185 protein-coding genes, 1 tRNA gene, 1 other RNA gene and 6 pseudogenes (2 of these 193 cut by a window edge) are annotated in these 230686 nt (G+C 59.2%); 104 read left to right on the top strand and 89 right to left on the bottom strand.

Annotated elements, in window-relative coordinates:
* Nucleotides 1-804: the 5' portion of a hypothetical protein gene (locus tag ACTG2G_RS21220; protein ID WP_429203860.1), read on the bottom strand. The gene continues 282 nt to the left of window position 1, outside the view; the window shows 804 of its 1086 coding nt (coding positions 1-804); it begins with the start codon at nt 802-804; its stop codon lies off the left edge, out of view.
* A gap of 255 nt (nt 805-1059) precedes the next feature.
* On the opposite strand from ACTG2G_RS21220, the gene ACTG2G_RS21225 reads away from it, so the two are divergent.
* Nucleotides 1060-3315: an LTA synthase family protein gene (locus tag ACTG2G_RS21225; RefSeq protein ID WP_407956826.1), complete on the top strand. Its 2256-nt coding sequence runs from the start codon at nt 1060-1062 to the stop codon at nt 3313-3315.
* Nucleotides 3316-3407: 92 nt separating this feature from the next.
* Here the strand turns inward: ACTG2G_RS21225 and aroG are convergent, their stop codons facing one another.
* The 5 genes from aroG to ACTG2G_RS21250 all read right to left on the bottom strand — a co-directional run bounded on the left by aroG (nt 3408) and on the right by ACTG2G_RS21250 (nt 9183).
* Nucleotides 3408-4463, bottom strand: a complete 1056-nt coding sequence (aroG, locus tag ACTG2G_RS21230; protein WP_042080388.1) for a 3-deoxy-7-phosphoheptulonate synthase AroG — start codon at nt 4461-4463, stop codon at nt 3408-3410.
* A gap of 220 nt (nt 4464-4683) precedes the next feature.
* Nucleotides 4684-5967, bottom strand: coding sequence for a 3-phosphoshikimate 1-carboxyvinyltransferase (aroA, locus tag ACTG2G_RS21235; RefSeq protein ID WP_439985835.1), 1284 nt, complete (start codon nt 5965-5967; stop codon nt 4684-4686).
* Nucleotides 5968-6193: 226 nt separating this feature from the next.
* Nucleotides 6194-7282 carry a 3-phosphoserine/phosphohydroxythreonine transaminase gene (gene serC, locus ACTG2G_RS21240; protein WP_139405421.1) on the bottom strand — a complete coding sequence of 363 codons (1089 nt, stop codon included), beginning with the start codon at nt 7280-7282 and terminating at the stop codon, nt 6194-6196.
* A 225-nt stretch (nt 7283-7507) separates the two neighbouring features.
* The gene (locus tag ACTG2G_RS21245) at nt 7508-8434 is read right to left on the bottom strand and encodes an electron transfer flavoprotein subunit alpha/FixB family protein (RefSeq protein WP_216978614.1); all 927 of its coding nucleotides are present in this window, start codon (nt 8432-8434) and stop codon (nt 7508-7510) included.
* Nucleotides 8431-9183 (bottom strand): electron transfer flavoprotein subunit beta/FixA family protein, encoded by a 753-nt coding sequence (locus tag ACTG2G_RS21250; RefSeq protein ID WP_439985836.1) that lies wholly within the window; start codon nt 9181-9183, stop codon nt 8431-8433. Before ACTG2G_RS21250 ends, ACTG2G_RS21245 begins: the two co-directional genes overlap by 4 nt.
* Nucleotides 9184-9352: 169 nt before the next feature.
* On the opposite strand from ACTG2G_RS21250, the gene ACTG2G_RS21255 reads away from it, so the two are divergent.
* The 12 genes and pseudogenes from ACTG2G_RS21255 to ACTG2G_RS21310 all read left to right on the top strand — a co-directional run bounded on the left by ACTG2G_RS21255 (nt 9353) and on the right by ACTG2G_RS21310 (nt 24399).
* On the top strand, nt 9353-10996 hold the full coding sequence (locus tag ACTG2G_RS21255) for an electron transfer flavoprotein-ubiquinone oxidoreductase (RefSeq protein ID WP_439985837.1): 1644 nt from the start codon (nt 9353-9355) through the stop codon (nt 10994-10996).
* 25 nt (nt 10997-11021) lie between these two features.
* Nucleotides 11022-11102 (top strand): annotated as a pseudogene (locus ACTG2G_RS21260) (4Fe-4S dicluster domain-containing protein); the annotation flags it as partial.
* A 399-nt stretch (nt 11103-11501) separates the two neighbouring features.
* A complete protein-coding gene (corA, locus tag ACTG2G_RS21265) occupies nt 11502-12449 on the top strand; it encodes a magnesium/cobalt transporter CorA (RefSeq protein WP_005337059.1) in 948 nt (315 codons plus the stop codon).
* Between the two features lie 150 nt (nt 12450-12599).
* Nucleotides 12600-13076, top strand: a complete 477-nt coding sequence (locus ACTG2G_RS21270) for a DUF2919 domain-containing protein (protein ID WP_216953818.1) — start codon at nt 12600-12602, stop codon at nt 13074-13076.
* Between the two features lie 310 nt (nt 13077-13386).
* Nucleotides 13387-13836: a hypothetical protein gene (locus tag ACTG2G_RS21275; RefSeq protein ID WP_100653541.1), complete on the top strand. Its 450-nt coding sequence runs from the start codon at nt 13387-13389 to the stop codon at nt 13834-13836.
* 4 nt (nt 13837-13840) lie between these two features.
* Nucleotides 13841-16831, top strand: a complete 2991-nt coding sequence (locus ACTG2G_RS21280; protein ID WP_429203870.1) for a YncE family protein — start codon at nt 13841-13843, stop codon at nt 16829-16831.
* Nucleotides 16831-17670 (top strand): FTR1 family iron permease, encoded by an 840-nt coding sequence (locus ACTG2G_RS21285; RefSeq protein WP_421385925.1) that lies wholly within the window; start codon nt 16831-16833, stop codon nt 17668-17670. Before ACTG2G_RS21280 ends, ACTG2G_RS21285 begins: the two co-directional genes overlap by 1 nt.
* Nucleotides 17671-17772: 102 nt before the next feature.
* Nucleotides 17773-19197 carry an FAD-dependent oxidoreductase gene (locus ACTG2G_RS21290; protein WP_421385926.1) on the top strand — a complete coding sequence of 475 codons (1425 nt, stop codon included), beginning with the start codon at nt 17773-17775 and terminating at the stop codon, nt 19195-19197.
* Between the two features lie 34 nt (nt 19198-19231).
* A complete protein-coding gene (locus tag ACTG2G_RS21295) occupies nt 19232-19792 on the top strand; it encodes a hypothetical protein (protein WP_323968625.1) in 561 nt (186 codons plus the stop codon).
* A gap of 158 nt (nt 19793-19950) precedes the next feature.
* Complete coding sequence (locus ACTG2G_RS21300) at nt 19951-21321, top strand: hypothetical protein (RefSeq protein WP_421385927.1); 1371 nt, start codon at nt 19951-19953, stop codon at nt 21319-21321.
* A 58-nt stretch (nt 21322-21379) separates the two neighbouring features.
* Nucleotides 21380-23074: a hypothetical protein gene (locus tag ACTG2G_RS21305; protein WP_421385928.1), complete on the top strand. Its 1695-nt coding sequence runs from the start codon at nt 21380-21382 to the stop codon at nt 23072-23074.
* 113 nt (nt 23075-23187) lie between these two features.
* Nucleotides 23188-24399, top strand: a complete 1212-nt coding sequence (locus tag ACTG2G_RS21310) for a Bcr/CflA family multidrug efflux MFS transporter (RefSeq protein WP_216953832.1) — start codon at nt 23188-23190, stop codon at nt 24397-24399.
* 82 nt (nt 24400-24481) lie between these two features.
* Here ACTG2G_RS21310 and nhaD read toward each other — a convergent pair whose 3' ends face one another.
* Complete coding sequence (gene nhaD / locus ACTG2G_RS21315) at nt 24482-25906, bottom strand: sodium:proton antiporter NhaD (RefSeq protein ID WP_429203874.1); 1425 nt, start codon at nt 25904-25906, stop codon at nt 24482-24484.
* A gap of 107 nt (nt 25907-26013) precedes the next feature.
* Entirely contained in the window at nt 26014-26481 is a 468-nt protein-coding gene (locus ACTG2G_RS21320) for a DUF4357 domain-containing protein (protein WP_005333716.1), read from the bottom strand.
* A 197-nt stretch (nt 26482-26678) separates the two neighbouring features.
* On the opposite strand from ACTG2G_RS21320, the gene ACTG2G_RS21325 reads away from it, so the two are divergent.
* The 5 genes from ACTG2G_RS21325 to ACTG2G_RS21345 all read left to right on the top strand — a co-directional run bounded on the left by ACTG2G_RS21325 (nt 26679) and on the right by ACTG2G_RS21345 (nt 33070).
* Nucleotides 26679-27359 carry an ABC transporter ATP-binding protein gene (locus ACTG2G_RS21325; protein WP_429203876.1) on the top strand — a complete coding sequence of 227 codons (681 nt, stop codon included), beginning with the start codon at nt 26679-26681 and terminating at the stop codon, nt 27357-27359.
* 30 nt (nt 27360-27389) lie between these two features.
* Entirely contained in the window at nt 27390-29819 is a 2430-nt protein-coding gene (locus tag ACTG2G_RS21330; RefSeq protein ID WP_429203878.1) for an FtsX-like permease family protein, read from the top strand.
* 185 nt (nt 29820-30004) lie between these two features.
* On the top strand, nt 30005-31045 hold the full coding sequence (locus tag ACTG2G_RS21335; protein WP_429203984.1) for a lipocalin-like domain-containing protein: 1041 nt from the start codon (nt 30005-30007) through the stop codon (nt 31043-31045).
* A 382-nt stretch (nt 31046-31427) separates the two neighbouring features.
* Nucleotides 31428-32192, top strand: coding sequence for an SDR family oxidoreductase (locus ACTG2G_RS21340; protein ID WP_429203880.1), 765 nt, complete (start codon nt 31428-31430; stop codon nt 32190-32192).
* A 50-nt stretch (nt 32193-32242) separates the two neighbouring features.
* Complete coding sequence (locus ACTG2G_RS21345; protein ID WP_429203882.1) at nt 32243-33070, top strand: bifunctional transcriptional activator/DNA repair enzyme AdaA; 828 nt, start codon at nt 32243-32245, stop codon at nt 33068-33070.
* Nucleotides 33071-33363: 293 nt separating this feature from the next.
* Here the strand turns inward: ACTG2G_RS21345 and ACTG2G_RS21350 are convergent, their stop codons facing one another.
* The 6 genes from ACTG2G_RS21350 to ACTG2G_RS21375 all read right to left on the bottom strand — a co-directional run bounded on the left by ACTG2G_RS21350 (nt 33364) and on the right by ACTG2G_RS21375 (nt 43167).
* The gene (locus ACTG2G_RS21350; protein WP_350236156.1) at nt 33364-34209 is read right to left on the bottom strand and encodes a DUF5677 domain-containing protein; all 846 of its coding nucleotides are present in this window, start codon (nt 34207-34209) and stop codon (nt 33364-33366) included.
* 451 nt (nt 34210-34660) lie between these two features.
* The gene (locus ACTG2G_RS21355; RefSeq protein ID WP_005337011.1) at nt 34661-34933 is read right to left on the bottom strand and encodes a hypothetical protein; all 273 of its coding nucleotides are present in this window, start codon (nt 34931-34933) and stop codon (nt 34661-34663) included.
* Nucleotides 34934-35312: 379 nt separating this feature from the next.
* Nucleotides 35313-36902: a glutamine-hydrolyzing GMP synthase gene (gene guaA, locus ACTG2G_RS21360; protein WP_019445882.1), complete on the bottom strand. Its 1590-nt coding sequence runs from the start codon at nt 36900-36902 to the stop codon at nt 35313-35315.
* 84 nt (nt 36903-36986) lie between these two features.
* Nucleotides 36987-38450: an IMP dehydrogenase gene (gene guaB / locus ACTG2G_RS21365; protein WP_317102131.1), complete on the bottom strand. Its 1464-nt coding sequence runs from the start codon at nt 38448-38450 to the stop codon at nt 36987-36989.
* Between the two features lie 264 nt (nt 38451-38714).
* Nucleotides 38715-39350 (bottom strand): YitT family protein, encoded by a 636-nt coding sequence (locus tag ACTG2G_RS21370; RefSeq protein ID WP_201956241.1) that lies wholly within the window; start codon nt 39348-39350, stop codon nt 38715-38717.
* Between the two features lie 610 nt (nt 39351-39960).
* Nucleotides 39961-43167 (bottom strand): alpha-amylase family glycosyl hydrolase, encoded by a 3207-nt coding sequence (locus tag ACTG2G_RS21375; protein ID WP_429203885.1) that lies wholly within the window; start codon nt 43165-43167, stop codon nt 39961-39963.
* A 330-nt stretch (nt 43168-43497) separates the two neighbouring features.
* Between ACTG2G_RS21375 and xseA the strand changes: the two genes are divergently transcribed.
* Nucleotides 43498-44871, top strand: a complete 1374-nt coding sequence (gene xseA, locus ACTG2G_RS21380) for an exodeoxyribonuclease VII large subunit (RefSeq protein ID WP_429203986.1) — start codon at nt 43498-43500, stop codon at nt 44869-44871.
* Nucleotides 44872-44987: 116 nt separating this feature from the next.
* Here the strand turns inward: xseA and ACTG2G_RS21385 are convergent, their stop codons facing one another.
* Nucleotides 44988-45707, bottom strand: coding sequence for a GntR family transcriptional regulator (locus ACTG2G_RS21385; RefSeq protein ID WP_115523204.1), 720 nt, complete (start codon nt 45705-45707; stop codon nt 44988-44990).
* A 247-nt stretch (nt 45708-45954) separates the two neighbouring features.
* Here ACTG2G_RS21385 and mngA point away from each other — a divergent pair, with 247 nt between their 5' ends.
* Nucleotides 45955-47913, top strand: a complete 1959-nt coding sequence (mngA, locus tag ACTG2G_RS21390) for a PTS 2-O-a-mannosyl-D-glycerate transporter subunit IIABC (RefSeq protein WP_429203888.1) — start codon at nt 45955-45957, stop codon at nt 47911-47913.
* A gap of 86 nt (nt 47914-47999) precedes the next feature.
* On the top strand, nt 48000-50654 hold the full coding sequence (gene mngB / locus ACTG2G_RS21395; RefSeq protein WP_421249199.1) for a mannosylglycerate hydrolase: 2655 nt from the start codon (nt 48000-48002) through the stop codon (nt 50652-50654).
* A 169-nt stretch (nt 50655-50823) separates the two neighbouring features.
* On the opposite strand, the gene ACTG2G_RS21400 is transcribed toward mngB, so the two are convergent.
* Both ACTG2G_RS21400 and ACTG2G_RS21405 read right to left on the bottom strand, forming a co-directional pair.
* Nucleotides 50824-51813: a D-alanine--D-alanine ligase gene (locus ACTG2G_RS21400; RefSeq protein ID WP_064338123.1), complete on the bottom strand. Its 990-nt coding sequence runs from the start codon at nt 51811-51813 to the stop codon at nt 50824-50826.
* A 204-nt stretch (nt 51814-52017) separates the two neighbouring features.
* Nucleotides 52018-52626 (bottom strand): 2OG-Fe(II) oxygenase, encoded by a 609-nt coding sequence (locus ACTG2G_RS21405; RefSeq protein WP_421249197.1) that lies wholly within the window; start codon nt 52624-52626, stop codon nt 52018-52020.
* A 338-nt stretch (nt 52627-52964) separates the two neighbouring features.
* On the opposite strand from ACTG2G_RS21405, the gene ACTG2G_RS21410 reads away from it, so the two are divergent.
* Together ACTG2G_RS21410 and ACTG2G_RS21415 are read left to right on the top strand one after the other, a co-directional pair.
* Entirely contained in the window at nt 52965-53441 is a 477-nt protein-coding gene (locus ACTG2G_RS21410) for a glutathione peroxidase (RefSeq protein ID WP_421249196.1), read from the top strand.
* Nucleotides 53442-53602: 161 nt separating this feature from the next.
* Nucleotides 53603-55006 carry a DEAD/DEAH box helicase gene (locus ACTG2G_RS21415; RefSeq protein WP_429203891.1) on the top strand — a complete coding sequence of 468 codons (1404 nt, stop codon included), beginning with the start codon at nt 53603-53605 and terminating at the stop codon, nt 55004-55006.
* A 98-nt stretch (nt 55007-55104) separates the two neighbouring features.
* Here ACTG2G_RS21415 and hutW read toward each other — a convergent pair whose 3' ends face one another.
* The gene (gene hutW / locus ACTG2G_RS21420) at nt 55105-56466 is read right to left on the bottom strand and encodes a heme anaerobic degradation radical SAM methyltransferase ChuW/HutW (RefSeq protein ID WP_421312130.1); all 1362 of its coding nucleotides are present in this window, start codon (nt 56464-56466) and stop codon (nt 55105-55107) included.
* On the opposite strand from hutW, the gene ACTG2G_RS21425 reads away from it, so the two are divergent.
* Entirely contained in the window at nt 56465-56728 is a 264-nt protein-coding gene (locus ACTG2G_RS21425; protein WP_421312129.1) for a hypothetical protein, read from the top strand. The genes hutW and ACTG2G_RS21425 overlap by 2 nt on opposite strands.
* Nucleotides 56721-58316, top strand: a complete 1596-nt coding sequence (locus ACTG2G_RS21430; RefSeq protein ID WP_421254062.1) for a methyl-accepting chemotaxis protein — start codon at nt 56721-56723, stop codon at nt 58314-58316. Before ACTG2G_RS21425 ends, ACTG2G_RS21430 begins: the two co-directional genes overlap by 8 nt.
* A 134-nt stretch (nt 58317-58450) precedes the next feature.
* Here ACTG2G_RS21430 and ACTG2G_RS21435 read toward each other — a convergent pair whose 3' ends face one another.
* Nucleotides 58451-59467, bottom strand: a complete 1017-nt coding sequence (locus tag ACTG2G_RS21435; protein WP_429203895.1) for a S66 family peptidase — start codon at nt 59465-59467, stop codon at nt 58451-58453.
* 265 nt (nt 59468-59732) lie between these two features.
* Here ACTG2G_RS21435 and ACTG2G_RS21440 point away from each other — a divergent pair, with 265 nt between their 5' ends.
* From ACTG2G_RS21440 to cysG, 5 genes are all read left to right on the top strand, one after another.
* Nucleotides 59733-60575, top strand: a complete 843-nt coding sequence (locus tag ACTG2G_RS21440; protein WP_005333746.1) for a patatin-like phospholipase family protein — start codon at nt 59733-59735, stop codon at nt 60573-60575.
* A 200-nt stretch (nt 60576-60775) separates the two neighbouring features.
* Nucleotides 60776-61834: an anaerobic sulfite reductase subunit AsrA gene (gene asrA, locus ACTG2G_RS21445; protein WP_421221528.1), complete on the top strand. Its 1059-nt coding sequence runs from the start codon at nt 60776-60778 to the stop codon at nt 61832-61834.
* 1 nt (nt 61835) lies between these two features.
* Nucleotides 61836-62675: an anaerobic sulfite reductase subunit AsrB gene (gene asrB / locus ACTG2G_RS21450; RefSeq protein ID WP_429203898.1), complete on the top strand. Its 840-nt coding sequence runs from the start codon at nt 61836-61838 to the stop codon at nt 62673-62675.
* An 11-nt stretch (nt 62676-62686) separates the two neighbouring features.
* Nucleotides 62687-63697: a sulfite reductase subunit C gene (asrC, locus tag ACTG2G_RS21455; RefSeq protein ID WP_040066440.1), complete on the top strand. Its 1011-nt coding sequence runs from the start codon at nt 62687-62689 to the stop codon at nt 63695-63697.
* A gap of 197 nt (nt 63698-63894) precedes the next feature.
* The gene (cysG, locus tag ACTG2G_RS21460; protein ID WP_429203900.1) at nt 63895-65286 is read left to right on the top strand and encodes a siroheme synthase CysG; all 1392 of its coding nucleotides are present in this window, start codon (nt 63895-63897) and stop codon (nt 65284-65286) included.
* Nucleotides 65287-65386: 100 nt separating this feature from the next.
* Here the strand turns inward: cysG and ACTG2G_RS21465 are convergent, their stop codons facing one another.
* The 9 genes from ACTG2G_RS21465 to ACTG2G_RS21505 all read right to left on the bottom strand — a co-directional run bounded on the left by ACTG2G_RS21465 (nt 65387) and on the right by ACTG2G_RS21505 (nt 75669).
* Complete coding sequence (locus tag ACTG2G_RS21465; RefSeq protein ID WP_439985838.1) at nt 65387-65989, bottom strand: hypothetical protein; 603 nt, start codon at nt 65987-65989, stop codon at nt 65387-65389.
* A gap of 252 nt (nt 65990-66241) precedes the next feature.
* Entirely contained in the window at nt 66242-66559 is a 318-nt protein-coding gene (locus ACTG2G_RS21470; protein WP_005352756.1) for a heavy metal-binding domain-containing protein, read from the bottom strand.
* A gap of 171 nt (nt 66560-66730) precedes the next feature.
* Complete coding sequence (gene dedD / locus ACTG2G_RS21475; protein WP_040066443.1) at nt 66731-67531, bottom strand: cell division protein DedD; 801 nt, start codon at nt 67529-67531, stop codon at nt 66731-66733.
* A 74-nt stretch (nt 67532-67605) separates the two neighbouring features.
* Nucleotides 67606-68865: a bifunctional tetrahydrofolate synthase/dihydrofolate synthase gene (gene folC, locus ACTG2G_RS21480; protein WP_429203906.1), complete on the bottom strand. Its 1260-nt coding sequence runs from the start codon at nt 68863-68865 to the stop codon at nt 67606-67608.
* 2 nt (nt 68866-68867) lie between these two features.
* Nucleotides 68868-69731, bottom strand: a complete 864-nt coding sequence (gene accD, locus ACTG2G_RS21485) for an acetyl-CoA carboxylase, carboxyltransferase subunit beta (protein WP_005333765.1) — start codon at nt 69729-69731, stop codon at nt 68868-68870.
* Between the two features lie 119 nt (nt 69732-69850).
* Nucleotides 69851-70660, bottom strand: coding sequence for a tRNA pseudouridine(38-40) synthase TruA (gene truA, locus ACTG2G_RS21490; protein WP_429203908.1), 810 nt, complete (start codon nt 70658-70660; stop codon nt 69851-69853).
* Nucleotides 70661-70860: 200 nt separating this feature from the next.
* Complete coding sequence (locus ACTG2G_RS21495; RefSeq protein WP_429203910.1) at nt 70861-73065, bottom strand: FimV/HubP family polar landmark protein; 2205 nt, start codon at nt 73063-73065, stop codon at nt 70861-70863.
* Between the two features lie 271 nt (nt 73066-73336).
* Nucleotides 73337-74353 carry an aspartate-semialdehyde dehydrogenase gene (locus tag ACTG2G_RS21500; protein ID WP_040066449.1) on the bottom strand — a complete coding sequence of 339 codons (1017 nt, stop codon included), beginning with the start codon at nt 74351-74353 and terminating at the stop codon, nt 73337-73339.
* 194 nt (nt 74354-74547) lie between these two features.
* On the bottom strand, nt 74548-75669 hold the full coding sequence (locus ACTG2G_RS21505; protein WP_429203912.1) for a 4-phosphoerythronate dehydrogenase: 1122 nt from the start codon (nt 75667-75669) through the stop codon (nt 74548-74550).
* Between the two features lie 247 nt (nt 75670-75916).
* Here ACTG2G_RS21505 and ACTG2G_RS21510 point away from each other — a divergent pair, with 247 nt between their 5' ends.
* From ACTG2G_RS21510 to ACTG2G_RS21640, 27 genes and pseudogenes are all read left to right on the top strand, one after another.
* Nucleotides 75917-76660 (top strand): phosphatase PAP2 family protein, encoded by a 744-nt coding sequence (locus tag ACTG2G_RS21510; protein ID WP_429203914.1) that lies wholly within the window; start codon nt 75917-75919, stop codon nt 76658-76660.
* Between the two features lie 99 nt (nt 76661-76759).
* Nucleotides 76760-77437, top strand: coding sequence for a ribonuclease T (gene rnt / locus ACTG2G_RS21515; protein WP_429128316.1), 678 nt, complete (start codon nt 76760-76762; stop codon nt 77435-77437).
* Between the two features lie 273 nt (nt 77438-77710).
* A complete protein-coding gene (locus ACTG2G_RS21520; RefSeq protein WP_421385945.1) occupies nt 77711-79033 on the top strand; it encodes a Na+/H+ antiporter family protein in 1323 nt (440 codons plus the stop codon).
* Between the two features lie 362 nt (nt 79034-79395).
* Complete coding sequence (locus tag ACTG2G_RS21525) at nt 79396-80154, top strand: flagellar motor protein (RefSeq protein WP_042056089.1); 759 nt, start codon at nt 79396-79398, stop codon at nt 80152-80154.
* Entirely contained in the window at nt 80132-81007 is an 876-nt protein-coding gene (locus ACTG2G_RS21530) for a flagellar motor protein MotB (RefSeq protein ID WP_421208305.1), read from the top strand. The genes ACTG2G_RS21525 and ACTG2G_RS21530 overlap by 23 nt, the downstream gene beginning before the upstream one ends.
* A 162-nt stretch (nt 81008-81169) precedes the next feature.
* Nucleotides 81170-83308: a TonB-dependent hemoglobin/transferrin/lactoferrin family receptor gene (locus tag ACTG2G_RS21535; RefSeq protein WP_266133879.1), complete on the top strand. Its 2139-nt coding sequence runs from the start codon at nt 81170-81172 to the stop codon at nt 83306-83308.
* Complete coding sequence (locus ACTG2G_RS21540) at nt 83308-85314, top strand: prolyl oligopeptidase family serine peptidase (RefSeq protein WP_266133878.1); 2007 nt, start codon at nt 83308-83310, stop codon at nt 85312-85314. The genes ACTG2G_RS21535 and ACTG2G_RS21540 overlap by 1 nt, the downstream gene beginning before the upstream one ends.
* Nucleotides 85311-87757 (top strand): annotated as a pseudogene (locus ACTG2G_RS21545) (proprotein convertase P-domain-containing protein). The gene ACTG2G_RS21540 and the pseudogene ACTG2G_RS21545 overlap by 4 nt, the downstream one beginning before the upstream one ends.
* Nucleotides 87758-87816: 59 nt before the next feature.
* A complete protein-coding gene (locus ACTG2G_RS21550; RefSeq protein WP_429203918.1) occupies nt 87817-89256 on the top strand; it encodes a DUF1566 domain-containing protein in 1440 nt (479 codons plus the stop codon).
* Between the two features lie 13 nt (nt 89257-89269).
* Nucleotides 89270-89839 (top strand): DUF1566 domain-containing protein, encoded by a 570-nt coding sequence (locus tag ACTG2G_RS21555; protein WP_021231425.1) that lies wholly within the window; start codon nt 89270-89272, stop codon nt 89837-89839.
* A 41-nt stretch (nt 89840-89880) separates the two neighbouring features.
* A complete protein-coding gene (locus ACTG2G_RS21560; RefSeq protein WP_152564689.1) occupies nt 89881-90117 on the top strand; it encodes a hypothetical protein in 237 nt (78 codons plus the stop codon).
* Between the two features lie 100 nt (nt 90118-90217).
* A complete protein-coding gene (locus ACTG2G_RS21565) occupies nt 90218-90622 on the top strand; it encodes an NADH-quinone oxidoreductase subunit A (protein ID WP_005344919.1) in 405 nt (134 codons plus the stop codon).
* Nucleotides 90623-90651: 29 nt separating this feature from the next.
* Nucleotides 90652-91326 carry a NuoB/complex I 20 kDa subunit family protein gene (locus tag ACTG2G_RS21570; protein WP_005344917.1) on the top strand — a complete coding sequence of 225 codons (675 nt, stop codon included), beginning with the start codon at nt 90652-90654 and terminating at the stop codon, nt 91324-91326.
* 2 nt (nt 91327-91328) lie between these two features.
* Complete coding sequence (gene nuoC, locus ACTG2G_RS21575; RefSeq protein ID WP_429203920.1) at nt 91329-93134, top strand: NADH-quinone oxidoreductase subunit C/D; 1806 nt, start codon at nt 91329-91331, stop codon at nt 93132-93134.
* A gap of 80 nt (nt 93135-93214) precedes the next feature.
* Complete coding sequence (nuoE, locus tag ACTG2G_RS21580) at nt 93215-93757, top strand: NADH-quinone oxidoreductase subunit NuoE (protein WP_439985839.1); 543 nt, start codon at nt 93215-93217, stop codon at nt 93755-93757.
* Entirely contained in the window at nt 93754-95139 is a 1386-nt protein-coding gene (gene nuoF, locus ACTG2G_RS21585) for an NADH-quinone oxidoreductase subunit NuoF (RefSeq protein WP_043823885.1), read from the top strand. The genes nuoE and nuoF overlap by 4 nt, the downstream gene beginning before the upstream one ends.
* 41 nt (nt 95140-95180) lie before the next feature.
* The gene (gene nuoG / locus ACTG2G_RS21590; protein ID WP_421385953.1) at nt 95181-97937 is read left to right on the top strand and encodes an NADH-quinone oxidoreductase subunit NuoG; all 2757 of its coding nucleotides are present in this window, start codon (nt 95181-95183) and stop codon (nt 97935-97937) included.
* Entirely contained in the window at nt 97934-98902 is a 969-nt protein-coding gene (gene nuoH, locus ACTG2G_RS21595) for an NADH-quinone oxidoreductase subunit NuoH (RefSeq protein ID WP_005337244.1), read from the top strand. The genes nuoG and nuoH overlap by 4 nt, the downstream gene beginning before the upstream one ends.
* A 10-nt stretch (nt 98903-98912) precedes the next feature.
* Nucleotides 98913-99455, top strand: coding sequence for an NADH-quinone oxidoreductase subunit NuoI (nuoI, locus tag ACTG2G_RS21600; protein ID WP_005351100.1), 543 nt, complete (start codon nt 98913-98915; stop codon nt 99453-99455).
* Between the two features lie 10 nt (nt 99456-99465).
* Nucleotides 99466-100017, top strand: a complete 552-nt coding sequence (nuoJ, locus tag ACTG2G_RS21605) for an NADH-quinone oxidoreductase subunit J (RefSeq protein ID WP_005337246.1) — start codon at nt 99466-99468, stop codon at nt 100015-100017.
* The gene (gene nuoK / locus ACTG2G_RS21610; RefSeq protein WP_005337247.1) at nt 100014-100322 is read left to right on the top strand and encodes an NADH-quinone oxidoreductase subunit NuoK; all 309 of its coding nucleotides are present in this window, start codon (nt 100014-100016) and stop codon (nt 100320-100322) included. Before nuoJ ends, nuoK begins: the two co-directional genes overlap by 4 nt.
* Entirely contained in the window at nt 100319-102166 is a 1848-nt protein-coding gene (nuoL, locus tag ACTG2G_RS21615) for an NADH-quinone oxidoreductase subunit L (RefSeq protein WP_439985840.1), read from the top strand. Before nuoK ends, nuoL begins: the two co-directional genes overlap by 4 nt.
* 98 nt (nt 102167-102264) lie before the next feature.
* The gene (gene nuoM / locus ACTG2G_RS21620) at nt 102265-103809 is read left to right on the top strand and encodes an NADH-quinone oxidoreductase subunit M (RefSeq protein ID WP_216978570.1); all 1545 of its coding nucleotides are present in this window, start codon (nt 102265-102267) and stop codon (nt 103807-103809) included.
* Complete coding sequence (gene nuoN / locus ACTG2G_RS21625) at nt 103806-105269, top strand: NADH-quinone oxidoreductase subunit NuoN (protein WP_439985841.1); 1464 nt, start codon at nt 103806-103808, stop codon at nt 105267-105269. The genes nuoM and nuoN overlap by 4 nt, the downstream gene beginning before the upstream one ends.
* Before the next feature lie 181 nt (nt 105270-105450).
* On the top strand, nt 105451-106575 hold the full coding sequence (locus ACTG2G_RS21630) for an FIST signal transduction protein (protein WP_421385956.1): 1125 nt from the start codon (nt 105451-105453) through the stop codon (nt 106573-106575).
* Between the two features lie 2 nt (nt 106576-106577).
* Complete coding sequence (locus ACTG2G_RS21635) at nt 106578-108008, top strand: HD domain-containing phosphohydrolase (RefSeq protein WP_421204736.1); 1431 nt, start codon at nt 106578-106580, stop codon at nt 108006-108008.
* A 16-nt stretch (nt 108009-108024) separates the two neighbouring features.
* Nucleotides 108025-109566, top strand: coding sequence for an HD domain-containing phosphohydrolase (locus ACTG2G_RS21640; RefSeq protein WP_254203392.1), 1542 nt, complete (start codon nt 108025-108027; stop codon nt 109564-109566).
* 72 nt (nt 109567-109638) lie between these two features.
* On the opposite strand, the gene purL is transcribed toward ACTG2G_RS21640, so the two are convergent.
* A complete protein-coding gene (gene purL / locus ACTG2G_RS21645; RefSeq protein WP_421385957.1) occupies nt 109639-113562 on the bottom strand; it encodes a phosphoribosylformylglycinamidine synthase in 3924 nt (1307 codons plus the stop codon).
* A gap of 149 nt (nt 113563-113711) precedes the next feature.
* On the opposite strand from purL, the gene mltF reads away from it, so the two are divergent.
* A complete protein-coding gene (mltF, locus tag ACTG2G_RS21650; protein ID WP_005344877.1) occupies nt 113712-115196 on the top strand; it encodes a membrane-bound lytic murein transglycosylase MltF in 1485 nt (494 codons plus the stop codon).
* A 373-nt stretch (nt 115197-115569) separates the two neighbouring features.
* On the opposite strand, the gene ACTG2G_RS21655 is transcribed toward mltF, so the two are convergent.
* From ACTG2G_RS21655 to trmJ, 20 genes are all read right to left on the bottom strand, one after another.
* Nucleotides 115570-115794: a zinc ribbon domain-containing protein gene (locus tag ACTG2G_RS21655; protein WP_181221917.1), complete on the bottom strand. Its 225-nt coding sequence runs from the start codon at nt 115792-115794 to the stop codon at nt 115570-115572.
* Nucleotides 115795-115917: 123 nt separating this feature from the next.
* Nucleotides 115918-117414, bottom strand: coding sequence for a ribosome biogenesis GTPase Der (gene der, locus ACTG2G_RS21660; RefSeq protein WP_005333794.1), 1497 nt, complete (start codon nt 117412-117414; stop codon nt 115918-115920).
* A gap of 74 nt (nt 117415-117488) precedes the next feature.
* Nucleotides 117489-118673: an outer membrane protein assembly factor BamB gene (gene bamB, locus ACTG2G_RS21665; protein WP_100653975.1), complete on the bottom strand. Its 1185-nt coding sequence runs from the start codon at nt 118671-118673 to the stop codon at nt 117489-117491.
* The gene (locus ACTG2G_RS21670; RefSeq protein WP_040066512.1) at nt 118666-119316 is read right to left on the bottom strand and encodes a YfgM family protein; all 651 of its coding nucleotides are present in this window, start codon (nt 119314-119316) and stop codon (nt 118666-118668) included. Before ACTG2G_RS21670 ends, bamB begins: the two co-directional genes overlap by 8 nt.
* A gap of 3 nt (nt 119317-119319) precedes the next feature.
* A complete protein-coding gene (gene hisS / locus ACTG2G_RS21675; RefSeq protein ID WP_421385958.1) occupies nt 119320-120597 on the bottom strand; it encodes a histidine--tRNA ligase in 1278 nt (425 codons plus the stop codon).
* Between the two features lie 138 nt (nt 120598-120735).
* Nucleotides 120736-121851 carry a flavodoxin-dependent (E)-4-hydroxy-3-methylbut-2-enyl-diphosphate synthase gene (ispG, locus tag ACTG2G_RS21680; RefSeq protein WP_429203932.1) on the bottom strand — a complete coding sequence of 372 codons (1116 nt, stop codon included), beginning with the start codon at nt 121849-121851 and terminating at the stop codon, nt 120736-120738.
* Nucleotides 121852-121861: 10 nt separating this feature from the next.
* Nucleotides 121862-122830 (bottom strand): cytoskeleton protein RodZ, encoded by a 969-nt coding sequence (gene rodZ / locus ACTG2G_RS21685; RefSeq protein ID WP_421385959.1) that lies wholly within the window; start codon nt 122828-122830, stop codon nt 121862-121864.
* The gene (gene tapF / locus ACTG2G_RS21690; RefSeq protein WP_085943024.1) at nt 122820-123611 is read right to left on the bottom strand and encodes a PilW family type IVa pilus biogenesis/stability lipoprotein TapF; all 792 of its coding nucleotides are present in this window, start codon (nt 123609-123611) and stop codon (nt 122820-122822) included. Before tapF ends, rodZ begins: the two co-directional genes overlap by 11 nt.
* Before the next feature lie 11 nt (nt 123612-123622).
* Complete coding sequence (locus ACTG2G_RS21695) at nt 123623-124726, bottom strand: bifunctional tRNA (adenosine(37)-C2)-methyltransferase TrmG/ribosomal RNA large subunit methyltransferase RlmN (protein WP_005344856.1); 1104 nt, start codon at nt 124724-124726, stop codon at nt 123623-123625.
* Between the two features lie 167 nt (nt 124727-124893).
* On the bottom strand, nt 124894-125322 hold the full coding sequence (gene ndk / locus ACTG2G_RS21700; RefSeq protein ID WP_005333805.1) for a nucleoside-diphosphate kinase: 429 nt from the start codon (nt 125320-125322) through the stop codon (nt 124894-124896).
* A gap of 266 nt (nt 125323-125588) precedes the next feature.
* Entirely contained in the window at nt 125589-126872 is a 1284-nt protein-coding gene (gene pepB, locus ACTG2G_RS21705; RefSeq protein ID WP_139708376.1) for an aminopeptidase PepB, read from the bottom strand.
* On the bottom strand, nt 126869-128173 hold the full coding sequence (gene pepB / locus ACTG2G_RS21710) for an aminopeptidase PepB (RefSeq protein WP_439985843.1): 1305 nt from the start codon (nt 128171-128173) through the stop codon (nt 126869-126871). Before pepB (ACTG2G_RS21710) ends, pepB (ACTG2G_RS21705) begins: the two co-directional genes overlap by 4 nt.
* A gap of 173 nt (nt 128174-128346) precedes the next feature.
* The gene (gene fdx, locus ACTG2G_RS21715) at nt 128347-128685 is read right to left on the bottom strand and encodes an ISC system 2Fe-2S type ferredoxin (protein ID WP_005333808.1); all 339 of its coding nucleotides are present in this window, start codon (nt 128683-128685) and stop codon (nt 128347-128349) included.
* A 1-nt stretch (nt 128686) separates the two neighbouring features.
* On the bottom strand, nt 128687-130534 hold the full coding sequence (gene hscA, locus ACTG2G_RS21720) for a Fe-S protein assembly chaperone HscA (protein ID WP_429203940.1): 1848 nt from the start codon (nt 130532-130534) through the stop codon (nt 128687-128689).
* Between the two features lie 28 nt (nt 130535-130562).
* Entirely contained in the window at nt 130563-131081 is a 519-nt protein-coding gene (gene hscB, locus ACTG2G_RS21725; RefSeq protein WP_005351031.1) for a co-chaperone HscB, read from the bottom strand.
* A gap of 118 nt (nt 131082-131199) precedes the next feature.
* Nucleotides 131200-131523, bottom strand: a complete 324-nt coding sequence (gene iscA / locus ACTG2G_RS21730) for an iron-sulfur cluster assembly protein IscA (protein ID WP_005333812.1) — start codon at nt 131521-131523, stop codon at nt 131200-131202.
* A gap of 15 nt (nt 131524-131538) precedes the next feature.
* Complete coding sequence (gene iscU, locus ACTG2G_RS21735) at nt 131539-131922, bottom strand: Fe-S cluster assembly scaffold IscU (protein ID WP_005333813.1); 384 nt, start codon at nt 131920-131922, stop codon at nt 131539-131541.
* A gap of 41 nt (nt 131923-131963) precedes the next feature.
* Nucleotides 131964-133178: an IscS subfamily cysteine desulfurase gene (locus ACTG2G_RS21740; protein ID WP_013723838.1), complete on the bottom strand. Its 1215-nt coding sequence runs from the start codon at nt 133176-133178 to the stop codon at nt 131964-131966.
* A gap of 53 nt (nt 133179-133231) precedes the next feature.
* A complete protein-coding gene (gene iscR / locus ACTG2G_RS21745; RefSeq protein ID WP_026035025.1) occupies nt 133232-133735 on the bottom strand; it encodes a Fe-S cluster assembly transcriptional regulator IscR in 504 nt (167 codons plus the stop codon).
* Between the two features lie 92 nt (nt 133736-133827).
* On the bottom strand, nt 133828-134550 hold the full coding sequence (gene trmJ / locus ACTG2G_RS21750) for a tRNA (cytosine(32)/uridine(32)-2'-O)-methyltransferase TrmJ (protein WP_127006452.1): 723 nt from the start codon (nt 134548-134550) through the stop codon (nt 133828-133830).
* A gap of 187 nt (nt 134551-134737) precedes the next feature.
* Here trmJ and ACTG2G_RS21755 point away from each other — a divergent pair, with 187 nt between their 5' ends.
* Nucleotides 134738-135154, top strand: coding sequence for a hypothetical protein (locus ACTG2G_RS21755; RefSeq protein WP_005351023.1), 417 nt, complete (start codon nt 134738-134740; stop codon nt 135152-135154).
* On the opposite strand, the gene ubiT is transcribed toward ACTG2G_RS21755, so the two are convergent.
* Nucleotides 135107-135640 carry a ubiquinone anaerobic biosynthesis accessory factor UbiT gene (gene ubiT / locus ACTG2G_RS21760; RefSeq protein WP_005344837.1) on the bottom strand — a complete coding sequence of 178 codons (534 nt, stop codon included), beginning with the start codon at nt 135638-135640 and terminating at the stop codon, nt 135107-135109. The two genes, ACTG2G_RS21755 and ubiT, sit on opposite strands and share 48 nt — an antisense overlap.
* A gap of 189 nt (nt 135641-135829) precedes the next feature.
* On the opposite strand from ubiT, the gene ubiU reads away from it, so the two are divergent.
* Both ubiU and ACTG2G_RS21770 read left to right on the top strand, forming a co-directional pair.
* Nucleotides 135830-136825, top strand: coding sequence for a ubiquinone anaerobic biosynthesis protein UbiU (gene ubiU, locus ACTG2G_RS21765; RefSeq protein WP_421385961.1), 996 nt, complete (start codon nt 135830-135832; stop codon nt 136823-136825).
* Nucleotides 136826-136836: 11 nt separating this feature from the next.
* Nucleotides 136837-137709, top strand: coding sequence for a U32 family peptidase (locus tag ACTG2G_RS21770; RefSeq protein ID WP_421208284.1), 873 nt, complete (start codon nt 136837-136839; stop codon nt 137707-137709).
* Nucleotides 137710-137791: 82 nt separating this feature from the next.
* Here ACTG2G_RS21770 and ppsA read toward each other — a convergent pair whose 3' ends face one another.
* Nucleotides 137792-140170 (bottom strand): phosphoenolpyruvate synthase, encoded by a 2379-nt coding sequence (ppsA, locus tag ACTG2G_RS21775; protein ID WP_439985844.1) that lies wholly within the window; start codon nt 140168-140170, stop codon nt 137792-137794.
* Nucleotides 140171-140517: 347 nt separating this feature from the next.
* On the opposite strand from ppsA, the gene ppsR reads away from it, so the two are divergent.
* Entirely contained in the window at nt 140518-141330 is an 813-nt protein-coding gene (gene ppsR / locus ACTG2G_RS21780; RefSeq protein ID WP_005344832.1) for a posphoenolpyruvate synthetase regulatory kinase/phosphorylase PpsR, read from the top strand.
* Between the two features lie 239 nt (nt 141331-141569).
* Here ppsR and ACTG2G_RS21785 read toward each other — a convergent pair whose 3' ends face one another.
* The gene (locus tag ACTG2G_RS21785) at nt 141570-141908 is read right to left on the bottom strand and encodes a hypothetical protein (protein ID WP_235671494.1); all 339 of its coding nucleotides are present in this window, start codon (nt 141906-141908) and stop codon (nt 141570-141572) included.
* Between the two features lie 344 nt (nt 141909-142252).
* Between ACTG2G_RS21785 and ACTG2G_RS21790 the strand changes: the two genes are divergently transcribed.
* Nucleotides 142253-143635, top strand: coding sequence for an amino acid permease (locus ACTG2G_RS21790; RefSeq protein ID WP_005333893.1), 1383 nt, complete (start codon nt 142253-142255; stop codon nt 143633-143635).
* A 100-nt stretch (nt 143636-143735) separates the two neighbouring features.
* Here the strand turns inward: ACTG2G_RS21790 and ACTG2G_RS21795 are convergent, their stop codons facing one another.
* Nucleotides 143736-144062, bottom strand: coding sequence for an ArsR/SmtB family transcription factor (locus ACTG2G_RS21795; protein WP_108542054.1), 327 nt, complete (start codon nt 144060-144062; stop codon nt 143736-143738).
* Between the two features lie 106 nt (nt 144063-144168).
* Here ACTG2G_RS21795 and ACTG2G_RS21800 point away from each other — a divergent pair, with 106 nt between their 5' ends.
* Nucleotides 144169-145239 (top strand): permease, encoded by a 1071-nt coding sequence (locus ACTG2G_RS21800; protein ID WP_331378313.1) that lies wholly within the window; start codon nt 144169-144171, stop codon nt 145237-145239.
* Between the two features lie 127 nt (nt 145240-145366).
* Here ACTG2G_RS21800 and ACTG2G_RS21805 read toward each other — a convergent pair whose 3' ends face one another.
* Nucleotides 145367-146077 (bottom strand): HAD family hydrolase, encoded by a 711-nt coding sequence (locus ACTG2G_RS21805; RefSeq protein WP_439985845.1) that lies wholly within the window; start codon nt 146075-146077, stop codon nt 145367-145369.
* Nucleotides 146078-146280: 203 nt separating this feature from the next.
* Here ACTG2G_RS21805 and ACTG2G_RS21810 point away from each other — a divergent pair, with 203 nt between their 5' ends.
* Nucleotides 146281-147834, top strand: a complete 1554-nt coding sequence (locus tag ACTG2G_RS21810; RefSeq protein ID WP_439985846.1) for a methyl-accepting chemotaxis protein — start codon at nt 146281-146283, stop codon at nt 147832-147834.
* Nucleotides 147835-147925: 91 nt separating this feature from the next.
* Here ACTG2G_RS21810 and gcvP read toward each other — a convergent pair whose 3' ends face one another.
* The 3 genes from gcvP to gcvT form a co-directional block, all read right to left on the bottom strand.
* The gene (gene gcvP, locus ACTG2G_RS21815; protein WP_439985847.1) at nt 147926-150802 is read right to left on the bottom strand and encodes an aminomethyl-transferring glycine dehydrogenase; all 2877 of its coding nucleotides are present in this window, start codon (nt 150800-150802) and stop codon (nt 147926-147928) included.
* A 298-nt stretch (nt 150803-151100) separates the two neighbouring features.
* Nucleotides 151101-151490: a glycine cleavage system protein GcvH gene (gene gcvH, locus ACTG2G_RS21820; RefSeq protein WP_005333898.1), complete on the bottom strand. Its 390-nt coding sequence runs from the start codon at nt 151488-151490 to the stop codon at nt 151101-151103.
* An 84-nt stretch (nt 151491-151574) separates the two neighbouring features.
* Nucleotides 151575-152672, bottom strand: coding sequence for a glycine cleavage system aminomethyltransferase GcvT (gene gcvT, locus ACTG2G_RS21825; RefSeq protein ID WP_005346577.1), 1098 nt, complete (start codon nt 152670-152672; stop codon nt 151575-151577).
* Here gcvT and ACTG2G_RS21830 point away from each other — a divergent pair.
* Entirely contained in the window at nt 152649-152876 is a 228-nt protein-coding gene (locus ACTG2G_RS21830; RefSeq protein WP_421385966.1) for a hypothetical protein, read from the top strand. The two genes, gcvT and ACTG2G_RS21830, sit on opposite strands and share 24 nt — an antisense overlap.
* 212 nt (nt 152877-153088) lie before the next feature.
* On the opposite strand, the gene ACTG2G_RS21835 is transcribed toward ACTG2G_RS21830, so the two are convergent.
* The 3 genes from ACTG2G_RS21835 to ACTG2G_RS21845 all read right to left on the bottom strand — a co-directional run bounded on the left by ACTG2G_RS21835 (nt 153089) and on the right by ACTG2G_RS21845 (nt 156449).
* The gene (locus ACTG2G_RS21835) at nt 153089-154357 is read right to left on the bottom strand and encodes an FAD-dependent 2-octaprenylphenol hydroxylase (protein WP_421386041.1); all 1269 of its coding nucleotides are present in this window, start codon (nt 154355-154357) and stop codon (nt 153089-153091) included.
* 121 nt (nt 154358-154478) lie between these two features.
* Nucleotides 154479-155702, bottom strand: coding sequence for a 2-octaprenyl-6-methoxyphenyl hydroxylase (ubiH, locus tag ACTG2G_RS21840; protein WP_421385967.1), 1224 nt, complete (start codon nt 155700-155702; stop codon nt 154479-154481).
* Between the two features lie 177 nt (nt 155703-155879).
* Complete coding sequence (locus ACTG2G_RS21845; RefSeq protein ID WP_005346580.1) at nt 155880-156449, bottom strand: UPF0149 family protein; 570 nt, start codon at nt 156447-156449, stop codon at nt 155880-155882.
* 173 nt (nt 156450-156622) lie between these two features.
* Here ACTG2G_RS21845 and zapA point away from each other — a divergent pair, with 173 nt between their 5' ends.
* Nucleotides 156623-156955 (top strand): cell division protein ZapA, encoded by a 333-nt coding sequence (zapA, locus tag ACTG2G_RS21850; protein ID WP_005333910.1) that lies wholly within the window; start codon nt 156623-156625, stop codon nt 156953-156955.
* 16 nt (nt 156956-156971) lie between these two features.
* Nucleotides 156972-157153: non-coding RNA, 6S RNA (gene ssrS, locus ACTG2G_RS21855), on the top strand.
* A 165-nt stretch (nt 157154-157318) separates the two neighbouring features.
* Here ssrS and emrD read toward each other — a convergent pair.
* The 3 genes from emrD to ACTG2G_RS21870 all read right to left on the bottom strand — a co-directional run bounded on the left by emrD (nt 157319) and on the right by ACTG2G_RS21870 (nt 160064).
* Complete coding sequence (emrD, locus tag ACTG2G_RS21860; protein WP_439985848.1) at nt 157319-158515, bottom strand: multidrug efflux MFS transporter EmrD; 1197 nt, start codon at nt 158513-158515, stop codon at nt 157319-157321.
* Nucleotides 158516-158777: 262 nt separating this feature from the next.
* Nucleotides 158778-159440, bottom strand: a complete 663-nt coding sequence (locus ACTG2G_RS21865) for a glutathione S-transferase family protein (protein WP_005333923.1) — start codon at nt 159438-159440, stop codon at nt 158778-158780.
* Nucleotides 159441-159608: 168 nt separating this feature from the next.
* Nucleotides 159609-160064 carry a hypothetical protein gene (locus ACTG2G_RS21870; protein WP_439985849.1) on the bottom strand — a complete coding sequence of 152 codons (456 nt, stop codon included), beginning with the start codon at nt 160062-160064 and terminating at the stop codon, nt 159609-159611.
* Nucleotides 160065-160263: 199 nt separating this feature from the next.
* Between ACTG2G_RS21870 and suhB the strand changes: the two genes are divergently transcribed.
* From suhB to ACTG2G_RS21945, 15 genes are all read left to right on the top strand, one after another.
* Nucleotides 160264-161067 (top strand): inositol-1-monophosphatase, encoded by an 804-nt coding sequence (gene suhB / locus ACTG2G_RS21875; RefSeq protein WP_021230872.1) that lies wholly within the window; start codon nt 160264-160266, stop codon nt 161065-161067.
* Nucleotides 161068-161389: 322 nt separating this feature from the next.
* A complete protein-coding gene (locus ACTG2G_RS21880; RefSeq protein ID WP_247823030.1) occupies nt 161390-162322 on the top strand; it encodes a ZIP family metal transporter in 933 nt (310 codons plus the stop codon).
* A gap of 168 nt (nt 162323-162490) precedes the next feature.
* Nucleotides 162491-163183, top strand: coding sequence for a 5'-methylthioadenosine/S-adenosylhomocysteine nucleosidase (gene mtnN, locus ACTG2G_RS21885; RefSeq protein WP_040067225.1), 693 nt, complete (start codon nt 162491-162493; stop codon nt 163181-163183).
* Nucleotides 163180-164142 carry a cobalamin biosynthesis protein CobD/CbiB gene (locus tag ACTG2G_RS21890; protein WP_439985850.1) on the top strand — a complete coding sequence of 321 codons (963 nt, stop codon included), beginning with the start codon at nt 163180-163182 and terminating at the stop codon, nt 164140-164142. The genes mtnN and ACTG2G_RS21890 overlap by 4 nt, the downstream gene beginning before the upstream one ends.
* A 37-nt stretch (nt 164143-164179) precedes the next feature.
* Nucleotides 164180-164968, top strand: coding sequence for a cobalamin-binding protein (locus ACTG2G_RS21895; protein WP_421386042.1), 789 nt, complete (start codon nt 164180-164182; stop codon nt 164966-164968).
* Nucleotides 164969-165073: 105 nt separating this feature from the next.
* Entirely contained in the window at nt 165074-166078 is a 1005-nt protein-coding gene (gene pseB, locus ACTG2G_RS21900) for a UDP-N-acetylglucosamine 4,6-dehydratase (inverting) (protein WP_421385971.1), read from the top strand.
* Nucleotides 166075-167217, top strand: coding sequence for a UDP-4-amino-4,6-dideoxy-N-acetyl-beta-L-altrosamine transaminase (pseC, locus tag ACTG2G_RS21905; protein WP_421385972.1), 1143 nt, complete (start codon nt 166075-166077; stop codon nt 167215-167217). Before pseB ends, pseC begins: the two co-directional genes overlap by 4 nt.
* Complete coding sequence (locus ACTG2G_RS21910) at nt 167208-168053, top strand: aldo/keto reductase (protein ID WP_421385973.1); 846 nt, start codon at nt 167208-167210, stop codon at nt 168051-168053. Before pseC ends, ACTG2G_RS21910 begins: the two co-directional genes overlap by 10 nt.
* A complete protein-coding gene (locus ACTG2G_RS21915) occupies nt 168050-168805 on the top strand; it encodes a cytidylyltransferase domain-containing protein (RefSeq protein ID WP_421385974.1) in 756 nt (251 codons plus the stop codon). Before ACTG2G_RS21910 ends, ACTG2G_RS21915 begins: the two co-directional genes overlap by 4 nt.
* Complete coding sequence (locus tag ACTG2G_RS21920) at nt 168802-170091, top strand: aminotransferase class III-fold pyridoxal phosphate-dependent enzyme (protein ID WP_421385975.1); 1290 nt, start codon at nt 168802-168804, stop codon at nt 170089-170091. The genes ACTG2G_RS21915 and ACTG2G_RS21920 overlap by 4 nt, the downstream gene beginning before the upstream one ends.
* Nucleotides 170092-171552, top strand: a complete 1461-nt coding sequence (locus ACTG2G_RS21925) for a GNAT family N-acetyltransferase (protein WP_421385976.1) — start codon at nt 170092-170094, stop codon at nt 171550-171552.
* Nucleotides 171542-172222: a PIG-L deacetylase family protein gene (locus ACTG2G_RS21930; protein WP_421385977.1), complete on the top strand. Its 681-nt coding sequence runs from the start codon at nt 171542-171544 to the stop codon at nt 172220-172222. Before ACTG2G_RS21925 ends, ACTG2G_RS21930 begins: the two co-directional genes overlap by 11 nt.
* Nucleotides 172223-172903, top strand: coding sequence for a methionyl-tRNA formyltransferase (locus tag ACTG2G_RS21935; protein ID WP_421385978.1), 681 nt, complete (start codon nt 172223-172225; stop codon nt 172901-172903).
* A 23-nt stretch (nt 172904-172926) separates the two neighbouring features.
* Entirely contained in the window at nt 172927-173973 is a 1047-nt protein-coding gene (gene pseI / locus ACTG2G_RS21940; protein WP_421385979.1) for a pseudaminic acid synthase, read from the top strand.
* Between the two features lie 49 nt (nt 173974-174022).
* Complete coding sequence (locus ACTG2G_RS21945) at nt 174023-174583, top strand: GNAT family N-acetyltransferase (protein WP_421385980.1); 561 nt, start codon at nt 174023-174025, stop codon at nt 174581-174583.
* A 90-nt stretch (nt 174584-174673) separates the two neighbouring features.
* Here ACTG2G_RS21945 and ACTG2G_RS21950 read toward each other — a convergent pair.
* Nucleotides 174674-174820 (bottom strand): annotated as a pseudogene (locus tag ACTG2G_RS21950) (IS481 family transposase); the annotation flags it as partial.
* Nucleotides 174821-175036: 216 nt separating this feature from the next.
* Here ACTG2G_RS21950 and istA point away from each other — a divergent pair.
* Both istA and istB read left to right on the top strand, forming a co-directional pair.
* Complete coding sequence (gene istA, locus ACTG2G_RS21955) at nt 175037-176578, top strand: IS21 family transposase (protein WP_059296349.1); 1542 nt, start codon at nt 175037-175039, stop codon at nt 176576-176578.
* A gap of 14 nt (nt 176579-176592) precedes the next feature.
* On the top strand, nt 176593-177348 hold the full coding sequence (gene istB, locus ACTG2G_RS21960; protein ID WP_059296348.1) for an IS21-like element ISAs29 family helper ATPase IstB: 756 nt from the start codon (nt 176593-176595) through the stop codon (nt 177346-177348).
* 89 nt (nt 177349-177437) lie between these two features.
* Here the strand turns inward: istB and ACTG2G_RS21965 are convergent.
* The 8 genes and pseudogenes from ACTG2G_RS21965 to ACTG2G_RS22000 all read right to left on the bottom strand — a co-directional run.
* Nucleotides 177438-177811: pseudogene (locus ACTG2G_RS21965) on the bottom strand (IS1 family transposase); the annotation flags it as partial.
* Nucleotides 177812-177908: 97 nt separating this feature from the next.
* Complete coding sequence (locus ACTG2G_RS21970; RefSeq protein WP_421385981.1) at nt 177909-179990, bottom strand: motility associated factor glycosyltransferase family protein; 2082 nt, start codon at nt 179988-179990, stop codon at nt 177909-177911.
* 12 nt (nt 179991-180002) lie between these two features.
* Nucleotides 180003-180296: a hypothetical protein gene (locus tag ACTG2G_RS21975; protein ID WP_421385982.1), complete on the bottom strand. Its 294-nt coding sequence runs from the start codon at nt 180294-180296 to the stop codon at nt 180003-180005.
* Nucleotides 180293-180706, bottom strand: coding sequence for a flagellar export chaperone FliS (locus ACTG2G_RS21980; RefSeq protein WP_421385983.1), 414 nt, complete (start codon nt 180704-180706; stop codon nt 180293-180295). Before ACTG2G_RS21980 ends, ACTG2G_RS21975 begins: the two co-directional genes overlap by 4 nt.
* Before the next feature lie 36 nt (nt 180707-180742).
* Nucleotides 180743-182155 carry a flagellar filament capping protein FliD gene (gene fliD / locus ACTG2G_RS21985; RefSeq protein WP_421385984.1) on the bottom strand — a complete coding sequence of 471 codons (1413 nt, stop codon included), beginning with the start codon at nt 182153-182155 and terminating at the stop codon, nt 180743-180745.
* A gap of 27 nt (nt 182156-182182) precedes the next feature.
* A complete protein-coding gene (locus ACTG2G_RS21990; protein ID WP_421385985.1) occupies nt 182183-182623 on the bottom strand; it encodes a flagellar protein FlaG in 441 nt (146 codons plus the stop codon).
* Nucleotides 182624-182656: 33 nt separating this feature from the next.
* Complete coding sequence (locus ACTG2G_RS21995; RefSeq protein WP_202004776.1) at nt 182657-183670, bottom strand: flagellin N-terminal helical domain-containing protein; 1014 nt, start codon at nt 183668-183670, stop codon at nt 182657-182659.
* Between the two features lie 584 nt (nt 183671-184254).
* Nucleotides 184255-185271: a flagellin N-terminal helical domain-containing protein gene (locus tag ACTG2G_RS22000; RefSeq protein WP_421385986.1), complete on the bottom strand. Its 1017-nt coding sequence runs from the start codon at nt 185269-185271 to the stop codon at nt 184255-184257.
* A 382-nt stretch (nt 185272-185653) separates the two neighbouring features.
* Between ACTG2G_RS22000 and ACTG2G_RS22005 the strand changes: the two genes are divergently transcribed.
* Together ACTG2G_RS22005 and ACTG2G_RS22010 are read left to right on the top strand one after the other, a co-directional pair.
* Entirely contained in the window at nt 185654-186286 is a 633-nt protein-coding gene (locus ACTG2G_RS22005) for a trimeric intracellular cation channel family protein (protein ID WP_129503709.1), read from the top strand.
* Nucleotides 186287-186385: 99 nt separating this feature from the next.
* Nucleotides 186386-186778: a hypothetical protein gene (locus ACTG2G_RS22010; protein WP_042053183.1), complete on the top strand. Its 393-nt coding sequence runs from the start codon at nt 186386-186388 to the stop codon at nt 186776-186778.
* A 72-nt stretch (nt 186779-186850) separates the two neighbouring features.
* Here the strand turns inward: ACTG2G_RS22010 and thiI are convergent, their stop codons facing one another.
* On the bottom strand, nt 186851-188299 hold the full coding sequence (gene thiI / locus ACTG2G_RS22015) for a tRNA uracil 4-sulfurtransferase ThiI (RefSeq protein WP_421385987.1): 1449 nt from the start codon (nt 188297-188299) through the stop codon (nt 186851-186853).
* Between the two features lie 177 nt (nt 188300-188476).
* On the opposite strand from thiI, the gene ACTG2G_RS22020 reads away from it, so the two are divergent.
* Nucleotides 188477-189442 (top strand): hypothetical protein, encoded by a 966-nt coding sequence (locus ACTG2G_RS22020; RefSeq protein ID WP_113739236.1) that lies wholly within the window; start codon nt 188477-188479, stop codon nt 189440-189442.
* A 426-nt stretch (nt 189443-189868) separates the two neighbouring features.
* On the opposite strand, the gene pbpC is transcribed toward ACTG2G_RS22020, so the two are convergent.
* From pbpC to ACTG2G_RS22040, 4 genes are all read right to left on the bottom strand, one after another.
* The gene (gene pbpC, locus ACTG2G_RS22025) at nt 189869-192253 is read right to left on the bottom strand and encodes a penicillin-binding protein 1C (protein ID WP_421385988.1); all 2385 of its coding nucleotides are present in this window, start codon (nt 192251-192253) and stop codon (nt 189869-189871) included.
* A gap of 13 nt (nt 192254-192266) precedes the next feature.
* Complete coding sequence (locus ACTG2G_RS22030) at nt 192267-197150, bottom strand: alpha-2-macroglobulin family protein (RefSeq protein ID WP_439985851.1); 4884 nt, start codon at nt 197148-197150, stop codon at nt 192267-192269.
* Nucleotides 197151-197315: 165 nt separating this feature from the next.
* Entirely contained in the window at nt 197316-197975 is a 660-nt protein-coding gene (locus ACTG2G_RS22035) for a DedA family protein (RefSeq protein ID WP_005353037.1), read from the bottom strand.
* 214 nt (nt 197976-198189) lie between these two features.
* Entirely contained in the window at nt 198190-199878 is a 1689-nt protein-coding gene (locus ACTG2G_RS22040; RefSeq protein ID WP_439985852.1) for an FAD-dependent oxidoreductase, read from the bottom strand.
* A gap of 135 nt (nt 199879-200013) precedes the next feature.
* On the opposite strand from ACTG2G_RS22040, the gene ACTG2G_RS22045 reads away from it, so the two are divergent.
* The 3 genes from ACTG2G_RS22045 to ACTG2G_RS22055 all read left to right on the top strand — a co-directional run bounded on the left by ACTG2G_RS22045 (nt 200014) and on the right by ACTG2G_RS22055 (nt 204543).
* Nucleotides 200014-202950: a sensor domain-containing phosphodiesterase gene (locus tag ACTG2G_RS22045; RefSeq protein WP_139494557.1), complete on the top strand. Its 2937-nt coding sequence runs from the start codon at nt 200014-200016 to the stop codon at nt 202948-202950.
* A 65-nt stretch (nt 202951-203015) separates the two neighbouring features.
* Nucleotides 203016-203813, top strand: a complete 798-nt coding sequence (gene pflA / locus ACTG2G_RS22050) for a pyruvate formate lyase 1-activating protein (protein ID WP_139400558.1) — start codon at nt 203016-203018, stop codon at nt 203811-203813.
* A gap of 88 nt (nt 203814-203901) precedes the next feature.
* Nucleotides 203902-204543 carry an energy-coupling factor ABC transporter permease gene (locus ACTG2G_RS22055; RefSeq protein ID WP_088869719.1) on the top strand — a complete coding sequence of 214 codons (642 nt, stop codon included), beginning with the start codon at nt 203902-203904 and terminating at the stop codon, nt 204541-204543.
* A gap of 84 nt (nt 204544-204627) precedes the next feature.
* Here ACTG2G_RS22055 and ACTG2G_RS22060 read toward each other — a convergent pair whose 3' ends face one another.
* Together ACTG2G_RS22060 and ycfP are read right to left on the bottom strand one after the other, a co-directional pair.
* Nucleotides 204628-205920 carry an NAD(P)/FAD-dependent oxidoreductase gene (locus tag ACTG2G_RS22060; RefSeq protein WP_005333998.1) on the bottom strand — a complete coding sequence of 431 codons (1293 nt, stop codon included), beginning with the start codon at nt 205918-205920 and terminating at the stop codon, nt 204628-204630.
* Between the two features lie 74 nt (nt 205921-205994).
* Complete coding sequence (ycfP, locus tag ACTG2G_RS22065; protein WP_005334000.1) at nt 205995-206534, bottom strand: alpha/beta hydrolase YcfP; 540 nt, start codon at nt 206532-206534, stop codon at nt 205995-205997.
* A 505-nt stretch (nt 206535-207039) separates the two neighbouring features.
* Between ycfP and ACTG2G_RS22070 the strand changes: the two genes are divergently transcribed.
* Nucleotides 207040-208446, top strand: coding sequence for a nucleobase:cation symporter-2 family protein (locus tag ACTG2G_RS22070; RefSeq protein WP_421336102.1), 1407 nt, complete (start codon nt 207040-207042; stop codon nt 208444-208446).
* A gap of 63 nt (nt 208447-208509) precedes the next feature.
* Here the strand turns inward: ACTG2G_RS22070 and ACTG2G_RS22075 are convergent, their stop codons facing one another.
* The 3 genes and pseudogenes from ACTG2G_RS22075 to ACTG2G_RS22085 all read right to left on the bottom strand — a co-directional run bounded on the left by ACTG2G_RS22075 (nt 208510) and on the right by ACTG2G_RS22085 (nt 211490).
* The gene (locus tag ACTG2G_RS22075) at nt 208510-210306 is read right to left on the bottom strand and encodes a M3 family oligoendopeptidase (RefSeq protein WP_439985853.1); all 1797 of its coding nucleotides are present in this window, start codon (nt 210304-210306) and stop codon (nt 208510-208512) included.
* A 122-nt stretch (nt 210307-210428) separates the two neighbouring features.
* Nucleotides 210429-211348 (bottom strand): annotated as a pseudogene (locus ACTG2G_RS22080) (DUF808 domain-containing protein).
* A 1-nt stretch (nt 211349) separates the two neighbouring features.
* On the bottom strand, nt 211350-211490 hold the full coding sequence (locus tag ACTG2G_RS22085; RefSeq protein ID WP_167572119.1) for a hypothetical protein: 141 nt from the start codon (nt 211488-211490) through the stop codon (nt 211350-211352).
* 252 nt (nt 211491-211742) lie between these two features.
* Here ACTG2G_RS22085 and ACTG2G_RS22090 point away from each other — a divergent pair, with 252 nt between their 5' ends.
* Nucleotides 211743-212345, top strand: a complete 603-nt coding sequence (locus ACTG2G_RS22090; protein WP_128814757.1) for a DUF924 family protein — start codon at nt 211743-211745, stop codon at nt 212343-212345.
* Nucleotides 212346-212412: 67 nt separating this feature from the next.
* On the opposite strand, the gene ACTG2G_RS22095 is transcribed toward ACTG2G_RS22090, so the two are convergent.
* From ACTG2G_RS22095 to ACTG2G_RS22120, 6 genes and pseudogenes are all read right to left on the bottom strand, one after another.
* Entirely contained in the window at nt 212413-214032 is a 1620-nt protein-coding gene (locus ACTG2G_RS22095; protein ID WP_439985854.1) for a methyl-accepting chemotaxis protein, read from the bottom strand.
* Between the two features lie 104 nt (nt 214033-214136).
* The gene (locus tag ACTG2G_RS22100) at nt 214137-215396 is read right to left on the bottom strand and encodes a dicarboxylate/amino acid:cation symporter (protein ID WP_005334018.1); all 1260 of its coding nucleotides are present in this window, start codon (nt 215394-215396) and stop codon (nt 214137-214139) included.
* Nucleotides 215397-215600: 204 nt separating this feature from the next.
* Complete coding sequence (locus ACTG2G_RS22105; RefSeq protein ID WP_439985923.1) at nt 215601-216032, bottom strand: CC0125/CC1285 family lipoprotein; 432 nt, start codon at nt 216030-216032, stop codon at nt 215601-215603.
* A gap of 182 nt (nt 216033-216214) precedes the next feature.
* Nucleotides 216215-217157 (bottom strand): annotated as a pseudogene (locus ACTG2G_RS22110) (IS1595 family transposase).
* A gap of 111 nt (nt 217158-217268) precedes the next feature.
* Nucleotides 217269-217345 (bottom strand) — tRNA-Pro (locus ACTG2G_RS22115).
* Nucleotides 217346-217457: 112 nt separating this feature from the next.
* Nucleotides 217458-218801 carry a dihydroorotase gene (locus ACTG2G_RS22120; RefSeq protein ID WP_421173164.1) on the bottom strand — a complete coding sequence of 448 codons (1344 nt, stop codon included), beginning with the start codon at nt 218799-218801 and terminating at the stop codon, nt 217458-217460.
* 80 nt (nt 218802-218881) lie between these two features.
* Between ACTG2G_RS22120 and ACTG2G_RS22125 the strand changes: the two genes are divergently transcribed.
* Entirely contained in the window at nt 218882-219757 is an 876-nt protein-coding gene (locus ACTG2G_RS22125; protein WP_167558073.1) for a 6-pyruvoyl trahydropterin synthase family protein, read from the top strand.
* A 69-nt stretch (nt 219758-219826) separates the two neighbouring features.
* Here the strand turns inward: ACTG2G_RS22125 and ACTG2G_RS22130 are convergent, their stop codons facing one another.
* A complete protein-coding gene (locus tag ACTG2G_RS22130; protein ID WP_216979043.1) occupies nt 219827-221839 on the bottom strand; it encodes a methyl-accepting chemotaxis protein in 2013 nt (670 codons plus the stop codon).
* A gap of 249 nt (nt 221840-222088) precedes the next feature.
* On the opposite strand from ACTG2G_RS22130, the gene hinT reads away from it, so the two are divergent.
* The 10 genes from hinT to glgC all read left to right on the top strand — a co-directional run.
* Complete coding sequence (gene hinT, locus ACTG2G_RS22135) at nt 222089-222439, top strand: purine nucleoside phosphoramidase (RefSeq protein WP_266133813.1); 351 nt, start codon at nt 222089-222091, stop codon at nt 222437-222439.
* A 29-nt stretch (nt 222440-222468) separates the two neighbouring features.
* Complete coding sequence (locus tag ACTG2G_RS22140; RefSeq protein ID WP_439985855.1) at nt 222469-223863, top strand: COG3014 family protein; 1395 nt, start codon at nt 222469-222471, stop codon at nt 223861-223863.
* Nucleotides 223864-223945: 82 nt separating this feature from the next.
* Nucleotides 223946-224344: a YcfL family protein gene (locus ACTG2G_RS22145; protein WP_005334038.1), complete on the top strand. Its 399-nt coding sequence runs from the start codon at nt 223946-223948 to the stop codon at nt 224342-224344.
* Nucleotides 224344-224940, top strand: a complete 597-nt coding sequence (lpoB, locus tag ACTG2G_RS22150; protein ID WP_005302153.1) for a penicillin-binding protein activator LpoB — start codon at nt 224344-224346, stop codon at nt 224938-224940. Before ACTG2G_RS22145 ends, lpoB begins: the two co-directional genes overlap by 1 nt.
* Before the next feature lie 10 nt (nt 224941-224950).
* The gene (locus ACTG2G_RS22155; protein ID WP_254204278.1) at nt 224951-225775 is read left to right on the top strand and encodes a phosphotransferase; all 825 of its coding nucleotides are present in this window, start codon (nt 224951-224953) and stop codon (nt 225773-225775) included.
* A gap of 3 nt (nt 225776-225778) precedes the next feature.
* Nucleotides 225779-226636 carry a DUF6279 family lipoprotein gene (locus ACTG2G_RS22160; RefSeq protein ID WP_236354174.1) on the top strand — a complete coding sequence of 286 codons (858 nt, stop codon included), beginning with the start codon at nt 225779-225781 and terminating at the stop codon, nt 226634-226636.
* Nucleotides 226637-226732: 96 nt separating this feature from the next.
* Nucleotides 226733-227167 carry a hypothetical protein gene (locus ACTG2G_RS22165; RefSeq protein ID WP_421385998.1) on the top strand — a complete coding sequence of 145 codons (435 nt, stop codon included), beginning with the start codon at nt 226733-226735 and terminating at the stop codon, nt 227165-227167.
* Between the two features lie 158 nt (nt 227168-227325).
* Entirely contained in the window at nt 227326-229128 is a 1803-nt protein-coding gene (gene secD / locus ACTG2G_RS22170) for a protein translocase subunit SecD (protein WP_421385999.1), read from the top strand.
* Between the two features lie 151 nt (nt 229129-229279).
* Nucleotides 229280-230197, top strand: coding sequence for a protein translocase subunit SecF (gene secF, locus ACTG2G_RS22175; protein ID WP_005334046.1), 918 nt, complete (start codon nt 229280-229282; stop codon nt 230195-230197).
* A 283-nt stretch (nt 230198-230480) separates the two neighbouring features.
* Nucleotides 230481-230686, top strand: the start of a protein-coding gene (gene glgC / locus ACTG2G_RS22180) for a glucose-1-phosphate adenylyltransferase (RefSeq protein ID WP_005334047.1). The gene runs 1096 nt beyond the window's last position; 206 of the gene's 1302 nt are visible here — the first part of the coding sequence; its start codon is at nt 230481-230483; the stop codon falls past the right edge of the window.

The following is a 230686-nucleotide window of genomic DNA, read 5'->3' on the forward strand; positions in this document are numbered from 1 at the left end:
GGCGCTCCACTCCCCTTGCAGGGCGTGCAGGCGGGCCAGCACGGGCGCGCTGGCCCCTTCACGGATCAGGTGGTGGATCTCCCGTTTCACCCATTTCAGACAAAGCTCGCGCCAGTAGCGAAATTGCGGCAGAGGATCGGCCTCATCGAGCAAGAGTCCGGAGAGGGTGCGGGTCTCCAGCCGCTCCGGCACATGGAACTGCGGGTCGACCAGACCGTTGGAGTTGTATTCAAAGCGGGGATCGAAGGTCCACATATAGCCAAAGTCGAACACGCAGATCTGCTCGCCGTCATCAAGCAGGTTGCCCGGGCTCGGGTCCCAGTCAAACCAGCCCCAGCGCGCCAGCTCCCCCTGCACCTCCAGCATCTGGGCCAGATTGCGTTCGTTGAGCTGATGGACCGGCACACCCCGCAACCAGGGGGAGACCAGCACCCCGGCCCGCGCCGAGCCAAAGCTGGTGCAGACCACGTGGGAGAGGACAGTAGGATGCAGCTCGCGCAGCGCCTCGATTTCGCGCCGCCGCTCCAGCTCGGTCAAAAAGGCGGTCTTGCCATCAAGATTGGCCACCAGTGAATCCTGACGACGCCGCTTGAGGCACCAGTGATGCCCCTCCACCTTGAGGTGAAACACCTCGGCGGTGAGACCGTGGCGATAGACCTTGACCACAGCCGGATGGCTATCCTTCAGCTTGACCAGTTGGGCCAGCGGCAGCGGGCAGTCGCGCTCGCGTCCGATCCGGATCTCTTCCTTGCTCTCCAGCATGCGCAGCAATCTGGCCTGACGTGCCATCACTTTGGGATTCATACATGTACCTCCAGTCGCTATCGAGAGACTAAACAGCAGATCCCTCCCAAGCCAGTGGCAAAACCCCATGATGACGCTTTCATCACATATTCCGAACAACCCCTCGATCGGGATCACAATTTGCAAGGTTGAGCTGTAACCAAATATTCATTAAGTGGTCATTAAATTGACAAGCTGAAACAAGGCCCGCACCATCGGGTCAAACTCTATGCGGATGAACGATCTCTCCCTCACTCGCTCAAAGGATGAGCTTATATGAATCGCCCCTCCTCAGGCCGCCCCCGCGTCCTGAGTCTGCCCTCTCTGCTGCTTGCCCTGCTGGGCGGATTGCTGCTGCTGACCCTGTTGTTGCCGCTGATCAATCCCGGCAGCTGGCTGGGCCGTGCCCAGCCGCTGGTGCTGGGCCCCGCCGACAATCCGCTGGCCACCCTCACCCGCCACGCCCTGCTCTATAAAAGCGACAGCCGCGGCCTCTATCTGGTGGTGCGCAGCCAGTGGCAGTTGCGAGGGCCATTGCAAGCGGGGGACAAGGTACGGGTAGAGCTGCTCAACGACAAGGGGGAGCGGATTGACCAGCTCAGTCAAGCGGTGGATAAGCGTCAGGTGTGCCGCAATAACCGCTGCTCGCTGGATCTCAACAGCACCCTGCGCGCCCCGGATGATGCGCTGGCCAGCCGTTATCAGCTGCGCATCGGTCTGCTGCTCAAGGATCGCCCCGAGAGCGGCGATTTCAGCCAGATCCTGCAAACCCTGCCGGAGCAGGGCTTCAACCTCACCTATCTGGTGGTGAGCCTGACCCTGGTGCTGGCCCTGAGCGCCGCCGTGCTAAAAACGGTGCTGCCAAAGCTGCGCCGCAGCCTGCGCTGGCGGATCATCGGCAGCCTGCTGCTTGGCAACCTCACCTTCGTGTTGCTGCACGGCTTCGTAGTATTCAAGCTGGGGGAGTTTCTGCTCTGGTCAGGCTTTCGCCCAGAGCACTACTATCTCGCCTGGGGCAGCATGGTGCTGGGCTGGAGCCTCTGCGCGCTGGCGGGCTTCAACCTCTATATGGGGCTGGTCTTTACCGCGCTTTCCGGTATAGGCCTGCTGGCCAACTTTATGAAGATCGCTATCTACGGCGTGCCGCTCGGCGGGGACGATTTTGGCAACCTGCTGGCGCTGCTGCGGATCCTGCTCGACCAGCACCCCATCCTGCCCATCTTCACCGTGTTGCTGGCACTGTTTCTCTGCTGGCGCTTTGCCCTGTCACGCTGGGTATTGCGCACTGCCGCCGCCACCGTCGCCTTCTTTGCCCTCTGCGTCTTTGCCACCCAGACCGGCAACAAGCTGCTGGGGGCCAACATTCGCTACGTGGATCGCGCGGTCAACTACCACAGGGACATCATCCGCTCCGGCCCCGGCCTCTATCTGTTCAATCTGGTGGACGAGATGCTGCAGAGCGGCAGCGTGTTTCGCTACCCCTTGCAGATCAACGAGCTGGCCCCACAGCTGAGCTATCCGCCTCAGGGCATAGCGCCACGCTGGGATCTGGTGATCGTGCTGCAATATGAGTCGCTCTGGCTCGACTGGAAGGGGCGGATCTGCGCACCGGCTCCCACCCTCTCCCTGCCCGCCAGCGTGCAGCAGTGGCAAAAGACCATCCACTCCCCCACCACCGGCGGCATGACGGTGCTGGCGGAGTTCGAGATGAACACCGGCCTGCCGGTGGGCTTGCTCAAGCAGGGGGTGGTGCCCTACTACTACCTCTCTGAGCAGGTGCCGGGGCTGGCCCAGAGCGCCAGACAGAGCGGCTACCAGACCCTGTTCGCCCACCCCTATGTGGAAAAATTCTGGGGCCGCGCCAAGGCGATCCCGGCGCTCGGCTATGAGGAGCGCTGGTTCGACACCCGCTTCACCACCCTCGAGCACAAGGGGCTCTATATCTCCGATGATGCGCTGATCGACCACATACTCAAGCGCAGCGAACAGGATGACAAACCGCTGTTTGCCTATGCGGTCACCATGCAGGGGCACGGCCCCTTCGATGGCCCCCGCTATCAGGGGCAGGAGCGCAGCGGCGCCTGCCCTAACCAGAGCGAGAGTGACACCCAGCTGCTCAACACCTACTACACAGGGGTGGTGGATGCCATGGCCTCGCTGGAGCGACTGCTCAAGACCCTAGACCAGTCGGACAAGCGCTATCTGGTGGTGGCCTTTGGCGATCACCAGCCGTTTTTGATGTCTGCCGGCAAGGGGATTCACGGTGACAAGCCGGCGCGCGATGCCACCTACCAGATCCCCATGATGGCCTTCACCCGCGCCGATGATCCCCTCAATCTGGCGACCCAGTTTGCGCCGGTGCGCCAGCTCTACCAGATGGGTCAGGCTACCCGCCAGCTGCTGGCGGGGGATATCACCCCCATCGAAGAGAAGCCCCTGCTCCATCCGGTGCTGGGCGAGGAGAAAGGGTTCGACCCTTCAAGCCTGGTGCCGCAGATCCGCGCCAGCTTCAGGCCCGATGCCCTGCCCTGAGCCTTAAGCCCCGCAACACGAATAGATGAGGCCGCAATAGCGGCCTCTGGTTATTACTTTCTCTTTGTCACTGCGACTGCGAAATCCCGTCTTTAGCGGGCGTTGCGGGTTGCGACGGCATCCGCCAGGTTGCGCAGCAACACTTCGGTATCAGCCCAACCGATGCAGGCATCTGTGATGCTCTGGCCGACGGTGAGTTCACACCCTTCCACCAGATCCTGACGGCCTTCCACCAGATGGCTCTCCACCATCACACCAAACACCGCCTTGCTACCGGCACGCAGTTGGCCAGCCACATCCTCGGCCACCACCATCTGGTTCTTGAACTGCTTGCTGCTGTTGGCATGACTAAAGTCGATCATCACCTTCTGGGGCAGACCGGCCTTCTCCAGCCCCTTCACAACTTCGCTGACATGGGCCGCGCTGTAGTTCGGCTCACGACCACCACGCAGAATGATGTGACAGTCCGGGTTGCCGCGGGTCGCCACGATGGCGGAGTGACCGTATTTGGTGACCGATAGGAAGTGGTGCGGCGCACTGGCAGCGCCAATGGCATCGATGGCAACCTTGATGGTGCCGTCAGTGCCGTTCTTGAAGCCCACCGGACAGGAGAGACCGGAGGCCAGCTCGCGGTGTACCTGGGATTCGGTGGTACGGGCACCGATCGCGCCCCAGCTCATCAGATCCGCCACATATTGCGGGGTGATCATGTCGAGGAACTCGGAGGCGGTTGGCAGTCCCATGTCGTTGAGATCCAGCAACAGCTTGCGACCAATGCGCAGACCGTCGTTGATCTTGCAGCTATTGTCGAGGTACGGATCGTTGATCAGCCCCTTCCAGCCCACTGTGGTGCGCGGTTTTTCGAAGTAGACCCGCATCACGATCTCCAGCTGATCTTTCAGCTCGTCGCGCAGCGCCTTGAGGCGCTTGCCGTACTCCAGCGCGGCAACCGGATCGTGGATGGAGCAAGGGCCAATCACCACCAGCAGACGATCATCTTCGCCAGCCAGGATATTGTGAATGGCCTGACGGGATTCAAAAACGGTGGACGAGGCCACCTCGGTAGCCGGAAACTTCTCAAGCACCGCAACCGGGGGTAATAACTCTTTGATTTCACTGATACGAACGTCGTCGGTTTGATGCTGCATGACAAGGCTTCCTGCTAGATGACTGCGATTAGGAAATCTCAACATAGCCCGCGACAGGGCATGTGTAAATAGGAAATTACAGCAATCACAAAACTATTTTATATATCAATCTTGCAAGTTATTGAAATGATGCTAGGCGAAATGGAAGTGCGGATGAGGAAGGCATAAAGGCCCGCTCAGCGCGGGCCCGAAGCGTCTGTGATGACGGGTTTGTCAGTGATCAGCCACGCTGGCTGATACTGGCCAGCTTGTCGAAGTAATCCGGGAAGGTCTTCGACGTGCACTTAGGATCATTGATGGTGACCGGGGTATCCGACAGCGCCACCAGCGAGAAGCACATGGCGATACGGTGATCGTTGTAGGTATCAATCTCGGCATGCTTGAGCTGGGTCGGCGTGGTCACGGTGATAAAGTCATGCCCCTCCTCCACTTCGACGCCCAGCTTGCGCAGCTCGGTCGCCATGGCGTGCAGACGATCGGTCTCTTTCACCCGCCAGTTGTAGATATTGCGAATGGAGGTCGGCCCCTCGGCAAACAGCGCGGCAACGGCGATGGTCATGGCCGCATCGGGAATATGGTTCATGTCCATATCCACTCCGTGCAGCGGTGCCTGCTCCGCCTCGATAAAATCATCGCCCCAGGTGATGCGCGCGCCCATCTTCTCCAGCACGTCGGCGAAGTGGATATCACCCTGAATGCTGTGCTTGCCGATGCCGGTGACCCGCACCTTGCCCTTGATGGCGCCCGCTGCGAGGAAGTAAGAGGCGCTGGAGGCATCTCCTTCCACCAGAAAGTCACCCGGGCTGATGTAGGTCTGGTTGCCCTTGATATAGAACAGCTTGTAGTTGTCGTGCTCGATGACCACCCCGAACTGCTTCATGATGTGCAGGGTGATGTCGATGTAGGGCTTGGAGACCAGCTCCCCCTTGATGTGGATCCGGGTATCACCCGCCGCCATCGGGGCTGCCATCAAAAATGCGGTCAGAAATTGGCTGGAGACGGAGCCATCGACGTGTACATCGCCGCCCCACAGCCCCTTGGCATCCACCACCAGCGGCGGATAACCATCGTGTTTCAGGTACTGGATATGGGCACCCGCTTCACGCAGAGCATCCACCAGATGGCCGATGGGACGCTCTTCCATGCGCGGCTCGCCGCCCAGAGTATATTCACCTGAGCCCAAGCACAGCGCGGCGCAGAGCGGGCGCATGGCGGTACCGGCGTTGCCGAGGAACAGATTGACCGGCTCTTTCACCGCAAAGCTGCGACCCAGACCCTGCACGGTACACTCGGTCTTGTCGGCGGAGAGCTTGTACTTGACCCCGAGTTGGGTCAGCGCAGCCAGCATATGACGAATGTCATCGCTGTCGAGCAGGTTGGTCAGACGGGTGGTGCCACGAGCCAGCGCCGCCAACAGCAGCGCACGGTTAGAGACACTCTTGGAGCCGGGCAGATTGACCTCACCAGCCACACGAGAAATGGGTTCCAAACGCAACGAATTCATAGACTTCCTGTGCTATCTCAAAAATAAACGCCTGTCCGGACGTTAACAGCCTGCGTCCCGCTCGGCAAGGGCACTTTCAGGGGAAATCGCACGGCAAACGCCAGCGCGCTGGTTCTGTTGAAAAAATGACGCCGGGTATCCCCGGCGTCTTGAATCACTGCGATAGCTGGAAGCAGCTCACGGGTTGTCACGAGAGGCCACCAGCAAACACATAGGGGCTCTGTTCTCAGCCGTTGCGCTTGGCAAAGTCATCCATAAAGCTCACCAGGGCCTTCACCCCCTCCAGCGGCATGGCGTTGTAGATGCTGGCGCGCATGCCACCGACAATGCGGTGCCCCTTGAGGGCCAGCAGGCCGGCCGCTTCCGATTCTGCCAGGAACTGCTTGTCCAGCTCGGCATTTTTCAGCTGGAACGGGATGTTCATGCGCGAACGGCAGCTGACATCAACCTGATTGCCGTAGAAGCTCGACTGATCGAGATAGTCATAGAGGAAGTCGGCTTTCTCCTTGTTGCGCGCTTCCATCGCCTCGAGGCCACCCTGTTCTTTCAGCCACTCGAACACCAGACCGGCCAGATACCAGGCGTAGGTGGGCGGCGTGTTGAACATGGAGTCGTTCTTGGCAGTCAGCTTGTAGTCGAAAATCGAGGGCACATCGGCTCTCGCCTGATCCAGCAGATCATCGCGCACGATGGCAATGGCAAGCCCGGACGGCCCGATATTTTTCTGGGCACCGGCATAGATGATGCCAAAGCGGCTCACGTCGAGAGGACGGGAGAGAATGGTGGAGGAGAGATCTGCTACCAGCGGCACCTCGCCGGTAGCCGGGATGTCGAACATCTCGATGCCATCAATGGTTTCGTTCGGGCAGTAGTGAACATAAGCCGCATCGGCGCGAAACGCCGGGGTCGGCAGCAGGTGAGAGATCCCCTGCTCGTTCTTGGCAACCCCCTGGAAGGTCTGGATATCGCCATACTTTTTGGCTTCATCCACCGCGCTCTGGGACCAGACGCCGGTCAGCAGGAAGTCCGCCTTCTTGTTGGCGCCGCCCAGCAGGTTCATGGGCACGGCGGAGAACTGACCGCGGCCGCCACCGTGCATGAAGAGCACCTTGTAGTTGTCCGGCACCGCCAGCAGCTCGCGCAGATCCGCTTCGGCCTTCTCGGCCACCGCCATGTAGGGCTTGCCACGATGGGAAAGCTCCATGACCGAGGCTCCCAGCCCCTGAAAATTACAAAATTCGCGCTGGGCGCGCTCCATGACTTCAACCGGCAGCATGGCGGGGCCGGCGCAGAAGTTGTAAATCTGTTTGCTCATGACGCTTTCCGTGAGTGGATGAGAGTAATCGATGACTTGTCAGGTTTTACACAAGAGCAGCCAGCGGATCAAAGGCTTTTTGGGAGCTGGCTCAACCTTTTACCGTCATTCTGCCTCCCCCTTGCAGTAGAAAAAGCCCTGAACGGGTCAGGGCTTGCAGGGAACATGCACAGAAATGGCGGGCAGAGCGCATAAACGACCACAGCTCAGCCATTTCTGACAAATTTACAGTTTGGCGGTGAGCTCCGGCAGAAGAGTGAAGAGATCCCCCACCAGCCCGTAGTCCGCCACCTGAAAGATGGGGGCATCGCTGTCCTTGTTGATGGCCACGATCACCTTCGACTCCTTCATCCCCGCCAGATGCTGAATGGCACCAGAAATACCAACCGCGATATAGAGCTCGGGCGCCACCACCTTGCCGGTCTGTCCCACCTGCAGATCGTTGGCGACATATCCCGCATCAACAGCGGCTCGCGATGCCCCCACGGCGCCGCCCAGCTTGTCGGCCAGCGCTTCTATCAAAGCAAACTGCGCCTTGGACCCCAGTGCCCGGCCACCGGAGACCACCACCCGGGCGGCGGTCAGTTCGGGCCTGCTGGAGCGCACCGCGCGGCGCTCGACCAACCGGGTACGACCAGCGAATTCGGGCACGGCCAAGCGTTCGATGAGAGCCTGCCCGCCCGTCGCCGCCTTGGCAAACGCGGTGGCCCGCACCGTCATCACTTTGACGGGCGCCGAGCTTGCCACTCTGGCAATGGCATTGCCCGCATAGATGGGGCGCAGGAAGGTGTCGCTACTCTCGATAGCCGTCACCTCGGAGAGCATCTCCACCCCGAGCCGGGCCGCCACCTGTGGCAGCAGCGCCTTGCCCATGGCACTCGCCGCCATCAGGCAGTGGCTGTAACCTTCGCACCAGCTGGCCAGCAGCTTGTCCACCCCATCCAGCAGCCCGTCGGCCAGCAGGGGATGTTCGGCAAGCAACACCTTGTCGACGCCGCTGAGGGCTGCCGCCTGTTCACCCGCCTCGGTCAGCCCCTGACCCAGCAACAGCAGGTCAACCTGACCGCCGATGGCTCCGGCGGCGGTGACCAGTTGTGCCACGTTGTCGGCCAGATGGCCCTGATGATGTTCGGCAATGATCAGCACGCTCATGACAGCACCTTCGCTTCGTGTTTGAGTTTGTCCACCAGCTCGTCCACCGAGCCCACCTTGATCCCGGCGCTGCGGGCTGGCGGCGCCATCACCCCGAGCAAACGGGTCTGGTTGGCCACCTCAACGGCGAGTGTCGAGAACGGAGCGCTATCAAGCGGCTTGCGCTTGGCCTTCATGATGTTGGGCAGCGAGGCAAAGCGCGGTTCATTCAAACGCAGATCGGCGCTCACCACCGCAGGCAACGGCATGCGCAGGGTCTCGAGGCCACCGTCGATTTCGCGGGTCACCAGCAGTTCCCCCGCTTCCACCTTGAGGGCTGACGCACAGGTCGCCAGCGGCCAATCATTGAGGGCAGCCAGCATCTGGGCCACCTGATTGTTGTCAGAATCGATGGACTGCTTGCCGAGCAGCACCAGATCCGGCTGCTCCTGCTCACACACCTTGTGCAAGGCACGGGCGACAGTGAGCGGGGTGAACGTCTCGTCGGTGACATAATGCAGCGCCCGATCCGCCCCCAGCGCCAGCCCATGGCGCAGTTGCTCGGCGGCAGCGTCAGGGCCGAAAGTCACCACTACCAGCTCGCTGGCGATACCCGCTTCCCGCAGCCTGACCCCCTCCTCCACCGCAATTTCACAAAAGGGGTTGATCCCCATCTTCACATTGGCCAGCTCCACGTCGGAGCCGTCTCCCTTCACCCGGATCTTGACGTTGTAGTCGACTACCCGTTTGATTGCGACCAGCAGCTTCATGGGGTCATGCCTCGTCTCTTTGGATTGAATTCATTAGTGTGCCTCTGCGTTTGTTGCAGTACGCTCTTCCCTGATTTTTTGCTTTTTCTTGCTCAGCTTTGCTTACAACTACTTTACGTTTACGTAAACTACCAGCATTACCCTAGGCCAACCAGAGCGCAGAGGCAAGATGGAACGGGAAGCAATGGAATTTGATGTCGTCATCGTCGGCGGCGGACCGGCGGGGCTCAGTGCAGCCATCGCCCTGAAACAGCAGGATGCCACTCTCTCTGTCTGTCTGCTGGAGAAGGGGGCGGAAATTGGCGCCCATCTGCTCTCCGGCGCCCTGTTTGATCCCGTCGCCTTGCAAGAGCTGCTGCCGGATGGCTGGCAGCAAGCGCCGCTCGGCGTGCCGGTCAGCGACGATCAGGTTCATCTGCTGCAAAGCGAGCAACGTTCCCTGCAACTCCCCGCCTGGGCGGTACCGCCCCGGATGCACAATGAGGGCTGTCACATCATCAGCCTCGGCAATCTCTGCCGCTGGCTTGGCCAACAGGCGGAAAAACTGGGAGTCGAAATATACCCGGGATTTACCGCCAGCGAACTTATCATGGAAGCGGGCCGGGTCAAGGGGGTCATCACCGGCGATCTGGGGCTGGATCGGGTGGGCAATCCGAAAGCAGATCATGTGCCCGGCATGGCGCTGCTCGGCCGCTACACCCTCTTTGCCGAAGGGGCCCGCGGTCATCTCGGCAAGCAGCTGATCGCCGACTTCAACCTAGCAAGCCCTGCCCAGCCCCAGCACTATGCCATCGGCTTCAAGGAGCTGTGGCAACTGCCTGCTGGCCAAGGCAAGGCGGGACAGGTGCTGCACGGCAGTGGCTGGCCCCTTGGCAAGCAGGGGGGCGGCAATAGCCACGGTGGCTTCTATCTCTATCACATGGAGGGGGATCAGGTGGCGGTCGGGCTGATTGTCGATCTCAACTACCAGAATCCCTGGCTCAGCCCGTTCGACGAATTCCAGCGCCTCAAGCATCACCCGCTTATCGCCGGCGTGTTGCAAGATGGGGAGCGCATCAGCTATGGCGCCCGCGCCATCACCAAGGGGGGCTGGCACGCCCTGCCCCGCATGCACTTCCCGGGCGGCCTGCTGATCGGTTGTAATGCGGGCACTCTCGACTTTTCCCGGATCAAGGGGATCCACAACGCCATGAAGTCCGGCATGCTGGCGGCAAAAACCGTCGCGATGGCCCTGCGGGGGGGCGATGAAGGGGGCCGGGATCTGGCCCAGTATGGTGACGAGCTGCACCAGAGCTGGCTGGCCCGCGAACTCAAGGCGGCGCGCAACTTCGGCGCGGCTCTTCATCGCTATGGTCCCTGGTTGGGCGGTGCCTTCAACTGGCTGGAGCAACGGCTGTTTGGCGCAAACTCGCCCTTCAAACTGCTCGATAAGGCTCACGATTACCGTCAGCTGCGCGTGGCCAGCCGCTGCGAGCCCATCCATTACCCCAAACCCGATGGCAGACTGAGCTTTGACAAGCTCTCGTCTGTGTATCTGGCCAACACCAGTCACGACGAGGATCAGCCTTGCCACCTCAAGCTGCAGGACGAGCGCATTCCGGTCGAGGTCAATCTGCCCACCTGGGCCGAACCCGCCCAACGCTACTGCCCGGCAGGGGTGTTTGAAGTACTGGAAATGGAAGGCGCGGCCAAACTGCAAATCAACGCAGCCAACTGTATTCACTGCAAGACCTGTGACATTAAAGATCCCAGTCAAAATATCATCTGGACACCGCCACAGGGGGGCTCCGGGCCCAATTATCCGAATATGTGATGGAACGGCAATGCCAAGATGCGGTGACATCAAAGATACTCAGTCCCAAAACATCGTCTGGACACCGCCACAAGGAGGATCCGGGCCCAACTATCCCAATATGTGATGGAATACGGCGATGCCAAGATGCGGTGACATCAAAGATACTCAGCCCCAAAACATCGTCTGGATACCGCCACAGGGGGCTCCGGGCCCAACTATCCCAATATCTGATGAAGCGGGGTAGCGGCAACAAGCAGCCCCAGCTAGCCCTCCCCCAGCCAAAGGCGGGTTCTACCCCGCATAGCCGCTCAGGTGCTCCGACCTCGCTGGTTTTTTGAACAAACAAGCTGAATCCCTGATGAATAGCCCCTGACAAGCGCGGCCCGCCCCTGTATAGTTCGCCGCATTCAGGTTTTCCATCGGCCCGATCTGCTTATCCACGGGATCGCCTTCTGCTGCGATCTAAGGCCGCATGACCTGTGCAACCATCCCTGATTACCCATGACTTTTTAAGGGGGGACAGATGATCACCGCCTACATTCTCAACAACAAGGTGCTGGACATAGTCACGCTCGGGCCTGACGACATAGTACCTGACAACACGGTCTGGCTGGATGCCTACAAGCCGGACACGGCAGAGCGAGAATGGTTGACGGGCCTGTTCCTGGAAGAGGTCCCCGACAAAGAAGAGCTCGACGACATCGAAGCATCCGCCCGTTTCTACTGGGATACCGATGGTCTGCACATTCACTCCCTGTTTCCCCAGCGGATCGGTCGTGACACCAAGGGTGTCCACGTCTCCTTTACCCTGCGCAACAACCTGCTGATCAGCATTCGTGAAGATGACATCGGGCTGGTACGCCTGCTGCGCCACTACATGCGCCAAGATCGGCTTGAAGTGGAGGATGCCCTCGACATCCTGCTGGAGGTGCAAAACCTCAAGGTAGAGTACCTTTCCGACCTTATCGAAGATGGTTACAAAACGTTGGAAAACACCGCCGATCAGATCTTCGAGCCGGATCAGATCAACCCCATGTTGAAAGAGTTGATGGCACAGGAAGAGGCCAACGGCCAGATCCGTCTCTCTCTGCACGATACCCGCCGCGCCCTGCGTTTCCTCAAACGCAGCCTGCGCCAGCGCATGAGCCTTGAGCAGAACAAGTGGATCGACGAGATGCTGCACGACGTGGAATCTCTGTTGCCCCACACCCAGTTCCTGTTCGACAAGATCAACTTCCAGCTGGAGGCCTCCATGGGGGTGACCAATCTGGAGCAGAACAAGGTGATCAAGATCTTCTCGGTAGCCGCCGTGATCTTCCTGCCGCCGACCCTGATCGCCAGTATCTACGGCATGAACTTTGGCCGCATGCCGGAGCTCGCCTGGGAGTATGGTTATCCCATGTCACTGGTGCTGATGGTGATGTCATCGCTCGGCACCGGCCTCTTCTTCAAGCGCAAAGGGTGGCTGTAACGCCAGCCGCTCGGCACAAGACAACTTTTCGCGGATTGGGGGGCATGGCCCCCCGATTAATTCCCGCTCTCTCCCGCGCCTTGCAAAGGGCTCGCCTTCGCCCCATATCCCTTGCATCACTTGCACTCTATGAATGGATATCGGGCAACCATGACCCTCTACCCCGAACATCGATATGACGATCACGGCCAGTTGCGCCCTCCCCTCTGGTTCTGGCCCATCGCCCTGTTGCTGACCCGCTCGGTCTGGCTGTTTCTGATGGCCGGCGTCACCCGCGAGAGCGGCAGCGAGATCCTGACCCTCTTTTATCCGGACAAAATCACCCTCTACATCAGCCTGCTGACCGACGTACCCGCCATGCTGGCGTTGCTCGCCTGCGGGGGCACCTATCAGCAGACCCAGAGCATTCGCGCCAGACTCCGGCGCCACAGCCCGCTGCTGCTGCTCTGCTCTGCCGTCAGCGGCCTGCTGATGCAGTTGCACAGCCTCAATCTGCAGAAGTGGTCATTCAGCTGGCCCACCGCACTGGTGCTGGTCGCCAGCCTCTGGTCACTCTGGTATCTGCTGCGCAGTCGCCAGCTACGGGAATATGCTGCTGATGATCCTCATCAGGAGTCGAACATCTAGCCAAGCTTTAGCTGCAATCAATTGAAATAAATATAAAAAGCCTCTTGGTGAGCTGAACACCCACAACAAGCCAGACGCGCGATCATAACCCCGAGCCGCAAGCGGCCCCGTTGTCGAGGAACGGCTGCGCCCGCACTCTCGCCCCATAGGTGGCGGCCAAGCGGATAAGGGATTATCAATAGCCGTGTTCGGTCACCCCGTTCATTCAGGCTTGATTCATTATCAATGGAATTGATAACACTTTTCATTACTCTTACTGCGTTATAAACTTGCTCCCCCCGGGCGGCCCCGCCCGGGTGCTGGAGCCTTTATGACAAGCCTTTCTCTCTCACCCCGACAATTCTGGCAGTGGCTGGCCTACCACCATCAGGCCGCCGAGGGCACCCTCTATCTGATGTTCTTCTCAGGCCTGCTGCTGTGGGAACCGCTGACCCCGCTCTGGTCGCTGGCACGCTGGAATCTGTTTTTCCATGTGATGCTCTCGCTCACCCTGTTCCCCCTGCTGTTTGGCGCCTTCTGGCTCTCCCATCGCAGCTTGTTGAACCGCAGCAACAAACCCTTTTTACGCACCACGGGGCGGATTATTGAAGCCCTGCTGCTGATCTGTCTGGCCAGCGGCCTGCTGCTGGTGCTGCACGGCACTCCGGGCGATGCCACGGGCAACCTCGCCAGCTGGGCCCACTGGCTGAGCGCGTTGGCGTTAACTCCTCTGGTGCTGCGCCACGCCTGGCGCTGGACCATCTTGAAATGGCGATCCTGATCCCATGTTGAAGTCATCGTTCTCTGCATATTTGTCACCCCTGCTGGCACTCGTCCTGCTGCTGACCAGCCCCTTCGCGTTTGCCCAGCAGATGGGTGCCGGGATGATCGCCTATGAGGAAGGGAGCGCCCCGCGCCTCGTCACCGCCAACCTGAGCACAGGATCGGTCACCCTGCTTGAGCGCGATAGCGGCAAGCGGCTCAAAGAGGTGCAGCTGGGAGGCGATCTGCGCCAGCTTGCCCGCGCCGATGACGGCACCCTGCTGGTCACCGACTACAGCGGCGATCGCCTGCTGCTGCTGGATGATGATCTCGATCTGGCAAAGGCGATCCCCACCGGCCATCGCCCCTACGGGGTCATCTTCGATGCCAAGCGGCAGTGGTTCTGGGTCACGCAGTTCGAATCCGCTCGCCTGCAGGCCTATGACACCACAGGCAACCTCAAGCTGGATGCAGAAACCGCCGAGACTCCCCGTGGACTGGCCCTGACCGACGACGATCGCCTGCTGCTCACCCACGCCATGACCGGCCAGCTCGCCATCTATGATCTCGCCAAGCTTGGCCACGGCGCCAAGGGATCTTCGCTTCCCAAGCCCAAACTCATTACCCTGGCCGAGACCCATAGCGACACGCCGAGCGACTCCCAGGGATTGCCGCGCCTGCTCGATGGCATCGCCCTCTCCCCCGATGGCAGCGAGGCCTGGCTGCCCCATGTGCTGTGGAGCTTCGATCACCCCTTCCAGTTTCAGAGCACCGTCTTTCCGGCCGTCTCCATCATCGATCTCGATGAGGAGAAAGAGCGGGTCGATGAAAGAAAACAGCTCTTTTTGCAGATCAACCTGCCAAGCGTCGGCAACCGCAGCCAGATCGTCTCCAACCCCTTCGCGGCGCGCTTCACCGCCGATGGCAAGCGGGTCTATCTGACGCTGGCGGGCTCGGAAGATCTGCTGGTGTTTGATCTCTCCCGCAGCGGCAAGTCCAACAACAACCGCCACCGCCGCAAGAAGTTTCAGGGGGGCGCCAAGGCGACCCAGCTCTTGCGCCACCTGCCGGGCCAGAATCCGCGGGACTTGCTAATCGATGGCGACCATATTCTGGTGCACAACGCCATGGGGCAGGATCTCACCCGCCTCAATAGCGGCGGCAGCGGCCCGTTTGCCCGGGTCACCGTCGATGTGCCCCACTTTGCCAAGCTGGTAGAGACGGATCCCCGCCCCGCGCCGCTTCAGCGCGGCGAGCGGCTGTTCAACTTGGGCAACACAGCGTCCAACTCACGCTTCCCCATGGCGGGGGACAACTGGATGAGCTGCAACTCCTGCCATCTGGACGGGTTCAATTTCACCAACCGCTATCTGATGGCGGCCCATCGCCAGAAGAGCGGCGACAACGCCATCAACGGCCACGCCAACCTCACCAACATGGTGGCGGGGGATTTTGTCGGCGAATACCTGCGCATGACCCAGCAGACCCAGGGTGGCATGGGCCATGACACCCGCGATGGGGCCGAGGCAGTTGACCCCGCCAAGCCCCAACCGGAAGTGAAAGCGATGATGGAGGACTTGCACGCCTTCGTCACCGCCGATGGCAACCTCCCCTATCTTGCCAACTGGCTGCGGCTCGATGCACCGCGCACCGATCCCGCCAAGGCGCCGACCACTCACCCGAAAGAGTGGCTCAACTCCGCCTCCTGCCAGAACTGCCACAGCCAAGCGTTCAAGGACTGGAGCGAGAGCAACCACCGGCTGATGGGCAACTCCCACCCCTACTACAAGGTGGTGCAGGCGTTGGCCCGCGAAACCGAAGGGGAAGCGTTCGGCCAGTGGTGTCAGGGCTGCCACATGCCCCAGCAGGTAATGAACGGCCAGCAGGATCTACCCAAGGGCTCCCACATGTTCGAGCAGGGCGGCGCCTCGCTGATTGCCGCCCACAAGGCGGGTGAACCTGTGGTTGAGGAAGGGACCGGCTGTGTGCTCTGTCATCGCATCACCAAAGTGGAAGATGCGGGCGGCAACAGCGCCTTTACCGTGAATTTGAAAGACCGCGAGAGCTATGTGTTCGAGGATGCCGCGGGTGGCAGCCTTAAGCACTGGCTGGCCGAGCGGCAGATCAACGCCCGTCCGGCGGCCCACAAAGCCTCCTATCAGAAGGATTTCTACCGCGATGCCGCCCTGTGCAAGTCGTGCCACAACGAGTTTGCCCCGGGCTCCGGCGCCAATATCGTCAACACCTGGGACGAGTGGGAAAAATCCAGCTTCGCCAAGGCCGAGGATCCCGCCAAACGGCGCACCTGCATCGACTGCCATATGAACCCGGAGCCGGGCAATGGCGGCGCGCCGGTGACGGGCCAGTCCACCGAAAACGGCACCATGAAAGCCCGGCTCTATCGCCACAACTTTACCGGCGCCCAGCACCAACTGGTGGGGCTGCGCAATCCCGACCTTGAACAGGAGAGTCTGGCGCTCTTGCGCTCCAGCGCGACCCTCTCCGCCCGTATCGAACAGGCGGCCGATAGTCAGCGGCTGGTGGTGCGGGTCGCCAATACCGGCGCGGGCCATGCCCTGCCCACCGGGGTGGCCGATTTTCGTGAACTCTGGCTGGAGCTGACCGTCACCGACGCCAACGGCAAGGTGGTGCTTGCCAGCGGCCAGCCGGTGGATGGTGCCGTCCCTGAGAATGCGAGACTGTTTCGCAAAGTGTTCGGCGATGCCGAGGGCAAGCCGGTGGGGCTCAAGTTCTGGCGCTACGCCAAACTGCTGGAAGATACCCGCATTCCGGCCGATGGCTGGCGCGATGAAGCCTGGTCGCTGCCCGCAGAAGCCCAAGGGCCCTTCAAGGCCGATATCAAACTCAATTTCCGCACCTACCCCAAGTGGGTCAATGATGCGGTGCGCGCCGCCGAGCCGAGCTTGCCGGAGCCACCCATAGTGCAGCTAAATCGGTTGCAACTTACCCTGCAGCCTCTCCCCGTCACGCCCGCTACGGAGCCTCAATCCTGATGTTTGCAAGTTTTCTGATTACCCTGCGCGAGGGGCTGGAAGCCTTCCTGCTGGTCGGCATCTGCCTCTCCTACCTCGCCAAGCTGGGGGCGAGCCGCTACAACAAGTTCATCTATCTGGGGGTGGGGCTTGGCCTTATCGCCTCACTTGTCGTCGCCTTCCTGTTCCAGGTGGTGGTGAGCCAGTTCGAGAGCGAGCGCTACAACCACCTCTTGATGGCGGGGATCCTCATCTTCGCCACTCTGGTGCTCACCTATATGGCGATCTGGATGCAAAAGCAGGCCAAATCCCAGGTGGGGGCCATGACGGCGCGCATCGATGCGGTCATCGATGGCGGCAACCTGTTTGGGCTGGTGCTGCTCGCCTTTCTGGCGGTGATGCGCGAAGGGTTTGAAACCGTGCTCTTCTTCTCCGCCCTTCTCTATTCGGGGCAAGGGGTGGATCTGCAATCCGGCCTGATGGGTGCGCTGGCGGGGCTGCTGGTCTCCATCGCGCTGGTGTGGGGGCTGCTGCGCTCCACCCGCAAGGTGGCGCTGGCGCCTTTCTTCCGCTGGACCGGCCTGCTTATCATCATCATCGCCGCAGGCTTGCTCTCGTCCGCCGTCAACATGTTGCAAGCGGCAGAGATCATCACCTTCTGGACCACGCCGGTGTTCGACATCAGCCACATTCTCGACGATCAGGGGGTATTTGGTACCTTCCTGCGTGCCCTGTTTGGCTACAATGCCTCACCCGCTGGCTTGCAGCTGCTGACCTGGGCCCTCTATCTGGCGATCTTCGTTACCCTCTGGCAGCGCAGCTATCGCCCGCAGGTGAGCGCCGCGACTAGCAAAGGCTGAGCCAACACGCCATGTGGCAACAAAGCCACGGGGTAACAACACTATTCGGGAGCCGCGCCTTGGCGCGGTTCCCTTATCTATCAAGCAGTTTCGGAATAGGTCATGAGCGATAACAACAAGAAAAGCATTGCAGTGCTGGGTGCTGGCCCCGCCGGTTTGATGGCGGCCTGGCGCCTGCGCTGCGCCGGTTTTGCAGTCACCCTGTTCGAGCAGGAGCCGGTGGTCGGTGGCATGTGCGCCACCCAGACCTTCAAGGGGCGCGATGGGGAGTATCGCTTTGACTACGGCGGCCACCGCTTTATCACCAAAAACCCCGAGCTGCTCGCCTTTATCGACGAGCTGATGGGGGACGATCTGCTACACGCCGAGCGCAAGAGCGTGATCCGCTTTGGCGGGCGCACCTATGACTACCCATTGAACCTGCCCAACCTGCTCAAGACGGCGCCGCTCTCCCTGATGGCCGGTGCGGTGAAAGACTTGCTGCTGTTGCCCTTTAGCAAGAAGCCGGACGATTATGCCAAGGCGAGCTTTGCCGAGTGGATCCAGAGCCACTTTGGCCGCACCCTCTATCGCCAATTCTTCGAGGGCTACACCGGCAAGCTGTGGGGCATCAACCCGGACAAGCTCTCCGCCGACTGGGCCGGCCAGCGCATCAGCCTGATCGATCTCAAAGACGTGGCGCGCCGCCTGTTGCCAAGACGCAATGGCAGTATCTCGGTGCGCACCTATGCCCGCAAATACCGCTACCCCAAATATGGCTTCGGCCAGATCTTCACCACTCTGGGGGAGCGGCTGGTAGCCGAAGGGGTGGAGCTCAAAACCGGCGCCACCATCACCCGCCTTGAGCAGGCCGATGGCCACATTGAACGGGTTTATTGGAAACAAGATGATGTTGAGCAGAGCGAGCGCTTTGATCAGGTGATCTCCACCCTGCCGCTGCCGCTCACCTGCCAGCATCTTGGCTTGCCGTGCGACCTGCACTACCGATCCCTGCGCTTCATCAATATGCCGCTCAAGCAAGAGAACCTGTCGGACAACACCTGGCAGTACCTCTCCGACCCCCATATTCTGGCCACCCGTCTGCAGGAGCCGCGCCGCCGCAGCCCCTTTATGGCGCCCCAGGGCCAGACCTCGGTGATGCTGGAGATCCCATGCAACCCAGGCGATGCCACCTGGCAGGCGCCGCTCTCTGATCTGCGCGGTCGGGTTACCGCCGATCTCGCGAGCCTCGGTGTCGATACCGCCAAGCTTGGCGATGAAACTTTTGAAGCGCGTAGCGAATACGCCTATCCGCTGATGGATCTCGGCTATCAGGCGCGCCGCAACGAAGCCATCAAGGCGCTGATGCCCATCACCAACCTCATCATGACCGGCCGTCAGGGGACATTCCGCTACATCTTCACCGACACCGCCATGGAGATGGGGATGATGGCCGCCGACATGGTGATCGACGGGGTGGACAGACGTCACGCCATCTTTAACCATCGCAACGAAAATACCGTGATTGAAACCCAGAGCGTGGCCTGATGGCCGCGCCATTGGCATAAGTAAGGAGAACAGGATGACCATCCGCCCGGGTTTACTCGCCCTCACCCTGCTGCTGGCCATGAGTGGGCAGGCGCAGGCTTACTCCTACGCCGCCGCCGGCAAGGAGCCACTGATCGACGCCCGCGAGGCGCTGCTGGGCGCCGCCACTGACGGCAAGGATGCCAGCGCCACCTTGAGCGAGATTGCCGACGAGCTGACCTATCTGGAACAGCACCACAAGGTGGCGCTGCAAGGGCCGCTGGCCGCCGCCATCAAGGCCAAAGACGCTGCCGCCACCGCCGCCCTGCTCAATCGCGCCTACAAGGCGGAGATCGAGCGCCGCCTCGAAGGGGCCAGCCAGAATCTTGGCGACTACCAGACCGCCAAGGTGCTGGTGGTCAAGAGCAAGCGCTTCCTCGACTTGATCCTCCCATCACTCAATGAAGGGGATCGCAAGGCAGCCGAACAGGCGCTGGCCAAGGTGCTCGATGCCATCGGTAACCCGGGGGTATTCGGGGTGGGCGCCAAGCCCGCCGATGCCACCGCCTTTAGCGATGCAGAAAAAGCGCTGATGGCCGTGCTGGCGCCGCTTTGATGGCTACCCGCCAATCATTGCGCCATCTCGCTGTGACAAACGGTGGGTTTCGCTGCGCTCTACGCCCCCTACGCACGGCCTACCGATAAATGCACCCGGACGCTGGTTTGCCCCCTTCTCCCCTTGCGGGAGAAGGGCTGGGGATGAGGGGTAAGGTAATGGCCCGGCGTTGGCCTTCCCCCTGCTCCACCACCATTTGGCTGCTCATTCTGCTGCAACTGGCTTGGCTTTGCTGGCTGCTGGCCTTTCCGGTAGCCCTCGATTCCGACGATGCCCTCAATTTCGCCCACGGGGTGACGCGCTTTAGCGTGCTGGAGTTCTCCCCCCACTTTCCGGGCTACCCCGCCTTTATCTGGCTGGCGCGGCTGATCAATCTGGCGGTGGACGATCCGGCCCACGCGGTGCAGTGGGCAAGTCTGCTCGGGAGCAGTTTGCTGGCGCCGCTCGCCGCCTTGTTGGCGGTGAAGCTGTGGCAACGGCCAAGCCTGCTCGCCCCCGTCTGGTTGCTGGTACTGGCACTGCCGCTCACCCCGACGCTGGCGCTCTCCAGCCTTTCGGACGGACCCGCGCTCGCCGCCTGGCTCGGGACGCTGCTGGCCTTGCAGCAGCGCAGAATTGCGCTGGCGGGTCTGCTGCTGGGCCTTATGCTGGCACTGCGCCCCTCCTATTTTGTGCTGGCGCTGCTGCCCCTGTGGCTCGGGCTGGCGCAGCAGGGCACGCGCGTCAGGTTTGTGCTCCCCATCGTGCTGGTGGGGCTTATCAGCCTGCTGTTTGTCTGGCAAGCCGATGGCTGGGCCTATTTCAGCGAGGGGCGGCGCTTTACCGACGGCCACTTTACCCTGTGGGGCAACACGGCGGCGGCCCACGGCGATCGGCTGCTGAGCTGGGCGCGCACCTTCAACGATCAGCTGACCCCGCTCTGGCCTATGTTGATGGGGGCCTTGCTGGTGCTGCCGCTTTGGCAAAGATCAAAAAACCGCCCTGCCGCCCTCCCCCCACTCTGGACTCTCTACTGGCTCGCCCTGCTGCTCTGGACCCTGTTTGGCCAGAATCCCGACAATCCCCGCCATCTGGCCCCCGTCACCCTGCTCGGTATCGTGCTGCTGGCAGGCTGGCTGCCGCGCCGTGGCGAGGGGGTGGTCGCGGTGGCCGGATTGCTGCTGCTCGGCGTAACCTTTACCCTGCCCCGTCCACCCGCCATGGTGCAGGCAGCAAGGCTCGCAGAAAAAGCGTGTCCGGCATTGGTGACCCAGTGGGGAGTGCGGCTGCTGCGGGAGACCACAGCCTTGGCCGTCACCGATGGCTGGTACAAGGGGGATGCGGCGCTGGCACTCTCTCAGGGAGCCTGCCGCCTCAGTCGCCGCCCCATCGCCGCGAACGAAATGCCCAGCGCGGTGCGCCAGCACTGGTTTGCCCCACGCTTTGCCGCCGAGCCCGGACTCTGGCTCGCCATTCCCTCGCGGCAGACAACCCATGGGGAAAGTGACAAGAAACATATAAAGAGCACAAAAATCCGCCAAGGCAACTAAAAAAGAGGGGAACAACTTGGGTACACTCACAGCGCATCCATAACAGACGAGTCTCCTTATGCGTGTAACCAGAGAGTGGCTGTGGGTTTTGTCGGTGCTGACCGGGGCCTGTGCCCTCCTGTTGCTACCATTCTGGCTGCGCGGCGGCAGTCAGGGCCATGATCTGTTTCACCACCTGCTCTCCGGTCACTTCTTTGCCGTGCAACTGTGGCAAGGTGAACTCTATCCGCGCTGGTTGATGGAGATGAACGGCGCCTTCGGCAGCCCGGTCTTTTTCTTCTATCCCCCCCTGCCCTACTATGTGAGCGCCCTGTTCGCCGGCCCCACCCCACTGGCCCACGAGGCGATGACGCCGCTGCTCTGGAGCAGCAGCGTGGCACTCTGGCTCTCCGGCCTGTTTGCCTATCTCTGGTTGCGTCCCTTTGCCGGCCACGGACGGGCGCTGGCGGCCAGTCTGCTCTATATGGCGCTGCCCTATCATCTGGCCATCGATATCTACGCCCGCTTTGCCCTGGCGGAGAGCTGGGCCTTCGTCTGGGCGCCGCTGGCACTACTGGCGCAGGATCGCCTCTGCCGCGGCGCCCCCTTTGCACTACTGCTGCTCGCACTGGCCGTCTCCATGCTGACGCTTTCCCATCTACCAAGCACCCTGCTCATTCTGGGCTTGCTCACCCTGCGCAGCCTGCTACTGGTCTGGCGCTACAAGGGGAGCACAGCGCTTGTCAGTGTCCCTGTCACCGCCTCCCCGCTCATTGGCACCCTGCTGGGCCAGCTCTGGGGGTTGGCGATGGCCAGCCTGTTGCTGCTGCCCGCTCTGCTGGATCAGGGGGGGATCTCCATGGAGCAGATGCGCACCGGCATGTTCGAATTTCAGCGCAACTTTCTCGATCGTTTGCCCCAAAGCCGTGATGACTGGCGCTTTCGCGGCCATCTCGCCTGGCTGACGCTGCTCACCCTGGCTCTGCTACTGGTAGCTTGGGCTGCCGCCCGCGAGCCGCGCCATCCCGAGTTGCTGCTCTGGGGGGTCATTGGCACCCTGAGCTTTCTGATGATGCTGCCTCCAAGCGAGCCCCTGTGGCGCCTGCTCACTCCGTTGCAACTGGTGCAATTTCCCTGGCGCCTCAATCTTCTGCTGGTCATCGCTACCGTCGCCGTGGTGGCGCTGGGTACCCCCACCTATCGCCCGTGGCAGTGGGTCTGGTGGTTACTGCTTGCCCTCACCCTGCTCTCGCAGGGACTCTATGTACGCGAGGCGCCGCTCACCCAGGCTCCCGTAAAGAGTCAGCTCGACGGGGAGTTCGACAGCAAGCGCAGCGCCCGCGAATACCGACCAAAGCAGGTGCCACGCGGCATGTTTGCCCCCACCCTGCTGGCCTGGAAAGAGGAATTCCAGCCCGCCATCACCAGCGACCATCAGGGGGTGAACTGGCAGATCCAGCGCTGGCAGCCTCGTCATATCGAATTGACGGTGGATGCCCCGGCACCCGCCAAGCTGGTCCTGCACCAGTTTGATTACCCGGGCTGGCAGGCAAGGCTCGACCAGCGCCTGCCGCTGAGCGTCAGCAGCACCCGCAACGGGCTGGTGCAGGTCTGGGTGCCCGCCGGACAACACAGCCTCACCTTCACCCTCACCGCCCGCTGGCCGGAGCGGCTCGGTTACGCCATCTCGTTGCTGGCCTGGCTGCTCTGGCTGGGGGGAGTGATCCGCGCAGCGCGCCGACATGACCGAAAGCTTGATCCCCAAGGTGCCTGAGCGATCGGACACCTCCCCCTTTTGAGGGGGTAGGAACGTCATGCCGAGCGGGGGCAAACCTGATAGACTCGCCCTTCTCCCTTTTTCAACCAAGGTTCATCAGCGGATACCCTATGCCCCACGCACAGTCCCCCCAGGCCACCATGCTCTCTCCCCGTTTCCTGTTTATCCTGCTCGGCGCTCTGGCGGGTCTGACCCCGCTGGCGGTGGATATGTATCTACCCGCTATTCCGGCCATCGCCCGGGATCTGGCCACCAGCATCGACGGCGCCCAGCTCACCATCAGCGCCTTTTTGGGCGGCTTTGCCATCGGCCAACTCTTCTACGGCCCGCTGGCCGACAGCTATGGCCGCAAGCCGGTGATCTTGGCGGGGCTGGTGATGTTTGCCATCGCCTCGGTGGGCTGCGCCATGGCGGACTCCCTGCCCGAATTGCTGGCCTATCGGATGTTGCAGGCAGCGGGCGGTGCGGCGGGCTCGGTGGTGGTCAATGCCCTGCTGCGCGATCTGTTCGAGAAGGATGCGTTTTCTCGCGCCATGTCGTTCGTCATTCTGGTGATGACCTTGGCGCCGCTGGTAGCCCCTGTGGTGGGGGGCTATATCAGCGCCCACGCCGATTGGCGGGTGATCTTCTGGCTGCTGGTGGGGATCAGCCTGCTGATCTGTCTGGTGATGCAGTGGAAAATTCAGGAGACCCTGAAACCCGAGCACCGTCAGCCCCTTAATCTGGGCCAGATCCTCAAGAACTACTGGGGGGTACTCTCCCATCGCGGCGCCATGGGCTACGTGCTGTGCGGCTCCCTCTCCAGCTCCGGCATGTTCGCCTTCCTGAGTGGCTCCCCTTATGTCTATATCGAGTATTTCAAGGTGCCGACCGAGCACTACGGCTGGCTGTTTGGTCTCAATATTTTGCTGATGATGGTGGTTACTTTCGTCAATAGCCGACTGGTAAAAGGGGTGGGTGCCGAGCGGATGCTGCAATACGGCCTGCTGGTGCTGCCCTGCGCTGGCGCCCTGCTGATCTACAACGCCTGGAGCCAGACCGGCGGTCTGTGGGGCATCGTCATTCCGGTGGTACTCTTTATCGGCCATATCAGTCTGGTGGGGGCCAACGCCATGACCGGTCTGATGGGCCACTTCCCGCAATCTGCGGGTACCGCCTCGGCACTGGCGGGTACCCTGCGCTTTGGCATCGGCGCCCTGGTCGGCATTCTGGTCAACCTCAATCCGCCCCAATCGCCGCTGCCCATGGCCATCGCCATCGCATGCTGTGGCGTGGGTTCCACCCTGAGTTACTGGCTGCTGGCGGGCAAGCGGGGCGATTGACCCCCCCCCTATCCCCCTCGGCCAGGAAAACGAAAGAGGCTTCCATCAACGGAAGCCTCTTTTCGTACTGGCGGGCAGACGTTCAGAACTGGGCACTGTTGAGCCAGAGGTGCGCCCCTATGCTCACCAGATAGCCGAGCAAGATAGCCGGCGACCATTTCAGGTGGCCAAAGAAGGTATACATGCCATGGGCCTGCCCCATCAGGGCAACACCGGCGGCAGAGCCGATGGAGAGCAGGCTGCCGCCCACTCCGGCGGTCAGGGTCACCAGCAGCCACTGCCCCAGCGCCATATCCGGGTTCATCGACAGCACGGCAAACATCACGGGAATGTTGTCGATGACAGAGGACAAGACCCCTATGAAGACGTTGGCCATGGTGGGATCCCCAGCGTCATACAACCAGTGTGACACCAGCTCCAGATAGCCCATAAAGCCCAGCCCACCGACACACATCACCACCCCGTAGAAGAACAGCAGGGTATCCCACTCCGCCTTGGCCACCTTGTTGAACACGTCAAATGGCACCACAGAACCCAGACTGCGCAACCGCACCTCATCACCATTGCGTTCGTAGAGCGCACGCTTGCGGGCAAGGGATCGCGGCAGCGACTTTCGCAGATAAAACCCGAAAAACTGCAGATAACCGAGCCCCAGCATCATGCCTAGCACGGGTGGCAGATGGAGGAAACTGTGGCATAGCACCGCCGTGATGATGGTCAGCAAGAACAGCGCGACGATGCGACGGGCACCCCGCTTGAGATCGACCACCTCGTTATCAGCCTCCGGCACATGACGCGGCACCATCAGGCTCATCAGGATGGCCGGGACCAGAAAATTGAGCAGAGAGGGAATAAGCAGGGTGAAGAACTGGCCAAATTGCACCTTGCCCGCCTGCCACACCATCAGGGTGGTGATATCGCCAAAGGGACTGAACGCCCCTCCGGCGTTGGCGGCGATCACTATGTTGATGCAGGCAAGATTGACAAAACGCCGATCACCGTTGGCCACCTTCAACACCACGGCGCACATCAAGAGCGCAGTGGTCAGGTTGTCTGCCACCGGCGAAATACAAAAAGCAAGCCCACCGGTCAACCAGAACAGGGTGCGCAAGTGAAAGCCGGATCGCACCAGCCAGGCGCGCAGGGCATCGAACAGCCGCCGGTCCTCCATGGCGTTGATATAGGTCATCGCCACCAGCAGGAACAGCATCAACTCGGCATATTCCAGCAAGGTATGGCGGAAGGCCTGCTCGGCGACAGGGCTCATCCCTTGCTGTGCATAGGCGATACCAATCAGGATCCAGATCACCCCGGCGGCCACCAGCACGGGTTTGGACTTGCGCAGTTGCAGATACTCTTCAGCCATCACCAGGGCGTAGGCCAACACAAACAATCCGACACAAAAAAGACCGATTGAGGAGGATGTCAACAGAACAGGGCCACTACTGGCATGGGCGGGAAGGATAAACAGGGACAGCAGCAAAATAACTGGGGTAAGCGCAGACATGGTCTCTTCCTTTTAGAACCATCTGGCAATGATGCTAACACCTGGATGAAAAGAAAAATTCATCCAGGTCAATTAACGCTTAATTGGTTTGCTGTCGAAACGCGGGATTATTTCTTGCCGAAACCCGACTGCTTGAGGGTATAGCCTGCGCTGTTCTGCCAGGCATCCAGACCGCTGCGGTTATTGCCCGCCACCAGACTGGCGGCCAGACTCGGGCTGTTGAACAGCTGATCGGCGGTAAAGACAAAGCCGCCCTGACTGCGGGGCACTATGACCCCCTTTTCCAGCAGCTCGTGACGCAGCTCGATCACCGCTTCACGCAAAGAGGCGGCATCCTCGCCATTGGCGGTGGAACCGGCCAGCACCATAAAGCCCGGATTTTGCCGCTTGCCCACCGGATAACCGTGGGCCTCGGCCCCCTTGCCGTTGAAGTGGTAGAGCTCGCGCTCCCCCGGCCGGTTGTCGGAGAGTGCCTTTTGCAGGGTCATCAGCTCGTTGTAGATCTCGATGGGGACGACGGCAGCCTGCTTGTTGCCCTTGCTATCGATGATAAAACTGACTTGCTTGTGTAACATCCTTGCTCATCCTGTGACCCATGGAAGCCCCTATTCTAACCACCTCGGGCAAGCGGGATCCAGCGAGGATCCACTGCTCTTTTGCCGCCTTGATCACTAACTGGCACTCTTGATCAACCGTAAGGGGTGTTGATCAATGCTGGCCGTGCTAGCGTACCAAGCATGATGAAAGCCATTGACCATCAAACGGTTATCCCATGCTGACCCTGCGCAACCTCTGCAAGAGTTTCGATAACGGCAGTGAGCGACTGCCGCTGTTCCACCATCTCGATCTCGCCCTCCCCGCTGGCGAGATCACCCTGCTGCTGGGCCAAAGCGGCTGCGGCAAATCGACCCTGCTCAATCTGATCGCCGGGCTGATTGCACCGGATGAAGGGGAGATCTGGCTGGGGGAGACCCGGATCGACAACCGCACCCCCGACGAGCGGGCGCGCCTGCGGGGTCGCCATTTCGGCATCGTCTATCAGGATTTCAACCTGCTGCCGACCCTGAACGTGGCCGAGAATCTGGCCCTGCCGCTGGCCATCAACGGGCTGCCACCGGATGAGACAAAGATTGACCAGTTGCTGCACCGGCTCGATATGAGCCACAAGCGCCAAGCCTGGCCGGAGCAGCTCTCCGGCGGTCAGCGTCAGCGGGTGGCGCTGGCCCGCGCCCTTATCCATCAACCCAGTTGGCTGCTCGCCGACGAACCCACCGGCAGCCTCGATGAGCACAATGCCGAACAGGTGATGGCGCTGATGGTGACGGCGGTGCGGGGCACCGGCGCAGGCTTGCTGCTGGTGAGCCACAACCCCGCCTATGCCGCCCTGGCCGACAGGGTGCTGCGCCTCGAAGGGGGGCAACTTATTGAACTCAAGGGCTCCCGTCATGACTAGGCAGCGACTGCGTCTGCCGGGAGCACGCTGATGCTGCCACTCAAAGCGCTGCTGCGCCTCTATCGCAGTCACCCCTGGTTGCTGCTGATGAGTCTGGCCGGGCTGGTATTGGGAGTGTCGCTGGTGGTGGCCATCGAGCTGCTCAATCACAGTGCCCGCACCAACTTTGTCGCCGCCCGCAGCCAGCTGGCAGGGGAAGCCAACTACCGGCTGGCCCCCGCTGGCGGGCTGGATGAGCAGCTTTACGTGCAACTGGTGACCAGCCAGCCCGCCCTCGATGCCATGCCCCAGCTCCATGGCTGGCTCAAGGATGAAGAGGGGCGCAGCTTTCAACTGCTTGGGATGGATCTCTTCAACCCCGGCCCCCTGCGCCAGCTGTTTGGCGCCCAGCCCGCGAACGAACCCGCCTTCTCCCTCAACCGTGCCGACAGCATCTGGCTGGCGGCCCCCGAAGCGGAGCGCCTTGGCTGGCAAGCGGGCCAGAGCCGACGCTTTGTGCTGGGCGGCAACGATGGCGCCAGCGCCCGAATCCTGACCCTGACGCTGGCTGGCACCTTTGAACCGGGCGCCGTGCCCATGGAGCGGCTGCTGATAACCGACATCGGCCTCGCCCAGCCGCTGCTGGGCAAAGCGGGTCGGCTCGATCGCATCGTCTTCAAGCTAAGCGACGCCGAGGCTCGCACCCTGCAGGCCACCCTGCAAACCCGTTACCCGAACCAGCCCTTGTGGCTTGAGCCCATCAGCCCGGCGCTCGATGCCAGCCAACTTGGTGATGCACTGGCCCTCAACCTGACGGCGCTCTCATTGCTCGCCATGGCGGTGGGACTGTTTCTGGTGTTTAACGCCCAGCGATTTGTGCAGAGCGTGCGCCGCCCCCAGCTGGCCCAGTTGATCATTCTGGGGATGGGGCCGAGTCGGGTGCTTCGCTGGCTCATTCTGGAGCTGCTTATTCTCGCCACCCTCGGCACCTTGCTCGGGGTGCTGCTCGGCAGCCTGTTGGCGCTGGCCCTGATGGGGCAACTGACCCAGGCGCTAGCCGATCTCTATGGGCCCAACCCCATCGATCTGCTGCGCCTCTCCCCTGTGAGCCTGCTCAAGGCGCTGTTGATCGGGCTGTTCGGCACGCTGGCCGCCAACCTGCCCGGCTGGTGGCAACTGCTGCGCCAATCCCCCCTAGAACTGCGCGCTGGCAGCAGCCGCCCCCCCGCGCACCCGTGGCGACGGCGCGTGCTGGCCATCGCTATCTTGCTGCTGTGCGCCCTATGCCTGTGGTTGCCGCAAACGGGTCTGAGTGGCGCCCTGTTTATCGCCGGCGGCTGGCTGCTAGCCATGGCGCTCTGGTTGCCCGATGCCCTGCGCGGCCTGCTTGGCTGGCTGCGACGGCGCGCGGGCGGCCCCCTCACGGCTCGGCTCGGGGTAGCCGAGACCCTCTATCACCTCGATCGCACCGCCATCGCGGTGATGGCGTTGCAGCTGGCCATAGCGGCAGCCATCGGCATCGGGGTCATGGTGTCGAGTTTTCGCTCCAGCGTGGAGATCTGGCTCGGCCAGCGTCTGGCCGCCGATCTCTATGTTACCGCCCCCAAGGGGGTGGCGGGCAACAAGGGCACCTTGAGCGACGCCACCCTTAAGACCCTGCTCGCCAACCCGCTGGTGAGCGCCGCCTCGCGCCGCTCGGTGCACCCCGCCCGCTGGCAGGGGCAGCCCATCGAGTGGGCGCAGATGGACTTTATCCCCCAGCTTAAAGCGGCCTATCCGCTGCTGGCCGGACGCTGGCCCACCCGTCCCGACGAAGTGCTGGCGAGCGAACCGCTGACGGTACGCCTCGGGGTCAAGGTGGGCCAGCAGTTGGCGATCAGCGGCGAGCATGGGCCAAGGCAGTTCACCGTCACCGGCGTCTATCAGGACTACGGCAGCGACAAGGGGCAGATCCTGCACACCTTCGAGGCGGGAGCGGTGCAATCCCTCGCCCTCTTTAGCGACGACCCCGAGCAGCTGGCCGACCGCCTGCGCGAGCGCTTTGGCGAGCAGCTCAATCTGCTCTCCGCCCCCGCCATCCACAGCGCGGCCCTCAAGGTGTTTGACCAGACCTTTGTAGTGACCGAGCTATTGAAACTGCTGATCCTCGGCATCGCCTTTGTCGGGATCGGCTCGGCCTTTATGGTGCTGGGGTTGGCGCGCCGTGGCGAGCTGCAGACCTTGCAGAATCTGGGCTTGAGCCCCCGCCACTGCCGCCAGCTGCTGGTGTGGCAAGGGGCTGGATTGGGGCTGCTCACCGCCCTGCTGGCCTTGCCGGTGGGATATGGCCTCGCCTGGGTGCTGATCGAGGTGGTCAACCCTCGCGCCTTTGGCTGGCGCCTCGCCTTCGAGGCAGCCCCCCTTCATGCGCTCACCGCCCTGTTGCTGGCACCGGTCTGTGGCGCACTGGCATCCTGGTATGCGGCAAGGAGAGTGGTATGACATATCGGTTAGCGCACTGGCTCAGCCATGGTTTGAAGCTCCCATCGACCACTTCCCTCTCTCCGTCCCTTCTTCAGCGCAAAGAAGAGCAGAGTGCGGCATTGAACCATCCCCTCTCCCTTCGGGAGAGGGCCAGGGTGAGGGGGATCTTGTCCTCCTTACAGCTTCTGTGGCTCGCCACACTCTTGCTCCCGCTGATTGCCATGATCGGCAGCGCGCAGGCCAGCGATCTGGGCGCCCTGCTCGGTGGCGGCAACGATAACTTCAAAAAAGTGCAGCCGGGGCAAACCATCCAGCTGCCGGAGGATCACGCCGCCCACCCCGATTACCGCTCCGAGTGGTGGTATCTCACCGGCAACCTCAAGGATGAACAGGGGCGCGAATATGGCATGCAGTGGACCCTGTTTCGCCAAGGTATCGAACAAGAACTCCGCACCAGCAACCCCTGGCTCACTCCCCAGCTCTGGCTGGCCCAGTTTGCCATCACGGATCTCGATCGTGGCACTCACCAGCAAGATGAACGGGCCAGTCGGCAGGGGCCGGGACTGGCGGGGGCCAGCGGCGGCCAATATTGGCTCAGGGAGTGGCGGCTTGCCTCCCAAGGGGCGGCGCTCTTTCCCGCCACCCTCAAGGTGCAGAGCAAGATTGGCGAGCTGAACCTCACCGTCACCGCCGCCAAGCCGCTGGTACTGCAAGGCAAGGCCGGTTACAGCGAGAAGAGCCCGGGCAACGCCTCCTTTTACTACTCCTACCCGCGCCTCACTCTTCGCGGCACCCTGACTAGCGATGGCGAGACCCGCACCGTCATCGGACAAGGCTGGTTTGATCACGAGTGGAGCAGCTCGGTATTGGCGGAGTGGCAATCGGGCTGGGACTGGTTTTCGCTCCAGTTGAACGATGGCCGCGAGCTGATGCTGTTTCGCCTGCGCACCAAATCGGGACGCGCAGAACCAGAGAATCGCTACGGCATGTTGATTGAGCGGGATGGCAGCAGCCGGGTGCTCGCCCCCGACGCGATTCGCCTTACGCCGGGCAACACCTGGCGCGGCCCCAAGGGGCAGAATTACCCCGTCGATTGGCAGCTAAACGCCGCCGGGATGAGCCTCACCATCAAAGCCCGTCAGCCCAATCAGGCCATGACCGGCCGCTTTGACTACTGGGAGGGAGCTGTCTCTGTCTCGGGGGATGCCAAGGGGGTCGGCTATCTGGAGATGACGGGCTATTGATCCAGGAGCGTGTCTGTTGATTGCAATCGCCGTCAATGCCCTGCCAGGCAGGCTTGATGATGCACGCAGCCACCATGGCGCCGGGGCTCTCGCCCCTCACTGCAGCACACAGGGCGCGCCGCACCTGGATCCGGCGATTTTAAAGGGGGCATGATAAAGAATTCGGGGCGCAGAACGCCCCTTTTGTTGCCGCAAAGGCCTGTATCGACATGCAGCAAAACGACTTGTGAACAAAGAGAGCAAGATTCGGGTCGTTCCGGCAAGGAGTGGTTGCCATAGTGGGGACCAAACCCAAGTCGGTTGGAACCTATTGGGGTTCCAACCCACAGCCAACCCTGTGCCCCAATGATTTGGCGCACAACACACCAGCGAGGGAACTGCCATGTCATTACTGTCCAACAAGGTCGCCATCATCACCGGCGCCAGCTCCGGCATAGGCCGCGCCAGCGCCATCCTGTTTGCCCGCGAAGGGGCCTGCGTCGTCGTCGGCGCCCGCCGCCAGCCCGAACTGGATCTGCTGGTGGAGGAGATCCGCCATGAGGGGGGCCAGGCGGTGAGTCTGGCGGGAGATGTGAAAAGCGAGAGTTACGCCCGCGATCTGGTTGATCTCGCGCTAACCCGTTTCGGCGGGCTCGATATTGCCTTCAACAACGTCGGTACCACAGGCATGCCGGGCAGCATAGAGGAGCTTGAACTGGCGCAGTGGCAGGAAATTCTGGATACCAACCTCACCAGCGCCTTTGTGGGAGCCAAGTACCAGATCCCCGCCATGCAGGCGCGCGGCGGCGGCTCGCTTATTTTTACCTCTACCTTTGTCGGCCATACCCTGGGGCTGCCCGGTATGGCGGCCTATGCGGCGAGCAAGGCAGGCCTCATTGGCCTGACCCGGGTGCTGGCTGCCGAATATGGGGCACAAGGGATTCGGGTCAACGCCCTGCTGCCGGGGGGCACCGACACTCCCATGGGGCGGGCTTTTGCCAATACACCAGAGAGCCTCGCCTTTGTGCAGAATATGCATGCCCTCAAACGGCTGGCCCAACCGGAGGAGATCGCCCGCTCGGCCCTTTATCTCGCGTCCGATGCATCCAGCTTTACCACCGGCATTGCCCTGCTGGCCGATGGTGGGGTATCAATTTGTCGCACATGACTTGTCGTCCCCAAGATCCTGCGACCGAAACCTTATCGTGAGAGCGCCTTATGTCTGATTACGCCCGCATCGCCGATGCCATCCGTTTTATCGCAAGTCAGGTGGAGCGCCAGCCCACTCTGGACGAGATAGCGGCGCACGTGCACTTAAGTCCCTTTCACTTCCAGCGGCTGTTCAGCCGCTGGGCCGGAGTGACGCCCAAACGCTATCTTCAGGTGCTGACCCTGGAGCGGGCCAAGGCACTGTTGCAGGAGTCGCGCCCGCTGCTGGAGGTGGCCGATACCCTGGGCCTTAGCAGCGGCTCGCGGCTCTACGATCACTTCGTGCAGCTCGAAGCGGTGACGCCGGGCGAGTACAAACAGCGCGGGGCCGGGCTGGTTATCGATCACGGGGTGCATGACACCCCCTTCGGCCAGGCATTCGTCGCCCTGACCCCGCGGGGGGTGTGCAACTTCTCGTTTCTCGATGAAAAGGCCCCAGAGGCGCCGCTGGCCACCCTCGCCCAGCACTGGCCTGCGGCAACGCTGCAAGAAGCACCATCACGCACTCAAGGGGTCATCAACACCATGTTCGATGGCAGCAAGGCGCCGGATCGCCCCATCTCCTTGCACGTGAGCGGCACCAACTTTCAGATCAGTGTCTGGCGGGCGCTGCTGCAGATCCCGCCCGCCAAGGTGGTGAGCTACGCCCAGGTGGCGAACGCCGTCGGCAACCCCAAAGCCGCCCGCGCCGTGGGGCTGGCGGTGGGCGCCAACCCCGTCGCCTTGATGATCCCCTGCCACCGGGTCATCCAGCAAAACGGCCAACTCGGCGGCTATCACTGGGGCGAGACCCGCAAACAGGCGATACACGCCTGGGAAGCGGCGAGGTATGAGTGAAGGTGGCCTTTTCTGCTCGCCTGATGGGGGAGAAACAGAACTGTTGGTGGTGAGTCAGCAAACAATCAGACAGCGCCAGACAGCGTACGGCGATATAAAGCGGGGAGATCAGAAGAATTCGGGGCGCAGATCGCCCCTTTGTTACTTTGGCGGGGCATGGCGCTTAGCAACACCACCCCAGCGAATTGACGAAGAGACGTAGGATGCAATAAGCGCAGCGCATTGCACCATTTGCAGAGTGGCTTTTGTGCAAGGTATGAGGAACAAAAGTAGAGGTGCAATTTCATTGCACCCTATGCCACTGATGTCGGTTTGGAACTCAGCTCCATAAGCCGCTTGAATAGCTTTTCTTCGGCATCAAGCCCTACTTGCATTTTCTGCTTTTCAAAGAATGCAGCTAAGTAACCACATCCGGCGTGAAGAACTGCAATAAGGATTTCCTCTAACTGCCGAATCGTTCCAGCGATGAAGGCCTCTGTGGTGTCTTCTCCTTTAAGGTGAGCTGAATAAAAGAAGCTGGCACCAAAGGGTGAACCATGAATGACCTCTGACGAGAGTGAGTAGATCAGCCCATATGCCGCGAGTAGCCGCGATCCAGCTTTGCGCCCTGCAAGTTCACCGACCCGCCTGATACGACTTGGCATATCTAGGTTGGTCCAGCCTCCGTTTCCTTTGCCCGTAAACTCAGGAAATTTAGATGCAAGTGTTGATACTGGGTCAGGGTCTGTGTGGACTTCAATCGAGTATTCGCCACTGCCGAATTTTCGATTGTGTTGCCGCCAGGCGGCAAATTCGATGTACCTAACAGCTCGGTCTGCAACTGCATTTGACTCCACGAGGAGGTAGCTTGCATTTACGAAAGACTCAACAGCTGATCGTGCGATTGGATAGGCGTCGCGGACAGGAATTCCGCGCTGTTTGGCTATGTGTAAAAGGGACTCGACAGATTGTCCTGCTCCCATTGCTAATAATGTGCTTGTGCGTCGTTGTGCGTCCGGGAGGCTACAAGTCAGAATTTCTCCTTCATATGTGGTGGAGCCTTGGGATGCAACGAAAAGTGCAAGGCGCAAGAACTCTTGCTGAAGCATTGCCAAGCCTCGTAAAGCATCCAGCAGTGGTAACTCCTCGTCTGCGGACATAAATTGTTCTCCCTAAATAGAAATCGGTACTAATCAGCAATGGAAAATGCCAGCAAACCCAATCTATGACTGTGATCCCCTACATCAACTGTGGCTCCACTGGATCTCGGTGTACTCGTGCCATTGCCGATGCTACCACCCCTGAATAACAGCCTGCAGCTTGTTACCTATGGCATTTCTCTGGCCTGACTCATGGGCGACCCCAAATGGGTTATTTCCAAACAACTATCCTAGCGAGCAAGGCAGATAAGAAAAAGAGGAAAATGGAATTTTCCTAATAAATATCAACAAATTAAATAAGAAGTACCAATGCTGGGCATATATCTTCGGTGCCAGATCGTAGATAAAGAAAAGACGCCCTAAGGCGTCTTTCTTATTTTCAGGATTAGAAGCAAACAGATTGGAGGTTATTCCCCCTCCCCGCCTTGCCCCGCAACGCAACGCAACGCAATCAGATCGGGGTAATGGAGGTGATATGGGCATCCCCGTCCAGTGATTTGAAGATCTGCACCACGGCTTCGCCATGGATCGGTTTGGCAAGCGGCACAGTGCTCTTGCACTTGAAGCGGTAGTTGGTGCCAGCCACCACTTGAGTGGAGACTTCAAAGGGTACGTACTGAACCCCGACAAATCCTTTCAGCGCCTGATCAAATACCGCCTGATCCTCGGCGGTCAGCTTGTGATATGCGGTCCATCCACCCACCAACACTGCTTGTTCTGACATATCAAACTCTCCGTGCTCTATGATCCCGACTCGTTTGGCCGTTCGGGCTGCGCCCCGTTGATTCAAGTGGTTTCCGGTCTCCACCGGGGTGTCATCACTGCCGGTTGGCACGATGACGATGGGCCCGATTGCGCAGCTATCTGCAACTCGATCAGCCCTCCCCCCAGCCACGAGCCGCTGTTGACAGCGGGCTCAATTGGCATGAGAGAGCCTAGTGCGGGATGGCAAAAATGCCCCTGTCACATATGACAGGGGCAAGGTGGCAAAAAAGCTGCTCGAAAAAAGAAGATGTGTGGCGCAAACGATTGAGAAAAGAAAAGACGCCTCAAGGGCGTCTTTTTGCATTTTTATGCTCGATGGGCAGAAGGGCGCGAGCCGCTTATTCCCATTCGATAGTTGCGGGCGGCTTGCCGGAGACGTCGTACACCACGCGGGAGATACCGTTGATCTCGTTGATGATGCGGTTCGATACGTGACCGAGGAAGTCGTACGGCAGATGTGCCCAGTGGGCGGTCATAAAGTCGATGGTCTCGACGGCGCGAAGCGCAATGACCCAGTCATATTTGCGACCATCGCCCATCACGCCAACGGAGCGCACCGGCAGGAACACGGCGAACGCCTGGCTGACCTGGTTGTAGAGGTCGGCTTTGCGCAGCTCTTCGATAAAGACCGCATCGGCGCGGCGCAAGATATCGCAGTACTCTTTCTTCACTTCGCCAAGGACGCGCACGCCCAGACCCGGGCCCGGGAACGGGTGACGGTAGAGCATGTCGTAGGGCAGACCCAGTTCGAGGCCAACGCGGCGCACTTCGTCTTTGAACAGCTCGCGCAGCGGCTCGACCAGACCCATCTTCATCTCTTCCGGCAGGCCGCCGACGTTGTGGTGAGACTTGATGACGTGGGCTTTGCCGGTCTTGCTGGCAGCGGATTCGATAACGTCCGGATAGATGGTGCCTTGCGCCAACCACTTGGCGTTTTTCAGCTTTTTCGCTTCATCATCAAACACTTCGACGAAGACGCGGCCGATGATCTTGCGCTTGGCTTCCGGCTCGTCAACACCGGCCAGCGCGGAGAGGAAGCGCTCTTCGGCTTCAACCTTGATGATGTTCAGACCAAAGTGGTCACCAAACATCTCCATCACCTGCTCGCCTTCGTTCAGACGCAGCAGACCGTTGTCAACGAAGACGCAGGTCAGGCGATCGCCGATGGCACGGTGCACCAGCATGGCGACCACGGAGGAGTCGACACCGCCGGAGAGACCGAGGATCACTTCATCGTCACCTACCTGCTCGCGGATGCGGGCAACGGCGTCGTCGATGATAGTGGCCGGGGTCCAGAGGCATTCGCAGCCGCAGATGTCTTTGACGAAGTGCTCCAGCATGCGGGCACCCTGACGGGTGTGGGTCACTTCCGGGTGGAACTGCACGCCGTAGAAACGCTTGGCCTCACACGCCATGGCCGCGTGCGGGCAGGTCGGGGTCTGGGCGATGGTGGTGAAGTCGGCCGGAATGGTGGTGACCTTGTCACCGTGGCTCATCCAGACATCCAGCAGGGCATTGCCGTTGTCGGCGATGGCATCTTCGATGTTGCGCAAGAGGGCGCTGCTCTTGCCAGCCTCGCCCAGCACTTCCACCTTGGCGTAACCGAATTCACGCTCGGTAGAGGATTGCACCTTGCCACCCAGCTGCTCGGCCATGGTCTGCATGCCATAGCAGATGCCGAACACAGGGACACCGGCGTTGAACACATACTCGGGGGCACGGGGGCTGCCTGCTTCGGTGACGGACTCGGGGCCGCCGGAGAGAATGATGCCGCTCGGATTGAATTCGCGGATCTGCTCTTCGGTTACGTCCCAAGCCCACAGTTCGCAGTAGACGCCGATTTCGCGCACACGGCGGGCGATCAGCTGGGTGTACTGGGAACCGAAGTCGAGGATAAGGATACGGTGCTGGTGAATGTCTTTAGTCATTTTATTCCTGCATCAGGCTGATGTTGTCACAAAGGGCACGGGATAAAAAAAGGGTGGAAAAACGGGGCGCAGGGCCCCGTTTTATCAGCCCATCCGATAGTTGGGGGCTTCTTTGGTAATGGTCACATCGTGGACGTGGGACTCTTTCATCCCGGCGCCGGAGATGCGCACAAATTCAGCTTTAGTGCGCATGTCGTCGATGGTGGCGCTGCCGGTCAGGCCCATGGAGGAGCGCAGGCCGCCCATCTGCTGGTGGATGATCTCTTTGAGGCGACCCTTGTACGGCACGCGACCTTCGATACCTTCCGGTACCAGCTTGTCGGCGGCGTTGTCGGTCTGGAAGTAGCGGTCACTGGAGCCTTTGGACATGGCGCCCAGGGAACCCATACCACGGTAGGATTTGAAGGAGCGACCCTGATAGAGCTCGATCTCGCCCGGCGCTTCTTCAGTACCGGCGAACATGGAACCTACCATGACGCAGCTGGCGCCCGCGGCAATGGCCTTGGCGATGTCGCCTGAGAAGCGGATACCGCCATCGGCAATCACCGGAATACCGGTGCCTTCCAGCGCATCAACGGCGTCGGAGATGGCGGTGATCTGGGGCACGCCCACGCCGGTTACGATGCGGGTAGTACAGATGGAGCCCGGGCCGATACCGACCTTGACGGCGTTGACGCCGGCAGCAACCAGCGCCTTGGCGCCCGCGGCGGTCGCGACGTTGCCACCGATGATCTGCAGATCCGGATAGGCGTCGCGAGTGGCCTTGATGCGATCCAGTACGCCCTGGGAGTGGCCGTGGGAGGAGTCGATCAGCAGTACGTCAACACCGGCTTCCACCAGCGCAGCGACGCGCTCTTCGTTACCGGCACCGGCACCGACCGCAGCACCGACCCGCAGACGACCCTTGTCATCTTTACAGGCGTGGGGCTTGCGCTCGGCTTTCTGGAAATCTTTAACGGTGATCATGCCCTTGAGTTTGAAGTCGGCGTTCACCACCAGCACTTTTTCGATACGGTGCTTTTGCATCAGGGCAACCACCTCTTCGCGAGGGGCCCCTTCACGCACGGTGACCAGACGATCTTTCTGGGTCATGATCTGTTCAACGGTCTGGGAGAGGTCAATCACGAAGCGCACGTCACGGCCGGTGATGATACCGACCAGCTGATTGCCGTCAGTCACCACGGGGTAACCGGCGAAGCCGTTCTTGTGGCTCAGCTCCTTGATTTGGGCGATGGTCATGTCAGGGCGCACGGTGACGGGGTCAGTGACCACACCGCTCTCGTACTTCTTGACCTTGCGCACTTCGGCAGCCTGCTGCTCGATGGACATGTTCTTGTGGATAAAGCCGATACCGCCTTCCTGGGCCAGTGCGATAGCCAGACGGGCTTCGGTCACTGTGTCCATGGCAGCGGAGATCATCGGGATGTTCAAGCTGATGGCGGAGGTCAGCTTGGTACGCAGATCGGCAGTATTGGGAAGAACTTCGGAGTGGGCGGGAACCAACAGTACATCGTCGAAGGTTAACGCTTCTTTGGCAATCCTGAGCATGGCAATATCTCACCGTTGAGGAAGTGGGGGTGTAAAATATTGCCGACGAAGTTTACTCACGCATTGGTCACTGGTAAAGAAGTTTTTTGAATTTTTTATGGCATAGCCCTCTTTTAGGCGGCCAACGGCGCAAAAAACTAATAAATTCAGCTGTAATCATGCCTTTTTTCACGACAAGATGATCTTTTTTGTCGTTGAGCCCCTTTCTCCCTCCAACCTCCCGGAACAGCATTTTCAATGATCCAATTATGTGCAGCCGGGTGTTCAGTTTCCCTGATAGCGACCTGGCTTGTGCCAATTCATCAGCATGGCGTTCATCGCCAGCGCACTCAGGGTGGACCAGAGCAGCAAGGGCAGTGGCAAGGTGAGCAGGGAGAGTGCAAACACCAGCACATCAAGCACCATCTGGCTCTTTCCCGCGTTGATGCCAACGCGCCGTTGCAGCCAGAGCGTCACCACCCCGGTGCCACCCACGGAGGCATTGTGGCGCGCCAGAGACAACACCCCCATGCCGAGAAAGGTCCCCCCCACCAGGGCGGCAAACAGTGGGTGGACATAGCTCACCGTCAGCAGCAGCGGTACCGCCTGGGTGGCCGCCGAGAGGGTAACGTTGACGATCAGCGTCTTGATGGTGAAGGCGCGCCCCATGGTGAAGTAACAAAACACCATGAAGGGCATGTTGACCATGAAGAACAGAACCCCGATGGGCAAACTGCTGACATGGGCGAGCAGCAGGGCGATGCCCGCGATGCCACCGGTGATCATGCCGGAACACTTGAGCAGGTTGAGACCGACCGCGATAAACATGACCCCGAGCACCATGCCGTAAACATCGTCCTTGAGGGTGTGGGCCAGGGCTTTGGTCGCCGGCACGGGCGACATGGTCATTTCACCTTCCATATGACTCCTTTCCATGTTTGCTGTGACATCAGGGCACCAGTCACTGGGCCGAAGGGGTGGGCATACTCGGGCGCCCTGGCCATTTCCCCTGCCGGTCCCCCTGCCGACATCACAAGACTCAGCAAAAAAAGCGCCAATCAACACAAGCATCCAGGATAGGCTGAAAAATCAAATTTAAATTCCGATATTCTGCCTATGACAGGAGCAACACACCCATTCATGGGACAAACATCAGGCTGCATCAGCATGTTTGACCAGCCACACTGAAGGCAGCTCGCCATCTCCCCTTTTAAAGCCCGTTATTAAGTGGATCATGTTGATATAGTGCCACATGGCAGCATGAATCATACTCGTCACAGGAGGGGCATAGGGTGGATACGGCATATTTCTCCAAGGTGGGTTCCTGCTGCCAATGTCGATGATGCGCACCACTTTGGGGCGAAAGCACCATAACAGAGCAAGCCCCCCTCGGATGCCGCTTGCTCCCAAGCGATGTCGACGCTACTGCTTATTGCCTTCCCCGTCTGGTCCCTCTCCCTCGATCCCTTGATATGCGGCATAAAAAAGTCGGCCCCAAGGCCGACTCGCTGCACACGGTGACAGGCTTTCCTTATTTGAGATATTTACCGTCAACGCCCACCTTGCCCGGGCCGTTCAGTACCCAGACCCGTGCCGAATAGGCGGGCACCGCAAAGCTCAGACTGCCGTTGCTGACGTTCTGACTCGCGCCGGTCACCGCATCCATATAGGTGCCGTTCTTCAGGCCACTCAGGTTTATTTGCTGGGCCGAATTGGCCGCGAGGCCCACGGCAGCGTAGCTGCCTTGAGCGCTCAGGTCACGCACGAAGCTGATGCCGCTGCCCCACTCGTTCACCTGGCTCATGGGCGCCTTCTGCAGGGCGGGCACCGCCTTGCGGATCTGGTTCAGGCGCTTGATGTGCTGGTAGAGCGGGTGGCTCGGGGTGGCCGGGTTGTCCAGCACCTCCCCGTAGTAGGCACGACCAGTCTGATCCACCGTCATGGTGGCCCCATCGATATCCTGGGGCTTGCCCGCCTGGAACATCACCTCTTCCCCGTAGTAGAGGGTCGGGATACCCCGCGCCGTCCAGAGCAGGTTGTAGGTCATGGCCGCATTGCCCTCTTGCCCGCCGTAGCGGTACTTGAAGTCGTTGTCCGGCCCCACGTCATGGTTCTGGAAGAAGGTGATGAGCTTGGTGGCATCCCCATAGACCCAGTCCATGGCAAAGATCCCACCCACCCCGCCAAAGCTCCCCCGGGTGACGTTGTCACGGAAGGTGGAGAAGAGGGAGAAGTCCAGCACAGAGAGGCCGGAATCGCCCCCTGCCCGGGGATCCGCCGGGTTCGGCGTGGTGCGGGTATACCACCAGGGACGGATCACCGCCGAGGCATTGTCGTTGGCCAGCTCAGAGCCCCAGCCGGTGCCCTTGACCAGGTTCTCGCCAAAGACGAACAACCCCGGCTTGTGGGCCTGCCAATCGTGGACATAGGTCAGCAGCTCGTCCCGCTCGATGTGCTTCAAGGTATCGATGCGAATGGCGTCAACCCCCATGTCGAGGTACTGGCGGATGGCGCCGTTGAGGTAGTCCTTGACGTTCTGGTTGCCGGTGGCGAGATCGATGCAATCCCCCGCCATGTGTTTGCGCTGCAGGGCGAGCGGGCTCTCCCAGTCACCGCCTGACATGAAACCGTCCAGGTGATACCAGGCGGGATCCAGGGTCTGGGCGTCGATGCCGAAGAAGCGGTTGGGGTTGTAGCCAGCACTCGGCACGGTGGCGCCTGTCTTGGGGTCCACCAGAGGCTGGGTGCCCGCCGGATCGGACTGGCAGCGGGCCTTGTACCAGTCGGGAGCCACCGGGTTGTCGTCGTCACAGCGGTTGGCGCTAGCGTAGTCCCCGAGGTTGCCCTGATAGGGGCCGTTGTTGATGAGCCCCTGGCTCGACCCCGCCGGTACGTAGTATTTGACGGGCAGGCGATCGATCCAGGTCTTGCCGCGCAGGCCGTACTGGCTCGAGTGGTTGAGCACCACATCCTGGATCACCTTGAGCCCCTTGGCGTGGGCCGCCTGGATGAACTCCCGGTAACCCGCCCCCGGCGACTCCAGACGGGGATCGACCCGGTAGAAGTCGTAGGCGTGGTAGCCGTGGTAGTCGAGGCCGGAGCGATTCTCCACCGGTGGCGTCACCCAGATGGCGGTGAAGCCGAGATCCTTGATGTAGTCGAGCTTGGCGATCAAGCCCTTGAAGTCGCCGCGCCAATGGGGATCCCCCGCCTTGTAGCGATCCCGGTTATGGTAGTTGTTGCTGGCATCGCCATCATAGAAGCGGGCGGTCAGCAGGAAGTAGATGCTCTCGGCACGAAAATCGCCGCTCGCCACCCCCTGCTCGCCGATACGGTACTCGAAGCGCTGCTCGCGCTGATTGCCGCTGGCGTCAATGGCAAGGGTGCGGATCACCAGATCGGTGCCGCTCCCCTTGTCGCTCGCCACCAGGGGCTGGCCTGCATAGCGGGCCGACGCCGTGGTGGGCTGGCTGCCGTCCGTGGTGAAATGCACGGCGGGGGCGCTGTCCTGATCGTCGCTCACCCCCAGGGTGATGGACTGGTTGTCCAGATAACTCCCCGGGGCCGGGGTGACCGTCACCGTGGGGGCCTGCAGATCGGCCCCAGCCAGCGTCTCCACCTCGATGGCCTTGCGCAGGCTGTCAAAGCAGATGCGATAGCGGGTGTTGGCGCTGACCAGGTAATCCTGGGCCGGATACGCCTCGGTCCAGTCCCCCTTGTGGTCAATCTTGAAGCGGGGGTTGTTGCTGCCAAAGGCCTGCTCGGTGCAGAAGGTGGTACCATCCTCGCTGGTCATTGGGGTGAGCCCCCAGTTGTTGGTCGTGCCCCGGAAGTACCAGCTGTCGCTGCTCTGTCCTGCCCCGACCACCACGCTCACACTGCTGCTGCCCTTGGCGCCCTGATCGTCGGTGACCGTGAGGCCATAGGTGAAGGTGCCGGTCTGGGTGGTACTGACGACGATGCTCTCCGTGGTCTCGCCGCTGCTCCACAGATAGCTCGTGATCTGGCCGTCGGGATCCGTAGAGTCGCTGCCGCTCAAGGTCAGTGACGCCCCCTGGGTCACATTCACCGTGCCCCCCGGGGTGATGACCGCGAGCGGCGGCTGGTTGTCATCCCCAAGGGGGGTGATGCTGTAGACCAGGGTCTGGTCGTTGACCTGGATGCGCACCGTACCCACGGCGCTCCAGAAGATGTCGCCGCCACTTTTCTCCAGCACGCCGTCGCCGTTGCTGTCGCCAAAGTTGACGGCCCAGTCGCCAGCCTGATCAAACTTGAGGCGCTGGCTCGCCTTGCCATCCATGTAGGCTTCCACCTGCCATAGGTGATCCCCTACCAGAGTCATGGGTAGGCTGGCCCAGCCGTTGAAGGTGCCGCGTACGTTGAGTTGCGGCAAGGTGCTGGCAAACCCCGAGGCCTCGCAACTGGCCACCGCCGTCGCGCTCACCGCCTGGGTGCTGGCGTTGATGCGGATCTGGTACGCCGTGTTGGCATTGACCCCGTAGTCGGCCGCCGGGTAGCTCTGCTGCCAGTTGCCGTACCTGTCTATCTTGAAGCGCGGTCCGCCGCTGGCATCCCCGCTCACGAAGCGCTGGCAGGTATCAAAATTGACGCCGTCCGTCGACGTCATGGCGGTCGCCGCCCATCCATTCGCGGTGCCCCGGAAGAACCACTCCGCCGCCGACGTCGGCGCCGTGATCAGGGTTCCCAACAATCCGGCCGCGAGTATCCATCTAGCCATTGATAGTCCTTTATTTTCATTGTTTTGTGTGTGATGCCGGTGTGCCCCGGCATTCCCCCATCCGCTACAGTCCCGCCTTCGGATGAGCCCGATCAGTCTAGAGTTCCCCATAACCAATTCATGGCGAATGCGCGCAAAATGTGACCACCATCGACTTCGCTATTGGCTGTATGTGATTGATAGCGCTTTCATTTCCATGCAACACCGATTTGCAGGGAGGAGTGACCAACCTGATCCATTGACTCGGCGGACGAGGTAAAGTGGGGTAAGATGGCGACATTGTTTCTCTCCTCCGCCTTCGCTGGCGAGGAACCGTGCGCAGGAACCGCCTTGAACTATCGCAACGAATCCGGCCAAAACAGGCAACAGCAGGTCTTTACCGTCACCCGCCTCAACAGCGCCGTGCGCATGATCCTGGAGCAGGATCTGGGGCTGGTGTGGCTGACCGGCGAGCTCTCCAATCTGGCGATGCCAAGCTCCGGCCACTGGTACTTCTCCCTCAAGGACATGTCGGCGCAGGTGCGCTGCGCCATGTTCAAGGGCAACAACCGGCGGGTGGCCTTCCGCCCGCAGGATGGCATGCAGGTACTGGTGCAGGCGCGGGTCTCCCTCTATGAGCCGCGCGGCGACTACCAGCTGATCATCGAGTCGATGGAGCTGGCGGGTGACGGCGTGCTGGCGCTGCGCTTTGAAGAGCTCAAGCGCCGCCTCGGCGCCGAGGGGTTGTTTGACGAGAGTCGCAAGCGGCCGCTGCCCCGCGAACCGCGGGCGGTGGGCCTTATCACCTCCGCCACCGGCGCGGCTTTGCACGATATGCTCACCGTGCTCAAGCGGCGTGCGCCGGATCTGCCGGTCTTTATCTACCCGACTCAGGTACAAGGCAGCGCTGCCATCAGCCAGATCGTCGCGGCGATCGCCAAAGCGAACCGGCGCGCCGAGGTGGATGTACTGATCGTTGGCCGTGGTGGCGGGTCGCTTGAAGATCTCTGGTGCTTTAACGAAGAGGCGGTGGCGCGTGCCATTGCCCACTCCGCCATACCTGTGGTGAGCGCGGTGGGCCACGAGGTGGATGTCACCATCAGCGACTTTGCCGCCGACTTGCGTGCCCCTACCCCGTCGGCTGCCGCCGAGCTGGTTGCGCCGGATCAGAGCGCCCGTGCCCAGCGTCTGGTTCACCTCAAGCAGCGGCTGCTGCAGGCGATGAGCCGCCAGCAGACCGCCGCCCGCCACGATTTCATCCTGCTGCAAAAGCGGCTCGACCATCAGGATCCGAAGCGGCGGCTGGAGCAGCAATCCCAGCGCCTCGACGAACTATCCACCCGTTTGCAACAGCTATTACGCCAGCGGCTGCATCAGGGTGAGCGACGCCTCACCAATCTAGAACTGCGCCTGCAGGGCAAGAGTCCGGAGCGCCTCTTGGCAGCTGGCAAGCGCCGCCACCAGCTGGCCGAGGAGCGGCTCTATGCCCTGATTGCCAAACGCCAGGATCTGGCGAGCCACCGCCTCGCCATGCTCACCGCCCGCCTCGACGGGGTGAGCCCGCTCGCTACTCTGGGTCGCGGCTACTCCATCACCCGCACTGCGCGTGGTGAGGTCATCAGCCGCGCCGATCAGGTCAACCGTGGCGACCAGCTCATCACCACACTGGCGCAAGGGAGCCTGCAGGTACGGGTCGAGGAAGTTATCAAAGACGCCGAGCAGTAGATCGGCCGCATCAAACCACCCGCCAATCTGCTATTCAGCCCGGCAATCAGCCAAAAACAAAGGCCACCACCGCAAACAGGGTGGTGGCCTTTTTTATCTCGGGTGCTGGCAACCGCTCACCCCTTGGCGCGGCGCGCCACCAGGGTGAACTTGTAATCATCGCTCTTGAAGAAGTTGCGACTGAACTCGAACACAGTGCCATCTTGCAAGAAGCCACGGGAGACCTTCTCGATAATGGGCTTGGCGGGGTCGATACCGAGCGCCTCCACCACCTGCTCCGAGGGGAGCACCGGAATGATCTCCTGCTCGCTGCGGTCAATCACCAGCTGCTTGACCTCTTCGATGTAGTGGTACTTGGAGCCCTGCATCACCGCATAGCTGAGATCGGGGAAGAGAGCGAGCGGCATCCAGGTCTCCTCCAGCGTTACCGCGATCTGGCGAATAAAGCGCACCCGCTTGACGTAGTAGACCAGCGCCCCTTCCAGCAGATTGAGCCGCTCGGCCAGCTCGCTGCTCGCCTTGATCACCTCGAAGGCGAGAATGTCACTGTGGGTCTCGGCCGCCGGATCGGTCACCTTCTCATAGAGGCTGGTGAGCTGATAGATGTCGTAGTTCACCTTCTCCTGCCGCACATAGCTGCCGCTGCCCTGAATGCTCTCGATGACATTGAGTTCGGTCAGCTGCTTGAGGGCCTGGCGCACCGTCACCCGGCTCACCCCGAACTGCTCGCGCAGCTCGGCTTCGGTGGGCAAGGCATCGCCGGGGGCCAGCTCCCCTTGCGCAATCCACTGCTGAATGGTGTCGGCTATCTGGCGATACATGGGTTTTTTCGACACGAAAGGCCACCTCGTCGGCTCTGCGCCATGATAAATGGAAGAGGCGCCATTCTACCCCAGTTGCCTGGCAGACAAAACGGCTCGGCCCCATTTGACCTAACAAATCACCTTGACCAAACAATACAAAAACAATACAAATAATGAATTGTATGATACCACTCACAAAAATCAGTCGGCCGGTTTGTTAGCATCGCTGTCACTTTCACCATGACGGCTTGCTGGCAAGCCAACCTGACAGAGGATCATCATGAATCTGACCAGTCTTACCGGCCCCTATCTCATCACGTTGCAAACCCGGTTTGCCGATCGGGATGCGGCCATTCATGCCCTGGCTGATCGGCTCGATCAGGCCGGCAAGCTGCACGACAAGGCCGCCTTTCTGGCCGCGGTCATGGCCCGCGAGGCGCAGGGCCCCACCGCCCTTGGCGAAGGGCTGGCAGTGCCCCACGGCAAGTGCGATGCGGTGCGTGAAGCGGCCTTTGCCGTCGCTACCCTGAGCGAGGAGCTGGGTTGGGAGGGGATCGACGGCCCCGAGCCGGTCAACCTGATCTTCATGCTGGCGATCCCGACCGATCAGGCGGGCTCCACCCATATGCAGCTACTCACCACCCTCACCACTGCCCTGGTGGATGACGATACCCGCGAGGCGGTGCTGGCGGCCCAGAGTGCCGAGCAGCTGATGGCGCTGCTTGATGGTGAAGGGGATGGTGAAGGAGATGGCGACAAGCAACCAGAAAAAGAAGACAACTTAAATACAAATAAACCCACTGTGGTCTGTGTCACTGCCTGCCCGGCGGGGATCGCCCACACCTATATGGCTGCCGAGTATCTGGAGAAGGCGGGGCGCAAGCTGGGCATTCGGGTACTGGTCGAAAAGCAGGGTGCCAACGGCATCGAGGATCGCCTGCCGCAAGCAGCGCTCGATGCTGCGGTAGCCTGCATCTTCGCCGCCGAGGTAGCCATCAAGGAGCAGGAGCGTTTTGCCGGCATCCCCCGTATCGAGACGCCGGTGGCCGAGCCCATCCGCCATGCCGAGCGGATACTCAATGATGCGCTGGAAGCGGCCAAGGCCGGGCGCACCGCCCCGACGCCCAACCCCAGCCAGAGCGACGCGCAGACCGGCAAGAAGGTGAGCCTCAAGACCGAGCTCAAGCAGGCGCTGCTGAGCGGTATCTCCTTCGCCGTGCCGCTGATCGTGGCAGGCGGTACCGTGCTCGCCGTCTCTGTGCTGTTGGCCCAGATCTTCGGCCTGCAACATCTTTTTGATACCGAGAACTCCTGGCTCTGGATGTACCGCAAGCTGGGCGGCGGCATGCTGGGCACCCTGATGGTGCCGGTGCTGGCGGCCTATACTGCCTACTCTCTGGCAGACAAACCGGCGCTGGGCCCGGGCTTTGCGGCGGGACTGGCCGCCAACATGATTGGCTCCGGCTTCCTCGGCGGCGTGGTCGGTGGCCTTATCGCCGGTTACCTGATGCGCTGGGTCAAGCAGCATGTGCGCCTTAGCCCCAACTTCAACGGCTTTCTCACCTTTTACCTCTATCCGGTGATCGGCACCCTGGTGGCGGGCAGCCTGATGCTGTTTGTCATCGGTCAGCCGGTGGCCTGGCTCAACAACAGCCTCACCGAGTGGCTCAACGGCCTCTCCGGCACCAATGCGCTGGTGCTGGGCGCCCTGCTCGGCTTTATGTGCTCGTTTGACCTGGGTGGCCCGGTCAACAAGGCGGCCTACGCCTTCTGCCTCGGCGCCATGGCCAACGGGGTCTACGGCCCTTACGCCATCTTCGGCGCGGTCAAGATGGTCTCGGCCTTTACCGTCACCTTCTCCACCCTGCTGGCGCCACGCCTGTTCCAGACCTTCGAGATCGAGACCGGCAAATCGACCTGGCTGCTGGGGCTGGCGGGGATCACCGAGGGCGCCATTCCGATGGCCATCGAAGATCCGATCCGGGTGATCGGCTCCTTCCTCGCAGGATCGGTGGTCACCGGCGCCATGGTGGGTGCCATGGGAATTGGTCTCTCCACCCCGGGAGCCGGCATCTTCTCCCTCTTCCTGCTCCACGATGGCGGCCATGGCGCCCTGATGGCTGCCGCCGTCTGGCTCGGTGCGGCACTGGTGGGCACCCTTATCTCCACTGTGGTGCTGATCGGCTGGCGCCGTCACGCCATGCAGCGCGGCACCTATCAGGTGGTCGCCGCAGAGTAAGGCTCCTCCTCACAAACGGTTTTTCAACAGACTATTTTTCCGCACGGCAGGCAAAGACCGCCGTGCGTCAGCAAAGGATCATTGTCATGACAGTTTCACGAGTTCACATCACCCCGCACATGCACTGGGATCGGGAGTGGTACTTCACCACCGAGGAGTCCCGCATTCTGCTGGTCAACAACATGGCGGAGATCCTGGCGCGGCTTGAATCCGACCCTGACTACAAGTTCTACGTACTCGACGGCCAGACCGCGGTGCTGGAGGATTACTTCGCCATCCAGCCCGAGAACAAGGCTCGGGTGAAGGCGCTGGTGGAAGCGGGCAAACTCATCATCGGCCCCTGGTACACCCAGACCGACACCATGCAGGTGAGCGGCGAGTCCATCCTGCGCAACCTGCTCTACGGGATGCGCGACTGCCTTAGCCTTGGCGAGCCGATGAAGATCGGTTACCTGCCCGACTCGTTCGGCATGTCCTCCCAGCTACCCCACATCTTCAACGGCTTCGGGATTAACCGTGCCATGTTCTGGCGCGGCTGCTCCGAGCGTCACGGTACCGACAAGACCGAGTTCCTCTGGCAGAGCAACGATGGCAGCGAGGTGACCGCCCAGGTGCTACCGCTTGGCTACGCCATCGGCAAGTACCTGCCGGAAGATGAAGCGGGCCTGCGCAAGCGGCTCGAATCCTACTTCGAGGTGCTGGAGAAGGCCTCGGTGACCAAGGATATCCTGCTGCCCAACGGCCACGATCAGATGCCGCTGCAACAGAACATCTTCGCCATCATCGACAAGCTGCGGGAGATCTACCCCCAGCGTGAATTCCACATGAGCCGCTTCGAGCAGGTATTCGAGCGCATCGAGGCGTGCCGCGATCAGCTGGCCACCCTCAAGGGGGAGTTCAACGACGGCAAATACATGCGGGTACACCGCACCATCTCCTCCACCCGGATGGACATCAAGCTGGCCCACGCTGCCATCGAGAACAAGATCGTCAACATCCTCGAGCCACTGGCGAGCATCGCCTGGGCACTTGGCTTTGAGTACCACCACGGGCTGCTGGAGAAGATGTGGAAGGAGATCATGAAGAACCACGCCCATGACAGCATCGGCTGCTGCTGCAGCGACAAGGTGCATCAGGAGGTGATGACCCGCTTCATTCTGGCCGACGACATGGCCGAGAACCTGATCCGCTTCTACATGCGCAAGATTGTCGACAACATGCCGGTGGCGCTCTGTGAAGACGGGGTACAGGTGGCTGACAAGCTCTGCCTGTTCAACCTGATGCCCTTCCCCCGTCAGGAGGTGGTCAACACCAGTATCCGCATTCGCGCTCAATCCTTTGCCCTGCGCGACGAGGCAGGCCAGCCGATCCCCTACTTCATCCGCGCCAGACGCGAGATTGACCCGGGACTGGTGGACAGACAGATCGTTCACTACGGCAACTACGACCCCTTTATGGAGTACGATATCCAACTCTGCCATCCGCTGCCGGCCATGGGCTACTGCACTCTCCATATCGAGGGCAATCAGCCGGGACTGGAGCAGCCGGTGACGGCCAGCGGCGAGCTGCTGGAGAACGATTTTTACCGCATCGCCCTCAATGACAACGGCACCTTGCAGATCCTGGACAAGCTGCGCGGCACCACCTTTGATCAGGTGCTCACGCTGGAGGAGGGCTCCGATGATGGCGACGAATATGACTACTCGCCGTCGCGGGACGAGTGGCTGCGCTACTCCACCGAGTATGCGGTGACCCGCGAGGTCACCCATCAGGCGTGGCAGAGCATCGCCACTCTCAAACTGCGTATGGCCTTGCCGGCCAATCTCGCCGAGCGTGCGGATCGCCAGTGCAGCGGCCACCTCGATGTCATCTGCCGCATCACCCTGGCGCATCAGAGCCCGCGTATCGATATCGAGCTGGAGCTCGACAATCAGGCCGATGATCATCGGGTGCGGGTGCTGATCCCCACCCCCTTCCCGAGCGACACTGTGGTCTCTGACAACCAGTTTGGCTGCATCACCCGCCCCACCCGCGACAGCGCCATGGCGAACTGGGAAGCGGAGGGGTGGAAAGAGGCCCCCATTCCGGTCTGGCAGCTGATGAACTTCGTCGCCCTGCAAGATGGCAAGCAGGGACTGGCGGTGCTGAGCGACGGTCTGCGCGAGTTTGAAGTGATCGGTGAGCAGTGCGACACCCTGGCACTCACCCTGCTGCGCGGGGTCGGCGTACTCGGTAAAGAGGAGTTGCTGCTGCGCCCGGGTCGCCCCTCCGGCATCAAGCTGCCGACCCCGGACTCCCAGGTGCGTGGCAAGCTCAGCTGCCGTTTCAGCCTGCTGGCGTTTGCCGGCGATCACATCAGCGCCAACGTGATGCAGGCGGCGCGCAGCTACCTCACCCCGGTGCGCTGCTACAACAAGATCCCGTTCGATGCCATGAAGCTCAACAAGGCGAGCTTCACCACCCCGCTGCACTTCAGCCTGCTCACCATGGACCCGTCCGGTCCGGTGCTGAGCGCCCTGAAAAAAGCCGAGGATGAAGAGGCGCTGGTGATCAGGGTCTACAACCCGAGCGAACAGGCGGTGCTGAAGGGAGGCAAGGTGACCAGCCAGCACACCTTGAGCGACTGGCAAGCGGTGCGGATGGATGAACAACCCCTGCCCCTTGAACTGGCCGCTGGCGAGTTTGGCGATCTGGCGCCCTGCCACTCCCGCAGCGTGCGCTTTCGGGTGGCTCGCGGCTAACCACCGGTAACACCCACAGCTAGCAACAGGCGGGGAAGAGTCATCCCCTCCCCGCCTGTTTATCCCTTCAAGCTGGCCTGCCCCGCTTGATAAAGGCATAAAAAAATCCCCGCCAATTGGCGGGGATTTTTATTGGGTCCTGCTTCATCCCGCGAGCGGGAGAGCGCGCTTAACTGGCCTTGCGCAGGATCTGCTCAAGGTAGTCGGCGAAGCGGTGACCGTGATGCTCCAGCAGTTTCGGGAACATGGAGATAGAGGTCATGCCCGGGAAGGTGTTGATTTCGTTGAGCAGGATCTCGCCCTCGTCGGTCAGGAAGAAGTCGATGCGCGAGAGGTGGGTCAGCTTCAGCTGACGGAATGCCTTGAGGGCATACTCGTGGATCGCATCGGCCTGCGCCTGGGTCAGCCCCTCGGCACGCAATGCGGTCTCGGTATGGCTGGCGCTGCTGTATTTCTCTTCATAGGTGTAGAACTTGTCCTGCGGCACGCAGATCTCGCCCGGATACGTCGCCACCAGCTCGTCACCATACTGGTAAACCGCCACTTCCAGCTCGCGCGGCTTGACCGCTTTCTCGATCAGAACCTGTTCGGAGTAACCAAATGCATCGGCAATGCCTTTCACCAGATCCGCTTCGTTGCTGGCGGAGTAGCAGCCAACGGAAGAGCCCTGGGAGGCCGCCTTGATAAAGACCTTGCCCCACTTGGCCAGCGCGGCCTTCGCCTCGGCGAGCGCCGCCTCATTTTGCTCGGTCAGGAACAGGTACGGGGTGTTGGGAATACCGATAGCGGAGAGCCACAGCTTGGTGCTGATCTTGTTGAAGCAGATCTTGCTCGCCTCGGCATCGCAACCGAGATAAGGCAATCCGGCCAGCTCGAGGAAGGATTGCAGATCGCCGGTCTCACCCGGGTAGCCGTGGATGCAGGGCACCACGTAATCCACCGGACGGGCCACGCTGTCAAACGAAAGCAGCTTGTCGAGCCCCAGCTTGCACTCGCGGCCATCGGCACTGAGCCAGCGATCGGCGAACATCTCGACGCGGGTCACTTCGACACCGGGCAGAAGGCCCAGTTGTTGCTCGAGGAAATTGGCGCTGCGCAGAGAAACCTCGTGCTCGGAGCCACCGCCGCCGCACAGCAGCAAGACATGCATGTTCTTCATTAGATGTGATCCCTTGGGAAAAGCGGCCTCGTCATGACCATTTGATAAGCCAACCACCATAAAAACCGGACGAAGCCAGATACGAACATAAGTGCGCGCCAGTGTAGCAAGGGAGATCAACCCTTGTCAGCTGATGGGAGACCCATGACCCCACTTCTTGCAGTGAAAAGTCTCCCCTGTGTCAAAATCGGGACACATTGCCCCTCAGCGCGGGGGATCGACCCTTCCCATGCCGTTGCCATTGACCCGAAACCAGCCGGCAATGCTGTAGCGCTCGCGATTGGCAGGCAGCACCTCGTGGGGAAACTCCTCGGAGAGAAACATGACCAGCCGGCCCCCCTTGGGGCTGACATCCATCAGAAACTGCTCCTTGTTGTCATACATGCGCAGCACTCCACCCGCTTCGGGCAGCCAGTCGTTGTTGAGGTAAAAAACGGTGGTAAGACGGCGGTTGGAGCGACCGGCAAAGGCATCCCGATGGGTGGCGTAAAAATCCCCGCTGCAATAGCGGGCGAAGTGGGCCTCGTAGTCGAACAATCCCAGCATCAGCATCCGGTTGGCGGCAAGACGCAGGGACTCCATCCGAGCGAGGTAGTCAGCCACCGGCGCACCGAGGGAGGGCTCCAGCCAGTGGATCTGGTCACGGCGAATGTCGGGATTGCCCTGATGCAGGGCGTCACGGCCGATCCCGGCCGGTTGCCATTCGCTTGGCAAACAGGCTTTGAGGGCATCCACCTCGGCGGCAGTCAAAAAATCATCCACTATCACCCATCCCCGGGTGTAAATGGCATCCATGGCAGCTTGATAGTCCAAGATTGGCTCACAATGAGTAGAAAGAGGGCGCTTTGTAGCGACTTACCGGCAAAGTCACAAACCGGTTTGCTTCTCTTGAGAAGTCCCAACATCAATACGCGAGTTGCTGCCCGCCGCCCCGCGTTTTTGTCGACAGTTGTGATCCCGCTCTGCCAAGGAGCGTATTGGCTGTCGAAACTGTGATGGCCCTTGCAATCAAGGGGACGGATCCTTGCTCTCACCTTGCCGTTAAAAGAGCCAACCGATACCGTAGCCACATCACCATCATGTCGTTAGGCCGGCGCTCATCGCCACAACCGACCTGACACTCCACGGATAACCACGAGAAGGATCTGCTTATGCCTCTGCCCGACCTTATTTTGCAACAACTGGATGGAAGCCCCTACCCGCTGACTCAACTGGCGGGCAAGGTGGTACTGGTGGTCAATGTGGCCAGTCGCTGCGGCTTTACTCCCCAATATGAAGGGCTGGAAACGCTCTATCAGGAGCTCGGCCCCAAGGGGCTGGTGATTTTGGGCTTCCCCTGCAACCAGTTCGGCAATCAGGAGCCGGGGGATGCGGACGAGATCGCTCGCTTCTGCTCTCTCGATTATCCGGTCAGCTTCCCCATCATGGCCAAGTGCGATGTCAACGGTGAACAGGCCCACCCCCTCTATCAATGGCTCAAGAAAGAGAAACCGGGGCTGCTGGGGCTCGAAAACGTCAAGTGGAACTTCACCAAGTTCCTGATCGACCGTGATGGCAAGGTGGTTGACCGCTTTGCTCCCACCACCAAGCCGGAGAGTCTGGTCACCCCCATCCGCGACCTGCTCTGATTGCTTTTCGCGATACAAAAGAGCGGCCGGTACAACAGCTACTGCGCAGCGGCCGCTCTTTTGCTATATTACGCCCCCGTTATCATTTCCATATCGTGGCTGGCCCCAATACGCTGGCTGCCCGTTGAGCCAAAGGCTCATCTCAGGAGTTTCTCTCGAACATGTCATTCAACGAACTGGGTCTGTCCCCGCACATCCTGCGGGCCGTCAAGGAGCTGGGTTACGAACAGCCAACCCCCATCCAGCAGCAAGCCATTCCGGCTATTCTGGCTGGTCAGGATGTGCTCGGCGGTGCCCAGACAGGCACAGGCAAAACGGCCGGTTTCACCCTGCCGATGTTGCAGCGTCTGCTGGCCAACCATGGCCGCGGCCGACGTCAGGTGCGCGCCCTGGTGCTCACCCCGACCCGCGAACTGGCGGCACAGGTGGGCGAGAGCATCATCAAGTATGCCCACCACCTGCCGTTCAAGACTCTGATCGCCTATGGCGGTGTCAGCATCAAGCCCAATCTGGACGCCATCAAGCTGGGGGTGGACATTCTGGTCGCCACCCCAGGCCGTCTGCTGGATCTGCTGACCCAGGGCGCCCTGACCCTGAGCCAGCTGGAAGTGCTGGTGCTGGATGAAGCGGATCGCATGCTCGACATGGGCTTTATTCACGACATCCGCCGCATCATGAAGGCGCTGCCTGCAGAGCGGCAAACCCTGCTCTTCTCTGCCACCTTCTCAAACGACATCAAGGCACTGGCCGATGATCTGCTGAACGACCCCACCCTGATCGAAGTGGATCCGAGCAACACTGCCGCCGAGCAGGTAAACCAGCGCATCATTCAGGTGGATCGGGAGCGGCGCCGCGAGCTGCTCTCCCACATGATTGGCCGTGGCAACTGGCAGCGGGTGCTGGTGTTTGTTCGCACCAAGCAGATCGCCGACCGCCTGGCCCAACAGATGCAAAAAGATGGGCTCGACACCGTCGCCATCCACGGTGACAAGAGTCAGGGAGCCCGCAACAGGGCGCTGGCCGATTTTCGCAGTGGCGACGTTCGGGTATTGGTGGCAACCGATATCGCCGCCCGCGGTCTGGATATCGATCAACTGCCCTACGTGATCAACTTCGAACTGCCCCAGATGGCGGAGGATTACATCCACCGTATCGGCCGTACCGGCCGCGCCGGTCGTGGCGGCGAGGCCATCTCGCTGGTCAGTCAGGACGAGCTGGGTCAGCTCAAGGCTATCGAAGCCCTGATCGGCCAATCCCTGACCGTGGAGATCTTGGAAGGGTATGAGCCAAGCGGCAAGCCGAGTCGCCAGACTCTGCCGGGCAGCAAGCCGGTGCAGAACCCGCCTCGGGCTCGCGGTCATGCCAACGCCAAGAGCAGCAATGCCAAGGGCAAGCCAGCCGCGGGCAAGGGCAAAGCCAAGGGTGATGCCAGCAAAAATCCCGCCCAGTCTCCTCAAAACAAGTCCCGCAAGCGGGAAGTGGTGGGCGAGGATATCGGCTTTGCGCCGATGCGCCGCTTGCCCAAAGCAATGCGCGACAGTTATCAGGAGAGCAGCGACGAGTAAGCTCGCACGACGCTAACTGCCAAGCCAAAAGAGGGAGCCTGCAAGGCTCCCTCTTTCGTTGTGGATCACACGGAGCCGTGCAAATGCTCCGCTCGGGCTCAAACCAGCGAATGGCGCACCGCGGCGGTACCATGGCTAGGCGGTGCTGAACCATCAAACGGATTGAGCTGCAAGAACTCGAACAAGCCAGCCTGCATATTGACGTTCCAGAAGCGTCCGGCGAGGGTGAGTTGCAAGCTTGCATTCTCGATCTCGGCCAGCCCGTGCTGCTGCCAGGCGGCAAAAAGCGGCATCAGATGGGTCAGCAAAGGCGCTGGCAGACGATCCAGCGCCAGCACTCCACTGTCGAGGGCGCCACGCAGCAGACCGTCCATCCTTGCATTGGGATTGCGTCCCATCACCATCCCGGGCGCCCGCTTGCCGTTGGCCAGTGCGTCGTGCCAGGGGGCCAGATCCCGGCCATACATCAAGCCGTGGCCAAGAATGCTGCCCCCCGCACCGGCACCAAAGGGGAGGATCTCCGCACCGCGCTTGGCCATCTGGTTATAACGACTCTGCTCGGCCGGACTGCGCCGCCAGTGACTGCAAGAGAGGCGCTCCCAGCCGTGGGCTTCCAGTTGCGCTCCGCCATAGGCATACATGGCCGCCCGCTGCTGGCCATCGGCGAGCCAATCCAAGGTGCCCTTCTCCTGCGCGCGATCCAGATTGGTGCCTTGCATGGCGATGAGCTGGTAGAGATCGACCCCGTGTACACCGCTCGCCATCACATCGCGGATATCCTGCTGCCACACGGCATCATCCTGACCGGGCAGACCAAAGATGAGATCCGCCACGATCACAGCCGCATCATCCCGGGTCAGCTCACCCAGACGGGTCAGCAGCGTCTCCCTGTCATCGAAACGGGCCGCCTGCTGACGCACCCGGGTATCAAAGCTCTGCACCCCGAATGAGAAGCGGTTGAAGCCCCCGGCCAGCGCCACCTGCCATTTCTCATCATCAAAGCCGTTGAGGCGTCCCTCCAGCGTCACCTCGGCATAGGCCGACAACGGAAAACGGCGGATCACGGCGGCCAGCATGGCCAGCTCGTCGGCGCTCATGTCGGTCGGCGTACCGCCCCCCACATAGACGGCTGAAAATGGCATGCTCTGCGCCAGCGGGGTGTCAGCCGCCTGCGCAAGGGAGGCGCACAGAGCGTTGACATAGTGGTTGATCCGCGCCGGGTTGGCGCCATTTTCAAAGAAATTGCAGAAGCTGCAGCGCTTGCGGCAAAACGGAATATGGATGTAGAGGGCGCGCTCCTCAGCTTCACTCTCTCGCTGCCACCAGCTCTGCCAGCCAGCCTCATCCAGCGGGAAGGGGCGCATCCCTCCCCGACTGGCGTGGGCCGAGGTCTTGGCGCTAAAGGCAAACTTGAGGGGATCCGGCGAGGAGATACCGGTCATGGAAGGGGTCAGATTCATGGTGGTCACTATTTTTGTAAATAATAATAATGATAACGATTATCGTTACTGGCATTTTGTTCTGGATCAACCCACAGAGCCGTGCAGCTCGTCGAAGTCATTTTGGCAACCAGCATTACCGATCTGCTTAACAGATTATTTACTAAAGAGCGGTTATGGTGTGCCGATAGAGAACCATCATTCTTGCTCTCCTCGCCTACGCTCAGATGAAGCTGGAACAGATAAAACACAACAACGCATGGAACGCCCCGACTATGCATAACCTCTCCCTGAACTGGAAAATCTTTCTCCCTCTTGCGCTGGTCATCAGCACCACCTTTGGCCTCAGCTTCGAGCTCTCTGCCTGGCTGCAACGGGATCTCGCCATCCGGCTGGCAGAGGAGAAGGTTGAGAGCATGGCCAACACCTATATGGATCAGGTCAACGTGCTGATGATGACAGGTGGCATGGCCAACCGGCAGATAGTGCAGACCAAACTCAAGAGTGAAGCGGGCATTGTCGAGGCTCGTCTGGTTCGAGCCCCGGCCGTCAGCAACCTGTTTGGCCCGGGTTTCCCGGACCAGAAAGCCCAGGACAGCTTCGACGAACGCGCCATCAATCAGGGGGAAACCATCCTGCAGCAACAGGGTAACCAGCTCACCCTGATCAAGCCGTTCAAAGCCTACAAGGAGTATCGCGGTACCCAGTGCACCACCTGCCATCAAGTACCTGAAGGCACTGTCATGGGAGCGGTGCGGATCAGTTACGATCTCAGCCATACCTTCGGCGAGATCCGCCACAACAACCTGATCCTGAGCGGCAGTCTGGCCCTTGTCTTCAGCCTCGGTTTCGGCCTGCTGTGGTGGGTATTGCAACGCTATGTAAAACACCCGCTGCGGCAACTGCAACGTACCATGCTCCAGATGGCCAAAGAGCGTAACCTCGCTATCCCCCTGCTAAACCAGAGTCAGGATGAGCTGGGCCAGATGACCCGTGCCGTCAATGAGATGGTGCAGGGCTTCAGGCACAGCCTGCAGGAAGTAGAAGGGGCGACCCATCAGCTCTATCAGGAGTCGAGCCAGATCCGTCAGGTGGCGACCCAGACAGAAAACTCGGCCCGTCAGCAAGAGTCGATGACCACTCAGGTTGCCGCCGCTGTAAGCGAGCTTGCGGCAAGCTCCCACGAAGTGCGCGAACATGCCCGCAAGAGCGCCGAGCTCTCCGCCCTCACCAATCAGGATGCCGCCAATACCAGCCGCCTCGCCCAGCACTCCATCATAGATATGGGCGAGATGTCGGCAGAAATTGATCGGGTGGATCAGGTTATCCAGCAACTCGATAGCCGCTGCCTCGCCGTTGACGGTGTGCTTGAGGTGATCAAGGGGATTGCCGATCAGACCAACCTGCTGGCCCTCAACGCCGCCATTGAAGCGGCCAGGGCCGGCGAGCAGGGCCGTGGCTTTGCGGTGGTAGCCGATGAAGTGCGGGCCCTCTCTAACCGTAGCCGCGCCGCCAGCGAGGAGATCTCCCAGATGATCGCCGCCCTGCAAAACGAGGCCCAAAGCGCCGTTGTGGTGATCGGGGATGCAAAAAGCAAAGCCGGTGAGAGCATCAGCAAGACAGAGGCAACCCTGGCGGCCATGCAAAACATCATTGGACGCATCGCCAGCATCAATGACCTCAACGCCCAGATGGCACAATCAGCAGAAGAGCAGGACAGGGTCTGCAGCGAAGTGGATCACGCGGTCAGCGACATTCGCAATACGTCCAATGACACTCTGGGTCAGGCCCATGCCGCCAACCTCGCCAGTATCCAGCTGGTCGAGCAGTGTCAAAAACTGGAGGCCTTGCTGAAAACCTACCGCTGGTAATCCAGCCAATGGCAACAAGCGCGCTCCCGAGTCGCGCTTGTTGCCACAAACGACCCTTGATGGGCGGTGTCGAGCATTCATCAATCCTCTTCAGCACATAGCATGTGTGCTTCATCTCCCTCGGCAACATAGCCTCAACAGTCATCCCACCAGGGATCCAGCAAGGTGAGCTGCTGGCGGTCGAGATCGAGCGCTACCTCGATACCCAGCGGCAGCGTCAGCATGGGGTGGGTATGGGCGCAGTCAAACTCCGCCAGAATGGGGAAGTTCGGCTCCCCCACCACCTCCAGCAGGATATCGAGGGGGCGCTTGCCGCTACCCTGATCGTTGAACAACTCGTGCTTGCCGAGGATAAGCGCACCGATCCGCTCAAACACCCCGCACAGCTTGAGGTGAGCAAAGGAGCGCTCCAGCGTCTCGGCAGATTTCAGGCTGTCCTCCAGCAGCAAAATGTCGCCGTGCTCGATGACGGGCATATAGGGGGAGCCCCAGATCCCCGCCATGGTGTTGAGGTTGCAGCCGATCAGTCGCCCCTCAACCCGGCCTGAGCCCACCGAGATCAGCCGATTGGGCTGGCACTGCTTGGCCCGGGTCTGGTTTTCCCAATCGAGCCGTTCATCGCTCCATTGCGCGGGGGTGGGCAACGTGCAGGGGACGCCAGCTTCATCGGCCAATGCAATCTGTAAAAAACTGGCCAGCGTCTCATCCACCAGCGGTGGCAACTCGCCAAAGGAGGCCACCAGCGCCGGGCCATAAAAGGTAACCAGGCCAGTTTGGGCATGGATGCCGAGCAGCAACGCCGTCACGTCTGAGTAGCCAACGATGATCTTGGGATCGCGCTTGAGCGCCTCAAAATCGAGGTAGGGCAGCAGGGAGTTGGAGTTGCTGCCGCCAATCACCGACATGATGCAGCGCACTTCTGGGTCGCGAATAAGGGCGTTGAGCTCCTCGGCCCGCGCGGCGATGGAGCCGGAGCGCCAGTGATCCTGCTGGCCGGTGAGGCTGCCCGCCTTGAGCCTAAAGCCCTGCCCCTCAAGAAAGGCTCTGGCGCGGGCAAAACGGTTGGGAGCCCAGGCGGTCGCCGCGCTGGAGGGGGAGAAAAAAGCGATGGTATCGCCACGTCGGAGCAGCGGGGGCACCAATAACGTCATGACACACTCATCCTTGCCAATATCCAGCCATCACAGAGTCGTTGAGACTCCTACACAACCCCTTTGATCACAACGGGTTTATCACCATCGTTTAGAAATACAAAACACTTGATTCATTATTAACAGATATTCTAAACACTATCCCCTTCCTAGAATGACCTCATTGCGATGGCCAACCCCGGTTGGTTGTCAGAATGGTCGGCCTGACAGCCCGAACGTTCTCTTTCCCACTTTTTCTCTCTGACTTATCAATGAGGTGCCTGTCATGAACAAAAACGCATCCCCCAGCGCATTGGTTGTAGAAGGCGGCGCCATGCGCGGCATATTTGCCAGCGGCGTACTGGATGCGTTTATCGAGCATGACTATCGCCCCTTTGACTTCGCCATCGGCGTCTCGGCGGGGGCCACCAACTTGCTGGCTTATCTCGCCAGCCAGCATGGCCGCAGCCACGAGATCCTGACCAAACTGGCGTGCAGCCAGCAGTTTATGGATCCCCTGCGCTTTGCCAAGGGGGGCAATCTGGTGGATATCCACTGGCTGTGGAACACCAGCTGCCGCAAGTATCCCCTCGACATTCACGCCTACCGGGAGACCGGCATCCCCTTCTATGCGGTGGTGACCAATACCCTGACCGGCAAGGCGGAGTACATCCGGGTCAAGCCGGAAAACATGAACGAGGTGCTGCCCGCCAGCTGCGCCATTCCCCTCGCCTCCCATGAATACCCGGAAGTGCACGGGGTACCGATGACAGATGGCGGGGTGGCCGACTCCATCCCGGTGATCGAGGCCTACCGCCGCGGTGCCCGTCACCTGACTGTGATCCTCTCCGAGCCCCTTGGCTATCGGCTCAAGCCGATGCCTTTCCCCTGGATGATCCGCACTCTGCTCAAGACCCGCCCCGCGCTGGCACAGGCGCTGGAGCAGCGGGATCGCAGCTACAACGAGGCGCTCGATTTTATCGCCAATCCGCCGGAGGACTGCCAGATCGAGGTGATCGCCCCGGCCGACTACTTCCCCGTCTCCCGTTTCACCCGCGATATCAACAAGCTGGAGATGGGATACGTGATGGGCAAGTGCGCAGGCTATCAGGCCGCCCTGCTCAATTGATAAGGGTTTTACAGGCATGACCCGACCTGCCGCGACGCACGCGCCGCCAACACAATAACAATCGGGTCAGTTGAGCAACATGAGTCATAAAAACAGACCGTGGCGAGGCAAGCGCGGCCAGAACCGATGCCAGACATCCTGACCGGCCCGCTCCTCATCCCTATGCCAGGGCATCTCACCCTCATACAAGGTGTTTATTTATGTCGTTTCTTCTCACCCATCCCGCGCTGGCGCAGCTGTTCGAGCGGCTGCTGCCCGATTACCGGATCATGGCGCCCGCGGCCGAATATCGGGGTGGCCGCTTCTCCGACACCGACAACGTCACCTACCACAGCATCCGCCATCCGGCCGATCTGGTGTGGCAGGAGAAGTCCCACTTCTCCCCGAAAGAGGTGGTGCTCCCCATCACCCAGACCCTGTTCCACTTCGACAATCTGGAGCTGCGCGAATCCAAGGTGGAGGCCAAGCCCACCCTGCTGTTCTTGCGCAGCTGTGATATCCACGCCCTGCGCAGGCTGGATCAGGTCTACCTGAAAAATGGCCAGAACAGTGACGTCTACTACGCCCGGCTGCGCAGCAAGCTCAAGCTGGTGCTGCTGGAGTGCCGCGAGAGCTTCGAGAACTGCTTCTGCGTCTCCATGGGCAGCAACGAGACCCAAGACTACGCCGCCGCCATTCGTCTGAGCGATGAGGGTGCCCGCATCGAGGTGAAGGATCCCGAGCTGCTCGGCTACTTTGCCGAACTGGGTGAATCCGATGACTTCACCCCGGAATTTGTCCAGAGCAACCCGGTCAAGGTACACACCCCGGACAGCGTCTGTGACGACCCCCAGCGGATCCGCCAGATCCTCACCACCCATCCGGTCTGGGCCGAGTACGACAGCCGCTGCATCGGTTGCGGCCGCTGCACCACCTCCTGCCCGACCTGCAGCTGCTACAGCGTGCATGACCTCACCTATGCGGAGAACCCCCAGCAGGGCGAGCGCCGTCGCCAGTGGGCCAGCTGCATGGTGGATGGCTTCAGCGACATGGCCGGTGGCCACGGTTTTCGCGCAAAGCATGGCGAGCGCCTGCGTTATCGCGCCCTGCACAAGGTCAACGACTACAAGGCCCGTCAGGGGGAGGAGCACATGTGCGTCGGCTGCGGCCGCTGCGACGATCGCTGCCCTCACTACATCTCCTTTAGCAACATCATCAACAAGATGACCGATGTGGTCGAACAGACCATCGCAGCCGACAACGCGCAGGGGGCGAACTGATATGTGCCAGTGCCAGCAAACCGCAACAGCAGAACCGCAGCAGGACGTGGTCGAAAATCGCCTGCTGCCCAAGGCCTACACCATTCTGGCCATCGAGCGCCACACCGAGCTGGAGTGGAACTTTCGAGTATCACGCGACTTTGATGTCCACTACGGCCAGTTTGTGGAGATCTCCCTGCCCACCGTGGGCGAAGCGCCCATCTCGGTCTCCGACTATGGAGATGGTTATGTGGATCTGTTGATCCGCAAAGTCGGCAAGGTAACCGATGCGCTGTTTGCCCTCGATGTGGGCGACAAGGTGTGGATGCGCGGCGTCCACGGCAACGGCTACCCGCTGGAGACCTACCGCAACCAGCACCTCATCGTGGTGGCGGGCGGCACCGGCGTCGCGCCGGTCAAGGGGCTGCTGCGCCGCTTCAGCAAACACCCGGAAGAGGTGAAGTCCCTCGACATGATCCTCGGCTTCAAGAACGAGCAGGCGGTGCTATATCGCCACGAGATGCCGCTCTGGGCCAAGCGCCAGAATCTCATCGTCACGCTGGACGAGGGCAAGGAGAGCGAGCAGTTTCGCATCGGCCGGGTCACCGACTACATCGACCAGCTGGATCTCTCGGATAGCGAGGATATCCAGGCCATCGTGGTCGGCCCTCCCGTCATGATCCGTTTCGTGGTACTCGCCCTGCTTGAGCGCGGTATCCCCAAGGATCGCATCTGGGTCGACTACGAACGCCGCATGGCTTGCGCCGTCGGCAAGTGTGGCCACTGCCGGATGGGCGACACCTATATCTGCGTGGATGGACCGGTCTTTCGTTTTGACCAGGCCCAGCATCTGATCGACTGAGGGAGAACACCATGAGTCTCGATATCGACATCATCAAGGCCCGCGCCAAGAACGAATACCGCCTCTCCAAGGTGCGCGGCGAAGCGATGATCAGCGTACGCATTCCCGGCGGGATCATGCCCGCCCACCTGCTGGCGGTAGCCCAGCAGATCGCCGAACAGTACGGCAACGGCCTGATCCACCTCACCACCCGCCAGAAGCTGGCGATGCCCGGCATCAAGTATCAGGACATGGACAAGGTCAACGCCGCCCTCGAACCCTTTATCAAGGAGATCGAGGTGGAGACCTGCGGCATCGAGGTAGAGGACACCACAGCCGGTTACCAGACCATCGGCGGGCGCAATATCGTCGCCTGTCAAGGCAACACCATCTGCCAGAAGGGCAATATCGACTGCACCGGGCTGGCTCAGCGGATGGAGAAGCACCTCTACCCCAACCCCTATCACCTCAAGATGGTGATCGCCGGCTGCCCCAACGACTGCGCCAAGGCCAACATGGCCGACTTCGGTATCCTCGGCATCGCCAAGATCCACTTCAATGCCGAGCGTTGCATCGGCTGCGGCGCCTGCGTCAAGGCATGCAGCCACCACGCGGTGGATTGCCTCGCCATCAAGCATGGCAAGGCGGTCAAGGAGGAGAGCAAGTGCATCGGCTGTGGCGAGTGCGTGCTGGCCTGCCCGACCCTGGCCTGGCAGCGGGATCCCAAGCAGCTCTACATGGTCAAGCTGGGGGGACGCACCAGCAAGAAGACCCCTCGTACCGGCAAGCTGTTCCTCAACTGGGTGACCGAAGAGGTGCTGCACGCGGTGATCAAGAACCTGTTCGAGTTCGAGGCCGAGATGCTGGATGGCAAACCCATCTACCTGCACATGGGTCACCTTATCGACCGGGCCGGTTATCACAAGTTCAAGGAGCGGGTGCTGCGCGGCGTCACCCTCAACCCGGAAGCCATGGTCGCTGACCGCATCTTCTGGGCCGAAGATCAGTACGTCGCCAACATGCACGTCAAAGCGGTGCAATAGGAAAAACCTCGTTTGGGGAAGCGTGATCAAGTGGCCGACACCGGTGGGGATCTGTCGTTGGCCCGGGCGTAGATCACCCTTCCCCTTTTTTATTCCCGTCGGGGGATCTTTCCCCCGACCATCCGGGGTGCGTCACGGCGCGCCCTGCTATCTCGCCCGGCGCGGCATTGCGAGCGGGCCTGCATCCGGAGCCTGTTATGGACTTTCTCCCTCTCTTCTGTCAGTTGCAAAACAAGCCGGTCCTGATCGTCGGCGGCGGTGAGGTGGCGGTGCGCAAGGCGCGCCTGCTGCTCGATACCAAGGCGAAGATCACCATCAATGCCCCGCATCTGGAACCCCAGCTGATGAGCTGGGCCGAGCAGGGTCGCCTGACCGTCTGCGCCGCCGGCTTTCATCCCGAACTGCTCGATGGCAAGTGGCTGGTGATAGCCGCCACCAACCAGCAAGAAGTCAACCAGCAGGTCTTTCATGAGGCGAACCTGCGCCAGATCTTCTGCAATGTGGTGGACTCTCCGGCCCACTGCAGCGCCATCATGCCCGCCATCATTGACCGCTCGCCGCTGATGGTGGCCATCTCCAGCGCAGGCGCGGCGCCGGTACTGAGCCGCCAGCTGCGGGAAAAACTTGAAGCCATGCTGCCGCAACACCTCGGCCAGCTCGCGGCGCTGGCGGGCAAGTTGCGCGAGCGGGTCAAATTCATTCCGGACAAGCTGGCCCGCCGCCGCTTCTGGGAGCGGCTCTTTAGCCACGAGCGCCTCGCCCGCCAACTGGCCCGCGGCCAGCAGCAAGCTGCCGAACAGAGCGTCGCAGAGCTGCTCGATGAGCAACCACAGAGCAAGGGAAGCGTGACCCTGGTGGGCGCCGGCCCCGGCGATGCGGGACTGCTTACCCTAAGCGGTCTGCAGCAGTTGCAGCAGGCGGATGTGGTGGTCTATGACCGACTGGTCTCACAGGAGGTGTTGGCGCTTGTTCGCCGGGATGCCGAGCGGATCTTTGTTGGCAAGGAGGCGGGCCGCCACTGTGTGCCCCAGCAGGCGATCAACCAACTGTTGCTGGAACAAGCGCAGCTGGGCAAACAGGTGGTGCGGCTCAAGGGGGGCGATCCCTTTATCTTTGGCCGGGGTGGCGAGGAGCTGGAAACCCTGGCCGAGGCGGGCATCCCCTTCTCGGTGGTACCGGGCATTACGGCAGCCTCAGGCTGCGCTGCCTACAGCGGCATTCCCCTCACCCACCGCGATCACGCCCAGCGGGTGCAGTTCATCACCGGGCATGACAAGGAGGGCAATATCGCCCAGGAGTGGTCGGCGCTGGCGGCCCCCCGCCAGACCCTGGTCTTCTACATGGGGCTGGCCCTCGCCGCCCGCATTCAGGATGCGCTGCAAACCCACGGCATGCCCGGTCACACCCCGGTAGCGCTGGTGGAGCAAGGCACCCAGCTCAGTCAGCGGGTGGTGCGTGGCGAGCTGCAGCAGTTGGCCGAGCTGGCCCGTCAGGTGAATAGCCCGAGCCTCATCATCATCGGCACCGTGGTCACCCTGGCCGACAAGCTGGACTGGTATGGGGAAGCCAACGCCATCCACGGCATCTAACCCCGCACGGCGATCAACCAATAGAGACAACAAAACAGAGAGCGGCCATGCCGCTCTCTGTTTTTTGCATCAGTGACCAAGCCGTGGCACGGCACGTCTGTTACTCGAGCCGGATGGGGCCGGTATTCTGAACATCGCTGTCATTCCAGTCGCTCTCATCGCGAATGCGCGGATCCCCCTGCAGGGTATAGAGAATGGTGCCCTGACGAAACTGCAGCGCGCCATCGGCCCGCTTGGCCTTCACCTTGACTCCGTTGACCCACACCTGCTCCTTGCCATCCACCTGAATGTTGGCCACCGTAGCGCCGGTCTCGCTATTTTTGGCGGTCCATTTGCCCTGATAAGGGGAATCCCCTTTGGCCATCGGCAGTGCGGCGGCCTTGCCCGCCGACCAGGCGTGCACGGTGCAAAAGCCATGAGCCCGGCGATCATGCTTGATGACGTAATCCAGGGTGGGTTCGCTGGCGGGCAGATCGAAGGTGATCCCGATGACCACCTTGCCGTTTGTGGCCGAATAGGCGGCGGGCGCCAGCGTTTTCAGGGTCGCCTTCTTGCCATTGATAAAGACGTTGCCCCCTTGCGACTTGACCCGAATATCGGTGGGACAAGTCGCACTGAAATTGGGCAGCGCCGCGAGGGCACTGCCGGTATGGGCGGTCATGGCCAACATGACAAGGGTCAGCAGAGCAGGTTTTTGATTCATAGTGATACGCCTTCAAAAGAAGAGAACCTCGTCCGTGAGCGGTGTCGTTCCTGATGGCGGCACTCTAGCTTGGCCCTCTCGGGCCACCCAGTTAAAAAAAATAAAACCGGCCAGTGGAATTATTAATAAATATAAATATTTAAAATCAATGGTTTGAGTGATTACCCTGCCAGCCGCCACGTATCAGACAGGCAATAAAAAAGCCGATAACCCAGTTATCGGCTCATTGCCCATTCAGAGGCGGGTGCCCGATCAGACCACCACGGCGGTGCCACTGATGCTGACCATCAGCATGCTGCCGTTTTGCCCCACCACTTCGTAGTCGATATCGATGCCGACCACCGCATTGGCGCCAAGGGCCGCTGCGCGCTCTTTCAGCTCGTCGAAAGCGATCTCGCGGGCACGGGCCAGCTCTTTTTCATAGGCGCCGGAGCGACCGCCGATGATGTCGCGGATCCCGGCGAAGAGATCCTTGAAAATGTTGGCGCCGAGAATGGCTTCGCCTACCACGATGCCGCGGTATTCACGAATGGCTTTGCCTTCCAGCGTGGGGGTCGTTGAGAGGATCATCTTGAACTCCTGTGAGTAGCAGAAGGGCTCAGACTACCCCAACTGCCCGAAAATCCCAACCGGGGGGTGACCTATACGACGCCGTCCTTAAAAATCACGACGGCCAGATAAAAAAACACCGCGCAAAGGGCGCGGTGTTTGTTTCAGAGGGCCATTGCCAACGGCAAGCCGTCACGGATTGTAAGAGACCACCGAACCACTGAGGCCGGTCATCTGGGAGATCCGCCCCTGCATCCCCTGCAGTTTGGCCTTGGAGACATCCGGTCCGATAAAGACCCGGTTGAGCTGACCCTGCACCGGTGTGCGCGGCGAGGTATGGGCAGAGTAGCCCGCCGCCCGCAGCTTGCTCACCAGCGCATTGACGCTGTCGACGTTCTTGAAGGCGCCAAGCTGAAGGATCCAGCTGCCCTGCGCCGGTGCCGCAGCAGGAGCGGGAGTGGTCGGCTGGGTCATCTTGCTTTCAATCAGATCGTCGAGGGACTTGATCTGACCCGCCTGCGGCTTGGTCGGTGCGGGTGCCTTGGCAACTTCAACCGGTTTGGCTGGCGTCGGCTTGGGTGCTGGCTTTGGCGGTTCGACCGGCTTTTTGGCCACCACTTCCGGCTTGGGCTGTGGCTTGGGTTGGGCATTCTGTTGCGGCTGAACCGGTGCCGGTGCGGCAGGGGTTGTCGCCGGCTGCGCACCGTTGCCCTGACCGGCGAGGGTCATGGGGTCAGCCACCTCTTCCACTTGCCACTGCTGGGCCGCAGAGGCCTGTTGCTGGCTGGCCAGATGATCGGCTGGCAGGCTGCTGGCTGCCGAGACCTGCAGCGCAGGCTTGGCAGGCTCCAGCTCGGGGCGCAGCGGGATCTTGGCAAAGGCCTCCTCCTTTTGTGCCAGCTTGTGACCATCCAGCAAGTCCGGCAGGAAAATAACAACCAGGGCCACCAGGATGACGGTGCCCACCAGACGGTTTTGAAACTTCGAGGCCAAGTTGAATCCTACCTTTACGTAACTCAATATGCGATTTGGCTCCCCGCGCGAAGGCCGGGGAGCCGGGGTGTGGCCTAGACGGCGACACCCGCCAGAATGTCGGCGACAGTGTAAAACGAACCAAACACAATGACCATATCGTCCGGACTCGATGCGGCCAACGCTGCCTGATAAGCGGCGCTGACATCATCAAACTCCCTGGCAGGCCCCTTGCCCTCTCCCAACGCCGCAGCCAGTTGCGCAGAGGTGGCGGCGCGCGGGCCGGTGAGGCTGGCCAGATACCACTCGCCAATCAAGCCATCGAGTTCGGCAAGGGAGCCCGCCATGTCCTTGTCTTTGAGCATGCCGACCACGGCGCGGCGCACACCCGTGCAGGGCATCTTGCGCAATTGCGCTGCCAGATAGGCCGCCGAATGGGGGTTGTGGGCCACATCGACGATCACCAGCGGCGCACTTTGCAACTGCTGCATCCGGCCAGCCAGCCGGGCATTGGCAAGCCCGTCACGAATGGCGGACTCCGGCAGCGGTAAGCCGAGGGATTCCAGCGCCGCCAGCACGGTCACCGCGTTCATCAGCGGCAGCGCCGGTTTTGGCAGATCCCGCCACTGGTTCAGGCCGTGATAATCCCAACCGCTCTCGTGCTCATCGCCACGAAAATCGATACCGACCTGACGCAGGTTGGCGCCAAGACGCTGTGCTTCACTCGCGATAGTCGCAGGCGGATTGGGCTCACCGCTGATGGCGGGTTTGCCAGCGCGATACACCCCAGCCTTCTCCACCGCCACCGCTTCCCGGGTATCACCCAGCCAGTCGCAATGATCGAGGGCAATGGAGGTGATCATCGCCACATCGGACTCCACCACGTTGGTGGCGTCGAGCCGACCACCCAGCCCCACTTCCAGCAGCAGCACATCGGGGGCGGCGCGGCAGAAGAGCCACAAGCCAGCCAGGGTGGCAAACTCGAAGAAAGTAAGGGCAATCTCGCCACGAGCGGCTTCCACCTCGGCAAAGGCGGCGCAGTGATCGCTATCGGCCAGCTCCTGGCCGTTGACCCGCACCCGCTCGGTAAAGCGCAGCAGATGGGGCGAGGAGTAGACGCCGACCTTGTAGCCTGCGGCCATCAGAATGCTGGCCGCCATGGCACAGCTGGAGCCCTTGCCGTTGGTACCCGCCACCGTGATCACCTTGAACGGCAGTTGGGTGAGACCCATGCGCCGGGCGACGGCACCGACCCGATCCAGCCCCATGTCGATATTGACCGGATGGATCTGCTCCAAATAAGAAAGCCAGTCGACAAGCGACCGGCTTTGGGATTGTTGCATGTTTGAACTCATCTTCACTCTTCGATGACGTGAGTATTCAGCATTTTGGCGAGCAGGCTGGCCAGACGGTTACGCATTTCACGGCGATCGATGATGATATCGATGGCACCCTTTTCCAGCAGGAACTCGGAGCGCTGGAAGCCCTCCGGCAGTTTCTCGCGCACGGTCTGCTCGATAACGCGCGGGCCGGCAAAGCCGATCAGCGCCTTGGGCTCGCCCACGTTGATGTCGCCCAGCATCGCCAGACTGGCAGAGACGCCACCCATGGTGGGATCGGTCAGCACGGAGATATAGGGCAGGCCCGCCTTGGTGAGTCGGTCCAGCGCTGCACTGGTCTTGGCCATCTGCATCAGGGAGAAGAGGGCTTCCTGCATGCGAGCACCACCAGAAGCGGAGAAGCAGACCAGACCACGGCCTTCCTTGATGCACTCCTCGACGGCGCGCACGAAGCGGGCACCGACCACGGAGGCCATGGAGCCCCCCATGAAGGAGAATTCGAACGAACAGGCGACAACCGGTACCCCTTTGAGGGTCCCTTTCATCACCACCAGCGCATCTTTCTCCGCCGTCTCTTTCTGAGCGGCAGACAAACGATCCTTGTAGCGCTTGGAATCCTTGAATTTCAGTACATCCTGCGGCTCCAGCTCGGCACCGATCTCGGTACGACCCTGCTCATCGAGGAAGCTCTCGAGACGGGCGCGGGCGCTGATGCGCATATGATGATCACACTTGGGGCACACTTCGAGGTTGCGCTCCAACTCTGCCCGGTAGAGCACCTGTTCACAAGCACTGCACTTGGTCCACACCCCTTCCGGAATGTTGTGACGACGGGGCGCAGTGATCTTGCTCTTGGGAAGAATCTTCTCAAGCCAGCTCATGGAATTCCTTAATGCTTTTGTGCCTGACAAAACGCATCGAGCCTAGATTGTTCAATGACTTAATAGCTCGATGGCAACAAATGACGGGTCATTAAACCACAATTTTTCGGGCGCAGTTACTAAAAACTGGTCGTACCCGGTGCCGAGTCCGGCAGCCACAGCGGGCCGAGCGGCAACTGCGGCAGAGCAAACTCGGCCGGGTAATCCACATCGACCAGATAGAGGCCACCGGCCTTGGCGGTCGGCCCGGCCAGATTGCGATCCCGGGCAGCCAACACCTCGGCAATCCACTCCACCGGTTTGAGCCCCTGCCCCACCAGCAGCAGGGAGCCGGTGATATTGCGCACCATATGGTGCAGGAAGGCGTTGGCTTTGATGTCGAGCACGATGTAGGAGCCGGAGCGGCTGACACACAGATGGGTCACATTGCGCCACGGGGTGTTGGATTGGCAGGCGACGGCACGGAAGGTGCTGAAGTCGTGCTCCCCCAGCAGGCTCTGGCCGGCCTGGTGCATCAACTCCGCATCGATGGTCTCGTGGTAGTGGCTGACGCCACTGCCGAGGATCGCCGGCCGGTAGTTGTGGTTGTAGATGACATAGCGGTAGCGACGGGCGGTAGCGCTGAAGCGGGCGTGGAAGCTCTCGTCCACCTGCTTGACCCAGCGCACGGCGATATCCGGCGGCAGGTTGGAATTGAGCCCCAGGGTCCAGGCCCCTTCGGCACGGTTCGCCTCGGTATCGAAGTGGATCACCTGACCGGTCGCATGGACACCGGCATCGGTGCGCCCGGCACACTGGATGGAGACAGGGTGGTTGGCAATCCGGCTCAGCGCCGTCTCCAGTTCAGCCTGCACGCTGATCACTTCACGCTGACGCTGCCAGCCGAAATACCGGCTGCCGTCATATTCAATACCTAGGGCAATTCGCATGGATAAACTTGTCTTGTTGTGAAAACGCAGTGAAAGAAACGGGGCGGATTATACGCGCTCAGCCCGAAAAGTCCCACCACACGCGCAATTGGCCTGGATGGTCAGCCTGCGAGGCCATGCTCACCCCATAACAAATCGCCAAAATAAGAGGGCAGCCTGCTGGCTGCCCCCGTTTTGCTGATCCCGTGATGGGAAATCCTTTAGCCCAACCGCTTGAGCAACTTCTCGGCTTCGGCGCGCTGGTGATCGCTGCCCTGCTCCGCCGCCTCTTGCAGCAGCTCGCGGGCGCTATCCTTGTCGTCAATCTCGAGGTAGGCACGAGCCAGATCCAGCTTGGCACCCACACCGCCGTCGTCGGCATCCACATCAAATCCGGTGGATTCCGGCAGCACCTCGGGGAAGCCATCCAGCCCCACATCCAGCGAGAAGCCCTGATACGGCTCCTGCTCTGGCGCGGTGGCATCTGCTTCGGCCAGCAGCTTGTCGATCTCGACGTAGCCGCTCTCTTGCGCCTGCTCACGGGGTTGAACATCTGCCGGATGAGATTCCACCTCGGCGAACGCATCTTCGAAATCGGAGAGCGCCAGCTCGTTGGGATCCCACTCCAGATCCAGCTCGGCTTCCTTCGCCTTGACAGGCTCAAGACCGAGCTCGGCCAGCATGGCATCCGCACTCTCGTCGGTGTCCTCTGCGGCACTGAGATCAATGGCGTTGTCATCTTTGCCAGCAGCAGGCTCGTCGAGGGCGTTGTCGAAATCACCGAGATCGAAGCTGGCCAGATCGTCGTCAGCGGCGCCGACTTCGTCGATGGAGCTCAAATCGGGGTCGAGATCGGCTGAGAGATCTGCATCCAGCTCGGCAAACAGGGCTGCCTGCAGCTCCTCTTCGCTCATGATCTCGTCAGCGCCCTTGGGCTTGGGGTTGAACTCGCTGGCCAGATCCATGGCGGGCTCGTTGGCCAGCGCGATGGGCTCATCCAGCGAGAGATCGAGATCCGGCACCAGATCCGGGTCACGACTGGCTGGCTGGGCCGCCATCCGCTCGGGCTCGAAGCCCTGCAGCTCCATCTCGCCCTCGTCGCTGAACACCAGATCGACATCCGGCTTGGCGGCCGGCTCGTCAGGCTCCATCGGCATAAAGCCATCGGGGGTGTTGAGATCCGGCACCGGTCGCACCGGCTCGTTGTCGGTCACATCGACGCTCAGCAGATCATCAAACTCGCTCTGCTCCTGATCCATCATCATGGCGGTGGATTCAGAGAGGCTCTTCTCCTGCTCTTCCAGTTCGCGGCGGGCACGGGCACGCAGCCACAGGGTCACCAGCGCCAATACCAGCAGCACCGGCAGCAGAATGATCATGGCGAGGTTGAGCGGTGAGGAGAGCAGATCCATCAACCAGTTTTTCTCAGGCTCAGGCTCGGCTGCCGCCGGCGGGACCGGTTGGGCCTTGAGCTCGGCAATCTCTTTTTGCAGCGCGGTCTGATCCTGCAGCTGGGCCTTGAGGGTCTCCACCTCTTCGGTCAGGGATTGCAGACGCAGCTTGAGCCTGTGGTTCATCTCGGTCACCTGGCCGAGCTGGGCATTGGCATCTTCCAGTGCCAGCGCCATCTCAGTGGCCGGTTTGCCCACTGGTTTATCCAGATCGGAAGGCAGAGGCGCCGGTGTGGTGCCTTCTGCTGCGCTCGGAGCAGGTGCTACCGCCTCTTTCGGCGCTGGCTCGCTCACCTTGGCCACTTCTTTGGTTTCAGCCGCCGGTTGCGGTGCCACCACCGGGGCGGGAATGGGGGCGGCTTTCGCCACTGGCAGCGGCGCAGGCGCAGCCTTCACCAGCTCGGTCTTGGCGGCTTCAACCTTCGCGGGTTTGGCGGCAGCCGGCTTGGCGGTATGGGCCTGCTTGTCAGCCAGATATTTGGGGCTTAACCCCTTCCAGCTGGCGTTGTCGCTACGGAACTTGGCGCGGGCCTGCGCATCAGTGATGACGCTCGCCTCGGCCGCGGTCGGCAGCAGAATACGGGACCCCACCAGAATGTGGTTGATATTGCCATCGGCGAAACTGCGGGGGTTTTTCTCGTAAATCGCCACCATGGTCTGGTAGACGCTGACCCGATTGGAGGGGCGATATTTGCTCGCCAGGCTCCAGAGGGTATCGGTCGGACGAACAGGGCCATAGCTACCGGCATTGGCAGTGACCTGACGCACCACCGGCTGGGCGGTTGCACGCACCGGTTGCGCCACGGGTCTGGCGACCGGCTGCGCCAGCGGCTGGGAATTGACGGCGGGAGGTGCGGGTTCGTCAGGGCCTTTTAGCTCGACAAAAAAAGGCTCCCGCGCCGAGTCTTCAGCCTGGACGGTGCCCAGCAGACCCAATGCGAGTAGCGTTGCCAATGTTATGCGGGAATGTCCCATATTCGTTCCTTCGTATGACGGCCCTATCACATTGAAAAATCTGGATAGTTACCCCAAAACAGTCGGTTCAATATAAATCAGGCTCGCCTGGCAAGCCAGCAGTCCGACACATTTAGCACCCAACTTGACCCTGAGTGTAGGAAAAAACTTAATCAGTTGATATCGCAACAGAATCTTGAAGTGACGGAGTGCGGCATGGGTCACACCCCGGTTTGATCACAGGCCGGATGCGCAGCACTCCCTGCTGCGCATTTGTGGCATCTGACCAGCCTTACAGATAGTCGCGAACCAGCAGCTCGGCAATCTGTACACTGTTGGTTGCCGCGCCCTTACGAACGTTATCGGCCACGATCCACATATTGATACCACTCGGGTGAGAAATATCCTGGCGTACCCGACCCACCAGCACCTCATCCTTGCCGGTTGCGTCACGCACCGGGGTCGGATAGTCCCCTTCGTCATCAAACAGGGTCACACCCGGCGCACTGCGCAGCAGATCCTTGACCTGTTCGGCATCGAGCGGCTGGTGCAGTTCGACGTGTACCGCCTCGGCATGGCCGTAGAAGACCGGCACCCGCACGCAGGTGGGGTTCACGGCAATGCTGGCATCGCCGAGGATCTTCTGGGTTTCCCACACCATCTTCATCTCTTCACGGGTGTAGCCGTTGTCGGTGAAGCTGTCGATCTGCGGGATCAGGTTAAAGGCGATCTGTTGCGGATAAAGGGTCGGTTCCACCGGACGGCCGTTGAGCAGATGAGCTGTCTGGCCAGCCAGCTCGCTGACCCCCTCTTTGCCGGAGCCTGACACGGATTGATAGGTGGCCACGTTGATGCGGGCAATGCCCACTTCGTCGTGCAGCGGCTTCAAGGCCACCAGCATCTGGATGGTGGAGCAGTTGGGGTTGGCGATGATGTTGCGATTGCGAAAATCGGCCAGCGCATCCGGGTTCACTTCCGGGATCACCAGCGGGATATCTTCGTCGTAACGGAAGCAGGAGGTGTTGTCGATGACGATGCAGCCGTGTTCGGCAGCAATCGGCGCCCACTTGGCAGAGACCTCGGCACCGGCGGAGAAGAGTGCGATCTGCACCTGGCTCCAGTCAAACTCCTCCACATCGAGGATCTCGAGGTTCTTGCCGCCAAAGCGCACGGTATCACCGGCGCTGCGGCTGGAAGCCAGCGGATAGAGGGTCGCTACCGGAAATTCGCGCTCTTCCAGGATCTCGATCATCGCCTGACCCACGGCGCCGCTGGCACCCAATACCGCTACGTTAAACTGCTGGCTCATTCTGTTCTCCTCTGATAATGCTGCAATGGCGCCGGGTGGCGCCATGGTCGGCAGGCTTCCGCGCTGCGAGATGACGCTGCCAGATATGGCTGAGCCGGCGCAGTAGCATCTGCGCCAGCTCAGTAAAAAAATGGGGGCGAGGTAGCCAGTACGGCTCACCCCTTCCGGTTATCTTCCAACTCCTAGTCCCCGATTCAGGGGCGTGACAGCGCAAATCCCAGCTCACCCAGCGTCTGGTCGGCAAACACCCCCTCAACCTGCAGGGAGGATAGTTCACGGCGCTCGGGGTAGTGTTTGCGCTGCTCGTCAAAGCTGCCGGGCAGACCGAGTCGGGCACGGAAACGGGCATCATCGCGGCGCACGTCATAGACCAGATGCACCAGCTGCTTGATCAGCGCCTGATCCGGCGCGCGGCCTGGCACCACTGCCTGCACATCGGGGGCGGGCAACAGCCGACTCAAATCCTGACGAGGCTGGCGTCCCAGCTGCTGGCAGAGCGCCTGATAGAGCATCCAGGTACCGCGGGCCTTCCCCTCCAGGCTATAACCGGCGATATGGGGGGTGGCAATCTCGGTATGGGGCACCAGCGCTGCCAGTGGCTCGGGCTCGTTCTCCCACACATCCATCACCAGTCGCAACGGCTTATCGCTCAACTGGCGCGCCAGCAGGGCCCGGTTATCCCACACCTCGCCACGGGAGGCGTTGATCAGGATCTGCCCTGCAGGACGAGCGGCAATCTGTTCGGCATCGAGCAAATGGTAGGTGGCATCCTGCCCTTCGCGGGTAATGGGCACATGGAAGCTGGCGATATCGGCACCAAGAGCGGTCTGATAATCGACAAAGCCCGCATCGGGGGTATTACGCGCCTTGGGTGGATCGCAGCGCAGTACCCGCATGCCGAGCGCTTGGGCCTTGCCAGCCACGCACTCGCCGGTATTGCCCGCGCCAATCACCGCCAACGTCATGGCCGAGAGGTCGAGTTCGTAGCGCTCCGCCAGCACCAGCAGGGCGGAGAGCACATAATCCCCCACCGAATACTTGTTGCAACCGGGGGCGCTGAAGAAGGGAATATTGCGGCTTGCCAGCAACGCCTTGTCCACATGGTCGGTGCCTATGGTGGCGGTGCCGACAAACCCGAGTTTGGGGCTGGTCGCCAGCAAATCGCCGTTGACGCGGGTGACCGAACGCACCAGCAGCACATCGGCATCCAGCAGATCGCAGGCCTGCATCTGCCGTCCGGGCAAGGCGACCACCTCGCCAAATTCGGCAAACAGCTCCACGGCATGGGGCATATTCTCATCAACGACTATCTTCATCGGGCTCTCTTTGGTCACAACCGCCACGGGGGCGCCATTCTAGCGCAAAGCCGCCCGAGATTTCAGCCTGTGATGCAATCCGGCGCGAAACGGGACCACATTGCGCGGCAGCCGCTCCATCCGCCCGCTCAAACAGAGGATATCGCCACAAATGTGTAAGCAGAGGTAACAAACGTGCTGCTCGGCTTTGTCCGGGCATATCACGGTGGCACAATGCCCCTCTTTTTCGCGATCGCCCATACCCACCATGCCGCCACACGCTTCGTCGCTCCCAATGTCAACCGCTTCACTCACCCGCAGTCAGGTGCTTGGCTTCACTGCCCTGTTAATCCTGCCCCTGCTGCTGCTCGCCACCCTGCCCTGGCAGCCTTTTCTGACCGGCTCCCTGCAATCAGGCTGGCTATGGTGGTCATACGCCCTCACCCGCATGGTCGATATTCCCGGGATCGGGATCAGTGGCGCCCTCTTGCTGATGCTGACTCGCTACAAACTGAGACTGGAGTGGGCCTCCTTCATTGCGCTGGGGTGTGCACTGGCGGCCCTGCTTGCCAGCGACTGGGTGCTCAAAAGCCTGATCAAACACCTGACCGAAGAGCCCAGACCCTATCTGATCTGGCTTGAGAGTCAGGCGCTGATCCCGGCCATCAAGCACTTCTACGCCAGTAGCGTCGATGTGCGCAGTGAACAGGTTCACGCCGCCAGCCAGTTGCTGGCCCTGCCAGAGTGGCTCGGCCACCACTGGCAGGACGAGGTGAACTACGCCTTCCCCTCTGGCCACAGCATCGCCGCCATCAGCCTGGCCCAGTTCTTTGGCCTTATCTGGCTGGCCCGCGCCCCCACGGGCGTCTGGCTGCTGCCTTTGTGGGCGCTGGGGGTTGGTCTGTCGCGCATGGTGATGGGGATGCATTGGCCGGTGGATGTGCTGGCCAGCGCCCTGCTGGGGTCGTTCACGGCGTTGGTTGCCGCCCGCTGGTGGCTGCACAGATATTGAATCCGGCGCCATCTTGCCGCGGCCAACTGCGTGGGATGGGAGGACAAGCCAGCGCTTTTTTGCCATAATGCCGCCTCATTTTATCCCGACCGAGATCCCATGACCGACGCAGTTCATACCCTCAAGGGCCGTTTCCGTGGTTTTTACCCCGTCGTCATCGATGTTGAAACAGCCGGGTTCAACGCCAAGACCGATGCCCTGCTCGAAATCGCGGCTTACACCCTGAAAATGGATGAGCAGGGCTGGCTCGTTCCCGATCAGGTATTCCACTTTCATGTCGAGCCCTTCGAAGGGGCCAACCTGGAAAAAGCCGCGCTGGAGTTCACCGGCATCGACCCCTACAACCCGTTGCGTGGCGCTGTCTCGGAAAAAGAGGCGCTGACCGAGATCTTCAAGGGGATCCGCAAGGGGATGAAGGAGCAGGATTGCGGCCGCGCCATCATAGTGGCCCACAACGCCACCTTTGATCACGGCTTCGTGATGGCTGCCGCCGAGCGCGCTGGCCTCAAGCGCAATCCGTTCCATCCATTCGCCACCTTCGACACCGCTGCTCTCTCCGGATTGGTGCTGGGTCAGACCGTGCTGGCCAAAGCGTGCCAGAGCGCCCGCATCCCGTTTGACAATAAAGAGGCGCACTCTGCCCTCTATGACACCGAACGCACCACAGAGCTGTTCTGTCATATCGTCAACCGCTGGAAGAGCATGGGGGGCTGGCCGCCAGCACATCCGGATGATGACACAACCGATGCCCCTGCCGACGATGAGGGACAAGAATAAACGGACGAAGGCTGCCACTGGCAGCCTTCGCTTTTTGGGGACGTGATTGATTGCACAGCGCACCGGAAATCGCTATCAGCGTCACTATCCACCGCAGCACACGGGATGCACGGAGACAAACAGGTCACAAACCCTCATGTTGAGCAACCTTGTGCCACATGCTGCTGCGATATGAGGGGTTTGACTGATTTTTTACTCGACATTTGTCACATTTTTCGCAAACTAACTCCCCTTCACATGACAGACAGCAATAACAAACTATAAGGAAATCAAATGAATCCAGTTGTTATCGCAGTCGGGCTGATGCTGGTGCTCAGTCTGCTGCGGATCAATGTGGTGGTCTCGCTGGCGCTGGGGGCCATTGCTGGCGGCCTGGTCGGTGGGCTGTCGTTGACCGATACCCTCACCACCTTCAGCGGTGGCCTGGGCGGTGGCGCCGAGATTGCCCTCTCCTACGCCATGCTGGGCGCCTTTGCAGTTGCCATCTCCCGCTCCGGGATCACCGACCTGCTGGCCCGCAAGGTGATCAGCCAGTTGGGCAAGGATGCCAGCTCGACCCGCATCATGTGGGTCAAAACCCTGCTGCTCTCTTCCGTGCTGGCCGTGGCTATCTCGTCCCAGAACCTGATCCCGGTTCACATCGCCTTTATTCCCATCCTGATCCCGCCGCTGCTGCATGTGATGGCGCAGATGCAGATCGATCGTCGTCAGGTGGCCTGTGTCATCACTTTTGGTCTGACCGCCACCTATATGGTGCTACCGGTCGGCTTTGGTGGCATCTTCCTGAACAACATTCTGGCCAAGAACCTGATCGATAACGGCGTGCCCATCGCCACCAGCCAGATCCCGCTGGCGATGGCCATTCCGGTTGCCGGTATGGTACTGGGCCTGCTGATTGCGGTATTCATCAGCTATCGCAAACCGCGCCAGTACGATCTGGCCAAGATCCTGGATGCCGAGCCCGAAGCGGTCGAGCTCAACCTCACCCACATCTGGGTGGCTCTGCTGGCCATTGGCGTAGCGTTGGGGCTGCAACTGATGACCAACAGCATCGTACTGGGTGCACTGGCCGGTTTTGTCATCTTCACCTGCGGCGGCGTCATCAAGTTTCGCGAAAGCCAGGATGCCTTCACCCAGGGAGTGCGCATGATGTCGCTGATCGGCTTCATCATGATCTCCGCCGCCGGTTTTGCCGCGGTGATGAAAGCAACTCACGGTGTCGACTCTCTGGTTCAGGTGGTTGCCTCCGGCATCGGTCAGCACAAGGGGATCGCCGCCTTCCTGATGCTGCTGGTGGGTCTGCTCATCACCATGGGGATCGGTTCTTCCTTCTCCACCGTGCCCATCATCGCCACCATCTATGTGCCGCTCTGTCTGCAGCTTGGCTTCTCACCAATGGCGATCATCGCCCTGGTCGGTACCGCTGGCGCGCTGGGGGATGCGGGTTCACCGGCCTCCGACTCGACTCTGGGGCCCACCTCCGGCCTCAACGCAGATGGTCAGCACGACCATATCTGGGATAGCGTGGTGCCCACCTTTATTCACTACAACATCCCGCTGGTGATCTTCGGCTGGATTGCCGCCATGGTGCTCTGATAGCCCCTCGGGCTGCGAACTCTGCACGTCATAATAAACAAAGAAGGCGACCATCAGGTCGCCTTCTTTATAAGCACGTTCACCTAATCACCAGGACATGGTCCCGAAAGGAGAAGCTCTTTATTGGGCGACATGGATTCCCGGATCTGGATGATTGCGCACTGCTTGTTTCGCTCCTTGCTCTTATGGGGTCAGTCTCTAGCCACAGATGCCATAACAGCACTCAGCACCCCCAGCATTGTGCGCCACACCCGTTGCCACATACCACGCCGATTAATTGCTCAGCGATTGGATATCATTTTGAAAAACTGATACTTAACTAGCTACACTAGCGATTATCACCATACAGGGACGTGTAAAAAATGAGCTTGATTGGCTTGGTGCTGGCGTTGATCGCCATCCTTGGCGGCAACATGATCGAGGGGGGGCACCCCAGTGCACTGCTCGATCTGCCCGCATTCCTCATTGTGATCGGTGGCACCATAGGTGCTGCGCTGACCCAGTTCCCTTTCTCCGTCGTCGGCAGCACCATGAAGCGTTTCAAATGGCTGCTCTCCCCCCTCAAGCTCGACATGCATGAACAGGCCCAGTTGCTGGAGACCCTGGCAGGCAACGCCCGCCGCAGCGGCATGCTGGCGCTGGAAGGGATGATCGACGAGATCAAGGATCCCTTCCTGAAGAAAGGGGTGCAGATGATGGTTGATGGTTACGAGAAAACCAAGATACACGAGGTGCTGGAGAACGAGATCGAGTTCGAGCAGGAAGATCTCGAACAGACGGTCAAATTCTACGAAGCCATGGGCGGCTACTGCCCGACCATGGGGATCGTCGGGGCGGTGTTTGGCCTGATCCACGCCATGGGTCTGCTGGATGCCCCCGACAAGCTGGGCGGCGCCATCGCGGTGGCCTTTATCGCTACCATCTACGGGGTATCCGCAGCCAACCTGATCTTCTTGCCGTTCGGCAACCGCTACAAAGGGTTTGCCCACCAGATCCGCCACTACAAGGAGATGACCCTGACCGGCATTCTCTGCATCGTTGATGGCGAATCCCAAGCGCGCCTGCAAGTTACCCTCGAACCTTATCTGGGAGGTCACGGTGGCCAAAAAGAAAAAGGCTGAAGCACCGGAGAACCATGAACGCTGGCTGGTCTCCTATGCCGACTTCATGACCCTGCTGTTCGCCCTGTTTGTGGTGCTCTACTCCTTTGCCATGGCCAAGCAGTCCGAAACCCGGGTGCTTATCCAGGGCTTTATCGAGTCGCTGGGTAAAATCGGCCTCATCTCCCCGCCTGCCGGCTCCCCCTTGATGCAGGGGGGCACAGGGATTCTCGAGCCAGAATCAAAAACTACGCCGAGCAGCCCGAAAGAGGAGACTGTGCTGGAGAAAGATGCCCCCATGGCGGCATCGGACCCCTTCAACGAGACCATAGGTGCCTCGGAAAAACCGAGCGCCACCGAAGCCTGGCCCCACAAGACCCAGGAGCAGGAGTGGGTGCAGGTGACCAAGCAGAAGCTGGAGCAGCAGCTAAAGGCCCAGATTGAATCGAAGGATCTGGAGGTCGAGCAGCTTGGCAGTCAGCTGGTGATCCGCATCGGCGAGAAGGCGCTGTTTCCCGCCGATTCGGCGTTCCTGCAACCCCAGTTCATCCCGCTGGTCAACAAGATCGCCGGCATTTTGGCCAACATCCCGGGGCAGGTAGTTGTCACCGGTCATACCGACAACACCCAGGCGCCGGTGGAGCTCTATCGCAACAACTGGGAGCTCTCGGTGCTGCGAGCCTCTTCCATCGTGCAGACCATGCTGACCAACCCCCAGCTGGATGCCAGACGAGTCATCGCTCAGGGTGTTGCCGACACCCAACCCCGCTTTGCCAATGACACCCCCGAACATCGCCAGGCGAACCGCCGGGTCGATATCACCCTCTCCCAAGGCAAGGCCGCAGAAGAGTCACTGCAACTGCTCAAGCCCTGATCCCCCCGCTCCCGCTTCGCGCGGGAGCCTCTTTTTAAAAACAAATAACTCAATAATATCAACACCATAAGATCTTAATGATAATGATTGCCATTTATTGTCAAGTGGTCAGGCCTCTGCAATAATGCCGCCCCTCAGGCTTAAATAAAAACAATTATCATTATGAACAAACTGCTTCAGGCATGGCCGGCACTCCTGTGTGCCTCAGCTGGCGCGGCCGATCTTCCCCCTGTGGAGAAGGCTCGCAGCGACGACACCATCATTGTCACCGGGCAACGGGTACAACAGAAACTCTCCGATGTCTCCGGCTCCATCACCGTCATCACCCAGGAAGAGCTGGACCGTCAGGTCGCCAGCGAGCTGACCCATGTGTTTCGCAAGATCCCCGGTGTCTCGGTCACCGGCTCTGCCGGGCGACCGCAAAACATCAGCGTGCGCGGCATCGGTGGCAACCGCATCCTGCTGATCAAGGATGGGGTACGCGTCAGCGACGGCTTTGGCGCCGACAACATCAATGACAAGGTGGGTCGCTTCAACTTCGATCTCGACGACATCAAGCAGATTGAGGTGGCCAAGGGGGCCGGTTCCTCCCTGCACGGCTCCGATGCCATCGGCGGCACCGTGGTGATGAATACCAAGCAGCCGGAAGATTATCTGCAACAGCAAGATAGCTATCTGGCGGCCAAGACTCTCTACGGTGGCGACAGCAACAAGAAGAAGCTCAGCATGACCGGCGCGGTACGGGCACTGGAGAGCGCACATCTGTTGCGCCTCTCCGGCTGGCGTGGCAACGAAACCGCCAACTTTGAGGAGAACCGCATTCCGGCTGATTTGGATGGCATGAGTGCCTCCACCAGCAGCCGCCTCCCCCTCAATGCCCATCACGCTCTGCGGCTGGAGCTGGACTACTACGAGGATCACGCCAAACGCCAGATGGGGCCCAAAGCGGTGCCCCAACCCGATGGCAGCTGGGACGTGGTCGGTTTTCAGGAAGATGGCGATCAGCGCACCCAGGGCGGCAAGTTCAGCTGGGAGGCCAACGATCTGGGCATGATCGATACCCTCAACTGGAGCCTGTTTGGCAACCAGTCACGCAACGAAGCCAACCAGCGCCAGCTGCTGCGCAACGATGCCCTGAGCGGCTATCCCAGATATCGCAGCCAGCGCACCCTCTCCACATTCGAGGAGCTGCGCCTTGGCAGTGAGCTGGAGCTGCAGAGCAAGCTGAGCACCGGCTCGCTGGATCACACCTTCAGCTACGGTGTGGAAGTGGAGCAGGCCAACCACGAGCGGCCGGTCAGCAATTTGACCCTGGAAGATGGCATCACCACCCAAGGACAGAAAGCCCCCTTCAGCAAGGCCGAGACCCGCCGCGATGGCATCTGGCTGAGCGATGTGATCGATCTGGGCAGCTGGCAGTTTACCCCGACCCTGCGCTTTGACCGCCAGCGCCTGCGCGCACCGGACAGCAATCTGGCCGAGAACCACAGCGACCACATCTCCCCCAGTGTGGCGGCCAGTTACCGCTTCAACGAAACATGGCGCAGCTGGCTCAGCTATGCCAACGGCTTCCGCGCTCCCGCTTACGATCAGGTTTACGGCAACATTCCTCACTACTTTGCCATGCCGCCATTCGAGATCATTGCCAACCCCAACCTCAAGGAGGAGACCAGCCACAGTCTGGAGTGGGGAGTGAATGGCCAAAGCGACAACTGGAGCGTCAAACCGGCCGTTTTCTACAACCGCTACTACAACTTCATCGACTGGCGCCAGACCGGTTTTCGCCTCGATGACGGTGTCTTCCTGCGCCAATATCGCAACGTTGCCAAAGCAGAAACCTGGGGCGTCGAGCTGGCCGCCAGCCTCTGGCTGAGCGACGAGTGGGAACTTTCGACCAATCTGGCCTGGATGGATGGCAAGGATCACCGCGGTGAGCCGCTGCGCACCCAGACACCTCTCGAAGGCAACACCACCCTGCGCTGGCAACAGCTCGACTGGGGGGTTGAGCTCAGTGGCAACTATGCCGCCGCCATGACCAAGGTGCCCCAGTGCGCCAATGCGCAGACTGGCTACAACGGTGCCTGCCAGAGCAGCGCAGGCTGGTTCAGTCTGGATCTCACCGGCGACTGGCAGATCACCGAGGCGCTCAAGGTCAATGCCACCATCGGCAACCTGCTCGATACCCGCTATGTCCGCTATCAGGATGTGGCCGGACTCCCGGCTGGCAGCGACACCTCCCTCTACAGCCAGAGCGGCCGCTACCTGTCAGCCAGCCTCAGCTACCGTTTCGTGGGGATGTGATGAAGCATCATGCAATCATGGCGGCTCTGTTGGCCGTCCCGTTGGCGTGGGCGCAAGAGGCCCTGCCACCGCCAATCCCGTCCCAATCGCACCTGATTTCAGGCAATCCCGTACGCCAGGATCCCTACTTCTGGTTGCGGGACGAGAGCCGTAGCAACCCGGCCATTCTCGCCCTGCTCAAGCAGCAAAATCGCTGGAGCGAGCAGCAACTCGCCGCGCAGCAGCCGCTGGAAGCAACCTTGCGCGCCGAATTTGCCCGCCATCCGGCGGGGGAACCCGTGCCAGAGAACTGGCTTGTCCGCGGCGATCAGGCATGGCAGCTGCGCCCGGATGGCTCACTCTGGCAACGCCACGGGGGCAAGGTGCTGCAGCGGCTTCCCGCCAGAGCGGGTGAGGGCTATTACGAAGCGGGCGGCTGGGCACTGAGCCCGGATAACCGCACACTGGCCATCGCCGAAGACAGGCGCGGTGATCTCGACTATCAGGTCACCCTGCTCGATCTCCAAAGCGGCAAGGCGCTGACCAGTTTGGCACAGCGCAGCGCTGATCTCGCCTGGTCACAAGATGGTCGCACCCTCTACACCGTCGCCAACGAGCGCTACACCCTGCGCCCCTGGCGGCTGCGCAGCTGGCAGGATGGCCAGGAGCAGACTCTCTATGAGGAGCAGGATCCCGCCTGGCTGCTCAGCCTCTATCGTACCACGGATGGCCAACATCTGGTGTTGCAGGGCAACAACCACGACAGCTCGGAGCAGTACCTGCTCGACTCGGGCAAGCCGCAGCAGATCAAACCCCGCCAGCGCGGGGTGGAATACTATCTGGACAGTCAATCCGGCTGGGTGATCAAGAGCAACCGGGAGGGGGCGTTTGCCCTCTACTCAGCCAGCACGCCGCTCGGTGAGTGGCAGCGACTGTGGCCCGCCAAAGGGGAGGATCTCGGCGATCCCGAGAAGTGGCGACTGTTTGATCGCCATCTGGTGGTGCAGTTTCGCCAGCAGGGGGAGGATTGGCTCGCCCTGCTCGACCGCAACGGCCATGAACGCCAGCGCCTGCCGCTGGCCAGTGGCGCCGGTACCGGCTGGCTGCAAGGAGAACATGACCCGGCCAGCGACCGCATTCTGGTGCGCAGTCAGGGCTTGAGTCAGCCCCCCGGCCAGCGCTGGCTGGATTTGACCAGCGGCCAGTGGATCAACGACCAGCACACCGCAGGTAATAAAGCATTGCCCTATCAGAGCGAGCGGCGCTGGATCACTTCTGCCGATGGCACCCGGGTGCCTGTCTCGCTGGTGTGGCGCAAGGATCTGGCCCCCCGCGCCGTACTGCTCTACGGCTATGGCGCCTATGGCACGCCGATGCGCCCCTACTACCAGAAAGAGCTGTTAAGCCTGCTGGATCGGGGCTTTGTCTACGCCATCGCCCATGTGCGCGGCGGCGGCATGCTGGGGGAGCAGTGGACCCGCGACGGACGGGGCATCAACAAGCAGAACGGCATCAGCGACTTTATCGCAGCCGGTCACGCCCTGCGCCACTGGTCGCCCGACTCTGCTCCCCTGCCCCTGTTTGCCATGGGGGGCAGCGCGGGTGGCACACTGGTTGCTGCGGCCCTAAACCAGCAACCGACACTCTTTAGCGGCGCCGTGTTGCAGGTCCCCTTCGTCGATATGCTCGGCACCATGAGTGATCCCGCCCTCCCCTTGACCCGTCAGGAGTATCAGGAGTGGGGCAACCCGGCCAAGCCCGCAGAGTATCAGGCGATGCGCCGCATCAGCCCCTACGACAACCTGCACCGCGCACCCTACCCGCCCCTGCTGGTCACTGCCGCCCTGCACGACAGCCAGGTGCCCTACTGGGAGCCGGTCAAGTGGCTGGCCCGCCTGCGGGAGCACAGCACGGGCTCCGGCCCCTACCTGCTGCTGACCGAACTGGAGGGAGGCCACCGCGCCGGTGGTGGCGATCGGGCTCGTGAATTTGCCTTCTTGTTGCATCTGGCGGGGATCAATCAATGACCCTGCCGCTGATTGGGAGTACCACTATGAAACCCCTGTTGCCCGCCCTCTTGCTGGGGCTGGCTGGCTTTTCCACTCAGGCCGCCGAACTGCGTTTTGTCGAACAGGACGCCCCGGCCGATACCCGCCTCTGGCTCGAACAGCAGCTCGGCGTCACCCTGAGTGATGCCCCGGCCTATCAGCGCCAAGGCAAGCTGGGCCACTATCTGCATTATCGCCAGCAACTCAATGGCGCACCGATCGCCGGCCTGATGGCCGCCGTCAGTCTCGATGAGCAGGGTCGCCCGTGGCGCCTTTATCACAATACCCGGCCGATGCAGGCACAGGCGGCTCCATGTGATGAAGCAAGCCGCGCCGGGGTGGATGCCTATACCGCCACGCTGGATGGTACGGTGTGGCAATTCGCTGGAAGTGACGAAGCCCAGCCCTGGTACTGGCAGGATGGCGACACACTGACTGCGGCCTGGCGTCTGCTGGCGGTGGAAAGCCAGCCGGGCAACAGCAAAAGCAGCCACTGGCAACTGTTTGTCACCTGCGATGGCAGCGCCCTGCTGGGGCGCACGCTGCAAGAGGCCAACACCCGTGCCGAAGCGGTCCCGCTGGCAGGGGAAGCGGCTACGGTGCAGGCCCGCATCTTTGCCCTCGACCCACGCACCCAGCTGCAAGATGGCAACCTGCTGTGGCGCCACGATCTGGTGCTGGACAACCGGGCCTATCGCACCGTGCCGCTCACGGTACAAAAGGTGGATGACACCTACCAGCTAAATGGCCCACGCGCCCGGGTCGTGGATGGCACGGCGCCGGAAACTGCCCCCTTTAGCAGCCCTGATGCTGATGGCTTCCAGCTGGATCACCAGCAGCCCGCCTTCCTCGATATCAATGGCTACTACCATCTGGATCTGGCCCAGCGCCATGTGGAATCCCTTGGCTACCCGACGCTGATGGGCGGCCCCCTGGCCATCGATACCGATGCCGGGGAGCAGGACAACTCCCTCTATGACCCCTTCCTGCGCCGGTTGGAAATTGGCCGGATCGGGGTACCCATGCGGAAGATCCCATGGTGATCTGGCACGAGTTTGGCCATGCGGTGCAGCACCATATCCTGCCCGACATGGGAGAAGAGGGTGACTGGGGCGCCATCGGCGAGGGCTTTAGCGACTATCTGGCCGCCAGCTGGCGCCAGCGTAGTCCAGAGGCTCGCCAGTTCGAGCCTTTCATGGTCTTCAACTGGGATGCCAGGATCAGCGGCCGAACGCCCCGTCAGCTCGATGATCTACGAGCGCGCTATCATCCGGGCTTCCTCTATCCGGCTCACCTCACCATCAACGGCAGCAACGGCGACCAGCTGTGGGGCACCCCGCTCTTCACCGCGCTGCGCCAGGCCGTTGAACAATATGGCGAGGTAGCCCGTGACGAGTTCGATACCCTGCTGATTGAATCCCACTTCGGCCTCGGCCCGCAGGTGCGGATGCCCCAGCTGGCGCGGGTCACCGTGGATACCGCCAACCGCCTCTATCCGGATCGCAGTTATGGCAAGCTGCTGGAGCAGGCCTTCCGCCACCACGCCCTGCTGCCCACTCCCATTGCGGCCCGCCTTGCCGATGACAGCTACCTGCTGCCCGGGGAGAAAAAGAGCCTCGCCATCGAATTGACCAACCAGAGCGGCCGCCCCCTGACCGTGGCTGATGCCAGCCTGCTCCCGAGCAAGGGGCTCATGGGTGACGGTCACTGGCAGGGAGAGCTCAATGCCAATGGCACCGCCCGCTGGACCCTGCCGCTGGAAGCAGTGAGCAACCTGACCTGTGGCGAGGCAGTCACCTTGCCGCTGCAGTTCCAGCTCACCCTGCCCAGCCCCACCGAGCGCCAGACCCGCCTTGACCTGCAACTGCCGATCGGTGAACCGCTCTGGCAGCGGGCCATCGGCCAGGGTGGCCAGATCAAGGATGCGGTGAGCGATGAACGGCACGGCCTGTCCCGCTTCACCCTCACCTTGCCCGAGAGCAAGGCCCGCATCGACAGCGGATTCGTGGTCGCCCTCGATCTGGAGCACAGCAAGCTGGAGCAGCTGGAGATCTGGCTCACCTCCCCTTACGGCACCCGGATCAGCCTGTGGAACAAGGGTTACGCCAGCCATACCCGGCTCAAGGGGGAGTTTCCCCGTGAACTGGTACCGTTCGAATCGCTGGATAAGCTGCACGGCGAACCGCTCGCTGGCCGCTGGCTGCTGGAGATCAACGACACCAGCGCCGGTGACACCGGTCAGTTGCGCAACTGGCGGGTCGCCCAGCAAGTCGGCGCCCGCTGCGACAAGGATGAAGCCCTGCCCAACACCGGCATCATTCCCCTTGAGCAGGATGAAGGGGGTGGCGGCACGACTTCCCCCCTGCTGCTGTTGCTGGCCCTCTGGCCCCGCCTCTGGCGCCGGAGCACCCCGCGCCGTTGAATCCTGCACCACGGGGGTTACCGCCCCCGTGAACCTGTGACCGAATCAAGGAATGTGAAGTGAAACCATCCGTACTGGTTATTGCAACCCTCTCAGCCCTGCTCAGCGCCTGTGGCGGCGGGGAAGATAACGCACCACTGGCGATCCCGGACTACCGGGTCGATGTCGTCCTGCCGACTGCCGGTACCCTGTGCGCCGATCTGGATCAGAATTGGCAATGTGATCCTGCCGACCCTGCCGTCAGCGGCGAAGGAGTTGTGGCCCTGGTCAGCCGTTCGGCCAACATCGTCAACTCGCCCCTGCTGTTCGTACCGAGGAGCGGTGGGCTGCTGCTGGCACATCCGGCCGCCAAAGGGGATCCACAACGGCTACAACCGACCCTGCTCAGCACCCTGTTGCAGAGCCGCATTGCCGAAGGGGTGGCCGCCGATCGCGCACTGACGCAGCTGCTGGCCGATCTCGCGCCACTGCAACCGGGCAGCGACCGCGCGGCCCTCGCAGGTCTCGGCCAGTTTGATCAGGCGCTACAACAGGTGGCGATCAGCTTGCAGCAACAGGCCCGCACACGCCTTGCCACCGCCAAGGAGACCCAGTTGCTCACCACCAGCTATCGCGCAATCAGCCTGATGCTGGCGCAATTGGCTCAGGAGTGGGAGCGCAACGGCCAGTTTGCTGAAGAGACCCAAAGCGAGCTGCTGACCCTGCTGGTGCAGCAGCAGCCACGCAACCTGCTGACCGTCACCGGTGTCACCACCTTCAGCGATGGCAACGATCCGCTGCTGGAACAGGAACCCGATGACTATCCGGGACAAGATGCCAGCTGGAATAGCACTCGTCCCCAGCTTGCCTACCGCAAACTCGATGATCGCGGTCAGGTTCTCCCCGACAACGCGCCGAGCTGGCAGTGCGTCAAGGATCTCAATACCGGTCTGGTGTGGGAGGTCAAATCGGATGATCCCTTGAGTCCTGACTGGAAAAGCAGACCCTTTGCCTATGAGGATGAGCAGTTCAAGGCGACCGCAGGCGAGCAGCAAGCGGCCTACCAGCATATTCATAAGAGGATCGAACAGCTCACCGCCGAAGGAGATCTGTCGGCCCTCGCCCGGGCACAGGCGCTGACCACCATGCTGACCACCCGCGCGTATCAACAGTGGCTCAATGGCGAGCAGCGCTGCGGCATCAGCCAGTGGCGGCTGCCCACCATGGGTGAGCTGATGTCACTGATGCACTACGGCAGCCTGGCCAAGGACCCGCTGGGTCAACGCATCATCGTGGATACCCGTTACTTCCCGGATATCGCCCGCTCGGAAGATGACACCTACCATGGCTACTACTGGAGCGCCACCAGCAACACCGCCCAGCGCTTCTCCGGTGGCCCCATCAGCAAACGCACAGTCCTGCTCCTGGGAGAAGATGCGGGCACCACCTATCCCGCGCTGGTGCAGCAAGATACCTATATCGAGCTGATGCAGGTACGACTGGTCGCCACTCCCCAATAATCCGAGGAATATCATGAGCCTTTATCGCTTTTCGTTCGCCATGCTGGCACTGCTGGCCCCCCTGGCCCACGGTGCTGCCATTTGTGATGACACCATGGATCGCACCGCCCCCTCTGCCCGTTTTCTTGACCATGGCAACGGCACCGTCACGGATCAACACACCGGCCTCACCTGGATGCGCTGCAAACTGGGGCAGACATGGAGTGGCAGCAGTTGCCTGGGGGAACCGACTGTTTACTACTGGCAGCAGGGGCTGCAAGTGGCGGAGCGGATCCGCAGTGACAGCAGCCATGCTCTCTATCACTTCGGCGGTATTAGCCAGTGGCGCCTGCCCGACATCAAGGAGCTGGCGACCCTGGTCGAGCATGCCTGCTACAAGCCCTCTCTCAATGAAGCCATTTTCCCGCGTGCCATGGCGGGGGGCGGTAAAGAGGTCAATGAGGGCTATGTCTATCTGATGAGCAGCACGGTAACCTCCGCCAATGGTCAGCGGGCGTATCTGGATATCACCTCGGGAGATATCGGTCTTCGCGCCATTGGCGCCTACCCGGATCAGGTCTTGCTGGTCGCCAATAAACCCTGACCGCCCCACGCTCGAAACCGGAACGCGATGACAGGAGAGGCTTGAAAGCCTCTCTTTTTATTGCTCTTGCCACCCCCTATCTCACCCGCCATCACGCTCTTCTCCCACCTGTGCCCCCTGCCCGCGATACCGACCTGATCCGGCTTCGCCCGCGGCATTTACCCCTTTCAGGTGATAACGAGGAGCAGCTCTCTGCGCTTTACAGGCCTTTCCCGCCCGCCATAACCAACAAAAAAGTGCGCTTCTTAACAAAATTTAATTACCGGTTAACCGATTAATAATTAACCCGTAAAAATGACATGTAAATCAGTGCGAAAGTGTCATAATGCGTAACATTATTGTTAAGTCGCTTGATTAATTTGGTTAGGAAAAACCTCTATGTTTGCTGATATTTCTGCTCAACATTGGGCTTTTGCCATTTATGTCATCGGTGCCATCACCATCTGTCTGGTGATGATAGGCCTCGCCGCCCTGCTGGGAGGTCGCGCCTACGGCCGCACCAAGAACAAGCCATTTGAATCTGGTGTCGACTCGGTCGGCAGTGCCCGCCTGCGTTTTTCCGCCAAGTTCTATCTGGTCGCCATGTTCTTCGTCATCTTCGACGTCGAGGCGCTCTACCTGTTTGCCTGGTCTGTCTCCGTGCGGGAGAGTGGCTGGGTCGGCTTTATTGAAGCCACCATTTTCATCGGACTGCTGCTTATCGGCCTGATCTACCTCTGGCGCATCGGCGCACTGGACTGGTCACCGCGCAAACCGCAGCTGAACAACAAAAACAGTGATTGAACCACAGACCCTTTCCTTGAGGTTGCACCATGAAGTACACCCTGACCCGGATTGACCCGGATGCACCCGTTGAGCGCTACCCCCAGGAGCAGCGCCAGACCGTCGATGACCCACTGGCGCAAGAAGCGACGCGCGGCATCATGATGGGCCGCCTCGAGGAGGTGCTGCAAGACACAGTCAACTGGGGCCGCAAAAACTCCCTCTGGCCTTACAACTTCGGCATCTCCTGCTGCTATGTGGAGATGTGTACCGCCTTCACCTCCCCCCACGATGTGGCCCGCTTCGGCGCCGAAGTTATCCGTGCCTCGCCCCGTCAGGCCGATTTCATGGTGATTGCAGGGACCCCCTTCATCAAGATGGCGCCAGTCATCCAGCGCCTGTATGAACAGTTGCTCGAACCCAAGTGGGTGATCTCCATGGGGGCCTGTGCCAACTCCGGCGGCATGTATGACATCTATTCAGTGGTGCAGGGGGTAGACAAGTTCCTGCCGGTCGACGTCTACATTCCGGGTTGCCCGCCCCGTCCCGAAGCCTTTTTGCAAGCCCTGATGCTGCTGCAGGACTCCATCGGCAAAGAGCGCCGCCCCCTCTCCTGGGTGGTGGGCGATCAGGGGATCTACCGTCCCCAGATGCAGGCCGAAAAAGAGCGCAAGCGCGGCGAACGGATCAATGTGACCAACCTGCGCACGCCGGATGAGATCTGACCATGAAACTGACTCGTGATTTTCCCAGCAATTACGCCATGGCCCAGTGGCAGCCCAGCGACCACAAGGATGCCAAAGTCATTGGCGAACTGTTTGCCCACTTCGGGGCCGAGCACTTCACCGTGCAGACTACCCGTACCGGCGTGCCGGTGGTCTGGCTTCCCCGCGAACTGCTGCAGGATGTGATGGGCTTTTTGCGCAAGGTGCCCTCCCCGTTTGTGATGCTGTTTGATCTCAGCGCCACCGATGAGCGGCTGCGCAGCCATCGCGACGGTCTGCCCCAGAGCGATTTCACCGTCTTCTATCACCTCATCTCCATCGACCGTAACGCCGATGTGATGTTGAAAGTGGCGTTGGCCGAAAGTGACCTGCATCTGCCCACCATCACCAACCACTTCCCCAATGCCAACTGGTACGAGCGGGAAGTGTGGGATCTGATGGGCATCACCTTCGATGGCCACCCCCATCTGACCCGCATCATGATGCCCAAGAGCTGGCAGGGTCACCCGCTGCGCAAGGATTACCCGGCGCGCGCCACCGAATTCGATCCCTTCATGCTCGATGCCGCCAAACAGGACATGGAGCAGGAGAACCTGCTGTTCAAACCGGAAGAGTGGGGCCTGGCCCGCGGCAACGAGAACGAGGACTACATGTTCCTCAACCTCGGCCCCAACCACCCCTCTGCCCACGGCGCCTTCCGGTTGGTGTTGCAGCTCGATGGCGAGGAGATCCGCAACTGCGTGCCCGATATCGGTTATCACCATCGTGGTGCCGAGAAGATGGGCGAGCGCCAATCCTGGCACAGTTACATCCCCTATACCGACCGGGTCGAGTATCTGGGCGGGGTGATGAACAACCTCCCCTATGTGCTGGCGGTCGAGAAGCTGGCCGGCATCAAGGTGCCGCAGCGGGTCGACATGATCCGGGTGATGATGGCGGAGCTGTTCCGCATCCAGAGCCACCTCTTGTTCCTCGGGACCTATATTCAGGACGTGGGGGCCATGACCCCGGTCTTCTTTACCTTCACCGATCGGCAGAAGATCTACACCATCATCGAAGCGATCACCGGTGCCCGCATGCATCCGGCCTGGTTCCGTATCGGCGGTGTGGCCCACGACCTGCCGAAGGGATGGCAACGGCTGGTGCAGGACAACCTGCTGAGCTGGCTGCCCAAACGTCTGATGGATTACGAAAAAGCGGCGATGCGCAACAGCATTCTGCGCGGTCGAACCATAGGCGTCTCTGCCTACACCACCGAGCAGGCGTTGTCCTGGGGCTCCACGGGGGCCGGATTGCGCGCCACCGGCCTCAACTTCGACATACGCAAGTGGCGCCCCTACTCCGGTTACGATCAGTTCGACTTTGAAGTGCCAGTCGGCAGCAATGGCGATGCCTACGACAGAGCCACCGTGCGGATCGAGGAGATCCGCCAGAGCATGTCGATCATCGAGCAGTGCATGAAGAACATGCCGGAGGGCCCCTTCAAGGCGGATCACCCCCTCACCACCCCGCCGCCCAAAGAGCGCACCCTGCAGCACATCGAGACCCTGATCAACCACTTCCTGCAAGTGTCTTGGGGCCCGGTGATGCCCGCTGCCGAGTCGTTCCAGATGATTGAGGCGACCAAGGGGGTCAACAGTTACTACCTGACCAGTGACGGCTCGACCATGAGCTACCGGACCCGTATCCGCACCCCGAGCTTTGCTCACCTGCAGCAGATCCCCTCGGTGATCAAGGGCAGCATGGTGTCGGACCTCATCGTCTATCTGGGCAGTATCGATTTTGTTATGTCGGATGTGGACCGTTAAGTAATCCCACCTCCCGGCCATGGCCGGGAATTGGGATCGCCGGACGAGCAGTAAAAGGACAAGCCACCAAAGGTCAAGTCATGAGCCAGCAATGTCAGTGTCACAATAATCAGACCCCACAGGGGCAAGGGGCATGCAGCAGCAAACAGGACGACTTCGTTCTGAGCCAGGCTGAACGCGATGCCATCGAACACGAGAAACACCACTACGAAGATCCCCGCGCCGCCAGCATCGAAGCGCTCAAGATCGTGCAGCAGGCCAGAGGCTGGGTACCCGACGGCGCCATTCACGCCATCGCGGCCGAGCTCGGCATTCCCGCCAGCGACGTGGAGGGGGTCGCCACCTTCTACAGCCAGATCTTCCGCCAGCCAGTAGGGCGTCACATCATCCGCGTCTGCGACAGCATGGTCTGCTACATCAATGGCCATGAAAATCTGCTGGCCGGTCTCAAGGAGGTGATGAACCTCGGCCCCGGTCAAACCACCCCGGATGGCCGCTTCACCCTGCTGCCGGTCTGCTGCCTTGGCAACTGCGACAAGGGGCCAGCCATCATGATCGATGACGATACCTATGGCGGCCTCGATCCGGTGACCTTGCTGAAAACCCTGGAGGCTTACCCATGAGCCTGCCGCAGAACAAAATTCTCGCCTCTCTTGGCACCGCCAACCGCACGGCACGCACCGCCGAGACCCACCCGCTCACCTGGCGGCTACGTGATGACGGCCAGCCGGTGTGGCTGGAGGAGTATCAGGCCAAACAGGGCTATGACGCAGCCCGCAAGGCGCTCGGCCAGATGAGCCCGGACGAGATCGTCAGCACCGTCAAGGATGCCGGTCTCAAGGGGCGTGGCGGTGCGGGCTTCCCCACTGGCGTGAAGTGGGGGCTGATGCCCAAAGACGAGAGCATGAACATCCGTTACCTGCTCTGCAACGCCGACGAGATGGAGCCCAACACCTGGAAAGATCGCCTGCTGATGGAGCAACTGCCCCACCTGCTGATCGAGGGGATGATCATCTCGGCCCGGGCGCTCAAGGCCTATCGCGGCTATATCTTCCTGCGCGGCGAGTATGTAGATGCTGCCATCCACCTGCGCCGTGCGGTGGAAGAGGCCAAGGCCGCCGGTCTACTGGGCAAGAACATTCTGGGATCCGGTTTTGACTTCGAGCTGTTCGTCCACACCGGCGCCGGCCGCTACATCTGTGGTGAAGAGACGGCGTTGATCAATTCGCTGGAAGGGCGCCGCGCCAACCCGCGTGCCAAACCCCCCTTCCCCGCCGTTTCCGGCGTCTGGGGCAAACCCACCTGCGTCAACAACGTCGAGACCCTCTGCAACGTCCCCGCCATTATCGGCAACGGGGTCGCCTGGTATCACGGGCTGGCGCTGCCGGGCTCGGAAGATCACGGCACCAAGCTGATGGGCTTCTCCGGCAAGGTGAACAACCCCGGGGTCTGGGAGCTGCCGTTTGGCATCACCGCCCGCGAGCTGTTTGAAAATTACGCCGGCGGCATGAAGAGCGGCTATCGCCTGAAAGCCTGGCAACCGGGCGGCGCAGGCACCGGCTTCCTGCTGCCGGAGCACCTCGATGCCCAGATGTATACCGCCGGTATCGGCAAGGTAGGTACCCGGATGGGGACCGGCCTCGCCATGGCGGTGGATGACTCCATCAGCATGGTCTCCCTGCTGCGCAACATGGAGGAGTTCTTCGCCCGCGAGTCGTGTGGCTGGTGCACGCCCTGTCGCGACGGCCTGCCCTGGAGCGTCAAGCTGCTGCGGGCACTGGAACGTGGCGAAGGGCAATCCGGCGATCTGGCGACTCTGGAACAACTCTGCGGTTTCCTTGGCCCGGGCAAGACCTTCTGCGCCCACGCACCGGGCGCCGTCGAGCCGCTCGCCAGCGCCATCAAATATTTCCGCTCCGAATTCGAGGCCGGGATCAAAGGCAGCGGTGATAACCGCAAGCCGGTCAAAGGGATCCAGCCCAATCTGCTGGGCGAGCGCTGGTAACGACACCACAGATTTCACAAAACAGGTTTCAGGGAAGTTGTATGGCAACCATTTATGTAGACGGCAAAGAGTACGAGGTAGACGGAGCAGATAACCTGCTGCAAGCCTGTCTGTCGCTGGGTCTGGACGTCCCCTATTTCTGCTGGCATCCGGCGCTGGGTAGCGTTGGCGCCTGCCGCCAGTGTGCGGTCAAACAGTATCAGAATGCCGATGACAAACGCGGTCGTCTGGTCATGTCTTGCATGACCCCGGCCACCGATGGCAGCTACATCGCCATCGAGGATGAAGAGGCTAAAGAATTTCGCAAGAGCGTGGTGGAGTGGTTGATGACCAACCACCCCCACGACTGCCCGGTGTGCGAAGAGGGCGGCGCCTGCCACCTGCAGGATATGACGGTGATGACCGGCCACAACAGCCGTCGCTACCGCTTCACCAAACGCACCCACCAGAATCAGGAGCTGGGCCCCTTCATCGGTCACGAGATGAACCGCTGCATCGCCTGCTACCGCTGCGTCCGTTACTACAAGGATTATGCCGGTGGCGAGGATCTCGGGGTCTATGGTGCCCACGACAACGTCTATTTCGGGCGGGTCGAGGATGGCACCCTGGAGAGCGAATTTTCCGGCAACCTGGTGGAGGTCTGCCCCACCGGCGTCTTCACCGACAAGACCCACTCCGAACGTTACAACCGCAAGTGGGACATGCAATTTGCCCCCAGCATCTGCCAGCAATGCTCCGTGGGCTGCAACATCAGTCCGGGTGAGCGTTATGGCGAGCTGCGCCGCATCGAAAACCGCTTCCACGGCAGCGTCAACCACTACTTCCTCTGTGACCGTGGCCGCTTTGGCTATGGCTACGTCAATCTGGCCGACCGTCCGCGCCAACCGCTGCTCAAAGATGGCAACGACCAGCTGACCATCACGGTGGATGGTGCCCTCAACCGCGCCGCCGATGCCCTGCGCACGGCCCGCGGCCTCATCGGCATCGGATCGCCCCGCGCCTCGCTGGAGAGCAACTTTGCCCTGCGCGAGCTGGTGGGTGCAGACAACTTCTACGCTGGCGTCGAGCAGGCCGAATGGGCCTGTCAGCTGAAGATGCTGCAGATCCTGCAACAGGGCGGCGTGCCAACCCCGAGCCTGCGGGACATGGAAGAGGCCGACGCCATTCTGCTGCTCGGCGAAGATGTCACCATGAGCGCCGCCCGTATCGCGTTGGCGCTGCGCCAAGCCGTCAAGGGCAAGGCTCGCGAGCTGGCCCGCAAGATGAAGGTGGATCTGTGGCAAGTCGCCGCCGTTCAGACCCTGGGTCAGAACGAGCGCTACCCGCTGCTCATCACCAGCCTCGACACCACCCGTCTGGACGATGTGGCGGCCGACAAGCTGCACGCCCCCTATGCCGATCAGGCGCGCCTTGGCTTTGCCATCGCCAACCTGCTCGACCCAGTAGCACCGGCCGTGAGCGACCTCTGCTCCGAACAGCAGGCACAAGCGGCTCGCTGGGCCGAGCTGCTCGGCAACGCCAAGAAGCCGCTCATCATTGCAGGCTCCAGTGCCCGCGATGTGGCGCTGCTTGAGGCGGCCAGCAACATTGCCCGCGCCCTGAAAGGCCGAGGACTGGAAGCCAGCATCGCGCTGGTTGGCCAGGAGGCCAACTCGCTGGGTCTGGCCATGCTGGGCGCTCAAACCTTGTCAGACAAGCCGCTCGAAGCCGCCCTTGCGCGTATCGAGGCCGAAGAGGGGTTGGCGCTGGTCACCCTGGAGAACGATCTCTACCGCCGCGCGCCGCGCAACCGGGTGGATGCTGCGCTGGCACGGCTGCAGCACCTGCTGGTCATCGACCATCAGGCGACCCCGACCGCCAACAAGGCAGATCTGGTGCTGCCAGCGGCCAGTTTTGCAGAGGCCGATGGCACCCTGGTGAACATGGAAGGGCGCGCCCAGCGCTTCTTCCAGGTCTATGTGCCCGCCTTCTACAACGCCGATATTCAGGTGCGTGAAGGGTGGCGCTGGCTGGCGGCGCTGCAAGGGGCGATCGAACGCAAGCCGCTGCGCTGGCAGAACTTCGACCAGGTCAACCATGACTGCGCCACCAGCAATCCGCTGCTGGCTACCATGCTGGAAGCGGCGCCCAACGCAGGCTTGCGGATCCGTGGCATGCGACTGGCCCGTGAGCCGCATCGTTACAGCGGTCGCACCTCCATGCTGGCGGATCAGAACGTCAGCGAGCCGCGGGTAGCGCAAGATCCCGACTCCCCCTTCAACTTCTCCATGGAAGGGTATGCCGGAGCCCGTCAGCCGCTGCCGCAAGTACCGTTCGCCTGGGCGCCGGGCTGGAACTCCCCCTCCGCCTGGAACAAGTTCCAGGATGAAGTGGGTGGCAAACTGCGTGCTGGCGATCCGGGTCGCCGTCTGCTGGAAGCAACAGACCAGCAGGCAGAAGGCAAGGAGCTGCTCGGCTGGTTCACCACCATCCCCGCCCCCTTCAAGGCCGCAGAGGCACTGCAGGTGGTCAATTATGCCCAGCTGTTTGGCGGCGAGGAGCTCTCCGCTCGCAGCCCGGTCATTCAGGCCCGGATGAACGAACCCGAGCTGGTGCTCAATCCCCTTGATGCGCAGCGTCTGGCCCTCCACGGGGGCAGTCAGGTTTCCTTCTCCTGGGGCGGTAGCCACTGGCAACTGCGTCTGCGGCTTAGCGAGCAGCTGAGCGCCGGTCTGGTGGGGCTCCCCCTTGGGGTGAACGGCCTGCCGACGGCCCTGCAACAAGCCTCAATCACTAACCTGCAGGAGGTGATCGCATGAGCGAGTCGCTGATCGATCTGTTGCTGGAGGTGGGCAAGGCACTGATCGTGCTGGTGGGGATCGTGGGGGCTGGCGCCTTCATGAGCTTCATCGAGCGCCGTCTGCTGGCCCTGTGGCAGGATCGCTACGGCCCCAACCGGGTGGGGCCGTTTGGTCTGCTCCAGCTGGCCGCCGACATGATCAAGATGTTCTTCAAGGAGGACTGGATCCCGCCGTTCGCTGATCGGCGGATCTTTATCCTGGCCCCCATCATCGCCTTCACTGCCTTTATTCTGGCGTTTGCGGTGGTGCCCATCACCCCCACCTGGGGCGTGGCGGATCTCAATGTGGGGCTGCTCTACATCTTGGCCATCGCGGGGCTGGCGGTCTATGCGGTGCTGTTCGCCGGCTGGTCGAGCAACAACAAATACTCATTGCTCGGCAGCTTGCGCGCCTCGGCCCAGACCCTCTCCTACGAGGTGTTTCTCGGACTCTCCCTGATGGGGATTGTGATCCAGACCGGCAGTTTCAACCTGCGGGATATCGTCGAGGCACAGGCAGACTTGTGGAACGTGGTGCCCCAGATCCTGGGCTTTGTCACCTTCCTGTTTGCCGGTGTCGCTGTCACCCACCGTCACCCGTTCGATCAGCCAGAAGCCGAGCAGGAGCTCGCCGACGGCTATCACATCGAGTATGCGGGGATGAAGTGGGGTCTCTTCTTCGTGGGCGAATATATCGGCATCGTGCTGATCTCCTCGCTCATCGTGACCCTCTTCTTCGGTGGCTGGCACGGCCCCTGGCTGCCCCCTTTCATCTGGTTTGCCCTGAAGACCGCCTGTTTCATGGTGTTCTTCATCCTGCTGCGGGCTTCCCTGCCTCGCCCGCGCTTTGACCAGGTGATGTCGTTTGGCTGGAAAGTCTGCTTGCCGCTGACCCTGATCAATATGCTGGTCACCGCGGCAGTTGTACTGATAAGTACGCAGTGAGGCACTCAATATGAAAATTGTTAGCATTATTCAGGGTGTCGGCACCCAGTTACGCAGTCTGGCCATGGTCTTCTCCCATGCCTGGCGGCCCCGTGAGACCCTCAACTATCCGGAGCAGGCAGTCTATGCCGCCCCCCGCTACCGCGGCCGTATCGTGCTGACCCGCGACCCCGACGGGGACGAGCGCTGCGTAGCCTGCAACCTCTGCGCAGTTGCCTGCCCGGTCGGCTGCATCTCGCTGCAAAAATCCGAGCGGGATGATGGCCGCTGGTATCCGGAGTTCTTTCGCATCAACTTCTCTCGCTGCATCTTCTGTGGCCTGTGTGAAGAGGCTTGCCCCACCACCGCCATCCAGCTGACACCGGATTTCGAGATGGGTGAGTATCGCCGCCAGGATCTAGTGTACGAGAAGGAAGATCTGCTGATCAGCGGGCCCGGCAAATACCCGGACTACAACTTCTATCGCATGAGCGGGATGGCCATCGACGGCAAGCCGAAAGGGGATGCCGAAAACGAAGCCAAGCCCATCGATGTCAAGAGCCTGCTGCCCTGAGGAGTCAATCATGGAACTGGCATTTTATGCCTCGGCCCTGGTGGCCATTTACAGCACGCTGCGGGTGATCAGCACCAGCAATCCCATGCATGCGCTGCTCAATCTCATCATCTCCCTCATCGCCGTGGCCATGATCTTCTTCTGCTTGGGTGCCGCCTTTGCGGGCGCCCTGCAGGTGATCGTCTACGCCGGCGCCATCATGGTGCTGTTCGTGTTCGTGGTGATGATGCTGAACCTGGGGAGTGCCCAGGCGCAGGAGAAAAAGTGGCTCACCCCCATGACCTGGGGGGGCCCAGCCCTGCTCTCGCTGATCCTGCTGGGCTTTCTGGCCCACGGCATTCTCGGGGTGACCGGCGGCCTGATCGGAGTGACCGAAGTGACCGCCAAGCAGGTGGGTGTCGAGCTCTTTGGCCCCTATGTGCTGGCGGTGGAGCTTGCCTCCATCCTGCTGCTGGCGGGTCTGGTAACCGCCTATCACCTGGGTCGGGAAGAGAAGAGCGGTGAAGTGCTCTCCGTCCCGCGCTCTGCTTCCCGCTCTGCACAAGAAGGAGGTCAGCAATGAATGGAATCCCTATGGAGCACGGCCTCCTGCTGGCCGCGGTGCTCTTCTGCATCGGCTTGTGCGGTCTGCTGATCCGCCGCAACCTGCTCTACATCCTGATGAGTATCGAGATCATGATGAATGCCTCGGCACTGGCGTTTGTGGTGGCGGGTAGCCGCTGGGCCCAGGCCGATGGCCAGATCATGTATATCTTGGTGATTTCTCTGGCGGCAGCGGAGGCCAGTATCGGCCTTGCCCTGTTACTGCTGCTCTATCGTCGTTACCACACCCTGAACGTGGACACTGTGAGCGAGATGCGCGGATGAGCCTCTTATATCTGACTTTTCTATTTCCGCTGCTGGGATGGCTGGTGCTGGCCTTCTCCCTCGGCCGGTTTGGCGAGCGTACCTCGGCGCTGATCGGGGTGGGTTCCATTGGTCTCTCGGCGCTTACCACACTCTGGGTCGACATCGACTTTCTGGGCAACCCGCCAGAGGGGGGCGTCTATGTCCAGCGCCTGTGGCAATGGATGGCGGTGGGCAACTTTACCCCGAGCTTCTCGCTGGCACTGGATGGCCTGTCGCTGACCATGCTGGGGGTGGTGACCGGGGTGGGTTTCTTCATCCACCTGTTCGCCTCCTGGTATATGCGCGGGGAAGAGGGTTACTCCCGCTTCTTCACCTACACCAACCTCTTTATCGCCAGCATGCTGTTTCTGGTACTGGCCGATGACCTGCTGTTTGTCTACCTCGGCTGGGAAGGGGTGGGGCTGTGCAGCTATCTGCTGATCGGCTTCTACTACAAGGATCGCAAGAACGGAGCGGCCGCCCTCAAGGCATTTGTCGTGACCCGGGTGGGTGATGTCTTCCTCGCCATCGGCCTGTTTATCCTCTATCGGGAACTGGGCACCCTCAATATCCACGAGCTGCTGGTTCGTGCCCCGACCCTGTTTGCCGAGGGCTCCCCTGCCCTGTCACTGGCCTGTCTGATGCTCCTGGGTGGCGCGGTCGGTAAATCGGCACAGTTGCCGCTGCAAACCTGGCTGGCAGATGCGATGGCAGGCCCGACCCCGGTCTCCGCGTTGATCCACGCCGCCACCATGGTGACCGCTGGTGTCTACCTGATTGCTCGTACCCACGGCCTGTTCCTGCTGGCGCCGGAGATCCTCCATCTGGTCGGTCTGGTTGGCGCCATCACGCTAGTGCTGGCAGGCTTTGCAGCGCTGGTTCAGACCGATATCAAGCGGATCCTCGCCTACTCCACCATGAGCCAGATTGGCTACATGTTTCTGGCTCTCGGTGTCGGCGCATGGGAAGGGGCCATCTTCCACCTGATGACCCACGCCTTCTTCAAGGCGCTGCTGTTCCTCTCCGCCGGTGCCGTGATCAACGCCTGCCACCATGAGCAGAACATCTTCAAGATGGGCGGGCTGCGCAAGAGTCTGCCGCTGGTCTATGCCTGCTTCCTGGTGGGGGGCTCGGCGCTGGCCGCGCTGCCGCTGGTCACTTCCGGCTTCTACAGTAAAGACGCCATCCTGTGGCAAGTAGAAGCCTCTGGCCAAAGCGCGCTGCTGTGGGCAGGTCTGGTAGGGGCATTCCTCACCTCGCTCTACACCTTCCGGCTGATCTTTATCGCCTTCCATGGCAAAGAGCAGACCAAAGCCCATGCGGGCCACGGTCTGGCTCACCATCTGCCGCTGCTGGTGCTGCTGGTGCTTTCTACCGGCATCGGCGCGCTGATCACCCCGCCACTGGCAGGTGTACTACCCGCAGGCCCGGGGGACCATATCGAAGAGGGTCGCCATGCGCTGGAGGTAGCCTCTGGCATCATCGCCATCGCTGGCATTGTGCTGGCTGCGTTTCTGTTCCTTGGTGAGCGCCGTCTGGCCACCTCCATTGCCAACAGTGCGCCGGGTCGCCTGCTCAGCACCCTCTGGTTCAATGCCTGGGGCTTTGACTGGCTCTACGACCAGCTGTGGGTCAAACCCTATCTGCTGGCGACCCGGCTGCTGGCCCGAGACCCGCTGGACTGGATGATGGGCCTGCCCGCCTGGTTTGCCCTGCGTGGCAACCAGCTGCTGGCCTGGACCGTGACCGGCAAGTTGCGCTGGTATGCCGCCTCCATGGGGATCGGCGCCGTGCTGGTGCTGGCGCTGTTGCTGCTGGGATAACGCGATGAACAACCGGACAATCATACAGCCAGGCTGTTTGCTCTCCCTGATGGAACAGGGAGCGCAATCTCATATGAACTTGAACGAGAGCTGATACCGTGACCTTACTCTGGATCTTGCTAATTCCTTTTATCGGCGGCTTGCTCTGCTGGCAGATGGAGCGTCTCGGCGGGCAGTTTGTCCGCTGGGTAGCCCTGCTGTCCATGAGCGCCAGCCTGCTGCTCTCCTGTGCTATCTGGCTAAGCGGTGATTTCTCCCTTGCCACCACGGGTCTCGACAGCGCGGGCGTCTCCGGTGCTGCCTCCGCCTGGGCCGCCGAGTGGCGCCTGCCGTGGATCCCCCGCTTCGGCATCTCTTTGCATCTGGCGGTGGATGGCCTGTCGCTCTTGATGGTGATCCTCACCTGCTTTATCGGGGTGCTGGCCATCCTCTGTTCGTGGAAAGAGATCGTGCAGCGCATCGGCTTCTTCCACCTCAACCTGCTCTGGATCCTGGGCGGCGTGCTCGGGGTCTTTATGGCGCTGGACCTGTTCCTCTTCTTCTTCTTCTGGGAGATGATGCTGGTCCCCATGTACTTCCTGATTGCGCTCTGGGGCCATTCGGTCACTGACGGCAAATCACGGATCAACGCCGCAACCAAGTTCTTCATCTACACCCAGGTGAGCGGCCTTATCATGCTGGTGGCCATCATCGGGCTGGTGCTGACCCACCAGCATGCCACCGGAGTCTTCACCTTCAACTATCTGGAGCTGCTCAATACCCCGATGAGCAAGGGCGTTCAGTGGCTGCTGATGCTGGGCTTCTTCATCGCCTTCGCGGTCAAGATGCCGCTGGTACCGCTGCACGGCTGGCTGCCGGATGCCCACAGTCAGGCGCCGACCGCAGGTTCGGTGGATCTCGCCGGTATTTTGCTCAAAACCGCCGCCTACGGTCTGCTGCGTTTTGCCTTGCCGCTCTTCCCCGAAGCGTCCGCCGAATTTGCTCCATACGCCATGGTGCTGGGTCTTGTTGGCATCGTGTATGGCGCCATCGTGGCCTTTGCCCAGACCGACATTAAACGGCTGGTGGCCTACACCAGCATCTCCCACATGGGTTTTGTGATGATCGCCATCTACTCGGGAAGCGAAGTGGCCCTGCAGGGTGCGGTGGTGCAGATGATCGCCCACGGTCTCTCCGCTGCCGGCCTCTTTATCCTCTGCGGTCAGCTCTACGAGCGGTTGCACACCCGGGATCTGCGCCAGATGGGCGGCCTGTGGGGACGCCTGCGCTATCTGCCCGGCGTGATGCTCTTCTTCTCGGTGGCGTCACTTGGCATGCCGGGCACCGGCAACTTTGTCGGCGAGTTCCTGATCCTGGTCGGCAGCTTCCAGGTTGCCCCTGTCATCACGGCGGTCGCCACCTTCGGTCTGGTGCTGGCCTCGGTCTACTCTCTCATCATGTTGCAGCGTGCCTGCTTTGGCCCCGCCAAGGATGAGAGCATGCTCAAGGGACTGGATCGCCGCGAGCTGACCATGATGATGGTGATCGCGGGTCTGCTGGTTCTGCTTGGCCTCTATCCCCAACCCGTGATTGACACCGCCAGCAGCAGCCTTATCAACGTGCTGCACTGGTATCTGCTGCCGACTGCTGGAGCCCTGCAATGACTTTCTCCGCTTCCCAACTGCTTGCACTGCTTCCCCTGCTGTTGACCACCGGGGCCATGGCGGCCCTGATGCTGACCATCGCCTGGCGCCGCTGTGTCACTACCGCCTTTACCGTGACCATTGTTGGCCTCAACCTTGCTCTGTTCTCGCTGCCCATCGTGATGGCGCAAGGGGATCAGGGGGTCACCCCGCTGCTGCAAGTGGACAGTTACGCCGTCTTTTACATGGGACTGGTACTCATCGGCGCCCTGGCCACCTGCACCTTCGGTCAATCGTGGCTGAAAGCTTACCCGGACAACCGGGAAGAGTTCTTCCTGCTGCTGCTGATCGCCACCGCTGGTGGTCTGGTGCTGGCCTGCTCCCGTCACCTCGCCTCTCTCTTTATCGGGATCGAGATGCTGACCCTGCCGATGTTCGGTCTGGTGGGTTACGCCTACCGCGAGCGCCACTCGCTGGAAGCCGCGGTGAAATACATGGTGCTCTCTGCCGCCGCCACTGCCTTCCTGCTGTTTGGCATGGCGCTGCTCTATGCACAGGCAGGCAACTTGAGCTTTGCTGCCCTGGGGCAGACCCTGGCCGAGAGCCCGGCTCACCACCCGCTGCTGATGGGGGGTTTGGGGTTAATGCTGGTCGGTTTCGCCTTTAAACTCTCCTTGGCCCCCTTCCACCTCTGGACCCCGGATGTCTACGAAGGTGCCCCGGCACCGGTGGCCACCTTCCTCGCCACCGTCAGTAAGGTCGCCGTGTTTGCCGTGCTGCTGCGTTTCTATCTGGCGGTACCGGCGGCGAGCGATCCCATGATCCACTGGCTGCTGGCAGCCATGGCAGTCATCTCCATCCTGGTCGGCAACCTGCTGGCCCTGGTGCAGACCAACATCAAGCGGATGCTGGGTTACTCCTCCATCTCCCACTTCGGCTACCTGCTGGCGGTGATCGTGGCGAGCCGATTCGGCCAGATGCCGGTGGAAGCAGCCGGGGTCTACCTGCTGATGTATCTGTTCACCAGCCTGGGTGCCTTTGGGGTGGTGAGCATGATGTCGAGCCCCTATCGCGGCAAGGATGCCGACTCCCTGCACAGCTATCGTGGTCTGTTCTGGAAGCGCCCCTATCTGACTGCCGTACTGACGGTGATGATGTTGTCACTCGCGGGCATCCCGATGACCCTCGGCTTTATCGGCAAGTTCTACCTCATCGGCGTCACCGTCGAGGCGCAGCTCTGGTGGCTATCCGGTGCCATCGTGCTCGGCAGCGCACTGGGTCTCTACTACTACCTCAAGGTGATGGTGACCCTCTATCTGCGCGAACCGGGTATGCAGCAGCGGGATGCCAGCGCAGACTGGGCTCTCTCCTCCGGTGGAGTGGTAGTGCTGCTCTCTGCAGCGCTGGTGGTGTTGCTGGGGCTCTATCCCCAGCCGGTCATCAGCCTGGTACAAGGGTTTCAGCAGGTGGTGTTGCAGTAACACGGCTCATTCCCCTTCAAAACCGGCCCATGTGGCCGGTTTCTTTTTTATGTGGATTGCCTGCGGGCAGAGACCCTTTTGTGTTGGCATCTCACACCCCGTGCAGCCGTTGGTCTCGTCCGGTATTCATCCAACCCCCTTGCTGATATATTGATGACTGGCAGGAATGGAGTTCCGAGCGATGATGCAGCCTACTTTTCATCAATTTGATGCGCATCCACTGGCCGATGCATTGCTTCCCTATGAGGGGCAACGACTCGACGTGTTGCTGGCCGAGCGGGATGCCGCACGCGTTGCCGATCTGCAGCAGCAGTGTCAGCGCCTCAACATTCAACTCTGTGGCGCAATCTTTCCACGCCTTGTCAGTCGGCACGGTTTCCACGAAAGGGGGGCTTGGCTGTTGCCCCGACCCGCATCCCACAATTCTCTGCTGCTCTCGCTCTCCCCTACAGCCAGTGCCGATACACTGGCCGATACCATCTGCGAGCAGTTGGCGTCCCGACTGGCAGAATGGCCGGACACCGAGAAGGTTCCCACCCTCTTTCTCACCTTTGACGCCATGCTCCCCAATATTGCAACCCTGCTCGAGGGGATCTATCTAAGGCTGGCGGACAGGGTCAACTATGCGGGTGTCAATGCAGGTAGCGGCCAGTTCACAGCCATGCCCTGCCTGTTTGACACCCAGATATTGCTGGGGTATGGGGTCAGCTGTGCACTGCTCTCCCCCCACAGTCCCCCCTTGCTGGAGCACGGCTATCAACTCACTGCCCAGCCCATGCTCGCCACCAGCAGTGAAGGCAACAAGATCTCCTTTATCGACTGGGAGCCGGCTTTTAGCCGCTATCAATCCCTGATCCGGCAGCAGTTCCAGCAAAACCTCACACCAGAGCAGTTCTATCGGTACGGTGTACATTTGCCCTTGGGGTTGCTGCGAGCCAATGGCGATGTGATCGTGCGGATCCCGGTCGCCGTTACCGACGAAGGTGCCCTGCTCTGCGTCGGAGAGGTGCCTGACCACAGTATTCTCACACTGCTGAAAGCCCCGGAAAGCCCCACAGAGCACGCTGTCGAACTGGCCGAAAAGCTCGGCCGACAAGGTACACCCGAGCGCCTCGAGATCTATTACTGCGCCGGCCGTCAGCAGCACTTCGGCGAACAGAGCACCCTGGAGCTGGAGACCCTCTTTAGCCACAGCGGAGCCCACGAGCTGGTCGGGGCCCTCTCTCTTGGCGAGATAGGAAGTGTAAGGCCGGGGGATTACCCGCTCTTTCACAACGGTGCCATCCTCTGTCTCAGCGAGGGTTAGCAATGAATAACGATCACGCCATGGCCATTGTCTGCGATCTCGCCCTCTGCATCGGTCGGGAGGTCACACTCGATGCCCTGCTCACCAAGGTGGTGCAGCGCTTTATGTTTCACTGTGCCACACCGGTTGGTGTGGTATTGCAGCAGCAACGGGAAGGATATGAGCTGCTCAAGGTCATTGGTGATGATCAGCTATCCCGGCACAGTGGCTCGCTGCTCTCCTTGCCTGCCTGGATTGTTGAAGGTGACCAATGTGCGCTGCAAACGACCTTGCCTCTCCCCGGTGGCCGACCGTACCACTTTGCCTATCGGCTCAGGGTTGACGGGGGATATCTCATCTTGCTGCTGGCCCCCCAACCCCAGCAGCACACAGTGCCGGTCTGCCATCTGTTCAGCCCGGTGCTCGGTAATCTGGCGCGCGCCATCCAGTTGTGCAAGGACAGCGAACAGCTCGCCAGGCGCCAGCAAGCCGAGCTGGTCGACATGCAGCGCCTCAACGAATCCCTGCTCAAGGCCATTCCCATCCCGGTGTTCTACAAGGATGTCGAAGGGCGCTTTCTCAGCTGCAACCCGGCCTTTACCCAGGTCACCGGGATCAGCAAGGCCGAGCTGCAGGGGAAGCGGGTGGACGAAATCCTGCCCCCGGAGATGGCGGACGAATATACCCAAAGGGACATGGAGGTGCTGCGCAGCAGGCAGCCGCAATATTTTGAACACACGCTGTTTGATCGCAGCGGCCACCGCTACCAGGTGCTCAACTTCAAGGATCTCTTCTATGACCATCAGGGCGAGGTGGCCGGAATCATAGGGGCACTGGTCGACATCACCCATATCAAGGAAAGCGAGCAGCGCCAGCGCACCCTGCTGTTTCAGACCATCGCGGCCCTCTCCTCCGCGATTGCCCACAAAGATCCGGTCACGGCAGGACACGAACGGCGCGTGCATGATCTCGCGCTGGCTATAGGTCAACAGCTGCAACTGCCGCAAGAGCAGCTGGATGGATTGGGTCTTGCGGCCATGGTGCATAACATCGGCCTGCTGCAGATCCCGGCGGAGATCCTCACACGCCCGCGGGAACTGAGGCCGGTTGAGTTCGAACTGATCAAACAGCATCCGGACACTGGCCGCGAGATCCTGCAACAGATTGACTTCCCCTGGCCCATCACCACCATAGTGATGCAGCACCATGAAAATCTCGATGGTAGCGGCTACCCACAAGGGCTACAGGGGGATGCGATCTCGCTGGAGGCGAGGATTATACGGGTCGCCGACTCCCTGGCCGCCATGACGGCCCACCGTCCGTTCCGGCGCGCTCTCTCTCTCACCGATGCGTTCGCCGAGCTGACGCGTTATGCCGGTGTGCATTACGACGAACAGGTGGTCGATGCCTGTTTCGCCGTCTGGCAAGCGGGCTACCGTTTTACTACCACCTGACTCTGGTTGCACCAAGATGATGTTAAAAGATCTACCGCCATCCATTCAGCCACCGGGCGTCAGCTCTCACCCCACCGCAGCCCTGCTCCATCAGGTGATGGAACAGCTGCCCTATCGCGTCCTGTTGAAAGATACCCGTTCACACTTCATCGCCTGCAACCGACTGCTGGCCGACGATCTGGCCCTCACCCCGGCCGAACTGGTTGGCAAGTGCGATGCCGATTTTTTCCCGGCCGAGCTGGCCCAACGCTACCGGGATGACGATCTCCAGGTCATGGCCAGCGGCACAACCCGGCATCACGAAGAACCCTATCTGAAAGGGGGTGAAGACCGCTGGCTCAGTACCACCAAGTTTCCCCTGTACGATGAGCTGGGCAAGGTGATCGGTGTCGCTGTCTTTTTCGAAGATATCACCGACCAGAAACAGCAGCAGGAGCGTCTCCAGCAATATACCTGGACGCTGGAAGCAATAACCCGCGCCCACCATGCCATGCTCAAGCAGGGGGATGAACAGACACTACTGCAGGAGATCTGTGATGCCATCACTTTCGATGGCCGTTTTCCCCTGGTGACCGTACTGCAGACCGCTGATCAGAACAGAGTACAGATCCTGGCGCAGGCAGGTCAGGCCGTCTGGTTTGCCAGCGATAACTGGCTCACCCGGGACGCAGCCCTGATCAGTGCAATCAGTTCAGGCGAGATGCGCAACGAAGCACTTGGCACCGAACTGGTCCACCACTCCGCCACCTTGAGGGGACGGCTGCTGCTGCCATTGCAGTGGCAAGCCACTGTGCCAGGCGGACTGCTTATTCACAGCACGCAGGCCAGAGCCTTCACCGATGAGGAGGTGCATCTCTTCAACGGACTGGCCGACTACCTGACCTATGGCCTGCAGGCACGTCGAACCCAGCAGGCCTATCTTGCCGCCCAGCGTGAAAAAGCCATGCATGCCCGCCAACTGGAGCTGGCCCTGGAGGATGCGCTGGGAGCCATCGCTGCCGTGCTGGAACAACGCGATCCCTACACCGCCGGACACCAGAAGCATGTCGCTACCCTGGCGCTGGCCATCGGCCGAGAACTGGGGTTGGGTGATAAACCGCTACGCGGTCTCTATCTGGGCGCCATGGTGCACGATATCGGCAAAATCCAGGTCCCTGTCGAGATCCTCACCAAACCGGGCAAACTGACCCCCCAGGAGTTCAATCTGGTCAAGGAGCATCCGACAGCGGGTTATCTGGTGCTCAAGGATATCGCCCTGCCCTGGCCCATAGCCCGGATGATCCACCAGCACCACGAGTATCTCGACGGTTCCGGCTATCCATCAGGGTTAAAAGGCGAGCAGATCCTGCTGGAAGCGCGCATTCTCACGGTCGCCGATATAGTGGAGTCCATGTCATCGGATCGTCCCTACCGTGCTGCCCTGGGGATTGCGCAGGCCCGAACCCATATCATGGCCATGCGGGGAGTCCAGCTGGATGAAGCCGTAGTCGATGCCTGTCTGCGTATTCTGGATCGGGGAGAGTTTACCCCTCATGAACTTGGCCACGGCCAAACCTGATCGACAGAGCCCATATTGAAAAACCGGCCAAATTTGGCCGGTTTCTGTTTTTATGCGCTGGCGCAGTCGCGATTAACCCAGACGAACCCGGGCGTTGCGGAACATCCGCATCCAGGCCCCATCCTCGCCCCAGTTGTCGGGGTGCCAGGAGTTGGCCACGGTGCGGAACACCCGCTCCGGGTGCGGCATCATGATGGTGGCGCGGCCATCGGTGGTGGTCACGGCGGTGATACCATCCGGCGAGCCATTCGGGTTGGCCGGGTACTGCTCGGTCACGCTGCCGCGGTTGTCGACAAAGCGCAGTCCTACCAGACCGCTCTGCTGCAGTGCGTTCAGGTGAGCGGCATCGCGCACCTCGACACGCCCTTCCCCGTGGGAAACGGCAATCGGCATCACCGAGCCTGCCATGCCGGCGAAGAAGGCGGACGGGGACTCCTGCACTTCCACCAGGCTGAAGCGCGCCTCGAAGCGCTCGGAGCGGTTGCGCACAAAGCGCGGCCAGAGATCGGCACCCGGGATGAGATCCCGCAGGTTGGACATCATCTGGCAACCGTTGCACACGCCCAGCGACAAGGTATCGCCGCGTTCGAAGAAGCGCTGGAACTGCTCGCGGGCGTTGTCGTTGAACAGGATGGACTTGGCCCAGCCTTCGCCCGCCCCCAGCACGTCACCGTAGGAGAAGCCTCCACAGGCCACCAGGGTCTGGAACTCCTCCAGCTTGATGCGACCGGAAAGAATGTCGCTCATATGGACATCGACCGCCGCGAAACCGGCACGATCGAACGCCGCCGCCATCTCCACGTGGGAGTTGACACCCTGCTCGCGCAGCACTGCCAGACGGGGGGAGACCCCACGGGCAATGTAAGGTGCAGCCACATCTTCGGCCGGGTTGAAGCTGAGCTTGGCCTGCAAGCCCGGATCGGTGGCGTCCTGACGAGCAGCATGCTCCTGATCCGCGCACTCGGGGTTGTCGCGCAGGCGCTGCATCTGCCAGCTGGTCTCGCCCCAGATGGTGCGAAGGGCGGTGCGGCTGGCGCGATAAACCTCCTGACCGCTCCGCTGCAGGGTAATGAGATCCCCTTCGCGCACGGTACCGAGCACATGGGAGCAAGCCGCCAGGCCGTGACCGGCCAGCAGGGTCATCACCGTCTCTTTGTCTTCACGACGCACCTGGATGACGGCGCCCAGCTCTTCATTGAACAACGCCGGCAGCAGCTCGCCACCGATGCGATCAAGCTGGATGTCGAGGCCGCAGTGACCGGCAAACGCCATCTCGGTCAGGGTGACGAACAGGCCGCCGTCGGAGCGGTCGTGATAGGCGATCAATTTGCGATCGGCCACCAGCGCCTGAATGGCGTTGAAGAAGCCTTTGAGCTGAACCGGGTTGTCGAGATCCGGCGCCTTGTCACCCAGCTGGCGATAGACCTGCGCCAGCGCCGAGGCGCCGAGGCGCTGTTTGCCGTTGCCAAGGTCGATGAGGATAAGGTCGGTTTCACCGAGATCGGTACGCAGCTGCGGCGTGACTGTGTTGCGTACATCCTCGACCCGGGCAAAGGCGGAGATGAGCAGGGAGAGCGGCGAGGTGACGCTGTGCTCCTTGCCATCCTGCTGCCAGCGGGTCTTCATAGACATGGAGTCCTTGCCCACCGGAATGGTGATGCCAAGGGCCGGGCAGAGCTCCTCGCCCACCGCTTTGACCGCCTCATAGAGACCGGCATCTTCACCCGGGTGACCGGCAGCGGCCATCCAGTTGGCGGAGAGCTTGACCCGCTTCAGCGACCCGATGTGGGTTGGCGCCAGGTTGGTGAGCGCTTCCGCCACCGCCATGCGAGCGGAGGCGGCGTGGGAGAGCAGCGCCACCGGGGTACGCTCGCCCATCGACATGGCTTCACCGTGATAGCTGTCGTAGGTGGCAGCGGTGACGGCGCAATCGGCTACCGGGATCTGCCAAGGGCCAACCATCTGGTCGCGATTGACCAAGCCAGTCACGCTGCGATCGCCGATGGTGATAAGGAAGGACTTCTCCGCCACGGTCGGCAGACGCAGTACCCGTTCGGCCGCCTCGCCGAGGGTGATGCCATCGAGTTGGAGCGCTTTGCCTTGTGCAGGCAGTGTCACCACATCGCGATGCATCTTGGGGGTCTTGCCCAGCAGCACGTCCAGCGGCAGGTCGATGGGGTGGTTGTCAAAGTGCTCATCCGAGAGAGTGAGATGCTTCTCTTCGGTGGCGGTACCGATCACGGCATAGGGTGCTCGCTCGCGCTCGCACAGCGCCTTGAACAGCGGCAGCTTGTCCTGCGCTACCGCCAGCACGTAACGCTCCTGGGATTCGTTGCACCAGATCTCCAGCGGGCTCATGCCCGGCTCGTCGCTCTGGATGGCGCGCAGATCGAAACGACCACCGCGCTCACCGTCGTTTACCAGCTCCGGCATGGCATTGGAGAGACCGCCCGCCCCCACATCGTGGATAAAGACGATAGGGTTGTCGTCACCCAGCTGCCAGCAGCGATCGATCACCTCCTGGCAACGGCGCTCCATCTCGGGGTTGTCACGCTGCACCGAGGCAAAGTCGAGATCTTCGGCCGACTGGCCGGAGGCCATGGAGGATGCGGCACCGCCGCCCAGACCGATGTTCATCGCCGGGCCGCCCAGCACGATCAGCGCCGCGCCGACCGGGATCTCCCCTTTCTGGACATGTTCGGTGCGGATGTTGCCGATACCGCCCGCCAGCATGATGGGTTTGTGGTAGCCACGCACCTCGACGCCATTGTGGCTCGGCACCTCCTCTTCGAAGGTACGGAAGTAACCCAGAATAGCCGGACGGCCGAACTCGTTGTTAAACGCGGCGCCGCCGAGCGGCCCCTCTTGCATGATGTCAAACGCGCTGACGATGCGGCTCGGCTTGCCGAAATCCTGCTCCCAGGGCTGCTCGAAGCCAGGGATGCGCAGGTTGGAGACGGAGAAACCGACCAGACCCGCCTTGGGCTTGGCACCGCGACCGGTGGCACCCTCGTCGCGGATCTCGCCGCCTGAGCCGGTGGCCGCCCCCGGGAACGGGGAGATGGCGGTCGGGTGGTTGTGGGTCTCCACCTTCATCAGGATGTCGACCTGTTCCTGGTGATACTGGTATTCGCCGTTGGCCGGGCTCGGGAAGAAGCGGCCCCCCTGGCTCCCTTCCATCACGGCGGCGTTGTCTTTATAGGCAGAGAGGACATGATCCGGCGTCTGCTCGAAGGTGTTCTTGATCATCTTGAACAGCGACTTGGGCTGCTGCTCGCCATCGATGGTCCAGTCGGCATTGAAGATCTTGTGACGGCAGTGCTCGGAGTTCGCCTGGGCGAACATATAGAGCTCGATGTCGTTGGGGTTGCGACCCAGCTTGGTGAAGTTCTCCACCAGATAGTCGATTTCGTCGTCGGCCAGCGCCAGGCCGAGCGCCACGTTGGCTTCGGCCAAGGCTGTGCGACCACCGCCCAGCACATCCACCAGGGTGAAGGGGCGCGGCTCGTGGTGAGCAAACAGGGCGGCAGCTTCGCTCATCTCGGCAAACACCACTTCCATCATCCGATCATGGAGCACAGCGGCAATGGCGCTGCGCTGGGCGGCGCTCAGCTCACCCTGCCCCTTGATGGTCAGGTAATAGGCAATACCACGCTCCAGCCGCTTGACCTGTTTCAGGCCGCAGTTGTGGGCGATGTCGGTTGCTTTGGAAGACCAGGGGGAGATAGTGCCGGGGCGGGGGGTAACAAGAAACAGCTGACCGCTGGGGGTGTGTTCGGGGATGGTCGGGCCGTAGCGCAAGAGCTGGCCCAAGGTCGCTCGCTCGGGGGGAGAGAGGGGGCTTGTCAGCTCGGCAAAGTGCACATACTCGGCATAGACATCCTCTATCTCTACTCCGCTCTCTACTCCACTCTCGTTTCTCATCTGTGCGAAGCGTTGCAGCAGTTTTTGGACACGAAAATCAGACAGTGCTGGGGCACCACGCAAGATATCCATATGACCTTTCTCACCAAGTTTTAAAGTGGGGGGGAATTGAGACGCGCGTATTATAGGGATCTGGCTCACAGCGGACAAACGTTTTTCTCACTTCGTGCAGTGTGACTCTGCGCACACTCTCTGGTATAAAGGTGCCTCTTTTTTGACAAATGCCGATTTTTTCAACAAAGGTACTCACCTACTTGCGCTGCATTTTTCGACTGTTTATCGGGCTGTTGTTGACGCTGACACTGGTTGGCTGCGACTTCTATAGCCCCTCCAGCCAGCTGGAGCAGATCCGCCAGCGAGGCGAGATCCGGGTTGGCACCATCTATGGTCCCACCTCCTATTACCAGCGTGACGACCTCGCCCAGGGGTTCGATTACGAGCTGGCGCAAAATTATGCCGACTGGTTGGGGGTGAAACTCACCATCATCCCGGTCGACACCACTGACCAACTGGTCACCCTGCTGAAAAAGGGCAAACTCGATCTGGCGGCTGCCGCCATCATGGTCACCCCCGAGCGACGCGAGCTGTTTCGCTTCGGCCCGGGCTTCTATCAGGTCTCTCCCAAGCTGGTCTACCGCAACGGCAAACCCAAGCCTGCCTCGTTAAACGATATCAAGGGCAAGCTGGTGGTGGCCGCCGGATCCACCGGGGAAGATCTGCTCAAAGAGATGAGCAAAGAAAATCCGAAACTAGCCTGGAGCACCAGCGACAACGCCGATGTGGAGGAGCTGCTCAAACAGGTGGTGGATGGCAAGATTGACTACACGGTGGTGCAGGATACCGTGCTGGCCCGTACCCAGCGCTACTACCCGGAGCTCACCGAGGGGCTGACCCTGGCCCAGAAGCAGACCGTTGCCTGGGCCATGAGCAAGCTGCCCGATGACAGCCTCTATGCCAGCGTGATCGACTTCTTCGGTCAGCGTTTTATGGATGGTGCCATCGCCAAGCTGGACGAGAAGTACTTCGGCCACGTGCAGAACTTCGACTTTGTCGATACCCGTACCTTCCTCAAGCGCGCCAAGAGCCTGCTGCCCAAGTACCAGCCGCTGTTCCAGACTCACGCCAAGAATATCGACTGGCGTCTGCTCGCCGCCATCAGCTATCAGGAGTCCCACTGGGACCCGCAGGCCCGCTCCTACACCGGCGTGCGCGGCATGATGATGCTGACCGAGCCCACTGCCAAGGCGATGGGAGTCAACGACCGGCTTCATCCGGAAGAGAGCATCAAGGGTGGCTCCCTCTATCTGCAACAGATGATGGAGAAGGTGCCGGATTCGGTGCCCGATGACGAGAAGGTGTGGTTTGCCCTCACCGCCTACAACATCGGTTACGGCCACATGATGGACGCCCGCCGCCTGACCAAAGAGCTCGGCAAGAATCCTGACGCCTGGAGCGACGTGAAAGAGGTGCTGCCGCTGCTACAGCAAGCGCGCTGGCACCGCAAGGTGCGTTATGGCTATGCCCGTGGCAGCGAGGCGCGCAACTATGTCAACAACGTGCGCCAGTATTACCAGAGTCTGCTCTGGCTCGACAACGAGCAACAGAAGGCACATCAGCGGGAGAGTCTCGACAACGACAGCGAGCCCGAGCTGGCCGAGCGCCCCACCGCCATCGCCGAAGTGGTCAATCAGATCACCATGCGCTAACCAGCCATTATTCGGCTGTTTTCACGCAAACTTCTCTGTTACCATCGATTCATATCGGAGCCTATCCGAAATCGCATTGTTTTCATTATGTTGAGAGATTAAATAACAGCAATTTCGGATGGGCTCCATCAATGACCCAAGGCCGGGATGGCCACCTGAGTTGGGAGGAGACCAAGATGCAAAAACGTAGAAAAATCAGTCTGGTCAGAAAAGCGAAGTGCAGCTGGAGCCCCAGACGCAAACTCAAGCTTAATGACATCAAGCGCAATCTGTGGCGCAGAAATCGATCCTATACCCTGCTTATTGCAGAGCACACAGCATAAACCCGGCATTCGCCGGGTTTTTTTATCTTCTTTCTCACCTGATTATCGTCTTACACCAGCGCCGCCTTGAACTGTACCGTCCGCTTGGAGATCAGCGAGTTGCAGTGGTTGCAGAAGTAATCCACTGCGCCGCACGCCTTGAGACGCTCCAGCTCCTGCTGGCAGGTGGGGCAGATGGCCGTGACGCGGACATTGGCCTGACACTGGCCACAGGTTTGCTCCTTGCTGCGGGTATCCAGTTCAGCCTGGCATGATGGACAAAGCAGGGCTTCCATAATCAACTCCTCGAAAGTGGATCTGCCATGGTCTTGTTCCATGGCAGATCCCCCTCCCCTTATTCCTCACCTTAACATGGCGAGGATAACAAAGCGGCTGCCGGTGAGGGCAGCCGCAAGGACTTATTTCTTCTTCATCTTCAGCAGGCGTTTGCGCTGACGTTCCTGACTCAGGGTCATGGTGTTCTTCTTCCCTTCAAACGGGTTGACCGACTCCTGGAACTCGACCCGGATCGGCGAGCCCATGATCTTGAGGGACTTGCGGAAGTAGTTGATCAGATACCGCTTGTAGGAGTCCGGCAAGTCGTTCAGCTGGTTGCCGTGGATCACGATGCGCGGCGGGTTGTAGCCACCAGCGTGAGCATACTTGAGCTTGACGCGGCGACCGTTGACCATCGGCGGCTGGTGATCTTCCTGCGCCATCTGCATGATGCGGGTCAGCATGGCCGTGCTGGTACGACGGGTGGCGGACTGGTAAGCCTCCTGAATAGATTCAAACAGGTGGCCGACGCCGCTGCCGTGCAGGGCGGAGATGAAGTGAACGCGCGCGAAGTCGATGAAGCCCAAGCGACGATCCAGCTCGTTCTTCACATCCTCTTTCACCTTCTGATCCAGACCATCCCACTTGTTCACCACCAGCACCACGGAGCGACCGGCGTGGAGCACATAGCCAAGGATGCTCAAGTCCTGATCGGTGATGGTCTCCTGGGCGTCGATCACCAGCAGGCAGACGTTGGCATCTTCGATAGCTTTCAGGGTCTTGATAACGGAGAACTTCTCCACCGTCTCGTGCACCTTGCCACGACGACGCACACCGGCGGTGTCGATGACCACATACTTCTGCTCGTCACGCTCCATTGGAATGTAAACGGAGTCACGGGTGGTGCCGGGCATGTCATAGACGATGACCCGATCTTCACCCAGCATGCGGTTGGTCAGGGTAGATTTACCGACGTTGGGACGACCAACGATGGCGAACTTGATGGGCAGGTCGGCGAACGGGGTCTCCTTGGTGTCCTCTTTGGTATCGAGTTCACCGGCAGCCACCATGCGCAGCAGGGCTTCTTCGTCGAAGTCCTCCTCTTCCTCATCCTGCGCATCTTCATCGGTAGCGGAGTCGACCAGGGTCTCCAGATGGGGAGCCAGGGCCAGTTCCAGCAGGCTCAGCACGCCACGACCGTGGGCGGCCGCGATCTGGTAGACCTCACCCAGCGCCAGACCGTAGAACTCGGAGACCGCGGAATCACCGTCGATACCGTCGGTCTTGTTGGCCACCAGAAATACCTTCTTGTGGGCCTTGCGCAGGTGCTCGGCAATGGCTTGATCCGCCGCGGTCAGACCGGCACGGGCATCCACCATGAACAGCACGACGTCCGCTTCTTCGATGGCCAGCAGGGATTGCTCGGCCATCTTCAGCTCGATCCCCTCTTCGGTGCCATCGATACCGCCGGTATCGACCACGATAAATTCCAGCTCGCCCAACTTCGCCTGACCGTATTTACGGTCCCGGGTCAGACCGGGAAAATCGGCAACCAGGGCATCCCGAGTACGGGTCAAGCGGTTAAACAGGGTGGATTTCCCCACGTTGGGGCGGCCCACCAGGGCTACTACAGGAGTCATAAAAGCCTCATTCTCAAGACGACAAAGGCTCCGGGTCCGAAGACCAGGAGCCGGATATTCACATTATCGGACGATCAAGGACGCTTGAGGGCGTACAACTTGCCGTCACGGCTCTGCACATACAGGGTCTCGCCATCCACCAGAGGGGCGGCATAGAGACCACTGCTATCGAGCTGCTGCATCGCCTTGATGGTACCGTCGGTACGATCAAGCCAATACAGGTATCCTTCCACATCACCCACCACCACATAGTCATCGAAGATGACAGGTGCAGTGACGGTACGATTTTCCAGCTGGGTATTTGACCACAGCTCCAGACCGTTGCGACGGTCGATGGCAAACAGGTGGCTGCGGCTGTCGGTCAGCACGATGGCATTGCCAGTCATCGCCAGATCGCGATAGCCGGAATACTTGCGCTTCCACACTTCATCGCCGGTCATCAGTTTGCGCGCCATCAACTGACCGTTGTAGGCGATGGCGTAGAGCTCATCACCGGCGATCAGCGGGCTGGCATCGACATCCACCATGCGGTCCAGCTCGGTAGCACCGCGCGGATCAGCCACCTTGGACTGGCGCACAGGCTGGCCGTTGCTCAGCAGGGCGATGCCCACCTTGCCATCGGCACGACCATAAATCACGGCGCCGTTGGTGATCACCGGTGCACCGGCACTGCGCAGGGTCAGCGGCGGCTGCTCTTCGGAGAGCGACCACTGCATCTTGCCTTCATCAGTGTCGAGGGCGATCAGGCGACCGGAGGTGGTCAACACCACCACGCGGCCATCTTCCACCGCGGGGCTTGCCACCACTTCGCCGGGCACATTGGTCTGCCACAGCACTTCGCCATTCTCTTCGTTCAGGGCATAGACCACCCCGTTCTCGGAGCCGAGGAACAGCTTGCCGTAACGGGAGACCAGACCACCGGAGAGACGAGCACTGCGCTTGTCGGCATTGACCGGCAGGTCGGCCAGATCGACGGTCCAGAGGCGCTCGCCACTGGCACGGTCAAAGGCGCTGACATCGCCGTCGCGAGCCGCCGCGTAGATGCGATCCTCTTCCACCACCGGCTTGAGCTGGGAGTAGAAGTCACCGATGCCATCACCCACAGTGGATGACCATGCGGTGTCGGCAGTGAAGGCAGATTCAACCTTGGGCAGCGGCGCCATCGGGTTGAGATCCTCTTCGGAACTGAACAGGGAACAACCCTGCAGAGCGAAGGAGACCGCAGCCCCCAGCGCCACCATCTTGAATAGATTACGCATCCGGTGCCTCACCAGTCGCAACGGCCGGCAGGGCCAGATCGTCCATTTTCAGCTTGAGCTCGGCGCTACCCTGCAGGCCGCCGGCATCCGCCGCCGCCTGATAGGCATCACGAGCCTCTTCGGTCTTGCCCTGCTTTTGCAGCACATCACCACGGGCTTCGGCTACCTGCGCCTTGAAGGCCTCATTCTGGATGGTCGCCAGCTTGGCCAGCGCTTCATCTGCCTTGCCCTGATCATTCAGCACACGGGCCAGACGCAGCGCCGCGATGGGACGAATGCTCTCGTCACCCGTGGTCGCCACCAGCTCCAGCTGCTCGACAGCCAGATCCAGCTTGCCCGCCTTAACGGCAGCGGCAGCCAGTTGCAACGCGGCCAGTTCACCGTAGGAGTCACCCTTGTTGGCAGTGACAAACTGCTGCGCCTGCTCGAAACCGGCGGCATCGCCCTTGGCAAGCTGCTCAATCACCTGGTTGTAAGAGTGGGAGGAGGCCTCCATGGTCTCTTGCTGGTGCTGGTTGTAATAGCGCCAGCCGAACAGACCGACCAGACCGATCACGGTCCCGGCAATCACCGAGGTTCCGTTCTCTTTCCACCACTCCTTGATAACCTCAACCTGTTGTTCTTCGGTGGTATAGACTTCCACAGCTTACTCTCCTTTGGCTGCCAGCAGGGCAATGGCGGCGTCAACCTTGACGGTCTGTTGCTCGGCCTGACCACGCAGATATTTGATAGTGATCTCCCCGTTTTGCACCTCGGTCTCACCAAGGATCAGGGCGATTGCCGCGCCGCTCTTGTCGGCACGTTTGAGTTGTTTCTTGAAGTTGCCACCACCGCAGTGGCTCATCAGGCGCAGGTCCGGCAGGGCATCGCGCAGACGCTCGGCCAGCTGGAAGCCAGCCTGTTCGGTCCCCTCGCCCACCATCGCCAGATAGACATCCACCGCCGGGCGGATATCGGCGTTGAGCTCGAGAGTTTCCAGCATCAGCACCAGACGCTCCATGCCCATGGCAAAGCCCACGGCCGGGGTCGGTTGACCGCCCAGCTGCTCTACCAGACCATCGTAGCGGCCACCGGCACAGACGGTGCCCTGGGCACCCAGACTGCTGGTGACCCACTCGAACACGGTCAGGTTGTAGTAGTCAAGACCACGCACCAGACGCTCGTTCACTTCGTATTTGATACCGGCAAACTCGAGCAGGCGCTTGAGCCCCTCGAAGTGGGCCAGGCTCTCTTCGCCCAGATGGTCGAACAGACGCGGGGCACCCGCCAAAATGGCCTGCACCTTTTCATCCTTGGAGTCGAGCACCCGCAGCGGGTTGCTGTACATGCGGCGCTGGCTCTCTTCGTCCAGCTGCTCCTTGTACTGCTCCAGATAGGCCACCAGCGCATCGCGGTAAGCGGCACGCTCGGCGCTCTGACCCAAGGTGTTGAGCTGCAGGGTGACATGCTCGCTGATGCCAAACAGACGCCACAGACGGTGGGTCAGCATGATCAGCTCAGCGTCAATGTCCGGCCCGTTGATGCCAAACAGCTCGACACCGAACTGGTGGAACTGGCGATAACGGCCCTTCTGGGGACGCTCGTGACGGAACATGGGGCCCATGTACCACATCCGGCGTTCCTGGTTGTAGAGCAGACCGTGTTCGATACCGGCACGGACGCAGCTGGCGGTCCCTTCCGGACGCAGGCTCAGGCTGTCGCCGTTGCGATCTTCAAAGGTGTACATCTCTTTTTCGACCACGTCGGTCACTTCACCGATGGCGCGCTTGAACAGATGAGTCTGCTCGACAATCGGCATGCGCACTTCGCTGTAGCCATAGCTGGCAACGACCTGGCGCAGGATCTGTTCAACCTTCTGCCATACCGGGCTCTGCTCCGGCAGGCAATCATTCATACCGCGAATAGCTTGGATCTGTTTTGCCACGTTGATACTCGAGAAAAAGAGGTAAAATTTGGCCGCATTATAGGGATTTTCCCCCCCAAGGTAAAATCAGGGAATCCGGATGCGGGATTTAAAATCAGTCACCTGGAAAAAGGGCCACCCAATGTGGCCCTGTTTCGCTCACTCCTTGTCCATCGGGATCCGGTTAGCGGGATCCAGCATGGCGGCGCGGGCGCGAATGCGGCGCTCCAGAGTTGGAATGAGATCCTTGTTGTCGAGCCGATCGACCCGCTGGCCCCCTTCATAGAAGGCACTCTTGTTGGCGGCACCCGCCAGACCAAGGTCGGAGACCAGTGCTTCGCCCGGCCCATTCACCACACAGCCGATGATGGAAACATCCATCGGGGTGATGATGTCTTCGAGCCGCTCTTCCAGTGCGTTGACGGTAGCGATCACATCGAACTCCTGCCGTGAGCAGGATGGGCAAGCGATAAAGTTGATGCCACGGGAGCGAATACGGAGGGATTTGAGGATATCGAAACCGACCTTCACCTCCTCCACAGGATCCGCCGCCAGCGAGATACGCAGGGTATCGCCGATGCCGTCGGTAAGCAGCATGCCCAGACCAATGGCAGACTTCACCGCGCCGGCCCGGAAACCGCCCGCTTCAGTGATGCCAAGGTGCAGCGGCTGTTCAATCTGCTTGGCCAGCAGGCGATAGGCACCGACTGCCAGGAACACATCGGAGGCCTTGACGCTCACCTTGAAGTCCTGGAAATCGAGACGATCGAGATAGTCCACGTGACGCATGGCGGACTCCACCAGCGCCTCTGGGGTCGGCTCGCCGTACTTCTCCTGGATATCTTTCTCCAGCGACCCGCCATTGACCCCGATACGGATCGGGATATTGAGGTCGCGTGCACAATCGACCACCGAGCGCACCCGCTGCTCGTTGCCGATGTTGCCCGGGTTGATACGCAGGCAATCGGCACCGTACTCGGCCACTTTCAGGGCGATGCGATAGTCGAAGTGGATATCGGCAACGATGGGGATGCGGGTTTGCTGTTTGATGAGCCGGAAGGCTTCCGCCGCTTCCATGGTGGGCACGGAGACACGGACGATATCGGCACCGACCCGCTCGATCCGCTGGATCTGCTCGATGGTGGCGGCGACATCTGTGGTCTTGGTGTTGGTCATGGTCTGCACGGTAATGGGGGCATCGCCCCCAACCGGTACATTACCAACCATGATCTGTCTGGATTTACGACGAATGATGGGTGATTCGTGAGAAAACATGGGAAACAGATTACTCCTGCGGCAGTGAGAAGCGGGCTGTACGACCGTTGTTGTAACGGCTCATATCAAACGACTGACCCTTGTAGTCAAGCTTGACGGCCATGGGCGCGCCAATGATGAACTTCAGGGGCTCGGCGCCTTCCAGCACCAGCTCGTCGTTGGCCTTCTTCAGACCACTGAACAGGGTCTTGCCGTTGGCATCCTTCACATCCAGCCAGCAATCGGCGGTGAAGCTCATCTTCAGTTGCGGCGCAGTCGCCGGATCAACGACAGCCTCTTCAGATTCGGTGCCATTGGCGCCAGATACCGCTGCATCGGTCGCAGTGCCGACAGCCGCACTGACATCGCTCGGGGCAACAGCCGCAGAAGCAGGCGCCAGGGTAGCAGTCGCATCGGAGACCACCGCAGGAGCAGCCACGTCCGTGGCGGCCGGTGCGATGGCTGCGCCTTCGGCCGGAGCTGTGTTGATCGCATCGGTCGGCGTGATAGCAGGTTCAGCCGGAGTCGAACCGGTTGCACTCATCTCGGTGGCTGCCAGCGCTTCATCACCGGCGGAGCGGCGTGAAGTACTCTGCCACCACCAGGCGACCGAGAGCGCAATCAACACCAGGATCACCAGCCAGGTCACCACCTTGAGCCGACTGTCGTTGGCTTGCTGACGGGAGCGACGGGAGAAGCTCTGCATGTCGATATTGTCGGGAGGAGTCAGACCCAGCTTGTCGTAAGCAGCCAGAATGGTCTCGTCGGGGATCCCGACCAGCTTGGCATAGGTACGCAGATAGCCCCGAATAAAGGTATGGGAGGTGTGCTTGTCGTAGGTATCCGATTCGATAGCGGCGATCAGGGTCAGACGAAGGTGAATGCGGGACGCAACCTGTTCTCGTGTCCAGCCAAGCTGTTCACGGGCGTTGCGCAGCAATTGGCCTGGGCCTACTGCCTGGGAGTCGTCTTGGAAATCGTGTTGCTGTTCAATAGTCATTGGCTAAATAACGCTTGGCTTGTTGCGAAGTGGGATATTGCCTTACCAGCTCAGTCCCGAATTGGTGAAGTAATGCCGGCTTGTCCATCGCCTGTGCCAGCCGAAGTCTCAACCAGAGACTCTCCTCGTTCTCGTCTGACACATCGGCAAAACGGGCGAGGTAGGACTGCACATCAGGCAGCTTGCCATCTTTCATGGAAAGCTCGGCCAAGTCCAGCAATAACCCTGGATTGCGGGGATTATACCCCAAGGCCAGGCGATAGTACTCGCCTGCTTTATCATTTCTGCGATTTTGCAGCGCACAAAGTGCCGCATTTTCATAGGTATCGGCAATTTTTACGTAGCCTGGCTGAATAACAGCCTGGTTGAACGCCTGATCTGCCTCGGCATACCTGCCGCGATCACAGAGGAAGGCACCATAGTTGTTCATTGCGTCAGCATTGGACGGATCCATGGCAAGGGCGTTCTTGTAATGGGTCTCGGCTGCCTTGAAATCTCCTACCTTCTGGTAAAAGTAGGCAAAACCGATCTGGATCTGGGGGTTGGAGGGGTCATACTGGAGGGCGCGGTCAAGATTGAACTTGGCCTGCTCGGCATTGCCCTGACGCAGGTACTGGATACCCAGGTCAAGGCGGGTTTGGGCAGCCGCCTTGAGGTCAGGACCCACTTCACGCTGGGTCGAGTTCTGGCCAGCGTAAGTGGTCTCGGTCACACAGCCTGGCAGCGCGCAGAGCGCTGCCACTACGATCAATGTACGTGTATCCATTCCCTGTCTATACAATGGCTTAGCATTTAAACCATTTTGACGGAAATCCCATCCTGTTGCATCCGATTTTTGATAGTTCGCTTGGTACGGTCAATCACGTCACCCACCAGCTGACCACAGGCAGCATCGATATCATCACCACGGGTCTTGCGGACAATCACGGTGAAACCGTACTCCATCAGCACCTTGGAGAAGCGATCGATACGGCTGTTGCTCGGCTTGCCGTAAGGGTTGCCCGGGAAGGGGTTGAACGGGATCAGGTTGATCTTGCTCGGAGTGTCCTTGAGCACCTTGGCCAGCTCGTGAGCATGCTGCATATCGTCATTGATATGATCGAGCAGCACATACTCGACGGTCACCCGACCACCGTTGGCATTGGATTTGGCCAAGTAACGACGGACACCGGCGAGGAACTCCTCGATGTTGTACTTGTCGTTGATCGGCATGATCTCTGAACGCAACTTGTCGTTCGGGGCGTGCAGGGAGATAGCCAGCGCCACGTCGATCTGGTCACCCAGCTTGTCCAGCGCAGGTACCACGCCAGAGGTGGAGATGGTCACCCGGCGCTTGGAGATGCCAAAGCCATAGTCATCCATCATCAGACGCATGGCGGGCACCACGTTGGCGAGGTTGAGCAGCGGCTCGCCCATCCCCATCATCACCACGTTGGTGATGGGACGCTTGCCACCGACCACGCGGGCCGCACGCCACACCTGACCGATGATCTCGGAGACTTTCAGATTGCGGTTGAAGCCTTGTTGAGCCGTGGAGCAGAACTTGCACTCCAGCGCACAGCCAACTTGAGAGGAGACGCAGAGGGTCGCGCGGTCATCTTCCGGGATGTAGACGGTCTCGACCTCCTGATCGCCCACCTGCAGGGCCCACTTGATGGTGCCATCGGCAGAGCGCTGCTCGCGGCTGATCTCGGGCGCCTTGATCTCGGCGATCGCCTTGAGGCGCTCTTTGAGCACCTTGTTGACGTTGGTCATCTGATCGAAATCATCACACCCAAAGTGATAGATCCACTTCATGACCTGATCTGCCCGGAATGGCTTCTCGCCCAGTTCGACGAAAAAGGCACGCATGGCATCCCGATCAAGATCCAGCAGGTTGATTTTTGTTTCGCTCATCAATGGCCTCAGTTCAAACACTTCATCAATTATTGGCTGACGACGTCAGGGGGCGGCATTGTACAAATAATGGGTCTGGCTTTCCACCTGGAGAATAGAGGGATATTGCGTAAACGGCGAAAACAACAAAGGGAGCCTAGGCTCCCTTGGGTCATCATCCACAAAAATCAGCCGCGCGGGCAGATCTCGTTGTCAGAGAAGAAGTAGGCAATTTCGCGGGCAGCGGATGCAGGTGCATCGGAGCCATGCACTGCGTTGCGATCGATGCTCTCGGCATAACAGGCACGCAAGGTACCAGCCAGCGCCTCTTTCGGGTTGGTAGCACCCATGATCTCGCGATTGCGACGGATGGCGTCTTCCCCTTCCAGCACCTGCACCATGACAGGGCCAGAGGTCATGAAGCTGACCAGATTGTCATAAAAAGGCTTGCCCTGATGCTCGGCATAGAAACCGGCAGCCTGTTCACTACTCATGTGCAGCATTTTGGATGCCACCACTTTCAAGCCTGCGCTTTCGAAACGGCTATAGATGGCACCGATCAGGTTCTTGCTGACAGCATCCGGTTTGACGATAGAGAAGGTACGTTCGATGGCCATTGATATCTTTCCTTAACTACAGAGTTTTATTGTTAGAATCCATGTTCGCTGGCGATTATACGTAAACAAAAACCGGAAAAACACACAAATAAGCAACTTTTATTAAACATCACTCCCTTGCAATCAACATCCACACTCATCTTGACCGAGCAGAGCCGGAAAATATGTGCGCTTGCGCACGATAGTTACCTTAAGCCGCCAAAATCCCATCTTTTGTTCACAATTCGAACAGCATAAAAAAGGCACCCGAAGGTGCCTTGTCTCGCCTATTTGGCTTCAGCCAGCAGGGCCCGCGCTATGGTGCGCATCCCCAGGGTATTGGCCCCCGGCGCCCAGAGGGCATCGCCGTTGTCACTGAAGCAGGCGGCCAGATCGATATGCAACCAGCCCATCCCTTCGTTGGCAACGAAACGGGAGAGGAAACCCGCCGCGTTGGAGGCGCCACCCGGCCCGCCCCCCTTCACCGGACGGCTGTTGGCCGTGTCGGCGTAATGGGAGGGGCACTGCTGGCGGTGCCAGGGCTCCAGCGGCAGCGGCCAGGCAGGCTCATGCTCGGCATCGGCATAGGTCATGGCCCGGCTTACCAGCCCTTTATCGAGGCCGAACAGAGCATTGTAGCGCCCACCCAGCGCCATCACAGCAGCACCGGTCAGGGTCGCGGCATCGATGATCAGCGGTGCGCCGGACTCGCTCGCCAGTTGCAGGCCGTCGGCCAGCACCAGCCGCCCCTCGGCATCGGTATTCACAATCTCGACCGTGGTGCCGTTCTTGTAGGTGAGGATGTCGCCCAGCTTGTAGGCGTGGCCGGAGACCAGGTTCTCGGCGCAGCAGAGGATCAGCTTCACCCGCTTGTCGAGCCCGCGCAGCATGGCCAGCGCCAGCGCACCGGTGACAATCGCCGCGCCCCCCATGTCGCACTTCATGGTGAGCATCCCCTCGGAGCTCTTCATGGAGTAGCCGCCGGAGTCAAAGGTGATCCCCTTGCCCACCAGCGCTGCCGCCACCGGCGCCTTGGGGTCACGCCCCGGGTTGAAGTCGAGCTCCAGCAATACCGGTTCGCGCGCACTGCCGCGGCCCACTTGGTAAAGGCCGACCCAGCCCGCCTGTTGCAGCGCTTCGCCTTTCAAAATGCGATGACTCACCTTGTCCGGCGCCAGCTCGGTAATAAAGGAGGCCGCTTCCACAGCCAGCTCCAGCGGGCCCAACTGCTCCGGGGTGGCATTGGTCATCTCGCGCACCCAGCGGCCGCAGAGCCAACGCGCTTCCAGCTCCTCTCTGTCCTCTTCCGAGGACATGGCCCACTGCAGTTGCACCTCCGCCTTGGGGGTTTGCAGCCCTTGGGCAAAGGCCCACTGCTGTTCACGCTCCCAGTGACCAGCCAGGGTCACTTTCTGGATCCCCTGCTGGCAGAGGCGACGGGCCGCCTGCTGGATATCGAGCAGCGGATTGGCCGTCACCAGATGGACCACCATGCCGTCGGCACGGTGAGAGAGCAGCGCCCCCTCCCCCCACTCGGCCGGTGCAAATTCACGACTCAGCCAGACATTCATGCGGTCACCTCCTGCAGCCAGCGGGCGATGGTACGCAGACCGTGCCCCTTGGCGCCAGTTGCCCAGAGATCGTTGCCCGATTTCTGATAAGAGGCCGCCAGATCCAGGTGCACCCAACCCTTGCCCTCATCACGCACGAAGCGGGAAAGGAACGCAGCAGCCGTGGTGGCACCGGCCGTGCCTTCTGCCGAGGCGACGTTGCCCAGATCGGCAAAGGCCGAGGTGAGCTGGCTGGCATGCCAGGGTTCCAGCGGAAGCGCCCACGCCTGTTCGTTTTCCACCTTGGCGGCGGCCAGCGCACGCAGCTGTTCGGTCTCATCGAGGGCAAACACCGCATTGTAGTCACGCCCCAGCGCCATCTTGGCGGCGCCGGTCAGGGTGGCTGCGTCAAGGATATAAGCCGCACCGCTGTCGGAGGCCGCCATCAGGCCATCGGCCAGCACCAGACGACCTTCCGCATCGGTGTTCTGGATCTCGACCGAAACCCCATTCTTGTAAGTGAGGATGTCGCCCAGCTTGAAGGCGTGGCCGGAGACCAGGTTCTCGGCGCAGCAGAGAATGAGCTTCACCCGCTGGTTCAGACCGCGGCTGATAGCCAGCGCCAGCGCGCCGGTCACCATGGCCGCGCCGCCCATATCGGACTTCATCGGCAGCATGTTGTCAGAGGACTTCATGGAGTAGCCACCGGAATCAAAAGTGATCCCCTTGCCCACCAGCGCCGCCACCACGGGCGCATTGCGATCACCGGTCGGGTTGTAGTCGAGCTCCAGCAGCACAGGCTCGCGCTCGCTGCCACGGCCAACCGACCAGATCCCGATATGGCCGGACTCGCGCAGCGCTTCACCGGCGGTGATGCGGGCAGTAACCTGATCCCCGGCCAGCCCACGAATGAGCAACAGGGCCGATTCCGCCAGACTCATGGGGTAGATCTCTTCCGGACAGCCATTGGTGATGTCACGTACCCAGCGAGCCGCCTTGAGCAGTGCATCCAGTTCACGGGCGTCCGCATCGCTCTGCTGGCCGAAATCCAGTTCACGCGCACCCTTGGCGGCGTAGAAACCCTGGGCGAACGCGTAGCGACGCTCCAGATCCCAGCCTTCACCGACCAGCGTCATCCGCTTGATCCCGCTCGATTCGAGGCGACGAGCGGCGCGCTGAACGGTGCGCAGAACATCCTTCTCCTGACCGGCGGCACCAAGATGGATCAGTGCCTCATCGCCATTGAAACTGAGCTGGGCGCCCTCGCCCCAATAGGCGGCCGCAGCCTGGGTGGATAACGCTACCTTCATCATGTCAGCCATCGTGTTTGCTTCCTTTTTACTGGCACTATGTATAAGCACTCTTTATGGGAAAGAGCTTATTGGCAAAGAGAGAATAACGAATACAAAAAAGGCCGTGCCCCCGAGGGTCACGGCCTTCCACCATATCACTGAAGCACCACAGGATGCTGCACGTGCAATTCACTCATGTGTAATTAATGGCGTTCAGAGGCAAGGTTCAGGGTGTACTTGGGCAGTTCCACCACCAGATCCTCGTCCGCCAATTTTGCCTGGCAGCTGAGGCGCGATTCCGGCTCCAGCCCCCACGCCTTGTCCAGCATGTCGTCTTCCAGCTCGTCGCTTGGCTCGAGCGAGTCAAAGCCCTCGCGCACCACGCAGTGGCAGGTAGTGCAGGCACAGGATTTCTCGCAGGCATGCTCGATTTCGATACCGTTGCGCAGCGCCACATCCAGAATGGTCTCGCCGCTTTGCCCCTCGAGGGCGGCGCCATCCGGACAGAGTACGGGATGAGGAAGAATGATCAGTTTTGGCATATTACACCTTGTTGACGTTTTGTCCGGTCAGCACCTTGCGGATGGAGGCGTCCATCCGGCGGGCTGCAAACTCGCCACTGACAGCATCGGCTGCCTCAATGGCTTCTTTGATTTGATGGGTTGCACCGCTGTTGCGCATGGTCAGCAGATGGGCGATGGCGGCAGCAATCTCGGCACGCTCGGCAGCATTGAGCAGGGCATCGCCATCTGCGGCCAGCGCCGCATTGAGGCTCTCGACCACCCGGTCGGCTTCAACCTGCTGCTCAGCCAGCATGCGGGCATCCATATCCTGCTGGGCATTCTCGATGGAGGCACTCAGCATGTTGAGGATATCCTGCTCCGCCAGCCCGTAAGAGGGCTTGACCTGGATCTCGGCCTGCACGCCGGAGGATTTCTCCATGGCGCTGACCGAGAGCAGACCATCCGCATCCACCTGGAAGGTGACGCGAATATGGGCGGCGCCGGCGGCCATCGGCGGAATACCGGTCAGGGTAAAGCGGGCCAGGGAGCGGCAATCAGCTACCAGTTCGCGCTCACCCTGTACCACGTGAATGGCCATGGCGGTCTGACCATCCTTGAAGGTGGTGAACTCCTGGGCGCGGGCAACCGGAATGGTGGTGTTGCGCGGGATCACCTTCTCGGCGAGGCCACCCATGGTCTCCAGACCCAGCGACAAGGGGATCACGTCCAGCAGCAGCATCTCGGCATCTGGCTTGTTGCCCACCAGAATATCGGCCTGGATGGCGGCGCCAATGGCGACCACCTTGTCCGGATCGATGCTGGTCAGCGGCGTGCGCTGGAAGAACTCGCCCACCAGTTCACGCACCAGCGGCACCCGGGTGGAGCCACCGACCATCACCACTTCCAGCACTTCCACCTGCTCGAGACCGGCATCGCGCAGGGCGCGGCGACAAGCCAGCAAGGTCCGTTTCACCAGCGGGGTGATGAGTTCATCAAACTGGCTACGGCTCACTGAACCCTGCCAGCCCGCAAAGGTGCACGCCACCTGCTCGGCATCGGTCAGACCGTGTTTGACGGCCGCGGCCACATCCAGCAGCTCGCGCTGCAGATGGGCATCCAGCTCGCCGGAGAGGCCCGCTTGCTCCTTGATCCAGTCCGCCAGCAGGTGATCAAAATCATCACCGCCGAGGGCGGAATCGCCGCCGGTCGCCATCACTTCAAACACACCGCGGTGCAGACGCAGGATGGAGATATCGAAGGTGCCGCCCCCCAGATCGTAAACCGCGATGACCCCTTCCTGACCAGAGTCGAGGCCATAGGCAATCGCAGCCGCGGTCGGCTCGTTGAGCAGACGCAGTACGTGCAGACCGGCCAGACGGGCCGCATCCTTGGTCCCCTGACGCTGGGCATCATCGAAATAGGCGGGCACGGTAATGACCACGCCGTCGAGATCGCCCCCGAGTGTCTGGGCGCCACGCTCAGCCAGCTTTTTGAGAATTTCGGCCGATACCTGCACCGGATTGACCAGCCCCTGACGGGTTTGCAGTTGCGGCATGCCATTGTCGGCGGCAACAAACTGGTAAGGCTGCTGGCTGGTATCGATATCGGCCAGCGCCTTGCCCATCATCCGTTTGACCGAGACGATGGTGTTGTGAGGATCGAGCGCCGCTTCGCGCTTGGCATCAATCCCCACTCGAATGGCGTCGCTTTGATAGTGCACCACTGACGGGAGCAGGTCGCGCCCTTGCTCATCGCAAAGGGTATCGGCGTGACCGCTGCGAACCGCAGCGACGAGAGAGTTGGTGGTGCCGAGATCGATGCCGACGGCACGTTTGTGCTGATGAGGAACAGCGCTCTGGCCGGGTTCGGCGATTTGCAGTAATGCCATGGGTAATGAAACTTCCAGCGTTAAAGGATCAAGACTCGAGAAGCGAGTCTTCGAATCGTTCCAGCTCTTCGAGGAGCTTGTCGACAAACTTGAGTTTGCGAACGCAATCAGCGGCAACGAGATCTCTGCCGGCGGCAAGAGACTCGGTCAGCTGCTGCATCAACATCTGGTGATCATGCCTGATCTCGCTGCGAAAATCCTTGATGGCGCGCTCAGGGTCGGCGTCATCTTTCAGATCGGCCAGACGCTCGCGCCACTCCAGCTGCTGCATCAGAAACGCGGTATCTTGCAGAGTCTGCTGTTCACCACGGATATCAGTGCCACGCAGGGAGAGCAGATATTCTGCACGGCGCAGCGGCGCCTTGAGGGTGGTGAATGCTTCGTTGATCTGGGCGGCACGTTGCACCGCAGCCAGCTGCTCCCGTTCGGGGGCGGTGGCAAAACGATCAGGATGGAATTGGGTTTGCAGCTGGCGGTAGGTATCAGCCAACTGACGGGTATCGAGCTCGAAGCCTTCAACCAGCCCAAACAGCTCGAAATGATTCATGCAAACCTCTTGGAAACGTTCGCCACAACCTCACTCGCCCCTGGCAAATGAGATGTGGTTGAACGGGTCATGGGCGACCCGCTCAACCACAGACGAAGGATCATTGACGTCAAACATCTCAGACACTGAAGCTTTCGCCGCAACCACACTCGCCTTTGGCGTTGGGATTATTGAACTGGAAGCCCTCGTTGAGGCCCTCCTTGACGAAATCCAGCTCGGTGCCATCCAGATGGATCAGGCTCTTGGCATCAACAATAATCTTGACGCCCTGTTGCTCGAACACCTGATCCTCATCGGTCAGTTCATCAACGAACTCAAGCACGTAGGCCAGACCGGAGCAGCCGGTGGTTTTGACGCCGAGGCGCAGGCCAATGCCCTTGCCCCGGTTAGCCAGAAAAGAGGAAACCCGTGCCGCGGCGGCATCTGTCATGGTAATAGCCATACTGCTCTCCGGCGCTTAGAGACCTTTCTTCTGCTTGTAATCGGCGATGGCGGCCTTGATGGCGTCCTCAGCCAGAATGGAGCAGTGGATCTTCACCGGTGGCAGGGCCAGCTCTTCGGCGATATCTGTGTTCTTGATGCCAGCCGCTTCGTCCAGGGTCTTGCCCTTGACCCATTCGGTCACCAGGGAGCTGGAGGCGATGGCAGAACCGCAACCGTAGGTCTTGAACTTGGCATCTTCGATGATGCCTTCGTCGCTGATCTTCAATTGCAGCTTCATCACGTCGCCACAGGCGGGCGCACCGACCATGCCGGTTGCAACGCTGGGATCATTCTTGTCAAAACCACCGACGTTGCGAGGATTCTCGTAGTGGTCGATTACTTTTTCACTGTAAGCCATATCTCACTCCTGCTAATTCTGTTGCTCACTGACCCGGTGGATCAGTGATGAGCCCATTCGACCGTGTTCAGATCGACGCCGTCTTTGTACATCTCCCACAGAGGGGACATCTCGCGCAGACGACCGATGGAGTCACGAATAAGCTTGACCGCGTAGTCAATCTCTTCCTCGGTGGTGAAGCGACCCATGCTGAAACGGATGGAGCTGTGCGCCAGCTCGTCGTTCAGACCCAGTGCGCGCAGCACATAGGAAGGTTCCAGGCTGGCGGAGGTACAGGCCGAACCGGAAGAGACCGCCAAATCTTTCAGCGCCATGATGAGGGATTCCCCTTCCACATAGGCAAAGCTGACGTTGAGGTTGCCCGGAACACGTTGCTCCAGATCGCCATTGATGTAGACGGCTTCAATATCCTTGATGCCATTCCACAGACGCTGGCGCAGAGCCAAGATGCGCTCACCTTCACTCACCATCTCTTCTTTGGCGATCCGGAAAGCTTCGCCCATCCCGACGATCTGGTGGGTCGGCAGAGTACCGGAACGCATGCCGCGCTCGTGGCCGCCACCGTGCATCTGGGCTTCCAGACGAACGCGGGGTTTACGGCGAACAAACAGTGCACCGATCCCTTTCGGACCATACACCTTGTGCGCAGAGACGGAGAGCAGGTCCACTTTCAGTGCTTCCACATCTACCGGGATCTTGCCCACACTCTGAACGGCATCCACGTGCAGCAGGATCTTGCGGGAACGGCACAACTCGCCGATGGCGGCAATGTTCTGAACCACGCCGATTTCGTTGTTCACATGCATGATGCTGACCAAGATGGTGTCATCACGCATGGCATTCTCGATCATCTCGATAGTGAACAGGCCGTTGGGCATCGGCTCAAGATAGGTCACCTCGAACCCTTCACGCTCCAGCTGGCGACAGGTATCGAGCACCGCCTTGTGTTCGGTCTTGGAGGTGATGATGTGCTTGCCCTTGCTGGCATAGAAGTGGGCAACACCCTTGATGGCCAGGTTATTGGATTCGGTCGCACCGGAAGTGAAGACGATCTCGCGGGGATCGGCACCGATCAGATCTGCCACTTGATTACGGGCCAGATCCACCGCCTCTTCGGCTTGCCAGCCAAAACGGTGAGAACGGGAAGCCGGATTGCCGAACAGGCCATCCATGGTGAGACACTGCATCATTTTTTCTGCGACACGCGGGTCCACCGGACAGGTTGCCGAATAATCAAGGTAAATAGGCAGTTTCATGTTTTTCTCCGTCACAGTCCGGGTCATACAGAGTCCCGCTGTGGAAAGCACGTTTATAGTTGGACTTTCAAGCTCACATCGCCGTGTTCTGCCCGATCAACCAGGGACAACACGGTCTTCATTTGTTCATCTTGCTTGCCGGCAATCCGGCGCACATCGGCCTGGCGTACCAGCTCGGCCAAGGTAATATCCCCGAGGAAGCTGGAGATCCGCTCACTCAGGTCGCGCCACAGGGAGTGAGTCAGGCACTGGGTACCGCCGTGGCAACCGCCCTTGCCGAGGCACTTGGTTGCATCGACCGACTCATCGACCGCGGTGATCACCTGGCCAACCGAAATCTCGCCAGGGGCCAACCCGAGGCGATAACCGCCACCCGGGCCACGCACGCTGCTCACCAGACCATGTTTGCGCAGGCGGGCAAAGAGCTGCTCGAGATAGGACAACGAGATGCCCTGGCGCTCGGAAATATCGGCAAGGGGGACGGGCCCCTGCTCTGCATGCAGCGCCACGTCGAGCATGGCGGTTACAGCGTAACGTCCTTTTGAAGTCAGTCTCATGTGCCTTACCGTCTTGCGAAGCAATTTAATGGGGCACATGGTCACATACCCGACCAAATCAGTCAAGTATATGGTTGAGTAAATCAGTCGGATTAATCCGGTACGCGCGCTTTCTGCACCGAGGTCAGAATACCGCGCAGAATGTTGAGCTCAGCCGCTTCCGGCCGAGCCCGATTGAACAGGCGACGCAGCTTGCTCATCACATGACCCGGATGGTCATCGGCAATAAAACCGGTCTTCATCAGGGTTTGTTCCAAGTGCTGATAAAACCCTTCCAGCTGGGCGGCACTCGGATAGGCCATCTCCTCTTCAGGCTCGGCGGCCTGCCCCTGCAGCCAGCGCATCCGCACTTCGTAACAGAGGGTCTGCACCGCCATGGCCAGATTGAGAGAGCTGTAATCAGGATTGGCCGGAATGGCCACGTGGTAGTGGCACTTTTGCAATTCGTCGTTGGTGAGACCGGTGCGCTCACGACCAAACACCAACGCAACCGGGTGCTGCATCCCCTCAACCACCGACTTTTCGCCGGCCTCACGGGGATCGAGCATGGGCCAGCTCAGGGTTCGAGAGCGGGCGCTGGTGCCAATCACCAGACCACAATCGGCGATCGCGTCGTCCAGTGTCGGGACGATACGGGCATTGGCAAGCACATCGCTGGCACCAGCCGCCAGAGCGAAGGCATTGTCGTCCGGCAAGGCTTGCGGATCAACCAATACCAGCTGAGTCAAACCCATGGTCTTCATGGCACGTGCTGCAGACCCCATGTTGCCGGTATGAGAGGTGTTTACCAAAACGATACGAATCTGATCCAACATGCCCAGTCAATCTTCAGTCAAAAATGGCGCGCAATTGTAACATAAGAGAACACAATGTTGGCACCGTAAAAGCCGAGCCATTTCAGAACAAAACTACCCGTTTGTATAACAAACCAGCATGAGGGAAGTGAGAGGGGGGGACTAAACTTGATGGATATCCGATAAACGGCACAGGAGACACCACGCCATGCTTCCTCCCTTTATCTATGAGAGATTGCCCAGCCTCTACCTGCTGGCAGCCATTGCCATTATTACGTTGAGTGAACAGCCCCTGCTCTGGTTTGCAGGCGCCTTGCTGTTTATCGCCGGAGCGGTGACCTGGATGATGCGCTCCAGCTACCGACGTACCGATCTGATTATCTTTCCGAGCAAACGCTGGCTACAGCCGGAGTGGCTGTATGAAGCGCAACCCTTTATCTGGCTGGCTGCGGGGCTGGCCATGTCACAGCTGCCCGCCCCTGCGGCACTCATCGCCTTGGTGCCCTGTCTGTGGGCCTGTCGCTGCCTCTGGGCACGGCACCATTATCGTCGCCATGCCCATGGGGTGATTGTCCACTTAAGACGGGATCCCGCCCGGCGCCGTCTGCACCGGAGCCTGCGCTGATTCGGTGCGGGCGCGTTCGATAAACGTCGCCAGATCCATCAGGGGATACTTCATCAGGCTTGGCAAGCCATCGAGATCCAGACTGTCCATCAGGTTTTTCACCTCAAGGCCCAGTTCGGTATCCCCTTCTATCTTCAGCTTGCGCTGGAAAAAGAGCGAATCAGGATCCTCTTTGCGACCGGCAATCAGGATCAGGTCGTTGGCAGTACCGCTGAAGCAGACATCGGCCTTGTCACACTCGCGAGCCACCACCAGCTGGCCATTCTGCTCACTGATAAACCAGCACAACTCCAGATCAGAGACTTCGACTTTCAGCCACTTGTCTGCCAGAAACTCGAAATCACCATCTTCGATAGCCTCTTTGAAAACCCGGGCCAGCAAACTCTCCATCAGCTGCTTTTGCAGATTGAACGGAACCAGCTTGAGGGGATGGCGCAAGAAGCGCGGAGCCTGTTCGACCAGGCGGCGTTGCAGTTGTTGAAACACGATAGACTCCCTTTTTTGCGCATTCAAACACAGGGAGAGTGGCAAGATCCTGTTGGAAATCAAACTTGTGCAGGGTTACCTCAAGAAGGGTAAAGCCACACAAAGCTGCCTCAGGTCAAAAAGCGGGAGTGCATGGCTGCATACAATCAGGGCTCGTTTGCCCTTCATATGCACTCTCGGAGCGTACCAATGGAATTACTCTGTCCGGCAGGCAGTTTGCCGGCACTGAAAACCGCCGTGGATAACGGGGCCGATGCCGTTTATATCGGTTTCAAGGATGACACCAATGCCCGCCACTTTGCCGGTCTCAACTTTACCGACAGCAAACTGGAGAAGGCGGTGGATTATGTGCATCAACATGGTCGCAAGCTGCATATTGCCATCAATACCTTTGCCCATCCCGGGGCCGATACTCGATGGAAACAGGCGATTGATCGCGGGGTGGCCCTCGGCGCCGATGCGTTAATCATCGCCGATCTCGCCGTGCTGGAATATGCCAGCCGCCACTACCCCAAGATGGAACTCCATGTCTCGGTGCAGGCCAGCGCCACCAATGCCGCCGCCATTCGCTTCTATCAGCAGCAATTCAATGTCACACGGGTGGTGCTGCCCCGGGTGCTCTCCATGCATCAGGTCAAGCAGCTGGCCCGCGAGACCGATGTTGGCCTTGAGGTATTCGCCTTTGGCAGCCTCTGCATCATGGCCGAGGGGCGCTGCTATCTCTCTTCCTACATGACTGGCGAGAGCCCCAACACCGTCGGCGCCTGCTCACCGGCCAAGTTCGTCCGTTGGGAAGAGACCCCGAATGGCCTCGAGTCGCGGCTCAACGAGGTGCTGATCGACCGCTATGGCCCGGGCGAAAATGCTGGTTACCCGACCCTGTGCAAGGGGCGTTTCGACGTGGATGGCCAGACCTACCACGCGCTGGAAGAGCCCACCAGTCTCAATACCCTGGGTCTGTTGCCCGAGCTGTTCAAGACCGGGATCCAGTCGGTCAAGATTGAAGGACGCCAACGCAGCCCAGCTTATGTGGAGCAAGTGACCCGGGTCTGGCGTGCGGCCATCGATGCCTATCAGGCCAATCCCGAGGCCTATCAGGTTAAAGCTGAGTGGGATGCCCAGCTCGCCCGCGTCTCCGAAGGTAGCCAGACTACCCTCGGCGCCTATCATCGTCAGTGGCAATAAGGAGTCCACCCATGCAATTCTCTCTCGGGCCTCTGCTCTTCTACTGGCCCAAAGCCGATACCGAGGCCTTTTACCATGCCGCGGCCGACAGTCAGGCCGACATCATCTATCTGGGGGAGACCGTCTGCAGCAAGCGGCGCGAACTCAAAGTCGATGACTGGATTGCGCTGGCCCGTCAGGTCGCAAACTCCGGCAAGCAGGTAGTGCTCTCGACCCTCGCCCTTATCTCCGCCCCTTCCGAGCTCAAGGAGGTGAAGCGGCTGGTCGACAATGGCGATCTTATGGTCGAAGCCAACGATCTCGGTACAGTGCAACTCGCCTGGGAGGCAGGGATCCCCTTCGTCTGTGGTCCCGCCATCAACGCCTATAACGCCGATGTGCTGCGCATGTTGCTCAAACAGGGGATGAAACGCTGGGTCATGCCGGTGGAGCTCTCCCGTGACTGGCTGATCCAGCTCAATCAGGATCTGGGGTCCCTGCGCGACCAATTTGAGGTGGAGGTGTTTGCCTACGGCCATCTGCCGCTCGCCTACTCGGCGCGCTGCTTCACCGCCCGCTCCCTCGACAAACCGAAAGACAACTGCGAGCTCGCCTGCATCAACTACCCCACCGGACGACTGGCCAACAGCCGCGAGGGGCAGCGGGTGTTCAATCTCAACGGGATCCAGACCCAGTCCGGTTACTGCTACAACCTGGGTAACGAGCTGGCTGATATGGAAGGTCTGGTAGATGTGGTCAGGCTTTCGCCGCAAGGGATGGAGACGCTGGAGATGCTGGCCCGCTTCAAAGCCAACCGGCAGGGCCAGGCTCCCCTCTCCTTGCAGCAAGGAAGCGACTGCAACGGCTACTGGCGCCAGATCCCCGGCATGAGCCTGGTGGAATAAGCCCAAGGGCAAAACATAAGATAATAGCGATCAAAAGGGGGGCATTAGGCCCCCCTTTCTAATCACTCATGTCGATAGTGACTTACTTGGCGCCATGCTGCTCCGCCAGATAGAGCCAGGTATCGACAACTGTATCGGGGTTGAGCGACACCGAGTCGATCCCCTGCTCCACCAGCCAGGCGGCGAAGTCCGGATGATCAGATGGGCCCTGACCGCAGATCCCCACGTACTTGCCCGCCTTGCGCGCAGCCTGGATCGCCATCGCCAGCAGCGCCTTGACCGCCTCGTTACGCTCGTCGAACAGATGGGCGATTAGCCCGGAATCCCGATCCAACCCAAGGGTGAGCTGGGTCATGTCATTGGAGCCGATGGAGAAGCCGTCCACGTGCTCGAGGAACTTGTCTGCCAAGAGGGCATTGCTCGGGATCTCGCACATCATGATCACCTTGAGTCCCCGCTCGCCGCGGCGCAGACCGTTCTCGGCCAGGATGTCGATCACCTGCTCCGCCTCGCCCACGGTGCGCACGAAGGGGATCATCACCTCGACGTTGGTCAACCCCATCACATCGCGCACCCGCTTGATCGCCTCGCACTCGAGGGCAAAGCAGGGGCGGAAGCTATCGGCGATGTAGCGGGATGCGCCACGAAAACCGATCATCGGGTTCTCCTCGTGGGGCTCGTAGCCACGACCGCCCACCAGATTGGCGTACTCGTTGGACTTGAAGTCCGACATCCGCACGATCACCCGCTCCGGCCAGAACGCAGCGCCCAGAGTGGCGATCCCCTCGGTCAACTTGGCCACGTAGAACTCCCGCGGGCTGTCGTAACCGGCGATCATCTTGGCGATGGTGGCCTTGAGCTCGGGACTCTGCTGGTCAAACTCCAGCAAGGCCTTGGGGTGCACGCCGATCATCCGGTTGATGATGAATTCAAGGCGTGCCAGCCCCACCCCGGCGTTGGGCAACTGGGCAAAGTCGAAAGCGCGGTCCGGGTTGCCGACGTTCATCATGATCTTGATGGGCAGGCGCGGCATATTGCCCACCTCGGTCACCGCCACGTCGAAGTCCAGCTCGCCGTCATAGATAAAACCGGTATCCCCTTCCGCGCAGGAGACGGTGATCCGCTGGCCCGGCTGAATATGATCGGTAGCGTTGCCACAGCCCACCACTGCCGGAATGCCCAGCTCGCGGGCGATAATGGCGGCGTGACAGGTGCGCCCCCCCCGGTTGGTGACGATAGCGGAGGCCCGCTTCATGATGGGCTCCCAGTCCGGGTCGGTCATGTCGGTCACCAGCACATCGCCGGGCTGCACTTCGTCCATCTGGCTGATGGAAGAGATGACCCGCGCCGGGCCCGCGCCAATCTTGTGGCCGATGGCTCGTCCCTCGATCAGCACCTTGCCCGCTTGCTTGAGGGCAAAACGCTCGAGGGTGTTGGCCTCCTGACGGCTGCGCACGGTTTCCGGGCGGGCCTGCACGATATAGAGCTGGCCATCCTGACCATCCTTGGCCCACTCGATGTCCATCGGGCGGCCATAGTGCTGCTCGATGATGAGGGCCTGTTTCGCCAGCGCCATCACCTCCTCATCGGTGATGCAGAAGCGGCTACGCTCGGCCTCATCGGTGTCGACAATCTTCACCTGACGGCCGTGACCAGCATCGTCCGAGTAGGTCATCTTGATAAGCTTGGAGCCGAGGGTCTTGCGTACCACCGCCGGGCGGCCCCCCTTGAGAGTCGGCTTGTGCACATAGAATTCATCCGGGTTGACTGCGCCCTGCACCACCATCTCGCCAAGACCATGGGCGCCGGTGATAAAGACCACGTCGTTGAAACCGGACTCGGTATCCAGAGTAAACATGACGCCGGAGGCTGCGAGATCCGAGCGCACCATCCGCTGTACCCCGGCCGAGAGGGCAACACCCTTGTGGTCGTAGCCCTGATGCACCCGATAGGAGATGGCGCGATCGTTGAACAGGGAAGCAAACACATGCTTGACCGCCGTCATGACGGCATCGATGCCACGTACGTTGAGGAAGGTCTCCTGCTGACCGGCAAAGGAGGCGTCCGGCATATCCTCGGCGGTGGCGGAGGAGCGCACCGCAAACGAGGCCTCGACACCGGCACTCAACTTTTCATAGGCAACCCGGATAGCCTGCTCCAGCTCGGGCTGGAACGGGGCTTCGATCACCCAGTCGCGGATCTGCTGACCGGCCCGGTTGAGGGCGGCGATATCGTCCACGTCCAGATTGTCGAGCAGATGGTGGATCTTACCGTTGAGGCCGCTTGACTCCAGAAACTCGTTAAACGCAAAGGCGGTGGTAGCAAAGCCTCCCGGCACGGATACGCCAGCGCCAGCGCCAGAGAGGTTGCTGATCATCTCGCCAAGGGATGCGTTCTTGCCGCCAACTCGTTCTACGTCCTGCATTCCGAGTTGTTCGTACCAGAGCACGTACTGTTGCACTTGGATGTCTCCAGGTTGGTGGGCACCGATGCCATAGCACCTCGTGCGCCCGATTTAATCGATGAGGTTATGGGTAAGTCAGGTGCGTTATTGTCTGTTTCTTTTGTTGCCAATGACCATGAAAACGTTTTCTACTGGTTTTCAAAAAAATCCCCGAGCAAGCGTTGGGGATGGTCGAATGACCGGAACATTCTACAATGGCGACACAAAAAGATAACGATTCAGGTTTGCAAGCCACTTCACAACTTGGGCACAGCAGACCGGTTGACAAAACTGGTATGGTTTCGGGAGATACTTCTCCCCCCTTACCCCATGCGACCCCACCCGCGGTATCACAGGAGCCCTACGTGCACACCGTATTTTATGTTTCAGACGGAACCGCAATCACCGCCGAAGTGTTTGGTCACGCGGTATTGAGCCAGTTTCCGCTGGCCTTCGAGCAGATCACTATCCCCTTTGTGGAGACACTGGAGAAAGCCCGTCAGGTACGGATGCGGATCGACGAGCAGTTTCGCCAGACCGGGGTACGCCCCATTCTGTTTCACACCATCGTCGACCCGCTGGTACGGGAAGAGGTACTGAAATCGGAGGCGTGCGGCCACGACTTTCTCAATACCTTCGTCAGCCCGCTGGAGCAGGAGCTGGGGGTCAAAGCCGAGCCCCGCCTCCACCGCACCCACGGCATGGAGAACCGCAAGCTCTATGACGATCGCATCGAGGCGGTCAACTTTGCGCTGGCCAACGACGATGGCATCACCACCAAAGAGTACGATGAGGCGGACATCATCCTGATCGGGGTCTCCCGCTGCGGCAAGACCCCCACCAGCCTCTATCTGGCGCTGCAGTTCGGCATTCGTGCCGCCAACTACCCCTTTATCGAGCAGGACATGGGCATGCTGGAGCTGCCCGCCCCCCTCAAGGCCAACCGTCACAAGCTGTTTGGCCTCACCATAGCGCCGCAGCGGCTGCACGAGATCCGTAACCAGCGCCGTGCCAACAGCCGCTACTCCTCCATCGAACAGTGCGAGCAGGAGCTGGCCTGCGTGGAGAGGCTGTTTCGCCAGGAGGCGATCCGCTTCCTGGATACCAGCTCCCACTCGGTGGAGGAGATCAGCGCCAAGGTCCTCGAGGCGACCGGTCTGCGCCGCCAGCTCTGTTAAGCCAGCTTGACAGCTATCGGCATCAACAAAAGATAAAAATCACAGTGTCGCGGCGAAAGTCAGCTGTGGCGAACTGCAATTCACATCGATGACAGTGAAAAGCGTGGATAAAAAAAGGATAAGCACCACAAATGTTTATCCCTCTTCTTGTCGACCTTGGCGTTGTGCCCTTGTCACCCGCTGCCAGTTAGCCGCTATTCGATTCCGTTCTGCTGCGCTCGGCAAACAGCCAGCGTTCACTAACGATTGAGCTCAGGGTTGTTCATCAACCGAGCATAGAAGGCCAGCAAACCGTGGCGCAGGCGAACCCGCTCCGCCAGCCAGCCGCCAACGAGCGCCCCCGTTACCCCACCAACCAGCAACAGCGGCTGCCAGTAGTGCAGCAACTCCTGATCACCGAGTAACAGCCAACCCAGCAACATAATCGCGGCCACCAGCAACAACAGCGGACTGGCGGCAATCCCTAACCAGAGCGCCACCAGCACACTCCGGGCAACCCCTTGTTGCAGCACGCTTTCACGTTCCCTGTGCTCCAACTCCCTGCACTCTTCCTTGCACTCCCGCTTGTTTGGCATCATTTGCATCCATTTGTGGCTTGGCACCACAAAAGCACACCAACAAGACAAAATGTCAATAAAACAGAATTCGACTGCACAAACATCAACCAAAAACTACCAAGAAGCCTCTTCAGATCATGAAAAAGCTGCCTTTGGTACAAAACACGGCCATTAGAGATGGAAAACAGGTGCATTCATGGCGGATTATCACTATTCTGCTTCGGTTGCCAGCCAACACTAAAAATTGAAAATGGCATGGCGTAACGAAATAACTACAGCTTTCGTCAGGTTTTGGCTACGCACTGCGGCCTGCTCAGGATGAGCCCAACACCGACCAGAGACAACAGAGACGTAAGGACAGACCCATGGATTTGAAACAAGACGGTGAGGAGCTGAAGCGCGGCCTTAAAAACCGCCACATTCAGTTGATTGCTTTGGGCGGCGCCATCGGCACCGGCCTCTTTCTGGGCATTGCCCAAACCATCAAGATGGCAGGCCCCTCAGTCCTGCTGGGGTATGCAATCGGCGGCTTTATCGCCTTCCTGATCATGCGCCAGCTCGGTGAAATGGTGGTGGAAGAGCCGGTAGCTGGCTCCTTCAGCCACTTTGCCTACAAATACTGGGGCGAGTTTGCCGGTTTTGCGTCCGGCTGGAACTACTGGGTGCTCTACGTGCTGGTGAGCATGGCCGAGCTGACCGCGGTGGGCATCTATGTCCAATACTGGTGGCCCGAGATCCCGACCTGGATGTCGGCAGCCTTCTTCTTCGTGCTGATCAACGCCATCAACCTCTCCAACGTCAAAGCGTTTGGCGAGATGGAGTTCTGGTTCGCCATCATCAAGGTGGTCGCCATCATCGGCATGATTGGCTTTGGCGGCTATCTGCTCATCTCCGGTGCCGGCGGCCCCGAGGCGAGCGTGACCAACCTGTGGGCTCAGGGCGGTTTCTTCCCCAACGGCATCAGCGGTCTGGTGATGGCGATGGCGGTGATCATGTTCTCCTTTGGCGGTCTGGAGCTGGTGGGCATTACCGCCGCGGAAGCGGACAACCCCGAGAAGAGCATTCCCAAGGCCACCAATCAGGTGATCTACCGCATCCTCATCTTCTACATCGGCGCCCTGGCTATCCTGATGTCCCTCTACCCCTGGGGTAAAGTGGTGGAAGGCGGCAGCCCGTTCGTGATGATCTTCCACGCTCTGGACAGCAATCTGGTCGCCACCGTACTCAACATCGTGGTACTGACGGCGGCACTGTCGGTCTACAACAGCTGCGTCTACTGCAACAGCCGGATGCTGTTCGGTCTGGCCAAACAGGGCAACGGGCCGAAAGCCCTGCTCAAGACCAACAAGAGCGGCGTGCCGCTGGTTGCCCTCTCGGTCTCGGCCATCGCCACCCTGCTCTGCGTGCTGATCAACTACCTGATGCCGGGCAAGGCGTTCGGCCTGCTGATGGCGCTGGTGGTCTCCGCACTGGTGATCAACTGGGCGATGATCAGCCTCGCGCACCTCAAGTTCCGCAAGGCCAAGGTCGCAGAGGGTGTCCAGCCCAAGTTCAAGGCGTTCTGGTACCCCTTCGGCAACTATCTCTGCCTCGCGTTCATGGCTGGTATCCTGGTGATCATGTATATGACCCCCGATTTCCGCATCTCGGTCGAACTGATCCCCGCCTGGCTGGTGGTACTGGGCATTGGCTTTGTCATCAAGCGCAAAGGACAAGCTCAAAGCAAGGTCGCAGCCAATCTGGGTTAATACCTGCAGCTGAGAAAAACAATGCAAAACGCCGATCACATGATCGGCGTTTTTTTATTGCGCGCAGCGCAACTGACCGCACAACTAGCAGCCATAGCCCTCAGGAAGGCAGCTCTTGCCTTTGATCTTGCCGATGCTCCGGGCTGTTGATGCAACACTCATCGCGGAAAAAGGCGATGATCTCCTCCAACACCGCGTATTGAGAGACGCAAAGCAGAGTGCGACTCTCCCGGTTTTGCTTCACCAGCCCCACCGAGACCAGCGCCGCGATATGGTGGCTGAGGGTGGAAGCGGGGATCGCCAGCTGCTTTTGCAGCTCACCCACCGGCAGCCCCTGCTCTCCCGCCTTGACCAGATGCTTGAAGATAAACAGCCGGGTCGGATGACCCAGCTCTTTCAATGCCTTGGCGACCTCTTCCAGTTGCATCTCTGCGCCCTCCACAAATTTGATATTTCGATAATACCAGAAATATCTTGACTGGCCATTCATTTCGATTATTTTGGAAATGTGGAAACCAAGTGAGGATACGACAATGAATGAGTGGTTAACCATGCTGACCGATGCAGCCCAGATGTTCCTGTTTCTGGCTGTCGAGCTGTCGGTGCTGTTTCTGGTCATTAGCGCCGGGGTCAGCCTGATCCGCCAGAAGATCCCCGACGAGAAGATCCAGCGGATGCTGGGGGCGCGCCATGGCAAAGGCTATCTGCTCTCTGCCCTGCTCGGCGCCGTCACCCCCTTTTGCAGCTGCTCCACCATCCCCATGCTGAGAGGATTACTCTCGGCCAAGGCTGGCTTTGGCCCCACTCTCACCTTCCTGTTTATCTCCCCACTGCTGAACCCCATCATCGTCGGCTTGATGTGGGCCACCTTTGGCTGGAAAGTGACCCTGCTCTACGCCGTGATCGCTGCCAGCGTCTCCATCATGGCGAGCATGCTGCTCGACAGGCTCGGGTTCGAGCGCCATGTCATCGACCCCAAAGAGGCCACCTCCTCTTGCGGTAGCGGCTGTGGCCCGGCGACCCGCGCCACTACTCAAGCACATTGCAGTGACAACCAACGCAGCGCCATTCGTGCAATCAAACCCCTCAACGGGGCAGCGTGCTGCCCGGCACCTCAACCAGAGATGGCAGAACAGGCCACCCTCTCCTGCTGCGGCGATGGCACGGCAGCCCTGACCAGAGCACCACAGCTCCCCACCGCCTGGGTCAAAGCTCGCCTCGATGCCTGGCAGCAGTTCAAAGCGGTATTGCCCTTCCTGCTGCTGGGGGTGCTCATTGGCTCGTTTATTTACGGTTTTATTCCGGCCGAGTGGATCGCCGCCCATGCCGGCGCCGACAACCCGCTGGCCATTCCATTCAGCGCCATCGTCGGGATCCCGCTCTACATCCGTGCCGAGGCCGTAATCCCGCTGGCATCGGTGCTGCTGGGCAAAGGGATGGGGATGGGCGCCGTCATGGCGCTGATCATCAGCAGTGCCGGCGCCAGCCTGACCGAGGTGGTCCTGCTCAAATCCATGTTCAGAACCCCGATGATTGCGGCCTTCCTTACCGTGATCCTCGGCATGGCGATCCTGATGGGCTACCTGACGCAACTGCTGTTTTAAGTCGCCCATCATTAAACAGACAAGGTGTTAAGCCAGCTGAGTGTGAAACCATCAGGCATCCCATAGACAAAACGCCGATCAACAGATCGGCGTTTTGCATGTTCCGTAAGGCAATCTGCAACCGGCGTTACAGATATTGCCCGATGATGGGGAGCAGATCCTCGACGTCACGGGCGATATGGTCGGGTTGGTGTTCCCAGCGCTCCGGGGTCGCGCGGCTATAGGCGACAGCCACCGATATCACACGGCTCTGCTCGCCAAGCGCCCCTTGCAAATGACGGGCAAACTGCACATCCGCTTCATGATCACCGATATAGATGAGCGACGGACACCTGGCTGGGCCGAAGATAGACTCCAGACATTTGAGGCCACCGTAAGGATTGGGTTTTTGCTGCTGTCCGGGCACGTCATCATAGCCGACCACAGCCTTGAACAGGCTGTTCACGCCATGCTGCTCCAGTACGCGGCGAATGTTCTTTTGGGAGTTCTGCGAACAAATTCCGTGGGGAATGGCAGAGAAATGGTCAATCACCGCCTCCAGCCCCGCAAAAAAACGCACCTCGGTCCGGTTCATCTCCTGATGCTTGGCCCACAGACTGCCAGCCAGCACCATCTCGTCCCGCGACAAACCGTAGTAATCCATATAGAGCGCCTGCCAGTTCTTGGCGGCGTGATTGGCATGGTGATACTCCGCTTCGCTGCGCAGATAGCGCGGCAGATGTTCTCCGGTCAGATGGGGGGCGACCTCAGCCAAGATCTGCTTGGTGATATCGATATTCTTCGGCACCGAATTAACCAGAGTACCGTCATAATCCCATAAAATCGCATCCAACTTCATTGCGTTACCTGTCTCGCTGCACAACCATAAGTCACGCCATGTTACTTGGCTTGCCTCCCCTCGCCAAACCGTGCTGTAAAAATGTGAGACCCATCCCGTCCCCACGCAGTAGCACAAGAGTTAATATGCAACAACACAATAAATGAACATCCTCTGCCATACTCAGACGAAGCATTCCGTTACGCCGAAACCGGAGCCTGATCATGGTAACCAGCTCGCTTCACACCACAGATACCGAGGTTGAATTTGCCGACGATATCCAGTTGGTATCGACGACCGATCTCAAAGGGGACATCACCTACGCCAATCCGGCGTTTTGTCAGGTGGCAGGCTATCGCTTGGAAGAGATGTTGGGGCAGCATCACAATCTGGTGCGCCATCCCGACATGCCCAAGGCAGCGTTTGCCGATCTCTGGGCCCACCTGCAGGCAGGCAAACCATGGCGAGGCATGGTAAAAAACCGCTGCAAAGATGGTCGTTATTATTGGGTTGATGCCTATGTCACCCCGATTTATGAAGATGGCAAGATGGTGGGTTACCAATCCGTCCGCTGCCGTCCCGCCGCAGAGCACAAGGCGCGTGCCAGCCAGATGTACAAAACCCTTAAAGCCCGTGAAACCGGCTCTGCCATTCACATGGGCCTGCGTCAACTCACACCGGCCATGATGACCATCCCCCTGCTGCTCGTCAGCGTGATCAGCGCGCTCTGGCTGCTCTCACCGCTGCTGGCGCTCTGGGTCATCATTCCCCTAGTAGCCACCATCTGGTTCAATCGCCACTCTCTCTTCCTCACGCCGCGATTCTTGCAGCAGCTCGAGCAGGATTACGACAGCATCAGCCGCCTTATCTTCTCGGGGGATGCCCCCCACAGCATTGCCGATTTCCATATCAAGCTCGGGCAAGCGAAGATCCGTACCGTACTCGGCCGGGTGGATGACACCACGGCTTCGCTCAATGCCATGGCCAATGACCTGCGCGGCTCCGCCTCGCTGGCCAGCCAGGATATCTCTTCGCAAGACACGCAGATCCAGCAGATTGCCACCGCCGTCACCCAGATGGCCTCGGCCGCCGAGGAGATTAACCGCAATATTCAAGACAGCAACAGCCAGATCGAAGAGGCCCGCCGCCACTGCATCACCACCAGCACCCAGCTTTCGGAAACAGGAGAAGAGATGTCGGCGCTGGCCACCCAGGCGGAGCAAGCCTTCCAGTCAGCCGTTGAGCTGGCGAGCGAATCCGAGCGGATCGGCACCATCATGAGCGAAATTCGCGGCATTGCGGATCAAACCAACCTGCTGGCGCTCAATGCCTCCATCGAAGCCGCACGGGCAGGCGATCAGGGGCGCGGCTTTGCAGTGGTGGCGGACGAGGTTCGCAGCCTGTCGACCAGAACCCACAAGGCGACAGAGCAGATCCAGAACAGCATTGGCCATATCCAGCAAACCCTGGGGGGATGGAAAGAGATGATGCATCTCAATGTGACCAGAACCAACGCCTGCCTCGCCACCACCCGGGCAAGCACCGGCAACCTGAATCAGGTTGTGGTCGAAATAGACAAGGTCTCTGATTTTTCCAACCAGATCACCGCCGCGGCCACCGAGCAACAAGCGGTCATCGAGGAGATCAGTCGCAATATCAACCAGATATCCTCGCTCTCTCACGATAACAGTCTCAAAATCGATCAAGTGAGTGAAACCAGTGCCAATTTGCAGAGCAAAGCGAGCCAGCTCAAGGACTTAAGCCGGACATTCGGATAGCAACATGCAGATAAAGTCCATGTAAACGAAGGGCCACCCGTCTGGGTGGCCCTGTTGTTTATACGGCTTAACTGTTGCACCTAAACGCCACTTACTTGGCGTAATCCTCGGTCGGAATGCAGGAGCAGAACAGGTTGCGATCGCCGTAGACGTCGTCGATGCGGTTGACCGAGGGCCACAGTTTGGCGGCGCGCACGGCGTCGGACGGGAAGACCGCCTCGGCACGGCTGTAGCCACGATTCCACTCTGCATCCATCACATCGTCCTGGGTGTGCGGCGCATGGACCAGCGGGTTGTCGGCGAGGCTCCACTGCCCCTCCTGCACCTTGGCAATCTCGGCGCGGATGGACGTCATAGCCTCGACGAAGCGATCCAGCTCACGCTTGGATTCCGATTCGGTCGGCTCGACCATCAGGGTGCCCGCTACCGGGAAACTCATGGTCGGTGCGTGGAAGCCGTAGTCCATCAGCCGCTTGGCCACATCCATCTCGCTGATGCCGGAAGCCTCCTTGAGCGGACGGATATCCAGGATGCACTCGTGGGCCACCCGACCGTTGCGCCCGGAATAGAGCACCGGGAAGGATTCGCCCAGCTTCTTGGCCAGATAGTTGGCGTTAAGGATGGCGACCTGAGTGGATCTCTTCAGTCCCTCGTCACCCAGCATGGCGATGTACATCCAGCTGATGGGCAGGATGCTGGCCGAGCCGAACGGTGCCGCCGACACGGCGCCGTTGTCACGGCTCTCCTTGTCGGTCTTGACCACGGCGTGGCCAGCCACGAACGGCGCCAGATGCTTCTTCACGCCGATGGGGCCCATGCCTGGGCCGCCACCGCCGTGAGGAATGGCGAAGGTCTTGTGCAGGTTGAGGTGAGAGACGTCCGCGCCGATAAAGCCCGGTGCCGTCAACCCGACTTGCGCGTTCATGTTGGCACCGTCCAGATAGACCTGACCACCGTGCTGGTGAACGATGTCGCACACCTCCTTGATGGTCTCCTCATACACCCCGTGGGTGGAGGGGTAGGTCACCATCAGACAGGAGAGTTGATCCCCCGCCTCGGCCGCCTTGGCGCGCAGGTCGTCGAGATCCACGTTGCCGGACTTGTCACAGGCGGTGACGATAACCTTGAGCCCCGCCATCTGGGCAGAGGCCGGGTTGGTACCGTGGGCAGAAGCTGGGATCAGGCAGATGTCGCGATGCCCTTCACCACGAGACTCGTGATATTTCTTGATGGCGAGCAGACCTGCGTATTCGCCCTGCGCACCTGAGTTGGGCTGCATGCAGACCGCATCGTAACCGGTCACTTTCACCAGCCAGTTTTCGAGGTCGGCCAGCAGCAGTTGGTAGCCCTTGGCCTGTGCCAGCGGGGCGAACGGGTGCAACTTGCCGAACTCGGGCCAGGTCACCGGGATCATCTCGGCGGTGGCGTTGAGCTTCATGGTGCAGGAGCCGAGCGAAATCATGGCGTAGTTGAGGGCCAGATCTTTCGCTTCGAGACGGTGGATATAACGCAGCATCTCGGTTTCGGAGTGGTACTTGTTGAACACCTCGTGGGTCAGCACGGCATCGGTGCGCAGCAGATCCTGCGGGATAGCGTGATGGGCCTGAGCCGCCTTGTCGAGAGCCTCGATATCCAGTCCATGACCTTGACCGAGGAAGAGATCGAACAGCTCGGCCACATCAGCGCGGGTGGTAGTTTCAGAGAGTGACACCCCTACCGCGCCATCTAGGTCTGCACGAAGGTTGATGCCGAGCCCCTCGGCCTTGGCGATCAGCGCGGCCTTGTCAGCAGTCTGCACGGTCAGGGTATCGAACCAGCTGGTATGCTTGAGGGCCACGCCCTTGGCCTTGAGACCAAGCGCCAGAATGGTGGTGAGGCGGTGCACGCGGGAGGCGATGGTTTTCAGCCCCACCGGACCGTGGTAGACGGCGTAGAAGCTAGCCATGTTGGCCAGCAGCACCTGAGCGGTACAGATGTTGGAGTTAGCCTTCTCGCGGCGGATATGCTGCTCGCGGGTCTGCATCGCCATGCGCAGCGCGGCCTTGCCGCGGGCATCCTTGGAGACACCGATGATGCGGCCCGGCATGGAACGTTTGTAGGCATCGCGGGTGGCGAAGAAGGCGGCGTGGGGGCCACCGTAGCCCATGGGCACGCCAAAGCGCTGGGCGGAGCCCAACACCACGTCGGCCCCCAGCTCGCCCGGGGATTTGAGCAGCAGCAGGGAGAGCAGATCTGCGCTGACGCAAGCCAGCCCTTTCTGGGCCTGTACCGCGGCAATCAGGGCGCGCAGATCTTTCACCTCACCTGTGGTGGTGGGGTACTGGAACAGGGCACCGAACACCTCTTCGCTCACCGCGTCGCTCGCGGCGCCAACCGCCACGTCGAAACCAAAGTGAACCGCGCGCTCCTTAACCACGTCGATCACCTGCGGGTGCACGTCATCGGCCACGAAGAAGAGGTTGGATTTGGACTTGGCCATCCGCTTGGCCAGCGCCATCGCCTCGGCGGCGGCGGTCGCTTCATCCAGCAGGGAGGCACTCGCCAGATCCATGCCGGTCAGATCCAGCGTCAGCTGCTGGAAGTTGAGCAGGGCTTCGAGACGGCCCTGTGCCAGCTCGGGCTGGTAGGGGGTGTAGGCGGTATACCAACCCGGATTTTCCAGCACGTTACGCAAAATGACGTGGGGCACATGGGTATCGTGATAACCCATGCCGATATAGCTCTTGGCAATCTTGTTCTGGGCGGCATAGCCCTTGAGCTTTGCCAGCGCCTCCACTTCGGTCATGCCGGCACCGATCCCCAGCGGACCCGGCAGGCGAATGGCGGAGGGCACGGTCTGTTCAATCAAATCGTCCAGGCTTTCGGCCCCAACGGTCGCCAGCAGCTGGCGCAGCTCTTCCTCGCCCGGGCCGATATGGCGGCGGACAAAATCGGTTTTTTGCTCAAGTTCAAACAGTGACTGGGTCATTTCCCTATTTCCTGATAAATAAGTCCTGGCATGACATCCTGATAACCAAGACCTGATGTTCCTGATCGTCGGCTGGTACCGACTCCACTCATGTTCTGGGTCCCGCAGACAGGGTACGGCACCGGATGCTACGGCAGCATCGAGAGGGGATCGCCTTGTTGCGAACCGGCCCGTTTGCCCTGGCAAAAGCAGGCAAGAAAACGGCAGGCGCGGGCGACTTCACCCTTCCACCGGCCGGTGCTTGTCCGGCTGGCGGTCATACAAAGGGGCCCTGCTGTGTTGGCAGGGCCCGGGGGCATTACTCTTCGTCCACCACGTTCTGGTAGCCTTCGGCATCCAGCAGGTTGGCCAGCTCGCTCTCGTCATCGAGCTTGATGCGGAACAGCCAGCCAGCGCTGTAGGGGTCGGAGTTGACCAGCTCGGGGCTCCCTTCCAGCTCTTCGTTGACGGCGATGATCTCGCCGCTCACCGGGCTGTAGATGTCGGAGGCCGCCTTGACCGACTCGGCCACGGCGCAGTCGTCACCGGCACTGACCTGCTTGCCCACTTCCGGCAGCTCGACAAACACCATGTCACCCAGCAGCTCCTGGGCGTGCTCGGTGATACCGACCACGGCCTCGCCGTTGGCTTCAACACGGATCCACTCGTGGGAAGTGGCATATTTCAGTTCGCTCGGGATATGGCTCATTTGTGCTTCCTTTGATCTTTGAGTCGCGTTTAAAAACGAATATGAAAAGGGATGGGGGAGGCACAGCCCTCCCCCAAGACGGTATTAAACCAGCTTCTGGCCGTTACGGACGAAAGCGGGCTTGGTAACCTTCACGGTGACCAGCTTCTTGCGGATCTCCACCTCGGCCAGCTCACCGATATCACGGGGCACCCGCGCCAGGGCAATACTGTAGCCCAGGGTGGGGGAGAAAGAGCCGGAGGTGATCACACCTTCCCGCTTCTCACCGTTTGCCGCGGTGAAGGTGACCGGCATACCGGCACGCAGCACCCCTTTCTCTTCCATCACCAGACCCACCAGCTTGGGCTGGTTGCCCGCCGCTTTCTGCGCTTCCAGCACGTCGCGGCCGATGAAGTTGCGATCGCTCGGCTCCCAGGCGATGGTCCAGGCCATGTTGGCGGCGAGTGGAGAGACTGACTCGTCCATATCCTGACCATAGAGGTTCATCCCCGCCTCGAGGCGCAGGGTATCGCGGGCACCGAGGCCGCACGGGGCCACGCCGTTATCCAGCAGCGCTTGCCACAGCTCGCAGGCTTTCTCTTGCGGCACCACGATTTCATAACCATCTTCGCCGGTGTAGCCGGTAGTGGCGATAAAGAGATCGCCAGCCTGCACGCCGAAGAAGGGTTTCATCCCCACCACGGCGGTACGCTGAGCGGCGCTCAGCACAGCAGCAGCCTTGACCTTGGCGTTGGGGCCCTGCACCGCGATCATCGCAAGCTCGGGACGCTCGGTCACTGTGATATCGAAATCGATGGCGTGATGGCGGATCCAGGCCAGATCCTTCTCGCGGGTAGCGGAGTTGACCACCAGCCGGTAGAAGGTATCGGTGAGGTAATAGGTGATGAGGTCATCGATCACGCCGCCTTCCGGATTGAGCATGCCGCTGTAGAGGGCCTTGCCGGGGGCAGTGAGTTTGGCCACGTCGTTGGCCAGCAGGTGTTGCAGAAAGGCTTTGACCCGTTCGCCGGTCAAATCGACGATGGTCATGTGGGATACATCGAACATACCGGCATCGCTGCGCACCGCGTGGTGCTCTTCCAGCTGGGAGCCGTAGTTGATGGGCATTTCCCAACCGTGGAAGTCCACCATCTTGGCGCCGGCTTCCAGGTGTTTGGGATGCAGTACAGTAGTCTGGATCATCGCATTCTTTCCTTAGCAAAAAGCCTTTTCGCTTTGGCGACCACCCTTGCGACCCGCGCCACCGCTCTGACTGCACTGCGTGCAACAAAAAGCGACCGGATCCCAAAGTGTGTGCTCGCTCCTGCCCTTGCCAGGCAAGAGGGATTCCTTGAACGGAGCGGATTATATGACAAGCAGGCGAGCGTGCCGCTCAAAAAAAACTAATCCCCTCCCGTAAAACTGACTCCAGACACTAAGATAAATGCAGTGATAAAAACAGCCATAAGCCGACTCAGGCGAGATTAAATTTCGATTTTTACCGTTTCGTCACAATTTGCAGAAAAACGTTTCGCTCCAGAGCAAAATTAAAGGCTGACACCCAAAACGGGTCATCAGCCTTGTCGGATTACTTTTGTTGTCAAAAACGGCGAGTAATATTAGTTTTTTTCACCCTTGGCCTGCATGGCTCTGCCCTTGGTCGCAGCAACAGCCCAGTCAGGACGGGCCAATGCGGGCAACTCGCCCTCCAGCCCCATGGCGGCGCGGATCACCCCCTCCTTGAAGGGCGTCAGCAGATTGGCCGCGCGCAATCCCACGCCCCGCACCAGCTTCTTGAGCGGGTTGGCTCCGCTGAACAGCCGCTTGAGCCCTTCCATCGCCGCCAGCATGCGAGCCGCTTCGCTCTTGCGCCAGCGCTCGTAGCTGCGCAGGTTGGCGAGCAGGCCGATATCCTCACCCGCGGCATGATTTTGCAAGATCTGCTCCGCCAGCGCGGCAGCATCCAGCAGGCCAAGGTTGACCCCCTGCCCCGCCAGCGGGTGGATGGTGTGGGCAGCATCTCCCACCAGCACCAACCGCTCGCGAGCAAAATCGCGGGCATAGCGGGCGGTAAGAGGAATCGCGCTGCGCGCCCCCTCCACCTTGCACAGACCGAGCCGAGCGTCGAAGGCGGCAGTGAGCTGGCGGTTGAACTGCTCGTCATCGCAGGCGCAGAGCGCCTCGGCGCGGGCCGCAGGCAGCGACCAGACGATGGAGCAGAGGTTCTCCTGCCACAGCGGCAAAAAGGCGAGCGGGCCATCCGGGGTGAAGATCTGGCGTGCCACCGCCTCATGGGGTTCGGCGCAGCGCACCGTCGCCACCAGCGCGTGGTGACCATAATCCCAGCTGGTAAGCGGGATATCAGCCTGACGGCGCACCCAGGAGTGGGCGCCATCGGCAGCCACCACCAGTTTGGCCGAGATGGCCTGACCATCTTCAAGGAGCAGCAGGGCGCCCGCCGGGCCGCTCTGCAGGCTCTTGGCTCTGGCGGGGGTCAGCAACTGGATATTGCTGGCACCTTCAATCGCCTTAAGCAGCGCCAGCTGGATCACCCGATTCTCGACGATGTGGCCGAGGTTGTCCTGACGCAGGCTGGCGGCATCGAAGTCGATATGGCCGAAGCTGTCCTGCTCCCACACCGCCATCTTGTCGTAGGCCTGCAGGCGACTCGCTTCAATGCCGTCCCAGGCGCCAACATGGCGCAGGATCTGCTGGCTGGCCAGACTCAGGGCGCTGACCCGGTTATCGGCCACCTCCCCCAGCTGCGGATCGGGCAATTGCCCCTCCACCACCAGCACCTTGAGGGCGCTATGTTTCAGGGCCGCAGCGAGCCCCAGCCCCACCATGCCGCCACCGACAATCACCACATCCACATTTTGCATCTGCATCATCTCATCCTTTCAGGGCTGACCGGCTGGCCAGCGAGGGGCGCCCGCAAGCATCACCTCTTTATTCAATAGGTTTTGATCAACGAATGGCGGTCAACAGGTTCCACTCAACAAGTGCTGGCTAGTTGCCGCACACATCAGCGACAAAGCCCAGGGTGCGCGAGGCAAGCGGCGCCTTGAGGCACGGGAATCGCCCCATCAGGGTGAGCGCCAGATTGCGCCCAGCCACCAGCGGATCGTGACCATTGGAGAAGAGCTGGGCCAGCGAAGAGGTAAGCCAGACGGTCTGCTCCTGATCGCGCTGACGCTGCTGCCAGTAGCCACTCAGTACCTTGAAGCTGCCGATATCCTCCCCCTCTGCCAACGCCTTGGCTACGGCGCCGGTAAGCAGGTCGAGATCCCGCATCCCGAGGTTGAAGCCCTGTCCGGCAATCGGGTGCAGGGCGTGGGCGGCATTACCGACCAGCACGGTGCGCTGGGCCAGCGGGTAGTCGCAGGCGGTCAGAATGAGCGGATAGACGTTACGCACGCCGCATCGCTCGAAGCGACCAAGCCGCCAGCCAAAGGCCTGCTGCAGACGGGCAAGAAACGCCGCCTCATCGAGGGCCGTCAGCTCATCCACCTCATGCTGCCCTACGCTCCACACCAGCGAGGAGAGCCCCTCCTGCATCGGCAGTAGGGCCAGCGGCCCCCCTTCGGTAAAACGCTCGAAGGCGCGTCCCTCAGGGTCTTGCGCCGTTTTGACCGTGGCGATGATGGCGTGCTGCTCAAAGTCGTGGCGGGTCACCGGCAACTTGAAGTGCTGACGCACAAAGGAGTTGCCGCCGTCTGCCGCCACCAGCAGGTGGGTCTCAATCTGTTCACCGCTCTCGAGGGTGAGGGTCACCTTCTCCTCATCGGGCGCAATCTCGCTCACCCGGGCCGGACAACAGACCCGGATATTGGGAGAGGCCGCCATCGCCCGTTGCAGCTCCTTGCCAGCGGATGCAAGCTCGATCACCTGGCCCAGCGCGGGCAGACCGTATTCGGCAGCCGACAGGCGAGCCTGACCGAAGTGGCCCCGATCCGAGACATGGATCTGGGTAATGGGGGCGCAATGGGGGGCAAACAGCGGCCAGAGTCCGCGTCGCAACAGCGCATCACAGGTACCGGCCGAAAGCGCAATGGCGCGGGCGTCGAACCCTGAATGGGTGTGCTGTTCGGGGACGCTTGCCTCCAGCAGCAGGATCTCGAGGGGGGAGCCATCAGATCGAAGCAGGGCTGCCAGCGAGAGGGCCAGCACGGCGCCGCTCATTCCACCGCCGACCAGGGTGACATCGACCTGTCGCACATCAGATTGAGACATAAGCAGAGAGGAAGAAGTAAAAAAGGTGGCCTCATACTATCACAAAGCCGCTGGCCGAATGCGAGGTCACCGGCAAAAAACCGGTTGCGCCTCACAGGGTTAGCCACCACAAGGAAATAAAAAAGAGCGCCATCAGGCGCTCTTGCAGATTCAGTAAGGGTCGCGTTGACCCGCTCCTTAATGAAGGGTCGGCGGCGCGCTCGGGGTATCGGGGCGCTTGCCAAACTCTTCGAAGGCCATCATGACCCCCAGTTTGACGTGTTCGTAGAGCACCAGGAAAGAGGCTTCGTTCTCGTCATCTTCCTGATCGAACTCGGCAGAGACCTGAGTGATGCTGGCGATATCCTGGATCATCTCCTGCAGCTCTTCCGATGCACGGGAGAGCTCCTGTTGCACCACGCCGAAACCGGCCAGAAATGCCTGTGACCAGTCCACCAGCGAATCGATGCGCTCGTCGAGGGGAGCATCATCACTTGGCAGTAGCAGCTCGACGCCCTTCTGGGCCATCAGGCTCTCGACCACATTGTGATAAAGATCGGTCATCACCTGGCGCACCGGGGCCGGCAGGCCGAAACCGTCGTTCACCAGATCGTTGAAATGGGGCACCCAACTCTTGTCGTCCAGTGCCACACCGCCGCACACCAGACCGCAGATCACACCATGGGCCTCTACTGCGCTGGCCATCAGCTCATGTTGTTCCATGATGTCGGCCACTGCCGCATATTTAAGGGGGTTCGTTTTGCTCATCGAGGATCCGCTCAAAGTTCAGTCAAATTTGCAGAATTAATGGTCAGGATCCTAGCATTCTCCCTCTTGCAGAGCCAGCAAGGCCTTGAAACTTATGCATCTGCGCTATATAGTCCCGCCCAGTTGTCCACGTGGATAAAGGCGGAAATCAGCTCCGCCGTATTGAGGAAGGCATGAGCACAGAGGCCGTAGAAATCGTCATTTTGGGACGTCCCTACAAGGTATCCTGTCCCTTGGGACAGCAGGATGCCCTGCGCCAGGCCGCCGAGCAGCTGACCGACAAGTTGATCGACCTGCGTCAACGCTCCAAAGTCTCCAGCAACGAGCAATTGGCTATCATGGCGGCGCTCAATTTCTGTCATGAGCTCTGCCTTGAAAAAGAGAAGAACCACCAATACTCTGAGACCATGGACAAGCGGATCAAGATGCTGCAGCGCACCATCGAAGCGGCCCTGATCGAGCACGGACAATATGGTGATTCCAGCGAAGAGGGGCAACAGCCCTAATCGCAAACCGTTTTAAAATTCCCTGGGATGTTTGTCAGCCGGTTCAAGTCCCCGAGCCGATATTCATACCAAACAGGGGATCTGCCTTCTGGCTATTGCGCATGCTCGGCACGACCGAGAAGCCTGCGGTCAGATCCGATCCCCGCCTTGAACCGACGGTTCAAGGGCCCAAACCGGCAACGGCATCTCGGGGTACCAACAGCAAAAGCCCGTCACCAGCGTGACGGGCTTTTTCTTTTCCGGAATTAACCTCACAACATCGATCACTACATCAAGCTAATGCGATCTCCTAGCCCGTTCTCCGGATAAAACAAAGCCCACCGCTGAGGGTGGGCTTGCTCCAGATGCAAAGAGAGCGGCAGATCAAATTGCCATCTGCTCGTGGGGGGAGCCATGGTGGCGTAACCAGACAAAACTCAGCGCCACGATCAGCACCATCAGGGTCATGATGGCACCCAGAGTCACCTGACCGGTCATCGGGAAACCGGCCGCCAGCAGGGTCACCACACCGGCACCCAGATTCTGCATCCCGCCGAGAATGGCACCCGCGGTACCGGCCTGACCCGGGAAGGGCTCGATGGCACAGGAAGTGGCGGTCGGGTAGAGAATACCGCTACCGATGAAGTAGACAGCCGCACCACCGACCAGCGAGGCGGCACTCACCACCCCGAACAGCCCCGGCACCAGAATGATGAGGGAGCCGAGCGCCAGAAAGGCGATGCCAAGGCGCATCAGCTTGCTCTGAGTCAAACGAAAGCTCAGCTTGGCAGAGAGCCAGGCCCCGAACAGATAGCCGGGCAGCGGCAGCACGAACAGCACGCTCACGGTACGGGCGCTCAGTTTCAGCACATCGCCCAGCAGCACACCGGCCGCAGCCTCGAACACTGCCAAACCGGCAAAGGTCGCCATCAGGCAGAGCAGGTTGCCCTGAAACTTGGGATTGCCCAGCACATGGCGATAGGCAGCACCGACGCGCAGCGGCTGACGGGCAGCAGCAGGCAGAGTCTCACCAAACCAGGCCATGATCGCCAGGGTTGCTACGGCACCAAAACCGAACAGGAACCAGTAACCGGCACGCCAGTTGAACAGCTCGGTCAGCCAGCCACCCAGCACTGGCGCCAGCAGCGGGGAGAAGATCACCCCCATGCTCACCAGACTATTGGCGCGGTTAAGCTCGGCGCCGTTGTAGCGATCCCGCATCACGGTACGGCTCATGGCGCCACCGGCACCGGTACCCAGCCCCTGAATAAAGCTGCCCACCAGCAGGGCGGCAAAATGGGGGATGACCTGAATGATCAGGGAGCCTACCAGAAACACCATCATGCCGACGATCAGCACCGGACGACGACCGATGCGATCCGACAGCGGCCCGTAGACAAACTGGGAGAGGCCATAGGGGATCAGGTAACAGGCCATCACCGCCTGCAACTGGCCCGAGGCCACATTGAAGTCACCCGCCATCATGGGAATGGAGGGGACATAGAGGGTCTGGGTCATCTGGCCCACAGCGACCATCAGAATGGTCAGTAAAAACAACGGATAAAAACTGTGCCGATCCATATCAGTCCCAAAAAATCGAAAAAATGCTGCCGCCCCTCTGGCACAAAATGGCCCAGAGGAATCTGATCACAGAGGCTGTGATGCAATCAAAAACAGTGTTGGAAACAGTAGGCGGGGAGCCCGCCAAGCCACCGCACAGGACGCTTGGTGGTATGGGGGCATCATAGTGATTCAGCTCACAGAAAACGAACGAATCTTTATAATCGGCTTGCCTTAGTTTTTCTAATATTACGGGGCATTTCGCCCCGTCCGCAGTTAAAAATCAACGTGTTACCATCTGCTGCGCCTGCTTGATCAGCTCATCGGGCTGCTCCTTGCGTGGCGGTATGGTGATCCCCTTCTGGCAGGCAGGTTTCTCTGCCATGCGATCCATCCATGCTTGCAGATGGGGCAATCCCTCAATGGAGATGCCGCTCCAGTCATAAATACGCACCCAGGGCCAGGTGGCAATATCGGCGATGCTGTACTCGTCCGCCAGATATTCGTGATGGGCCAGATGGCTGTCGAGCACCTCGAATAGACGGCGCCCCTCTTTCTGATAGCGTTCGATGGCGGCGGGGATCTTCTCGGGGAAATAGCGGTAGAAGACATTGGCCTGCCCCATCATGGGTCCTACCCCGCCCATCTGGAACATCAGCCACTGGATGGCCTGAGAGCGGCGTTTGGGATCAGCGGGCAGCAACTTGCCTGCTTTCTCCGCCAGATAGATGAGGATGGCCCCCGACTCGAATACGGCGAAATCGTCGTTATCCCGATCGACGATAGCCGGAATACGGCCATTTGGGTTGATGGCGAGAAACTCGGGCTTCTTCTGATCCAGCGCCGAAAGATCGAGAGGAATGACCCGATAGGGCAAACCCAGCTCTTCGAGGGCGATCGCCACTTTGAAACCATTGGGGGTCGCGGCGGTGTAAAAGTCGATCATGATTCACTCCTTGTTGGTCATAGCCAGATTGCACGGTGGGAACAGGGTGCAACACCATAGCCGCCTCATCTTGCAACAAGTGACCGGCTCCAGACCATTAAAAAGCGGCGCACCGTAGGCCAAACAAGGCCACGGTGCGCCGCTGATGCGCTCTGGCAATGGTAGATATTAGTTGATCACGGCGACCGGCTTGCGCTGGCGCAGCATGATCAGGCGGGAAAGCAGCGGGAAGTAGGACTCCAGCTTGCGCAACAGCACCCGGCTGCAGGCTGGCTCGGCCAGCTCCGACTCATCCAGCACGATGCCGTTTGAGACAAAATAGAAACGGGGGTCACGCACCTCCGGCCCGCAGACCGTCAGCTCCTTGTCTCCCTTGCGGATCAACAGCGGCAAGACCGACAAACCGATCGTCTCGTCCTCTCCCCGGGCAAATCCGGCATCCTGCCAGGGCGCATCGCCGTCGATCAGCAGGATCGCCGCCTCCGTCTTGGCCGGTTGCCACTGGGCCAGGGGGGTCACGGTGATGTGGGCAAAGTGATCACCATACTCGGGTGATGACCGCAAGATGGCCAACAGTCCCTCGCTGGCCGCTGACACGTTCTGACTCACTAATGACAAATTCATGGTTCACATCCCTATGCTCATGACAGCCTGTATCCGGCTGCTGGGATAAGACTAGCGCAGATCTGGTCTATATTGGAGCCGTCAAATCTGGCAGTGGTAATCAATTGGTCGTAGGGGGATAACAGTTGCCATCGCACAAAATACTGGTATCATACCGCGTCCTTTTATCCCCCGTTCTTTAACATCCAGTGGTGAACCTATGCATCCGATGCTGAATATCGCCGTGCGCGCTGCGCGCAACGCCGGTCAAGTTGTAGTAAAAGCCTTCTCCCAGCCTGAGAACATTGAGGCTATCCAAAAAGGCAGCAATGACTTCGTGACCAACGTTGACCGTGAAGCCGAAGCGGCCATCATTCACACCATCAAAAAATCTTACCCGGAGCACAGCATTGTTGCTGAAGAGTCTGGTGAGATTGCCGGTACCAATCCGGACTACCAATGGATCATTGACCCACTGGATGGCACGACCAACCTGGTCAAAGGCATTCCGCACTTTGCCGTTTCCATCGCCCTGCGCGTGAAAGGCAAAACCGAACAAGCCGTTGTTTACGATCCCATCCGTGACGAACTGTTTACTGCTACCCGTGGTAGCGGCGCCCAGCTGAACGGCTACCGCATTCGTGTCGGCAAGGCCAAAGAGCTGGCTGGCACCGTGCTGGCGACCGGCTTCCCGTTCAAGCAGAAGCATCACATCGAGCCTTACCTGAAGATGTTCCAGAGCATGTTCATCGAATGTGCCGACATCCGTCGCTCCGGCTCTGCCGCACTGGATCTGGCCTATGTGGCTGCCGGTCGTGTCGACGGTTTCTGGGAAATCGGCCTCAAGCCTTGGGACACCGCTGCCGGTGAACTGCTGGCCAAAGAAGCTGGCGCCATCGTCACCGACTTCGTAGGTGGTCACAACTACGAAAACTCCGGCAACATCGTGGTTGCCAACCCGCGCGTCCTGAAAGAGATGCTCGGCAAGATCCGTGAAGAGCTGCCGGAGTCTCTGGCCAAATAAGCCAGCCTTCGAGCAGACAGATAAAAAAACCGGCGCAAGCCGGTTTTGTTGTTTCTGTTATCCGAACACCAAGGCAGACATCTACAGCTGATTTAAAAGAGTTCGCGATGCATCCCCACTTGCCACTCAACATCCACTTCAGCCATTTTGCAGACAACCCCTCTTGCCCCCCGCCTTTGGCTACCGATAAGAGTTCCCATGTGTTTGCCTGGATAAACTCTTTCCAGATTTTCAGATAGCGGCAATCGTCTTGCAAACATGGACAAGGGACGGCCAAGTGGATGTAATGCCACCATCCACTTTGCACACTCGAGGTCATGCCATGGACCATCTCTCAGCTCTTCCTCCGTTATCCTGGTCACAGCAACTGCGCAGCCAGATGCAAAGCCGCCCGCTCACCGCTCTCGGCCTCTTTATCGCGCTGGCTGCGGTCTTGTTGCTGCTGTTGCAGAGTCTCATCATGCTTGCTACCGGCGAGGTAACCAGCGGCGTGCGCTACGGCCTGATCGGTGGTGCTGCCGGGTTTGCCGCCACCGCCATCGGCGCCCTGCCCGCCTTGTTTCTGCGCTCGGTGCCGCAAAAGGTAGAGGACACCATGCTGGGCTTTGCCGCCGGCATGATGCTGGCGGCCAGTGCCTTCTCCCTGCTGTTGCCGGGGCTGGAGGCCGCCGAGGAGATCACTGGCAACGGCTTCAGTGCCGCCGCCGTGGTGGTGGTCGGCATGACCCTCGGGGTGCTGTTGATGTTGGGGCTGGATCAGTTCACCCCGCACGAACATGACAAAACCGGCCCCTGCGGCCCCGGCCATGAGAGCTGCTCCCGGGTCTGGCTGTTCGTCTTTGCCATCGCCCTGCACAACCTGCCGGAGGGGATGGCCATCGGGGTCAGCTTCTCGCAGGGGGATATGTCGGTGGGGCTGCCGCTCACCACCGCCATCGCACTGCAGGATATTCCGGAAGGGCTGGCGGTGGCGCTGGCCATGTGCGCCGCCGGTTTTCGCCCCTCGGTGGCTGTGCTGGTTGCCATCGCCAGCGGCCTGCTCGAACCGGTTGGCGCCCTGCTCGGAGTGGGGCTCTCCAGCGGCCTTACCATCGCCTACCCCATCGGACTTGGGCTCGCCGCCGGCGCCATGCTGTTTGTGGTCTCGCACGAGGTGATCCCTGAGACTCACCGCAACGGTCACCAGACCTATGCCACCCTCGGCCTGATGGCAGGCTTTGCCCTGATGATGACCCTCGATACAGCGCTCGGCTAAAGGCCCTCACCGCGCCTCATCAATGCTTTTTGTCACCCGCGGCGCTCCCATATGGAGCGCCGCGTTTCATCTCTCCTTTCGCTTGCGCCTCTCGGCGCCGACGCCATCTTTTGTTATGATCTACAGCAACTTAAATTCAGCCACACGGCTATCAAGACGAGGTCAGCAATGAAAGTAGGTATTATCGGCGCCATGGAGCAAGAAGTAGCCCTGCTGCGCAGCCAGATGAGCAACCCCACCACCCTGCAACTGGGCGGTTGCGAGTTCTATCAAGGGATGCTGGCAGGCAAAGAGGTGATCCTGACCCGCTCCGGTATCGGTAAGGTCGCCGCCAGCGTGGCCACCAGCCTGCTGCTGGAAAAATTCGCCCCCGACTGCGTCATCAATACCGGCTCTGCGGGCGGCTTTGCCCAGGATCTGCACATCGGTGATGTGGTGATTGCCAGCGAGATGCGTTTCCACGATGTGGACGTGACCGCCTTTGGTTACGAGATGGGCCAGATGGCGCAGCAACCCGCCGCCTTCCCCTGCGACGAGAAACTCATCGCGGTCGCTCAGGATTGCATCGCCGAGCAGGGCAAGCACCAGACCAAGGTCGGCCTTATCTGCACCGGCGATCAGTTCATGTGCAAACCGGACGCCATCGCCAAGGCTCGCGCCGATTTCCCGCAGATGCTGGCGGTCGAGATGGAAGGTGCCGCCATCGGTCAGGTGTGCCACATGTTCAAGGTGCCCTATCTGGTGGTGCGTGCCATGTCCGATATCGCCGGCAAGGAACAGGTTGAATCCTTCGATGCCTTTATTGAAGTCGCGGGTAAACACTCCGCCGAAGTGATCATCAAGATGCTCGGCAAGCTGTGATCGAGACCGGCTCGCTTGATTTGATGGCCGACGCCCTCCTCTCGACGATGGCGGCCATTCTGGTGGGGGCTGCCCTGCTGGAGACGGTGATCCCGTGGCCATCCCATCTGCGTCTTTCGGCCGTCACGCCCCTGCTGACCCGGCTTGGGCACAAGGTACACAGACCTGATGGTTCACCCGGCCAACAAATGCAGGCCGGACTGCTGGCAATGCTGGTAGTCTGGCTCCCCTGCGCTGCCGGGCTCTGGTCGCTGCGTAATCTGGCCCTGAGCGAGCCGATCTTCGACCTACTGTTCCTGCTGCTGATGCTCGAATCCCGCCCGCTGCGCGAACTCGCCCATGCCACCCGATCGCTCGCCACGCAGGAGACCCTGCCGCTGGCAAGATTGCAGTCTGCCCCTTGGCTCAAACGGGAGACCGGCAAACTCTCGGCCATGGGGCTCGCCAAAGCGGTGACGGAGAGCTGCGCCCTGCGTCTGGTCGGCCAATGGGCTGGCCCGCTGCTGGGATTTGCCCTGGCTGGCGTACAGGGCGCCCTGCTCTGGCGGCTGGTGCAACTGATGAACCTGAGCTGGAGTCGCAAAGATCCCGCCTTCGACCACTTTGGTCGCGCCGCCAGCGCACTGTATCAGGGGCTCAATGCCTCCGTCATTTTGCTGCTGGGGCTGCCACTGCTGGCAAGCCGTCTCAAACAGGCAGCACAGCTGCTGCGCAGTGGCGCGCTCTGGCCCTATCCCGCCATGGGGATGCTGCTCACTCTGCTGGTAGACAAGTGCCGGATCCGCCTTGGTGGCCCTCGCTACTATCAGGGGGCTCTCCAGCGTTGGCCCGTCATCGGCAGTGGTGCTGAACCAGATAGCGAGACACCGCGCAAGGTGCTCAACATTCTGCAAGGGTGCGGCTGGGGCTGGTTGATACTGGCGCTGGTTGTCACGGTAGCGGGGTTATTTCATGGGTAGTTTGTTGCGCTTGCCTATCTGGCTGCCCTGCGTGCTGATGGCCTGGTTGCCCGGTGCGCTGCAGGCAGCCACTCCGAGCCGGGTGGTGAGCGTGGTGCCCCATCTTACCGAGCTGCTTTATGACATCGGTGCCGGTGACAAGCTGGTCGCCATCGACGATGCCTCCGATTATCCCGCCGAGGTGAAAACCAAGCCCAAGGTAGCCAATTATCGCAGCATCAATGTGGAGGCCCTGCTGGCGCAAAAGCCGGACTTGATCCTCGGCTGGCGCTCGGCCCAGTCTCGCATGCTGGCCCCGCTGGAGCAGCTGGGTATCCCGGTTTTCTACTCTGAGCCTACCGATTTTGCCTCGCTGGCCACCGAGATGCGGGCGCTGGGCAAATTGCTGGGTGTGGAAAAGAGTGCTAACGAGGCCGCCGATCGCTATCTGGCGCGCCTGCATGAGCTACAACAGCGCTATGGCCAACCAACCGGCGTCAAGGTGTTCTACCAACTCTGGTACCCGCCGCTCACCAGCGTGAGCGGCAACGCCTGGCCTGCTCAGGCCATCGAGCTCTGCGGTGGAGTCAACGTCATGAGCAATGCCAGAACACCCTATCCTCAGCTGAATATTGAACAGGTCATCAGGGCCAACCCCGCTCTGATCCTGGCTGGGAGTCAAGATCCTGACGCACTGAGTCACTGGCAGCAGTGGCCAAACCTTGATGCGGTGAAACATCACCGACTGATGCTGATCAACTCAGATGAGCTGCACCGTTTCACCCCGAGAGCCCTCAATGCAGTGGAGCAGGTTTGCCGAGCCATTGCCCAACGCAGCAACAAATAGCCAAAAAACAGCCATTCAGATCACGCCTTCCAATTTACGTCTGCAAATGGCATAAAAAGTGCTTTAGAATTCCATAGATACCAATCTTCATCATGGGACACCGTCATGTTTAATGGAAAAACAATCCTGGTTACCGGTGGCACGGGGTCATTTGGCAAGAAATTCATTGCAACCGTGCTATCCCGCTACCAACCCGCACGACTGATCGTCTACTCCCGTGATGAGCTCAAGCAGTTTGAAATGCAGCAGCGTTTCAACCATCCCTGCATGCGCTATTTTATCGGCGATGTTCGCGATGCCGAGCGCCTCGACATGGCGATGCGCGACGTCGACTTTGTGGTGCATGCCGCTGCGCTCAAGCAAGTGCCAGCTGCCGAATACAACCCGATGGAGTGCATCAAGACCAACGTTGGAGGAGCCGAAAACGTCATCAAGGCCGCTCTCAACAATGGCGTGCAGAAGGTCATTGCACTCTCGACCGACAAGGCTGCCAACCCGATCAACCTTTACGGGGCAACCAAGCTCTGTTCTGACAAGCTCTTTGTCGCCGCCAACAATATGGCGGGCAAGAACCCGACCATCTTCTCGGTGGTACGTTATGGCAACGTGGTCGGCTCAAGGGGCTCAGTAGTTCCCTTCTTCGACAATCTGATCAAGAGCGGCGCCAGTACGCTACCTATCACCCACCCCGAGATGACCCGCTTCTGGCTGACCTTGCAGCAAGGCGTAGATTTTGTTCTTAGCAACTTCCAGCGTATGCGCGGAGGCGAATTGTTCGTGCCGAAAATTCCGTCGGTCAAGATCACCGATCTGGCGGCAGCCATGGCTCCGACCCTTAAGCAGGAGATCATCGGCATCCGTGCGGGGGAGAAGCTGCACGAGGTGATGTGTCCGGCTGACGACTCTTTCCACACTTATGAATTCAATGATTACTACGTGATTGCCCCCAGCATCAGCTTCACCAGCCGCAACAATGATTTCAGCGTTAATGCTCTGGGTGAAACAGCCACACTGGTTGCACCGGGCTTTGAATACAATTCCCTAAATAATCAGCACTTTCTGTCGATAGCCGAACTAAAGAGCATGAACCAGCAGGTATTGTCCGAATGATCCCTTATGGCCGCCAATCGATCAGCGATGCCGATATAGAAGCCGTCGTTGCCGTACTGAAATCTGATTATCTGACCCAAGGCCAAGCCGTTCCTGCTTTCGAACAAGGACTGGCCGATTACTGCCAAGTGCCGCATGTGGTTGCTTGCAGTAACGGCACCACTGCGCTTCATCTGGCCTGCGCAGTACTGGATATTGGCGCCCAAGATACAGTTTGGGTTTCTGCGGTCAGTTTTGTTGCCTCGGCGAACTGCGTTCGCTACTGCAATGCCAACGTTGATTTTGTCGACGTTGCCCCTGCTACCGGTAACCTCGATGTAGTGGCACTGGATAAGAAACTGCAGCAAGCTATGCGCACCCACTCCCTTCCAAAAGCGCTGATTGCTGTACATCTGGCCGGACAGCCCTTCGATCTCGAAGAGATCGGTGCGCTCTGTCGCCAGTACGGAATCGTTCTGATCGAGGATGCCTGCCATGCACTGGGTGCCCACTATCAAGGGTCACCTATCGGTAGTTGCCGTCACAGCGATATGACGGTCTTCAGCTTTCATCCTGTCAAACCGATTACGACCGCAGAAGGAGGCGCCATCACCACTAGGGATCCGGAACTCGCAGCCAAATTGCGGCTATATCGCAGCCACGGGATAACTCGCGATCCTCAAGCGCTGTTCATGCCCTCTCCCGGAGAATGGTATTACGAGCAACAACTTCTGGGCTTCAACTATCGCTTGACCGACATTCAGGCGGCACTCGGGCTTAGTCAGTTGAGCCGTCTTGATCAGTTCATTACTCAGCGTCGTGAACTTGCCAGGCGATATGACGCGCTGTTATCCCTCTTGCCAGTCCAGCCGTTGCAGCAGAGTAATAATCGCCAGAGCGGTTATCACCTCTATGTCATTCAGGTGGCTGAACGCGATCAGGTGTTTGCCCGCCTGCGTGCTGCCGGCATTGGCGTCAACGTTCACTATATTCCTATCCCTGCCCAACCCTACTACCGTGGGTTGGGACATGACCCAGCAGACTATCCGGGCGCACAAGCCTACTATCAGGGAGCAATCTCTCTTCCACTGTTCCCGGCTCTGACTCTTTCAGAGCAGCAACAGGTCGTAGATGCGCTGGAGCAGGCTCTATGCGGCTAGCTCTGGGCACAGTGCAATTCGGTCTGGATTACGGGATCAGCAATCACGACGGACAAGTCAGTGATGAGGAACTCGACGCGATCATTGCGTTAGCTCATCAAGCAGGTATCGATACCCTGGATACGGCGCAAGCCTATGGCAATGCCGAGCAGAGGCTGGGGCAAAGAGATATCACCGGCTTCACTCTCATCGACAAGCTGGCACCAGGGCTACCGCTGTCCGATGTCAAGGCAGCGCTCAACAACAGCTTGCATTTGCTGGGGCGAAAACGGCTCGATGGTTTGCTGCTGCACCGTAGCCAAGATGCCTCACCTGCCTTGTTCGAGTTACTCACCGATTTGCAGCAACAGGGCGCGATCGGAAAACTCGGGATCTCCGTCTACTCCCCGGAGGAGCTCGATACCTGGAGCGCAGCTGGCTATCCTCTGGAACTGGTACAATTACCTGCCAATTTGCTCGATCAACGCTTTTTACGCACTGGATGGCTCGACAAACTGGTAGATATGGGGTGTGAAATCCATGTTCGCTCGCTCTTTTTACAGGGTCTGTTATTGATGCAACCAGCGCAGCGACCTGACTATTTTCAGCGTTTCGCTACCGCACTTGAACGGTTTGACCACTGGCATTCCTCGGTGGCCCCGCTTGGCAGAGCCCTCTCCATCATGACAGCCCTACCACAGGTAAGCCGCTTTGTTGTCGGTGTTTGCCATGCCCAAGAGCTGGCCGCCATCGTTGCGGCCAGTCAAGTACAGCACGAGTGCTACGAGGCCGATATCGCACACCTGGCGTCTATGGAACAGGAACTTATCAACCCCGGACTCTGGAGAACACGATGATCTTGGGTATTCTGCAGGCCAGAACCAGTTCTTCCCGCCTGCCCAACAAGGTACTAAAGGAACTGCTGGGCGAACCCATGCTGGCAAGACAGATTGAACGACTGCAACAGAGCAAGCTGCTGGACAAACTGTTGGTTGCCACCAGCGATCAGCCGGAAGATCGCGCTATTGCAGAGCTGTGCGAGAGGTTGAATATCCCCTGTTTCTGCGGTCCTCTTGACGATGTGTTGCTGCGTTTCTATCTGGCGGCTCAACCCTACAGTCCGACCCATGTTGTGCGTCTCACCGGTGACTGCCCACTGGCTGACCCTATGGTAATAGACGAGCTGATAGCCCTCCATCTCTCGGGCAAGTTCGACTACAGCAGCAACTGCGGCAATCCCAGTTATCCGGATGGGCTGGATGCCGAGATCATGAGTGGAGCGACTCTGGCAACCTTGCAGGAAAAGGCCGCCACGCAGACCGAGCGGGAACATGTCACCTATTACGTTCGCTGTCATTCCGAACAGTTTTCTATCGGCGAACTGCAGCGCTCGCCTTCGCTGGCCCACCTGCGCTGGACTGTCGATGAGCCTGCCGACTTTGAACTAGTAGAGCGAATTTATCAGGCTCTCTATCCTGCCGACCCAACCTTTACGACCGACGATATCCTCGCCCTGCTGGCGCAGCAGCCGGAGCTGACGACACTTAATACCCGGCACAAGCGCAACGAAGGATTGGCTAATTCGCTGGCCAAGGAGAATCATATATGACCTCACGTTATCAACATTCACTTGCTCTCTCGGCACGGGCGGAACAGAGCATTCCACTCGGCTCCCAAACCTTCTCCAAAAGTCGCCTCTGTTTCCCCTATGGCGCCGCCCCACTCTTTATCGAGCGCGGCAACGGGGCGCATGTTTGGGATGTAGATGGCAACGAGTATCTTGATTTTGCCAGCGGCCTACTGGCCATCAGTCTTGGATATTGCGATCCGGATGTGAATGAAGCGGTAATGGAGCAACTCAGTCTTGGCTCGATATTCTCCCTTCCCCACCGGCTGGAAACTGAAGTCGCTGAACAGCTCATTGAGCTCATCCCCTGCGCCGAAATGGTTCGCTTTGGCAAAAACGGGACTGATGCCACCTCAGCCTGTATCAGGCTCTCCAGAGCAGTCACAGGCCGCGAGCGGGTAGCCGTCTGTGGCTATCATGGCTGGCAAGACTGGTACATCGGCTCAACCACCCGCCATTTGGGAGTCCCCGAGTGCGTGAGAGAGCTGACCCACAGATTTGACTACAACGATCTTGCCTCGCTGCAGTGCCTGCTGGAAGCTCACCCGGGCGAGTTTGCCGCCGTCATTCTGGAACCGATGAATGTAACCTGGCCAACCCCGGATTTTCTGCCTGGTCTGCGCCAACTCTGCGATGCCCATGGCGCACTACTCATCTTTGATGAGACCATTACCGGTTTTCGCTACCACTTGGGCGGGGCACAGAGCCTCTTTGGTGTGACGCCGGATCTTGCTGCGTTCGGCAAAGGCATGGCCAATGGTTTCCCGATTTCCGCCGTTGTTGGCCGCCGCCAATATATGAAACGGATGGAAGATATCTTCTTCTCCGGCACCTTCGGCGGGGATGTAATTGCCCTCGCTGCGGCCAACGCCGTCATCAAAAAGATGCGGCGACTGGATGTACCAAAGAGGCTTGCAGAGCGGGGACAACAGGTACTGGATGGGCTCGATAGCTTGCTAAAAGAGATCGATGCCCCAGCTTGGCTGCAAGCCGCCGGACATCCGAGCTGGAGCTTTCTGCTGGTTGCGGATTCAGTAAACCACTCTACCTGGCTTCTCAAGAGCTATCTGATCCAGGAGTTGTGCAAGCGAGGGATCCTCACCCTTGGCAGTCACAATATGAATCTGGCCCACAGCGAACAGGATGTGGCCGCTTTGCTGGCCGCCTATCGCGACATACTGCCAAAACTCATTGCTCACGATCACGACAAAACCCTTACCGCAGAACTTGATGGCAAACAGATCCAGCCTGTATTCAAGGTGCGCTGAATGATTACGATGTGGATTTTTACAGAAGGTGATCAGCAGAGAGGATTAGGACACCTAAGTAGATGTTCTTCATATGCTACTGCATGGGAAAAACTAGGTGGCAAGGTTCAGTGGGTGATTGATGGAGATTCAATTGCAAAGCAGTTTATCGATAATAAAACTGTCATATGGAAACGATGGCAATACGAAAATACTACCGGGTCATTTAGTCTAGATATTGCGCTGATAGATAGTTACTGCACATCATTAGCGCAGCTAAGAAAAATATCATCATCATTCAGAATAACAATATATCTCGATGACACTTTTCGTCTACCGTATCCAAATGGAATTGTAATACATCCACAATCAAACTCAACTCCTTTTATTAAAAGTTCATCCTATTGGCTAATGGGTTCATATTGGCAACCAATTCGGCCAGAATTTCTTACTACTAAAAATAAAATATCAAACTCTATTATCAACAACATTCTAATTATGATCGGTGGAACAGATATTATAAACATCACCCCCCGTATAATAGATATACTTAGAGAAGCATACCCTAGCGCACAATTACATATCATAGCAAAATCACACAGCGAACCTTACCATAACTGTACCTACTACTCACACATTAGCGCCAATAAAATGGCCGAATTGATGCGTCAATGCGATATATCTATTTGCGCAGCAGGACAAACTATTTTTGAGCTTATTGCATGCTTGCTACCATCCATAATTATAAAAACCGCCAACAATCAATCCTTACAATTGGATAACATGTCTCATTATAACTTATTTGAAGTGGTGGATGACTGGAATCATAAAAATATAACCAATAATATATACTCAAGACTGTCAAATATAAATAATCATAATGTAAGATGTGGTTACATTGAAAGAATGAAGAAATACAATCTATGTGATGGTGCAACTCAACTCTCTAAGCTTATTTTTGATTATTATAGAATGTCAACTGTTTTAAATTATAATGAGTTCACACTAGTACCATTTACTCAACTGTCAACAGCCGACAAAATTAAAGTATTATCTATTAGGAATAAGATTAGCGTACGTAAGGAGATGATTAATACAAAGAGAATATCAAAGTCATCCCATTTTAAATTCATCAAATCACAAATAAACAAACCATTTGATATTAACTATGCAATATTTTATGAAGGCATAATTTTCGGTTCTACTGCTTTACGTGAGATAAATTGGATAAAAAAAGAAGCTTGGTTAGATATTTATAGACATCCAAGTGATAAATGGTCTGGATTTGGTCAACATATTTTATCTGCAGCAAAACATATAGCGTTTAATATTGCTAAATTTGAAAAGCTAAAATTAAGCGTTAAAATTACAAACCACAGGGCTTTAAGCTTATATTATAAAAATAATTTTACTGAAGATAGCATAAAGGATGGCATTATTGAAATGTCAATCCTAAGGAAGGAAATAGAGAATGACACATAATAAAAAAACTATCTTAGTGATATCCGCACACCCAGATGATGAAACCATTGGTTGTGGTGGAACCATTGCAAAGCATATTAGCCAAGGTGATAGAGTTTACGGATTATCATTTACCAATGGTATTAGTTCAAGAGATAATATTCAAGACCATGACATTTTATCTCGTGATAGAGAAATAGCATCTGACATGGCAGCTAACATCCTTGGTTTTACATGGGTTCGAAAGGGACAATATCCAGATAATATGCTTGATACCATACCACTGTTAGACTTAGCAAAATATATAGAAGAAACCAAAATAACTATTTCACCAGATGTTATATATACTCATTCATCTGCTGACCTTAATATAGATCATAGGCGAGTCCATGAGGCAACACTAATTGCCTTTCGGCCTCAACCTAATGAAATATGGCAAGAGATTAGGGCTTATGAGGTTGCATCCTCAACAGAGTGGGGAATTAAACCATTTAGTCCAAATTTATTTGTAAATATTGACTCCTTTATCTCTAAAAAGGTTAAAGCATTAGAATGCTATTTAATGGAAATGAGAGACACACCGCATCCAAGGTCTATTCTCTCCATCGAAAACCTTAATAAAACCAGAGGTTCTCAAGCTGGGTTTAATTATTCAGAAGCTTTTGAAATAATTAAATCGAGGGCATTTTAAATGAAGTATGCAATTGCTTGTAAAAGTGCCAATTTTTGGCATCAACTCAATGAGATATCACCTGAACTGATTAATAATGCAAGTTGTATTTTCAAATCTCCAGATGATTTATTATTGCTATCGAAAAAAGATATCGATTTAATTTTCTTTCCACATTGGTCTTGGGTTGTTCCTGATGAGTACATAGAAGAATTCATATGTATATGTTTTCATAGCACCCCTTTACCCTATGGCAGAGGCGGCAGTCCCATACAGAATATGGTATTGAATCAGCATAAAGCTACTCAAGTTGTGGCTCTTAAAATGACAAAACAGTTAGATGCTGGCCCGGTATATCTGCGAAAAGAAGTATCTCTTCTCGGTGGAGGTGAAGAGGTTTTTCGCAGAATATATAAAACTATAATCTCTATGATGAATAGCTTACTGGTTGAACTACCCATTCCACAACCCCAAGATGGGGATGTTGTAACATTTAAGAGAAGGAGCAAGGAGCAAAGTAGACTAGATATGAATTATAATATTGAGTATATTTTTGACCAAATCAGGATCTTAGATGTTGATGGCTATCCTCCAGCATATATTGACATTGGTGATTATAGGTTGACTTTCTCGCACCCATCGATGAGATTATCTGGATATATAGACGCACATGTTCGCATACAAAAAAAACCATCCACTTAATGGTGTTTTTAGAGGTATCCATTATGAATAATTTTACTATCAATGACCGTGTGATTGGCTTAAATATGCCCCCATATATCATCGCCGAACTCTCAGGAAACCATAATGGTCAACTGGCAAGAGCCTTAGCACTCGTAGATGCAGCAGCCAATGCGGGTGCTGATGCTATCAAGCTGCAAACCTATACCGCCGACACCATGACAATCGACTGTGATCTGCCAGATTTTCATATTCAGGGCGGTTTGTGGGATGGCCATACCCTTTACGAGCTCTATAACTTGGCCCATACCCCCTGGGAATGGCACCAACCTATCTTCGAGCGGGCAAAGTCACGCGGATTGACTATCTTTTCCACCCCGTTTGACGAGAGTGCGGTCGATTTTCTTGAAGAGTTAGGTACTCCTGCGTACAAAATTGCCTCATTCGAGGTCACTGACCTTCCCCTGATCCGCTATATAGCTCAAAAAGGAAAGCCGGTCATTATCTCTTCTGGTATGTCTACTCAAGATGAGATTGCCCAAGCCCTAGCCGTTTTGCGTGAAAATGGTTGCCCACAGATCCTGCTTCTTCATTGTGTCAGCGGCTATCCCACTCCTATTGCCGATATCAATCTCAAGCGGATCACCCGATTGGCTGAGACCTTTTCAATACCCGTTGGTCTATCTGATCACACTCTGGGTAATACCGCCGCTCAGCTGGCAATAGCATTGGGAGCTGTGGCTATCGAGAAACACCTGACACTTGATCGATCTGATGGTGGTCCGGATGCCGAGTTTTCCCTTGAACCACATGAACTGAAAGAACTATGCAGCCAAGCAAAACTCTGTTGGCAAGCTTTGGGGTCAGGAGAAAGTGGTAATAACCAAGCTGAACAGGCAAATATGAGATTTCGTCGTTCTTTGTATTTTGTTACCGACATTCCTGCGGGCACCACCATAAAGCCGGAACACATTCGACGGATCCGGCCAGGTTATGGATTACCCCCTGGAGTCTTATCGCAAATACTTGGAAAGAAGACTCATCACAACATACATCGAGGCAAAGCTGTTAGTATGGATGATTTCATATAGTGTGAAACAAGACCTATTTATAACATGATGGTGATATGAGTGGTAATATATGACTGATTTAGTTTCCCTGAAATACAATCCAATTCAAGGTAATAACATAACCCTCAGAAAGCTTTTGCTTTCTGATATTAATGAGACATATTGCTCATGGTTGAATGACCCCGATACTAATCGCTATCTAGAAGCACGACTAATTAATTGGGACATCGAGAAACTGCGTCACCATTATCTAATCAACGATGATATAGATATACTGATGGCTATTATAGATAACAAAAAAAACAAACATATAGGAAATCTAAAACTATCTGCCATCGATGAAATACATCGCAGAGCTGAGTTAGGGATTTTAATTGGTGATAAGGATTATTGGGGAAAAGGTGTAGCAACAGAAGCAATCAATTTAGCCACTAATTATTGTTTTTCAAAACTAGAGCTACATAAGGTCACTGCTGGTGCTTATAAAGAAAACTTAGGTTCCATAAAAGCGTTTTTAAAAAATGGATATTGCATTGAGGGTGAAAGAAAAGAGCATTTTTTGATGTCTTACGGTTGGACTTCATTAATTCTTTTAGGTAAGTTAAAAACCCATGACACATCAACCAATTAAATTATGGGTAATGCCTCCAATCAGTTGAAATGGTGCCTTTCTGTACAGATCTAGTTATCACCTGACACCGGCCTCAAACCGGTGTCTTGTTTACGCTACTTTAGTGCGCACTTCCTTCGGTATCAATTTCAGACCCTTCTTGAACATGCTGTAGGGGGTTTGACCCTCCATCATCCTGCCCTGATGTGCCCGCTGGGTGTTGTAGTGTTCCAGGTAGTTATCCAGGTCTGTCTGCATATTCCGGCCGATCATGAACACCGATTCCGGTTCAACGTGAACACCATTTCCGGACCAATGTGAACGCTCATTCCGGCTCAACCTGAACACTTTGCTCCTCCTTTCCGGAAACAGTGTTCAACATCCCGGAATCACTGTTCACATTCACCGGAATCATCCTTAACGCATTGATTTAACAACCTTTGATACGCTCTCCCTTTTGCCAGGGAAGAGCCTATGTCTGCCAAGAGGATTGCAATGCGTAAAATTCGTGAAGTGCTGCGACTGCGGCTGGAAGCTGACCTCTCTGTTCGCCAGATAAGTTGCTGCACCAAGGTCAGCGTTGGCTCCATCCAGAAACTCCTCAAAAGTGCCCAGACGCTCGGCCTGACCTGGCCCTTACCTAGCCAGCTTGATGATGGCCAACTGGCGGCCCTGTTCTATCCGCAGGCCGATACCACCATCTCGGCCCGCCATGTTGTACCGGATTGGCCCTCTGTCCATCAGGAGCTCAAGCGTAAGGGGGTCTCCAAACAACTGCTCTGGGAGGAGTACACCCAGCGCTATCCCAACAGCTGTTACAGCTACTCCCAGTTCTGCGACCGTTACAAATCCTGGTGTCAGTTGCAAAAGCGCTCCATGCGCCAGATCCACAAGGCGGGGGAAAAGCTCTTTATCGACTACTGCGGGCCCACGGTGCCCATCGCCTCGCCCTCCACGGGGGAGGTCCGTCAGGCCCAGATCTTTGTCGCCGTGCTTGGTGCGTCCAACTACACCTTTGCCGAGGCTACCTGGTCACAGTCACTGCCGGACTGGTTGCAAAGCCATGTCCGTGCCTTTGAGTTTTTCGGCGGTACACCTGCACTGCTGATCCCCGACAACCTCAAAAGCGGTGTCAGCAAGGCTTGCCGATACGATCCCGAGCTCAACCCCAGCTACCAGCAGTTGGCCGAGCACTATCAGGTGGCAGTGATGCCAGCTCGCCCTTACAAGCCCAAGGATAAAGCCAAGGCTGAGGTGGGTGTGCAGATCGTCGAGCGCTGGATCCTCGCCCGCTTGCGCCACCAGACCTTTTTCTCGCTGGCCGAGCTCAACCAGTGCATCCGGGCCTTGCTGGACGAACTCAACGAGCGCCCGTTCAAGCAACTGCCCGGTAACCGGCGCGAGGCGTTTGAGCAGTTGGACCGCCCGGCGCTGGGACCACTGCCGGTGCATCCCTATCGCTATGTCGCCATCAAAACGGTCAAGGTCAACATCGACTATCACGTCAGCTATGAGCAGCACCACTACTCGGTGCCACACCAGTATGTGGGCCAGCAACTGGAGCTCCATGCTGGCGACACTTTGCTTCAGGTCTATCACCAGCAACAGCTGGTCGCGAGCCATCCGCGTAAAACCATCCCGGGGATGAGCACGATCCCGGAGCACATGCCGGAACGCCACAGCAAGCAGCAACGCTGGACGCCAGGCCGTCTCAAGCAGTGGGCTGCTGATATCGGACCGGGCACCTTGTGCTGGGTGAGCGAACGGCTGGAAGAGAAAGCCCATGTCGAGCAGGCATACCGACTCTGCCTGGGGCTACTGAGTCTTAGCCGGGAGTATCCGCCATCACGGGTCGAGGCCTGCTGTCAGTTGGCTAATCGGGAAGGACTGGTGCGACTCAAACAGCTCAAGTCGGTGCTGACCAGTGGCCGCGACCAACTGCCCGAAAGCCCGCTGAGCTACCCAGAGTTACCGCAAGAGCACGAGAACATCCGTGGCCCCCAGAGCTTCCACTAAAGAGGATACGCCCCATGACCCAACAAACCCTGACCCGCCTGAGAAACCTGAAACTGACCGGCATGGCGGATGCAGTGCAACAACAACTGGAACAGGCCAGTACCTACGAAGGGCTGCCCTTCATCGAGCGTCTAAGCCTGCTGGTCGAACACGAACAACTGAGCCGGGAGCAACGTAAACAAGCTCGGCTAGTCAAGCAGGCGCGGCTCAAACTCCAAGCCACGGTGCAAGAGGTGGACTACCAGTCTGCACGCAACCTGGAGCGGTCACAGGTTGCAAACCTGGCCCAAGGAGAGTGGCTGCGCCGAGGCCAGAACCTGCTCATTACCGGCCCCTGTGGCTGTGGAAAAACCTACCTGGCTTGTGCGCTGGGCTACCAAGCCTGTCAGCAAGGGCATAGCACTCGTTACTACCGGCTGCCGCGTCTGCTACTTGAGCTGAGCCAGGCCAAGGTAGATGGCAGTTACGCCAGACTGCTGGGTCAACTGGCCAGGATAGAGCTACTGGTCCTCGATGACTGGGGACTGGAAGCGGTGAATGCCGAGCAGCGCAACGCCCTGCTGGAGATCATGGATGATCGGTACGGGAAATACTCGACGGTAGTAGTCAGTCAGCTGCCAACTGAAGAGTGGTACGCGAGCTTGGGTGACAACACCCTGGCAGATGCGATCCTGGACCGGCTGATGCACAACGCTCACCGGCTGTCACTGAAGGGAGAATCGATGAGAAAGAGGAGAAGTGAGTTGACCCAATCTGAACAGTCGAGTTAGAAACGGGATGACGTGAGCGCGTTAAGGATCAGGGTGTTCACGTTGGCCGGAATGGCTGTTCAACTTCGCCGGAATACGCATCTGTCTGCATTATTTTTGTTACCTACATACGCCCATTGCTCATCGAGTTCACAGATAAACGTCATCGAGCACCACCTTTTCGGAGGTTACTTGCCTTGGGGTGAGTTTTTTAGGGCCCGTATGACGGTGTTGATGCCAATCTTGAGGACGCGAGCAGTATCACGGACACCTGAACCGTTGAACGCCATATCAACAATCTTGTCTTTGACGCCAGGCTTGCGGGCTTCATAGGTGTAGGTGAGCTGAAACACCTGCGGACAGACGGGGCAACGATAGCGAACATGGCCGGCAGGGTTCTTAACATGGCGATATACGTGGTCAGAGTTGCAACGAGGACAGTGAACGGTGATGGATGCCATGAAGCTATGAGTCTCAAAAGCACCCATCATATCAGCTCAACCGATCGGAGGCATTACCGGATTTAGTTGACCACTACACTTGATGACTGATCTGGGAAACAACGCACAATCAAACTAGATCTAATCAAATAGACCATGATTCTTTACATCAACACTGTCAAGAGTTTTTTTATATTTATTTTTCATCTCGTCAAAATAAAACACCATACTCTCTATCATTTCATTAACAACTATCAGCAAAGTCTCTGAAAACTCAAACTTATATAGTGTAGATAAAATAACAGCAAAAGAGTAATTAAGTGAACCAACTAGAGTTCTATATATGTATTCATAACCATATATAGATAAAACCTTCAGATTATCATAGCTAGCTAACATACATGATATTATTTCCTGCCTAGTATTAAATGTTTTACTCCAAGCCAATATAAATTTATCAACGAAGTCATTAAATAAATCAACCCTAAGTTTTACAGCTAATGAATCAACATCAATCCCCATTGGCTCATAGAGATCTTCTATAATATGATTTATTAATGCATGTTTGTCTAAGCGTTCATTTTCTAATGCCAAATTATTGTGTGGCAGAGGAATCGTTCCATCAATCCTAGCACCATCTGAGCAATTATAAATATTACAACCCTTATAAATTGCGATTAGTCTTTCCATAACTTTTTTTGAATGCCGCATCATATTAGTGGTTTCTACGTTACCACCAAAATTACCAGGCAACAGATGATTGCTTTTTTTTATGATCTGTGTTGATAACTTTTCTTTTGGCAATCCTTTGTCATCAAAATAAAAGCTAAATTTTGAATGGTGATGACTATCACGTTTAAATCCATTATCTATGCCAAATAAATATATATTATTAAATCCAAGTCGACATGCTGTAGCTAACCCAGTATTGCCCACGAGAGGATTAGCAGACTTCAAAATATCTCGCTGAGTTGCTACGGGACAATTCATACCAATAAAAGACAATCCAGGTTCAAATCCTTTGAAGGCCAAACCAACACGATCAAATTGTTCAGCGCAATCTGGGTGGATCACATCAACACTTAAAAATAAGATGTCTTTTAAGTACTCATCATCGTTCAATATTTTATGAGAGTCAGGAACAAGCTTTGTCCTCTCAACTTGCACATGAATATCTGGTTTAATACCAGCACGGTGCAAAGCAGATAATGCACTACCACAACTTAATATTACAACACCATCCTGATATTTTTTCAATGTCTCTAGTGCAAAATCAAGAGAAGGACCATTACCTACGATAAATAATGGAATATCTTTCCATCGATTATCAATAATTTTATCCTTTAGTAAAAAAGGGATATTTTTCCTTATGTTAGCAATTGTATGAGACATCGCTATTATATTGTCATCAAAAAAACCCCAACCACTTGATAAAACAAAAAACTCTTGCTTTGTTCTCTGTATTAAATCAAATATATCGTTGCTTTTATAATGCCAAAATCCAACTGTAGCTGCAGATAAATAAGAACCATATTTCACAGATGCGGCAGCAATATCTAAAATTATTTCATCTTTATTTTGACCTATAAATATATGAACATGTAAGTTTTCCTTGTGAAGGAAATCAAGAAAATCAAACCAATCAAATGTAAATAGTGACGCATAAAAAAGATCAAGATCAGGTTCTATAATAAAAAATACGCTTGGCAAGCATCGTTCATATAAATATGAAATCTGATACCCTAGCCCGACACCATACATTAGCATCAGAGGAATCTCGCTACCAACTGAGCTTAATTTAGGTAATTGGTTATAAGCAGACATCTGTTTTTTCATCATATCATTCATAAAATCCAGATGTATAAATTCCAATGGATTATCTTCTATCGCAAAGCCTAGTGTTTGAATAGAATTACCATTACTTAATGTACGCTCTATCTGTTGCTTACAATCAAAATATGGGTCAACCCCATAAAATGGATTTACACTATTCCCCCACAATAAATTTGGTATCCCATTTTCATTACAAAAAAATTCAAGCTTACTCTTTGGCTCATAATCAAAAAATTGCTCATAAATAGCAGGGATGTATTTTCTGAATGCATCTAGATTACGCTCAAATCTAACAGGAAGCACCTCAACCATTGCAGCCTCTTGTTCTTTCTGGCGATTCAACCTTAATATTTCCGTCTCAAGAAAATCTATACCTTCATTCATATCCATAAGAACGTCCATTTATTTTGAGTGTAGAGTATATAATTGAGCTACTTTGCCAGCTGCCATAATCTCAACCAAACGTCGTTGAATATCACTCATTTCAGACTGTACACGTAAAGACAAACATTCATCTAGGACGAGAACTGACTTAACAGCAACAACTAACTCTGGACTATATTTATCTTTCATACAAAGAGACTCTAATAACAATAGGCGTTCATCAGCAAGACTATTGGCATATTGTAAATTACCGGTAGCAAGTGCCTCGATAATATCCAGCGTCAATTGATGCAACTTATGCACATCATTCATTGCGATGCCTGCTTAGTTAACGCTTTTTTCCGATCTTCTGAAGGTATGGCATCCCAGCCACTCTTAATTGTCAGCATAAGTTGACTAACTTCATCCAAAGGGGCAACATTCATATGTCGACTAGCATCAAGCAAACGAATTTTCATGTAATCATAGAGTGAAAATAAATCCTCTGGCACTTTACCATAAGAAAGATCCAGTGCATCCTGTAAACCATTAAGCAGTGCCATGCATTTAGAAATGGCAGCAGATTTTGCTTCGAAATCTCTACGCTCTATCGCACCTTTCGACTGAGCTAAACGCTCGATCAATCCCTGCATCATTAACTGAATAACCCGGTACGAATCCGCCACAGCCATTTCAGCCTGAAGATTCTGAGTTGTGTATGCTTTGATGTTTTTAAACGACATAATAATCTACCCCAACTCGGCATTACATAAATATCATTATGAGGAACTTTTGGAATTGATAATACTCAAATATGAAGCTGACTTATTCATTTTCGCCAATAGAGCATCTAGACTACCGTAACGAGATCGCAAACTCTCTTCATATTTCAAAACCTGTGCATTAACGTCTGATTGTTTACGGTTAACATCACGTAGCTCAGAATTAAGCGTATCCTCACGTTTTGCTAGCAGTCCTCCGGTCTTAGAATAAGTCTCAAGCTGACTGGTTAGCTTGTCAGCAACCCCATTCTTGCCGCCAAAAACTGCCACTACCTGATCGAAATTCTTGTCGATGGCCTCGTTGAACTTGGTATCGTCAATAGACAATACCCCCTTGTTATCCATCTTTATACCCATCTGGAAAATCGTTGAGTAAGTGGAGGACTTTTGCGAGGGCTCGGTGATAATGCCATTCATCATATTGACCACGGCACGCGTCGTTGCATCACCCGCCAGAGCGCCACCATCATTCTGGCTCTTCCCTGCCACAATAGAGTTGCGCTTGCCAAGCTCATTGCTTTTCTTAACCATTGCGTTGTAACCGTCGACAAAGCTTTTGACCATGTCCTTGATGCCAGCTTTGTCGGTGGTTACGTCAACCTTGTTCGAGCTGTAGGTCTTGACCGGATTACCGCTGGCATCGGTAGAGGTTGTGCTATCCGACTCCCGTAATACAGTCAGTTTTAGCCCGACAATTGTGCCATCAAAGGTATTGGTAGCACTGGTCAGTGTATTGCCGTCAACAGTTATCTTCGCATCCTGAGCATCTTGGCGCTGGGTCAGCTTGGACACGAGATTATCGGTCAACTCGGTAGTACTACCAGTGATCTGTAAATCCTTACCGCTACCACTTACTCCGGAATCAATCATCAGCTTGGATTTACCATCTGAGGTATTCATGATGTTGACGCTGAGACCAAAGTTACTAGAGTCATTGTTTATACGCTTTCGGATGGACTGCAACGAATCCCCCGCCTTGACATCAACATCAAAAGTTTTGTCGCCAGCTTTGAAGGTCAGTTTCCCGTCTTGAGTGATAAGCGGGGTCGTCGATGAGTCGAAGGTACCGTCAAATTTACTAGTCTTCGCCAATTGTTCGACACTGACATCATATTGCCCGTTGGATGCGCCCTCCTTGCTCTCCACCTTGAGTACGGGTTTGTCCTTATCCTGAGTAACGTTGATAGAACGCTTGTTGAATGCATCGTCTTTCGCCATGGCCTTTAGTGTTGTCACGAACGAAGCAATGGCGGACTTCAACTGCCCTACGCCAGAGAGAGTGACCTGAGTGTTGGTCTTCTTGGTGGTGATGGGCCCCATCAGTTGTGCCGTTTTGGCATCAACACTAGCAGCAATGACTTTCTCTAATTCCAGTCCAGAACCCGCACCAGCAGACGTAATAGTGGCCATTCTCACTCTCCTCGTAAAACTTGCGTATTAAATCTCTTTATCAAGCAGTAATCCGACTCTTGAGCCACCACCAGTTACATCACCTTCACGTAGATCCTTGAGGCGCTTGCTGATAGCCAGCAACTCTTCACTTGGGATCTGACGGATCATTGACTTGGTATTGGCGTCCATCACCTTGATAACAACTTGCTCGAGATCCTTTTCGACGCTGAAGTTGACGGTCCATCCCTGCAACTTGCTGAACTCCTGCAAGTTTTGCACCTCTTTTTCAATGCCCTTATCTGAGACATCGGATTTGCGAACCTTCTCTTTGGCTCGCTCCTCTTGTTGCTTTTCCACATCCTGTGTCATCACCCGCTGCTCTTCCGCCATGCCAGATAGCACTTGAGCGGCCGATTGGCCGCTCTTGCTACTTGACTGAAGAGAAGAAGGAGTGACCGATGAGGGAATTCCAATGTCATTGGCCATATCGTCGCTCCTTTTCTATCTCATCGCTACTCGTTAACCCAACAGGGACAGAGCAGATTGCGGTCTTTGGTTGGCTTGCGCCAGGATACTTGAGGCAGCCTGCTGCAGAATGTTCTGTTTGGTCAGGTTGGCGGTTTCTGTCGCAAAATCAGCATCACGGATACGAGAACGTGCGGCACTCAAGTTCTCGGACACGTTGGACTGGTTGCGAATCGTAGAATCAAGCCGGTTTTGCACTGCACCCAACTCTGCACGCTTGCTGTCAACAACTTGAATCATCTTGTCAAGGTTGGCAAAAGCCAGCTGGGCATTAGAACCTGTAGACCCGGATATATCATCTATATTGGCCCAGTTAACTGGCGTTGCAGCCGTAGCTGGTTGCGCCGGCACTCCGGGGATTGCAGCGGTGGTTCCTGAGGAAGCAACAGACGCAACCGATGCTGTCGAAGCTGTTCCGTTCTGCTGCGTTACAGTCCAAGCATCATCGCCACTGGTCGCAGTAGCAGCAGCAATCGTGGCGCTACCTTTGGTTGCACTGGCGATGCCTGACATGCTAAAAGCAGTCGTCATCTTGAAAGAAATTGTCTGCCCTGCATCGGCACCGACCTGAAAAGTGCCTGAATAGCCACCGGACAACAGCTTCTGTCCCCCAAAGGTAGTGTCATTGGAAATACGATTGATCTCGGTAGACAGCTGCTTGTATTCAGCCTGCAAAGAATCCCTATCATCTTTCGTATTGGATCCGTTAGCTGACTGCTGAGCCAAAGTGCGCATGCGTTGCAGCATAGATGTCACTTCATCCATTGCGCCTTCTGCAGTCTGAGCAACAGAGATCCCATCGTTAGCGTTACGATTTCCCTGATCCAGACCATTAACCTGAGAGGTCAAACGGTTAGCGATTTGCAGACCGGCAGCATCATCTTTAGCACTGTTAATACGCAAGCCGGATGCCAGTCGAGTATACGAAGTATCCAAGGACTTGGTGGTATTCATCAAGTTACGCTGAGCGTTCAGTGATGAAGTATTTGTGTTGATATACATGGCCATAAAAAATTCTCCCGAAGAACATGCGACTGCAGGTTGCGCCGTCTAAACGAGACGACGTCCCACCGTTTGAAGAGCAGGTTGAACATTCCTATCTCTTCTGGCGGGTGTCTGTTTGAACGAACAGGTCACCCGCAGTAGTGCAAACGTTGGATTCCGAACACCCCTCGATTGCTTCACTTTATTTAACGGCTGCGCAGAGACAAGCTTTAGGAAAATTGTTGCCTAAAGCGGCAAGTTTTCTCCGGCAAGCGGCAACAGTACATGAATTGAGCAGCCGCATCATGAAAATCTCAGCTGATGATGACCCAGTTTACGGAATGAGGTGAGTTGGCACGGTTCATGCTTTAAAAGGACTGAGTGACGTCAATTTGGCGGCACAATAAAAAGAGGCCGGTAAACCGGCCTAAAGATGAGCATATGCTCAGGAGAATATGACCAAGCGTGACAGAAATGAACAGCTGTACAACACTTGGCATTACTAGTAGAGAATTATATCTCTCCCGATAGAACAGAGTGCAACCCGAACACCCCTTTGTTCCATCTCTTGACCAGGGCGGCCTGAACAACCGCCCTGTTTTCTTTTATTAACCTTGCAGCAACGAAAGGGCTGACTGAGGACGCTGGTTGGCCTGGCCCAAGATGGTGGAGGCTGCTTGTTGCAAAATGTTTTGCTTGGTCAGGTTTGCGGTTTCTGTCGCAAAGTCTGCGTCACGGATCCGTGAGCGAGCGGCGCTGACGTTTTCGGAGACATTTGCCTGATTGCGAATAGTTGAATCGAAACGGTTTTGCACCGCACCCAACTCTGCACGCTTGCTGTCAACAACTTGAATCATCTTGTCAAGGTTGGCAAAAGCCAGCTGGGCATTAGAACCTGTAGACCCGGATATATCATCTATATTGGCCCAGTTAACTGGCGTTGCAGCCGTAGCTGGTTGCGCCGGCACTCCGGGGATTGCAGCGGTGGTTCCTGAGGAAGCAACAGACGCAACCGATGCTGTCGAAGCTGTTCCGTTCTGCTGCGTTACAGTCCAAGCATCATCGCCACTGGTCGCAGTAGCAGCAGCAATCGTGGCGCTACCTTTGGTTGCACTGGCGATGCCTGACATGCTAAAAGCAGTCGTCATCTTGAAAGAGATTGTCTGCCCTGCATCGGCACCGACCTGGAAAGTGCCTGAATAACCACCAGCCAACAACTTCTGTCCCCCAAAGGTAGTGTCATTGGAAATCCGATTAATCTCTGTTGATAGCTGCTTGTACTCGGCTTGCAAGGCATCACGATCGTCCTTGCTATTAGAACCATTCGCAGATTGTTGCGATAATGTACGCATTCTTTGCAACATGGAGGTAATTTCATCCATGGCACCTTCGGCAGTCTGAGCAACAGAGATACCGTCGTTGGCATTACGGTTCCCTTGATCCAAACCATTGATCTGGGAGGTCAAACGGTTGGAAATTTGCAAACCTGCTGCATCGTCCTTGGCGCTGTTGATGCGCAGACCGGATGCCAGACGGGTATAGGATGTATCCAGTGATTTGGTCGTATTCATCAGGTTACGCTGAGCGTTGAGTGATGAAACGTTAGTGTTGATAAACATGGCCATAACTATTCTCCTAAGCTATTAAATTTACTCTTCTATTTGCTCAGGCTTTATTATTTTCTGTGCCCGATGCATCTTATTTAACGGCTCGTTTTTGGATGTCTTTAGCATTTTTTTCAACGCTTCATCGCATTAACGCCGCTTACCCTATATATCGACAGGTCGGGGATAAACTTAAGGAAAAAAACGCCCACTAAAACGTGGCAGAAACTCATCGCGCCCCTCCTCCAACAAGGAGGTAAACAGGCACACTCGAGCCCCTCCCTGTCCATGATGCGAGAAAAAAGCGGTGTCGACTCTCAATTTTGTCGAGCACAGTTGGCGATTGGGCTCTCCAGCCCCTAAAATCGCGGCCCCATCAACAATTTGGCGTGAGTTGTTTTCCATGCAGACACTGGTTGAGCAGATTGTTTACATCAGCGACATGTTTGGTACTGCGGTATTCGCGTTTTCAGGGGTTCTGGTGGCGGGCCGGCTCAGAATGGACGGATTTGGCGTCATGGTGTTGGCGGCAGTCACCGCCATCGGCGGTGGCACCATCCGCGACATGATCCTGGGAGCAACCCCGGTGTTCTGGGTTCGCGATCCTCTCTATATCTGGGTGGTCATTGCAACGGCGCTGATCGGGATGTGGATGGTCAAACTGCCCCGCAGAATGCCCTGGTATGTACTGCCCGTCGCGGATGCCTTCGGGTTGGCCCTCTTTACGGTGATTGGGGCGCAAAAAGCCCTCAACTTCGGTACCCCGGGACTGATCGCCGTGCTGATGGGGACCATGACAGGGGTAGCAGGCGGCATGATCCGTGATGTACTGGCCAGGGAAGTGCCTATGGTGTTGCAAAAAGAGATCTATGCAACAGCCTGCATTTTGGGCGGAATCCTCTACACCCTGGCACTGGAGGCGAACATGGACAGAGTAACCGCCATGCTCATCTGTATGACAGCCGTGTTCGGTTTGCGGGTAGCTGCTATCTACTGGCACCTGTCGCTACCAACCTTCTCGCTGCAACGCAACTGAAAGCACACCCGCAGTGGAATATGGCTCTGTGGGTTGTGCGTTGAACCAAATGGGCTTTTCTGTTGTCATAGAAGCAGTCGTTGTTAGCCGGATATTCTCATGCACAAAATCGGTATGCTTACCACTCTCCTCCTTGCGAACGTGACAGCAGCACATGCCGAAGCACAAGCCGTTTTTGGACGACTGGCATCGGCGCCAGTGCAGCAGTTCAACCAGCAGATACGTCAGGCGAACGAGCTACATCAGAAATGGGTCAATGACTACCGTGAGGTAGCACTTCGTTTTGTCGGTCATAGCGACATCCCCAGTCGCATCCATGCACAGCAACTGGATAATGATCTGGTACTCTCGGTTGCCCTCGATGGCAGCAAGAACGACATGCTCTATATCCTGACTCTCTATCGCAGCGATAACCTTTGGCAAATGAGGGGAGCGGAAATGGGTTGGCGTTGCCTGGGGGAGCACTCCTTCACTCCCGTTCCCTGTCCATAAATCCAAGCTCCGAGCTATAAAACAAAAATCCGGCACATTGGCCGGATTTTTTATGGGAGATTGAGCGTCAAATTACGGACGGTAAACTTTGACGTTGGCAAAGCCTTTCTCTTTCAGGTAAAGCGCCTGCAGCTTGCTCATCACGCCGCGATCGCAGTAGAGCAGGTAGGTCTTCTCTTTGGGCAGATCGCCAAAGGCGGTGGCCAGCTTGAAGAAGGGGATATGCAGTACTTCACGACCTTCCACCACCAGCGGCTTCTCGTCGTGTTCGTCGGCAGAGCGGATATCCAGGATCACCTCGTCAGCGCCCAGCACCTGGATGGTTTCCACCTCTTGCACTTCAGCGGCAGTCTCTTCACCGATACGACGGATATCGAGGTAACGGGCCTCGGCCACCACTTTGTCCAGAATGGAGAAGTCAAAATTGGCCTCTTCCTCTTCAATGCGGGAGAGCTCGGCCTTCACAGTCGGCTTTTTGGAGATGACCCCACAATACTCCGGCATGGTCTCGGCGAACTCCAGGGTGCCGATGCGGCGGGCTTCACTGATGATATCCGGCTTGTCCCAAGTGATAAGCGGGCGCAGGATCACCTTGTCGGTGACCCGGTCGATCACGTTCAGGTTGGTGAGAGTCTGGCTGGATACCTGACCCACACACTCGCCTGTCACCAGCGCCGGGATCTGGAACTCATCGGCCACCTTGGCGGCAGCACGCATCATCATCCGCTTGAGCACCACGCCCATCTGACCGTTGTCGATCTTCTCGAGGATCTCGGCAACCACCGGCTCGAAGTCCACGGCGGTGAAACGTACCCGGTGGGAGGAGCCGAAACGGTTCCACAGGTGGTAGGCCACCTGCTTGACGCCGATTTCGTGGGCAGCACCGCCCAGATTGAAGAAGCAGTAGTGCACGCGGCAGCCGCGCTTGATGAACTGGAACGATGCCACGCCGGAGTCAAAACCGCCGGAGAGCAGGCTCAGCACATCTTCCTGGGTCGCGATGGGCATGCCGCTCAGGCCCTGATGGATGGCGCTGACAATAAAGAGCTCTTCGCCGTCGATCTCGAGGTTGATCTTCACATCCGGGTTCTTGAGGCGCACACCATTGCTTTCGCAGTGCTGGTTCAGTCCACCGCCCACATAGCGCTCAATCTCGAGAGAGGAAAACTCGTGCTTGCCGTGGCGCTTGGCGCGCACGCAGAAGGTTTTGCCCTTGAGCTGGTCGCCCCACACGGCTTTCACCTGCTCGAAGATGTCGTGCAGATCGGTAAACTTGCTGACTTGTACCTCGAGGAAGGCCTGAATGCCGGGAATGCAGGCCAGGGCTTCGATTGCCTGCTCGCGGAACTGGTCATTGCGGGAGCTCACGATCAGCTTGTCCCAATCCATCCGTACGCGGGCATCGTCGTCGAAGCGGCGCAGGACATTGCGGATATTGCCCTGCAGGATCTTGATAAAGCGCTGGCGAACCGACTTGCTCTTGATGGTGATTTCCGGGAACAGCTTGATAATGAACTTCATGGTAATGACTCGGGTGACCTTGATTTAAGGGCGCGAATTATATCAGAACTTTGTGGCCAGCGCCTACTGGATGAGCGTTTGCTCACATTACCCCACGCAGTGTTTGCCGTGCAGCGCCAATCTTGCGTATATTCCCGACCCTGCGCCTCGCCAGATTTTTGACAACAGACTGATCCGATGAAGACCTATATCTACTACCCCGGCATGGAGGTACGTGACGAGCTCTGGCTCAAATTTGCCCTGCTCTATCTGGAGCGGCTCGCCTTCGTCTTCACCGTCAGCGAAAAGAGCGGTCTCACCGCCCTGCTCGATACCCTTCAACAGCAGACCGATCTGCTGGCCGAGCGGCCCGATGCCGCCTTCTTTGCCGCCATTACCCCGCAACTGGAGAACCAGATAAGCGGCCTGGTGGCCCCCGATTTCGTCCGCCACAAGGTGTTTGGCAACAAGGAGCTGATTGGTCGCTGGCGTCAGGAGGCCAACCACGACTGCTTCTGCCCGGATCAGGCGGGGCTGGAGCGGCTGCACGGCTTTTGCCTTACTCACGGCTTTGCGACCCGGGATGAAGGGGGGATCAGAATGGCGCGGCGCTTTGCCAACCTGCTCTCCATGCGTCTCGCCCGTGAGTGGGCACTCGCCAATGACGGGGCGCTTATTACCGATCACGACTATCTCGACCGCCTGCTCCATCTGCTCGAATCCCGCTACCACAATCGCGGTGGTCAGGATTGCTTCCACCTCGAGATCCCGTTGCAAGTGCCCACTCACCTGGCCGACATTCCGTTTGCAGAGCTGATTGCCCTGCGCGGGCGCAGCGGCTTTCGCCAACAGCTGGCCGAATTTCATCTGGCCATCGACAACCTGCTCGCCATGCTGGGTAGCGGCTATGCCGACCCGGCGGCCCTGACCCGCCTTGAGCAGGCTCAGCAAGGGCTCAATCAACTGCTCGGGCCCGAGACCCTCAGCATGCCACTCACCACCCTGGTCAGCACCAGCCTGCCCGCCGTAGCCATGCTCCACCAGTTAAAGGCGAGCCACCCCGAAAGCAACCTCATCTTCCATCCCATCAAGAAGAGCCACTTTCACCAGCGCAAGAGCCAGCACTTCTTCACCCGGCTCGGCCATCTGCGCCAACCGGGCTGAATGGGCGGAATGAAAAAGGGGTTGGCATTTGCCAACCCCTCTCGTTATCTGCGGCCTACCAATCATCACCACGATGATTGGCCCGCTCTTGCGCCTGCCTGCGCGCCTCCATCGCCCTGTCACGGCGGATGTTGGAAGGGGTACAGGCAAACTGTTTCTGATAGCAACGCGCAAAACTCTCGGAAGCTGGTTCGAAAGGTGAATAGAACCCGGTACGTTCAGGAGAAACATGGTGATCACCATGATTGGTTGTGGCACAACCCGAACTCATCAGCACCAGCAAGGGACACAGAACACGCAGCAAAAGAGAACTCCCGATTGGATTTGAATGAACTCGTAATTATTCATAAATTAATTCATCCAATCAAATATTGATGCATTTCAAATAGTTAATTACATTCACCTCAATGGCTGTCGGCAAAACGATCAACGGGTGATGGTGCCGGCATCACTGTCAGGATGCACCACGCGAAACTCGATACGATCGCTGTTGCCCGCTTCATCCACCACCACCAGCTGATAACGACCCGCCACACTCAGCACCTGATCCCCGTCCCAGCGCAGTCGCTGGCCGTTGAGAAACCAGGCCGACTTGCCGACACCGCCCAGCACCTTGGGCTGCAACCGATAGCGCTGGCTGCGGATAAGGTTGCCCTCCCCCAGCGCCACGATGCGAATGGGGGCCTGCAGCTCGGCGCTCTGCCCCTCCCCTGCACAACTGCTGGCGAGCAGCGACTGCCGCCGCTCGCTGGGGGACCGCCAAGGCTCCAACGACAACGGCCAGAGTGCCCGAAAACCGGATTGAGCCGCATCGGGGCAACGGGTCAGCGTCGGCTTGCCTTCGGCAGTGAGTGCAACTTGCCGCAGCGGCGAGGGCCAGTCCATGGGATCCGGCAAGGTGGGAGGATCGCGCCCTTCCAGCAACCAGGCGCTCTGGCGCTGCAAACAGGCTTCAGGCAGGGTCGCGTTCGCCTTGCGCCCCAGCGGCCAGCAAATCTCGGCCTCGCTCACCGTGTTGGGCTGTGCCGGCAGAGGGCTGTTGTCAGCCAGTCGCGAGTAGACCGAAAGCAGCAGCGGCACCGCCGCGCTCTGGCCGTAAAAACCGGGCATAGGGGTACCGTCGGGGCGCCCCAGCCAGACGCCGATGGTCCAGCGACCGGAGACCCCCATCGCCCAGCTGTCGCGATAGCCATAGCTGGTACCGGTCTTCCAGGCCAGCCTGTTGACCCGGCCGGTCGCCTCGCTGGCAAAGGGTTGGTCCGCCCGTCCCTGCGCGCTCAATATCTGCCAGATGATCCAGGCCGCTCCCGGGCTCAGCAAGGGGCGTGACACCGCCTGCTGCCCCGCCAGCCAGACCGGCATTGCCACCTGCCCCTGCCGGGTCAGTGCGCTGTAGAGCGCCACCAGCTGTTCGAGCCGAATACCCGCCGCTCCCAGCGCGATGGCAGGATTGGGTTTGTCGGAGAGCGCCAGCCGCACTCCGGTGTTGTCGAGGCGGCTGACTAGTTTGTCTGGCCCGAGCGCCTCCAGCACCTGCACCGCCGGCACGTTGAGGGATTGCTGCAGCGCCTGGGTCAGGGTTACCGGCCCCTGAAAGGCACCGGAGAAATTGGCGGGGCGATAGTCCGAGCCCAGCCTTGGCGCATCGGAGAGCAGGGAGGCCGAGTGCACCAACCCTTCGTCCATGGCCAGACCGTAGATGAAGGGCTTGAGGGTGGAGCCGGGAGAGCGGATCGCCTGCACCATGTCGAGGTAACCGTGGCGCCGCAAATTGCCATACTCGGCGCTGCCCACATAGGCGCGCACCGCCATGGTTTTGTTGTCTACCAGCAGCAGGGCGGCGGAGGTCTGCTCGGGGAAGCGGCGAATGTAGCTCGCCACCCGCCCCTCCAACCAGCGCTGCAGATCGCCATCAATGGTGGTGTGCACCAGCGCCCCGGCCTGATGGTCGGCGGCGAGACGGGCAAAGAGCGGCGCCTCCATCGGCGTGAAGTGACCGCGGGCCAGCACCGGCTCGATACGCCCCTCCAGCCACACCTGTTCGGGCCAGACGCCTTGCGCTACCAGCCGCTGCATCACCTTGTCACGGGCGGTGCGGGCCCGCTCGGGATGGCGGTCCGGCCGGTTGCGGCTGGGAGCCTGCGGCAGCACCGCCAACAGCGCCGCCTCGGCATAGGTCAGCTTGGCCGCGCTCTTGCCGAGATAGGCAAAACTTGCCGCCTGCACCCCCTCCAGGTTGCCGCCAAACGGCGCCCGGTTGAGGTAGACGGTGAGCAGGGTGCGCTTGTCATAGTGCCACTCCAGCTGCAGCGCACGGGCCATCTGGCGCAACTTGCCGGGCACACTCCTGTGGTAAGGCTCGATGAGGCGGGCAACCTGCATGGTAAGAGTCGAGCCGCCCGACACGGCGCGCCCGTAACGCAGCCACTGCCAGACCCCGCGCACCATGGCCACCGGATTGACCCCGGGATGACGCCAGAAGTAGCGATCCTCGTAGCCCAGCAGAGCCTCGATATAGCGGGGGGAGACCTGCTCCAGGGTCACGGGGTAGCGCCACACGCCGCTGCTATCGGCAAAGGCGCGCAGCGGCCGCCCCTTCATATCGAGCACCACCCGTGCGTAGGCTGGGTCGAGTGGCGGCGGCGGGAAGAGTCGATCCAGCGCCAGCAATGACAGGAGCAGTGCTACAACGCCCAGCACCGAGCAACGCAGCCAGCGTGGCAAACGACCAAGCCAGCGCCAGCCAGCGCGGCCACTGCGACCCAGACTCAGCCAGCCATGCTGCCAGAAAGTGAGCGGGCGAACCCGCACAAGGGAGGGTTTGTTACTCAGAAATACGCACCTCGTGGATATCCTCACCCACAGCCCGCAGCTCGGGCCGGTACATATCCTCCACCTGGGTCGGTGGCACCTGATAGCGACCCGGCGTCACCGCCCGCATCAGGTAGACCAGTTGCTGGTTGCTCCCCTCGCTCAGATCCAGCGCTGCCGTGTAGCGGTCATCGCGAAAATCCTGATGCTTGAGATAGTCGTTCCACTCACTCTGCCACGCTGGTTTCCCCTCGATGGAGAGCTCTTCGAGCTTGATGCTGTTGCCAAGGGCGGGGTTCTCCAGCTCGAAGCCAGCGGGCACCATCTCCACCAGCAGGGCATCGGGCACGGCAGATTCGCTGCTGACATTGAGCCGCACCACCACCAGATCGCCCACCTTCACTTTGGCCGGGTCAAAACGCTGACCGTCGCTGTTGAACCAGCTGCGGGTCACGCTCATACCCTTGCTGATCCGTGCCGGAGCCTGTTCGGGGTAACCGATCAGAGTACGCTGCACATAGAGGGATCCCTTACCCTCATTGGTAACCACACTGGCGGCCAGTGCCTCGGGGGCACCCAGTTGCAACGGGGCCGAACCATTCAAGGCTTCGCTGCCAGAGGATGAAGCGACCTTGGCCTGCCAGTCGACGGCCGGATCGAAGCGGGCCAGTCGCAACAGAGCGAGCCGCTCCTGAGTGCTGAGCCACTGACGGTGAGCCAGGGTATCTGCCACCTTGGCACTGAGGGCCGGCCAGCGCTCCGCAGCCAGCTTGTGCTGGCGCAGCAGTGAGAGTTCCAAAGCCTGATCACGCAGCGACGAGCCGTAATCACCCAGATAGTCGTCCCCGCGCTCGGTCGCCAATGCCCGACTGAGGGCCTTGGCGGCATTCTGCTCATCCCCCATGGCCGAGAGCGCAAGCGAGAGGTGCAAAAGCGGCAAACCGGAGCGAGCGTGATCGGCCTGCGGCTCCCAGATAAGGCGCAAGGTAGCGAGCGGCGCCTTGCCCACCCGGGCCAGCACATAGGCGCTGTAGGCCTGATAGGCAAACCGGCTGTGCTCGGGGGCACTGCTCCAGCGCTCACCATACTGACTGTCGGTAAGATAGCTTTGCAGCCGGTTCAGCGCCTGATTGAGCATTGCCTCCGGCACTGCGTCACCCGCCTCCTTGCGCGCCAGCAGGTAGTCGGCGGCATAGGCGGTGAGCCACTGCTCCTCGTCGGAGCGACCATCCCACAGACCAAAGCCACCGCTTGGCAGTTGCAACCGCTGCAGCCGTTGCAGCAGGGCGCGTTGCACATCCGCCTCACTCGCCGCTTTCTTGCCCTCTGCGGGTTTGCTCCAGGCGGCCCGCTCATCGGCCGTGGTCAGCAAGTAAGGCCAGGCACGGGACAAGGTCTGCTCCAGACAGGCATAGGGGTAATCGGCCAGCGCCTGCCACTGGGCTGCCGGATCCCAGGGGGGAGTGCCGGAGAGGCTGAGCAGCCCCTGCAGGTTGGCACGATCCAGCCCGGCCAGCTCAGCTGGCGCAAAGCTCATCTGCTGACCGGAGGCCAGCATCTGGTAGCGCTGGCGAGTCTCGGCCGGCCAGGGGGAGCGCAGCGGCAAAGTCCAGTCGCGGCTGATGGCAAAATCCTTGCCGCTGGCCGCCAACTGCAGGCTTGCAACGCCGCTTGCCCCGGTCACGGTGAGCGGCAGGGTCAGCCACTGCTCTTCGCCATTTTTAAGGGACAGAGTGCCGGGCAGCTCACCGTTTGCCTTGAGTCCGCCATTGAGGGTCCAGACAAGGGAGAGGGTCTGATCCTCACCACTCATGTTGCGCAGCTGCACCAGCGCCCGGGTCTCATCCCCTCTGGCGCCAAAGCGCGGCCAGCCAATTTCGGCCACCAGCGGCGCCACTACCTTGACGGCGCGCTCGGCCTCCCCGACTTGCTGTTCGTTCCAGGCCAGCGCCATCAGCGCCAGTTCGCCGTTGAAATTGGGCAAATCGAGCGGGATCACCGCTTTGCCCTGCTGGTCAAAACTCACCTCGCCGCTCCAGAGCGCAGCTATCTCGACCCGGCTCTCCAGCGCGCCTCCCTTTTTCAGCGGCGCCCGATCGCCCCCATAGTTGAGGCGGGCCAGCTTGCCATCCTGCGGCGGGATCACCTGGCCGTAGTTGTCGAACAAATCTTGAGCGAAGCGCTTGCGACCAAAGAAGATCTCGAACGGGTCGAGCGGCTGGTAGTCGCTGATATTGAGCACGCCCCGATCCACCGCCGCCAGCACCACGCGCCCCTGACTGTTGGGGGTGGAGGTGGCGGTCACTTCCAGCCGGGTAAGCGGCACCGCTTTATCCGGTGCGCTCAGGGTAAGCGGCAGACGGCGCGCTTCCCGATCCAGGGTGAGCGGCACCAACCCGACCGAGCGCAGGCTCTGCCCCTGCTGCTTGCCAGCCGGTTTGGAGGCGCTGTCTGGCGCGGCGATCTGGGCCGAGATATGCAGGTCATGACGCTGCCACTCGGGGCTGACCGGGATCTCGAACTCGCCGCGGGCATCCTTGGCATCGCCACCGGCCCCCTTGAGTTCAATACGCTGCCACCAGCGCAGACCGTCGCCATCTTCCACCAGCAACAACCCCTTGCCGGGGCGCGGGGCCACCAGCGTCACTTTGGCCTTGTCACCCGCCTGATAGGCGCGCTTGTCTAGGGTGATGGCAATCTTGTCAGGCCGTGCCTGCTCGCCACCACCGCCCCAGGCGTAACTGCCTATTTCCACCCGCAGGCTGGATTGATGGCCCTGACTGTTCTCCACTTCCAATCGATACCAGCCCGCCGCCAGTTGCAGCGTGAGCGGGGTCGGCCCCTTGCCATCCAGCTGCAGGGTCTGCTCCTGTTCCAGATAGGGCTGGCTGTTGAACTCGTACTTCCACCCCTCGCCATCGGCGTAGTGCCAGTAGTAGTCGCGGTACTCGTTGATAAGGCGCACCTTCACCGCCCCCGCCACCGGTTGGCCTTGCTCATCGAGGTTGAGGATCTGGAAGGGGAGCGGCTTGCCCCCTTCCACACGATCGGCCACGAAGTCGGCCTTGAGCGCCGGCCACTGACTGCCCGCGGGCCAGCCATACTGGGTGCGGCTGCGATTGACGGCGCGGCCACCAGGCTCGGAAAGGGAGACCCGATAGGCCACCTCCAGCGGCCCGAGGTTGCGCACTCCATCGAGCTCTTCAACTAACGAAAAAATCCCCTGCCCCTGCGCATCGAGGGTGAGACTGCGCGCCTCGAGATCCTTGGCCTGCTCGGCGAGCAGCACGTCACCCAGAGTGAACTCCTGCCACTGGGTAAAGGGCATGGTGGCGCGGCTGATTTTTACCTCCGCCTTCGCCTTGGTGGCGCTCGCAGGCGCACCGTAGAGATAGTCCCCCTGCAGTGGCATAGTCAGGGCGGCGTCCAGATCCGTTACTTCACCATCCGGCCCCTTGCCGAGTTGCAGTTTGAGCCGCTCCGGCAAAAACTCCTCCACCAAAAAGGGCCACTCGAAACGACTACCAGCGGCGGTCTTGAGGTTGATGGTCCAGCGCCCGAGCGGTGCATCATCCGGCAAACGCAGACCGTAGTGGGCCGCGCCCAAATTGTCCGGTAGCAGCCGTTTCTGCTCGAGCAGCTGGCCGTCCGGCTGTTTCACCTCCAGCTCTACCGCCATGCCCGGCAGCAGCTGGCCATCCTGCCCCTTGAGCAGGATCTCGCTGTCGAGCCGCTCGCCGGGGCGATAAAGGTCGCGCCCGCTAAAGAGATACAACTGCTGGGCCTGCCAGGGCTGGGTGCCGAGATCGAAGGTGGAGAGGTCGAGCGCCGCGCCATCGAGGCGCAGCACCGCCAGATGGTTGCCCTGTTCGGCCAGCAGCAAGCGAGCCCCCTGCACCTGATCGAAGCGGCGATGGCCCTGGAGATCCGTGGTTTGCACCTGCAGCCGGTTGCCCTTCTCGTCAAGCAGGGAGAGCTGCACATCCTTGAGCGGATCAGCCGTAGCCAGCGAGCTGACGAACACCTCCAGCTGATCGCGGTAACGGCGGGCACTGAGCCCCATGTCGCTCACCGCAAAATAGGTGGTTTCCTTGCGCCAGTCATAGTTGCCAAGGGGCGACATCACAGCAAAGTAGACGCCAGCCTCCGCCAGCTGCGGCTCCTTCACATTAATGAGGCGGGTCTCGCGCCGGTTGGCATCGAGCTCCAGCGCATAGCGGCCGCTGAATACCCGCTTGGCCCGCTGGGTGATCTGCTCAAGCTCCCAGTTCCCCATGCCGGCACCGGGGCGATATTCCGCCAGAAAACGGGGCAGATATTCCGCATCGACCCGAAAGAAATCGATATTGACCTCGTCCACGTTGACCGCGCTGATGGGCAGGCGCAGCTCGTCGCGCAGCGGCAATACCATGCCGCTGGCGGTAAACGAAGCCCCCGCCTCCAGCGGCCGGGTTTTGAGGGTCCAGCTCTGAGGGGATGGGCCCAGCCCCGCCTTGAGGCTCACTTCATAGCTCTTGTCGGGCTGCACGTTCGGGAAATAGAGGGTGCGACCATCGTCGGCGAGGATCCACTCCCCCTGCACCTGCTTGCCCCCCTCACTGACCCCGAGCCAGCTCTGCCAATTGGCCTTGGGCAACAGGGGGCCGGAGAAGACCAGCGCCAGCGCCGGGGCATCGCGATATTGGCGGGCATTGGCCTGCACTACAGAAGTTGGCGCCCCGGCCTCCTGCTGCGCAGTGGATTCTGTGGTCGGTACTTGGCTGGTGGGTTTGTCAGGGCCGCAGCCAGACAGCAAACCGACTACCCCGCAAAGCAGCAGGGTTGACCAGCGGCGGCGCAGAGCGCCGGTTTCAGCGATAGAGCGGTGAGAAGCAGAGGGAGAGTCGAAGAGGCGCATAGGTTCCATCCCGAGTTGGAGCGCTGCAAACGCAGCGTGGCTGGAAACAGGATAAGGCATCCTGCTCACCCGACACAAAGCTCATTACCCGAATGGACACAATTCCGCCCCCCAGCAGCACGAGAACCCCCTTGCCCACCGATCCAGTGCGGCAAGGGTTGTCATCTAGTCGTGGCTGGTCTCGTTTTTTGCTCCGCCTTTGAACCAGCGAAACAGGATGGCCATGACGGCCGCCAGAAACAGCACCAGCGAGGTAATCAGCAGGGCCCGGGTCAACAGTTCGCTGTGGTGGAGGAAGAAGGGTGTATTCATCGCCAGTTTGCCCACCAAACTGAGGCAGAGCGCCCACATAAAGGCACTGGCAAAGCTGGCTACGCACATCCGCAGCACGCTCAGGCGGCCAATCCCCATCAGCATGGGGGTCAGCACCCGTACAAACGGGATAAAACGGGAGGAGAACATCGCCAGAAAACCGTACTTTTTCAGCAGCCGGGTCGCCTTGGGCAGGCTGTCGGGAGGCAACATCCGTTCGATATGATCCATAAAGCGGGTGCGCTGCAGTGCCCGTCCCTGCCAGTAGGCGAGCACGGAACCTATGCCAGCAGCCAACGGCAGATAGACAAGAGTCACTTCGGGGCCAAACACCCCCATGCCCACCAACCCACCGGCCAGCAGTACCAGGCTGTCCCCCGGCAGGGGCAGGAAGACGAATGCGGACTCCAGCAGCAGTACCAGCATCAGGCAACTGATCAGCAGGGGTACCGCCTGCATCTGAACCAGGGCGTCAAAATCCTGATGCCAAATGGCCATCAGCATATCCAGCATGTCACTCTCCCTACTACACGGTTCATCATGAACGAGGCAGGGGTTATAGCACCCATCCCCTGAACAAAACGTTAATTTTGTCCGGCACAGGAAATAAAGTGTGTCGAAATATTGCTGCAATTAGGGAATGCAAGGAGGGCGAAAAGCAGAAACAAAAAGCCCCTCATCTTGCACGCACAAGGGAGAGGGGCAAACAGGCACAGAAATAAAACGGTTACTCGGCGGTGGCCATCTGCCAGGTTTTGAAGCCGCCGGAGAGATTCTTCACTTTAAAGCCGTGTTGGCTCAGCAGGCGACAGGCGACATGGCCGCGCAGCCCGACCTGACAGCTGATCAGCAGCTCTTTCTCTTTGGGCAACTCATGGAGGCGACCACGCAACTCGTCGAGGGGGATATGCAGCGCCCCCGGAATCCGCCCCAGCTTGTCGAGCTCCGGGCCATTGCGCACATCCACCACCAGCTGATGGGGGTTACGAGCCTGCACCTCGGCCACGTGGCAGAGCTGGGTGTCCCCCTTCAGGTGGTTGCTTGCCACAAAGCCCGCCATGTTGATCACATCCTTGGCCGATCCAAAGGGCGGCGCATAGGTGAGCTCCAGATCCTGCAGGTCAAACACGGTGAGACCGGCGCGCTGGGCCACCGCCAGCACGTCGATGCGCTTGTCGATGCCATCCTTGCCGATGGCCTGGGCACCGTAAATCTTGCCATCTGGGGCAAACAGCAGCTTGAGGCTGACCGGATGGGCACCCGGGTAGTAACCGGCGTGGCTGCCCGGATGGACATAGACCTTCTCGAACGGCAATCCCAGTTGCACCAGTCGCTTCTCGTTGAGGCCGGTGCTGGCCACCGCCAGATCGAACAGCTTGCAGATGGCGGTCCCTTGCGTCTTCTTGTAGGTTTCGCTTCGGCCCAGCATATTGTCGGCGGCGATGCGCCCCTGCCGGTTGGCCGGGCCCGCCAGCGGGATCAGCACAGATTCGCCGGTGACGAAGTCAATCTCTTCCACCGCATCCCCCACCGCATAGATGAAGGGATCCGAGGTACGCATCCCGGCATCCACCTTGATGCCGCCCCGTGGGCCCAGCTCCAGCCCCGCCTTGGCGGCGAGCAGGGTTTCCGGCTTGACGCCGATGGCGAGGATCAAGAGACCGGTATCAAGATGGGAACCGTCATTGAGGGTCAGGCGCAGGCCACCGCTTTTGGCGGTCGGCACGGCGGAGGTCTTCTCGGCAGGCAGATCCAGACTCTCGATGGCGGTGAGGCCGGTGCGCAGGCGCAGGTCAATCCCCTCTTCCCGGATGCGGGCATGGAGCATGTTGGCCATCTCCTTGTCCACCGGTGCCATCACCTGATCGGCCAGCTCCAGCAGGGTGACATCCAGCTTGCGCTGATGCAGCGCCTCCATCATCTCCAACCCGATAAAGCCGCCGCCCACCACGGTAACGTGGCGCGGCTGATCGTGGTGCAGGGCCGCCATAATGCGATCCATGTCCGGGATGTTGCGCAGGGTATAGACATGGGGGCTGTCGATACCGGGGAAGGGAGGACGGATCGGCGCCGCCCCCGGGCTCAGCAGCAGCACATCGTAATGCTCGCGCTGCTCTTCACCGGTTTGCAGGTTGCGCACCAGCAAGGTCTTGCCCGCCTTGTCGATCTCAATCACATCGTGGAAGACCCGCACATCGACGTTGAAACGGCGCTTGAAACTCTGGGGAGTCTGCAGCAGCAAGGCATCCCGGTCGGGGATATCGCCCCCGATGTGATAGGGCAGACCGCAGTTGGCGAAGCTGACAAACTCGCCCCGCTCGAACATCACGATCTCTGCCTCTTCACTCAAACGACGAGCACGAGCCGCCGCCGATGCGCCCCCCGCGACACCACCGATAATCAGGATCCGTTTCATCTGCAAGACTCCTCATACATGATAATGGGCAATAAATTAGACTTTTCTAATTTAGAATTCAATGAAATTTTGTTTCGCACCATTTTGCAGTATTCTTGCAACCCCGACGGTTGCTTAACAGGATGTTGTTTGTTCATGTCGTCTACCGCACTCAGTCATCTTCCTCCTGCCCTCCAGACGCCGCTCTTTTTCCGTCTGGATCTGCGCAGTCAACGGCTGGTCGCCCTGACCGACGTGATGCAAACCCCGCTCTACTGGCTCGACGAACCGCGCGCCCCCTGGCCTGCCCAGCTGCCCGATGCCCTGCGCCTGCCCATCGAACAACTGTTGGCCAACGGCCATGGCGGCAAGATCACCGTGCGCTTTGCCAGCCAGTTGTGGCATATCGCCCTCGCCCACGAGCAGGATGGCTTCTGGCTCATCTGTCTGCAGAACCTTCGCCAAGAGCCCATCGCCGATCTGGCATTGCAACTGCCGCGCCTCAGCCAGATGGCGAGCCAGCAACAGTATGCGCCCCTGCTCGAGGCCCTTAAAGAGAGTTTGGGGGCCGATCGGCTCATCCTCTGGCACTATCAGGCCAACGGCGATCTCGGCAGCGAGCAACTCACCCCGGTGTTCACCCTGGGGGTCGAGGCGCTCTACCCCATTCGTGGTGACAGCCGCTATATCCGCGCCCTGCGTACCCGCAAAGCGTTGAGTTTCTCGGAGGCCGCCCACCAGCCGATGCTGAGCAATCACCTCTATCTGACCAGTGCCGGTGTGCGCTCACGCCTCGATGGTGCCCTGCTGGAGCAGGACAAGCTGTTCGGGGTGCTGAGTCTGGAGTATCTCGATCCCACCCCGCTTAGCGAGGAGATGTTGCAGCTGGTGCGCAGCAGCGCCCAGCTGCTCGGCCACTGGCAACCGCAACCGGAAGAGCACCGCGCCGAACTGGCCCTCCCGCCCGAACTGCACCAGCAGACCGGCATCGACTACTGCAAGACGCTGGTAAGCTGGGCCATGAGCGCCAGCGGTGCCCGGGTGGGCTGGATCGGCGAGTTCCAGCCCCGCGGTCAGGATCTCTGGATCATCCCCCGCTGCGTCATCAACGAGGAGATCTGCTCCACCCTCAAGCCTATCCAGCTCGACCCCGGCCCCGCTCAGGAGCTGTTCCAGCACGGTCAGGCCATCTATGTGGAAGATCTGCCCGTGCGCTATCCCAAAGCGACCCGGCTGCTTGCTCTCAATGCCAGCGCCTACATCGGCATTCCGCTCCATGGCCAGAGCGGCGCCCCCATTGGCCAGATCACCCTGCTGCTCGATACCCCCCTTGAGGAGCCCGAACAACTGCTGGATCTGTTGAGCAGCCAGCACGAGCGGGCCGCCATCGAGCTCAAGCGCCTCGCCACCGACGATGCCCTGCGGCTGGCCGAGGTAGCCTTTAATACCCACGATGGGCTGATTGTGATGGATCACAACGGTATCATCCTCAAGGTCAACCACTCCTTCAGCCGGATCACCGGATTTGGCGAGGTAGAGGTGATCGGTCACTCCATTCGCAAGCTGCGTCCCACCTACTACGGGGATCATCTCAAGGAAGATGTCAGCCGCACCGTCAACGAGCAGGAGTTCTGGCTTGGGGAAGAGCGCTGCCTGCACAAGGATGGTCACCTCTTTCCGGTGCGCTTGATGGTGAACGGCGTCAAGGATGAGCAGGGGGAGCTCAGCCACTTTATCTGCAGCTTCTACGACATCACCCAGGAAAAAGAGGCGGCCAGACATATCGAGCAGCTCGCCTACTACGACGATCTCTGCGGTCTGCACAACCGGCGCAGCCTCAACCATATTTTGCAGCAGACCCTGAGCGCCACCAACGGCCAGTGGGGTGCCCTGCTGCTGGTGGATCTCGACAACTTCAAGTCGATAAACGACTCCCTTGGTCACGCCTGCGGCGATCTGCTGCTGCAGGCCGTGGTGCAGCGTTTCAGGGAGCTGCCCCAGGACAATCTGGTGCAGGCGCGCATCTCGGGGGATGAGTTTGCCCTGCTCTTTACCCAGCTGGGACAAGGGGAAGTCACCGCCAAAATTCTGGCAGAGCACTTCGCCCGCGAGCTGATGGGGCTGTTTCGCACCCCGTTCGACATCGGCGATCACAAACTGCACTGCAGCGCCTCGGTGGGGATCAGCCTCTTCTCCGGCAACGAGACGGATCATCTGGTCCTGATGCAACAGGCTGACACCGCAACCCACATGGCCAAGCGCGCCGGTCAGGGCCACTACGTCTTCTTTACCGAGGCGATGGCCCAGCATGAGAAGAACCGGCTGACCCTCACCAATGAGCTGCGCGATGCCCTGCGTCACCACGAGCTGCAACTCCACTATCAACCGCAATACCGGGTCGACAATGGCTCGCTGTCGGGTATCGAGGCGCTGCTGCGCTGGCAGCGCAGCGACGGCACCATGGTGCCACCCGGGGAGTTTATCCCCATCGCCGAAGAGACCAGCCTGATCCTCGAGATCGGCTACTGGGTGATGAAGACAGCCTGCGCCCAATACAGCTTCTGGCTCAACCGTGGCCTGCAAATCCCCCATCTGTCGGTCAACGTCAGCGCTCGCCAGTTCCACACCCAGGGCTTCGTGCAACAGGTGGAGTACATCTTGCGCGATACCGGTGTGCCCCCCTCCCGCCTGCTGCTGGAGGTGACCGAATCTGTAGTATTGGAGAATAGGCAGGAGAGTATTGCCAGAATGCGCCAGCTCAAGGAGCTCGGCATCCTCATCTCCATCGATGACTTCGGCACCGGCTACTCGTCGCTGGCTTACCTGCGGGATCTGCCCGCCGACGAGGTGAAACTGGACAGAAGCTTCATTCAGACCCTGGTGCATAGCGAACAGGACAGGGCTATCGTCAAGGCTATCCTCGATCTGGCCCAGGTATTCCGCTTTACCGTCACTGCCGAAGGGGTGGAAGAGGAGGCGCAGCTGGCCATCCTCAAAGCGCTGGGATGCCAGCATTATCAAGGGTTTCTCACCAGTCGGCCGCTCACAGTCAAGGGGCTTGAGCAGCTGCTTGGCAGCCGGGCGCCGGACTAAAGGTGTAGGATCAATAGGGGTTTATGTAATAAAATAACGGCCTGCTCGAATCGTTGGAGTTGTTTATGTCTGTCATTAATCGGATCCCTGCCGTTGAAATCAGCCAGCCAGCCGGAGCTCACGGCACCGTTGGCCGGATCCATTCCGTCGAAACCTGCGGCACTGTCGATGGCCCGGGAATACGCTTTATCGTATTCATGCAAGGCTGCCTGATGCGCTGCAAGTACTGCCACAACCGCGATACCTGGGATACCGAAGGTGGCCGCGAAGTGACCGTACCGGAGTTGATGAGTGACATCACCAGCTATCGCCACTTCATGAATGCCTCCGGCGGTGGCGTGACAGCGTCCGGCGGTGAAGCCATGCTGCAACCGGCTTTCATTACCGAACTCTTTACCGCCTGCAAAGAGAAAGGGATCCACACCTGTCTCGACACCAACGGCTTCGTCCGTCATCTCGACGAACAGGTGGACAAGCTGCTCGACCAGACCGATCTGGTACTGCTCGACATCAAACAGATCAATGACGATAAACACATTCCGCTGACCCACGTCAGCAACAGATACACCCTGGAGTTTGCCCGCTATCTGGCAGCCAAAGGCAAGACCATGTGGATCCGCTACGTGGTGGTGCCGACCTGGAGCGACGACGACGAGAGCGCCGAAGGGCTGGGTCAGTTTATCGCCGAGCTGGGCGAGAGCGTGGAGAAGGTGGAGCTGCTCCCCTACCATGAGCTCGGCAAACACAAGTGGGATGTGCTGGGCGACCCGTACGAGCTGAGCGGGATCAAGCCCCCCAGCAAGGAGACCATGGAACGGGTCAAGGGCATCCTCGGCAAGTACCACAACAACGTCAAATATTGATGGTAAAAGCAGGCTGACTCGTCAGCCTGCTCTGCTATGGGGCGGTCGGGAAGACCGCCCGGACTCAACTGCATAAATGGACGACAAGATGAGTGAAGGACAACTCGCCGCCCTTCTGATCTGGCTGGTACTGCTGGCCTTCAGCCTGCGCCGCTCCCTGTGGCAGACCCTCCATGACAACCCCCTCTATCAGCACCTGCTGCTGGGGAGTGCCATCGCGCTGGTGCCACTCTGGTATATAAGAGCCGGTCTGCATGAAGGGCTGGAGGTCCATTTTCTCGGGCTCACCACCCTCACCCTGCTGCTTGGCTGGCGGCTGGCACTGCTCGCCCCCTGCCTGACCCTGCTGGTGCTCGGTTACTTCGGCGTCACCAATCTGGCCGATTTTGGCTGGCAAGCGCTGGTTGGCATCGCCCTGCCGGTGGCCACCAGCTGGCTGCTGTTTCTGGCCAGCTGGGCCTGGCTGCCGCGCCACCTCTTTGTCTATATCTTCGTTGCCGCCTTTCTCGGTGGCGCCATCACCATCTCGGTCAAGGTGGCCGCCAGTGCGTTGCTGATGGGGCTAAGTGACAGCTACCCCTGGCACACCATCACGGCAGATTACCTCTCCATCTGGCCACTGCTGCTCTTCCCCGAAGCTCTGCTCAACGGCATGGCGATGACGGTGCTGGCCATCTACCGCCCTCACTGGGTCAATACCTTCTTCGACCGCACCTATCTAGGCAAGTAACGCTCTCTTTCCTGATCTGCGCCCATAAAAAAGGAGAGGCCATCGCCTCTCCTTTTGGTATTCAACATGTTGACAAATCCCGGCTTAGTGCAGCTTCAGGGTCGGGCGCAGTACCCGGTTGATGCGACCCACCAGCATGATGAGGCCGGTCTTGACGTAACCGTGCAGGGCGATCTGGTGCATCCGGTAGAGGGAGATGTAGACCAGACGGGCAATGTAGCCCTCCACCATCATGGAGCCGCGCATCAGGTTACCCATCAGGCTGCCCACGGTGGAGAAGCGGCTGAGGGAGACCAGCGAACCGTGGTCATGGTAGAGGTAGGGCTTCATCTCGCCGCCGTTCATCTTGGCCAGAATGTTCTTGAATGCCTGGCTGGCCATCTGGTGGGCAGACTGGGCGCGCGGCGGCACGAACTTGCCATCCGGCTGCGGGCAGGCTGCGCAGTCACCGATAACGAAGATGTTCTCGTCACGGGTAGTCTGCAGGGTCTCTTTCACCACCAGCTGGTTGATGCGGTTGGTCTCAAGACCGGCGATATCCTTCATGAAGTCAGGTGCCTTGATACCGGCCGCCCACACCATCAGGTCAGCTTCAATCAGCTCGCCATCCTTGGTGTGCAGACCGTCGCTGGTCGCTTCGGTGATCATGGTGGCGGTACGCACGTCCACACCCAGCTTGACCAGCTCCTGATGGGCGGCGCCGCTGATGCGCTCCGGCAGAGCCGGCAGAATGCGCGGGCCCGCTTCCACCAGGGTCACCTTCAGGCTGTCGGTGGTGAGGTTCTTGAAGCCGTAGGCATAGAGCTGCTCGACCGCGTTGTAGAGCTCGGCAGAGAGCTCAACGCCGGTGGCGCCGCCGCCGACGATCGCAATCTTCACTTTGTCGCCCGGCTTATATTCGGTGGCGAACTGCAGGAAGCGGTTCATCATGCTGTTGTGGAAACGGTGCGCCTGGGAGGGGCTATCGAGGAAAATACAGTTATCCTTGATGCCCTTGGTGTTGAAGTCGTTGGAGACAGAACCGATGGCCATCACCAGATAGTCGTAGGGCAGCTCGCGCTCGTTGACCACGATGTCGCCATTGTCGTCGTGGATCGGGGCCAGCACGATGCGTTTATCGTCACGCTTGATGTCGGTCAGGGTGCCGAGCTGGAAGTCGAAACCGTGGTTCTTGGCGTGAGACTGGTAGCTCAGGGCATCGATGCCCGCGTCCATGGAGCCGGTGGCCACTTCGTGCAGCAGGGGTTTCCACAGGTGGGTGCGGTTGCGATCGACCAGAGTGATCTTGGCCTTGTTCTTCTTGCCAAGCTTGCGACCCAGACTGGTGGCCAGCTCCAGGCCACCGGCGCCGCCGCCTACAACGACAATATTCATCATGATGATTTTCCTCGGTTCCTCAAAACGAAAGGGAGCCATTGGCTCCCTAAAACGAAATCGGTCGACGTGATGGATCAGGCTTCTTTGAAGGCCTTCATCCGCTGCAGATGATGCGAGATATTTTTGAACTTATGAGTCTCGCGCTCATCCCACACGATGTCGTAATAGTTCTTCAATTCACGTTCAGTGTCCCGATTATCGCGCACTTCATCCTGAACGGAAAGGATACACAGGCAGTTTCCTGAATTTTTCTTACGAAATTCAGTTACACACTTGGTACCGATATCGTCATATTCTTCCGGCCGGTCGATCTTGCCCTGCATGTTCTCTTCCGGATGGAGGTTGGGGTTGAAGATCACCTGGCGAATGCCGCACAGAAAGCCGATCCGCTCGCTCCAGTAGCCACCAAGACCCACGCCGCAGATCAGCGGTTTGGGATCGGTACTCATATCGAGCTGTTTTTTCACTTCCTTGAGCAGATGGCTCATATCATGACGGGGGTGAACCGTGCTGTAGTGCACGAAACGCACATCATCATCAATAAACTGCAACTGCAGCACTTTCTCGTGATTGCCTGGGCTGGTGGCATCAAAGCCATGCAGATAGATGATCATGGATAAGACCTCAGGATCTGTGTCGGTTTTATCGAAACTACCCCAGCGGCGGCCCCGTGCGCCACCAAAACATCCAACTTTCTTGCTTTGGATCACGCCCCCGCCCCCGATTGCGCCCTGCGGCCCGCGAGCGCCGTCACATGCAGAGGGGCGCCATGCGAGCAACCCTCTGGTGCCCGGCTATCAAAGTGAGATCGCCAGACCAATAATGATAAACCCCTTACCAATCTGAGATGCCCTCACCTCCTTCCCCAGCCAGCATCCGGACACTTATCTGGCCGGTATGTGACTCATCCCGCAAAAACAAGGCGTTATCGCCAAACGTTTTCTCTCGTGAGCGGCGTTGTGCATGTTTTGTGCACTGACCCGTGCTGCACCGGATCCCTCTCACTACTGCCGAGGGAGCTGGCACCTCTGTCAATACACGAGATCAATGACCGGGAAAGCTGCGGCTTTCACTATCTTGCCTGTAGCAGTTGCGCGGGCTTCAAGGAGTGATCTGTTGATGAACGAGACCAATCCCCAATCCCCCCGACCGGGTACGCGCAAGCGCCCGGTGGATGAAGTGGAGCGCATGCTCCCCATGGGCCAACTCTTTACCCTGGGCCTGCAACATGTGCTGGTGATGTACGCCGGCGCCGTGGCGGTGCCACTGGTGATTGGCGGCAGTCTGGGGCTGCCCAAGGAGCAGATCTCCTACCTTATCAGTTCGGATCTCTTCTGCTGCGGCATCGTCACCCTGCTGCAATGTGTCGGGATTGGCCGCTTTGCCGGGATCCGGCTGCCGGTCATCATGTCGGTCACCTTTGCCGCCGTGATGCCCATGCTGGCCATCGGAGCCAACCCGGATCTGGGGCTGACGGGCATCTTCGGCGCCACCATCGCCGCCGGTATCATCTCGACCCTGCTGGTGCCGCTGATAGGTCGGCTGATGCCACTCTTCCCCACCGTCGTGACCGGGGTGGTTATCACCTCCATCGGGATCAGCATTATGCAGGTGGGGATCGACTGGATGGCAGGGGGCAAGGGTAATCCGGAATATGGCAGCCTGCGCTATATCGGCACCAGCTTTCTGGTGCTCGTCTTTATCCTGCTGGTGACCCGCTTCACCAAGGGCTTTTTCAGCAATATCTCGGTGCTGCTCGGGATCATCTTCGGTTTCGTGGTGGCCATCGCCATGGGCGAAGTGAGCCTCGATGGCCTCGGCGAGGCAGCCTGGTTTGCCCCCATAGTGCCCTTCGCCTTCGGCTGGCCCACCTTCGATCCCATCTCCATCGCCACCCTGACGGTGATCATGCTCATCACCTTTATCGAGTCGATGGGGATGTTTCTGGCCCTTGGCGACATCGTCGGCCATCCGGCCAGGCGCGGTGATATCGTGCGCGGGCTGCGGGTGGATGGCATCGGCACCATTATTGGTGGGATATTCAACAGCTTCCCCCACACCTCCTTCTCCCAGAATATCGGTCTGGTGAGCGTGACCGGGGTATCGAGTCGCTGGGTCTGCGTGATGTCGGGGGGGATCCTGCTCGCCTTTGGCCTCATCCCCAAGATGTCGGTGCTGGTCGCCTCCATCCCGCCCTTCGTGCTGGGGGGCGCCGGTATCGTGATGTTCGGTATGGTGCTGGCCACCGGCATTCGCATCCTGGCGCGCACCGATTACAACAGCAACCGTCACAACCTCTATATCGTCGCCATCAGTCTCGGAATTGGCATGATCCCGACGGTCTCCGGGAATTTCTTCCAGCAGCTTCCGGCGCAACTACAACCGCTTTTTCATAGCGGTATCCTGCTGGCCACCATCAGTTCGGTGCTGCTCAACCTCTTCTTCAACGGCTATCAGCCGGATCTGAGTCACCAGACCCGTCCTCTGTTCGTTGGTCCCATCAAACCGCAGCAAGAGCAGGCATAACAAACAGGCCCCCGGACAGCGAGACTGTCCGGGGGCCTGTTGTTCATATCACCGCAGACCCAATCAGGCAGGCAACTGCGCGAAGCGCTCTACCGCCTGCGCTACTTGTGCCAGACTCCCCTGCCAGAAGGCGGCCTCACGGATATCCTGCCCCAGATGCTTGGCTACCAGCTCTTCGGCGCTCATCCGGCCGGTATCGCGCAGCAAGGCGCGATACGCCTCAGAGACACCCTCTTCCCCCGCCGCCTTGCGGCTCATCAACTGCTGATAGACCCCGAGGCTGAACAGATAACCGAACAGATAGGGATAGTTGTAAAAGCCCAGCCCGGCGATGGAGAAGTGCGCCTTGGCCGCCCAGAACATGGGGTGATAGCGGGTCAGGCTCCCCTCATACCAACGCCCCCACGCCTCGTCAGTCAACGCCTTGAGTCGCTCTGCCGACACATAACCCTGCGCCCGCTCGGCCACCAGCGCCCGCTCGAAATCGAAGCGGGCCGGAATATTGACCAGGAAGGTGGCTGCGCCATCGGCCTCCGCCCAGGCGATGGCCAACTGCTCTTCGGGACTTTCTGCCTGCTCGAACAGGGCGCTGCGCACCAGGGTTTCGGCTAAGATGGAGGCCGTTTCGGCCAGCGTCATGGGATAGCTGCGCTGACTCATCGGCAGATCGCGGATCACCCAGTTGTGCCAGGCGTGACCCAGCTCATGGGCCAGAGTGATGACGTTGTCCATGGTGCCGGCATAGGTGACGAAGACCCGCGGCTCGACCGGTTCGGCAAACTTGGTGCAGTAGGCGCCGGTGCGGCGATTTGGCGTGGGCGCCGCATCAATCCACCCCCTCTCGGCCATCATGCGGGCAAATGCCCCCATCTCGGGATCGAAACGGCTAAAGGCATCGGCAATCAACTCGATCGCCTCATCAAAAGGAATGTCGCGGCTGCTGGAAGCAGGCGGCGGCGCAAAGAGATCCTCCGGCCCCAGATCGTCGAGACCAAGGCGCTCGGCCATCAGCTCCAGCGCCCGCTGGCCCAACCCACGGGCTCGCCAGGTTTCGCTCATCAGGGCATCGAGGGTGGCACGCTCGATATGGCTCTGGTGGCAGGAGAGATCCAGCTCATCGAGCAAACGGGTGTTGCCACGCTGACGGGCCAGCTCCAGCCGCCAGCCGTTGATGGCATTGAGGATGGCGGCGACCGTCTCCTGCTCATCTTCCCAGCCAGCACTGATGGCATCAAACGCCTCAAGGCGCAATGCCCGCACCGGGCTGGAGAGCAGATTGCTCGCCTCGGCCAGCCCCATCTCGCGGCCATCAATGGTTAACCGGATCTTGCCCACCAGATCGTTGTAGAGGTTGCCCCAGGCGTGCAGGCCATCGGTGCCCAGACCGATCACCAGTTGCTCCGCCTCCACCGGCAGGCGCTGATCCTGCAAACGACGCTCGTGGCGCAGGCGGTACGCCTCCTCACCGAGCAGCGGATCCACCATCAGCGCGGCGAATTCCTCTTCCGGCAACGCCAGCATCAGATCTTCCACCGGCGCGAGCGTCTTGAACAGATCGGCATTAAGGGCGCGGGCACGGGACGCCAGCTGTTTGGCCTGCGGATCCCGCGCATCCTGACTGCCACGGCAGGCGGCCAGAATGGCGACGTTCCAGCCGATATGGCGAATATCACGGGCGCGCAGCCGCACTTCCCGCAAGAAATCCTGCAGCGCTGCGTCATCGCCGCGCCCCCCGTCCAGACCCGCCATATAGCTGGCCAGCTCTTCCAGCGCGTGGCGGGCGGCGCGCATGTCCGCTTCCAGCTCTGGGCTGTCGAGGCCCGGGTAGATATGGTCATTATTCCACTGTTGTTGATACATAACTTCTCGCAAAGGCCTTTCTCGGGAGGCGCAGCAGACCTGCGGGCAGCAAGTCCGACACCGGGCAGCCCGAAGGCCAAAAAATGAAGAGAGGAAAAAGAGAAAATGGCCCGCAAGCTCGCTTATCCCTTGGCCGGAGCAAGACGGCTCACCAGCGTCATCACGGCAACCAGCAGCAGGCCCGCCACCACACCGGCCACGGCGTTGAGCAGCGTCGGCGTCACCGCCGCCAGTACGGCCCTACTGTGGGCAGGGTGGCGACAACAGCGGCTGCCCCTTTAATCAGGTGATGAGCAAAAGGCCAGCCATGCACCAGAATGCCACCACCCACCATAAACATGGCAATGGTGCCGACCAGTGCCAGCAGGTGCATCAGACGAGGCGCCGTCACCAACAGTCCCTGCCCCACAGCGCGGCGCAAGGCGCTGCCATCGGGCTTTTGCAGCAGATGCAGACCGATGTCATCGAGCTTGACGATCAGCCCCACCAACCCGTAGACCCCAATGGTCATCAGCAGGGCGATGCCCGCCACTACCGAGAGCTGCAGCGCGAGGCTTGCTCCCTGTACCGTGCCAAGGGCGATGACGATGATCTCGGCAGAGAGAATAAAATCGGTGCGGATCGCTCCCTTCACCTTCTGCTGCTCAAACGCCACCAGATCATCGGGAATGGGGGCTGTGTGTGCCTCACCCTCACTCACTTCATGGGGCAGGAACTTGTGGGCCAGCTTCTCGGCCCCCTCAAAGCAGAGGTAGGCACCTCCCAGCATCAAGAGCGGCGTGATAAGCCAGGGCACCAGGGCACTGATGGCGATGGCGGCGGGCACCAGAATCAGCTTGTTGCGAAATGACCCCTTGGCCACCGCCCACACCACCGGCAGCTCCCGCTCGGCACGCACTCCGGAAACCTGCTCCGCGTTGAGGGCGAGATCGTCGCCCAACACCCCGGCGGTCTTCTTCGCCGCCATCTTGGTCATCAGCGCCACGTCATCAAGCACGCTGGCGATATCATCGAGCAGGGCCAACAAACTGGCTCCAGCCATATCAAAGATCCCTTATATCAGTGAGAAACGTCTTCCCGAAAAATGTCTCGCGCTTGTTCACCACGAACTTGGTCATCAGCGCCACATCATCAAGCACGCTGGCGATATCATCGAGCAGGGCCAACAAACTGGTTCCGGCCATATCAAAGATTCCTTATATCAGTGAGAACAGCCCCCGGGAGAGAGGTTTACGTCCCGATAACCACCTGGGTCAACAGGACCACCTCATGGCGATCGCAGGCCATCATCGGCCGAGCCAAGAATTCGGCGCTCGCCATCAGGGGGTTACGTCTTTCGGGCAAAAGATGGCACAGTGTAACGAGAAGCCGCCGTTTCGGCAGCACCCCTGAGCCATTTGTTCCTGGTTCCCTCTGAATCACCTCAAGGAGTTCCCATGCAACCCTGGCAACCTCTGCTCGATCTCTGGTTTGGCGACGAGGCCGATGACGTCCTGCGGGCCACACGGCAAGCCCCGCTCTGGTGGGGAAAAAGCAGCGAAACGGATGCCCTGCTGGCCAGCCGCTTTGGCGAGCTGGCAGAGGCCGCAGCCAAGGGCAGTCTCGCCCACTGGGCCGATCTCCCCAGCGGTAGGCTGGCGCTGATCCTGCTGCTCGACCAGCTGCCCCGCAATATCCATCGCGGCACGCCTGCGGCCTTTGCCCAGGATCCGCTGGCCAGGGATCTCTGCCTGAAAGGGCTATCCATCGGGGCGGATAAATCCCTCTCACCACTGGAGCGGGTCTTCTTCTATCTGCCGCTGGAACATGCTGAATCCCGCGAACAGCAGGCCAGAAGTGTGGCCCTGTTCGAGGCACTGGCTGCCGAGCAGGCTGGCACACCGGCGCAGGCGACCTTTGCCGGATTTGCCGACTTTGCCCGTCGTCATCAGGTGATCATCGAACGCTTTGGCCGCTTCCCCCACCGCAACGACATACTCGGTCGCACCAGCACACCGGAAGAGGCGGCATTTTTGCAGCAACCGGGCTCAGGCTTCTAAGCAGGCCATATAAAAAATTCCCGCCAGCTAGTTGGCGGGGATAGCGTATGGATAACAACCGTCGGCATTACTGAATGCGATAGCGGGATATCTGCTGGTGGATGCTCTCGGTGGTGACATTGAGCTCCTCGGCGGCGGCTGAGGTCTCTTCCGCTGTGCTGCTGGTCTGCTGCACGACCTGAGCAATCTGCTCCACCTGATGAGCGATCGACTCGGCGGCAGAGCTCTGCTCGCGGATGGCATTGGTGATCTCGCCCACCTGCTCCATCACCCGGTGCGACGCACTGCGGATCTCGGCAATAATGGCGCCACTTTCTGTCGCCATGGTGACCCCCTGGCTTACCTTCTCCTCCACCAGATGCATGCGGGAGACCGTATTGTTCGACTCCTGCTGGATCGCCTCTACGGTGGCGGAGATCTCCTGGGTGGATTGCGCCGTCCGCTCTGCCAGTTTGCGCACCTCATCCGCCACCACCGCAAAGCCACGGCCGGACTCCCCGGCCCTCGCCGCTTCAATGGCCGCGTTCAAGGCCAGCAAGTTGGTCTGCCCCGCCACATCACGGATCACGTTGACCACACCGCCAATGCGCGAAATGCCCTCACCCAGCGCAATGACCTCGGCCGAGGCCTGCCGAATGGAGTCGGCTATCTCGTTGATGGCATGAACGGTGCGCTCTATGGTCCGGCCTCCCTCGATCGCCAGTTGCCCCGACTCGTTGGTGATGCGGCTCGTCTCCTGAGTGCGCTGGGAGATATCTGTGATGCTGACCGTCATCTCTTCCACACCGGCGGCGATCAGACTGGTGGCATCATTGGCCTGATTAGCCGAGCTGGCCAGGTGCTGCGCTGCCTGAGAGAGGGATTCGGCAGTGCTCTTGATCTGCAAGCTGCCTACGGAAAATTCGGTAAATGTCTGTTGCAGCGTATCGAGCAGCCGGTTGACCGCATTGAGGGTCAGGCCAATCTCATCCTGCTGTTTAACATCTGCTCTCAGGGTAAAGTTGAGGTCACGCTGGATCCGGGTCAGGGTATCCATGGCGGTGCGAAGGGGATTGGCCACCTGATTGAACAACCAGACAAACAGCCCCATCGTCAGTACGGTGGCACCACCGGCGATAAACAACAGGGTTTGCAGGCTGTTGTCATAATTCTCCTGGCCCTGCTTCTTGAGCGCCAGTCCCAAATCCATATTGAAGTTGACGTGAAGCTCGATTGCCTTGGCAAACTGCTGGAACACTCTGGTGGCCTCTCCTGCCAACATGTCTCGCGCTTCATCGTTTTTGTTTTGTCTGGAGAGCTGCAGAACCTTGTCTATCTCCTGATAATATTGCGCTATAATGCGCTGATCATCGTCGGTCAGGCGGCGATCTTCGTCATTGGAGAGCATCTCGGCCTTATATTTGTCCAACAACGAATTAATCTGTTTGCGTTTATCGGCAATGTCCGTCTCTATCTGCTGCATCTTGTCATTGTCGGTGTTGAGGATATGGCTCTGCACCCGTGAGTGCAGCTCATAGAAGACCGCCTGCACTTCCTTAATCAGCGAAATACTGGGCACCGTATTGTCCGTCACATAGCTCAAATCACGGTTGCCTGCCCCAAGGCGATTGATACTGAACCAACTGAGAAAAATGAGCGTCAGCATCACCAACAGCGCTATCAGTTGCAGTCGACGAGCAATATTCATAACCGTACACTCCAGATGGAAACTATCTAGCAGTGTAGACGAGCCATAAACAACAACGGCCCGCATTGGCGGGCCGTTGTTGTTTATTTTTCATGGCGTTGTGATCAGGCTTTGGCTGGCTCACTCTCGCCCAGCGCGACGGTTTCACCCAGACTGTCTTCGGTCTTGGCCACCACGCTGGCGGCGATGGCGTTGCCCAGCACGTTGGTGGCTGAGCGGCCCATGTCGAGGAAGTGGTCGATCCCCAGCAGCAGCAGGATGCCCGCTTCCGGAATATGGAACTGGTTCAGGGTGGCGGCAATCACCACCAGAGAGGCGCGCGGTACCCCGGCCATCCCCTTGGAGGTGACCATCAGCAGCAGCAGCATGGTGATCTGCTGGGCCATGGAGAGCTCGATGCCATACGCCTGGGCAATGAACATCACCGCGAAGGTGCAGTACATCATGGAGCCGTCGAGGTTGAAGGAGTAACCCATCGGCAGCACGAAGCTGGCGATGCGCTTGTCACAGCCGAACTTCTCCAGACGATCTAGGGTCTTCGGATAGGCCGCTTCGGAGCTGGCGGTCGAGAAGGCGAGCAGGATGGGTTCGCGGATCATCGCCAGCAGTTTGATGACGCGACCACGCAGGAAGACGCTGCCCATGGCGATCAGCAGCAGCCAGAGGCAGGCCAGCGCGATATAGAACTGGGCCATAAAGCTGCCGTAGGTAACCAGAATACCCAGCCCCTCTTTGGCTACCATGGCGGCGATGGCACCAAACACCGCGAATGGCGCAAAGTTCATCACGTAGCCGGTCACTTTCAGCATGATCTCGGCAGCGCTGGCCATCAGCACCACTACCGGCTTGGCCAGATCGCCGAGCGCAGCGGCGGCCAGACCGAAGAAGAGGGAGAAGACCACGATCTGCAGGATCTCGTTGGTGGCCATTGCCTCTACCACGCTTTTGGGGATGGCGTGGGTCACGAAATCTTTCAGGGTAATGGCACCGGCAGCAATGCCCGAGCTGGCGGTGTCATTGGGCAGGGAGAGCGAAAGCCCCACACCCGGCTGCATCAGGGTAACCATCACCAGACCCAGGCTCAGGGACATCAGAGAAGCCAGCATAAACCAGCCGAGGGTCTTGGCACCGATACGCCCCACGGTGCGGGTGTCGCCCATCTTGGCGATACCGACCACCAGGGTGGTGAAGACCAGGGGAGCGATGATCATCTTGATCAGTCGCAGGAAGATATCGGTCAGGATCGTGATGTTATTGGCAAAATCCGCAGCCTGATCTGCGGCAAACATGCGATAGCCCTGGCCGGTGAGGATGCCAAACATCATGGAGATGAGGATGGCGACCGTCAGTTTATTCATTTTCATGGGGGAGTCCCGGTTTTGATTGGTGCAAGCCGTAAACGGTGGCATGGGAGCCACAACAGTCCGTTTTTGTGATCCGAGCCGTTGATTCCTGGCGGCTGGTATGCTGGGAGAATGCCTAAAAGCAGGGGGTAAATCTAGAGGGTTTTTCCAGAATTTTATGCTGCTATTAGGTGTATGTGATATAGATCTTGCAAAAAGCCAATATTAATCTCTGTTTATTTTTATTTCAGCGAGATATTTCGCGGAAAGACTTCGCTCATCAACCGCTTGTTGCAACAGCGTAAACGTGAGTAGCGCCGAGATGGTGTGCTGCACCTGCATCTGGGACATAAAGAGATCCGGTTCATCCTCGTCAAAGCCGAAGATCGGCCGTGATGGGGTCACCCTGACGGCATCGCGGTTAATGGTCAGCTCATCGACTTTGAGCCAGGAGTACCCCTCTGCCAGTGCCAGCTCCCCTGCCCGCTTGAGCACATATTTGCGGGCGGTCTCCCTGTCCACCAGATCGTTGCCGACAAACTCCAGCTGCCACTTGTCCGGGCCAAGCCGGGTCTGGGAAAAACCGGTCTGGCCGTTCCAGAATGACTTTTCACTCTCGTAAGGGGTGGCGCAGCCCACCAGCAGCAGGGTGAGCATCAGCAGACAACAGGGTTTAGATAGGGATGCAGACACGAGAGGCCTCGACAGGCAAATGAGCAACAGAGTTGTTACTACAACATAAAGCGCGGTGGCTGCACAATCTGCTCACGCCAACAGCGACCAGCGTGCACCACCACTGACTTCACGCCTCTAGGGCAAATAGCAGGCAAAAGAAAAGGCTATGTCCCAATTACGTGTTGCATGGGGCGCCCCAGGGCCTCATACAAACACACTTTGATATTTACGCCTTTTCCGTAACGCTCCAACATCCTGCGCCAACCCAGGTAGTTCTTCAGGTAGTGCGTCGCCACTCCATTAAATCGCTCCATCCACTCTTTCAACCGATGGTGATATCCGTTCACATGCTGGATGTGATACGCACCGACTACCCGTTCGCCTTGACGATTGCGCACCACCTGATGGGTTATAAGGCATACACCCCCCCCCATCGCTACACAGCACCGCATCCGGTGACACCAACGGCTTCAACACCGCGATGACCGTCTCGGCATCTATTTTCTCCAACTGGAAATCCGCATGGTGGCCTGCACGCTCTTGTACCACCATCACCGGGATGTAATCTGGCCCGGTTCCACGAGTTCGACCTTTACCACCGCGATGACGTGGTGGACGCGGCAGTCCCCGCTGCCCCTTGAACGATTCAAGGAAGAAGGTCTCATCAACCTCAACGATGCCCTCTTCCCGGGTGGCCTGATGGGTTGCCATCGCGCGCAAGAAGCGGTGACGCCAGAGGAACGCGGTGTTCTTGCTGACCCCACAGCGCCGCGCAGCCTGGCGGACAGTCAGTCCTTCGATGAGGGCTTGCGCGTAGTCTTCCCAGCACTGTGCTTTACGCAATCTGGCCAAGGGCGTCTTGGTCAGAACGGTGCTGGTGCGCAGACACAGTTTGCAACGGTAGCGGCGCAGTCCCCGACTCCATCCCCAAGGCGCCAGCTGGGTAACATCGGCCTGACAATGGGGGCAGCCACTGCATGCCGGTAACTGAGTATTGAGCGAGGTAATGGTGTGGGGTGCAGTGAGCTCCTGCTGAGCAACACGGCGCTGGCGCAGGGTTAACTGGGGAAAAAGGGACAACAGGTGTTGAAAGGCTGGGGTATCCATGATGGTAGACCTCAAGGTGATGGCCTACTTCAAGATTAGCCTTTCAACACGTAATTGGGACAGAGCCAAAGAAAAGGCCTTGTCGTTTGACAAGGCCTTTACCGGGGAATTTGGTCGGTGTGAGAGGATTCGAACCTCCGACCCTCTACACCCCATGCAGATGCGCTACCTGGCTGCGCTACACACCGACGGAGTCAGCTCGGCTGACGGGGGCAGAGTTTATGGAGATGACCCCGCCCTGTCAACAGGGAAACGCCGCCAATTCCTAAGCAACGGTGCGTTCGCCTGCTTTGCGAACAATCAGCGGTTAAAGGTCAGCCGCTTGCCCAGGAGCTGGTCAGTAACCTGCCCGTTTTGCCAGGCGATCTGGCCATTCACCAGCGTCATCTCCACCGTGCTGTGGAAGCGGTAGCCGTTGAAGGGCGACCAACCACAGTGGTAGAGGATGTTGTCATCGTTGACCACATAGGGCTTGCCCAGATCCAGCAACACCAGATCGGCGAAATACCCCTCGCGGATATAACCGCGATCCTGCACCTGGAAGCGCTCGGCTACCGCGTGGGAGGTCTTCTTGACGATAGTCTCCAGGGTAAACACGCCGTTGTGGTAGAGCTCCAGCAGCGCCTGCAAAGAGTGCTGCACCAGCGGTACGCCGGACGGTGCCTTGAAGTAGCTGTTCTGCTTCTCTTCCCAGGTGTGGGGCGCGTGGTCGGTGGCGATGATGTCGAGCACGTCGTTGCGTACCGCATCCAGCAGTGCCTGCTGGTCGGCGGCACTCTTCACCGCAGGGTTGCACTTGATCAGGCTGCCCTGGGTCTCGTAATCGGCTTCATTGAAGAAGAGGTGGTGAACGCACACCTCGGCGGTGATGTTCTTGTCCTTCAGCTCGCTCAGGTCGTGGCTGGCGGTAAACAGCGACAGCTCCTTGGCCGAGGTCAGATGCAGCACATGCAGCTTGGCACCGTACTGCTTGGCCAACGCCACCGCCATGCTGGAGGATTTGTAGCACGCCTCGTCACTGCGAATGCGGCCGTGCTCGCCCATCGGCACATTCTCGCCCCACTTGGCTCGCGCCGCCTCTTCGGCCTTGGCGATGGTCGGGGTGTCTTCGCAGTGGGTGACGATCATCACCGGACTTTCGCGGAAGATGGCCGCCAGGGTCTCCTGATTGTCCACCAGCATGTTGCCGGTCGAAGAGCCCATAAACACCTTGACCCCGCAGGACTGCTTGGGGTCGAGACGCTTGATCTCTTCGAGGTTGTCGTTGGTGGCGCCGAGATAGAAGCTGTAGTTGGCGACGGAGGAGTTGGCGGCGATCTGGTATTTGGCTTCGAGGGCGTCGAGGGTGGTGGTCTGGGGATTGACGTTGGGCATTTCCATGAAACTGGTGGTGCCACCGGCGACGGCGGCACGGGATTCGCTGGCAATAGTCCCCTTGTGGGTCAATCCCGGCTCCCGGAAGTGGACCTGATCATCGATCATTCCGGGGATGAGATGACGACCTGCGGCATCGATAACCAGCGCATCGGGCGCCTCGATATCCGGGGCAATGCGGGCAATCCGTTCCCCCTCGATCAACACATCGGAGGCATAGATGCGGCCTTCGTTGACCAGGGTGGCATTTTTGATAAGCAGTTTGTTCATGGGGGGTTCCAGTTCCTTTGCCGATAATCGCGGGTCATAATAGCGCAAAACTGCCCTTTCTCTGTAGCAAGGCCTGACTGATGAAGTTATTTGTAAGAGATTTGACCGTGATCGACTCCAGCTACCTGTGCGAACGCCGCGGCATGGTGGGCGAGAGCTGGCTGGTAGATATCGAAATGAGCGGTGAGCTGAACGAAATGAGCATGCTGCTGGACTTTGGCCGGGTAAAGAAGCTGATCAAGTCGATCATCGATGAAGAGGTGGACCACAAGCTGCTGGTGCCGACAGAGTGCCCGCTGATCCACGTCGAGACACTGGATGGCGACGAAAGCACAGTGGATCTGCTGCGCCAGGGGCGCTCCATCCATCTGCGCTGCCCATCCCAGGGCTTCGCCTTTATCCCGGCACCGCAAGTTGATAAAGAGTCGGTGACCCGCTACCTGCTGGCGGTACTGGCCAAACGGCTGCCGGGCAATATCAAGGATCTCTCCCTGACCCTGCGTCAGGAGGCGATCACCGGTGCCTTCTACCACTACAGCCACGGCCTGAAAAAGCACGATGGCAACTGCCAGCGCATCGCCCACGGCCACCGCTCCCCCATCGAGATCCACGTCGATGGTGAGCGCGACCAGGAGCTTGAGTTCAACTGGGCCGAACGCTGGGGCGATATCTACCTCGGCACCGAAGAGGACAAGGTGGCACTGACCGAGCTCACCTTGAGCCCCCGCGCCAATGCCCAGCTTGGCGAGCATCACACCGGCTTCAAATATATGGCGCCCCAGGGGCTGTTCCAGCTGGCCATCCCCACCGCCGAGGTAGAGATGATCGACACCGACACCACGGTCGAGCTGCTGGCCTGCTACATCGCCCGCGAAGTGAAGAAGATGGTGGGCGACAAGTTCGTCAAGATTGTCGCTTATGAAGGGGTCGGCAAGGGCGCCATCGCCTACGCGTAATTCCTGCGTTGACTACCGCAATAACAAGGCCCCGCATCTGCGGGGCCTTGTTGTTTCAACTCTCGACCATCAGGCGCTGAGGCGGAAGCGCTTGACCAGGCTCTCCTGCTGCTCGGCAAGGGAGTCCAGCTGCTGGCTGGTCTCGGCTACCCGCTCAATCCCCTGATAGTTGAGATCCGAGATATCGGAGATGCGGTTGAGGTTGGTGGCAATGTCGGCGCTGGTGGCCTGCTGCTGCTCAGCGGCAGAGGCGATCTGGCTCGACATGTCGCTGATCAGCACCACAATCCCCTGCACCTCCTCCATGGCGTTGTTGGCGTGGGAGCTCTGTTCGACGCAACTGTCCATCTCGCGGGAGCACTCCTGCATCACGGTTACCGCCTTGGCGACCCCCTGCTGCAGGTTCTCGATCATGGTCTGGATCTCGCTTGTGGACTGGGCGGTGCGGCCCGCCAGACTGCGCACCTCATCCGCCACCACCGCAAATCCGCGCCCCTGCTCGCCGGCCCGCGCCGCCTCAATGGCCGCGTTGAGAGCCAACAGGTTGGTCTGCTCGGCAATGCCGCGAATGACATCGAGGATGTTGCCTATCTGGCTGCTCATGGCGCTCACATCACCAATCACCTTGCCGGTCTGTTGCAGCTTGCCCGCCAGCTGATGGGTGGTGGTGATATTGCCCGCCATCACCTTGCGTCCCATCTCGGAGGCCTTCTCCACATCCATCACTCGCTCCAGAGTCTGGTTGGCGGCCTGCGCCACTTCCCGCACCGATGCCTCCATCTGGGTCATGGCGGCGGCGACCGAGGCGGTCTCCTGCCGCTGTTTCTCCAGATCCGCCCGCACCGATTCGGTGGTGCGACGGTTGCCGTGGGCGGCATCGTTAAGCTGGGCAGACGCTTGTGAAAGCTGTGCCAGCACCTCCCCCATCTGGGCAATCAGCAGGTTGATCTGGCTGCCCAGCTGACCAAATTCATTCTTGCTCTGAAAACCGATGCGCTGGGTCATGTCGCCCTGGGTTACTTCGGTCAGCACCCGCAGCAACTCCCTGAGCGGACGGCGAATGGCCTTGCCCAGGGTATAAGCCACCAGCATGGCAATCAGGATGGCGACCGCTATGCTGGCTCCCTGAGTCAGGGTGCTCTGGCTCTGTGCGGCTTTGGCATGCTGAATGCTCTGGTTCATCAGTTGCTGGCTCTGATCGGTGATCCGCTCAAGCCGATCCTGAATTGCCACGATGAGCGCACTCGCCTGCTTGCTCTTCTCCCGCATCTGCTCCTGCTGTTGCATCAGCGCCAGATACTGGGCCAGGACACCTTCATTACCGGTCGTATCGCGCACGAAACCGTGGACGTAGTGACCCATGTTGTTGTCGAAATCCTTGAGCTCACCCTGCAGATCCTTGATGGTGCTGTTGAACCCCTCGATCTGCATCCTGTTGCGCTTGAGCGCAGCTTCAATGGGGGCCGGAATGCTCTGGTTGAGGGCATCCATGGTGGAGAGTTCGATAGCGGAAAGCTTGGTGGTCAGGGTCTCGGAGAGCATCTTGATGAAGCTGTCGTCGATGGTGATCATCATGTCCCCCAGACTCTTCTTGAACTGGGGCAAGCTGACCTGAAACTGCCCCTTGGCCAGATTGACCTTGTGCAATCGGGTGAGCAGCGCCTCGTGTTCGCCCGGCAGGGTATCGGTCAGTTGCAGGTAGCTGTCGACCTGCTGGCTCAGAGTGCCCATCTCCCCTTGCAGTTCGGGGTGGTGGGCGACCTGCTGGCGCAAGGCATCGAGGCTCTTGCCCACCGCGGCCTTGGCCTGTTTCAGTTCGGCCACTTCGGCAGGCAGCAGTTTGGGGTCCTGCTCGGTGAGCACATCCCCCAGCCACTTGTTGGCACTAAGCAGGGTGATCTGGGTCTGGCTGCTGGCAATCACCAGCGGCATAGACTGCCGGGTCACCTGTTCCAGCGCTCCCCCCAGGGTATTCTGACTACGAAATGTGAGTAGTGAACTGGCCACCATCACGGCCACCAGGATCGCGAAGCCAAGGTAGACTCGCTGCAAGATGGAGAGATCCGACATTGTTTGTTTCATTATTGTCCCGCTGTATATGCAAAAGTCCCTTGCCTGAGTACCCCGTCCTTTTGATACCCTGCAGACCCCTGAACAGGCGCTGCAGATGACGTCCCTCTGGCTATCGGTATTCTTAACAATAACTGAAGGGAATGGGACATCAGCTGTGTCAAATCTCGGCTTGTGTCACACTTGACGCGCTGCTCGCCTTCTTTCGGGAGCCGCTTGGGATGCAAGTTCAATTTTCTTTTTCATATAAGGGAGTTAGCCATGGCGCAAGAAACCATTTTCAGCAAAATCATCCGTAAAGAGATCCCTGCCGACATCCTTTATCAAGACGATCTGGTCACCGCATTCCGGGATATCCAGCCCAAGGCCAAGACCCATATCCTGATCATCCCGAATGTGCTGATCCCCACTGTCAATGACGTGGAAGCCGAACATGAACTGGCCCTTGGCCGGATGTTCACCGTGGCCCGCAAGCTGGCAAGCGATGCGGGCATCGCCGAAGATGGCTACCGCCTCATCATGAACTGCAACCGCCACGGTGGGCAGGAGGTCTACCACATCCACCTGCATCTGGTCGGCGGCGAGCCGTTGGGCCCCCTGCTCAGCCTGTGATACTCCCGAGCATTCGACTGGCCGGCCTGATGCTGGCCAGTTTCCTGCTGGGAGGCTGCGCCTCCCACTGGCAGGATATGTTTGTCTCCTACTCCGACCAGATGGTGCCCTTGCGCAACCAGCTGCTGCTGGGCCATGCCGCCGAGGCGCTGCCCGAAGTGCGCGACTCCACCCTCGGCGATGACACCTTTGTCCTCGATCGCCTTGAACAGGGGCGTATCGCCTGGCTGGCGGGGCAAGATGCGGACAGCAAGCAGGCGTTCACCGCCGCCGACAGCCGCCTTCAGTGGGAAGACAATCAGGCCGAATACCGGCTCAGTCACGGGCTCGATCAGGTGGGCAGCCTGCTTACCAACGACCAGTCGATGGCCTATCTCACCCCCGATTACGAACGCACCATGCTGCACCACTATCTGGCCCTCAACTACCTGCAACGGGGAGATGCCGATGGCGCCTTGGTGGAGGTACGCCGGGCCAATCAGGTGCAGGAGCAGGCCCTGAAACGGCGAGCCGATGAGGTACGCAAAGCGAAGGATGAGAGCGAAGAGGCCGAAGCAGAAGGCGAGATGCGCCAGCTGATGTCGCGCGGCGCACCGGATCTCGACCGGTTGATCGGCAAGGTCAAGAACGGTTTTCAGAACGCCTACACCTTCTACTTTTCCGCCGTGCTCTATGAGGCGGCCGGGGATCTCAACGATGCCTGGGTCGACTATCAGCGCGGCTACCAGATAGCGCCAGACAACCGCAGCCTGCAAGATGCCTTGTTGCGTCTGGCGCGGCTGCGTGGCTCACCGGACGAGATCCGCGAGACCGAGAAAAAGATAGGCCGCAAAGCGCCGCCGCTTGCAAAAGATCAAGGCCAACTGGTGGTGCTGTTTGAAGATGGTTTGATCCCGGCACGGCGAGAACTGTTCCTGCCGCTCCCCATTTCCACCTCCCGCGGCGATTTTCGCACCTTTACCGTCGCCATCCCCTATTACGATAATCGGGCCAGCGACACCGGCCCGCTGACGGTGGAAGTCGGCAAGCGGGCCTGGCAGACCAGCGAGCTGGTCAGGCTGGAAGCGCTGGCCGCCAAAGATCTGCAAGAGCGGCTGCCCGGCATGCTGACCCGCCAGGCGCTGCGACTGGTGGCCAAGGAGCAGATGCGCCGCACCGCCGCCAAAGAGGGAGGGGATGTGGGCAATATTCTGGTGGGGATCTTCAACACCCTCTCCGAGCGGGCCGATACCCGCAGCTGGCTGACGCTGCCAGCTCAGGCATCGAGCTGGCAGGGAATGGTGCCAGCAAGTGACATCAACCTCACCCTGAGCGCGGGGGCGGCGCAGCGGCAATTGCCGCTCACCATCCACAAGGGACGCACCACCCTGGTCTGGGTACAGCGCCTCGGCGCCGGCCTGACCACCCGGGTGATGCCGCTCTGAGCAAGCGGCAAAGAGAGATGAGCAAGACGATTAACCGGGCAGCCCCAGTGCAACCCCACTCACTCCAATTAAGGAGAGCAAGATGAAAGCATACGGGTTGGCCCTCGGGCTCGCGCTGCTGCTGACCGGCTGCGCCACCAACACCTCCGGCGTGGCGCTCTATGGCCCGGCGGGCGGTGCACCCACGCTGGAGCAGCATCAAAACGTCAACGTTACCCTGACCGAGCTGAGCCGCCGCCAGCAAAATGGCCTGCTGCAGGTCAATGTGGCCGCCGCCAGCACCCAGCGCGGCGATAACAAGCTGCAATATATCTTCTATTGGTATGATGAGGCTGGTCAGGAGGTCGCCAGCGATGGCCGCGGCTGGACCCCCATCAAGCTGCATGGCTATCAGACCCGCACCCTCTCGGCCCTGGCGCCCAGCCCGGCGGCGCAGGGTTACCGGATTTACGTACGCGAAGTGATTGAGGAATCCTACTGATGAAAATGAATCATGCCCTGCTGATCCTGACCGGCGCGCTGCTGCTGGGCGGCTGCTCCAGCACCACCGTCAGCTATGGCGATCCCACTGAAACCGAAACCGTCACCGTCGATTACGGCTCAAGCGATCTGCAGGCCATCGCCGACAAGATGGCGGACTCCATGCTCGCCTCCCCTGCCACCAGCGAGATCACCGCAGGCGGTCGTCCGGTGATGTTTATGGACTCCATCCGCAACAAGACCTCCGAGCACATCGATACCGAAGCCATCACCGATACCATCCGCACCAAGCTGCTGCGGGCCGGCAAGTTCCGCTTCGTCGACATGAGCAAGGTGGCCGCCGTCAAGCAGCAGCTCGAATACCAGCAGAGCAGCGGCATGGTGGATCCTGCCTCCATGGTGCGGCTTGGCAAACAGACCGGTGCCCGCTACATGGTCTATGGCAACCTCGCCAGCATCGTCAAGGACAATGGCAAGGTGAAGGATGTCTACTACCAGATGACCATGAACCTGATGGATCTGCAAAACGGCGAACTGCTGTGGGCCGATCAGAAAGAGATCCGCAAACAGGCGAAGAAATCCACCTTTGGCTGGTAACAGGCTCCCGGTGACAGGCAACTGTGATCCGCTACTGGCCAGCCTGCCCGCCCCCTGGCGGGAGGGGCAGCTGGAACCACTCGGGTTAGGCCTGACCAACTGCAACTATCGACTGCGCCTCCCCTCGGGGCGCAGTTACTTTTTGCGTCAGGGCCACTCCGACCCGGTGCGCCTTGGTATCGACCGTCCCACCGAGTGGCAGCTTTATCAGGGGGCGATAGCCGAAGGACTAGCGCTGCCTTGCCACTATGGCGATCCCGCCAGCGGTCTGATGCTGCTCGAATGGTGCGATGAGCCAAACTGGGTGCACGCGGCGCCACCGGCAGTCGATCAGCCCCGTCTGCTAGCTGAGGTGCTGCGCAAGCTCCATCGCCTGCCGCTACCTGCGGTGGTGATGGCGGTGCGAGCCCACGCGGCGGGCTATCGCGCCCGACTGGCACACATCCCCTCCTGGCTGCCCGCTCTGGAGCGGAGCTTGCTCGTCAGCAGTGAGCCAAATGATTGCTGGCGCCCTTGCCACCATGATCTCAATCCGGCTAACTTGTTGGGAAGCAAACCCTGGGTCATCGACTGGGAGTATGGCGCGGCAGGTCACCCCGGCTTTGAGCTCGCCAGCATCCAGCGCACCCATGAGTGGCCCGCCGAGCGGCGCGACGAGCTGGAAGCGCACTATCTGCAGGCCGTGCCGCGCCACCAGTGGCCCGATTTTCAGAGCGAGGCATTTTTACCCTGGGTCGACTATATCGGCCTGCTCTGGGCCCTGCTGATGGCAGAGCAACAGCCCTCACTCGACTATGACACCCTGATCGCCATCAACCGGCAACGACTGGAGTAACAGATGATAAACAAGGTGCGCTGGCACAAGCCGAAAACCTGGGGTCTGCTGCTGATCGGCCTGCTGCTGACCGGCTGCTCCACCCGAGTGATCTACTACTGGCTCGATACCGCCATCATCTGGCAGCTGGATGACTACTTTGCCCTCTCCTATTCGCAGAAGGATCTGCTCAGCCGTGAAGTGAAGGGGCTGATGGCCTGGCATCGCCAGCACGAGCTGCCGCGCTACGCCAAGGATCTCGACGCGCTGGCCAAGGCAGTGGCCAGCCCCATGACGCCGGAGCAGATCTCGACCAATCTCGATGCGGTGCAGCAGAGCCTGACCCGCACGCTGGAAAACACTATCCCCCGCGCGGTCAGGCTGGCGCGCACCCTGACCGACGAGCAGGTGGCCCGCTTCATGACCGATCGGGTCAAGCGGCAACAGGAGCGGCAAAAGGACTTTGCCACTGAGCCCAGAGAGCAGATGCTGGCAGAGTTTCGCGACAAGATGAACAAGCGGCTCGAGTTCTGGATTGGCGAGGTGAAACCGGCACAGGCGCCACTGGTGGCCCAGTGGGCCGAATGGCAATACGAGCTGATGCCCCCCTGGCTCGAGTTTCAGGAGTCCTGGACCCAGGAGCTGGACAGGCTGATGAAGCAGCGCCAGAGTCCCGACTTTACCCGCGAGCTGACCAACCTGCTGGCCGAGGGGGATGGGCTGATGGATGGCCGCTTTACCGGCTATACCGAACAGTCGCGCCAGCGTACCGTCAACTGGCTGAGCGCCATGAGCCAGTCGCTGGATATCTCTCAGCGGGCCCATCTCTACTCCCTGCTTAAGGGTTATGCCCGCGACTTCAAGCAGATGAGCGGCAGCTGACAGCCAGCACCGAATGGTGCCATGTGCCCAGGGCAACCTTGTTCAAACCGGGCGCTTATGGTAGTTTGCCCTTCCTATTTATCGGGAATTAACTTTTTGCGCCTTATCGACAAAGTAAAACTGGTGCTGGTAACTCTGGTTATCGCCCTCACCCTGCTTTGTTCCATCGCCCGAATGGAAGGCCCGCTGCTGCCCGCATCTCCCCACAGTGAACAGCAGCAGACTCAGGTGTTCAATCAGCTTAGCGACAGCGATGATGGCATCATTAAGTTTGTCGGCAGCCATCAGAATCACCTGCTGCGTCTCGAACAATCCCTGCGCAGTGACAACCAGCCCAAGAGTGTGGTCTACGAGCTGATCCAGAGCTGGTCGGCCCAGGCCATCCTGCTGTTGCTGCTCGGCTGGCTGATGCTGGCCCCCGAGCTCTATCACAAACTGAGTTTTCGCGATCGCTTCGGTGCGATCCATCGGCGCCATCTACAGCGCCAACATCTGCAGTACCGCTTCACCCAGAGCTATCTGAACGCCTGACCCCGGAGGGGCTGGCACATCCACTGTTTGCTCATCTCCTCTTCCTGACGGATCCGGCAACTGCCTGATCCGCATCTGATGCATCCCATTTTTTGCGCCTTGCCGAGCCTTGTTGCTATCGGCCTAGGCACCATTCTCCTGACAGAGGCTTGTTTGCCATGAGAAAGAGCAATCGCACCGTTCTCAACCGCATGAGCAAGTGGCAGTACGCACTGCTGCTGTTGATGCTGTTGACCTTTACCTTTTACTCCCTGCCCACCTTTTTTGGTGAGCAGCCCTCCCTCGGCCTGCACGGACAGCAGCGCCTGACCGCTCAACAGCAGATGTTGCTGAGTGACAAACACCTGACCCCTATCAAGGTGATCGAGCAACCTGAGCGGGTCGAGCTGGTCTTTGCCAGTCAGGGCGAGCAGCAGCGCGCCAAGCAGTTGCTGGAGCAGCAAGGGGTCGACAGTGCCGCCCTGACCCTGGAGTTTCACTCCAACGCACCGGCCTGGATCACCCGCCTCGGCGCCGACCCCATCAAGCTGGGGCTCGACCTGCGTGGTGGCTCCCAGCTGCTGATCGGGGTGGACGTGGACTTTGTCATCGACAATCAGACCAAGAATCTGGTCGATACCCTGCGCACCCGCTTCCGTGAAGCCAACCTGCGCGGTGCCAGCGTCACGCGCACGGCACAGGGCGCGGTAGCCGTCACCCTGCCGGAGGTGGCAGAACAGGAGCGCTGGCTCGCCATCATCAAGGAGAGTGCCGGTACCCGTCAGGATCAGTGGAAGCTGACCCGCTCCGGCAATGATCTGAAACTGGTGCTGAGCGATGCTGAGCGCACCCTGCTGGTCAACAACGCCGTGACCCAGAACCTGTCGATCCTGAAAAAACGGATCAACGAGCTCGGCATCGTCGAGGCCTCGGTGGTGCGTCAGGGGCAGGATGGTATCCGTATCGAACTGCCCGGGGTGCACAACCCCAAGCAGGCGAAAGAGGTGATCGGGGCCACCGCCTCGCTGGCCTTCTACGAGGCCAAAGCCGACAGCCACTTCTATATCGCCGATCGCAACGGTCAGGCCGTCGGCATGGCACGCAAGCCGGTACTCACCGGCGAGCACATCGTCGATGCCCGCGCCAACATGGGCGAAATGGGTCAACCCCAGGTCAATATCGTGCTCGACACCCTGGGTGGCAGCAAGATGAACCAGTTCAGCCGCCAGCATGTGGGCAAGCCGATGGCGACCGTCTTCACCGAGTACAAGACCAACGCTCAGGGAAAACTGCGCGCCCAGAGCGAGGTGATCAACGTCGCCACCATCCAGACCGCCCTTGGCAACCAGTTCCGCATCACCGGCATTGGCAGTCTCCCGGAAGCGCAAGAGCTGGCCATGCTGCTGCGCGCCGGCGCCCTCACCGCCCCTCTCAAGATCCTGGAAGAACGCAGTATTGGCCCGACGCTGGGGATGCAGAATATCGAGGCGGGCTTCACCGCGCTGGCCTTCGGCATGGCAGGCATGATGCTGTTCATGATGGCTTGGTACCGCAAATTCGGCTGGGTTGCCATCACGGCGCTGGTCGCCAACCTGTTGATGCAGGTCGGCATGCTGGCGGTGCTGCCGGGCGCCGTGCTGACCCTGCCGGGGATCGCCGGTCTGGTGCTGACGGTGGGCATGGCGGTGGATACCCATGTGCTGATCTTCGAGCGGATCAGGGACCGTCTGCGAGAAGGGGGCTCACTGGCCAACGCCATCGACTTTGGCTATCGCTCGGCCTTCCACACCATTTTCGATGCCAATATCACTACGCTCATCTGCGCCGTGGTGCTCTACTCCATCGGCTCCGGGCCGCTGCAGGGCTTCTCCATCACCCTCATTCTGGGGCTTATTTCCAGCATGATCACCGGGATCTGGGGGACGCGCGCCATCATCAACCCCCTCTGGGGACGCAGCAGCGAGCGCACGCTGAAGGTGTAACGGGACAGCAGTCCCTCTGATGAGCGGCTTTGACTGCGCCATCGGCCATGGATATGGCCGGAGCGGCCAAAGCAGAACACTATTTTCCCGGCGTGTCGCGACACGTCGTGATGGGCCAACAGCCTGATGCTGGCTGGCCAAGGAGAGAATTATGTTGAGAATGATCGTTGCCATGGGGCTGACCCGTTGGCGTTATATTGGCCTGTGGGCTTCCATCCTGCTGACCGTGGCCAGCGTCGCCATCTTGCTGGTGAACGGCCTGACATTGGGGCTCGATTTTACCGGCGGGATCCTGCTGGAGTTTCATATCCAGACCCTGAAAGAGGCCCATGAGCTCAATGCCATGCTGGTTTCCCCGCTGGCGGGAGCCGTTGAGCTGAGCTCGGCCGGAATTCCCGGCGAGTGGCTGATCAAGCTGCCTCCCCACGAACTGCCCTGGCCCGCGGCGGATCTCGCCACCATGCTGACCCAGCAGTTGGGGATGCCGGTCGAGTTGCTGCGCACCACCATCGTCGGTCCTCAAGTGGGTGCCGAGCTGTTCCAGCAGGGGATGCTGGCTGTGCTGGTCGCTTCGCTGGCGATGTCGGCCTATCTGGCGTTTCGCTTCGAGTGGCGTCAGGCCATCGGCATCCTGCTCTCGGTGGTCCATGACGCCATCGTGGCGCTGGGGCTGCTGTCACTCTTTCAGATCGAATTCGATCTGAATATCATCGCCGGTTTGATGGCGGTGATCGGCTACTCCCTCAACGACAGCATCGTCATCTCGGACAGGTTGCGGGATCTGCTGAGCTCGCGTACCCAGATGGGCATCCACGAATGCTCCGATGTGGCCATCAAGGCGACCTTCAGTCGCACCATGATCACCTCGGGCACCACCCTGTTTACCGTGGGCGCGTTGTTGCTGTTTGGCGGTGACGCTCTCTACGGCTTCTCCTTCACCCTGTTTGCCGGGATCCTGGTGGGCACCGTCTCCTCCATTACCGTCGCCTCGACCGTGCAGGAGCTGCTGGGCCTCACCCCGCAGGCTTACCAGAAGAAGAGCGAGGAGCCACTGGCCAACGCAGCCTGAACCTTGTTAACCAGGCCCGGCTCACCGGGCCTCAACAAACCGGGCCCCCTGCCAACCATTGGCAGGGGCTTTTTCATCCCTCCTCTCTCGCCGCCCATTTTGTCCTTCGGCTCGCTTCAATTGACAACTGACCATATTGAAAGCAATGACGGCTCAACCCGTCATTTTTAATAACAAAAAGGTCATTTTATTACGTCAGAAACCATAAAATGTGACTGAAAGCACTTTCTTGAGGGCTCAAAGGAGGCAACATTGTAGTGATTTATCTACAAAGGGATATGAGATGTTGTTACAACCTGCCAATACAGCAAAATCCAGACAGTTGCTGAACGAGACCATGGCTTTGGTACTCGCAGGAGGGCGGGGTAGTCGCCTCAAACAGTTAACCGACAACCGTGCAAAACCTGCCGTTCATTTCGGCGGCAAATTCCGCATCATCGATTTCGTGCTCTCCAACTGCATCAACTCCGGCATCCGTCGGGTCGGTGT

Source organism: Aeromonas sp. 55A, from assembly GCF_051919665.1.
Classification (GTDB): Bacteria; Pseudomonadota; Gammaproteobacteria; order Enterobacterales; family Aeromonadaceae; genus Aeromonas; species Aeromonas veronii.

Excerpts from the sequence above, each read along its gene's own strand:
- ACTG2G_RS21225 (WP_407956826.1), top strand. The coding sequence starts at position 1,060 with ATGAATCGCCCCTCCTCAGGCCGCCCCCGCGTCCTGAGTCTGCCCTCT.
- aroG (WP_042080388.1), bottom strand. The coding sequence starts at position 4,463 with ATGCAGCATCAAACCGACGACGTTCGTATCAGTGAAATCAAAGAGTTA.
- aroA (WP_439985835.1), bottom strand. The coding sequence starts at position 5,967 with ATGAATTCGTTGCGTTTGGAACCCATTTCTCGTGTGGCTGGTGAGGTC.
- serC (WP_139405421.1), bottom strand. The coding sequence starts at position 7,282 with ATGAGCAAACAGATTTACAACTTCTGCGCCGGCCCCGCCATGCTGCCG.
- ACTG2G_RS21245 (WP_216978614.1), bottom strand. The coding sequence starts at position 8,434 with ATGAGCGTGCTGATCATTGCCGAACATCATCAGGGCCATCTGGCCGAC.
- ACTG2G_RS21250 (WP_439985836.1), bottom strand. The coding sequence starts at position 9,183 with ATGAAGCTGCTGGTCGCAATCAAACGGGTAGTCGACTACAACGTCAAG.
- ACTG2G_RS21255 (WP_439985837.1), top strand. The coding sequence starts at position 9,353 with ATGGAACGGGAAGCAATGGAATTTGATGTCGTCATCGTCGGCGGCGGA.
- corA (WP_005337059.1), top strand. The coding sequence starts at position 11,502 with ATGATCACCGCCTACATTCTCAACAACAAGGTGCTGGACATAGTCACG.
- ACTG2G_RS21270 (WP_216953818.1), top strand. The coding sequence starts at position 12,600 with ATGACCCTCTACCCCGAACATCGATATGACGATCACGGCCAGTTGCGC.
- ACTG2G_RS21275 (WP_100653541.1), top strand. The coding sequence starts at position 13,387 with ATGACAAGCCTTTCTCTCTCACCCCGACAATTCTGGCAGTGGCTGGCC.
- ACTG2G_RS21280 (WP_429203870.1), top strand. The coding sequence starts at position 13,841 with ATGTTGAAGTCATCGTTCTCTGCATATTTGTCACCCCTGCTGGCACTC.
- ACTG2G_RS21285 (WP_421385925.1), top strand. The coding sequence starts at position 16,831 with ATGTTTGCAAGTTTTCTGATTACCCTGCGCGAGGGGCTGGAAGCCTTC.
- ACTG2G_RS21290 (WP_421385926.1), top strand. The coding sequence starts at position 17,773 with ATGAGCGATAACAACAAGAAAAGCATTGCAGTGCTGGGTGCTGGCCCC.
- ACTG2G_RS21295 (WP_323968625.1), top strand. The coding sequence starts at position 19,232 with ATGACCATCCGCCCGGGTTTACTCGCCCTCACCCTGCTGCTGGCCATG.
- ACTG2G_RS21300 (WP_421385927.1), top strand. The coding sequence starts at position 19,951 with ATGGCCCGGCGTTGGCCTTCCCCCTGCTCCACCACCATTTGGCTGCTC.
- ACTG2G_RS21305 (WP_421385928.1), top strand. The coding sequence starts at position 21,380 with ATGCGTGTAACCAGAGAGTGGCTGTGGGTTTTGTCGGTGCTGACCGGG.
- ACTG2G_RS21310 (WP_216953832.1), top strand. The coding sequence starts at position 23,188 with ATGCCCCACGCACAGTCCCCCCAGGCCACCATGCTCTCTCCCCGTTTC.
- nhaD (WP_429203874.1), bottom strand. The coding sequence starts at position 25,906 with ATGTCTGCGCTTACCCCAGTTATTTTGCTGCTGTCCCTGTTTATCCTT.
- ACTG2G_RS21320 (WP_005333716.1), bottom strand. The coding sequence starts at position 26,481 with ATGTTACACAAGCAAGTCAGTTTTATCATCGATAGCAAGGGCAACAAG.
- ACTG2G_RS21325 (WP_429203876.1), top strand. The coding sequence starts at position 26,679 with ATGCTGACCCTGCGCAACCTCTGCAAGAGTTTCGATAACGGCAGTGAG.
- ACTG2G_RS21330 (WP_429203878.1), top strand. The coding sequence starts at position 27,390 with ATGCTGCCACTCAAAGCGCTGCTGCGCCTCTATCGCAGTCACCCCTGG.
- ACTG2G_RS21340 (WP_429203880.1), top strand. The coding sequence starts at position 31,428 with ATGTCATTACTGTCCAACAAGGTCGCCATCATCACCGGCGCCAGCTCC.
- ACTG2G_RS21345 (WP_429203882.1), top strand. The coding sequence starts at position 32,243 with ATGTCTGATTACGCCCGCATCGCCGATGCCATCCGTTTTATCGCAAGT.
- ACTG2G_RS21350 (WP_350236156.1), bottom strand. The coding sequence starts at position 34,209 with ATGTCCGCAGACGAGGAGTTACCACTGCTGGATGCTTTACGAGGCTTG.
- ACTG2G_RS21355 (WP_005337011.1), bottom strand. The coding sequence starts at position 34,933 with ATGTCAGAACAAGCAGTGTTGGTGGGTGGATGGACCGCATATCACAAG.
- guaA (WP_019445882.1), bottom strand. The coding sequence starts at position 36,902 with ATGACTAAAGACATTCACCAGCACCGTATCCTTATCCTCGACTTCGGT.
- guaB (WP_317102131.1), bottom strand. The coding sequence starts at position 38,450 with ATGCTCAGGATTGCCAAAGAAGCGTTAACCTTCGACGATGTACTGTTG.
- ACTG2G_RS21370 (WP_201956241.1), bottom strand. The coding sequence starts at position 39,350 with ATGGAAGGTGAAATGACCATGTCGCCCGTGCCGGCGACCAAAGCCCTG.
- ACTG2G_RS21375 (WP_429203885.1), bottom strand. The coding sequence starts at position 43,167 with ATGGCTAGATGGATACTCGCGGCCGGATTGTTGGGAACCCTGATCACG.
- mngA (WP_429203888.1), top strand. The coding sequence starts at position 45,955 with ATGAATCTGACCAGTCTTACCGGCCCCTATCTCATCACGTTGCAAACC.
- mngB (WP_421249199.1), top strand. The coding sequence starts at position 48,000 with ATGACAGTTTCACGAGTTCACATCACCCCGCACATGCACTGGGATCGG.
- ACTG2G_RS21400 (WP_064338123.1), bottom strand. The coding sequence starts at position 51,813 with ATGAAGAACATGCATGTCTTGCTGCTGTGCGGCGGCGGTGGCTCCGAG.
- ACTG2G_RS21410 (WP_421249196.1), top strand. The coding sequence starts at position 52,965 with ATGCCTCTGCCCGACCTTATTTTGCAACAACTGGATGGAAGCCCCTAC.
- ACTG2G_RS21415 (WP_429203891.1), top strand. The coding sequence starts at position 53,603 with ATGTCATTCAACGAACTGGGTCTGTCCCCGCACATCCTGCGGGCCGTC.
- ACTG2G_RS21425 (WP_421312129.1), top strand. The coding sequence starts at position 56,465 with ATGGTGGTCACTATTTTTGTAAATAATAATAATGATAACGATTATCGT.
- hutW (WP_421312130.1), bottom strand. The coding sequence starts at position 56,466 with ATGAATCTGACCCCTTCCATGACCGGTATCTCCTCGCCGGATCCCCTC.
- ACTG2G_RS21430 (WP_421254062.1), top strand. The coding sequence starts at position 56,721 with ATGCATAACCTCTCCCTGAACTGGAAAATCTTTCTCCCTCTTGCGCTG.
- ACTG2G_RS21435 (WP_429203895.1), bottom strand. The coding sequence starts at position 59,467 with ATGACGTTATTGGTGCCCCCGCTGCTCCGACGTGGCGATACCATCGCT.
- ACTG2G_RS21440 (WP_005333746.1), top strand. The coding sequence starts at position 59,733 with ATGAACAAAAACGCATCCCCCAGCGCATTGGTTGTAGAAGGCGGCGCC.
- asrA (WP_421221528.1), top strand. The coding sequence starts at position 60,776 with ATGTCGTTTCTTCTCACCCATCCCGCGCTGGCGCAGCTGTTCGAGCGG.
- asrB (WP_429203898.1), top strand. The coding sequence starts at position 61,836 with ATGTGCCAGTGCCAGCAAACCGCAACAGCAGAACCGCAGCAGGACGTG.
- asrC (WP_040066440.1), top strand. The coding sequence starts at position 62,687 with ATGAGTCTCGATATCGACATCATCAAGGCCCGCGCCAAGAACGAATAC.
- cysG (WP_429203900.1), top strand. The coding sequence starts at position 63,895 with ATGGACTTTCTCCCTCTCTTCTGTCAGTTGCAAAACAAGCCGGTCCTG.
- ACTG2G_RS21465 (WP_439985838.1), bottom strand. The coding sequence starts at position 65,989 with ATGAATCAAAAACCTGCTCTGCTGACCCTTGTCATGTTGGCCATGACC.
- ACTG2G_RS21470 (WP_005352756.1), bottom strand. The coding sequence starts at position 66,559 with ATGATCCTCTCAACGACCCCCACGCTGGAAGGCAAAGCCATTCGTGAA.
- folC (WP_429203906.1), bottom strand. The coding sequence starts at position 68,865 with ATGAGTTCAAACATGCAACAATCCCAAAGCCGGTCGCTTGTCGACTGG.
- accD (WP_005333765.1), bottom strand. The coding sequence starts at position 69,731 with ATGAGCTGGCTTGAGAAGATTCTTCCCAAGAGCAAGATCACTGCGCCC.
- truA (WP_429203908.1), bottom strand. The coding sequence starts at position 70,660 with ATGCGAATTGCCCTAGGTATTGAATATGACGGCAGCCGGTATTTCGGC.
- ACTG2G_RS21495 (WP_429203910.1), bottom strand. The coding sequence starts at position 73,065 with ATGGGACATTCCCGCATAACATTGGCAACGCTACTCGCATTGGGTCTG.
- ACTG2G_RS21500 (WP_040066449.1), bottom strand. The coding sequence starts at position 74,353 with ATGAGCCAGCAGTTTAACGTAGCGGTATTGGGTGCCAGCGGCGCCGTG.
- ACTG2G_RS21505 (WP_429203912.1), bottom strand. The coding sequence starts at position 75,669 with ATGAAGATAGTCGTTGATGAGAATATGCCCCATGCCGTGGAGCTGTTT.
- ACTG2G_RS21510 (WP_429203914.1), top strand. The coding sequence starts at position 75,917 with ATGCCGCCACACGCTTCGTCGCTCCCAATGTCAACCGCTTCACTCACC.
- rnt (WP_429128316.1), top strand. The coding sequence starts at position 76,760 with ATGACCGACGCAGTTCATACCCTCAAGGGCCGTTTCCGTGGTTTTTAC.
- ACTG2G_RS21520 (WP_421385945.1), top strand. The coding sequence starts at position 77,711 with ATGAATCCAGTTGTTATCGCAGTCGGGCTGATGCTGGTGCTCAGTCTG.
- ACTG2G_RS21525 (WP_042056089.1), top strand. The coding sequence starts at position 79,396 with ATGAGCTTGATTGGCTTGGTGCTGGCGTTGATCGCCATCCTTGGCGGC.
- ACTG2G_RS21535 (WP_266133879.1), top strand. The coding sequence starts at position 81,170 with ATGAACAAACTGCTTCAGGCATGGCCGGCACTCCTGTGTGCCTCAGCT.
- ACTG2G_RS21540 (WP_266133878.1), top strand. The coding sequence starts at position 83,308 with ATGAAGCATCATGCAATCATGGCGGCTCTGTTGGCCGTCCCGTTGGCG.
- ACTG2G_RS21555 (WP_021231425.1), top strand. The coding sequence starts at position 89,270 with ATGAGCCTTTATCGCTTTTCGTTCGCCATGCTGGCACTGCTGGCCCCC.
- ACTG2G_RS21565 (WP_005344919.1), top strand. The coding sequence starts at position 90,218 with ATGTTTGCTGATATTTCTGCTCAACATTGGGCTTTTGCCATTTATGTC.
- ACTG2G_RS21570 (WP_005344917.1), top strand. The coding sequence starts at position 90,652 with ATGAAGTACACCCTGACCCGGATTGACCCGGATGCACCCGTTGAGCGC.
- nuoC (WP_429203920.1), top strand. The coding sequence starts at position 91,329 with ATGAAACTGACTCGTGATTTTCCCAGCAATTACGCCATGGCCCAGTGG.
- nuoE (WP_439985839.1), top strand. The coding sequence starts at position 93,215 with ATGAGCCAGCAATGTCAGTGTCACAATAATCAGACCCCACAGGGGCAA.
- nuoF (WP_043823885.1), top strand. The coding sequence starts at position 93,754 with ATGAGCCTGCCGCAGAACAAAATTCTCGCCTCTCTTGGCACCGCCAAC.
- nuoG (WP_421385953.1), top strand. The coding sequence starts at position 95,181 with ATGGCAACCATTTATGTAGACGGCAAAGAGTACGAGGTAGACGGAGCA.
- nuoH (WP_005337244.1), top strand. The coding sequence starts at position 97,934 with ATGAGCGAGTCGCTGATCGATCTGTTGCTGGAGGTGGGCAAGGCACTG.
- nuoI (WP_005351100.1), top strand. The coding sequence starts at position 98,913 with ATGAAAATTGTTAGCATTATTCAGGGTGTCGGCACCCAGTTACGCAGT.
- nuoJ (WP_005337246.1), top strand. The coding sequence starts at position 99,466 with ATGGAACTGGCATTTTATGCCTCGGCCCTGGTGGCCATTTACAGCACG.
- nuoK (WP_005337247.1), top strand. The coding sequence starts at position 100,014 with ATGAATGGAATCCCTATGGAGCACGGCCTCCTGCTGGCCGCGGTGCTC.
- nuoL (WP_439985840.1), top strand. The coding sequence starts at position 100,319 with ATGAGCCTCTTATATCTGACTTTTCTATTTCCGCTGCTGGGATGGCTG.
- nuoN (WP_439985841.1), top strand. The coding sequence starts at position 103,806 with ATGACTTTCTCCGCTTCCCAACTGCTTGCACTGCTTCCCCTGCTGTTG.
- ACTG2G_RS21630 (WP_421385956.1), top strand. The coding sequence starts at position 105,451 with ATGATGCAGCCTACTTTTCATCAATTTGATGCGCATCCACTGGCCGAT.
- ACTG2G_RS21635 (WP_421204736.1), top strand. The coding sequence starts at position 106,578 with ATGAATAACGATCACGCCATGGCCATTGTCTGCGATCTCGCCCTCTGC.
- ACTG2G_RS21640 (WP_254203392.1), top strand. The coding sequence starts at position 108,025 with ATGATGTTAAAAGATCTACCGCCATCCATTCAGCCACCGGGCGTCAGC.
- purL (WP_421385957.1), bottom strand. The coding sequence starts at position 113,562 with ATGGATATCTTGCGTGGTGCCCCAGCACTGTCTGATTTTCGTGTCCAA.
- mltF (WP_005344877.1), top strand. The coding sequence starts at position 113,712 with ATGCCGATTTTTTCAACAAAGGTACTCACCTACTTGCGCTGCATTTTT.
- ACTG2G_RS21655 (WP_181221917.1), bottom strand. The coding sequence starts at position 115,794 with ATGGAAGCCCTGCTTTGTCCATCATGCCAGGCTGAACTGGATACCCGC.
- der (WP_005333794.1), bottom strand. The coding sequence starts at position 117,414 with ATGACTCCTGTAGTAGCCCTGGTGGGCCGCCCCAACGTGGGGAAATCC.
- bamB (WP_100653975.1), bottom strand. The coding sequence starts at position 118,673 with ATGCGTAATCTATTCAAGATGGTGGCGCTGGGGGCTGCGGTCTCCTTC.
- ispG (WP_429203932.1), bottom strand. The coding sequence starts at position 121,851 with ATGTTTTCTCACGAATCACCCATCATTCGTCGTAAATCCAGACAGATC.
- rodZ (WP_421385959.1), bottom strand. The coding sequence starts at position 122,830 with ATGACTATTGAACAGCAACACGATTTCCAAGACGACTCCCAGGCAGTA.
- ACTG2G_RS21695 (WP_005344856.1), bottom strand. The coding sequence starts at position 124,726 with ATGAGCGAAACAAAAATCAACCTGCTGGATCTTGATCGGGATGCCATG.
- ndk (WP_005333805.1), bottom strand. The coding sequence starts at position 125,322 with ATGGCCATCGAACGTACCTTCTCTATCGTCAAACCGGATGCTGTCAGC.
- pepB (WP_139708376.1), bottom strand. The coding sequence starts at position 126,872 with ATGAATGTCTGGCTGAGTCGTGAATTTGCACCGGCCGAGTGGGGGGAG.
- pepB (WP_439985843.1), bottom strand. The coding sequence starts at position 128,173 with ATGGCTGACATGATGAAGGTAGCGTTATCCACCCAGGCTGCGGCCGCC.
- fdx (WP_005333808.1), bottom strand. The coding sequence starts at position 128,685 with ATGCCAAAACTGATCATTCTTCCTCATCCCGTACTCTGTCCGGATGGC.
- hscA (WP_429203940.1), bottom strand. The coding sequence starts at position 130,534 with ATGGCATTACTGCAAATCGCCGAACCCGGCCAGAGCGCTGTTCCTCAT.
- hscB (WP_005351031.1), bottom strand. The coding sequence starts at position 131,081 with ATGAATCATTTCGAGCTGTTTGGGCTGGTTGAAGGCTTCGAGCTCGAT.
- iscA (WP_005333812.1), bottom strand. The coding sequence starts at position 131,523 with ATGGCTATTACCATGACAGATGCCGCCGCGGCACGGGTTTCCTCTTTT.
- iscU (WP_005333813.1), bottom strand. The coding sequence starts at position 131,922 with ATGGCTTACAGTGAAAAAGTAATCGACCACTACGAGAATCCTCGCAAC.
- ACTG2G_RS21740 (WP_013723838.1), bottom strand. The coding sequence starts at position 133,178 with ATGAAACTGCCTATTTACCTTGATTATTCGGCAACCTGTCCGGTGGAC.
- iscR (WP_026035025.1), bottom strand. The coding sequence starts at position 133,735 with ATGAGACTGACTTCAAAAGGACGTTACGCTGTAACCGCCATGCTCGAC.
- trmJ (WP_127006452.1), bottom strand. The coding sequence starts at position 134,550 with ATGTTGGATCAGATTCGTATCGTTTTGGTAAACACCTCTCATACCGGC.
- ACTG2G_RS21755 (WP_005351023.1), top strand. The coding sequence starts at position 134,738 with ATGCTTCCTCCCTTTATCTATGAGAGATTGCCCAGCCTCTACCTGCTG.
- ubiU (WP_421385961.1), top strand. The coding sequence starts at position 135,830 with ATGGAATTACTCTGTCCGGCAGGCAGTTTGCCGGCACTGAAAACCGCC.
- ACTG2G_RS21770 (WP_421208284.1), top strand. The coding sequence starts at position 136,837 with ATGCAATTCTCTCTCGGGCCTCTGCTCTTCTACTGGCCCAAAGCCGAT.
- ACTG2G_RS21785 (WP_235671494.1), bottom strand. The coding sequence starts at position 141,908 with ATGATGCCAAACAAGCGGGAGTGCAAGGAAGAGTGCAGGGAGTTGGAG.
- ACTG2G_RS21790 (WP_005333893.1), top strand. The coding sequence starts at position 142,253 with ATGGATTTGAAACAAGACGGTGAGGAGCTGAAGCGCGGCCTTAAAAAC.
- ACTG2G_RS21795 (WP_108542054.1), bottom strand. The coding sequence starts at position 144,062 with ATGCAACTGGAAGAGGTCGCCAAGGCATTGAAAGAGCTGGGTCATCCG.
- ACTG2G_RS21800 (WP_331378313.1), top strand. The coding sequence starts at position 144,169 with ATGAATGAGTGGTTAACCATGCTGACCGATGCAGCCCAGATGTTCCTG.
- ACTG2G_RS21805 (WP_439985845.1), bottom strand. The coding sequence starts at position 146,077 with ATGAAGTTGGATGCGATTTTATGGGATTATGACGGTACTCTGGTTAAT.
- ACTG2G_RS21810 (WP_439985846.1), top strand. The coding sequence starts at position 146,281 with ATGGTAACCAGCTCGCTTCACACCACAGATACCGAGGTTGAATTTGCC.
- gcvP (WP_439985847.1), bottom strand. The coding sequence starts at position 150,802 with ATGACCCAGTCACTGTTTGAACTTGAGCAAAAAACCGATTTTGTCCGC.
- gcvH (WP_005333898.1), bottom strand. The coding sequence starts at position 151,490 with ATGAGCCATATCCCGAGCGAACTGAAATATGCCACTTCCCACGAGTGG.
- ACTG2G_RS21830 (WP_421385966.1), top strand. The coding sequence starts at position 152,649 with ATGCAGTACAGTAGTCTGGATCATCGCATTCTTTCCTTAGCAAAAAGC.
- gcvT (WP_005346577.1), bottom strand. The coding sequence starts at position 152,672 with ATGATCCAGACTACTGTACTGCATCCCAAACACCTGGAAGCCGGCGCC.
- ACTG2G_RS21835 (WP_421386041.1), bottom strand. The coding sequence starts at position 154,357 with ATGCAGATGCAAAATGTGGATGTGGTGATTGTCGGTGGCGGCATGGTG.
- ubiH (WP_421385967.1), bottom strand. The coding sequence starts at position 155,702 with ATGTCTCAATCTGATGTGCGACAGGTCGATGTCACCCTGGTCGGCGGT.
- ACTG2G_RS21845 (WP_005346580.1), bottom strand. The coding sequence starts at position 156,449 with ATGAGCAAAACGAACCCCCTTAAATATGCGGCAGTGGCCGACATCATG.
- zapA (WP_005333910.1), top strand. The coding sequence starts at position 156,623 with ATGAGCACAGAGGCCGTAGAAATCGTCATTTTGGGACGTCCCTACAAG.
- emrD (WP_439985848.1), bottom strand. The coding sequence starts at position 158,515 with ATGGATCGGCACAGTTTTTATCCGTTGTTTTTACTGACCATTCTGATG.
- ACTG2G_RS21865 (WP_005333923.1), bottom strand. The coding sequence starts at position 159,440 with ATGATCGACTTTTACACCGCCGCGACCCCCAATGGTTTCAAAGTGGCG.
- ACTG2G_RS21870 (WP_439985849.1), bottom strand. The coding sequence starts at position 160,064 with ATGAATTTGTCATTAGTGAGTCAGAACGTGTCAGCGGCCAGCGAGGGA.
- suhB (WP_021230872.1), top strand. The coding sequence starts at position 160,264 with ATGCATCCGATGCTGAATATCGCCGTGCGCGCTGCGCGCAACGCCGGT.
- ACTG2G_RS21880 (WP_247823030.1), top strand. The coding sequence starts at position 161,390 with ATGGACCATCTCTCAGCTCTTCCTCCGTTATCCTGGTCACAGCAACTG.
- mtnN (WP_040067225.1), top strand. The coding sequence starts at position 162,491 with ATGAAAGTAGGTATTATCGGCGCCATGGAGCAAGAAGTAGCCCTGCTG.
- ACTG2G_RS21895 (WP_421386042.1), top strand. The coding sequence starts at position 164,180 with ATGGCCTGGTTGCCCGGTGCGCTGCAGGCAGCCACTCCGAGCCGGGTG.
- pseB (WP_421385971.1), top strand. The coding sequence starts at position 165,074 with ATGTTTAATGGAAAAACAATCCTGGTTACCGGTGGCACGGGGTCATTT.
- pseC (WP_421385972.1), top strand. The coding sequence starts at position 166,075 with ATGATCCCTTATGGCCGCCAATCGATCAGCGATGCCGATATAGAAGCC.
- ACTG2G_RS21910 (WP_421385973.1), top strand. The coding sequence starts at position 167,208 with ATGCGGCTAGCTCTGGGCACAGTGCAATTCGGTCTGGATTACGGGATC.
- ACTG2G_RS21915 (WP_421385974.1), top strand. The coding sequence starts at position 168,050 with ATGATCTTGGGTATTCTGCAGGCCAGAACCAGTTCTTCCCGCCTGCCC.
- ACTG2G_RS21920 (WP_421385975.1), top strand. The coding sequence starts at position 168,802 with ATGACCTCACGTTATCAACATTCACTTGCTCTCTCGGCACGGGCGGAA.
- ACTG2G_RS21925 (WP_421385976.1), top strand. The coding sequence starts at position 170,092 with ATGATTACGATGTGGATTTTTACAGAAGGTGATCAGCAGAGAGGATTA.
- ACTG2G_RS21930 (WP_421385977.1), top strand. The coding sequence starts at position 171,542 with ATGACACATAATAAAAAAACTATCTTAGTGATATCCGCACACCCAGAT.
- ACTG2G_RS21935 (WP_421385978.1), top strand. The coding sequence starts at position 172,223 with ATGAAGTATGCAATTGCTTGTAAAAGTGCCAATTTTTGGCATCAACTC.
- pseI (WP_421385979.1), top strand. The coding sequence starts at position 172,927 with ATGAATAATTTTACTATCAATGACCGTGTGATTGGCTTAAATATGCCC.
- ACTG2G_RS21945 (WP_421385980.1), top strand. The coding sequence starts at position 174,023 with ATGACTGATTTAGTTTCCCTGAAATACAATCCAATTCAAGGTAATAAC.
- istA (WP_059296349.1), top strand. The coding sequence starts at position 175,037 with ATGTCTGCCAAGAGGATTGCAATGCGTAAAATTCGTGAAGTGCTGCGA.
- istB (WP_059296348.1), top strand. The coding sequence starts at position 176,593 with ATGACCCAACAAACCCTGACCCGCCTGAGAAACCTGAAACTGACCGGC.
- ACTG2G_RS21970 (WP_421385981.1), bottom strand. The coding sequence starts at position 179,990 with ATGGATATGAATGAAGGTATAGATTTTCTTGAGACGGAAATATTAAGG.
- ACTG2G_RS21975 (WP_421385982.1), bottom strand. The coding sequence starts at position 180,296 with ATGAATGATGTGCATAAGTTGCATCAATTGACGCTGGATATTATCGAG.
- ACTG2G_RS21980 (WP_421385983.1), bottom strand. The coding sequence starts at position 180,706 with ATGTCGTTTAAAAACATCAAAGCATACACAACTCAGAATCTTCAGGCT.
- fliD (WP_421385984.1), bottom strand. The coding sequence starts at position 182,155 with ATGGCCACTATTACGTCTGCTGGTGCGGGTTCTGGACTGGAATTAGAG.
- ACTG2G_RS21990 (WP_421385985.1), bottom strand. The coding sequence starts at position 182,623 with ATGGCCAATGACATTGGAATTCCCTCATCGGTCACTCCTTCTTCTCTT.
- ACTG2G_RS21995 (WP_202004776.1), bottom strand. The coding sequence starts at position 183,670 with ATGGCCATGTATATCAACACAAATACTTCATCACTGAACGCTCAGCGT.
- ACTG2G_RS22000 (WP_421385986.1), bottom strand. The coding sequence starts at position 185,271 with ATGGCCATGTTTATCAACACTAACGTTTCATCACTCAACGCTCAGCGT.
- ACTG2G_RS22005 (WP_129503709.1), top strand. The coding sequence starts at position 185,654 with ATGCAGACACTGGTTGAGCAGATTGTTTACATCAGCGACATGTTTGGT.
- ACTG2G_RS22010 (WP_042053183.1), top strand. The coding sequence starts at position 186,386 with ATGCACAAAATCGGTATGCTTACCACTCTCCTCCTTGCGAACGTGACA.
- thiI (WP_421385987.1), bottom strand. The coding sequence starts at position 188,299 with ATGAAGTTCATTATCAAGCTGTTCCCGGAAATCACCATCAAGAGCAAG.
- ACTG2G_RS22020 (WP_113739236.1), top strand. The coding sequence starts at position 188,477 with ATGAAGACCTATATCTACTACCCCGGCATGGAGGTACGTGACGAGCTC.
- ACTG2G_RS22030 (WP_439985851.1), bottom strand. The coding sequence starts at position 197,150 with ATGCGCCTCTTCGACTCTCCCTCTGCTTCTCACCGCTCTATCGCTGAA.
- ACTG2G_RS22035 (WP_005353037.1), bottom strand. The coding sequence starts at position 197,975 with ATGCTGGATATGCTGATGGCCATTTGGCATCAGGATTTTGACGCCCTG.
- ACTG2G_RS22040 (WP_439985852.1), bottom strand. The coding sequence starts at position 199,878 with ATGAAACGGATCCTGATTATCGGTGGTGTCGCGGGGGGCGCATCGGCG.
- ACTG2G_RS22045 (WP_139494557.1), top strand. The coding sequence starts at position 200,014 with ATGTCGTCTACCGCACTCAGTCATCTTCCTCCTGCCCTCCAGACGCCG.
- pflA (WP_139400558.1), top strand. The coding sequence starts at position 203,016 with ATGTCTGTCATTAATCGGATCCCTGCCGTTGAAATCAGCCAGCCAGCC.
- ACTG2G_RS22055 (WP_088869719.1), top strand. The coding sequence starts at position 203,902 with ATGAGTGAAGGACAACTCGCCGCCCTTCTGATCTGGCTGGTACTGCTG.
- ACTG2G_RS22060 (WP_005333998.1), bottom strand. The coding sequence starts at position 205,920 with ATGATGAATATTGTCGTTGTAGGCGGCGGCGCCGGTGGCCTGGAGCTG.
- ycfP (WP_005334000.1), bottom strand. The coding sequence starts at position 206,534 with ATGATCATCTATCTGCATGGCTTTGATGCCACCAGCCCAGGCAATCAC.
- ACTG2G_RS22070 (WP_421336102.1), top strand. The coding sequence starts at position 207,040 with ATGAACGAGACCAATCCCCAATCCCCCCGACCGGGTACGCGCAAGCGC.
- ACTG2G_RS22075 (WP_439985853.1), bottom strand. The coding sequence starts at position 210,306 with ATGTATCAACAACAGTGGAATAATGACCATATCTACCCGGGCCTCGAC.
- ACTG2G_RS22085 (WP_167572119.1), bottom strand. The coding sequence starts at position 211,490 with ATGGCCGGAACCAGTTTGTTGGCCCTGCTCGATGATATCGCCAGCGTG.
- ACTG2G_RS22090 (WP_128814757.1), top strand. The coding sequence starts at position 211,743 with ATGCAACCCTGGCAACCTCTGCTCGATCTCTGGTTTGGCGACGAGGCC.
- ACTG2G_RS22095 (WP_439985854.1), bottom strand. The coding sequence starts at position 214,032 with ATGAATATTGCTCGTCGACTGCAACTGATAGCGCTGTTGGTGATGCTG.
- ACTG2G_RS22100 (WP_005334018.1), bottom strand. The coding sequence starts at position 215,396 with ATGAAAATGAATAAACTGACGGTCGCCATCCTCATCTCCATGATGTTT.
- ACTG2G_RS22105 (WP_439985923.1), bottom strand. The coding sequence starts at position 216,032 with ATGCTCACCCTGCTGCTGGTGGGCTGCGCCACCCCTTACGAGAGTGAA.
- ACTG2G_RS22120 (WP_421173164.1), bottom strand. The coding sequence starts at position 218,801 with ATGAACAAACTGCTTATCAAAAATGCCACCCTGGTCAACGAAGGCCGC.
- ACTG2G_RS22125 (WP_167558073.1), top strand. The coding sequence starts at position 218,882 with ATGAAGTTATTTGTAAGAGATTTGACCGTGATCGACTCCAGCTACCTG.
- ACTG2G_RS22130 (WP_216979043.1), bottom strand. The coding sequence starts at position 221,839 with ATGAAACAAACAATGTCGGATCTCTCCATCTTGCAGCGAGTCTACCTT.
- hinT (WP_266133813.1), top strand. The coding sequence starts at position 222,089 with ATGGCGCAAGAAACCATTTTCAGCAAAATCATCCGTAAAGAGATCCCT.
- ACTG2G_RS22140 (WP_439985855.1), top strand. The coding sequence starts at position 222,469 with ATGCTGGCCAGTTTCCTGCTGGGAGGCTGCGCCTCCCACTGGCAGGAT.
- ACTG2G_RS22145 (WP_005334038.1), top strand. The coding sequence starts at position 223,946 with ATGAAAGCATACGGGTTGGCCCTCGGGCTCGCGCTGCTGCTGACCGGC.
- lpoB (WP_005302153.1), top strand. The coding sequence starts at position 224,344 with ATGAAAATGAATCATGCCCTGCTGATCCTGACCGGCGCGCTGCTGCTG.
- ACTG2G_RS22160 (WP_236354174.1), top strand. The coding sequence starts at position 225,779 with ATGATAAACAAGGTGCGCTGGCACAAGCCGAAAACCTGGGGTCTGCTG.
- secD (WP_421385999.1), top strand. The coding sequence starts at position 227,326 with ATGAGAAAGAGCAATCGCACCGTTCTCAACCGCATGAGCAAGTGGCAG.
- secF (WP_005334046.1), top strand. The coding sequence starts at position 229,280 with ATGTTGAGAATGATCGTTGCCATGGGGCTGACCCGTTGGCGTTATATT.